Origin of the sequence: Mucilaginibacter psychrotolerans (assembly GCF_004519315.1) — a bacterium.
Taxonomy (GTDB): Bacteria; Bacteroidota; Bacteroidia; order Sphingobacteriales; family Sphingobacteriaceae; genus Mucilaginibacter; species Mucilaginibacter psychrotolerans.
In genome coordinates this window covers 1-197,154 of record NZ_SOZE01000009.1, presented here as the reverse complement: position 1 = coordinate 197,154, position 197,154 = coordinate 1, and the positions used below count along the sequence as shown (strand labels likewise).

167 protein-coding genes and 1 pseudogene are annotated in these 197,154 nt (G+C 43.3%); 107 read left to right on the top strand and 61 right to left on the bottom strand.

Annotation, left to right across the window (positions count from 1 at the left end):
- Positions 1 to 339 precede the first annotated feature (339 nt).
- Together E2R66_RS11575 and E2R66_RS11570 are read right to left on the bottom strand one after the other, a co-directional pair.
- Positions 340 to 576 carry a hypothetical protein gene (locus E2R66_RS11575; protein ID WP_133230484.1) on the bottom strand — a complete coding sequence of 79 codons (237 nt, stop codon included), beginning with the start codon at positions 574 to 576 and terminating at the stop codon, positions 340 to 342.
- A 94-nt stretch (positions 577 to 670) separates the two neighbouring features.
- On the bottom strand, positions 671 to 1,831 hold the full coding sequence (locus tag E2R66_RS11570; protein ID WP_133230486.1) for a PAS domain-containing sensor histidine kinase: 1,161 nt from the start codon (positions 1,829 to 1,831) through the stop codon (positions 671 to 673).
- Positions 1,832 to 2,273: 442 nt separating this feature from the next.
- Between E2R66_RS11570 and E2R66_RS11565 the strand changes: the two genes are divergently transcribed.
- The 4 genes from E2R66_RS11565 (at position 2,274) to E2R66_RS11550 (ending at position 8,163) form a co-directional block, all read left to right on the top strand.
- Complete coding sequence (locus tag E2R66_RS11565) at positions 2,274 to 3,947, top strand: glycoside hydrolase family 43 protein (protein ID WP_133230488.1); 1,674 nt, start codon at positions 2,274 to 2,276, stop codon at positions 3,945 to 3,947.
- Between the two features lie 261 nt (positions 3,948 to 4,208).
- Positions 4,209 to 4,766, top strand: coding sequence for a sigma-70 family RNA polymerase sigma factor (locus tag E2R66_RS11560; RefSeq protein WP_240049295.1), 558 nt, complete (start codon positions 4,209 to 4,211; stop codon positions 4,764 to 4,766).
- Positions 4,767 to 4,935: 169 nt separating this feature from the next.
- Entirely contained in the window at positions 4,936 to 7,014 is a 2,079-nt protein-coding gene (locus E2R66_RS11555; protein WP_240049294.1) for an alpha-amylase family protein, read from the top strand.
- A 324-nt stretch (positions 7,015 to 7,338) separates the two neighbouring features.
- Complete coding sequence (locus E2R66_RS11550) at positions 7,339 to 8,163, top strand: helix-turn-helix domain-containing protein (protein WP_158288393.1); 825 nt, start codon at positions 7,339 to 7,341, stop codon at positions 8,161 to 8,163.
- 233 nt (positions 8,164 to 8,396) lie between these two features.
- On the opposite strand, the gene E2R66_RS11545 is transcribed toward E2R66_RS11550, so the two are convergent.
- The 6 genes from E2R66_RS11545 to E2R66_RS11520 all read right to left on the bottom strand — a co-directional run bounded on the left by E2R66_RS11545 (position 8,397) and on the right by E2R66_RS11520 (position 18,186).
- Positions 8,397 to 10,352, bottom strand: a complete 1,956-nt coding sequence (locus tag E2R66_RS11545; protein ID WP_133230496.1) for a sigma 54-interacting transcriptional regulator — start codon at positions 10,350 to 10,352, stop codon at positions 8,397 to 8,399.
- Positions 10,353 to 11,201 carry a sensor histidine kinase gene (locus E2R66_RS11540; protein ID WP_133230498.1) on the bottom strand — a complete coding sequence of 283 codons (849 nt, stop codon included), beginning with the start codon at positions 11,199 to 11,201 and terminating at the stop codon, positions 10,353 to 10,355.
- A 227-nt stretch (positions 11,202 to 11,428) separates the two neighbouring features.
- Positions 11,429 to 12,421, bottom strand: a complete 993-nt coding sequence (locus tag E2R66_RS11535) for an alpha/beta hydrolase (protein ID WP_133230500.1) — start codon at positions 12,419 to 12,421, stop codon at positions 11,429 to 11,431.
- Between the two features lie 35 nt (positions 12,422 to 12,456).
- Complete coding sequence (locus E2R66_RS29210) at positions 12,457 to 14,118, bottom strand: FAD-dependent oxidoreductase (RefSeq protein WP_133230502.1); 1,662 nt, start codon at positions 14,116 to 14,118, stop codon at positions 12,457 to 12,459.
- Positions 14,119 to 14,131: 13 nt separating this feature from the next.
- A complete protein-coding gene (locus tag E2R66_RS11525; RefSeq protein WP_133230504.1) occupies positions 14,132 to 15,535 on the bottom strand; it encodes an ATP-binding protein in 1,404 nt (467 codons plus the stop codon).
- 521 nt (positions 15,536 to 16,056) lie between these two features.
- Positions 16,057 to 18,186 (bottom strand): tetratricopeptide repeat-containing sensor histidine kinase, encoded by a 2,130-nt coding sequence (locus E2R66_RS11520; RefSeq protein WP_158288392.1) that lies wholly within the window; start codon positions 18,184 to 18,186, stop codon positions 16,057 to 16,059.
- Between the two features lie 710 nt (positions 18,187 to 18,896).
- Here E2R66_RS11520 and E2R66_RS11515 point away from each other — a divergent pair.
- Complete coding sequence (locus tag E2R66_RS11515; RefSeq protein WP_158288391.1) at positions 18,897 to 19,760, top strand: AraC family transcriptional regulator; 864 nt, start codon at positions 18,897 to 18,899, stop codon at positions 19,758 to 19,760.
- Between the two features lie 99 nt (positions 19,761 to 19,859).
- A complete protein-coding gene (locus tag E2R66_RS11510; protein WP_133230510.1) occupies positions 19,860 to 25,124 on the top strand; it encodes a sigma 54-interacting transcriptional regulator in 5,265 nt (1,754 codons plus the stop codon).
- Between the two features lie 40 nt (positions 25,125 to 25,164).
- Here the strand turns inward: E2R66_RS11510 and E2R66_RS11505 are convergent, their stop codons facing one another.
- Positions 25,165 to 27,132 (bottom strand): sigma-54 dependent transcriptional regulator, encoded by a 1,968-nt coding sequence (locus E2R66_RS11505; RefSeq protein WP_158288390.1) that lies wholly within the window; start codon positions 27,130 to 27,132, stop codon positions 25,165 to 25,167.
- A gap of 9 nt (positions 27,133 to 27,141) precedes the next feature.
- Entirely contained in the window at positions 27,142 to 28,041 is a 900-nt protein-coding gene (locus E2R66_RS11500) for a sensor histidine kinase (RefSeq protein WP_133230514.1), read from the bottom strand.
- A 320-nt stretch (positions 28,042 to 28,361) separates the two neighbouring features.
- Between E2R66_RS11500 and E2R66_RS11495 the strand changes: the two genes are divergently transcribed.
- From E2R66_RS11495 to E2R66_RS11475, 5 genes are all read left to right on the top strand, one after another.
- Positions 28,362 to 29,852 (top strand): catalase, encoded by a 1,491-nt coding sequence (locus E2R66_RS11495; RefSeq protein WP_133230516.1) that lies wholly within the window; start codon positions 28,362 to 28,364, stop codon positions 29,850 to 29,852.
- A 144-nt stretch (positions 29,853 to 29,996) separates the two neighbouring features.
- The gene (locus E2R66_RS11490) at positions 29,997 to 30,839 is read left to right on the top strand and encodes an oxidoreductase (RefSeq protein WP_133230518.1); all 843 of its coding nucleotides are present in this window, start codon (positions 29,997 to 29,999) and stop codon (positions 30,837 to 30,839) included.
- 122 nt (positions 30,840 to 30,961) lie between these two features.
- Positions 30,962 to 32,185, top strand: coding sequence for a condensation domain-containing protein (locus E2R66_RS11485; protein ID WP_133230520.1), 1,224 nt, complete (start codon positions 30,962 to 30,964; stop codon positions 32,183 to 32,185).
- Positions 32,186 to 32,236: 51 nt separating this feature from the next.
- The gene (locus E2R66_RS11480; protein ID WP_133230522.1) at positions 32,237 to 33,547 is read left to right on the top strand and encodes an alpha/beta hydrolase; all 1,311 of its coding nucleotides are present in this window, start codon (positions 32,237 to 32,239) and stop codon (positions 33,545 to 33,547) included.
- Positions 33,548 to 34,909: 1,362 nt separating this feature from the next.
- The gene (locus tag E2R66_RS11475) at positions 34,910 to 35,476 is read left to right on the top strand and encodes a hypothetical protein (RefSeq protein WP_133230524.1); all 567 of its coding nucleotides are present in this window, start codon (positions 34,910 to 34,912) and stop codon (positions 35,474 to 35,476) included.
- A 349-nt stretch (positions 35,477 to 35,825) separates the two neighbouring features.
- On the opposite strand, the gene E2R66_RS11470 is transcribed toward E2R66_RS11475, so the two are convergent.
- From E2R66_RS11470 to E2R66_RS11445, 6 genes are all read right to left on the bottom strand, one after another.
- Positions 35,826 to 38,366 carry a tetratricopeptide repeat-containing sensor histidine kinase gene (locus E2R66_RS11470; RefSeq protein ID WP_133230526.1) on the bottom strand — a complete coding sequence of 847 codons (2,541 nt, stop codon included), beginning with the start codon at positions 38,364 to 38,366 and terminating at the stop codon, positions 35,826 to 35,828.
- 245 nt (positions 38,367 to 38,611) lie between these two features.
- A complete protein-coding gene (locus E2R66_RS11465) occupies positions 38,612 to 40,966 on the bottom strand; it encodes a histidine kinase dimerization/phosphoacceptor domain -containing protein (RefSeq protein WP_133230528.1) in 2,355 nt (784 codons plus the stop codon).
- A gap of 110 nt (positions 40,967 to 41,076) precedes the next feature.
- Entirely contained in the window at positions 41,077 to 43,404 is a 2,328-nt protein-coding gene (locus E2R66_RS11460) for a tetratricopeptide repeat-containing sensor histidine kinase (RefSeq protein ID WP_158288389.1), read from the bottom strand.
- Positions 43,405 to 43,738: 334 nt separating this feature from the next.
- The gene (locus E2R66_RS11455) at positions 43,739 to 45,085 is read right to left on the bottom strand and encodes a porin (RefSeq protein ID WP_133230532.1); all 1,347 of its coding nucleotides are present in this window, start codon (positions 45,083 to 45,085) and stop codon (positions 43,739 to 43,741) included.
- Between the two features lie 125 nt (positions 45,086 to 45,210).
- Positions 45,211 to 46,464 (bottom strand): MFS transporter, encoded by a 1,254-nt coding sequence (locus E2R66_RS11450; RefSeq protein WP_133230534.1) that lies wholly within the window; start codon positions 46,462 to 46,464, stop codon positions 45,211 to 45,213.
- Positions 46,465 to 46,502: 38 nt separating this feature from the next.
- Positions 46,503 to 48,242: a thiamine pyrophosphate-dependent enzyme gene (locus E2R66_RS11445; RefSeq protein WP_133230536.1), complete on the bottom strand. Its 1,740-nt coding sequence runs from the start codon at positions 48,240 to 48,242 to the stop codon at positions 46,503 to 46,505.
- A 344-nt stretch (positions 48,243 to 48,586) separates the two neighbouring features.
- Here E2R66_RS11445 and E2R66_RS11440 point away from each other — a divergent pair, with 344 nt between their 5' ends.
- The 10 genes from E2R66_RS11440 to E2R66_RS11395 all read left to right on the top strand — a co-directional run bounded on the left by E2R66_RS11440 (position 48,587) and on the right by E2R66_RS11395 (position 61,212).
- Positions 48,587 to 49,543, top strand: a complete 957-nt coding sequence (locus tag E2R66_RS11440; RefSeq protein ID WP_133230538.1) for an MBL fold metallo-hydrolase — start codon at positions 48,587 to 48,589, stop codon at positions 49,541 to 49,543.
- Between the two features lie 270 nt (positions 49,544 to 49,813).
- Positions 49,814 to 50,647, top strand: coding sequence for an enoyl-CoA hydratase/isomerase family protein (locus E2R66_RS11435; protein WP_133230540.1), 834 nt, complete (start codon positions 49,814 to 49,816; stop codon positions 50,645 to 50,647).
- Positions 50,648 to 50,882: 235 nt separating this feature from the next.
- The gene (locus tag E2R66_RS11430) at positions 50,883 to 51,470 is read left to right on the top strand and encodes an RNA polymerase sigma factor (protein WP_133230542.1); all 588 of its coding nucleotides are present in this window, start codon (positions 50,883 to 50,885) and stop codon (positions 51,468 to 51,470) included.
- 72 nt (positions 51,471 to 51,542) lie between these two features.
- Positions 51,543 to 52,682, top strand: coding sequence for a FecR family protein (locus E2R66_RS11425; protein ID WP_158288388.1), 1,140 nt, complete (start codon positions 51,543 to 51,545; stop codon positions 52,680 to 52,682).
- Positions 52,683 to 52,925: 243 nt separating this feature from the next.
- Positions 52,926 to 56,414: a SusC/RagA family TonB-linked outer membrane protein gene (locus tag E2R66_RS11420; protein ID WP_158288387.1), complete on the top strand. Its 3,489-nt coding sequence runs from the start codon at positions 52,926 to 52,928 to the stop codon at positions 56,412 to 56,414.
- 10 nt (positions 56,415 to 56,424) lie between these two features.
- Positions 56,425 to 57,897 (top strand): RagB/SusD family nutrient uptake outer membrane protein, encoded by a 1,473-nt coding sequence (locus E2R66_RS11415; RefSeq protein ID WP_204985905.1) that lies wholly within the window; start codon positions 56,425 to 56,427, stop codon positions 57,895 to 57,897.
- 16 nt (positions 57,898 to 57,913) lie between these two features.
- Positions 57,914 to 59,101, top strand: coding sequence for a DUF4369 domain-containing protein (locus E2R66_RS11410; RefSeq protein WP_158288386.1), 1,188 nt, complete (start codon positions 57,914 to 57,916; stop codon positions 59,099 to 59,101).
- A gap of 9 nt (positions 59,102 to 59,110) precedes the next feature.
- Positions 59,111 to 59,674: a TlpA disulfide reductase family protein gene (locus E2R66_RS11405; protein ID WP_133230550.1), complete on the top strand. Its 564-nt coding sequence runs from the start codon at positions 59,111 to 59,113 to the stop codon at positions 59,672 to 59,674.
- Positions 59,675 to 59,863: 189 nt separating this feature from the next.
- Positions 59,864 to 60,313, top strand: a complete 450-nt coding sequence (locus E2R66_RS11400; RefSeq protein WP_133230552.1) for a protein-disulfide reductase DsbD domain-containing protein — start codon at positions 59,864 to 59,866, stop codon at positions 60,311 to 60,313.
- A gap of 566 nt (positions 60,314 to 60,879) precedes the next feature.
- The gene (locus tag E2R66_RS11395; protein WP_133230554.1) at positions 60,880 to 61,212 is read left to right on the top strand and encodes a hypothetical protein; all 333 of its coding nucleotides are present in this window, start codon (positions 60,880 to 60,882) and stop codon (positions 61,210 to 61,212) included.
- 507 nt (positions 61,213 to 61,719) lie between these two features.
- Here E2R66_RS11395 and E2R66_RS11390 read toward each other — a convergent pair.
- From E2R66_RS11390 to E2R66_RS11350, 9 genes are all read right to left on the bottom strand, one after another.
- Complete coding sequence (locus E2R66_RS11390) at positions 61,720 to 64,560, bottom strand: M16 family metallopeptidase (RefSeq protein ID WP_133230556.1); 2,841 nt, start codon at positions 64,558 to 64,560, stop codon at positions 61,720 to 61,722.
- 10 nt (positions 64,561 to 64,570) lie between these two features.
- Positions 64,571 to 65,926, bottom strand: a complete 1,356-nt coding sequence (locus E2R66_RS11385; RefSeq protein ID WP_133230558.1) for a MutS-related protein — start codon at positions 65,924 to 65,926, stop codon at positions 64,571 to 64,573.
- Positions 65,923 to 67,263: a MutS-related protein gene (locus E2R66_RS11380; RefSeq protein WP_133230560.1), complete on the bottom strand. Its 1,341-nt coding sequence runs from the start codon at positions 67,261 to 67,263 to the stop codon at positions 65,923 to 65,925. The genes E2R66_RS11385 and E2R66_RS11380 overlap by 4 nt, the downstream gene beginning before the upstream one ends.
- A 1-nt stretch (position 67,264) precedes the next feature.
- On the bottom strand, positions 67,265 to 69,565 hold the full coding sequence (locus E2R66_RS11375) for a Gldg family protein (protein ID WP_133230562.1): 2,301 nt from the start codon (positions 69,563 to 69,565) through the stop codon (positions 67,265 to 67,267).
- Positions 69,565 to 70,500, bottom strand: coding sequence for an ABC transporter ATP-binding protein (locus E2R66_RS11370; protein WP_133230564.1), 936 nt, complete (start codon positions 70,498 to 70,500; stop codon positions 69,565 to 69,567). The genes E2R66_RS11375 and E2R66_RS11370 overlap by 1 nt, the downstream gene beginning before the upstream one ends.
- Before the next feature lie 72 nt (positions 70,501 to 70,572).
- Entirely contained in the window at positions 70,573 to 71,964 is a 1,392-nt protein-coding gene (locus E2R66_RS11365) for a RagB/SusD family nutrient uptake outer membrane protein (RefSeq protein ID WP_133230566.1), read from the bottom strand.
- 5 nt (positions 71,965 to 71,969) lie between these two features.
- Entirely contained in the window at positions 71,970 to 75,326 is a 3,357-nt protein-coding gene (locus E2R66_RS11360; protein WP_133230568.1) for a SusC/RagA family TonB-linked outer membrane protein, read from the bottom strand.
- 198 nt (positions 75,327 to 75,524) lie between these two features.
- Positions 75,525 to 76,646 carry a FecR family protein gene (locus E2R66_RS11355; RefSeq protein WP_133230570.1) on the bottom strand — a complete coding sequence of 374 codons (1,122 nt, stop codon included), beginning with the start codon at positions 76,644 to 76,646 and terminating at the stop codon, positions 75,525 to 75,527.
- Between the two features lie 355 nt (positions 76,647 to 77,001).
- Positions 77,002 to 77,574 (bottom strand): RNA polymerase sigma factor, encoded by a 573-nt coding sequence (locus E2R66_RS11350; protein WP_133230572.1) that lies wholly within the window; start codon positions 77,572 to 77,574, stop codon positions 77,002 to 77,004.
- Positions 77,575 to 77,984: 410 nt separating this feature from the next.
- Between E2R66_RS11350 and E2R66_RS11345 the strand changes: the two genes are divergently transcribed.
- Positions 77,985 to 78,164 (top strand): histone H1, encoded by a 180-nt coding sequence (locus E2R66_RS11345; RefSeq protein WP_133230574.1) that lies wholly within the window; start codon positions 77,985 to 77,987, stop codon positions 78,162 to 78,164.
- Between the two features lie 11 nt (positions 78,165 to 78,175).
- Here E2R66_RS11345 and E2R66_RS11340 read toward each other — a convergent pair whose 3' ends face one another.
- Together E2R66_RS11340 and E2R66_RS11335 are read right to left on the bottom strand one after the other, a co-directional pair.
- Positions 78,176 to 78,370, bottom strand: a complete 195-nt coding sequence (locus E2R66_RS11340; protein WP_133230576.1) for a hypothetical protein — start codon at positions 78,368 to 78,370, stop codon at positions 78,176 to 78,178.
- Positions 78,345 to 79,949 carry a Na+/H+ antiporter gene (locus E2R66_RS11335; protein WP_133230578.1) on the bottom strand — a complete coding sequence of 535 codons (1,605 nt, stop codon included), beginning with the start codon at positions 79,947 to 79,949 and terminating at the stop codon, positions 78,345 to 78,347. The genes E2R66_RS11340 and E2R66_RS11335 overlap by 26 nt, the downstream gene beginning before the upstream one ends.
- 610 nt (positions 79,950 to 80,559) lie before the next feature.
- On the opposite strand from E2R66_RS11335, the pseudogene E2R66_RS28950 reads away from it, so the two are divergent.
- The 6 genes and pseudogenes from E2R66_RS28950 to E2R66_RS11310 all read left to right on the top strand — a co-directional run.
- Positions 80,560 to 80,905 (top strand): annotated as a pseudogene (locus E2R66_RS28950) (hypothetical protein); the annotation flags it as partial.
- Positions 80,906 to 81,735: 830 nt separating this feature from the next.
- The gene (locus E2R66_RS29115) at positions 81,736 to 81,867 is read left to right on the top strand and encodes a hypothetical protein (protein ID WP_262710298.1); all 132 of its coding nucleotides are present in this window, start codon (positions 81,736 to 81,738) and stop codon (positions 81,865 to 81,867) included.
- Positions 81,868 to 81,877: 10 nt separating this feature from the next.
- The gene (locus E2R66_RS11325) at positions 81,878 to 82,318 is read left to right on the top strand and encodes a cupredoxin domain-containing protein (RefSeq protein WP_133230580.1); all 441 of its coding nucleotides are present in this window, start codon (positions 81,878 to 81,880) and stop codon (positions 82,316 to 82,318) included.
- 10 nt (positions 82,319 to 82,328) lie between these two features.
- Positions 82,329 to 84,002: a cbb3-type cytochrome c oxidase subunit I gene (locus E2R66_RS11320; RefSeq protein ID WP_133230582.1), complete on the top strand. Its 1,674-nt coding sequence runs from the start codon at positions 82,329 to 82,331 to the stop codon at positions 84,000 to 84,002.
- Positions 84,003 to 84,074: 72 nt separating this feature from the next.
- Positions 84,075 to 84,674 carry an SCO family protein gene (locus tag E2R66_RS11315; RefSeq protein ID WP_158288385.1) on the top strand — a complete coding sequence of 200 codons (600 nt, stop codon included), beginning with the start codon at positions 84,075 to 84,077 and terminating at the stop codon, positions 84,672 to 84,674.
- A 48-nt stretch (positions 84,675 to 84,722) separates the two neighbouring features.
- Positions 84,723 to 85,331, top strand: coding sequence for a c-type cytochrome (locus E2R66_RS11310; protein ID WP_133230586.1), 609 nt, complete (start codon positions 84,723 to 84,725; stop codon positions 85,329 to 85,331).
- 114 nt (positions 85,332 to 85,445) lie between these two features.
- Here E2R66_RS11310 and E2R66_RS11305 read toward each other — a convergent pair whose 3' ends face one another.
- Both E2R66_RS11305 and E2R66_RS11300 read right to left on the bottom strand, forming a co-directional pair.
- The gene (locus E2R66_RS11305) at positions 85,446 to 85,643 is read right to left on the bottom strand and encodes a hypothetical protein (protein ID WP_133230588.1); all 198 of its coding nucleotides are present in this window, start codon (positions 85,641 to 85,643) and stop codon (positions 85,446 to 85,448) included.
- A gap of 32 nt (positions 85,644 to 85,675) precedes the next feature.
- Positions 85,676 to 85,858: a hypothetical protein gene (locus E2R66_RS11300; RefSeq protein ID WP_133230590.1), complete on the bottom strand. Its 183-nt coding sequence runs from the start codon at positions 85,856 to 85,858 to the stop codon at positions 85,676 to 85,678.
- A 378-nt stretch (positions 85,859 to 86,236) separates the two neighbouring features.
- Between E2R66_RS11300 and E2R66_RS11295 the strand changes: the two genes are divergently transcribed.
- From E2R66_RS11295 to E2R66_RS11290, 3 genes are all read left to right on the top strand, one after another.
- Complete coding sequence (locus tag E2R66_RS11295) at positions 86,237 to 86,941, top strand: hypothetical protein (RefSeq protein ID WP_133230592.1); 705 nt, start codon at positions 86,237 to 86,239, stop codon at positions 86,939 to 86,941.
- A gap of 85 nt (positions 86,942 to 87,026) precedes the next feature.
- Complete coding sequence (locus E2R66_RS28325) at positions 87,027 to 87,563, top strand: MBL fold metallo-hydrolase (RefSeq protein ID WP_158288384.1); 537 nt, start codon at positions 87,027 to 87,029, stop codon at positions 87,561 to 87,563.
- Positions 87,520 to 87,900 (top strand): sensor histidine kinase, encoded by a 381-nt coding sequence (locus tag E2R66_RS11290; protein WP_158288383.1) that lies wholly within the window; start codon positions 87,520 to 87,522, stop codon positions 87,898 to 87,900. Before E2R66_RS28325 ends, E2R66_RS11290 begins: the two co-directional genes overlap by 44 nt.
- Positions 87,901 to 87,932: 32 nt before the next feature.
- Here E2R66_RS11290 and E2R66_RS11285 read toward each other — a convergent pair whose 3' ends face one another.
- The 12 genes from E2R66_RS11285 to E2R66_RS11230 all read right to left on the bottom strand — a co-directional run bounded on the left by E2R66_RS11285 (position 87,933) and on the right by E2R66_RS11230 (position 96,125).
- Positions 87,933 to 88,685, bottom strand: coding sequence for a YoaK family protein (locus E2R66_RS11285; RefSeq protein WP_133230596.1), 753 nt, complete (start codon positions 88,683 to 88,685; stop codon positions 87,933 to 87,935).
- A gap of 318 nt (positions 88,686 to 89,003) precedes the next feature.
- Complete coding sequence (locus tag E2R66_RS11280; RefSeq protein ID WP_133230598.1) at positions 89,004 to 89,660, bottom strand: metallophosphoesterase family protein; 657 nt, start codon at positions 89,658 to 89,660, stop codon at positions 89,004 to 89,006.
- Position 89,661: 1 nt separating this feature from the next.
- A complete protein-coding gene (locus E2R66_RS11275) occupies positions 89,662 to 90,432 on the bottom strand; it encodes a metallophosphoesterase family protein (RefSeq protein ID WP_133230600.1) in 771 nt (256 codons plus the stop codon).
- Between the two features lie 11 nt (positions 90,433 to 90,443).
- Complete coding sequence (locus tag E2R66_RS11270) at positions 90,444 to 91,508, bottom strand: ArsO family NAD(P)H-dependent flavin-containing monooxygenase (protein ID WP_133230602.1); 1,065 nt, start codon at positions 91,506 to 91,508, stop codon at positions 90,444 to 90,446.
- The gene (arsB, locus tag E2R66_RS11265) at positions 91,505 to 92,587 is read right to left on the bottom strand and encodes an ACR3 family arsenite efflux transporter (RefSeq protein WP_133230604.1); all 1,083 of its coding nucleotides are present in this window, start codon (positions 92,585 to 92,587) and stop codon (positions 91,505 to 91,507) included. The genes E2R66_RS11270 and arsB overlap by 4 nt, the downstream gene beginning before the upstream one ends.
- A 43-nt stretch (positions 92,588 to 92,630) precedes the next feature.
- Positions 92,631 to 93,257: a hypothetical protein gene (locus E2R66_RS11260; protein ID WP_133230606.1), complete on the bottom strand. Its 627-nt coding sequence runs from the start codon at positions 93,255 to 93,257 to the stop codon at positions 92,631 to 92,633.
- Between the two features lie 24 nt (positions 93,258 to 93,281).
- Positions 93,282 to 93,614, bottom strand: coding sequence for a hypothetical protein (locus E2R66_RS11255; protein ID WP_133230608.1), 333 nt, complete (start codon positions 93,612 to 93,614; stop codon positions 93,282 to 93,284).
- A gap of 49 nt (positions 93,615 to 93,663) precedes the next feature.
- Positions 93,664 to 94,086: an arsenate reductase ArsC gene (locus tag E2R66_RS11250; RefSeq protein WP_133230610.1), complete on the bottom strand. Its 423-nt coding sequence runs from the start codon at positions 94,084 to 94,086 to the stop codon at positions 93,664 to 93,666.
- Complete coding sequence (gene arsN2 / locus E2R66_RS11245; RefSeq protein WP_133230612.1) at positions 94,083 to 94,508, bottom strand: arsenic resistance N-acetyltransferase ArsN2; 426 nt, start codon at positions 94,506 to 94,508, stop codon at positions 94,083 to 94,085. The genes E2R66_RS11250 and arsN2 overlap by 4 nt, the downstream gene beginning before the upstream one ends.
- A gap of 10 nt (positions 94,509 to 94,518) precedes the next feature.
- On the bottom strand, positions 94,519 to 95,091 hold the full coding sequence (locus E2R66_RS11240) for a DUF6428 family protein (protein WP_133230614.1): 573 nt from the start codon (positions 95,089 to 95,091) through the stop codon (positions 94,519 to 94,521).
- A 55-nt stretch (positions 95,092 to 95,146) separates the two neighbouring features.
- Positions 95,147 to 95,476 (bottom strand): ArsR/SmtB family transcription factor, encoded by a 330-nt coding sequence (locus E2R66_RS11235; protein WP_133230616.1) that lies wholly within the window; start codon positions 95,474 to 95,476, stop codon positions 95,147 to 95,149.
- 88 nt (positions 95,477 to 95,564) lie between these two features.
- A complete protein-coding gene (locus tag E2R66_RS11230; protein ID WP_133230618.1) occupies positions 95,565 to 96,125 on the bottom strand; it encodes a helix-turn-helix domain-containing protein in 561 nt (186 codons plus the stop codon).
- Positions 96,126 to 96,428: 303 nt separating this feature from the next.
- Between E2R66_RS11230 and E2R66_RS11225 the strand changes: the two genes are divergently transcribed.
- The 6 genes from E2R66_RS11225 to E2R66_RS28320 all read left to right on the top strand — a co-directional run bounded on the left by E2R66_RS11225 (position 96,429) and on the right by E2R66_RS28320 (position 100,804).
- Positions 96,429 to 96,797, top strand: a complete 369-nt coding sequence (locus E2R66_RS11225; protein ID WP_133230620.1) for a cupin domain-containing protein — start codon at positions 96,429 to 96,431, stop codon at positions 96,795 to 96,797.
- Between the two features lie 269 nt (positions 96,798 to 97,066).
- A complete protein-coding gene (locus tag E2R66_RS11220) occupies positions 97,067 to 98,518 on the top strand; it encodes an OmpA family protein (RefSeq protein WP_240049292.1) in 1,452 nt (483 codons plus the stop codon).
- A 24-nt stretch (positions 98,519 to 98,542) separates the two neighbouring features.
- On the top strand, positions 98,543 to 99,124 hold the full coding sequence (locus tag E2R66_RS11215) for a hypothetical protein (protein WP_133230622.1): 582 nt from the start codon (positions 98,543 to 98,545) through the stop codon (positions 99,122 to 99,124).
- A 509-nt stretch (positions 99,125 to 99,633) separates the two neighbouring features.
- Entirely contained in the window at positions 99,634 to 99,996 is a 363-nt protein-coding gene (locus E2R66_RS11210; RefSeq protein WP_133230624.1) for a response regulator, read from the top strand.
- 20 nt (positions 99,997 to 100,016) lie between these two features.
- Positions 100,017 to 100,544 (top strand): DUF892 family protein, encoded by a 528-nt coding sequence (locus E2R66_RS11205; RefSeq protein ID WP_133230626.1) that lies wholly within the window; start codon positions 100,017 to 100,019, stop codon positions 100,542 to 100,544.
- A gap of 116 nt (positions 100,545 to 100,660) precedes the next feature.
- Positions 100,661 to 100,804, top strand: a complete 144-nt coding sequence (locus tag E2R66_RS28320) for a hypothetical protein (protein ID WP_158288382.1) — start codon at positions 100,661 to 100,663, stop codon at positions 100,802 to 100,804.
- A 78-nt stretch (positions 100,805 to 100,882) separates the two neighbouring features.
- Here E2R66_RS28320 and E2R66_RS11200 read toward each other — a convergent pair whose 3' ends face one another.
- On the bottom strand, positions 100,883 to 103,408 hold the full coding sequence (locus tag E2R66_RS11200; RefSeq protein WP_133230628.1) for a KAP family P-loop NTPase fold protein: 2,526 nt from the start codon (positions 103,406 to 103,408) through the stop codon (positions 100,883 to 100,885).
- Between the two features lie 466 nt (positions 103,409 to 103,874).
- Between E2R66_RS11200 and E2R66_RS11195 the strand changes: the two genes are divergently transcribed.
- The 10 genes from E2R66_RS11195 to E2R66_RS11150 all read left to right on the top strand — a co-directional run bounded on the left by E2R66_RS11195 (position 103,875) and on the right by E2R66_RS11150 (position 110,457).
- Positions 103,875 to 104,267, top strand: a complete 393-nt coding sequence (locus E2R66_RS11195) for a single-stranded DNA-binding protein (RefSeq protein ID WP_133230630.1) — start codon at positions 103,875 to 103,877, stop codon at positions 104,265 to 104,267.
- 45 nt (positions 104,268 to 104,312) lie between these two features.
- The gene (locus E2R66_RS11190) at positions 104,313 to 105,383 is read left to right on the top strand and encodes a DUF932 domain-containing protein (protein ID WP_133230632.1); all 1,071 of its coding nucleotides are present in this window, start codon (positions 104,313 to 104,315) and stop codon (positions 105,381 to 105,383) included.
- Positions 105,384 to 105,426: 43 nt separating this feature from the next.
- Positions 105,427 to 106,017 (top strand): PRTRC system protein E, encoded by a 591-nt coding sequence (locus tag E2R66_RS11185; protein WP_133230634.1) that lies wholly within the window; start codon positions 105,427 to 105,429, stop codon positions 106,015 to 106,017.
- A gap of 11 nt (positions 106,018 to 106,028) precedes the next feature.
- Positions 106,029 to 106,247, top strand: a complete 219-nt coding sequence (locus E2R66_RS11180) for a PRTRC system protein C (RefSeq protein ID WP_133230636.1) — start codon at positions 106,029 to 106,031, stop codon at positions 106,245 to 106,247.
- Between the two features lie 2 nt (positions 106,248 to 106,249).
- Positions 106,250 to 107,395, top strand: coding sequence for a hypothetical protein (locus tag E2R66_RS11175; RefSeq protein WP_133230638.1), 1,146 nt, complete (start codon positions 106,250 to 106,252; stop codon positions 107,393 to 107,395).
- The gene (locus E2R66_RS11170) at positions 107,392 to 108,111 is read left to right on the top strand and encodes a PRTRC system protein B (protein WP_133230640.1); all 720 of its coding nucleotides are present in this window, start codon (positions 107,392 to 107,394) and stop codon (positions 108,109 to 108,111) included. Before E2R66_RS11175 ends, E2R66_RS11170 begins: the two co-directional genes overlap by 4 nt.
- Complete coding sequence (locus E2R66_RS11165; RefSeq protein WP_133230642.1) at positions 108,108 to 108,950, top strand: PRTRC system ThiF family protein; 843 nt, start codon at positions 108,108 to 108,110, stop codon at positions 108,948 to 108,950. Before E2R66_RS11170 ends, E2R66_RS11165 begins: the two co-directional genes overlap by 4 nt.
- Positions 108,951 to 108,972: 22 nt before the next feature.
- Entirely contained in the window at positions 108,973 to 109,152 is a 180-nt protein-coding gene (locus E2R66_RS11160; protein ID WP_133230644.1) for a hypothetical protein, read from the top strand.
- Positions 109,153 to 109,717: 565 nt separating this feature from the next.
- A complete protein-coding gene (locus E2R66_RS11155) occupies positions 109,718 to 110,158 on the top strand; it encodes a MauE/DoxX family redox-associated membrane protein (RefSeq protein WP_134737924.1) in 441 nt (146 codons plus the stop codon).
- 11 nt (positions 110,159 to 110,169) lie between these two features.
- On the top strand, positions 110,170 to 110,457 hold the full coding sequence (locus tag E2R66_RS11150) for a hypothetical protein (RefSeq protein WP_133230648.1): 288 nt from the start codon (positions 110,170 to 110,172) through the stop codon (positions 110,455 to 110,457).
- A gap of 49 nt (positions 110,458 to 110,506) precedes the next feature.
- Here the strand turns inward: E2R66_RS11150 and E2R66_RS11145 are convergent, their stop codons facing one another.
- From E2R66_RS11145 to E2R66_RS11130, 4 genes are all read right to left on the bottom strand, one after another.
- Positions 110,507 to 112,000: a TlpA family protein disulfide reductase gene (locus E2R66_RS11145; RefSeq protein WP_133230650.1), complete on the bottom strand. Its 1,494-nt coding sequence runs from the start codon at positions 111,998 to 112,000 to the stop codon at positions 110,507 to 110,509.
- A gap of 59 nt (positions 112,001 to 112,059) precedes the next feature.
- Positions 112,060 to 113,448 carry a RagB/SusD family nutrient uptake outer membrane protein gene (locus E2R66_RS11140; protein WP_158288381.1) on the bottom strand — a complete coding sequence of 463 codons (1,389 nt, stop codon included), beginning with the start codon at positions 113,446 to 113,448 and terminating at the stop codon, positions 112,060 to 112,062.
- Positions 113,449 to 113,458: 10 nt separating this feature from the next.
- Entirely contained in the window at positions 113,459 to 116,959 is a 3,501-nt protein-coding gene (locus E2R66_RS11135; RefSeq protein ID WP_133230654.1) for a SusC/RagA family TonB-linked outer membrane protein, read from the bottom strand.
- 176 nt (positions 116,960 to 117,135) lie between these two features.
- Positions 117,136 to 118,176 carry a FecR family protein gene (locus tag E2R66_RS11130; protein WP_133230656.1) on the bottom strand — a complete coding sequence of 347 codons (1,041 nt, stop codon included), beginning with the start codon at positions 118,174 to 118,176 and terminating at the stop codon, positions 117,136 to 117,138.
- Positions 118,177 to 118,524: 348 nt separating this feature from the next.
- Between E2R66_RS11130 and E2R66_RS11125 the strand changes: the two genes are divergently transcribed.
- The 4 genes from E2R66_RS11125 (at position 118,525) to E2R66_RS11115 (ending at position 122,558) form a co-directional block, all read left to right on the top strand.
- Positions 118,525 to 119,538 carry a hypothetical protein gene (locus tag E2R66_RS11125; RefSeq protein ID WP_133230658.1) on the top strand — a complete coding sequence of 338 codons (1,014 nt, stop codon included), beginning with the start codon at positions 118,525 to 118,527 and terminating at the stop codon, positions 119,536 to 119,538.
- A gap of 1 nt (position 119,539) precedes the next feature.
- Complete coding sequence (locus E2R66_RS28315) at positions 119,540 to 119,680, top strand: hypothetical protein (protein ID WP_158288380.1); 141 nt, start codon at positions 119,540 to 119,542, stop codon at positions 119,678 to 119,680.
- Between the two features lie 2 nt (positions 119,681 to 119,682).
- Positions 119,683 to 120,576, top strand: coding sequence for a DUF4238 domain-containing protein (locus E2R66_RS11120; RefSeq protein ID WP_133230660.1), 894 nt, complete (start codon positions 119,683 to 119,685; stop codon positions 120,574 to 120,576).
- Positions 120,577 to 120,641: 65 nt separating this feature from the next.
- A complete protein-coding gene (locus tag E2R66_RS11115) occupies positions 120,642 to 122,558 on the top strand; it encodes an SIR2 family NAD-dependent protein deacylase (RefSeq protein ID WP_133230662.1) in 1,917 nt (638 codons plus the stop codon).
- Between the two features lie 35 nt (positions 122,559 to 122,593).
- Here E2R66_RS11115 and E2R66_RS11110 read toward each other — a convergent pair whose 3' ends face one another.
- The gene (locus E2R66_RS11110; protein ID WP_133230664.1) at positions 122,594 to 124,183 is read right to left on the bottom strand and encodes a tetratricopeptide repeat protein; all 1,590 of its coding nucleotides are present in this window, start codon (positions 124,181 to 124,183) and stop codon (positions 122,594 to 122,596) included.
- Between the two features lie 104 nt (positions 124,184 to 124,287).
- Entirely contained in the window at positions 124,288 to 128,496 is a 4,209-nt protein-coding gene (locus tag E2R66_RS11105; RefSeq protein ID WP_133230666.1) for an NACHT domain-containing protein, read from the bottom strand.
- Between the two features lie 549 nt (positions 128,497 to 129,045).
- Here E2R66_RS11105 and E2R66_RS11100 point away from each other — a divergent pair.
- Entirely contained in the window at positions 129,046 to 129,510 is a 465-nt protein-coding gene (locus E2R66_RS11100; RefSeq protein WP_133230668.1) for a hypothetical protein, read from the top strand.
- 98 nt (positions 129,511 to 129,608) lie between these two features.
- Here E2R66_RS11100 and E2R66_RS11095 read toward each other — a convergent pair whose 3' ends face one another.
- On the bottom strand, positions 129,609 to 130,295 hold the full coding sequence (locus E2R66_RS11095; protein WP_133230670.1) for a hypothetical protein: 687 nt from the start codon (positions 130,293 to 130,295) through the stop codon (positions 129,609 to 129,611).
- A 62-nt stretch (positions 130,296 to 130,357) separates the two neighbouring features.
- Positions 130,358 to 130,873 carry a hypothetical protein gene (locus tag E2R66_RS11090; RefSeq protein ID WP_133230672.1) on the bottom strand — a complete coding sequence of 172 codons (516 nt, stop codon included), beginning with the start codon at positions 130,871 to 130,873 and terminating at the stop codon, positions 130,358 to 130,360.
- 129 nt (positions 130,874 to 131,002) lie between these two features.
- Between E2R66_RS11090 and E2R66_RS11085 the strand changes: the two genes are divergently transcribed.
- The 10 genes from E2R66_RS11085 to E2R66_RS11040 all read left to right on the top strand — a co-directional run bounded on the left by E2R66_RS11085 (position 131,003) and on the right by E2R66_RS11040 (position 144,949).
- Positions 131,003 to 131,515: a Pycsar system effector family protein gene (locus tag E2R66_RS11085; RefSeq protein ID WP_133230674.1), complete on the top strand. Its 513-nt coding sequence runs from the start codon at positions 131,003 to 131,005 to the stop codon at positions 131,513 to 131,515.
- A gap of 2 nt (positions 131,516 to 131,517) precedes the next feature.
- Complete coding sequence (locus E2R66_RS11080) at positions 131,518 to 132,291, top strand: adenylate/guanylate cyclase domain-containing protein (RefSeq protein ID WP_133230676.1); 774 nt, start codon at positions 131,518 to 131,520, stop codon at positions 132,289 to 132,291.
- Between the two features lie 2 nt (positions 132,292 to 132,293).
- The gene (locus tag E2R66_RS11075) at positions 132,294 to 133,304 is read left to right on the top strand and encodes an adenylate/guanylate cyclase domain-containing protein (protein WP_133230678.1); all 1,011 of its coding nucleotides are present in this window, start codon (positions 132,294 to 132,296) and stop codon (positions 133,302 to 133,304) included.
- Between the two features lie 231 nt (positions 133,305 to 133,535).
- A complete protein-coding gene (locus tag E2R66_RS11070; RefSeq protein WP_133230680.1) occupies positions 133,536 to 136,937 on the top strand; it encodes an NACHT domain-containing protein in 3,402 nt (1,133 codons plus the stop codon).
- 3 nt (positions 136,938 to 136,940) lie between these two features.
- Positions 136,941 to 139,913, top strand: coding sequence for a hypothetical protein (locus E2R66_RS11065; RefSeq protein WP_133230682.1), 2,973 nt, complete (start codon positions 136,941 to 136,943; stop codon positions 139,911 to 139,913).
- Positions 139,870 to 140,610, top strand: coding sequence for a hypothetical protein (locus E2R66_RS11060; protein WP_133230684.1), 741 nt, complete (start codon positions 139,870 to 139,872; stop codon positions 140,608 to 140,610). Before E2R66_RS11065 ends, E2R66_RS11060 begins: the two co-directional genes overlap by 44 nt.
- A 223-nt stretch (positions 140,611 to 140,833) precedes the next feature.
- The gene (locus tag E2R66_RS11055; RefSeq protein WP_133230686.1) at positions 140,834 to 141,214 is read left to right on the top strand and encodes a hypothetical protein; all 381 of its coding nucleotides are present in this window, start codon (positions 140,834 to 140,836) and stop codon (positions 141,212 to 141,214) included.
- Entirely contained in the window at positions 141,211 to 142,119 is a 909-nt protein-coding gene (locus E2R66_RS11050; RefSeq protein WP_133230688.1) for a hypothetical protein, read from the top strand. Before E2R66_RS11055 ends, E2R66_RS11050 begins: the two co-directional genes overlap by 4 nt.
- 78 nt (positions 142,120 to 142,197) lie before the next feature.
- Entirely contained in the window at positions 142,198 to 144,123 is a 1,926-nt protein-coding gene (locus E2R66_RS11045; RefSeq protein ID WP_133230690.1) for an AbiJ-related protein, read from the top strand.
- A complete protein-coding gene (locus E2R66_RS11040; RefSeq protein WP_133230692.1) occupies positions 144,110 to 144,949 on the top strand; it encodes a hypothetical protein in 840 nt (279 codons plus the stop codon). Before E2R66_RS11045 ends, E2R66_RS11040 begins: the two co-directional genes overlap by 14 nt.
- Positions 144,950 to 145,328: 379 nt before the next feature.
- Here the strand turns inward: E2R66_RS11040 and E2R66_RS11035 are convergent, their stop codons facing one another.
- Complete coding sequence (locus E2R66_RS11035; protein ID WP_133230694.1) at positions 145,329 to 145,943, bottom strand: RNA polymerase sigma factor; 615 nt, start codon at positions 145,941 to 145,943, stop codon at positions 145,329 to 145,331.
- A 458-nt stretch (positions 145,944 to 146,401) separates the two neighbouring features.
- Here E2R66_RS11035 and E2R66_RS11030 point away from each other — a divergent pair, with 458 nt between their 5' ends.
- The 4 genes from E2R66_RS11030 to E2R66_RS11015 all read left to right on the top strand — a co-directional run bounded on the left by E2R66_RS11030 (position 146,402) and on the right by E2R66_RS11015 (position 151,203).
- Complete coding sequence (locus E2R66_RS11030; protein ID WP_133230696.1) at positions 146,402 to 146,737, top strand: hypothetical protein; 336 nt, start codon at positions 146,402 to 146,404, stop codon at positions 146,735 to 146,737.
- Positions 146,738 to 146,850: 113 nt separating this feature from the next.
- Positions 146,851 to 147,381: a hypothetical protein gene (locus E2R66_RS11025; RefSeq protein ID WP_133230698.1), complete on the top strand. Its 531-nt coding sequence runs from the start codon at positions 146,851 to 146,853 to the stop codon at positions 147,379 to 147,381.
- An 11-nt stretch (positions 147,382 to 147,392) separates the two neighbouring features.
- Complete coding sequence (locus tag E2R66_RS11020) at positions 147,393 to 147,671, top strand: helix-turn-helix domain-containing protein (protein WP_133230700.1); 279 nt, start codon at positions 147,393 to 147,395, stop codon at positions 147,669 to 147,671.
- A 469-nt stretch (positions 147,672 to 148,140) separates the two neighbouring features.
- On the top strand, positions 148,141 to 151,203 hold the full coding sequence (locus E2R66_RS11015) for a lantibiotic dehydratase (RefSeq protein ID WP_158288379.1): 3,063 nt from the start codon (positions 148,141 to 148,143) through the stop codon (positions 151,201 to 151,203).
- On the opposite strand, the gene E2R66_RS11010 is transcribed toward E2R66_RS11015, so the two are convergent.
- Positions 151,186 to 151,917 (bottom strand): LytR/AlgR family response regulator transcription factor, encoded by a 732-nt coding sequence (locus E2R66_RS11010; protein ID WP_133230704.1) that lies wholly within the window; start codon positions 151,915 to 151,917, stop codon positions 151,186 to 151,188. The two genes, E2R66_RS11015 and E2R66_RS11010, sit on opposite strands and share 18 nt — an antisense overlap.
- Positions 151,914 to 153,005: a sensor histidine kinase gene (locus E2R66_RS11005; RefSeq protein ID WP_158288378.1), complete on the bottom strand. Its 1,092-nt coding sequence runs from the start codon at positions 153,003 to 153,005 to the stop codon at positions 151,914 to 151,916. Before E2R66_RS11005 ends, E2R66_RS11010 begins: the two co-directional genes overlap by 4 nt.
- 98 nt (positions 153,006 to 153,103) lie before the next feature.
- Here E2R66_RS11005 and E2R66_RS11000 point away from each other — a divergent pair, with 98 nt between their 5' ends.
- From E2R66_RS11000 to E2R66_RS10830, 34 genes are all read left to right on the top strand, one after another.
- A complete protein-coding gene (locus E2R66_RS11000; protein WP_133230708.1) occupies positions 153,104 to 153,295 on the top strand; it encodes a hypothetical protein in 192 nt (63 codons plus the stop codon).
- Positions 153,296 to 153,329: 34 nt separating this feature from the next.
- Positions 153,330 to 154,502, top strand: coding sequence for a hypothetical protein (locus E2R66_RS10995; RefSeq protein WP_133230710.1), 1,173 nt, complete (start codon positions 153,330 to 153,332; stop codon positions 154,500 to 154,502).
- Between the two features lie 273 nt (positions 154,503 to 154,775).
- Positions 154,776 to 155,456 carry a hypothetical protein gene (locus tag E2R66_RS10990; protein WP_133230712.1) on the top strand — a complete coding sequence of 227 codons (681 nt, stop codon included), beginning with the start codon at positions 154,776 to 154,778 and terminating at the stop codon, positions 155,454 to 155,456.
- Positions 155,457 to 155,906: 450 nt separating this feature from the next.
- On the top strand, positions 155,907 to 156,851 hold the full coding sequence (locus E2R66_RS10985) for a toprim domain-containing protein (RefSeq protein WP_158288377.1): 945 nt from the start codon (positions 155,907 to 155,909) through the stop codon (positions 156,849 to 156,851).
- Between the two features lie 140 nt (positions 156,852 to 156,991).
- Positions 156,992 to 157,492, top strand: a complete 501-nt coding sequence (locus E2R66_RS10980; protein WP_240049291.1) for a plasmid mobilization protein — start codon at positions 156,992 to 156,994, stop codon at positions 157,490 to 157,492.
- Positions 157,493 to 157,915: 423 nt separating this feature from the next.
- A complete protein-coding gene (locus E2R66_RS10975) occupies positions 157,916 to 158,914 on the top strand; it encodes a relaxase/mobilization nuclease domain-containing protein (protein ID WP_133230716.1) in 999 nt (332 codons plus the stop codon).
- Positions 158,915 to 158,934: 20 nt separating this feature from the next.
- Entirely contained in the window at positions 158,935 to 159,561 is a 627-nt protein-coding gene (locus E2R66_RS10970; RefSeq protein WP_133230718.1) for a ParA family protein, read from the top strand.
- Positions 159,549 to 159,908 (top strand): hypothetical protein, encoded by a 360-nt coding sequence (locus E2R66_RS10965; protein WP_133230720.1) that lies wholly within the window; start codon positions 159,549 to 159,551, stop codon positions 159,906 to 159,908. Before E2R66_RS10970 ends, E2R66_RS10965 begins: the two co-directional genes overlap by 13 nt.
- Positions 159,905 to 160,189, top strand: a complete 285-nt coding sequence (locus E2R66_RS10960) for a hypothetical protein (protein WP_133230722.1) — start codon at positions 159,905 to 159,907, stop codon at positions 160,187 to 160,189. Before E2R66_RS10965 ends, E2R66_RS10960 begins: the two co-directional genes overlap by 4 nt.
- 2 nt (positions 160,190 to 160,191) lie before the next feature.
- Complete coding sequence (locus tag E2R66_RS10955) at positions 160,192 to 160,482, top strand: DUF4134 family protein (RefSeq protein ID WP_133230724.1); 291 nt, start codon at positions 160,192 to 160,194, stop codon at positions 160,480 to 160,482.
- A gap of 212 nt (positions 160,483 to 160,694) precedes the next feature.
- A complete protein-coding gene (locus E2R66_RS10950) occupies positions 160,695 to 161,000 on the top strand; it encodes a DUF4134 domain-containing protein (protein ID WP_133230726.1) in 306 nt (101 codons plus the stop codon).
- A gap of 264 nt (positions 161,001 to 161,264) precedes the next feature.
- The gene (locus E2R66_RS10940; RefSeq protein ID WP_133230730.1) at positions 161,265 to 163,688 is read left to right on the top strand and encodes a TraG family conjugative transposon ATPase; all 2,424 of its coding nucleotides are present in this window, start codon (positions 161,265 to 161,267) and stop codon (positions 163,686 to 163,688) included.
- Positions 163,685 to 164,365: a hypothetical protein gene (locus tag E2R66_RS10935; protein ID WP_240049290.1), complete on the top strand. Its 681-nt coding sequence runs from the start codon at positions 163,685 to 163,687 to the stop codon at positions 164,363 to 164,365. The genes E2R66_RS10940 and E2R66_RS10935 overlap by 4 nt, the downstream gene beginning before the upstream one ends.
- Positions 164,362 to 165,027, top strand: a complete 666-nt coding sequence (locus E2R66_RS10930) for a hypothetical protein (RefSeq protein WP_133230732.1) — start codon at positions 164,362 to 164,364, stop codon at positions 165,025 to 165,027. The genes E2R66_RS10935 and E2R66_RS10930 overlap by 4 nt, the downstream gene beginning before the upstream one ends.
- Complete coding sequence (locus E2R66_RS10925; RefSeq protein WP_133230734.1) at positions 165,024 to 165,689, top strand: hypothetical protein; 666 nt, start codon at positions 165,024 to 165,026, stop codon at positions 165,687 to 165,689. Before E2R66_RS10930 ends, E2R66_RS10925 begins: the two co-directional genes overlap by 4 nt.
- The gene (locus E2R66_RS10920) at positions 165,686 to 166,465 is read left to right on the top strand and encodes a hypothetical protein (RefSeq protein WP_133230736.1); all 780 of its coding nucleotides are present in this window, start codon (positions 165,686 to 165,688) and stop codon (positions 166,463 to 166,465) included. The genes E2R66_RS10925 and E2R66_RS10920 overlap by 4 nt, the downstream gene beginning before the upstream one ends.
- Positions 166,462 to 167,619: a plasmid transfer protein gene (locus tag E2R66_RS10915; RefSeq protein ID WP_133230738.1), complete on the top strand. Its 1,158-nt coding sequence runs from the start codon at positions 166,462 to 166,464 to the stop codon at positions 167,617 to 167,619. Before E2R66_RS10920 ends, E2R66_RS10915 begins: the two co-directional genes overlap by 4 nt.
- A 73-nt stretch (positions 167,620 to 167,692) precedes the next feature.
- The gene (traK, locus tag E2R66_RS10910; protein ID WP_133230740.1) at positions 167,693 to 168,307 is read left to right on the top strand and encodes a conjugative transposon protein TraK; all 615 of its coding nucleotides are present in this window, start codon (positions 167,693 to 167,695) and stop codon (positions 168,305 to 168,307) included.
- Positions 168,285 to 168,698, top strand: coding sequence for a hypothetical protein (locus E2R66_RS10905; RefSeq protein WP_133230742.1), 414 nt, complete (start codon positions 168,285 to 168,287; stop codon positions 168,696 to 168,698). Before traK ends, E2R66_RS10905 begins: the two co-directional genes overlap by 23 nt.
- Before the next feature lie 6 nt (positions 168,699 to 168,704).
- A complete protein-coding gene (gene traM, locus E2R66_RS10900; protein ID WP_133230744.1) occupies positions 168,705 to 169,901 on the top strand; it encodes a conjugative transposon protein TraM in 1,197 nt (398 codons plus the stop codon).
- A 22-nt stretch (positions 169,902 to 169,923) separates the two neighbouring features.
- Positions 169,924 to 170,718 (top strand): DUF4138 domain-containing protein, encoded by a 795-nt coding sequence (locus tag E2R66_RS10895; RefSeq protein WP_240049289.1) that lies wholly within the window; start codon positions 169,924 to 169,926, stop codon positions 170,716 to 170,718.
- A gap of 16 nt (positions 170,719 to 170,734) precedes the next feature.
- Positions 170,735 to 170,950 (top strand): hypothetical protein, encoded by a 216-nt coding sequence (locus E2R66_RS10890; protein ID WP_133230748.1) that lies wholly within the window; start codon positions 170,735 to 170,737, stop codon positions 170,948 to 170,950.
- Between the two features lie 25 nt (positions 170,951 to 170,975).
- Complete coding sequence (locus E2R66_RS10885) at positions 170,976 to 176,402, top strand: helicase-related protein (RefSeq protein WP_240049288.1); 5,427 nt, start codon at positions 170,976 to 170,978, stop codon at positions 176,400 to 176,402.
- 78 nt (positions 176,403 to 176,480) lie between these two features.
- On the top strand, positions 176,481 to 178,487 hold the full coding sequence (locus E2R66_RS10880) for a type IV secretion system DNA-binding domain-containing protein (RefSeq protein ID WP_133230752.1): 2,007 nt from the start codon (positions 176,481 to 176,483) through the stop codon (positions 178,485 to 178,487).
- Complete coding sequence (locus E2R66_RS10875; RefSeq protein ID WP_133230754.1) at positions 178,468 to 178,887, top strand: hypothetical protein; 420 nt, start codon at positions 178,468 to 178,470, stop codon at positions 178,885 to 178,887. Before E2R66_RS10880 ends, E2R66_RS10875 begins: the two co-directional genes overlap by 20 nt.
- Positions 178,888 to 178,911: 24 nt before the next feature.
- Positions 178,912 to 179,316: a BAR domain-containing protein gene (locus tag E2R66_RS10870; protein ID WP_133230756.1), complete on the top strand. Its 405-nt coding sequence runs from the start codon at positions 178,912 to 178,914 to the stop codon at positions 179,314 to 179,316.
- A 19-nt stretch (positions 179,317 to 179,335) separates the two neighbouring features.
- Positions 179,336 to 179,743 carry a hypothetical protein gene (locus E2R66_RS10865; RefSeq protein WP_133230758.1) on the top strand — a complete coding sequence of 136 codons (408 nt, stop codon included), beginning with the start codon at positions 179,336 to 179,338 and terminating at the stop codon, positions 179,741 to 179,743.
- Positions 179,740 to 181,350: a zincin-like metallopeptidase domain-containing protein gene (locus tag E2R66_RS10860; protein WP_133230760.1), complete on the top strand. Its 1,611-nt coding sequence runs from the start codon at positions 179,740 to 179,742 to the stop codon at positions 181,348 to 181,350. The genes E2R66_RS10865 and E2R66_RS10860 overlap by 4 nt, the downstream gene beginning before the upstream one ends.
- A 1-nt stretch (position 181,351) precedes the next feature.
- On the top strand, positions 181,352 to 182,128 hold the full coding sequence (locus E2R66_RS10855; protein WP_133230762.1) for a DUF4099 domain-containing protein: 777 nt from the start codon (positions 181,352 to 181,354) through the stop codon (positions 182,126 to 182,128).
- Positions 182,128 to 182,724, top strand: a complete 597-nt coding sequence (locus tag E2R66_RS10850; protein WP_134737923.1) for a hypothetical protein — start codon at positions 182,128 to 182,130, stop codon at positions 182,722 to 182,724. Before E2R66_RS10855 ends, E2R66_RS10850 begins: the two co-directional genes overlap by 1 nt.
- Positions 182,725 to 182,774: 50 nt before the next feature.
- A complete protein-coding gene (locus E2R66_RS10845; protein ID WP_133230766.1) occupies positions 182,775 to 183,233 on the top strand; it encodes a PH domain-containing protein in 459 nt (152 codons plus the stop codon).
- A 56-nt stretch (positions 183,234 to 183,289) separates the two neighbouring features.
- The gene (locus tag E2R66_RS10840; RefSeq protein ID WP_133230769.1) at positions 183,290 to 183,592 is read left to right on the top strand and encodes a hypothetical protein; all 303 of its coding nucleotides are present in this window, start codon (positions 183,290 to 183,292) and stop codon (positions 183,590 to 183,592) included.
- A gap of 277 nt (positions 183,593 to 183,869) precedes the next feature.
- Positions 183,870 to 184,133, top strand: coding sequence for a helix-turn-helix domain-containing protein (locus tag E2R66_RS10835; RefSeq protein WP_133230771.1), 264 nt, complete (start codon positions 183,870 to 183,872; stop codon positions 184,131 to 184,133).
- Positions 184,134 to 184,135: 2 nt separating this feature from the next.
- Positions 184,136 to 184,423, top strand: a complete 288-nt coding sequence (locus E2R66_RS10830) for a hypothetical protein (protein WP_133230774.1) — start codon at positions 184,136 to 184,138, stop codon at positions 184,421 to 184,423.
- A 364-nt stretch (positions 184,424 to 184,787) separates the two neighbouring features.
- On the opposite strand, the gene E2R66_RS28945 is transcribed toward E2R66_RS10830, so the two are convergent.
- Complete coding sequence (locus tag E2R66_RS28945) at positions 184,788 to 184,982, bottom strand: tyrosine-type recombinase/integrase (RefSeq protein ID WP_240049287.1); 195 nt, start codon at positions 184,980 to 184,982, stop codon at positions 184,788 to 184,790.
- Positions 184,983 to 185,264: 282 nt separating this feature from the next.
- On the opposite strand from E2R66_RS28945, the gene E2R66_RS10820 reads away from it, so the two are divergent.
- A complete protein-coding gene (locus tag E2R66_RS10820) occupies positions 185,265 to 185,840 on the top strand; it encodes a hypothetical protein (protein WP_133230776.1) in 576 nt (191 codons plus the stop codon).
- A 2-nt stretch (positions 185,841 to 185,842) separates the two neighbouring features.
- On the top strand, positions 185,843 to 186,076 hold the full coding sequence (locus E2R66_RS10815) for a hypothetical protein (RefSeq protein ID WP_133230778.1): 234 nt from the start codon (positions 185,843 to 185,845) through the stop codon (positions 186,074 to 186,076).
- An 18-nt stretch (positions 186,077 to 186,094) separates the two neighbouring features.
- Here E2R66_RS10815 and E2R66_RS10810 read toward each other — a convergent pair whose 3' ends face one another.
- The 5 genes from E2R66_RS10810 to E2R66_RS10790 form a co-directional block, all read right to left on the bottom strand.
- The gene (locus E2R66_RS10810; protein WP_133230781.1) at positions 186,095 to 187,240 is read right to left on the bottom strand and encodes an IS481 family transposase; all 1,146 of its coding nucleotides are present in this window, start codon (positions 187,238 to 187,240) and stop codon (positions 186,095 to 186,097) included.
- Positions 187,241 to 187,407: 167 nt separating this feature from the next.
- Positions 187,408 to 187,866, bottom strand: a complete 459-nt coding sequence (locus E2R66_RS10805) for a MarR family winged helix-turn-helix transcriptional regulator (protein ID WP_133230783.1) — start codon at positions 187,864 to 187,866, stop codon at positions 187,408 to 187,410.
- On the bottom strand, positions 187,859 to 188,572 hold the full coding sequence (locus tag E2R66_RS10800; protein WP_133230786.1) for an SGNH/GDSL hydrolase family protein: 714 nt from the start codon (positions 188,570 to 188,572) through the stop codon (positions 187,859 to 187,861). Before E2R66_RS10800 ends, E2R66_RS10805 begins: the two co-directional genes overlap by 8 nt.
- Before the next feature lie 5 nt (positions 188,573 to 188,577).
- Positions 188,578 to 189,468 (bottom strand): SDR family oxidoreductase, encoded by an 891-nt coding sequence (locus tag E2R66_RS10795; RefSeq protein WP_133230789.1) that lies wholly within the window; start codon positions 189,466 to 189,468, stop codon positions 188,578 to 188,580.
- A gap of 24 nt (positions 189,469 to 189,492) precedes the next feature.
- Complete coding sequence (locus E2R66_RS10790; protein ID WP_133230791.1) at positions 189,493 to 189,852, bottom strand: VOC family protein; 360 nt, start codon at positions 189,850 to 189,852, stop codon at positions 189,493 to 189,495.
- A 1,039-nt stretch (positions 189,853 to 190,891) separates the two neighbouring features.
- Here E2R66_RS10790 and E2R66_RS10785 point away from each other — a divergent pair.
- The 5 genes from E2R66_RS10785 to E2R66_RS10765 all read left to right on the top strand — a co-directional run bounded on the left by E2R66_RS10785 (position 190,892) and on the right by E2R66_RS10765 (position 195,311).
- A complete protein-coding gene (locus tag E2R66_RS10785; RefSeq protein ID WP_133230794.1) occupies positions 190,892 to 191,626 on the top strand; it encodes a phage integrase SAM-like domain and Arm DNA-binding domain-containing protein in 735 nt (244 codons plus the stop codon).
- A 9-nt stretch (positions 191,627 to 191,635) separates the two neighbouring features.
- Positions 191,636 to 192,160: a site-specific integrase gene (locus E2R66_RS10780; RefSeq protein WP_133230797.1), complete on the top strand. Its 525-nt coding sequence runs from the start codon at positions 191,636 to 191,638 to the stop codon at positions 192,158 to 192,160.
- A gap of 119 nt (positions 192,161 to 192,279) precedes the next feature.
- Positions 192,280 to 192,543: a helix-turn-helix domain-containing protein gene (locus E2R66_RS10775; RefSeq protein ID WP_133230799.1), complete on the top strand. Its 264-nt coding sequence runs from the start codon at positions 192,280 to 192,282 to the stop codon at positions 192,541 to 192,543.
- Between the two features lie 815 nt (positions 192,544 to 193,358).
- Complete coding sequence (locus E2R66_RS10770) at positions 193,359 to 194,597, top strand: DUF262 domain-containing protein (RefSeq protein ID WP_240049286.1); 1,239 nt, start codon at positions 193,359 to 193,361, stop codon at positions 194,595 to 194,597.
- Entirely contained in the window at positions 194,598 to 195,311 is a 714-nt protein-coding gene (locus E2R66_RS10765) for a hypothetical protein (RefSeq protein WP_133230802.1), read from the top strand.
- Between the two features lie 191 nt (positions 195,312 to 195,502).
- Here the strand turns inward: E2R66_RS10765 and E2R66_RS10760 are convergent, their stop codons facing one another.
- Together E2R66_RS10760 and E2R66_RS29205 are read right to left on the bottom strand one after the other, a co-directional pair.
- Positions 195,503 to 196,825, bottom strand: coding sequence for a hypothetical protein (locus tag E2R66_RS10760; protein ID WP_133230804.1), 1,323 nt, complete (start codon positions 196,823 to 196,825; stop codon positions 195,503 to 195,505).
- Positions 196,826 to 196,891: 66 nt separating this feature from the next.
- On the bottom strand, positions 196,892 to 197,154 hold a 263-nt coding region (locus E2R66_RS29205), incomplete at its 5' end, for a transposase (RefSeq protein WP_317130768.1).

Here is a 197,154-nt window from a genome sequence, read left to right as displayed (position 1 = left end):
CTTTACAGAACTCATCAACAAGACAGAAAATATCGCTAATTTTATTGAAGTCAATCATGTGGAAATGTATTTAAATATTTGAATTTCAGACACTTAAATATACTTACATTTCCTTTGATTGACAAATCTATTCTCAATTATTAATCGAACTCAGGTTCATATGGTACATCCGGGTGCCCTGCTGTTAAAATTGCTTCAAAATACTGCTGGTACTCGTTGAACGTCATTGTGTTTATTTAATAGAATCGCCGGGCGATTGTGAGTGTTTTTTCTCCCTGCTACCCCTATACAGCCTGTTTTTTTACAATCTTACAAACTGCATGACGAAGTGAATCCGGATTATTTTTTTAAATTTTTCTTTTTGCTTTTTTGGATGCCTTCGGGCATGGATTGCGAGTAAAATCGTGTAATACAATAATCTGTTCCTGGTACTAAGTTCTCTTTCAGCCAGTGCTTGGCTTCACTTTTTAAGCCAAATGGCGGACCGAAGGGAATGATTCTGCCAAGAGGATATTCTCCTGTCTGGTGTTTCAAATCATCGGAATCAACTCGGAAAATTTTATAGTAGGTTTCCATATAAAGGTTAATTGTTTAAAATAAATTCGTCGTATGTCTGCTATGTGAAACATATGCTTTAGCAACTTCATAATCAAGCAAGGTTATGTCATTTTTACTGATGAACGATACTGTTTTTTGCGTTTATCACAGGTAGTGTAAACAGGAACTCAGATCCATAATTCGGGTTGCTTGTGACAGCAATTTGTCCATTGTGAGCGTTAATAATATTTCTGACCAGGTGTAGTCCTATTCCGTAACCGCTGATTCCACTGGTTGCCGGGCTTTTAACGCGATAAAAACGGTTAAATAAGTTTTTAAGGTCTTTTTTTTCTATTCCTATGCCCTGGTCTTTAACTATGATTAACGCAAAGTCCGATTGCGGGATACACTGTATAGTGATTTTACTGTTTGTTGAACTGTATTTGACCGCATTTTTGAGAAGATTAGCTATAGCCTGGCCTATTTTAACCCTGTCTGCCTGCAGTAGCAGTTCCGGCGGCATTTTAATGTCAAATTGATAGCCGGGGCTTTGAAACTGAATATCGGATGCGATTTCGGATATGAGACGGGTTATGTCAAAACGTGATATATTCAACTTGAAGCCGCCATTTTCAATTGCGGCCTGATCAAGGTACGTATCTGTCAGTTTATTCATGGATGTTACCTGATCATCGGCTTTTCTTAAAAAAGTAGCTATTACTTCCTGGCCATTTTCGCCGGCTAACAGCACGGACCGCTGTATGTAAAGCTTCAGCGTGGTAAGAGGAGATCTGATTTCGTGACTCAGATAGGATATCATGTTGTTTTTTACATTTTCTTTATTCCTGCTTTCGGTAATATCTTCCACTATACCTGCCATTTTTTTTGTGCTTCCGTCACCGTTGCAGAAAAGCTTACCTGTTATCTTTAACCAGATTTCTTTTTGTTTACCTATTGCAATTTCTGTATTCAGTATATTTCCTGCAGTTGTTTCTGCGATTGCCTGCCTGAATTCCGGGCGCTGTTCCCGCGGGATTTTTCTGAGAATTTGATTATAGTCTATGATTTGCAGATCGTGTAGCCCGAATATTTTTTTAAAAAGCGGGCACCCGCTGACGAGGCCGTTATCTATGTTGAATTCCCATGTGCCGAGTTTAGCCAGCTCAAGCATATCTGTCAGTAAAGAAGCGGTCTTTTTGAGACTAACACTATCTGTATACTGACCAGCATCCTGTTTTACAGGGATGTCAGAATGAGGCTCAGAGTCGCCGGAGTTGATATATGATAATCGCATAAACGTCAGATTAGTAAGATTTACGTAAACTATTAAGATTATATTTTAGTAAATATTGCGTTTAAAGCTGTTGCTCTTAATCGGCAATTTCAATAGTATTATTCGCCTGATACAAATTTATCGTCTGCGGTATGCCTCTCCAATGTATCAATGGAGTATTTTATAGTATGATTGGTTGTCGATGGAGGGCAAGACAGCAGCTGCCCGGCTATCTTAAGTTAATTTATAAGGTTAAAATTTCTGTTTTACAACTCCGGCGGCGGTACCGGCTGAAAGCATGAAATTTTCGCTATTGCGGCCGCATCCTAGTTCCGAATAAGAATTATTTTTTTTAGTTTCGACATTGCAATTAACTTAAAGCATCAGGTGTAAAACACTTTACACTTATTATATTTTATGTGTTACCAATTGCTGTAAACCCAAAGTTGATTATAAAATCCAAATGAATTTAACATTTAAGTCCGATACGAATTTACAAAAAACGTCAGGCGCAGGTCGTAAACTGAGCCAATTCCGAAGCAGCCCGCAGCGGCATATTTTACTCATTTGTTTTTTCATTTGCCTTTATCATTCCGGTTTTGGACAAGCGAGCGGACTGGTTAAAAATCGCTGGGGAGATCAGGGGGACCGAACGTATAAAAACCCGATTCTGAATGGGGACTATTCAGACCCGGACGTGATCAGAGTAGGAAATGCATATTATATGGTTTGTTCCGATTTTCATTTTATGGGAATGCCAATACTTAAATCCACCGACCTTGTCAACTGGAAAATAATTGCCCAGGTTTACAGCCGGCTGGATGCCAGTCCTAAATATAACAGCATGGAAAGGTATGGAGGCGGCAGCTGGGCACCCAGCATTCGCTACCATGACGGACGTTTTTACGTATATTTTTGCACACCAGATGAAGGGCTGTTCATGACATGGGCAAAAGACCCGGCAGGGCCATGGAGCCCCCTGATCACTGTGAAATCTGTCAGCGGCTGGGAAGATCCCTGTCCGTTTTGGGATGAAGATGGCAATGCATATTTAGGCCACAGCAGGTTAGGGGCCGGGCCTATCATTATCCACAGAATGAGCATTGATGGAAGAAACCTGCTGGATTCGGGGAAAATAGTTTATGAAGGCCCTGTCGCTGAGGGTACTAAAATTTACAAAAGGAAGGGAAAGTATTACATTATTATCCCGGAAGGCGGGGTCGCTACTGGCTATGAAACTGCGCTTAGGGCATCGAATATTTATGGCCCTTATGAAAGGAAAGTTGTATTAGAGCAGGGTAAAACGCATGTAAACGGACCACATCAGGGCGGATGGGTAGAAACACCAAAAGGAGAGTCCTGGTTTCTTCATTTCCAGGATGCCGGAGCTATAGGAAGGATTACCCATCTGGAACCGGTTAAGTGGGTAGATGACTGGCCGGTCATTGGCATCGATAATGATGGCAACGGAATCGGGGAGCCTGTCAGCGTATTTGAAAAGCCAAAAACGGGCGGGAAAAATTTCGCGGGACAGCCACAGAATTCCGACGAGTTCAATTCCTCAAAACTGGGGCTGCAGTGGCAATGGAATCACAATCCTGTTGATTCAAACTGGAGTCTTCAAGACGGAAATCTGGTATTGACTTCAATGAATGCCCGGGATAACAAAAATGCTAAAAATACATTAACGCAGAAGTTAATGGGGCAGCAGGGAGTTATTACTACTTTACTTCATACAGACAAGATGGAATCCGGGCAGAAGGCCGGGCTTTGCCTTCTTGGTAATTATATACACGAAATAGGTGTGGTAAAAACAGGTAATTCAATGCGTTTATATGCGGATAACAATGGGAAATCAGCCATAGGGCCCGAATTAAATCAGAACAGGATATGGTTGCGTATCCTCGTGGACCTGAGCACCAAAGTTACAGAATTACGATACAGTTTGAATGGATCGGATTTTACCGGAATCGGCGAAAACTGTGTGCTATCGGATTATAATTATTGGAAGGCTGTCAGACCAGGTTTGTTTAGTTACCATACGGATGGAAAATCCGGTAAAGCTAAATTTGATTGGTTCCATTATTCAAACGATGGACCAGAGAATATAAGATCGACCAATTACAGGAAGCAATAACTTTAGGATATTTTAAATATAATGCTGGAAATTAACGGTCCGGATTGAAAATTAAGTGTTTAGTTTTAACAAGTTAAAAACTAATTCGTATTCTTGCGTTAGAAAAGATTCATTTTTTTGCATCTTTTTAACCAGTTATTAACCTGATTAATTTTGTGTATCCAATCAGCGGTATCCTGTATCCGCTGGGTTACTCATAAAAACTAAATTTAATAAAGGCTGTCATAAATGACATGTTACGCTAATTGTTCAGATCTTGAGTTGACCGATTTGCTGAGTCAGTCAGATATTAACGCGTATAATGAAATTTACAGGCGATATTGGAAAAAGTTGTTATTGATAGCCTGGAACCATAGTCAGGACAATGGCATATCGAAAGATATTGTACAAGAAGTTTTTATTGCTCTGTGGGAGAGGAGGAAGGATATCCAAATTAACAATTTAGCTGCGTTTATGGTGACGAGTGTTAAATTTCAGGTATTTCGACATTACCAGAAGGAGCATAGACGCGTCAGGCTTGCACTGGAGAATTACGAGTATGATGAAGTGGTGCTGGACGAACAAAAGCTTGATGCCAGGTTCCTTCAGGATTTCATCAACGGCGTCGTGGAAGAAATGCCTGAAAAATGCAAGCTTATATTCCGTTACAGCCGGGGAGAAGGATTAAAAAATAACGAAATTGCCAATAAAATCAATATTTCTGAGAAGGGCGTTGAAAATACGCTTACGAGAGCACTGAAAATTCTGCGCGGTGAACTTAAGAATCACGGTATTTCCATCTTCTTTATTATCTGTGCTCTTCTGCGCAATTATAAATAAAACTTTTCTAGAGCCTGTCATGTGGGGATGATTTCCTCTCAGGGTACATATATATGAATTGATCTTTTGATTGATCAATAACGCCATGGCTTGCGGTCTGATTTAATCGATGGTCGTATTAAAGGCCGGAAGCCGGCGAATTATATAATGTCACCAATATTATAAATTTATGTTAAAACGTTTCCTTAGTATTTTAGCGGCAGCTCAGTTAATGACTGTCGCAGTAAACAGTACAGCATCAGCATTGCGTCCACCCGCAAAAATGGTGCGGGCGGTCAATAGCACCGTTCGAATAAATTATGGCGCTGATGGTCATATCATTTACGATACAGGTAAGGGTATATGCACTGTTTACCAGGGAAAGGAAACTGTTTTTACGGGTGTTTCTTCATCTGTAAAAATTAAAGGAAAGCTCATCTCATCTAAAGATTACAAGATCAGTGCGTACGCCAAAACCAGCGTTTCTAATGGCTTTGGCAAAGGTTTTAAACATACTTTTACCTTGTCGGGTAATGGTCTTCCCCAAATGCAGCAGGTTTTCTATACCTACCCGAAAAAATCGTATTTCTTTACTGAAACGATCATTTCCGGAACTGGCATCAGTACCAGCCATATTGTGCCGTTTGAAGGCGGTTTAAGAAATATCCCGGGTGAGAGCCGTACGCTGTTTATTCCGTTTGATAACGATACTTTTATCAGCTACGATGCGAAGCCATTTAAAGCGCCTGTGGCAAGCGTTAGTGCCGAGGCCGGTGTGGTTTATGATAATGATAGCCGCGGGGGCGTTATAGCCGGCTCATTGGAGCATATGAACTGGAAAACCGGCGTATTTACCAATGCCAGTGCTGATGGAAACACGATTAAAGTTCTGGCAGGCTACACTGAGGAGTCAGTTACCAGAGATAAGCTCCCTCATGGTGAGATTTCCGGAAAATCGGTAAAGTCACCTTTGATATTCATCGGCTATTTTTCCGACTGGCGCATAGGTATGGATGCTTATGCCAGGGATAACCGCATTGCTGAGCCGCCATTTGTCTTCAACTGGAAGAAATCAACTCCTGTAGGCTGGAACAGCTGGGGAGTGATACAGGACAAGCTTAACTATGAAAAAGCTGTTAAAGTAGCAGATTTTTTTGCCGACAGCTTGAAAGGTTTCCGCGCAGGTAATACTGCCTATGTCGACCTGGACTCTTACTGGGATAATATGATTAAGGGCGGACTTGAAGGTGATTTCAGCCAGTTGAAAGCCTTTGCCGATCATTGCAAAGCTAAGGGGCTTAAGCCCGGAGTTTACTGGGCGCCATTTACCGACTGGGGTTTTAAAGGGGGGGCTGACAGGAAAGTAGATGGCAGCGATTATAAGTTCGGCGAAATCTGGACGAAAATAGGCAACGAGTACCACGAACTGGATGGTGCCCGCGCGCTCGATCCAACACACCCCGGCACGCAGCAGCGAATCGCGTACGTTATTAAAAAACTAAAGGACTGCGGTTTTAAAATGATCAAAATAGACTTTTTGGGCCACGCGGCGGTAGAGTCGAATCACTTTTATGATAAAAAGATCACGACCGGCATGCAGGCTTATCGCCGGGGTATGGAATACCTGGTGAGTCAATTGGGGGATCAGATGCTCATTTATGCTGCTATATCGCCAAGTTTGGCAAGCGGCAGGTATGTGCATTCCCGAAGGGTAGCTTGCGACGCATTTAAATCGATAAAAGATACCCAGTACACTTTAAACAGTGTGAGCTATGGCTGGTGGCAAACCTACCTGTATAACTATATTGATGCAGACCACGTGGTTCTGGAGAACGAATCTGAAGGACAGAACAGGGCACGAATGCTCTCGGCCATAGTAACCGGTACATTTATCACCGGAGATGATTTCTCAAAAACAGGGCAATGGACTGCCCGCGCAAAAGAATGGTATCAGAATAAAGAATTACTTAAAGTAATATTCAATGGTAAAGCATTTGAGCCGGTTGACGGCAATACCGGTACCGGGGCATCTGCCATGTTTACCAAAAAAGCAGGGAACGATTTTTACCTTGCTGTTTTCAATTACAAAAGCGATACATCATCATTCACGATTGATGCAAACAGGATAGGACTTACAGCGGATAAAACTTATGTAATGTCAGAGTTGATTGAAGATAACCAGATAACCTTAACTGGCAAAACGACAATAGAATTGCCTTACGCCGATGCGAAGATCTATAAGATAAAGCTGGCTCCTGTTGGTCACTGATATTTCTCAGTGGCTACTTTCGACGGCGATCCTGTCCTCTGTAATGGCGTTAAACATAAAACTGATGACAACGAAAAGTTGCCCTCTTTGCAAAATACCTTTGATCATTTCATGATTGTATGAATCATACGGAAAATCATTTTGATCTTGTCATTTTGGATTCGGGAAATCGTGCTTTTTCTATATATCGAGAGTTGTTCTTTGATAAATTTAATTTAATTAGTTGATAATGAATTGATTGAAGTACTGGCATGTTGTTGGGGTGTTTTGTTCCATAATCCAGCATCTATGATAACCAGAACATCATCATTATCCAATCAAAAAATGAAAGGCGGAGGAGAAAGCAAGAAATCATATTTAAGTGTTTCGTGTGTCAATGACACCTGTTTTGAGCGGCGTCCCCAGCAAAATCATGACTGTTATACTGTTATATTCATCGAGAGAGGAATTTGCGAATGCCATGTATCGAATGAAGTGCTTTCACTCACTTCTTCTTCAATAGCTGTTATTAAACCCGGCCAGACTTTTAACGTAATGTTACAGAAAGGCAGCATCGGAAATATACTTTCATTTTCTTTTGAGTTCATGCAGACCGCACTCAATTCAGCGGGCATGGCTCAGGAGTTTCATTCTAATTGTCTTGCCGGCACAGTCTGTGTACCTGAAGCTGACCGAAGTTTTTTAACTGATATTATCAGCCGCCTGCGCCAGGAATTTCAAACAAATAACGGTTTAAGGGAGGAGATTTTACGCGGCTTATTCCAGATTTTTGCACTTTATCTTAATCGTATCAGTGCGCCTAAACTTCCAAATAATCAAAACCGCTGCCTATATCATGCAAACCGTTTTTTTGCTTTACTGGATGAACACTTTGCAACATTGAAAATGCCTGCAGATTATGCAAACCTGCTTGCGGTCAGCCCATCGTACCTTAATTTTATTATTAAGGAAAATTTTGGATTAAACACGGGGTATTTCATACAGCAGCGTGTGCTATCGGAAGCAAAAAAATTAATGACAGCGCAGGAAATGACAATGAAAGAAGTGGCTTATACACTTGGCTTTTTTGATGTGTCTCATTTCAGCAAGTTCTTTAAACGGAACACCGGAATACGTTTTACAGATTTTCGCCGGGCGAAGGTCGCCTGAGATTTCAGGTAAATTTGGATTTTCAGCCATTGATGTCACTTAGGGCGCCGGCTGCAGTTTATTATTTTTTGTTGCTGCCGGTCGCTAATCACATTACTGAATATAATTGGTATCTCATTTTTAAACTCAGTCATACCAGTCAAACGCCCGCCAGGGATGATATTTTTGAATCAAAGCGCGGCTTTGGATCTTAAGCCAGCATTATCTTCAACACGAAAAACAAGCGTTTGTGATTAATCAGCACTAAATTCTCTTTTGATACCTAGTTTTTTAATCCTTGAATGAAGGGTGCTTGGAGGCATGCCCAGGATTTCAGCGGCCCCTCCCGGTCCTCCTATCCGGCCCTGGCAATTCTTAAGAACATGAACAATATAATCTGCTTCCATTTCTTCCATTGTTTTCAGGGGTATGTTTCCTTCCTGACGATCGATCTGGTTATTTTTTTCAGTTTGATGCTGAGGCAGTGCGATGTTTTCAATCAAGCCCTCCGTTTTGATCAGTACCTGTCTTTCAATAAGATGTTCAAGTTCCCTGATATTTCCCGGCCAGTGATAGTTTTTCAGTTGTGTAAGCGCAGCCGCGCTGATTCCTGTTACAGGCCGACCGGTCTTAAGCGAAAATTTTTCTACAAAGTTTTTAGCAAGAATTCCAATATCCTCTTTTCTTTCACGAAGCGGGGGGATGAAAATTGGAAACACATTAAGACGATAATAAAGATCCAGGCGAAAACGCCCTTCGGAGACCTCTTTTTCAAGATTGCGGTTGGTCGCAGCAATAACGCGTACGTCTACTTTAATTGATTTGTTGCTGCCGACGCGTTCAAACTCCATTTCCTGCAGCACGCGTAGTAATTTCACCTGCGCATCAAGCGGAAGTTCACCAATTTCGTCCAGGAATATGGTTCCGCCGCTGGCTTGTTCAAACTTCCCTACACGGCGGTCGATCGCCCCGGTAAATGCTCCTTTTTCGTGCCCGAAAAGTTCAGACTCGATCAGGTTGGCAGGCAGGGCCGCACAGTTTACAATTACCAAAGGGCTTTTCCCGCGGGGTGACATTTTGTGAATACACTGGGCTACGCGTTCTTTCCCGGTTCCGCTTTCGCCTGTTATCAAAACAGAAGTGGGGGATGTCGCTACTAAGTTGATCTGATCAAGCACAGATAGCAGCGCGGTACTTTTCCCTATGATACCATCGAACTTTGGTATTTCCGCTGATACCTTAGCAGCCTGAGAGCGTCTTGCTGACTGATCCCGGGGTTCAGCGATAACCGGGTGCTGGTTATCAGTAAGGAGCTGCATCATGGATTCCAAAGAAGGCGATGATCGGCGCAGCAGATTCAAATGGTTTTCTGTGTACGAATCTTCGTTTTTGCTGTAAAAGACGAGAGCGAAGTGATCTCCATTCTTTAATCTCAAGTTCAAAGACATTCTCGAGACAAGCCGAAATTGTGTATTTAACCGCTTTTCACAGATATCATCCAGCAGGCATTTTCGGTATTCGATACCATTGCTGATAGTTCCGCCGTCCAGTTCAAGAAAGCTTATTTTGTTACTGGTCCAGTCGTTCCCCGATATGCCGCAGATCGCTGCCAATTCATTTTTTATGTAGGTCTGGTATTCTTCGTAGCCGGTTCTCGCAAATCCAAAGTGATCGTCGTCCCTTCTGGGGGGAAGAACAACCCTTAAAAGATCGAATGGAATAAAGCTTTGCACTATTGAGGGAAGCCGGCCGATTTTTTGATTTACCGGCCCGGTTAAATGCGCAAGTCCCTCTAATTGCATACGAAAGATTTGCTCACGCTGCTGCTGAATCTGGAGATTATACTGATGTTTTTGAAGCGCGATATCAAGCATGATCATCAGGTCTTTTTCACGGAAGGGCTTAACCAAAAAGCCGTAGGGCTGGGTTGCTTTGGCGGTTTCAAGTACAGACTGGTTCGTGTTAGCTGATATATATATAAAACCAATGTTTTTGGCGGCAAGCTGCGGAGCAAGATCCGTGCCTTTAGAGTCATTCAGCAAAAAAATATCAAGTAATACCCATGTAGGCTTATGCTTTTCGATAAGTTGCTCAGCTTCCTTTACAGAGGCTGCAATTCCGCAAACAGAATATCCGGCTTTGGTGAGTTTGATCTTAAGGTCATTTGCGACTATAAATTCATCTTCTACTATGAGTATATTCTCTTTCATTTAGGCTGTGTTCGCATTTTGGTTTTGGATAAAGGTTTGTCCGGGCTGCGCGATTTCCAGTGATACGGTTACACCTTTTGAATTCTCAATATTTACAATTCCCGATAACTGTCTTCCCAGACCTTTTATCAGGCTTAATCCGAACGACTGTTCCGGTGTATGTGCCGGACCTTTGAGCCCCACTCCATCGTCGCTTACCCTGAGCACTACGGCATTATTTTCAACCTTTAATGAGATCGAGATACAACCGCAATCTGAGCCAGGGAATGCAAACTTATAAGCGTTGCAAACTGCTTCATTTAAAATCAGCCCCAGCGGCACAGCTTCTGATATATTCATCAAGCAGGCATCGAAATCACTTCTAACCACGATCCCGTCCTTTTCACTAAATTCGTCCATCAGATACACGACTAATCTGCCCAGGTAATCCTTTAGATTTACCGTTGACAGCAGATCTTCTTCATACATAGAATGGAATGCCAGTGACATTACATAAAGCCTGTTGCAGCCATCATTAATAGCTTTGACAGCTTCCGGCTGAGCTACGTACGATGCCTGACCTTTCAACAGGCTTATCGCGATCTGCATATTATTTTTGACGCGGTGATTCAGCTCGTTAATCAGTGCTTCGTTGGCTAAATTTGCTTTCTCAAGCGATTTTTCGTTAACGAATAATAACTTCTTCCACTTCGATTTACGCCAGAATAAAAATAATATTATTCCTGTAATTCCAAAGATTAAACAAACGTTTCCGCCCGAACAATAAACTGTTTCATTTATTAATTCTTTAACAGGCCAATCAACGGCAGTTGTAACGCAAAACGTAGTCCACAGGTAATTGAATTCCATTTTGTTACATTATGTCAAACTCGATAAAGACGATGCAGTAACTAATTCAATTACATAAACATCCGAGACTTACGTGCAAGTCTGATGCCACTTAGGTAATCGTTTATTTTACAGGTGATTAAGCTGATTGTTTATGATTTCATGAGACGATATTTCGTTTTGATGCGATTATTAGCAGCGAAAAGAAGCCAAAGCTCCATTTCGCTTTATTTACGGGTCACTTGTGATCAGGAAAAGAGGTATTTTCGAAGTTCTGCAGCCGCGTGGATAAATAAGGACTTAACCTGGGGTAAATGAGCCAGCGGATTAAGAAGTCCGAAATCATGGATCATACCATTATATCGGATTGTCGTAACGGGGACACCCGCTTCGTCCAGTTTGCGGCCATAAGCTTCACCCTGGTCGCGGAGGATGTCTGCTTCTGCTACCTGAATAAGTGCCGGAGGCAAATCTTTTAATTGCTTAATAGTAGCGTTCAGCGGAGAAAGATAAATTTCTTTACGCCGTTCAGTGTCGGTAGTGTAATTGTCGAACATCCATTTCATTAGCGGTGTGGTGAGGAAACGGTCCTGGCCGTATTGCTTATAAGATTCCCATTCAAAGGTGGCATCTGTTACCGGCCACATTAGTATTTGAAGTTTTATTTCCGGTCCGCCGAGCTCTTTGGCCTTAATTGCGGTGACAGCGGACATATTTCCGCCTACGCTATTACCTACAATAGCCAGGCGTTTACCATCCACGCCAATGGTTGTGCCGTTTTCTGAGACCCATTTAACGGCCGCATAAATTTCGTTGACTGGCTGAGGATATTGTGCTTCGGGCGATGGTGTATAATTTACAAATACACCGGCGGTACCTGATAATAAAACAAGGTCTCTTACCATGCGCTTATGGGTGGGGTAATCACCAAGCACCCATCCACCTCCATGTATAAAAATGAATACCGGTAAAATTTCAGAAGTTCCCGAAGGTTTGACAATATTCAGTTTTAATGAATAATCACCTGTGTCAATAATAAGATCGGATTCGTCAATACCTGAGTAATCAATTTCGACTGATTTCTGTGCATCAACCAGCACCTGGCGCGCATCGTTGTATTTCAGCGTCTCCAGGCCAGGTCCGCCGGGTGAATTGAGGGCAGTTAAGAAGTTTTTTGTAAGAGCAGATAAGGCCGGGTCCCCGGCTACCGGGAATGGCTGATTATTACGTGTTGTTTCCATTTTCAAAATGTTTGAGAATATTAGTGTTTGGAGAATTATTGATCGGACAGGTATTTATGTATAAAGCTAATAGCCATGGAGCCTTCGCCGACGGCGGATGCAACGCGGGCCATAGCTCCGGCCCGCACGTCGCCGGCTGCAAAAATTCCGCTGCAGCTAGTCTCCAGCAGGTAGGGTTCTCTTGGAAGTTTCCAGATCTTAGCCATCTCACTGTTGCGTAATAATTCTTTGCTGGTGAGTATGTAGCCTTTTTCATTGCGGAGAACTTCAGGTTTGATCCAGTCAGTGTAAGGTTTGGCCCCGATGAAAATATATAAAGCGACAGCATCACTGGTCGTACGGTTGCCGTTTTTAGAATTTACAAAAGTCAGACTTTCGAGATGACCGCTGCCATAAACTGCTATAATTTCCGAATCTGTAATCAGATGGATATTTGTAATGGCGCTGATCTGATTTATCAGGTATGCGGACATTGTGTAGGACAAACTGTCCCTCCTGATCACTATATATACGTTCTTTGCGAAGTTTGAAAGATAGACGGCAGACTGACCGGCAGAATTACCTCCGCCCAGGATAAATATATCGCGTCCTCTGCAGGCACTGATCTCAGTGGTTGAAGCACCGTAATAAACGCCTGCACCTGTGAATCGTTCAATATCAGGGATATCAAGTCTCCTGTAATCTACACCGGTAGTTATAATAAGAGTCCGTGTTACTATTTCACGTCCGTCTTCAAGCAAGACAGTTTTATAGCCATCCTTTTGATGAATATTGATAACCGTGCAGGGTGAGAGGAATTCAGCGCCCAGGCGTTTGGCCTGGCTTATTGCCCGTCTTGTAAGATCTGCGCCACTGAGTCCAGCCGGAAAGCCGAGATAGTTTTCAATTCGGGAACTTGTTCCAGCCTGTCCGCCAGGTGCTTTGCGTTCAATTAAAAGCGTCTTAAGCCCCTCAGAAGCCCCGTAAACAGCAGCTGCCAGGCCTGCCGGTCCTGCACCGACAATTATCACGTCATATATCTGGTGAACCAGTTCCGGTTCACGCCCGATCCTGCCTGCGATAGATTTGATTGATGGTAATACCTCAAAAGAGCCATCCTCGTAAATGATTGCAGGAAGCTCGCTGTCTGCAATTCCATTAGCATTTAATATTGATCTGTTTCCTTCGCTTTCGTCAATTTCAAGCCATTGATAGGGAATAAGATTGCTGGCAAGAAAATCTTTGACCATATGAGTATGCGGCGAATATTGATAGCCGATTACTTTTATACCTTTGAAGCCGGGAATATAGTCGCGCTGCCAGTCTTCAAGAAGATCTTCTATTACAGGAAAAAGGCGTTCTTCAGGCGGATCCCAGGGTTTCAGCAGGTAATAATCAAGGCGAATATCATTTATAGCCTGGATGGCCGCCTCAGTATCCGAATACGCTGTTAAAAGGACTTTTCTGGCATCAGGAAATACCTTCATGGCCTTTCTCATGAAGCTGACCCCATTCATTTCGGGCATTCGCTGATCGCTCAGGAACATAGCTACCGGAATACCCGCGTTTTTAAAGTCAGGCAAGCTTTTCAAAACTTCTTCCGCTGAGACCGAACTGATTATACGGTAGGACTTACCGAACCTGCCTTTAAGGTCTCTGCCAATTGCCCGTGCTACCTGAGGGTCGTCGTCAATTGAAATTATAATTGGTTTTGCCATATTTAATTCTTTTTCAGTTGTAGATTGGGAAGCAAATAATAAAAGATGTCTCTCCAGGATGTGAGGTCATTTTAACGGTTCCTGAATGCTGTGCAATTATTGTTTTAACTACTTCCAGGCCGATTCCTGTTCCCTTTCCTATTTCCTTAGTTGTGAAAAAGGGATCAAAAATCAATGACTGGATTTCCTCAGGAATGCCCGGGCCATTGTCTTTTACGATTATTTTTATATATTTCTGATCTTTTACAGTGCGGATCGTAAGTGTTCCTGAACCGTTTTTCGCCATAGCATCTAATGCATTGTCAATTAAATTCGTCCACACCTGATTAAGTTCACCTACAAGTGCGTGGACCTCTGGCAGGGAAGTGTCATAGTCTTCTACCAGATTTATATTCAAATGTTTACGTTTATGTTCAAGCATGATCAATGCGTTTTTTATACCGGAATGGATATTGGTCAGCTGTTTTGCGGCGCCACGGTCCATGTGGGTGTAAGTTTTTACAGAATGGACCAGCTGCTCAATCCTTTTTGACGAGGAAAGTATATTCCTGGCGGTGCGCTGCGCCTGCAAATGTGCGGCAATCCATGTGAGGACAACGGCGAGGTCATTTTTTTGGTAAGCATCGGCGATTTCAATTAACGGCTCATGTGTCAGTCCCAGTTCAACATAGGATTCCGCTATTTCGTCACCATTTTCTATTCCGTTGCTGATGAGCCATTGGTTAAAATGCTCCTCGAGTGCTACTCGTTCCCGGAAGGATACGATGATATCTGCATCCGGTTCAGGCTGTACCGAACCTAAAATCTTATAGAATGCAGTTGATTGTTTAGTCCGGGCGCAGAAGGGCAGATTTTGAAATGAGGAGCTAAGGTTCTTAAGGTACCCGATTAAATTTGATGCATCGCTGATATTGGCCGATGCAGGATTATTAATCTCGTGCGTAATACCTGCAGATAACTTTCCCAGCGCCATCATTTTTTCATTCTGAAGCTGAACAGAGGTCATATAGCGGATGCGGTTACACATGACGTGAACAAGGGCCTGGGTAAGTTCATAATATTCACTTATCATCCCCTTTATTAATTGGATTGGAAGAGTCAGTACGGCAGTTGGTTCCATCGCACTGATATGGACAGAAGTTGTGTAACCTCTTGAAAAAGGAAGATAACCGGTAATTTCGCCGGACTTTAATGTACCCAACTCCCGTTCAGCGCCTTGCTGGAAATTGTAAACCTGGCAACTGCCTGTCATAATGAAGTGCGTCCCGGTCAGCGGACTTTCCGGAGAGGACAGTATTTCGCCGTGTTTCAGCTCCCGATGCAAGCTATTTGATACGAGCCATGAAAGCTGCTCATACGGTACACCTGAAAGGGCAGGAAATTCTGATAGTTCTCTGATATGCTGTGAATTGGTCATCACCTCGTTATACAATTTATTTTTTCCCCTATTTAAACCGCAATATGTGATTGACGGTGGCTTTTATTGCCATTCTTTAATTTTTACGGTCCGCCTGACAGGCTGACTTCGCAGTGAAAGTTCGGCCGTATAATCAGGAGCTTCCTGGAGACACGGTGACGGACAGTATGGATGCTTTCCGTAATCAGTTCAAAATGGTTCCCGCATTTCGGCCTGATGACAGGTAACGCATTTTTTGTAAATCTGCGCAGGCAGCGGAACTGCAGCTGCCACAGTGTTTGTTGACAAAACTCTTTTCCTGATCGACTATTTGCTTCATCCGTATCGCCGGAATACCTTGTGAGGCCTGTAACAAAAGTATCAGGTTAATAAATTCGAAAAAAGTAAGGAAAAGTGTTTTTGCTGTACGAATCAGCTATTTATTAACCATGTGCAGATCTGTCTGCAGCTGGCTTCTGCTAAACATCCGTACACTTCACCGGTCGCCTGGAGCTGAGCAGGGTTTAAGAGACGTATCGACCTTATATTTCGTAGCCCGGAGCAGGTTTACTGCCCAGCGTTCTCAGGCGTTCCACCTGTATGCATATGTGCATTCCATTTGCACTAAATACTGACAATTTACCCTGTATTTGTGCAGTGAGTCCTTTGATTAGATTCATTCCGAGACTGGAACAGCTGTCAATATCAAAATCAGGAGGGAGACCACAGCCATTGTCCGCAATCGAAATTTCTACAAAGTTGTCTGTGGTTGCCCTTACAGCAATCGAGATTACGCATTCTGATTGGTTTTGAAAGGCGTATTTGATCGAATTGGTAACAGCCTCATTCAGGATTAATCCAAGAGGTACCACCTGGGAAACATCAAATAGCAGAGGTTCAACATCAAGTTCAAAACGGATTTTTTTCTCTATACCGAAACTGTCTTTAAGAAAACCGATTAATTCTGATATGTAATCTTTGATATTTATACCGGTCAGGTTTTCGTCCTGATATAATTTTTGATGGACGAGAGAGATGCTATGCATTCTATGCCTGCTTTCACGCAAAACTACCAGTGCATTTTCATCCAGCAAATAAGATGATTGTGAATCAAGCAGGCTTATAATAATCTGTAAATTATTCTTTACCCGGTGATGCACTTCTTTGATGAGCCAGTCCCTTTCGTTCAGTAAATGTTTCAGCGACAGATTCTGTCCATTGATCGCATTTTGTTTAATCTGAAGTTCCCTGTTTGTTTTCTGTTTTAGCCGGTAGCGGCTGAACAGTAGAAGCGTAAGTATGAGAAAAAGGGCCATGCCGGCCATTGAAAAATTTCGCGCAGCCTTTTCGCTGATAAGTATTTTTTCTCTGAGCGATGCACGCTGTTTAAGCGAAGAAATATCCAGATCCTTTTTCTCGGATTCATATGCTATTTGAAGCTGATTGATTTCGCGGTCATGATTACGTGTATTTAAAGAATCGTTAAGATGCATAAACAGGTTAAGGTGTTTCAATGCCTCCCAAGGCCGGCTTCTGGCAGAGTCTAACTGGTATTGCAATTTCTCTGCTGCGGCCATATCCCGAATATTGCTGCTTCTGTTAGTTATCGTCTTTGTGGCATTAATTTGCGACTGGCAGTTTGTGAAGTCTCTTAATTTTAAATAAAGTTTTGCAGCAGCATGATGGTAGTTTATAAGTAAAAAATCATACAGGTAAAATTGCCTTATCATGTCCTTAATAGAAGCGTTGCATTTTGAAGCGTTAGCTAAGTCATGCCGCTGGATGTAAGCTTCCATCAGCGTTGTGTTTAGATTTATAATATGTGCGGTATCCTTCCGGTTTGCGCTTAAAAGGGCTTCTTTAATTACCCTTACAGCTTTTTCAGATTTATTCACGCGCAGATAACTCCAGCCCAAATTCGCACTCACCATCAGAACCGCGTCTTTATCGTGGTTTTTCCTTGCATAAATGATCGATTTTTCGAACGCTTTATTTGTCTGCTTATACTGATTAAGTGAATTGTAAATATTCCCCATCCGATTGTACATCGTAGTAACGGTGGAGCTGCTGTCCCGATACCTGACGGCGTCTTTTTCAGCCAGCTGTAAATACCTGAGGCCTTCTCTGGACGCGCCATTTCTATTTAGTACAGCTCCAAGCAGGCAATAAATATCTTGCAGTTTGTCATATTTCAGACTTTTGTAAATCTTGAGCGCCTTTTGAAGCGAAGAGATTGATTTTTCATTATCTTCTTTAACATTATAGAGGTCGCCGAGATATTTCAGCGCATCCGCCAGTTTCAGGGAATTTGGTAATTTAAGTGCAAGCAAATTTGCTGCCTGTTCATAAAGTCGTATTTTATTAGCCAGGTCGCCAGCCTCATTAATTCCATAATAATTGGCCAGTTCTATGTCAGCGTCGGCTTCAAATTCACGGAGGGACGAATCGGCTCTAAATACATTGATCGACTTCATCAGATAATCGCTGCCGCTGCGGATATCTTTGCGCGCTTTAGATATTTTAGAGAGCGTAAAAAAAGATTGCCCGATACCTTTTTGATAAGAAAGATTTGTACTTAAGGCTAAAGCGTGGCGTCCATACTTCTCAGCCAGATTAAAATTAGCTTTAATTTCGCCAGGCCGATCAATCAATAGCTGAGCTGATCCGAGCAATTCATAAATTTTAAGGCTGTCACTTTTTGATACTGTTGAATCCTGGGAAAATACTGCCGACGAGTTTATGCAAAGTGCCCAGATGAGGAATATACGGGAATATATTATTAGCCTAGTCCTCATCAATGGGGATATATGTTTAAGCATCTGAAGTTTGTTTTTAACCGGATCATAATGTGTTAGTGATTGTCGCGTCTGGTCAATTTTTATTGTTCATTTGCAAATATAAATCATAGTGTACCGTGGTTACGCATATGCATGAGGCGCAGCGGACCGCAAGGTAAATATCCCGGACGGAGACAGCAATGTACAGATGGTATATTTTGTGGTATAATTAAGAGCGAACCGGACGGGCCATTCCCATATTTAGCGATATATCACTAAATATATTATCCCCGGCGTTAACGGCGTTTTGATAGTCCGCTGTTGTCCCCGATGTTATCGGTCAAATTATTTCTTTTGTCCTGTTGCCGCGCATTATTGTGGAAGTCTTTAATAGCCTGATGGTATTAAAAAACGAAATACGGAGATTCCGCATAGTCTTGATATTTCAAAGTCTGAAAGTTGAATGAATTGATTTTAGCGATATATCGCAAAATCGCCAATGTGCTAAAATATATTTAAATTACTGGTAATCAAATAATTGAGTGGTTGGCATGGAATTGGTAAAATGCCTGGCAGAATTTATCTGCACCATTAACACAATTGTCATGACCAACTTAGTTTTTTCTCCCAGCATTGTAAATAGATCAGTCGTTTCGTGCGAACACCATTTTTTTAACATTCAGAGATTAGGTGATGAAGCCGCTTTTCAGAAAAATGCGCTAAGGACAGATGCACGTTACAGGATTTTATTCGTAAGCAGAGGGGAATTTGAATATATGGTTGACAAAAGAAAGATTGCTATCGATTCCTTAAAGGTTGGCGTTATAAAACCCAAGCACAGTTTCACTCTTCCTCAGCAAGATGTTACGAGTGGTTATGTTTTATCTTTTTCTCATGATTTTTTACAGTTGTCGACCGGTTCTTCTGCACTTCTTCAGTCCCTGTTCCTGAATCTGGGGGAGCAGGACCAGGTACAGGTACCCAAAGGTGAACATCGATTTTTGAAGGATCTTATGGATCGCCTGATTTTCGAATTTAACAGCGACAGTGGTATGAAGGAGGAAGTTGTCAGGGGGCTGTTTCAGGTATTTGCTTCATTTCTAAACCGTGCGACTTCTCAGATGAATCCCGTTAGTCAGGGAAAATGCCTTCGCCAGACAAAGCGTTTTTTCTCCTTGCTGGATCAGAATTTTGCTACTTTAAAAATGCCGGCTGATTACGCGAAGCTCATGGCTGTAACACCCGCTTATTTAAATAATATTGTTAAGGACACGCTTGGAAATACGACAAGCTATTTTATTCAGCAGCGTATTCTGGTCGAGGCTAAGCGACTGATGACCTATGACGAATTAAATATGAAAGAGGTTGCCTATAAACTTGGGTTTTTCGATGTGTCACATTTCAGCAAGTTTTTTAAACGCATTACAGGTGAGCGCTTTACTGACTTTAAACGGACAATTGCCGCATAATTTTAAGTTTTCGGGGCAGAACGGTCAAGCGTAAAGTATTGATAAAGTCTTGCATTTAAGTAATCAGCATTTATAAAGTTAAGTTTAAGCGCCTTTTATATGGCTATTCCAGTTCATCAGTCAAAACCTGAGCATTTAGCAACCGATGATTTTAAAATCAATGGAGAAAAATTGAATTCACCAGGCACTAAATTGAAAATTAGTGTTTTAGAAATAATTGAGCAAATCAGAGAAGACTCAGGAGCGGGGTATACCCAGATTATATACGATCCTGTCGGCGACTATAAATTCCGGAGTTCGTGTTTTTGCTGCAGCAAGAAAATTTTCGGTAATGCACTGCATTTATATCTGCAAAAATTTGCTGAGGAAGAAATAAAGGGGAACGCTTCTGCGGAATTTTCGACAGAGGGGCTGGAAAATCATTCCGGCAGTTTGCCTGCATTTGATGATTCCCTTACCCGCTTCCAATTTTTGCCGGTCTATTCAGCAACTAATCGTTATGGCGTACTGATTTTAGGATGTTACGAAAATCATGTAACAAGGCCCGTCCCAAAAATAACGATGACTAACCTTGTTGATTTACTCCGTTGTGAAAAGGAGCGACTTGTTGAAAGCAAAGAAAGGGTCTATAAACTAAATAAGGCTCTGATCAAGGTACAGGGACCTAAACTATTAGGAGATGTGCTGAAACATCAGATTAATCCGCTGTTTAACCTGAAGGATTCTGCCATAATCTATACAAGGGATGGCAAAGCTGCCAATGAGTATCATTTTTACTTTGCAAACGGCGGGCTCCTGAACGGAGACCAGACAGTAAAAACCGCTCACTCTCCAAATACCATTGGGGCTGACAGCTACAGGTATTTTTATGAAAAACTTCTGAGATCAAACGATTTAGAACCTTTTTTTAAATTAAACATTGACAGGTATGCTGATAAGGAAGACCTTCACCCATTTTTCAGCATTTTCCACAGGAACGGTTACCGGGAAGCGGTAATCGTAAATTTGCGGCGCGGCGCGGAAATGGTTGGTTTCTGGGTGATGATATTTAATAAAGGGCATAGTATAACCGATATGCCTGATGGGATACTGGATGCGGTTTCGATCCAGCTCGCTGCTACGGTTCACTGTGTAAATACATTTTTCCAGCTGGAAAGTACAAGGAGGGAAAATGAGGTGCTCCAGGCTCTTAACGTTGACCTTGCAGCCACCCGCGATAAAGGAAATTTACTTAATCTGATAAGGACCAGATTGCTAACGCTATTTCAATTTTCACATCATTTTATATGCAAAATCCATGATGATCAAATGACTGTAGGTCTGATGCTGTTGGATTCTCAGTCAAGATCCCAATATCATCCTTCTTATGAAACTGTTACACAAATGCATGTCAACATTGCAGACGGTGTGTTCAACAAGGCCCTGATGTCAAGTAAACCTGTAGTATTTGATCTTGAAAAATTAAACGAGCAGGGCCAGCTTCCGCTTTATCTGCAAATTAATTATGACTCGGGAATTAAGAAAATAGCGATGCTTGCATTACGGGTTGATTCCAGAATGATGGGCATATGGTGTGTCGCATTTACAGCAGAACAGCCTGTTCTGCCTCGCTTCCTGGAATTGCTCAGGACTGCCGGAGCTCCGATATCCATCGCCGTAGCCAATATCAGAATGAACGAATCACTCAAGCTCAGGGAAGCCGAGCGGGATAAACTGATGGATTTAAGTTCCGATCTGACAACGGTGAAAAGCAAGGAAGAATTCGTTGAAATTATTGAACCCTATCTCAGAAAGCTTTTTGCATTTAGTAACCTATCGATATTTGTTGACCAGGAGGACTATGAAAGCCGACCCTTTATCTATTTTTCTGACAGGCATACCGGCACGAATGTTAAAAATTTCAGTCTGGGGAACGATGTGCAGTTTAAGGGGGCACGGGTTTATTCCCAGCTTTTGGTGACAACAGATGTGCGGGTTATGGACATGGATAAATTTGCTGAAACAGCGGGTACATCAGCATTTTTCAGATCAGAATGTGAAGATGGAATCAGAACGGCCGTTTTAGTTGCATTGAGAAATGACAACAGGCAGATTGGAGTTCTCAGTTTATATCTTTCTGAAGGATGTGCTTTCAGCGAACCTCAGCTCCACTTGTTTAAAGAAGTGTCTTATCAAATTGCCAAGGCAGTTTCTAATATCCTTTACAATGAGGAAATAGCCCATCGAAAACGCGAAAATGAACTTTTACTTGCATTGAGCGAAGACATCGCTGCGGTCAGGGAAAAAGGCCAGCTTATTCAGGTAATCAATGAGCGGCTCAAGCCTATTCTTAAATTTACACATATTTCTTTAAGTATAAAGCGGTCAGATAATTGTGTCGTCCCGTTTCTAAACGATCCCGGATCAAAAGCCAGGGAGCACGTCGAGTACCAGCATTTGCAGCGTCAGGACATCAGTCAATGTCTTGATTTTATTAATTTTTTAGATGCCTCTCCTGTTCCTGTGATAATTTCCGAAAATCAAAACAATGATTTTGAAGTGATGCCCAAATTCGTTTCAGTTAACCTGGAAAGCGGGATCGAGGAAATACTTATTGCCAGGCTCTTCGACGGCGTCGCGGTTTTTGGATATTGCGTCCTGTTTTTCGATTCCGCCGGAACAGTTAAGTCGAATCAGTTTAGTTTTATCCAAGGGATTGCTAACCAGTTCTCAACGGCAATTTACAATATCAACGCCAATCTGGAAATTGCTGAAAAGCAAAAAGAAAATGAATTGCTTATTAGCCTGAGCAATGATTCATCCGGTTTAAGAAACTATTTTCAGCTGGTAAAGCTCGTATCCACCAAACTCAGAAGTGTTTTCAGGTTTAAATGCTGCTACATGGCCATGCTTGAGGAAGACGACAAATCCTACGAAGTGCTTTTACCCGAACATGATGTCGGAGAGCCATATTTCTGTTATGAACCTTTTCCCGAAGCGCTGCCGGGGACCATTAAGTACATACTGTCTGAAAACGATCAGCCGCAAATTATTGAGCGGACGGCGGCAAATGAAGTGTTTTGGAAAAGTGTTCTTCCTGAAAGTAACCTAAGAACGGCCGTAGTAACAAAGTTCATGCATGATAGTAAAATGCTTGCGATTTGGATTATGTTTTACCAGGAAGAAGCGGCAATAGATCCGGGGCCTTTGAAAATGCTCAAAGGTATAGGTGATCAGCTTTCGATCGCAATTGCTAACATCCGGATTAATGAAAGACTTGCAAATAATGAAAGGCAAAAAGGGTTATTGCTTTCATTGAGTACGAGGGTATCATCTGCGCGAAACCCCGTTGACCTGCTTAAAGTTTTAGCGCTTGAATTAAAAACAGTTTTGGGGTTTTCTCATGGCTCGATTGTTCTGTTTGATAACAAGGAAAAAACTTTTGCACTGCCCTGGGTATTGCCTTCTGAGTCCAAATCCAGCAATCATCCGAAATATAAAGATATAACGTCACTCACCCCTGTGTACGATGGTGTAGCAGATCTTGCGTTGAAATCTGATCAGCCGCTCATTATCGACATAGCCGCGTTTCCTGAACATGCGGATATGCCTTTATATATGCGTGTAAGTTTTGAATGCGGGATGACACATGTTGTATTCATTAAGCTTATCGTTAACGGCGAAATACTTGGATTTTGGGTTCTTTGGTATGACAGCAGGCCTGGCGGATCAGTTCGATATCTGGAATTGGTTGAACAGATAGCAAATGTGCTTGCAGTGCCAATCTCTAATATTTCTTTTAATGAACAAATTAATAAGCGGGAACAGGAGAAATCCAATCTGCTTGATTTTATAGGTGCCATAGCAGGTGTCAAGGAGAAGTTCGAACTGCGCAGAATATTTCATCACTACTTGAAAAATTTATGTTTTATAGAAGACATATGTCTGCATTGGTTTACTGATGATAAGAAGTATCAGTTTCGATATTTCTGGAATGAAGAATGCGGAAGCACCCCGGAAAGCGATCCGGAAAGCAGTATTCCGTTATTTTATCCCGTCGATGACATTATATACGGAAAGCTGAAAGCAAGCGGAACGGCGAAGCGATTTTCTATTGGCGAAATCCATGAATCTTGTGCTGCTCCGCCGTATTTATCTTTTTTTGAGGCTTGTTCCTTTACAGAATTTATCGGCGTGCCTTTGTTTAAAGGCAAAGAAATGGCGGGCATTTTATTTGTAAAGGAATATGACGCCAATATTGCCGATCAGCCACTGTTTAAAGGCCTTTGTGCTCAGCTTGCCATTGCCGTATCTGACCTGGTTACGACAGACAAGGTGGCGGAGCAGTTATCTGAAATCAATAGGTATAAAGAACGACTCGAAGAGGAAAAAATTTATCTCAAGCAGGAACTCGAAACATCTCATCACTACTCGGAAATCATTGGCGAAAGCCTTGAAATAAAGCAAGTATTTCAGAAAGTTTCCCAGGTGGCTTCTTCTGACAGTACTGTGCTGATTCTTGGGGAAACGGGTACTGGCAAAGAATTAATTGCGCGGGCTATTCACAATCATTCACTCCGCCAGAGTAAACTGATGGTTAAAGTAAACTGTGCCGCGCTTCCTGCGAATCTGATCGAGAGCGAGCTATTCGGCCATGAAAGGGGGAGTTTTACGGGCGCTACTGAAAAGAGAATCGGCAAGTTTGAACTTGCAAACGGCGGCTCACTTTTCCTTGACGAAGTTGGGGAACTTCCATTGGAATTACAGGTGAAATTTTTACGCGCGCTTCAGGAAAGGGAAATTGAGAGAATAGGGGGAAGAACCACGATTAAGGTTGATGTGAGGATTATAGCGGCGACTAATCGAAATCTGGAGAACGAAATCGCTGAAGGACGCTTCAGGAGTGACCTTTATTTCCGGCTGAGTACTTTTCCGATTACCCTGCCGCCTTTAAGGGACCGGAGAAATGATATTCCTGTGTTAGCAACGCATTTTGTTAATCGTTTTGGTAAAAAAACAGGGAAATCAATAGATACGATTAATCAGAGAGCCATGCAGGAACTGGTGGCATACAGCTGGCCTGGAAACGTTCGTGAACTTGAGCATCAGATAGAGAGGAGTGTATTGCTGGCAACAAGTAGTACGATCAAAACTGTCACACTTCCGGCGGGGAAAGCTGTAGCGCTTAATTCTGCTATATGCGAGGACTTTGAGACCACTCCAACTATAGACGAGCACGAACGTGCATTGATTTTAAGAACGTTAAAGCAATGCTTTGGAAAGATCAGCGGACCTAAAGGTGCTGCGGCTCTTCTTGGAGTGCCTTCCAGTACGCTTAATTCCAAAATGAAGAGACTCGGCATCAAAAAAAACTTTTTGCGTTAAGCGTGATGTAATTGAAGCTACTTGTTCGGCTTAACTTAACTTAATTATCCGTATCGAATTCTTTTTTAATCCCTAATTTTTTCATTCTGGAGTATAATGTCCCTGCAGGAAGACCAAGAATTTCAGCAGCACCGCCTGCTCCTGCGACTCTTCCCTGAACAGCCTTCAGAACATGAATGATGTGTTCCGCTTCGTTTTCGTCTAAAGTTTTAAGTTTACTGATTTTAAGAGCGGGCGGATCAATCGGTAATGAATTTAAACGGACTGCGGGCAGGCGGATAGACGTGATTTCTGTCCCGGAATTATCCAGAATACTTCTTTCGATTAAATGTTCCATTTCCCTTATATTTCCCGGCCAGTCATATGACTGCAGTGAATCCAGCGCATCTTTGCTTATATTGTGTTTCTGGCGACCCATTCTTTCAGTAAATTTCTGCATAAAGTATTCTGCAAGGAGAGGAATATCCTGCAATCGCTTTCTTAGCGGCGGAACCTCAATAGGGAAGACATTTAAGCGATAGTATAAATCTAAACGGAAACGACCTTCGGACACTTCTTTTTCCAGATTTCGGTTTGTTGCAGCCAATACTCTGACATTTATTTTAGTGGTCTTGCTGCTACCTACCCGTTCAAATTCCATTTCCTGGAGTACGCGCAGCAGTTTTACCTGTGCAGACAAAGGCAATTCTCCTATCTCATCCAGAAAAATCGTACTGCCATCTGCCTGTTCAAATTTGCCGATGCGTTTTTCAAATGCCCCTGTGAATGCTCCTTTTTCATGGCCGAAGAGCTCGCTTTCAACTAAGTCCAGTGGTAATGCAGCACAGTTTACAATAATCAATGGCTTGTTTTTTCTTGGGGAAAGTTTATGAATACATTGAGCTACGCGTTCTTTACCCGTTCCGCTCTCGCCAGTGATAAGCACTAAGGTACCTGAAGGCGCAACGATTTCTATTTTATCAAGAACTTCCAGCAGTGCGGGGCTTTTACCGATGATACCATCAAATTTTTTAATGCCCGTGTGACCTGACATAATCTGCCCCGAAACAATTCCGGCCGTTTGAGATTGTCTGACCGCCGGTACTACAGGCGGACTAATGAGTGTTTTTTCGAATAGTTGCGCAAAGGAGCTTTTTGTACGTTCCAAAAGCGATAACTGTGTTTTTGAATAACCGTCCGGTCTTTTGCTATAAAACGAAATTTCTACAGGTCCGGATTTTTCAATGGGGACATGGAAATTTAATTTTGAGTTTAAATTATAAGAAGAGCTTAGACGTTTCTCCCAGATATCATCCATCAGAGACCTTTTAAAATTGATCTCATTCAAATAAAAATTTGAATCATGCTGAGCGTCCCGAATTCTAATTCCGGATTCACTTGTGCTGAATGAAATCCGGCTATGGAGTTCCCTGTCGTCGAGAAGTTCATATTCATCAAAGCCGGTTCGAATGAAGTTATGGCTTTTTGATTTACTGTTTCCTTTAGCTCTGAAACATATACGCATAAAATCGAACGGAATAAATGACTGAAAGAATCCGGGCAGCTGAATAATTTTGTTATTTGCCTCAGTTTCCGATATGATTATCACTTCCAGCTGTTTTTTCCAAATCAGCTCACGCTGAGCGAAAAGGTCTAAGTTGCTCTGGTGTTTCTGACGGGCAATATCCAGCATGATTAGCAGATCCTTTTCTCTAAAAGGTTTTACAAGAAAGCCGTAGGGCTGTGTCGCTTTTGCCGATTCCAGAACACTTTGGTTAGTATTAGCAGATATGTAGATGAAACCGATATTTTTTTCTGTTAAGATGGGGGCCAGGTCTGTTCCCATTGAGCCGTCCTGTAAAAAGATGTCAAGCAATACCCACGTTGGAAGAGACTTCTCAATTATCTTCTTTGCTTCCTCAACCGAAGGGGCAATTCCGCAAATCTGATAACCGGCTTTTGCCAGCTTTAACCGCAGGTCATTTGCCACGATAAACTCGTCTTCTACAATGAGAATATTTTCTTTCATAGCTGTCATTTATTTCCCTTCATCAATATTAGCAAATTTTAAAGTCAGCGACAATCCGTTTTCGCCGATCAGCTGACATTCGCCTCCCAGCTGACGGCCAAGACCTATAATCAGATTCGTACCCAGGGTACTCGCCTCAGCCGGGTCAAAAGACTTCGGAAGACCTACCCCGTTGTCCGAAATAGCAAGAATAAATCTTTCGTCGTCCAGTTGCTTTACCGCTATTTTAATTTTACCTTTTCCTGAATGCGGGAATGCAAATTTAATAGCATTGCTCACTGCTTCATAAATGATCAGGCCGAGCGGAACAGTTGTTTCAATTCTGAGATATACTTCCTCTATACCGGCATCAAACTGAATATTTTCATTTAAATTATATTCATCCTTCAGATAGTCGAGGAGGCTTCCGACGTACTGCTGCAAGTTTACTTTGGAGAGAAGTTCTGACTGATACAGGCTATGATAAGCAAGTGATATCGTGTAAAGACGCCTTTCTGTGCTTTTGATCGTTTTTTGCACATTCTGGCCGCCCAGATAGGCAGATTGTGTGCTGAAAAGACTGCTGATAATCTGAAGATTATTTCTGACACGATGATTAATTTCGCCCATCAGCCATTCCTTTTCTGTATTGCGTTCTGCAAGCATATTCTCTTTCTTTTGAAGCTCTGACTGAAGACTGCTTATTAACAGTTCATTAAACCGAAATTTATGCCTGATATATATTCCGGTAATAATCAGTATCAACAGGAATAGAATTGCCGGGACAGCGGTGCTGACTGTCAGGACCGGATACTTTTTGTTAAGTATGATCGTGTTTGGAATGAATATCGAAAAGGTTTGTTGCAACGTCAATTCCGGATTAAAAAAATTAGTAAAATGCAATAGCGAATAAAAAATACCTTTTCTCATTTCTCTCTCTCTTTCCTGAATTCCTTAAAAAATTTTCTCGGGACAGCACCTGCACGACAAGGTGAGTGCCAGTTATTTAATATACTGATTTATAGCATTTTGCGTGTTTTTATTGGGTTTTGAGGAGACGATATTTCGCATTATCTCCATAGACGGAGTCGAATATGCTCCTAAATATTCCCCGATAATGTCTTTATTATTTAGAAAGGCAGCGGAAACGAAGCCGGTAAGGTTGTGAAACATACCATAAAATGCTTGAAACAGCCATTGAAGCAGTCTGCCGGTCACGTTACTTTTGGTAATAATCAAACGCAACAAAAATGAAAAATCTGACAACTGCCTCCGGCATACCATATTTGCATCATGAGGACACCCAGAGCGCCGGCCCGCGCGGTCCCTTATTACTCCAGGATTTTATACTTCATGAAAAGCTGGCTCATTTTAACAGAGAACGCATACCGGAACGCATAGTTCACGCCAAAGGTTCCGCAGCATACGGGACTTTCACGGTAACACAGGATATTACGGCTTATTCGAAAGCAAAGCTTTTCGGAGCGATTGGCAGGCAGACCAAGGTGCTTTTGCGCTTTTCAACGGTTGGCGGAGAAAAAGGCTCCGCGGATACGGAACGTGATCCGAGAGGTTTTGCCGTGAAGTTTTACACCGAAGACGGAAACTGGGACCTGGTAGGAAATAATACGCCTGTATTTTTCATAAAAGACCCTAAAAAGTTCCCGGATTTTATACACACCCAAAAACGTGACCCTTTTACAAATTGCAAAAGCGCGACAATGGTTTGGGATTTTTTCAGCCTGAATCCCGAATCATTGCATCAGGTGTTATTTTTGATGAGCGACAGGGGGACCCCGCATGGCTTTCGCCATATGCATGGTTTTGGCAGTCACACTTATACTTTGATCAATCATAAAGATGAAACCGTTTATGTAAAATTCCATTTTAAAAGCTGCCAAGGCATTAAGAATTTTACTTCTGCAGAAGCAAAGCTGATGAGAGGCGAAGATCCTGATTTTGCGCAGCGAGATCTTTTAAATGCAATCGAGGATGGAAATTTTCCGAAATGGGTACTTAAGATTCAGTTGATGACTGCTGAGCAGGCCGGTTCAAATGCTTTTAATCCATTCGACCTTACCAAGGTATGGAGTCAGAAAGAATACCCTTTGATAGAAGTTGGAGTTTTAGAGTTAAACCAGAATCCGGATAATTATTTCGCTGAGGTAGAGCAGGCTGCATTTTCTCCGTCAAGAATTGTTGATGGTATTGGTTATTCACCGGATAAAATGCTGCAGGGGCGTATACTGGCTTATCCTGATGCCCAGCGCTACCGTCTTGGAGTAAATTTCGAACAGTTGCCTGTCAATCGCTGCCCCTTCATCGTTAACAATTATCAGCGTGACGGGTCAATGAGGGTGGATGACAATGGTCGCCGGTCGCCGAATTACTTTCCGAACAGTTTTGATGACATCAGGCCCGACCCGGCTTACAGAAGACCTGCGGAACCAATTGTCCATCCTGTAGCAGACTGGTTTGACAGAAATGGCGAAGGTGAAAATGACCATTACAGCCAGCCCGGAATATTCTACCGGGATGTATTATCTCCGGAGGATAAGAAACATTTGATCGCAAATATTGCAGAATCTATGCGTCAGATAGAAGGACCCTTAAAGGATGAAATTACAAATCGCCAGTTCTGTCATCTTTTCCGTGCGGATTTCAATTTGGGAATGGGCGTCATGAATGAACTCGGCGTAAGCGCGGATAAAATGGCAGAGCATTTACAGCCAAAAGGCTGAATGAATTTTTAGTCTTTTGAAAGGCGATAAGAAGAGCTGCTGACGCAGAAAATGACATAACGCTGGTTCATGTGTTTGGAGCAGTTTGTCAGCGTTACCTCTTTTGAATATGTCGAATTAAATTTTGTGTTAAATACTTAAGAAATGAAAAAGGGAAAAGTGATAATGATTACCGGGGCCTCGAAGGGATTCGGTTTTGAAATGGTCCGTGCCGCTCTCGCTAATAACGACAGGGTGATAGCAACAGTAAGAAAGGAACCGGAAAAATTATATCAATCTTTCGATTATAATCCCGATTTATTCATAGTTACTATGGATGTGACCCGGGAGGACACTGTTAAAACGGCCGTTCAGAGTGCACTTGGCCGGTTTGGCACAATAGATACATTAATCAATAATGCGGGTTACGGTTTGATAGGCGCTGTGGAAGAAGCATCAGATGCCGAAGTCAGAAAACAATACGATACAAACGTTTTTGGATTAATAAACGTGATTCGTGCAGTGCTGCCGGTTATGCGTCAAAATAAATCTGGCCACATTATAAATATTTCATCATTATTCGGATATGATGCCGTGGCGGGGTGGACAATATATAGTTCAACCAAGTTTGCAGTTGAAGGAATTTCTACCGGACTGGCTAAGGAGTTATCACCATTAGGCATTCGTGTAACGGCACTGGCACCGGGTTTATTCAGCACAGATTTTCTGGGGAAAAGTTCGTTTTCTGAAAGTAAACGTATCATACCGGAGTATGCGGAAACTGTCGGACAGGTCAGACAAAGGATAAGCGGGCATCATGGAAACCAGCCGGGAGATCCCAGGAAACTGGCTGAACTTGCAATCTCCATTACGCATATCGATGAACCTCCGCTGCACTTATTAGCAGGGAAAGATGCTATAGATTGGGTTCAAAATGCCGCCGCGAAAACCGCCGATGAAATCGAAAAATGGCGGGACATATCAAGCAGCATGAACCATGATCTATAGAACATGGTCTATCTTGACATGCATAGTTTACGGTGCTGTATGCTGTTCACTTAAATAATCATGATTAGTCGTTCCTAAGGTCAATCTGAATATAACTAAATAACCTTTTTAATAGAATCAATATGCCGGATTTAAAGGGCAGGCCCTTTGGCGCAGTTGAAAAATTATACCTGGCACTGGATGAGATTGCCGTTAAAACGTTTGCGCTAGTTGCTGAACTTGATAATAGAATTCCTGATGAGGCTGTCGGCCCTGCATTTGAAGCGCTTGCAAGACAGCATGCCCAGCTCAACTACAGAATTGCGGAAGACAGTCATTTTCAATTTTGGTTTTTAAACTCGCATGACAGGTTAATTCCTTACAGGATCATCCCGGCTGGTGATGACCGGGCCTGGACAGCTGTGTTAGCTGAAGAACTGATTAAACCATTTGACCTGTCCAAAGCGCCACTCATCAGAATAATAATCCTGCAAAAGCAATATAAATCCATACTTATGATACTTTCCCATCATAGTTTGGGCGATGGGATATCAGCATATTTCCTAATGCAGGATTTTTTGAAAATCCTTTCGGGCCTCAAGCTTGATTGCCTTACGTTGCCAAAGTCTATGGATGGATTATTGGAGGAAGTAACAGAGCAGGAATCATATTTTATTCCTGCATCTTCGGGAACGCTGCGGGAAAGAAGTTACAATAATTCGGTTCGTATTTTCATAGATAAAGTACAATTATCTGAAGCGTTAACTGCGTCAATTCAGCAGCGCTCAAGAGCAGAAGGCACAACCGTTAATAGTGCTTTAAATGCGGCTGTAGCGATTGCTTTGAATAAGCTTAGCGAAGTGCCTTACGACAGACCGCTTGTTGCGCGCTTGCCGGTGTCGGCCCGGAACGTGCTGGGCTTACAGCGCGAGTTTGTGCTAAATGTTATTACGAAAAATGTCAGTATGCAACCTGTAAATGATGACAATTTTTGGGTGTTTGCACGATGGATTGGTTCAGAATTGAAAAGCGCGGCATCAATAGATGAGGTGAAAGCTTACGTCAGATATTTTAGAAACGCCCTTCTGCAGCCTGTAGCGTTTTCTCATATCGTGAAAGGTGTTGAAGAGAGGATCCAAACTGATTTCATGCTGAGCAATTTAGGCCGGGTTCAGGAGGATGCAAGTGGAATATATCAAATCAAAACTTTGTGGGGACCAATAGTTATTTCCGGAACCGGGGCAGAGCAAACAGTGGGAGCGGTAACGATCGGGGGAAGGCTGTCTATGACGAATACGAGTTTTTCGCATTTGCCCGGATTACTCAAAGAAACGGTTGATATATTGGCCGGAGCTGTAAAACAATAAGGCTATGGTCTGACTTCAGGCCGCTGCTTATTTACCATTAATACCATTAAGATGTTCGATCGTAAAGGAAAATCCAAAGTAAAAGCATTTCTGCTTTATTTAATTAAAATAATCGCAGCAGGATTATTTTGGCTTATAACTTATTTAATGCTGATAGTTATCAGTAATGGTGCCCAGCATGGCACTATCGCAGCATTAGGCGCGGGATTAACAGCAGGAGTTAACCTAGCGATATTTATCGAAAAGAAAATAATTCAGCGCGGGACGCAGCGATACATCATGATATTTTTATTCTCGATATTTATCATCTTTATCGTACATACGGCCATTCCGGTGGCTTCGGATGACAATCCGAAACGAGCGCCTGATTTTAAAGAAGTGCCGACGAGATACTGGCATTTAAAAACGGGAAGTGACATTGCATACTATAAAATAGCAGCAAAGAAAGGTTCATTAAAAAAATCGACGCCGATAATTTTTCTACACGGCGGCCCGGGAGCTTATGTAAGGAAACTGGACCTGGATTTTTTTAAATCATTTGCGAGTGATGGATATGATGTTTATTTATACGACCAGGCAGGTGCCGGAAGAAGCGGATTGCTGTCTAAGTCCGAGTATTCCCACAATCGGAATATGCGCGACTTTGCAGCGATTACTGATGTCATCCATGCCGATCAGTATATCGTTATAGGGCAGTCTTACGGAGGTTCGCTTTTGGCAGATCTGGCGTCAGACAAGAATACCTTTGGTCGCATATATAAAGCCATATATGTGGAGCCGGGAGTAACGGTTCCGTCCTCCAGTCCAATTGTTTTCGCGAAGTCTCCTAATGCACTTGCCGGAGATGTCAGTCTTCCGATCAGAATCATCATTGGTATGATGATTAACCCTAAAGGCGGGTTTACTTCTCAAAATGAGGTGATTAATTATCTTGCAGGCCATCCGGACCTCGTTCAAAAGCTTTTTCTCCAGTCTTTTCCAAGAAAGGACGCTGAGAGAGTCCCCAAAGTCGAACCCAATGTGATTAATTTTTCAGTGGTTGGAATCATACAGCCGCAAATCACACTACTTAACAAAGATCTCAAAACCCCGTTTGAGCGTTATCGGGTAAGATCGATGTTAATGCTTGGCGGAAGCTCTTATATAGAAAGAAATGCTCCGCTTGATCTTTTGCGCGTGAATCCGAATATAGAAAGAGTACAATATTTCAGGAATACCGGGCATATCTTATGGAACGGTCTGGATGATAATGACAAGCAGGTAAAAGCCTCCATTGATGCATTCCTGAATGACATGGCGCCTGCATTACCGGATTTTCCCAGGGTAAAGGATATACAAAAATTCATAAAGGAGGGCATGTAGGAGCTTCTACTGCAAAAAATCAACTGCTGAATTTGCTCATTTACATGCCGTGTCAAAGGTCTGGGGCAGACTGCGGCAAGGTTGAATGAAACCACAGCATTCACGATCAGCAATTTTTGAACTGCTCTGTAGTCGTCTTCGCAATCCTTTCATCATTATTATTTGAGGAATCGATTATTATTATTATTATTATTTGAAAGCTATCAGTTATCTTTTCATAAGTATTATTCCCACGGTTATTGATTCTTCGGCGTTAATAAGAATAATTTTAATTGTTTTTATAAAAATTATTCCGGAGCCGGAAGCATTTATACGATTTTATCGGAGTTCATCCTGGTCCTGAAGACAGGCATGCATGTCAATACCCAAATCGTCAAATCAGTTTAATGTTTACGTTGAATCAAGGCATGGAAAAACTCTTTGCTGTTTCTTCGATGGCCCACTGGCCTTTTATCATATATAAGACAATTATGTACTGAGTAAGCTCATCAAAATCTACAGATTGTTTTCATGTAACACACTTCTGCCTTCCAGCAATCCCAGATTATTAAATCGTCCTATTAGCGAAACTTCCGATATGGCGTATTGCTGAGGGCGCCGGATACTTTCTACAGGCCCGGCCGATTATGACACGCGGGTTATTTCAGGAACATTTATGATGTATAAATCAACAGGTATTATATTCAGAGCATTAGTTTGATGTTTCAGATTTACCGCTAAAATATATCCGTCTTAAATGAAATTCACCGTAGCTGCGACAGGGCCGGCTATAAAATCTACGCCGGTGAGACCTTTAAACTTCCGGCAGAAAAGGCTTAATTAAATTCCCAGGTTTTAGAACAGCATAAAAAGCATCTGCAGCTTTCTCTGCACCAGCGTCAAATAGATTGTGAAGTTAAGTTTTCGATTGGCGCGGGAAACGCTAAATACTTATATCTCGTTGAGTCTCTCGCCAAAATTCGATATTTCGCATTATAGCCACGTGCTTTTTTTCGCAAGTTCTTTATAATCAAGCTTTTAAAATATGGCATGTGCTATGTATCTGCTATTATACATTGGACATGTTTAATGATCCGGGCCGTAATTTCAGAGCGATGAGTACGATACAAGTATTAACCAGCATTAAGAGCAGACAGGAGCGAAAGGTTAAAGGAAAGTTCAAATCCGGTTTTTTTCGGATTGCTTTTTTTAATACTTCACCCGGGTGGAGAAAAAACGGATCCGGGCGGCAATTACGCGATTTTGTAAAAGGAAGGATGCTTGCCGTTTTTCTTTACGTCCAGGAAGTCTTTTTAATCATCTATAAATAATGGTCCTGCAATTCGTAATCAACAAATAATATATAACAATTAAACAACTACTATGAAAACTTCATTAAAAAGTTCAGTTCTTTTCGTGTCACTATTGGGTCTTGTCACTGCAGCAAAAGCCCAGGAAGAGCCTAAGTCCAAATTGAAAAACGGCATTATCTATAGTGCCGGGGTAGAATCGGGGTTAACTCTGGGAAACTTTAACGATAAGTATAAATGGAACCTGGGCGGCTCTTTGCAGGCAGACATCCCCGTCGCTGCAAACTGGTATATAACTGCGAACGCGGGATACAATAATTTTTTTGGAAAGGATAACAACACTGACCTTCACCTTATTCCGGTAAAGGCTGGTATCAAATATTTTCCTGTCGGCCTGTTTTATGTACAGGCGGAAGGTGGTGCCGCCTTTGCTGTAAATAAATCAGATGTTGAATATGAAAGGACGGCTGCATTTATCTATTCGCCACAAGCTGGCCTGAAGTTTCCTTTGGGCGGCAGTAACAGTTTCATAGATGCAGGGGTTCGTTATGAGGCGTCTACCAAGTTCGCAAAGAGCGTAAACAGCAGTAAAGTCAATTTTTTGGGCGTGCGTGTTGCTTATGCATTAGCCACTAAATAGGCAGCATTGATAAATTGAAAGCAGGGCTGAGGGCGGATAACACCGCTCTCAGTTACCGGCTTAATAGCAGGAAAAGAATAACTAAACCTTCATTAAAATGGAAAATTTCGTTTATTATATTACCCACGCCACCTTATTGATTTGCCTTTTTTTACTCATTTACGTGATTGCCTTTTCCGGTAAAGAAGTGAATGATCACTCTGAAATATGGTAACCATCGATATAAAAAGGGCAGCTTTTCCATAAGCTGGTTGCTGAACTATATCGTTTTGGTCAGGCGATTGCAATCACTGATGAGCAGACGGGAGCGAGGATAACTATGAAAAAGCTGCGTTTATAAGATATGCCTTTAAACAATGGTTAATTTGGGGAGCAATTGAAATTTTAAACGAATTGATGTGCCTGAACCATTGCTAACTTCGAGTGTGCCTTTCAGCTGGGCACTAAGACCGAGCATCATTTCCATTCCAAGCGAGTTCGCTGCGCGCACATCAAAATCCCGGGGCAGACCTTTACCGTTATCTGAGATACTTATCTCAACGTCATCCGATTTAATTCGCCTGAGTACAATAGCTATTTCGCCGCCAGTTTTATTAAAAGCATACTTTATCGCATTTGTAATGGCTTCGTTTAAGATAAGGCCTACCGGCACAGCCTGTGAAAGATCAATATTTATTTGTTCGATTCGCTGATTAAATGTAATCCGCCGGGTGCTGGTGTCAAAACTTTCTCCTAAATGTGTTACCAGATCATCAATGTAGGCAGGCATATGAATGCTGGCCAAGTTGTCACTGGCATAAAGTTTCTGATGAATCAGAGCAATCGACTGCACCCGGTTTTCGCTTTGGAGAATAGCCTCCCTTGCATGGTCGTTCTGCATATAAAAGGATTGTGTACTCAGCAGACTCATGACTATTTGCAGGTTGTTTTTTACCCGGTGGTGTACCTCTTTGAGAAGCCAGTCCTTTTCTTTTAGGAAAATCTCTTTTTCCGAAAGTAAGCTCTGCAGTTCCCTGTTTTGATGGTTAATCTCAAGCTGCTGCGCGTGAAGTTTCTGGTTACTTCGCTGTTTTATGCGGTAAGCAGCAAACGCCGTAACTGCCAGAAGCAAGAGCGTAGCCGCACCGCCCAGAATGACATTTCTTAATGTCGCTGCCCGCATTAGTTCGGCCTGCTGCGCCCTTTGTTTACTTTCCAGTAATTTAATATCTTTTTTATTTTGCTCAGTCTGGTAACGAATACTTAATTCGGCAATCTGATTGTTTCGTGTTATACTGTTGATCGAATCATACATTAATTTGTGACGTTCAAAATTCCGGATTGCAAGAAGGTAATTTTTCTGTGCTGAATCTGCTTTAAAGAGGAGTTTATAGGTATCCAGCTCTTGTTGTGCGTCAAAATATTGAGGATTGACAAGTGATTGCTTAAGGTACTTTTTTGCTTCCTTATATTGTCCACGTTCTGCATAAAATCGTCCCATTAAATATAAGGCGCCGCTTCCTGTAACATTTATTTCATGGCCGTGCAGGTATTTGCCATTTTCGATTTTAACAGCATTGTCAATTGCAAGCATCTTTTTGTAATATGCTTCGGCTTTATAGTAGTCGCCAATTAGCCTGTAAAGGTCACCGTAGGAGGAATAAAAAAGCTGCTTTTGGCTTAGATTTTGGGGCGGATGAAACCTGATGTACCGATTCAAGGATGACAGCGCCTCCCGGGGTTTTCCCCCTTCGCTTTCAATATGGGCCATTCGATAAGCTGATACATAAGCAATTCCGCTTTTTTGCGCCAGCTGAAAGTCCAGTAATATTTGATAATATTTCAAACCCTTCTGATAATCTCCAAGTGCAGCATAAGTTTCCCCGAGAGACCTGTAAACCATCATGCGCCTTTCATCATATGCTTCCGGAGTCTGCAGCGCTTTCAGAGCAAAACGGAGCGCCTGATGGTACTGGGCGGTGAATCTATAATATTCTGCAATTAAATAATAGGTCCTTCTGGAAATCTTTTCATGTATACTTTCGAAAACAGATAACATTTCCCGGAACTGTTTTCCTGCCAGCTCGGTTCGGTTATGATTGGCATTAACTACTGCAAGGTCTCTCAATCCATACCCGGCGCTTTTTTTATCTCCGGTCATAAAATAACGGTTTATTGCCATCTCGTGACAATGAATGATAAAGGGATAAGAGTCTTCATTTTCAGGAAACTGGTGTGCTATAAAAGACCAGTTTCGTGCTTCGGCCGCATAGTCTCTTTTCTTATGGAGTGCATTAATGTTATCGAGTAATATCTTTCGGGCCTGGCTAATTTCGCCTTTTGATAAGTAAAATCCGGACAGGAGCATCCGGCATTCGTTTAAACATCGGTCAGAACGTATCTTTGCACTTAGCGAGGTTGCCTCTGCTATCAATGGATATGCCTTTTCCAGTTCCTTAGGGTCAGAAGCCATTTCGGCGGTGTAGTGTTCAGCCATAACGAGAAGCAACCGGATTTTTTCTTCGCCGAATGTTCTGTTCAGGAACCCGCCGACCATTTCCGGTCTGTTACGTAACATATAAGTCTTGCACAACATAAATGCGGCCTCGTTAGTTCCGTTTACATATTTCAGAGAATAACTTAGCTCATACGCTTTTTTTGCCATAGTCATACATGTATCGAGGGCCGGACCTGATATTTTTTGCCGGTGCCAGTAAATGTGTGAGGTTTTAAGCAGCAGTTTGACCTGGTTAGTATCCGGAGACATGTTATTCAGTTTTCTGAGGAGGGGAGCCGGATTAGTTTCTTCCTCCTGTATTACTGTAAGCCGCGGTTCCGTGTTTTGCGCGTGGGACAGCATGCGGTTCATCAGTAAGATTAAAATTACTGTAAAGAAGTTTTTTGTAGTCATGTTCGGGCAGTAATCCGGTACGCTACTGTTTATCTCAGAGGCGGTTAAACGCCAAATGAAGCTTACACTTCAGTGCGATCAGCAGATTGTACCTGAGCCTGAAAATACGATGAGACTTCTGGAAAATAAATGTATGGATCAGGTATTTTGTGGTATATTTAGATGGATACTGGTAGAGCAGAAGTTATATACAAATTTGCAGGAGTTATTTAGTGCCATATTTGTTTGTATGCCCGGGGGCAGCTTTAGACACGTGACAGAAATTGTTTTTCCTTTACCGGAAATTTTACGGAAAGCTGGAGTCCGTTGTCGTTAATTACTTCGAAAGATCCGCCTATCTGCGTGCCAAGTCCTTTCATTATAACCATTCCAAGAGAATTTACTTTTTCAAAGTCAAAATCGTCTGGCAAACCTTTGCCATCGTCTGAAATAGTAAGAATATGATTTACATTATCTGATTTTACCATGGAAATAACAATTGTTCCGCCCATTTCAATGAATGCATATTTTATAGCATTTGTAATTGCCTCATTCAAAATCAATCCAACAGGAACAGCGAGATCTATATCCAGATCGATCTCATCAACAATCGTTTTGATAGAAATGTTGCGTTTAGAAACGTTGAAAATATTCTCAAGATCTGCAACCATATCAGTAATATAAGGGTGCATCTGAATACTCACTCCCCCTGTTTCATGATAAATTTTTTGATGAATGAGAGCAATCGCCTGTAGTCGCTGTTGACTGTCCTCCAAAGCTATAACGGCATCTTCACTTTCCAGATACTCCAGCTGCGTACTCAATAAACTCATGACGATCTGCAGATTGTTCTTAACGCGGTGGTGAACTTCCTTTAAGAGTGTATCTTTTTCAAAAAGTAATATCTCTTTTTCTTCGATCAATGTTTCTTTTTCCTTCAGTAAAACTTGAAGGTCTTCGTTTTGCTGATCGATCTTGTTCTTTTTATTCGTTAGTAAACGACTGGTTTTAATCTTATTTCTAACGCTGATAATTGTAATGCCGGAAATTATTAACAAAATAAGTATGCCGGATGCAATGATATTCCTCTGGAGATTAGCCCTTTGTTCTTGCGCCAAATTAAACCTGTTTCTTGCGGCCAGTAATTTGATCTTATTTTGTGTTTGTCTGTTTTCGAATGAGAGCTCCTGTTTACTTATCTGCTGGCTTTTTTTTACATTAAAAATCGAATCATTCAAGCGCTTATAGATTTGATAATACTGCAACGCAGCGAAATATCTGCCTGCTGCAGAATCAACCTTTGACTGTAAAATAGCTATTTTACTTCTTTGCAATGGTGATACATGCGGCGGTTTAGCTTTCAGATCATCTAAATATCGCTCAGCTTTTTTGAATTGCTTAATTGAAACAAAAAAGGCGCTTATACTTTGATAAGCGAAGTACCTGTATTCAGAATTCAGACGTTTCGGATCCATTCTTTCATAATGTTCAATGACAAGCCGATAATAAGCCTCAGCCCTTTTATAACTATGCATTGCAGCGTAAATTTTGCCGAACAACTGGTATACATCTATTTTCTGGACTGCGTCAGGAGGCGTTTTTTCAACTGTTTCTTTTAAAATTCTAAGTGCCTCAAATGGCTTGTCCTGCTTCAAAAGACTAGGCACAAGATTATCTAAACTATAAGTGTAATCTTTTTTTAGTTTTAGGGAAATTAACAGCTGTTTTCTTGCATAGAATTCACTTTTTGCAATATTTCCTACCTCGCGGTATAAACCTGACAGGCGAAAAAACAGAGCCTCTTGCCGGATGTCTGAAAAATTTTCAGGATGCTTTTGCAAAATCTCTAAATTCTCCAGTGCGTAATGAAGTTCTGCTTCAAAATCACTTCTCAATGAAGCGATAAGCGCAAGCCAGTCCAGGACTATCCCATCGTCGGCTCCGTAATACTTCAATTGTTTAAAACCATTGTGAATGGCTAAAAAACTTACCTCAGCCTCAAGGTACTTCCTCTCATTTACCAAAACTATTGCCTTGCCAATGTTGATCTCTATTATCTTAAATTGATTTCCTGTCTTTTTATAAAGATCCTTAGCCCTTTCATAATAAGCTAGTCCTTCTGACTGATACTTGTTTAATTTGTTATTAACCAGATATCCGCCAAGCAGTTCCCAGGAATTTGCCTCCATATTCTGCGCGCCAGTTCTCTGGTAGAACTTTATCGTTTCTTGCAAAATGCGCCGTCCCGCGTCTATATTTCCAGTCTCTAAATGGTATACGCCGATGCTAACTAGTATTTTATAATGCCATTCATCAGATCTTATTTTATCGCTTGCATTAATTGCTCGCTGAAAAAAAGTTATTGCACTGTCCAGATCACTTTTTTTTTCGCCCGGCAAATAAAGATAATGATTGCCTAATTCATAAAGTAACCTTACCCTGTTCGTATCAGACCCGGCGTCTTTTAATGCGGCAAGTAAAACAGCTTTTGAATCCCCCGGGGATTTTTGGCAAAAAGCAAAGGGCATAGCGCAAAACAACATAAAGGAGACGAATAAACTCCTTAAAAAAGCCACCTGTATTTTCCCGGAATTAGAAATAAATGCGTTGTCAAAAGCCATTTTTTATAGATGAACTAACTCTTTAATAAATGTAAGATATATCATTAGAGCCCTGGTAAACTACACCTAATTGCCGCCTTCCACAGGGGGGATGGTTGGCTACTTCTGTGCTAACCATAATTTAATATTATGTTTTGGTCTTCAGTTGTGATGTAAGAATTCGATTTTACAAAAGAGTGGTTTTGGGGGCCGACCGGAATTTTGAGCCAAATTGTTACCCCTTCATCATTTATAATTTTAAATTCAGCCCGTATTTGCCCGCTAAGCCCTTTCATCATAACAATTCCAAGTGAATTAACGCTGTCAAGATCAAAATCCTTTGGAAAGCCTTTTCCGTTGTCTGATATTTTAAGCAAAAACGACTGTTCATCGCCAGATTTTGTAAGCGATATGCGCACTTCCCCGCCTTTTTCGTCAAAAGCATACTTGATTGCATTTGTGATCGCTTCGTTGAGAATAAGGCCAACGGGCACAGCAAAGTCGACGTCCAAATTTATAATATCGATTTCAGTTTTAAATCTTATCCGTCGCGTAGCTGCACTGAAAATGTTCGTCAAATCCTCCACCATATCCATTATATAAGAATTCATGTCGATGCTCAGACCTCTTTTTTCCTTATAAAGTTTTGAATGAATCAGCGCAATCGCCTGAACGCGCTGCTGGCTTTCTTCAATGGCTTGTAACGCCTCTTTGTTCTCGAGGTATTCAAGCTGTGTACTTAATAAACTCATGACTATCTGAAGATTATTCTTAACTCTGTGATGAACTTCCCTTAATAATATGTCCTTATCAGCAAGTAACACTTCTTTCTCGCGAAGCAGTCCTTCTTTCTCCGAAACAATTAGCTGGAGATCGCTGTTTTGGCGGTCTATCTCATTATTTTTAGCAGTTAGTAACCGATTGCTTTTAATTTTATTTCTTATTGTGTTAAAAGTAATACCTGAAATAACAAGCATAACCAGTATACCCACAGCTGTAATATTGCGTGCCAAATCAGCTTTTTGTGCACGTGCCAGATTAGTTTTGTTCTGAGCGTCAAGAAGACGAATTTGATTTTGTTTCTGTTTTGTTTCGAAAGAAACTTCCAGGTGATTTAGCTGGCTAGCCTTTTCAATGTTAAAAAGTGTGTCTTTAAGATGAGAGTGGTATTGGAAATGCTTAAGAGCAGAAAAATAATTTCCTGAGGCTGAGTCCACTTTTGATTTATTCAGGGCCAAAGTACTTTTCTGCACTTTTGTAAAGTGTTTACTTATACTCTCAAGACCGGACAAGAACGGCGCTGCCTTATGGAACTGCCCGGTCGTTACGTAAAACTCTGCAATTGTCTCATATGTGGCTGTAAAATAATCTATGTTTTCATATTTTGGATCCATAGATCGATAACCTCTTACAGCACGCAGAAAATAACGCTCAGCTATATTTTTTTTTCGCATTGCAGCGTAAACTCTTCCAAAAAACTGATTTACATCTATGCTTTGCCTGGTGTCCGGCGGCATGGAAATAATAGTCCTTTTCAGTATCGTTAAAGCACCTGCTGTTTTTCCCTGATTAAGCAGGGCGTTAATTAAATTATCTAACGGGTATATGTAATCTCCTTTAGCTTGTATAGTAAGGGAAAGCTCCTTTTTTGCATAAATCTCGGCTTTGTCATACTCATCGAGCTGAAGGTAAAGATCCGTTATTCTGTTATAACATAATATTTCGCCATTTATGGTGTAATATTCTTTGTGCTTTTTTAAAGCATCAAGATTCTCAAACTGATAAAAAAGCTGCTGGTAAAAATCGCCCTTTGAAGCAGCTAAGGTTGTCAGGTTATCCAGCGCCCATCCATAAAGATCATTATAATATCCGTTTCTTTTACTCTCGTCCCGTATGTTCAAAAGACTTTTTTCCGCCTCGTCTGTTTTTCGTTCGTCAAGCAAGATATGCGTCCGGCGGGCCATTGCTTGAATGTATTTTTTCTTGTCCCCGGCCTCCTTGTAAAGGATTGCTGCCTTCTGATAGCAATCCTTTCGCTCTTGCTGATGGTCATTTTTCCCATTGTTCGCCAGCTGGTCTCCAAGAGCCAACCAGGTATGTGCTTGCTGGTAGCTGTTTCCCTGTTTCTTATAATAAGCGATAATTTGTTTAAAAAAAGTTTTCCCGGTTTCCAGTCTGCCTGCTTCGATATAGCATGTAGCCAACGAAATAAATACTTTGTTTTTCCATTCCGGCAGTTGTAACTGATCACTAAGTTTTACTGCCTGATTTAAGTATAAAAAAGCGCTGTCAATATCTTCTTTAGCGTTACCCGGAAGATATAAATAATGATCGCCTAAATGCCACAGAATATCTATCCGGCTGCTATCCGGTCTGCTCTGATCCAGCGAATTAACAAGCTGTTCAACACTGTTTTTTGGTGGTGTCTGAGTGTAACCGTTTGTTCCGGTTAAGAGCATTACACAGCTTATAAGGAATATCCTGAAAGTGGGCATGTGTTTTTTTCTATAAAAGTAAAAAATATTTTACAGTGTCAGTGCATGTCTTTAATGGCTGTAAGTGAGGCGTGTACAGTCAAAAACGAAATATTAAAAAATAGCTCATTTCCGAACGAATAACCGCCGGACGTGTGATCGGCAAGTTTTTAATTGACGGCATTAAGTGTAATATACCAGCAGACATTGTCTGCAGCAAAGGAATGAATTCCGGCAGGATTTAATAGTACAATTAACAGCTAATAATACAGCTTCGGCTTCATTATTCTTATATACAAGACTTTGCTTGTGCAAGCAATTACAGGTAGATTTGTGTAGCGATAATAAACGACCCTTTCGACGATTCCTGCCTGTCGGCAACAACAATTGGCCGGGTTTGATATTTTAATGATATCCGCGCATGGTGGCCATCAAGGTAGATATTTCCGCCTGCACTCCAATAAGTGAAGCTTGCGTTCCCAAAACGATCAAACTTTTGCCGGCTATATTCACCAAAGGTTTGAAACCTCGTTTTGCCATTTAAAATTGTTTTTGGCAACAGTAAGCCAATTTGCGTGAACCAGGATGTCCCGGTTCCAATGATGGGAGCAGCATTACCAAAACCGGCCTGGGAGGTGCTGCCATTATAATTCGGAGCCGCGCTGACATTTTCATTCATGATTGAACCGTAACGCAGGTAATTGGGGCCAAAGTCATAGTGATAGAAGACGCTGTATCCGGTAAAAGCCCAGTTTTCTTTTCCCCCAAATGGCAGGTCAGCGAAAGCATCTACAGACCATAAATTTATAGCATGACGGATGAGGGCGGAAGAGGCGCTGTTGGCAGCTTGCGTTACTGTTCCTTCAGCACTGCTGTAATATCCGGCACCGATATTAAAAACCTTTTTTGTTCCCACATAGGTTCCGGTGAAGTATGGTAACAGGTTGTTTTCCTTCTCAAAGAATTGCCAGGTAGCATATCCTGTAGTTGCTATTTTTCCGGTAGCGTTATTATCTACGGCGAAACTGCTATCCCGGCTTCCGTGCGGGAACGCTGCAGGCGAGGACAATACCGTGAACGGCTTGTTTACTGCCCAGCGGTAGCTGACCGGCCCGAGGTTACCTTTGAAGTATACACCGAGCTGCCTTGCAAACTGATCGGAAAGGTCTACCAGCGGCCAGTTGTAAAGCGGCACATCTACGGCCAGGTAGTTTGCAGAACCTGCTGAGGTCAGCCTGCTGATGCCGTTCCAGTAATGGAGACCTGTTCCGACGTATAAGGACGCTTTATTGTTTCTTCCGGTATTGGGGTCCTTATCCGGAATAATCGCGTATTCATTCCACAGGTCATGCAGATAAAGTTCCGGCTTTTTGCCGAGGGTACCGGCAAACGTCTGACCGCCATTTCCGGTATTGCCTCCGCCTGCTGCGCCGCCGGTGGAGAAAGCCTGATTGTCTATACCGATATCTGCCAGTATCAGGTAGCGGGGGGAAAGCTGGCTGTATGTCACAAACCGGAATTGCCTGAGGCTAAAATCCGACCAGCTTGCTTTAGGGACGCCATTGATCGCTGTTCCGGGATTGGCGGCTGTCTGTCTTGCCCAGAATGTTCCCCAGGTCATAAAGCGGATATATTTTTTTCCTGACGAATCAAGCTTGATTGTCATCCCGTCTTTGTAATCCGGCGAACCTCCCTGACCAAAGATCAGCTTGGTGCAGCAGCAGCAGCATAAGAGGCAAAAAAAAAATTTAAAAAGATTCATTTCAGGCATTTTAGGATTTATGGATCATATCAATTTGCTTTCTTTTGACGCGGGCCAGTTTCTTTAATAACCAGGCTGACGATTAATGCTGCTGCAGTAATCAGAAGGAGAAAGCCGCCGGCCTGTCTGAAATGCTGCGCATGGTCAGTGGCTGTCTGCAGGTTTTTGCCGTATCGCGATGCGAAAACCGGACCAAGCAGGGCTGTGATACTGAAAGTCAAAAAGTTTATTGCGCCTGTCGCGCTCCCCTTCACCTTATCCGGATTTGCTTCTTTGATGATGGTATATGGGATCATAGCTGCACCAGATGCAATTCCGAATAAAAACATGCTAATGAGAGGAGAGGCCAGCCCGGGCAGGAAAACCAGCTGTGCGAAACTTGCCAGCATGATAAAAATGCCGCCGGTAAGCACGGGTTTGCGCCTTCCGATACGGTCTGATATCCAGCCAAGCAACGGACAGCCGATCACCCATCCCAGGGGAACCATGGAACATGTAAGGACAGCATCCTCATAACTATTGCTGCGGTCACGCTGGAAGAAGGCAACACCCCAGGTCATTGCGAATATAGTCGTAGGGGCAAAAAGCAGTCCCGACAGAAGGCCGCTCAGGTAAGATTGCAGATTTCTGAATACAATTCTGTAAGGCTCGATGATATTCATGACCCCGGATTGCCTCTCGCTGCTTTTATCCTCGCCCGGCGTCGTAAAATATAGCAGCATAGCGATTATTCCGCAGGTTATACCTAAACCAATCCAAAAGCTGCTAACGGACAGACCTCTGTGGATGAATGGTCCGACAAGAAACTGGCCGGCTGATCCGCCCAGCATTCCTACACATTGCGTGATGCCGATCGCAGTGGCGATGTACTTCGCTGCAAAGCCGTGAGAGGCGAGGTACACGCAGCCTGTAAAGGCAAAGGCGGAACCGGCACCCTGGAGCAACCGGCCGGTATCACCTGCGATTACAACTGGCAAGGCGAACAGGATACAGCCCAGGGCTAAAATACTAGTTCCGATCGCTACAGGGGCTTTGGCGCCGTAGCGATCAAGCGCAATACCTGCAATCAGGCTTGTTGAGGAATATGTATAATAATAGGTACCAAGGATAGCACTTACCCCGAGCGGATTTACGCTGAAAGTTTTGCCGAGTTCCGCAATCATAACTGCAGGGGAAGATCTTATAACATATTCAAGAAAATAGAAAATCAAGCCGAAAAACCAAGCGATTATAAACTTCTTTTCCATGTTTTTTTTGAGGGCAGGTGATGATATAATGTTCATAAAGACATTTTTAGATGAGTGTTACTCAGGAAGAGAATTTAATCAGTTAATTCCGTTAAGTGTTTGTAATTAGATTTTACGGTATCCAGTACTTCAATAAACTTTCCTCCAAGCATAAGTTTGGTCATAGACAAAGCCATGCCCTCCACCATTTTTAGCTCTATCTTTGGTGGCATCGCCAGAGCGTTGGGGTCAGTGAAAATATTTACAAGCACGGGGCCCTGGACGCTAAATGCCTCCTCAAGGGCTGATGTCAGTTTTTCAGGGTCATGAATTGATATATTTTTAATTCCCATTGATTCTGCAACCATAGCGAAATCGGGATTCACCATATCCGTCTGGAAGTCCATCAGTCCCTGTACCTCCATTTCGAGTTTGACCATACCTAGTGAACGGTTGTTAAATACGATCATCTTTATGGGTAATTCGTATTGTTTGATTGTTGCCAGGTCACCTAAAAGCATAGAAATACCGCCGTCTCCGCACATGGCGATCACTTGACGATCGGGACACGCAAAAGCGGCACCAATAGCGTGGGGTATCGCACTGGCCATGGAACCATGGATAAATGATCCCAGCATGTGCCTTTGACCTGTCGACCTGATATATCTGGCTCCCCATACGCAGCACATACCGGTATCTACGGTAAAAATTGCATTGCTGGCAGCCAGTTTGTCAAGTTCCGCAGCGACTGCCTCCGGGTGGATTGCATCAAACTTTCCCTTGTCGCTGACATAAATTGCCAAATGCTCTCTGACCTTTTCATAAATATGAAGCTGTGCTTTCAAAAAGCTGGCATCAGTTTTTTCATTCAGCAAAGGGAGGAGAGCCTTTAGGGCGGATTTAATATCGCCGTGCAAACCCAATTTTAATTTTGCCCTTCTGCCCAGTTTTTCGGGATTGCTGTCTATTTGTACAATGATTTTATCATGGGGGATAAACGGAACGTATGGAAAGTCAGTTCCCAGCAGGATGACTAAATCGCTTTCATGCATGCTGTGATACGCGGATGGAAGTCCAAGGAGCCCGGTCATTCCAACTTCATATGGATTATTATGCTGGATTCCCATTTTACCCCTGAAAGAATACCCAACGGGAGCCTTGAGTTTCCCGGCGAGCTGAATAACTTCGTCATGTGCATCTGCGGCCCCTATTCCGCAAAAAATGCAAATCTTCGGGTATTTGTTGACCAGGGCAGCGAGGCTTTCCAATTCATCGATGGCAGGGATGATAGCTGACTTTGAGAAGTAATTCTCGTTTGACGAGATATTTTCCACTGCGTGCAAAGCCGCCACGTCGCCGGGTAATCCCAGGACGGCAACACCCTTGCGATGAACCGCGTGCTGAATAGCCGCCTGGGCCATCCTTGGCAGCTGGGCTGGAGTTGCTGCTATCTGATTATAGTGGCTGCAGTCGTCAAATAAACGTATGGTATTGGTCTCCTGAAAATAGCCAGTCCCGAATTCATGTGTTGCACAGGTCGACGCAATGGCGAGCACGGGTGATCCGGAACGGTGTGCGTCATAAAGGCCATTGATCAGGTGGACGTGACCGGGGCCGCTGCTTCCGGCACAGCACGCGATACCTTTGAGCTCCGCTTCGGCCGCAGCAGCAAAAGCGCCTGCTTCTTCATGACGTACATGAATCCATTGTATTGCAGGCTCTTTCCTTACAGCGTCGTTTAGTTCGTTAAGACTATCACCTGTAACGGCATAAATACGTTTTATACCAGCTTGTACCAGCATCTCTACTAATTGTTCCGCAACTTTTTTTGACATGATTCTCTGTTTTAAATGGTAGATTATTTTAATGAAAATTTGTTCGGGTGATTTTTAATTGCACCGATAATGCAAAGGTAGATTTGAGTGTATCTGTAAAAATGTACTGATAGGCGTTTTTGTGGTATGTTCAGCAGTGGCATCTCCATTCGGGTTTTTACCGAAGCAGGCAGCTATTGATTTATGGTGACGGGGCAGTCGAGAGTCCGGAACGGTCATGCCCTGCAGAAGCTGCCTGGCCAATTTGCATTCTTTGATATCCTTCAGGCATACCATAAAATGCTGGATACGTCCATTGAACAGAATCTCATGGCTTACTAATTTTGATTAAAAAATTAGCCAGAATGAAATCAACAGAAAATTACTTAACTCGCAGAAGTTTTATCTCTTCTGCCGGGCTTCTTTCGGGGATGTTATTGATATCGCCTAAGTCACTTTTTGCTCAGCAGGGCAGTCCGGTCACAATGATCATTGAGGAGGCCAGAAAGTCTCCTGTCATTACCACGAAACTTAGGGGGAATTTAACACTCATGGAAGGTTCAGGCGGCAACATCATACTGGTGAGCGGTAAAAAAGGAAATTTGATGGTGGATGCCGGCATCGATGTATCAAAGGAAAAGATAAAAGCAAAAATTGCGGAAATCAACGATATGCCGCTCCAGTATCTGATTAATACGCACTGGCATTTTGATCACGCCAGTGGTAATGAATGGATAAATCATGAAGGGGCTCAAATAATAGCCCATGAAAATACCAGGAAATGGTTATCTCAGACAACCCGGGTTGACGATTGGAATTATACTTTCCCGGCAGCGCCTGAAGGTGCTATTCCGACCACAGTTATCGGCAAGGCACATGAAATAAATTTTGAAGGCCAGCTTATAAAGTTAAAGCACTACGCCCCCGCGCACACCGACAGCGATCTTTCGGTTTACTTTCCGGATACCGATACGCTTCACGTAGCCGATACGTGGTGGAACGGGTATTATCCTTTCATTGATTATAATACTGGCGGAAGCATACATGGTATGATCACGGCAGCTGAAGAGAACGTAAAGGCCGTTACAGACCGTACGCTTGTTGTACCTGGACACGGTCCTATCGGTAAGAAGGCTGATTTATTGGAATATCGGGATATGCTGTTAAATATAGAAAAGTCGATAACGAAACTTAAAAAAAGCGGAATGTCGGTAAAAGAAGTAATTGCCTCAAAACCGACGAAAAATTACGACGAGAAGTGGGGTAAGTTTGTCATCGGTCCTGATTTTTTTACTGCGCTCGTTTACAAGGGTGTTGCTTAAATTGACAAGTAAGATGTTTTAATATGTATGGAATCGGCGTCGGCACATAAAGCCGATTAATCACGTCTGCTGCAAAAAATATTCTGAAACAGAGCCGGCGCCGAAACTTTTGCCAATCCATTTGAATAGCCGTACATATGCATTGGTTTTCCGGAAGCTATGGCATACCTTTATTACTTGCACATTGTAAGTAATAAAGGTGGGTCTTGTCAAAATACCCCCTTGCTTTCCCCCGTAGATATTAGTTTTTAGGCAATTTAAAATAATTACATGAACCCATATAAGCTGCTCCGGTCAGAGAGGATAAACGTACAGGTCGCAAAGGTGACATTTGCTAATCCCCCGGTTAATTTAATATCTCCGGAAACGGTTTCGGAGCTGTTCGATTTAATCACAGAATTGAGTAAAGATGAGCTGCTAAAAGCGGTCATTTTCGCAAGTCGGACGGAAGATTATTTTTATAATCATTTTGATCTTTCAAAATTTGGTGATTTTCCAAAACCTCAGAATGATGGGGATGTGCCCTTATGGACTGATATCATTTTTCGGTTGTCGCAAGCTCCATTTATCAGTATTGCATTAATCCGCGGACGCACCAGAGGAGGGGGTAACGAATTGGCTTTAGCTATGGATTTAAGATATGCGAGTAAAGAGAAAGCATTCTTTGGTCAGCCGGAAGTTGGCACTGGAATTCTGCCGGGTGGAGGAGGGTCCGAATGGCTTCCCCGTGTTATAGGACGCGACAGGGCACTGGAAGTTATTTTAACAGGTATGGATTATGATGCAGAGACCGCAGAAAAGTACGGGTGGATAACGAGGTCAGTTTCAGACGATGAGCTTGACAGTTTCGTCGACAATATCACAGAGCGTTTGGTGTCTTTTGATAAACAAGCGCTGATATCCGCCAAATCTCAGATTAACCGTGCGTCCCTGCCTCCCCGTGAGGATTTTCTTAATTCTTACAAGGAGTTTTCAGAATCGATGAAGTGGCCGTCATTGATAACTAATCTTCAAAATATGGCGGAACTTGCCAGTCATGTAGGTCCTGCGGAGTTAGAGAAAAATCTGGGCTATTATTTAGGGGTACGGAAGAAAGACGTATAGGTCAGGCTGATCAATATATATTAAACGATCCAAAGATTTATTCCCCTTATTAAGAGTTACCTTCGGCGGATGCGTTGAATTTACTGACGGGCCTTGGTTAGAAAAGAGAGAAGTGAGGCCGACGTTAATTGATACGCTGATGCGGCTTTGTTTGATGAATTGCACCGGATAGGCAGATGGTGTCCGTTTGATTAGGAATTATAAAAATGATATATTCGTCCAACAGTGTTATCGGATGTTGTACACCACTCTCACAGATACGGAGTTAGTTGAATTATTACGCCATCAGGATCGCCTGGCTTTTTCAGAGATTTTCAACCGCCATTGGGGGCACTTATATGTTCATGCCCTAAAAATGTTAAAAGACGAAGATGAGGCTAAGGATATCGTGCAGGATGTATTCACTTCGCTGTGGACAAAATCCGGGAGTTACCAAATACTATCCAGCCTTCAAGCCTACCTTTTTGGTTGCGTGCGCCACAGAGTCCTGAATTATTTAAGGGACAAAAATACGAGAAATACATATACCGATCTTTTTTCGATTTTTCTACAGCATCAGCATAACGCTGTCCTTGAAAAAATTGAAGAGAAAGAATTACTGGATGCCATTAACGCCGTGATTGAATCTTTGCCGGAGAAAATGAAGAGGGTGTTCGAACTTAGCAGAAAAGAGTTTTTAACGCACAAGGAAATCTCTGAAAAGTTAAATATTTCTGAAAAAACTGTTAAAAGGCAAATTTCTAATGCCTTATCGATACTGAAAACTCATATTAACAAGCCTGAGAACATGATATTGGTGCTTTTTTTGAGCAGTTTTAAATAATTATTAAAAAAAAGTTAAATTTCTCTGCATCCTGCGGGCTTGAGCGGTGTCTTATTAATGATTTACGTCATTATGGACAATATAAAACAAACCGAAGAGCTTATTAATAAATATCTGGCCGGGGAATGCACCGCGGAAGAGACCATATTGGTTGAAAGATTCTACTTAAGCCAGTTTATAAAAGAACCCTTTCCTGAAATAAGTGAGCGTGACATCAAGGCTGAATTGTCGGCAAGATTATTTAATGAAGTCATACCGGAGCCTGCCGTTTTACGAAAAAGGAATATTGCGTCATTGTGGCGTTATTCTGCCGCAGCCGCTATTCTGGTAGCGATATCTGTTTTTGGGATACATTTTTATAACAATCAAAAAAATAATCTGAAACCAAATAACACTTTGAGCGAGATTGTTCCGGGTGGCAACAGGGCAGTACTTACGTTGGGCAACGGGAATAAAATTTTCCTGAACAATCGCGGTAACGGGCAGCTGGCTATTCAGTCCGGCGTGGCTGTCAAAAAAGCTAATGATGGCACCATTCTGTACGAATCTGATAAAAATTCCAAAGGTGCTGATATTGCCACGCTTTATAATACAATAGAAACTCCTGCCGGAGGTCAATATAAAGTGATCTTACCTGATGGAACTAAGGTTTGGCTGAATGCTTTATCATCTCTGCGCTATCCGGTTGTGTTCGCAGGTGACACACGTCAGGTTGTGTTAACCGGGGAAGGATACTTTGAAGTTGCACATGACAAAGATCATCCGTTTTTTGTGCAATCGTCCGGACAGTCAATTCGTGTTCTGGGCACTCACTTTAATGTGAATTCTTACCAGGACGAGCCTGTAAACCGAACAACTTTACTGGAAGGCCGCATAAAAATATCAATTGGATCAAGTGACAAAATTCTAATACCCGGAGAGCAGGCTTCCGTTACAAATAAGCAAATACAAGTAACTAAAGCGGATCCGGAGGAATCGGTTGCCTGGAAAAACGGCGATTTTGTTTTTGAACAAGCTCCGTTAAGCATGATTATGCGGCAAATAAGCCGATGGTATGATGTTAAAGTGATATGCGGAGGCGATGTAGGGAACATTAAATTGAGCGGTTCGATTTCAAGATCAAAAAGTTTGAAGGAAGTGCTGACCGTTCTGGAAATAACAGAGGCTGTTCATTTTAAAATTAAAGAAAGGAGTGTACTGGTTATGCCATAGTATATTTCAAGTATGGAAGCCGAAAAAGCCGGAAACGTTGGCGCGTCTCCGGCATCAAAAGGGCTTATATATTTATTATTTCAATCCTAATAATTTAAACCCGAACAAATGTATAAATTTTACATTAAACACGGATGCAATAACCGTGCTTGTGCCAATTTATGGCTTATATCTTTTGTTTTTCGACTGGTCTTTTTATTCCGACGTCGAAATTTAATTGCATTCTTTTCCTTTTGTCTTTTAATGACAGCTGGACTTTTCTCAAAAGCTCAGAATGTCACACTCAAAAGGACCAATGCACCTATATCTGATTATTTTAAAGACATTAAGCGTCAAACCGGATACGACTTTGTCTATACATCAGAAATCTTGCATAACAGTAAATCACTCACGATCGATGTGAAGAAAATGCCGCTGGGGGAAGCGTTGAAGCTGCTGTTCAACAATCAGCCATTTTCTTATCAGATTAACAGCAAAACCATCATCGTAATTAAAAAAGCGGAGGTATCATCAGCATCAGACGATTCGCCTGATCAGGGGAATAGTTTGGTACATGGCAGGGTGTATAACGAGAAGAATGAGCCTTTATCCGGAGCGACGCTTCGCGTGCTCAACGGACGTCTCAGTGCTGTCACGGATGAATCGGGGAATTATGTGATTATAGGCCCGCCGGCTGATGAACGATTAGTGGTATCATATATTGGTTATAAAACTGATACAGTAGCCATCGGCGGTCGCAACGAGATCATATTTTACTTACAGCCGGATATTATGTCGATGAAAGAGGTTGTTGTTTCAACAGGTCTCCAGACATTGAGTAAAGAGCGCGCCACAGGTTCGTTTTCGAAGCCTGATATGGAAGTTTTTAACCTGAGAACCGGCACTAACGATATTTTACAAAGGCTTGACGGGCTGATACCCGGACTGACAGTACTAAGCGGTCCTACGAGTGATATTCCTAATAAGTCAGGTCAGTCAACGAAAAAGGTAATTGTGCGGGGCAATACAAGCATCAATTTGGATACTCAGCCTTTGTATGTTGTCAATGGCATCCAGGTAAATGATATTGGCACGATTAATCCTAATGATGTAAATGACATAACCGTTTTAAAAGATGCATCGGCGGCCGCGATCTGGGGAGCACGTGCAGCTAACGGTGTCATTGTTATAAATACTAAATCAGGGCGCAGAAATCAAAAGATAAAAGTAAACTATAATGCGTTTATTAACTTTCAGGGAAAGCCTGATTTAAATTATCAGCCAAGGCTGAACAGCGCACAGTTCGTCCAGCTTGGGAAAGAATTATTTAATCCGACGTTGTATCCTTATAATTCTCTAAGCACGTCTTTTATCGCGCCTCATGAACAGATTTTATATGATCAGAACAGAGGCTTGATTACTTCGGCTCAGGCGACTGCAGGGTTAGACAGCCTTTCCAGAATTAATAATCTCGATCAGATTAAAAAAATATGGTATAGAAATGCCTACACCACAAACCAAACGGTTTCAGCCTCAGGAGGCGGCGAGGCATACTCCTTTTACAGTTCTATTTCTTATATTGATAATCATACCAATGTTTTGGGGGCGAGCGACAAATCGTACAGGATTAATCTTAATCAGAGTTTTAACCCAACTCAAAGACTCAGGATATCGCTAAATGCTTTGCTGGCTAATACCGATCGTTACGATGCGAATTCCATTTCGGTGGGCAGCAATTTTTTGCCTTATCAGCTTTTCAAAGGTGCGGACGGCTCCAATCTTAATTTGAATTATCTTCAGGGGCTGACACCAGAAACCCGTGCCGATTACCAGGCCCGCAGCCGGGTAAATCTCGATTATAATCCTTTGAATGAACTTAATTCGGCATTCTCCAAATACAATGATCTGACGGCGAATGTAACAGCGGATGTGAATTTAAAACTGTGGAAAGGGTTCAGTTATCAAGGAACTTTTGGTTACCAAAAGAGTAAAATTAACAATACGCAATACAGTGATATTAGTTCATACAAAGTGCGCGAGCAGGTTGTTGCGTTTACGGTAGCGCCAAGCACCAGTTCAACTCCGGTTTACTATTTACCGAATGAAGGCGGAAAGTATGTGTCTATACCTACTGATCTGAAAAACTGGACGATTCGTAACCAGTTGATTTACAATACTAATTTGCGTAATGGAAAGGATCAGTTTAATTTTCAGATAGGACAGGAAGCCCAGGAACAGAAATTGGCCTCTACGGCGAGTAATGTTTTCGGCTACAATATGGACTTGCAGACTTATCCTCTGATTGATTATATCAAATTAAACAATGGTGTGTTTGGCACTGTTTCTTCCGGCAGAAGTGTTCTGGGACAGGTTCCTTTTACGAGTAATGAAACTCTGACACGCTTCAAATCCTATTTTGGATTGATGAATTATACTTTCGATAATAAATATAGCGTAGACGGAAGTATCAGAACAGATCGCAGCAATCTTTTTTCAGGAGCTCAATCGGGTCAGAAAAAGCCTGCTTACAGCATTGGGGGTAAATGGTATATCAGCCGGGAGGCTTTTATTAAAATGCCGGATTGGCTGAACGATGTCGCATTAAGAACAACCTATGGGATCTCCGGAAATTCACCTTATGTGGGCGCCGCCTATCTTCAGGACATTCTTATTGCTGAAAATAATTCCACAACAGGAAATGCATTAAATATAGATATCCCTGCTAATCAAAATTTAAGCTGGGAAACAACCCGCACAATCAATATTGGCCTTGATTTTTCGATCCTGCAGCAGCGTATAAGCGGTAGTATTGACTACTATCACAAACGAACTACGGATTTGCTGGGCGGTGTGCCTGTTAACATTCTGAATGGTACTTCCTCAATTACAGGAAACCTGGGCAATTTGCATAATCAAGGCGTCGAACTAAATATCAGATCTGTAAATGTAAAGGGAAACAACTTTACCTGGAGCACGAACCTGACTTTCGGTTATAATCAAAACAAATTTGATGAATCCGCGGGCTTACAGCCTTATATGCTGACAGACACTTATCGGTTGTCATCTGAGAATGTTGTTGGCTACAGTTCAACGCCGCTGTTTGCCTATCGATTTGCCGGACTGGATAACATGGGAGATCCTCAAATTAAGCTTGCTGACGGCACTATAACTAAAAGTTTTAATTCAGCAAAGGCAGAAGACCTGGTTTATATGGGTACCCGCACCCCCAAATACAATGGAGGATTGACTAACACATTTCTTTATAAAGGTCTGGCCCTTACCGCTAACATGATATACAATTTCGGCGCTGTCATGCGAAGGGATGTTAATCAGTTTTATTCTGGAAGACTTACAGGATCTGCGGGCGGATACTATGGCAATATAAACCCGGAATTTTTAGACAGGTGGCAAAAACCGGGAGATGAATTATTAACCAATATCCCCTCTTATGTAGCCGATCCGTCAGAGAATTTCAGGCGAAATACCCAATACTACACTTTGGCGGATATCAATGTTGTTAATGCGTCGTATATCAAATTAAGGGAAATTACCTTGTCTTATAATATCCCGGAAGCAACGCTTCGTTATCTGAAAATCAGTTCAGCGAGCCTATTTATCCAGACAGGGAATTATATGATCTGGAAAGCCAATAAGTTTGACATTGATCCTGAATTCCAGGATTTCAGGAATGGCGGGCGCGGCCTGCCAGCGTACAAACACAGTTTCAGCATAGGGGCTAATATTACATTTTAAGCATTTGAACATGAAAAGATATATACAATCAATGTCGTTCTGCTTGATCCTGATGTTATGGATGGCAGGATGCAAGAAGAATTTTCTTGATGTGATTCCCAAGGGCCGGCAGGTAGCAGTTACAACAAAGGACTATGACTTACTGCTGAACAGCAGTATGCAATATGTTTATCAGGGCGGGGGAGGCTGGCAGGCACTTGCATTAATGGGGGATGACGTTGCGGCAGAAGACTCCTATTTTTCGGCTGCTGTCCCGTCAGCTCAGAATGCTTTTCGCTGGGATAATGATTTATACGTACCCGGCGACTTTATAAGTGAAGTTACCTTGTCTTTGCAAAACCTGTACACGGTAAATAAGGTAATTCGGGAAGTCGCCGAATCTACAGGAGGCAGTGAACAGGAAAAGAGGGCTTTAATAGCTGAGGCCCGTGCTCAGAGAGCGTGGATGTACTTTACTTACGTCAATTATTACGGCAAACCGTATACAACTACCGCTGCTGAGGATCCGTCATTCCCTATCATTAAAACGGCGGACGTGAACGCAGGAAATTACACGCGAAACAGTGTAAAGGAAGTTTACGACTTTATGATTGAGGACCTTACAGCAGCGATAGGAGACCTTCCCCTGGAAAATATGATCGGTGCTACAAGATGGAACAGGGCAGGCGCAGAGGGGGTATTGGGGAAAATATATTTGTTTAGCGGAAGGAATAAGGAAGCGCTTGATATGTTTAATGCCGCTTTTAATGACCTTGCCCGCCAAAATACCCCCGCCAGGCTTTATAATTACAACGATGAGTTTGCCGCCGGCGGTAAGTTCGATCCTATCACCCCTGATGGCCCGACAAATTCTCCCGGTCTTAACTATAATGACAACACGGAATCATTGGTTGCGCGATCATTTTACAACGGCCCTAATAATGGCAATACCCTGGGAAATGACTTTATCATATTGTCTGAAAATGCGCGTGCTCTTTTTTTAGCATCTGATCTGAGGCTGAAATTTTATGCTGCGCAGTTCGCTTATCAAGTTCCAAATCCATCGGGCAGGCTTTCGAAATATAGTGAGCAATTTGTAAAATTCGGTATGCAGCTGCCAGAACTTTATTTACTCAGGGCTGAAGCCAATGCCCGCTTAAATAATCTGGCCGATGCCAGGACAGATATCGAAACCCTGCGTAATAACCGTATGCCTTCAACTGATGCGGCAGTTCCCGCTGCCGTATATGCTGATCGGAAGAAACTAATCCAATATATTTTTGACGAAAGGACGCGTGAATTTGCAGTAGAAGGATACCGGTGGCTGGATATGAGAAGATTATCTGTTGATTCGCTTTTCGGAACGACAAATTATAGTCATACGCTATACCTGGACGATACTTATACTAATATAAAAGTCTTCAGCCTGCGACCTGATCGTCTCACCTTAAGACTGCCTTATTCTATTATGAATGATAACCCTCAATTTAAAAACAATCCATAATCCAAATAAAACTGATATGAAATTTAATAAATTATTTTTTGCGGCACTATTGTTAATACCAGCCGTTTTAAGCACCAGTACTGCCAAAGCACAACAGTCATTTACAATTAATGGCCAGCTGAGTAAAAATCAGCAGGGAATGGTATTCATGATGTATGATAAAAACGGAAAGCGTATAACAGATTCTGCTGATGTTGTTAACGGTGCTTTTAAAATTACCGGAAGTATCACTGATCCCAGCTATGGCTTTATTGTCTTAAATCCCAAACGTGACCCGTCGAACCCGATGGCATTGCAAATAAATGATGCCAGAGACATTTTTGTCGAGCCCGGATCTTTTTCTTTGAAAGGAGATTCTGTTATAGCTAAAGCCACTATTGATGGCGGCGGACCGACACAGCAGGCGATGAACAATTACAAAAATGAATTAAAGCCGCTGCTGGATGCACATTATGCATCCAGCCAGAAAATTTTTGACTACAGGAATCAGAAAGAAAATCCTGAATATTTGAATGCGCTAAAGCAATCAAAGGATGTTAATGATAAAATCAAGGCCTATGACTCGGTTTACATAAATACTCATCCTGAAAATTATTTTGCTTTTTTTCTATGGAGCAAATATAACCGGGCGTCCTCAGTAACTTCAAAATCAGAGCCTGCGTTTAACCGCTTTTCAGACAGGGTTAAAAATTCTGCTGAAGGACGGATCATCGCTGGCAAAATAGATGCGGATAAGCGTCTAGCCCCCGGGAAATTAGCGCCCGACTTTACGCTTTCAGATTCTTCAGGAAAGAAAGTGAGTTTAAGCTCTTTTAGAGGCAAGAATGTCATGCTGCTCTTTTGGTTTCCGAACTTTATGGGATTCAGTGATTTTGATTTTAATATCGGAAGAATTTCCAGGCGTTTGCGCGACAAAAATTTCGTTTTGGTCAGCGTATTTTACAACGTTAGAGAGAATGATGATCTATATAAATGGAAAAGTGTTATCAGGTCGGGAGGATTCCAGAACTGCGTGAATTTACAAGATATCGGCGGGTTGCCGTCAGAGGGAAATTCTGGTGTAGTTGCCAAGTCATATGCTTTGACAGAATCAAGAATGTTGCCTGTGGCGATGCTTATCGGCCCTGATGGAAAGATCATCAGCAATAAACTGAAACTATTAGACACTGAATTAGCACTTGACATAGAGAAACAACTTAAATAGAGAACTAAAATGAAAAACTTAAAACTCATTATAACCTTTTGCCTTATTGTTTTTTCGGTGGTGGTTAAGGCACAGCAGGGACAGATTGAATACCTTGATTTGGGTACCAAAGTAACAGAATATCCGAAGGTGGAATGGCTTAAGGGAATTCCGCTTACAAAGTTTGATAAAGACAAAATCTATATCATTGATCTGTGGGCAACCTGGTGTGTTCCATGCATACAGGCAATGCCTCATTTAAATGCGCTAAGTCAGAAGTTCAGCAACAAGAATATAGTATTCATTGCTCAGGACGTTATGGAACACGATAAAGCCAAAGTGGAAAAGTTTATCAAGGGCAATGTTAATATGGAATACCTTAATATAGGTTACAGCGGGCCTGAAGGCAGTGATTTTGACCAAAAGTGGGTTAAGCCAGCCGGTGTTTCAGCAATTCCGCAAACATTTGTTATTCAAAACAATATAATACTCTGGCAAACACATCCGGCCCTGTTAAATGAGAGTGTAATTCAGTTACTACTGGATGGGAAATTTACGATAGAGGCAGCTAAAGCTTTAAGTAACGGCAAGTAGCCCCGGTAAAAGAAATAAATCGGGTGAGGCTTTGCTTTGGCAAGACTCCCCGATTTACTTATCAGCCATTTAATTTGATCATTATTGGCAAGTTTTATACAGTAACGAGCATTTAAAGCTAATGCCAGGCTTAGCAGCTGTGGTTAGAATTCCTTCAATTATACTAAGACCAATATCAGCATAGATAGAATGAAAACCTTTTTTATAACATTAAAGTTTATTTGCATGAGCTCTTTCCTTTTTGCGCAAGTATTAACGCCGGTCAAATGGTCGTATGCTGCTAAAAGGACCAGCAAAACAGAAGCCGTAATTCTGTTAAAGGCAACAATAGAAAATGGCTGGCATATCTACTCCCAGCATTTAGCAGAAGGCGGCCCTGTAAAGACGGTGTTCACATTTTCTGCGGGAAATAATTATGAATTATCCGGAAAGACAACAGAACCCACACCTGTAACCAAATATGAAAAAGCTTTCGGAATGGAGGTTAGTTATTTTGAAAATTCGGTCATATTCAAGCAGCGAATTAGGCTTAAAAGAACAGGCCCTCTTAAAATTAGCGGAGGAATTTCTTACATGACCTGTAATGCTGAAAAATGTCTTCCTCCTGATGATTTATCGTTTTCTGTATTAATTAAGTAGATCATTTTAGGGATGGACGCCGCTCGGCCGGCAATGCTATTTTAATTTCTTAATACAGGCAGTCGGCAAGTTTACAATCCAGGGAGTACCTCTCATACCAGATATGGTATTTGAGCGGCAATCGCATATCATTAATCTTCATTAGTTCTTAATAGTTTAGTTAATTAGTTAATAGTACCCGGGAAGCGGGTACTATTTTTTACTTAAGTAGTTCATAAGTTCGATCCTTTAAGCTGTGACGCTGATTTGTGTAATGAAAATATCGTTACCAAAGGCTGTTATCGCATACTTGAATTTTACCGTTAAAGGTCGCGCTGCCGCCATTATCTGTTTGCGGGAGACGGTAAACCCAATGTTTATAATAGAAGATCACATTTTTGCTTTAAGCAGGTTGATAAGCGTTCGCAACGAGCTGTAAAGGAGGTGATTAAGGTTGTTATATATCGCTTTCAGGATCATTAATCGGCGAAATGTCGTGAGCGTATTCTTGTCTATTCCGGCATTAACTTACTCACTGTCAATTTTTTATGAAATGGCATCCTTTTTAGAGATTATTAGAAAACTGTATGAGCCAATTTAACATTTATTCGCATCAAGAATGCCGGTCGGAGATTATCGATCAACTTCGGAAAAGTGGATATTCCAGAAATTATAAGCTGGGCACAAAGCGATTCTTACTTTGTTTGGAGGATAATAGTTGCATTAGTTACGACCTTGCCGTGATCAGTTTGGTTGATCATGTCTCAGGCGATCTAAGGGGGACGGATTATTTGCTTTTTATGGTTGAAACATCGACCGGAGATAAGGGCATAATGGCTCTTCCTCTGGGAGGCGGCAAAAATAAATATTCCGGCAGTTCCAGGGCGAAGTTAATGGAAGAGTTCTGGAAAGCTTTTTGATGAAAAACTATTATTGGCTTAATGGCCGTGAGTACTTGGCGTGGGTATTCCCGGATTCAGAGCAGAATGAAGGCATGGGCTCAACTATTTGTTACCTGGCATGAGGAGTCATGCTCTTTTTTGCTGACTTAGGGATAGGCTGAAGCTTTTACTACTCGCATGGGGGCTGGCAGATTGCCTATAGTGCAGTGTGATCACAACTCTTATTTGCGCCGGAATAGCTGGTGTAATGCTATACCTGCTGCCTGGTGTGCAAAAGAGAACGCAGTCTTTTGCAGGGATCTTTCTGCGCATCCCATGCTGCAGAATCGTTAAAGCTGAATATGTTTATGGTCGCTAAATGATTTTATTGACCGGCCCCCTGGATGTTCGGCTAAGATATTTTCATTACTACCGCGTTTTAAAATATCAATAAGCGCTTTCCCGGGCGCTTATTGATTAACTAAAAATGATCTTTTCTTCCGAAGAGATTATAAAGAACAGGGGAATAGGGTATCGTAAGAATAATTATGGGCGGCTTTTTTCAGGGAGCAGTATAAATTTGATGTAATTCTGTCCATTCAGATATTGACGAGCCGCATTTCGGATAATTTCCGGGTTAACAGACTCCAGTACCTGGTCGTACTTTAAATAATCCTGCAAAGGTTCCATATTTTGTAATTGGGTTTCCAAATACCCCAGCCAGAAGCCATTGGATTTTGCCAGTGTTTCCTGCTGACGTCTTTCTTCGGCAATAAACTTGTCGACGTTAAGCTGCGGTGGGCCGGAAGTCTTGAGCTTATTAATCTCATCTAACGTTGATGAGATCAATTTATCGACGTTTGCAGGTGAGCAGCCGAAAGATATATTGAATGTAAATCTGCCTTTAGGCAGTTTGAACGCAGACGCCTGTACCGATGGTGAATAAACGCCGCCTTCATCTTCCCGGAGCCTTTCAAGCAACCTGATCGCTAATGTTTCTTTTAAGGCATCCAGGTAAAAAGTATTAGATAATGTATAATCAAACTCTCCTGAAAACACCAGTCTGACAGTAGCTTTATCCTCGGATCCTTTGTATATAACCTTTTCAATTTTACCTGCAGGTATATTTATATTAAGATCCCTGGCCGGCCTGGTGGTATGGTCCGCAGGTAAGCTGCCTATGTATTTTTCTATTAAAGGCTTGAGAGTTACGGTATCTATTTTACCCACAAAAATAAAAGTGAATCCTGATGCATCTGCAAAACGCTCTTTGTAGATTTTATACGTGCGCTGCGGATCTATCTGGTCTAATTTAGCGACAGCCGGGCCTGTGCGTCTGATGTTGTAGTTCCCTAATACAGCACTTACCGAATCCTGAAAAACGCTGTTTGGATTACTACCTCTGTTCTTTAAAGTGGCTTTTCCACGGTCTATGAAACTTTTAAACAACCCGGTATCCAATCTCGGCTGAGTGAATTGAGCGTAAACAAGTTGCAATGCGGTTTCAAGATCTTTATCAACGGTTGCGCCTGCTATTCCCTGAGTGCGTTCTGTTATATATGGCTGTACCCGCACCTGCTTGCCTGACAAAAATTTGGTAAGCTCATTAACATTATAATTACCCGCACCGGCTGACGAAATGATCCCCGCCGAATACAATGCCGACTGGTAATCCCGATCTGCGTAAACTGAAGTGCCGCCGGGACCGAAGGCACTGAAAATTATTTCGTTATTCCTGAAATCAGTTGGTTTTAACAAGACTTTTACGCCATTGCTAAGCATATAGGTTATTGTCTTAGGCTCCGGATTTTCCATTTTACTGATGACCTTTCCCGCAGGGGGTATATTGCCAAGCAAAGGGATTTTACTGGTGGAATCCTGATAGGCATGTAAATCCTGATTTTCACTATCGCTGAGCCATTTGCTGAATATCTTTTCTGTTGGTAACCCGGTTTTTTCTGTTTCGGGAGCCAGAATCAGAATATCTCTGTTTACGGCAGTGATGTAAGTCTTGCTAATCAAATCTAAATCAGCGAGGGCAATCCCGGGCAGCAGCGATTTAACCATAGTAAATTCAACATTGATTCCCGGAGCTGCTGTTCGTTTTAAAAAATGCTGGAGGTATTCATTTACATAACTATCTGAACCGGTCTTGTCTTTTTCATTGAATGCTGATTCCATGTTGTTCAGATAATCCATTTTAGCCCGTTCGAGCTCTGAATGGCTGAATCCGTATCGATTAACTTTTTGAATTTCACCCCAGACAGCCTTAACGCCACATTCAAGTTCGCCGGGTTTCACCACTACAGTCGTGGTAAGGCTGCTCAAATCCCCGATAAACTCTCCAAGACTGGTATTTCCCTGAATAAATTTTGGCGTATTTTGACGGCTTAATTCTGCAAAACGCTGTGCCAGCATGTAATTGTATAGTTGCCTGATGATTCCGTTTCTGTAATCGCTTTCTGTAATCAGTTGCCTGTCCTTTTGTTTAATGATAATTTGGGCTACTGTTGAGGTCATCTCCGGATCGGTTACGGTAATGAACTGCTGTTTTCCCGTTAGCGGGATATGATAGACTGGCCTGGGTTTCGACGGGGAAGGGTTTTTAAGGGTAGAAAACAAGTCTATTATGCGTTTTTCCATTTTTTTCACGTCAATATCCCCGACAATAATCAGCGCCTGCATATCCGGCCGGTACCAATCTGCATAAAACCTTTTGATAGCCTCAGGCTTAAAGGTGTTGAGTACACGATCTGTGCCTATAGGTGACCGGAATGCATACCGGGATTTGTTTAGCAGCAACGGCCAGTAATGCTCCTGCATTCTTTCCTGGGCACCTTTTTTCAAGCGTTTTTCTTCTAAAATAACACCGCGCTCCTTATCAATTTCGATGGTTTCTAATGTTGCGCCGTTCGTCCAGTCGCGCATAATTTGTAAACCGTTTTCGACAATTTCAGGAACATCAGCAGGCAGGGGCAGCTGGTACACGGTTTCATCATAGCTGGTGTATGCGTTAATGTCTGCACCGAATCGCACACCTGCCTTTTGCAGGTAATTAATCAGCTCATTTTTAGGATAGTGCGCTGTTCCGTTGAAGCTCATGTGTTCCAAAAAGTGCGCAAGCCCCTGCTGATCATCTGATTCTAATATTGAGCCGGCTTTGCTGGCCAGATAGAGTGTAACCCGGTTTTTGGGCTCTTCATTGTGCCGGATATAGTAAGTAAAACCGTTCGGGAGTTTGCCAATGTGTACCTCCCGGTCTAACGGCAGGGGTGTCTCGCGTAAATGATGGCTTCTTTGTACGGTCTGGGCGAGACCACTTAAAGCTATAGTAAACAGGAAGCAAAATAGCAAAACAGGGAGATTGCAGAAGTATTTCTTTTTCATAAATCGTAGGTTAAAGTTTATAAGGCTGGTTTGGGCTGCTGTCTTCAAGCATTTGAAGGATACCCTCATTTTCAATAATCATCATTCCATGTCGGTCAGCGGATATGCCTTGTTGTAATTGGTAGGTATAACGCGGAGTTTTCCCATTGATAAGTGTTGGCAGATAAAGAAATTGGATGTTATTATCCTGTAGCTGCAGGGCTTCTCCAACTTCGATTATATGGGTTGATATAATAAATAAGCAGTTGGTGTAACGCACAAACTCTGTTGTAACTGCCAGGGTCGCATCGTAGGCGTCTTTTACATTAGTACCTTTAAATAGTTCATCAAATATCACAACCAGATCCCTGCCTGCTGCAACTTCACTGGCGACTGTTTTTACTCTGATTACTTCTGAGTAGAAATGGCTATAGCCTTTATTTAGGTTGTCAGATACGTTAATAGATGAATATATACCGCTTTTAACAGAAAAATTCATTTCTGCGGCTGCTACAGGAAATCCCATATGAGCCAGATATGTATTGATACCCAGTGCTTTCATAAATGTGGATTTTCCGGCCATGTTGGCCCCTGTGAGGAATATGAGGTTCTGATTCTGGCTGAGTGTCACCGGGTTGGAGACAGCTTTCTTTACATCAGGATGCCACAGCTGAACTGCATCGAGAACATTCTCAGCGTTTGGGCGAGCAAAAGGGAAATTAAAACTATTTGCTTTCGCTACCTGCGGAATTGCCATAAATACATCAAGCTCAAAGATTTCCGTGATTACCTGATTCATTTCTGACCGTAATAAATGCCTCAGCAAATAATCATACTTTGCGAACGTAAAAAGAGAAATAATTTCTGATTCAGCCTGATTCAAAAGGCTGACCAGGTCCGGGTTACATAAACGTGTTTTGAGCTTTTTGACCGGTCCCTGGGAGGCTTTCTGCAATTCGCTTTCATCATTAAAGGCTTTCAGGAATTCTCTGCATACATGCAATACCTTTATTGTAATCCGCAGTCCGGTTTCAATTTCTTTGTAGTGAGTGTCTTCAATGAGCGTGCTCAGTATTTTTTTACCGGTCAGATAAATGACAGAGAGGAGAATGCTTGATTTACCGCTGTCGCTCAGATAGCTTTGAGCGACGGCCAGTTCTTCCGAGCTGAAAGGAAAACTTAATTTATGCTGCTGAAAGTACCGGAAGGTAGAAACGCGGCTGTTTATTTCATCTGCGTTATCCAAAGGTTTCTCAAACATATGCTGAAGTAATTTTTCTCCGCCTGCCGTATGAACCTTATTAAATAAACTGAAAATTGAGTTTGGCTTATACTTACCTAAAATATTCAGGTCTTCAAGCGTTTGTTTATCTGCAAAAAAGCTCATGATATATTTTTTTTGTTTTGTCCGTTTTTAAGGATGTCCAGTATTCCTTCGTTTTCAATGATCAGCATACCGTGCCGGTCTGCTGAAATTCCATTTTCAAGGGTGTAGGAATAAACAGGCTTATCGGCATTCATCCGGGTAGGAAGGTATTTAAAACTTACAGAGGAATTTTGTTCTCTTAGAGTCTCGCCAGCCTCGGTTATGTGTGTAGATATCACGAACAGGCTATTATGTTTTTTTGCAAATGCCGATGTTACTGCAACAGTTGCTTCATATGCGTCTTTTACATTCGTGCCTCTGAACAGCTCGTCGAAAATTACCAGTATGTTTTTTCGGAGGCTGAGTTCCCTGGCGATTTTTTTTAAACGGAGTACTTCTGCATAAAAATGGCTGGCGCCAATTCCAAGGTTATCGGGTAAATTTATAGTAGTGAAAATGCCATCCATTACAGCAAACTCCATTTTTCCTGCCGGTACCGGGAAACCCATATGCCCCAGATACATGGCAATACCAATGGATTTCATAAAAGTAGATTTGCCGGCCATATTGGCTCCCGTCAAAAAACATATATTCTTATCAGATTCAAAAGTAAGGTCGTTGGGGACAGCATTCTTTAACAGGGGGTGATAAAAGCCGGTGATACCGGTGTTTCCCTGCTTTGTTAAACAAGCTTGCGGCAAAACAAACCCGTGTTCTTTTGCTACTCTTCCAACAGAAATTAAGACGTCTAAAACGTAAATATACTGTAGCAGTTCTCTTACGCTTCCCAGGTGCTGAAAGCGGAGAAGCGAATCGAATTCAATTAATTTGGTGCCGGTTATGTTTACATGTGCGGACTCTTTCAGCAAAGCAGCAAACGGCTCTGAAGACAACAGGGATAATATTGTATTGTCCCGGTAATAAGGGCCCGCTTCAGAGTCATCGCTTGCCAGCAGTGTTTTTAACTGATGGGTTATGTTCAGAATAGCGTTTATGCCATTGCTGATAATTTGGTAGCCGGCATCGCTGCTGATTAAATTATTCAGTCTTTTTTCGAAGGTTTGTTTCTCGTGCTTCAGGCGGGTTCTCTCATCGGTATCAGCCAGGTATTGCTCCGCCATGTCAAAGAGCTCAGTATTGAACGGAAATACTGTATTGTTTTCAGCGAAGTGTTTTATCCTGCTGCTGCGATTATTAATAGCCTCAGCATCTGACAAGGGATAACGAAACATTTCTTCCAGCATTTCGGCTCCTTTTGCCGTGCGGGTACGGTTGAAAAGGTTAAAAACAGAATCTGGCCCTGGCCCGGGAAAGATGTTCAGGTCCTCGAGTGTTTGTTGATCGGTATTGAATGCCATGTTATTTTCTTTTACGCCTGATTAAAAATATTGCAGCAAAGAGGAGCAGGGAGCCGGGCAGTAAACCCATCAGCACAAGCTTAAGTGCTGAAAATTGTTTATAGGTAAGATTTAATCTGTTATCTTTTGAATCGGGTCGTGATGTATCAATCGGGAACTGACCATTTGTAAACCAGCCGAATAGGGGAGCAGCAAAATCACGGTTAGCCATTCCCCAGCGTTTAAACTCAGCTCCGCTTAAAAAGTCAGCATCTCCCGTGATTATGATCCGTTGTTGTTTATTGTTTATTTCCCGGCTGAGCGCCAGCGCTGTTGCGAAAGGCTTTTTTTCATCCCCGGTCTCAGGAGAGAAAGAAATGTCGGCAGAATCCAAGACCACCTTGCCTTTTTTACTCCAGGTAGTTTTAACATTGGTCACTAATAAGGGCTCTATTTTGAATGAACCGTTTTGCTGATAGGACAGAGCTGCTGCGCCGGACATCGCAATACCTGTACTGTCTTTAAAAGCCCGGTATAACTGTTTTGATAATTTTGCTGCGGCTTTCGTCAGCAGCGGCACAGCCAGATAAGCCGGGTTGTTCTTGCTTTTTTCTATAAGCATTCCGTCCGTCATCTGAACACCAAGCGGTTCAATAACGGGATTAATAATTTCACGCTTACCGGGTTCCCCTGTTATCAGCAGGTTCCCGCCGGCATTGATGAAATTCCGGATTTTTTTCAGGGCTACGTCCGAGAATGCTGTTCTGGGATCAGCTATTACCAGAGCGGCAGCATCTGCCGGAATATCGTTTGTTTTCAAAGATACGGTATCAGTGTCGAAGCCCTGGTTTATCAGCGCATTTCTGTAAGTTCTCAGATTAACAACAACCCCGTAATCTTTATCACCTAATTTGTCCTTACTTCGTTCGAATTCACCCTGCACAAAAACGATTTTTGGTAATTTTACCATCAGCCGTTTCATTGCGGCTCCCACTTCTGTTTCTGAAGGGAAAACTTCAGTATCATCAAACAGCCTTAAAAAAGTAGTTCTGCCTTTATATTTTAATTGCATAACATACCTGTTGTTTTCTTGCGAGAGATCTATAATTTTTCTGATTTCGGAAGGGGTTTTGAAATTTTCGATATTCGTCTTATAAGAATAAGCCTGCTGTTCGGCTATCTGTTTCAGACTTTTACCCGGATACTGTTTGAAGAGCTCCTGCTCCGCGCTCGGTTCATCATAATAGTAAACATATTTAAGCTTAATATTAGGCTTAAAACGCATGTATTGCTGCCATCGATCCAGATCTTTGTTCCTTTCTTCCGGCTGTCCGGACCGGTATAGATAGTCAACGAGGTTGATATAAGAAGTGACCTCTAAAGGTTCTTCGCCCAGTTCTTTAATGATCTTTTGAGTCGCTGGTGTCAGTGTTTGCGTATTACCTCTTGTAGCATCGTAATAGGCAATAAATCCGGGCAATGATGTAATGTAGCCTATAGCCAGCGCTATGGCCAGGACTGTAAAATACCTGGCGGTGATCTGTAAGGCGGATTTTGATTCCCTGCCGGACTGCAGTTTTATTATACTGAAGCTAATAAACATCAGCACAATAATTACGAAGTAAATTATCTGGTTAGTGCTGATCAAGCCATAAATCATTCGTTCAGCACGACCTGATATAGACAGAAAATAAGTCAGGTCTCTCACAAAATCGATTTCCTGCCAAACGGTACCTATATAGGCGAGTATTGCGAAGATAACCAGCGTGCTTATAGCTGCGACAACCTGATAGGAAGTAAGGCATGACATGAACAAGCCAATGGCTGCATACGCGCAAAGCACTAGAAAAATAGCGAACAATCCAGGCAGAACGAAGCCCAGATCAACAGCCTCGATATTAAAAAGCCCGGCTATGACAAATATGCCAAGAATAGCTATCAATACCAGGTTGTAAGCTGCCATAGCCAGAAATTTACCCCAGATAATCTGACTTATTTTAACAGGTGATGAATAGAGCAGTTTAATGGTGCCGTTATTCACCTCACGGCTGATAAGTCCCATGGTCAGGAGGGGGAGGTATAAGTAAATTTTACGTAAAACATCACCTAAGAGACCGCGCTGTAATCCGAATACGGAAATGGTTGCATTTTCTACCCACTGCAAATGAATACCGCCCAGTTCCTGATTAGTAAGAAGCTCCTGTAGCGTTGACGTGTAAGACAATGCGCATTGAAAAAGAAAAACTATCGACAGGAACCATGCAATGGGTGAGTAAAACAGGGTATTAAGCTCTAATTTTGCTATTCTGAATATGATTCTCATTATTTTTTTATGAAAGGTTTATTGGATAATTGCGCAAATATTTCATCGATTGAACTCCTGTCCATAGTGATTTCCCGCAGTTGCCAGCCCCCTGATACACTGGCTTCTATTAGTCTCTCCGTTATCTCCTGATCCCCGTTAAAGTAAACCCTGACCTGTCTTTCCGTTAAGAAATTAACCTTGGTAACCCCGGGCAGTGCAGAGATTTCGTCAGCAGCAGGAGGATTATGCAGGTTTAATAATACACTATGTGGCTCAACGTAATTATTGAAGGCATCCATGGTATCCGCGAAAACTATATTTCCGCCTTCAATCATGGTAATGCTGCTGCAGAGCACCTGAACCTCAGAAAGAACGTGGGAGGAGAAAATAACGGCACGTTCTCGAGCGATTTCCCTGATCAGCGACCTTACCTCTACAATCTGGTTTGGATCCAGTCCATTAGTAGGCTCATCCAGGACGACCAGTTTTGGGCGGTGTATGATAGCCTGCGCTATACCAACCCGCTGCCGGTAGCCGCCCGACAGGTTTTTTATCAAACGGTTGCTGAAATGAGTTATACCGCAGCGGTCTTTGGCATCAGCAAGAGCTGCTTTTATCTTATCCTTTTCAACCAGACGTAACCACGCACAATGTGTCAAAAATTCATCCACAGTCAGGTCTAGGTAAAGGGGGGGAGTTTGTGGCAAAAAGCCAATCAATTTTTTTGCTGCCTCAGGCTGCTTACGCAGATCAATCCCATCTATAAACACATTTCCTTCAGTTTGATTAAGCACGCCGCACATAATATTCATTGTAGTAGATTTGCCGGCGCCGTTAGAGCCCAGTAAACCAACTATGCCGGTTTGATTGATTTGCAGATTAATGTCCCTGATAGCCCAGGCCGTACTGTAACGATGGGAGAGGTGTTCGATCTTTAAAATTAGATTTTCCATATGTGAAATTTGGGCAATAGGTTATAAGCCGGCAACGTAACCGTTGCCGCCACAACTTCAAAAATTGCTTAATTAATAACCAGCGTTTTGAATGAGATTTTTGTTAAGCGTAATTTCCGACTGGGGAATTGGGAATAGGACACCTGCAGGTGTGAATGACGTTTTGTTAGCCGAAAGCACATTTGCAGCTTGCCCGGTGCGTTTGAGATCCAGCCAGCGGTGCCCCCATTCGGCAAAAAACTCGTGCCTGTTTTCTTTGGCAATGGCATTTAGCAGATCAGCTTTGTTTAATGAAGGTATCACGTCTTCTACTGACCCTAGCCCCGCCCTGGCGCGTATCGTATTTACATCTGAAACCGCAGCAGGCAATTTGCCGAGCTGGGCTCTTGATTCCGCGCGTATCATATACTGTTCGGATAATCGAAACATAATGTAATATTCCGTTGGCGGTACGGAGTAGGTTCCGTGGTCTTTGTATTTATACGGGTATTGGTATGTGGTACCATCCACTACTGTCGATGCTATCCAGGCTGATTTACGCATATCACCGGTCTCAAAGCTATCGGACAGCGATTCGGTAATGGCAAAGTTTGGCGGGGATCCGTAAGCGATTACGTCTCCAATAAAGTTATATCCTTCCTGTGTTGCAAGCACGATAAAATCGCTGGGCATAAGCTGCCAGATCGCTTCCTGGCTATCCTTTAAAAAAATGCTGCCGACTTCAGGAAGAGGTCCGTATATACCGGCATCTATGATCTTTGAAGCTTCTGTCTCGGCATTTGCATAATCTTTCCGGTACAAGTAAGTCCGGGCCAGCAGGGCGGTAGCAGTCCACTTATTTGGTCTCACTTTTCCTGAAGTAGGATATTCAGGCAGTAAGAGCGCCTGGGCATCTTTAAGATCCCTGTAAATTTGATCGTACACAACGCCTTCATCACTTTGGGCAATTACTGCATTCAGTTTGTAGTCGGAACTGGTCACTAATGGCACTCTCCCCCAAAGGTTAACAAGGTAAAAATTGTAAAATGCCCGGTCAAACTTACATTCACCAAGCAGTTGCTGTTTAACAGACTGGGGAAGTGTATTACTTTTTTCGATACCCTCGATGCATGTATTGATCAGCATCAGATTCTTATAGGTGTTCGACCACATTGATTGAATAAAGGTGTTTACCGGTAGTATTTTATTTTGCAGGAACTGGGTTTGTTCCGGATTATTAGTCAGGTCACGCAATTCATCAGCCGATAGACCAGAGTAAATGGTTATGCCGCTATTGATGAAGTCAAAGTCGCTGAGCATATTTATATATATACCCAGCACTGCGGATGTGGCTGTTCCTGAGTCTTTAAATGCCTCTGATACAATAATCTCTGTTTTTGGAGGGGCAACTTCCACAAATTTTTTGCAACCCGTGCTTACCGTTAACAGAGCAATTAAAAGAGTTGCTATATATATCTTATTCATAATTATTAAAATGTTAATTGAATACCTGCTGTTATAATTTTACGGGGCGGAAGAGCAAACGATCCGGGTGACGCCGGGTCAGTTCCTTTGTAATCCGTGATGGTCAGTAAATTTTGCCCCTGGAGGTAAATTCGAAAACTGTCGAACCCTGCCTTTTTAACAATTTTTTCAGGCAGATTGTAAGCGACGGATACATTCTGCAGGCGGATATAAGAGGCGTCAACCCACACCGCATCTGAATCGTAATAATCATTCAGGTCGATACGAAAAGATGACGTTGTTAAATTTTCAAGAGGCGGTTTACCTGATAGTTGTTCTGAGATGACCAGCTGATTACCCAGCCCGCCGCTTAAAGCTCCCGGGAACTGATTGTTCAGGCGAAGCACACCCTTTTGTTTAGTAAAGGAAAACAGAAAGCTAAGCTGGACACCTTTATATGTTAGGTTGTTGCCTAAACCACCAAAGTAAGACGGGGTATTGTTTTTATAAATAAAGTCGCTGTTCCCGAACATGTCAACAGTACCATCCCCGTTGACGTCCGCGAATGTATAAAAGCCTGTTGCCGGGTCTACACCGGTGTATTGTCTCATGCCTATGCTGTTGATCGACCTGCCGACAGCAAACACATTTTTATAAGTCGAGTTTTCCAGATCGGGAAAGCTAAGCAGCTTGTTATCATTTCTTGAGATATTGAAGGTCGTACGCCAGTCAAAATCTTTGGAACGAATATTTTGCGTTTGTAAAGTGAATTCCAAACCCTTATTTTCCACCAAAGCTGGTAAATTGGTAATGATCGAACTTACCCCCGCAGTCGACGGCAGCGGGTAGCTTACCAGCTGGTTGCCTGAACGATTTCGGTACCAGGAAAGTTCAGTATTAATTCTTCCCTCCAAAAAACCAAGTGAAATCGCAGCTTCTAACTTTTTATTGGTTGTCCAGCTGAATGTATGATCGGCTAAGCGGTCAAGTAATAGTGCAGGAGTGTTTTGATACGGATTATTGTTCGATTTAAAGCTGGATAAATATTGGTAATCCCCCAGGCCGTCACCGCCCACCAAACCGTAAGACGCTCTGATTTTACCTAAGGAAAGGAATGGAAGGGCTTTTTCTATGAAACTTTCTCTGCTGAATATCCACGCAGCGCCTAAAGAACCGAAATTACCAAACTGGCGGTTGCTTGCGAAACGGGAAGAGCCGTCTCGTCTGCCGTTAAGATTAATAACATATTTTTCGTCGTAGTTGTAAGTAACCCTGGCGTATACTGACTGAAACCGGGTATTCAGATAGTTTGCCGAAGTCTGAAAGTCGGTTGCAGCGCCAATATTTTCTAAAAATGAATCTGAAGTAAATCCTTTGGCGGTGATGGCCGAACCTTCGATAACAATATCCTGAAAAGTAGTTCCGAGGAGCGTTTGGATAGCATGTTTATTAATTGTTTTGGTCCAGGTCAAACTCGGTTCGATGATCCAGGTCCGGCTATTGTTAGTGCCGTAGTCAGCCTGACGGTTTGTTCCGTAAGCAGGATTGAAAGAACCGGAGGGGGATAAGGTTGACTGGTTCTGCCTCGTTAGGTTGTAACCAAGGGAGGTGTTAAAATCGAGTCCCGTCAATATGTTGTAACGGATATTTAAATTACTGACAAGGTTAATGGTATTAGCATGATATGGTCTTTTCAGTGCTGCAGCAGCGTAAGGGTAGTTGCTGTTATTATCATATTCCCAGCCAGCAAAATTCAGCTGGCCGTCAGGTGTAAACAGGTCAGGAGCGTTAGGCGCAAGAAATATAAGCGATGTCAGGTCAATACCGGGAAGGTTGCTGGTGGTTGATGAGAAATTCGCTGTTGCCGTTGTTTGTAGTTTGTTATTAAAGGAGCTGTTTGTTAAACTGAGTAAAGCGGAAGCGCGCTGCTCATGGTAATTGCCCTTAAAAGGGGGAGACTGGGTATTATATCCGCCGCTTAGCCGAAAAGTATTGTTTTTATCTCCTCCCGACATACTTAGCTGAGCATCAGTTGTATGAGCTGTTTGTAAAAACTCTTTCTGCCAGTCAGTATATTTATTCTGATCCCAGGACAGCAGGTCGTAACCATTATAAGACTGTGGTTCCTCCTGGTCATTTGCAAAAGCCCTTTTACGCATTTCCAGGTATTGGGCGGTATTCATCAAATTGAGTTTTTTCGTTTGAAGACTGACACCGCTGTAAACTCCTGCAGAGACAACTGTTTTACCAGGTTTTCCTTTTTTCGTCGTTATCAATATGACACCATTAGCACCGCGTGCGCCGTAAATTGCTGTTGCATCGGCATCCTTCAGTATTGAAATACTTTCCACATCGGCGGGGTTGAGACCAAACAGCGGGCTTTGCCCCCCTGCCGGGCTGTCAAAGCCGTTTTGTATGATTCCCCTGTTTTGGTTATTGACAGCACCGGAAATAATCGGTACGCCATCGATAATGTATAGCGGTTCGCTTATAGAATTCACTCCCTGATTCCCCAGTTTAGGTAAATCATTCTGACCTCTTATTTTGATCGAAAAGGGGGTGCTTGAAAACCCGTTTTCCTGCCTTACTTCCATTCCGGGTACCAGGCCTTGTAAAGCCTGCAAAACATTAGTAACAGGTTGTTTACTGATGTCAGCTGCTGTAACAACCGACACGTTACCTGTATTCAGTACTTTCGTAGTTGTACCATAACCAATAATGATTTTAACTTCCTTCAGGGAGTCGATTTTTTGCTTTAAAACGATATCACCAAGAGCTCCGGTTCTTATTTTGAGGCGATAGGTTTCATATCCGATATAACTAATGGCTAACGTACTGCCTTTATAAGCAGAAAATTTGAAACTGCCATCTGCGCCGGTAGTCAGTACAGCTGAGGACAGGCGTGTCACAACATTTACTGATGCTCCTGCTAAAGGATTTCCTCCTTCGGCAATTACGCGTCCGGTAACTGTGAAAGCTGAGTCAGGGGCCAGTACATCTTTGATCTTTTCAAAAAGTGTCTTTTCTCTATCCCTGATCACAATCATTTTGTCTTCAATGGTATAGTCCAGTTCCTGGTTCTTAAAAACTGTTTCCAATACTTTATCGAGCGCAGTATTCTGAAAATTTACGCTGATAACCTGATCAGTTCTTGCGTGTGCGCCAGATACCAGTATACTATACCCGGTTTGCTTATTTATTGCAGTAAAAAGCTGTTTTAGAGTGGCATCTTTTTTTACAAAAGTGATATTCTGAGCAAGTCCGGCAGCACTAACTTGTAAGAATGCAGCTATCAATAAAACAGTCGTGAGTTTCATAATCAGCAGGAATTTATGGACATAGGCCGGAGAAATACAAAAAAAACGGGTGATTTTTTTATACATTTGATTGTCTGTTTGTATACATGAATATTGTTAGAAGCGGTATTTCGCCCGGATCATTCATCCGGGCAGGCATTCAGGCGAAAATCTGAGCGGGGGCGCGGCAAACGCCTTCGCTCTCTTTTGCATGTTACCTTTCAGAGGTTTGTCTTTATTTCTTCATATTGTTTTTTTAGAGGTTTAATAATAGTTTATCAGTAATTACGGTTTCGTTACAATTATTTTATCGCCAGTTATTTTAAACTTTACCTTTTTTGTTAATTCCAGCATACGAAGTACTTTTGAGACGTTATCAAAGTGAGTTATGATGCCGGTATAAACCGTTCCGCGCACTTCGTCGTTTTCATAGTAAACATTTACATTGTACCAGCGTGATATTTTGCGCATAATGCTTTCCAGACTTTCTTCGTTAAATCTGAACATGCCATTTTTCCAGGCGATAGCGTCATCTATATCGGCTTGATTAACAATAAGTTTGTCATCAGCGTATACTGCCTGCTGACCCGGCTTAATAGTTATGCTTTTTAAACCGGCTTCAATTCTTACGCGTCCTTCCAGCAGGGTGGTTCTTGTTGCAGGTTCATCAGCGTAGGTATTTACGTCAAAATGTGTACCGAGGACAGTGACAAGCTGGCCGCGGCTCCTAACCTTAAACGGCTTTTCGGCATTATGTGCCACCTCGAAATATGCTTCGCCCGTAACGTCTACTGTTCTGTCTGCTTCTTCAAATGTTGTAGGGTATTTGATAGAGGAAGCTGAATTTAGCCAGACCTGCGTACCGTCCGATAATATAACATGATACTGCCCCCCGCGCGGTGTAATTAATGTGTTTAGCCCGGGAATAGTATTAGCCGTTTTCGCAGCATTGTAAGCAAGCAGTCCGTCGGAATCTTTACTTACACTGGCTGCACCCTGTGTTGCTAGCCGGCCATTAGGCGCGTTGTTAAGCTGGATCTGCTGCCCGTTGTCAAGTATCAGTACTGCCTTGTTACCGCCAGGCCTGAAATCGGTTACGACTGCCCCGGTGATTTGTGATGATAAAGGCTTCCTGATCATAAAATACGCGCCCGAAGTGATCATTAATAAAATCGATGCGGCCGCAGCAATGCGCGGCCATAATCTTCTTACCGGCGGGTTTTGAATATTGTTTTGAATGTTGTTCCAGACGAGATTTACATCATGAACACTTTCACTCTCATTAAAATAGAATTTTTCATCGGCATCCCGGATTACATACCAGCTCTCCAGCAATGCAATGTCTTCCTCGCTGGCATTGCCAGAGCGGCAGCGGTCAAATAATTCTTTTATTTCTTTATCAGTCATATGTACATAAGGTTAAGTTAACCTTAATAAATAGTAAGGCAGGTTAGATTGCTGCAACAGGTAGAAGAAAATTGAAAAAAGATAAATTAATTTTTAAGTTGTCATTACTCCTGTGATATCATAGTAATTATTCACCGCTCATCATGCGCCGTAATTCGATAAAATTAAACTTTGATGTAAAGTAACATGTGTCCATATGTCTTGCGAACTCTCGTTGCTTAGTCCCGGGTATTGGGTCGTTTCAGAAAATGAACATTGGAATTCCCGTCGGATACTGTGCGGGGGGGCGGGCTCCGAGCGCGGGAGTGAACTTTTTATTAAAAGCTGATAAAACCTGCTGTTAAGTTTCGAGCCGTCATATCATGAACAGCATAACGTTAAATAGCGGGCCTAATTTCACTTTTAATATTTTTAAGGCATTGCTGATCTGTTTGCTCACGGTCTGCTCTGATAGTTCGAGTTTATCAGCGATTTCTTTATGTGTCAGATGTTGTTTTCTGCTCAGCTCAAATACTTCACGCATTTTTTGAGGCAGCTGAGCAATTTCATCTTCAATGAACTGTATAAGCTGTTTTTCACGGATGCGGTGATCCGTTTCGACCTTAAAATTATCCTTGCAGGCCTTTATTGAATCAATGTATTTATTTTTGACCCCGATGTGAGCAATCCTGTTTATTACGGCGTTACGAACAGCCGTGTAGAGGTAGCCTGCAAGCTGTCCTTTAAATTCTATCGCCTCCCGTTTGTCCCACAAGTAAATAAATACCTCCTGAATAATATCATTTGCCTCAGTGCGGTCTCTTAGCTTGTTTAATGCGTGTGCGTGCAAGATAAATTTGTAACGCTCATAAATTGCAGCAAAAGCCAAATGATCCCCTTTCCTTAAAAGGAGAGTTAAATCACTATCATTTAAGCTTGTATGATTCAATTTTGCGGTTTTTATGACGAATTTAGCAAAAAACTATCATTTTGGGAAAGAATAATGCTCAATTTACTTGTCAGGGGCTGATATGGAAATCAAGATGCAGCAACCGGGCTCCTGATTCCATGACGTGTTATACTTAAATTAATTGTTTAATTCTCTTTTTGGCAGATAACCGAACTGCATTTGAAATAAGAATGGTTTAGTATCAAATTGGATTGATAGCAGCTGAATTTTCGACACGATATATTATAAGGTGTGCGGCATGACTTATAAAGTTGTTGGGATTAAAGATAGGGCTGCGATTTTCTATAATAAACCTGGGATTTTGAGTGCTGTGAAAATCGTTTCCGAATAGCGTATTTAGAATTCATTATCTTTGAACCCTAATTACTTATGCTAACAATAAATTATATATGGAAAAACTACAGCAATTAAGAACGCTGCTGGAAACAGCGGAGAAGGAAGGCCAGGCCTTTTATGAGAAAAACAACAATGCAGCAGGTACACGTTTGCGTAATGCTCTTCAGCAGATGAAGGCACTGGCTACAGATCTGCGCAAAGAAGTGACAGAAAAAAAGAATACCGTTAAATAGCAATAATTAATTCACAATAACTGTTTTGGGAAAGCCATGCCGTAAACAGGTGTGGCTTTATTTGTTTTATCAGCAAAAACATCCGGCAACAGTTTCCAGCCGATTCTTTCAAAAAAAACATAGTTCAACAAAAGACGCTTCGAAGCAGGAGAGAAATCCGCCGGAACGGTAAAATTAACTCTACCAGACCAAAATCTTCGTTTCATTAAGATCGACCTGTTTTTCTTCCTTCCGGATCATGGAGTCACTAAATGTCTTTTCTTTTCTTAAATGGTATAGTGTTTTGCGCTGTTGCTCGTATATGTCTTTTAACACCTTGTTATACTGATCAATTTCTTTTTTTCCGGACGCTCCGCAGCTTATGCATCTCAAAGTTTCGGAGGCGTGAGCTATCATATGTTCTAATTCACTTTTGTAACCCCTTATCAATTCATTTGATTCGCATTCTTCCGGGTACTTTTCATGAAGCCAGTCAAGTGACACTTTTGCCAGTCTTATCTGTATACCTGCAAGCTGCTGATCGTCAGGTGTTACTGGATCAATCTCTGTTATTTTAAGACTTTTTATTATAAATGGAAGTGTGAGGCCCTGGAATACAAGGGTTACGAGAATTACTATAAAAGTTATAAAGATGATCAGCTCCCGATGGGGAAATGGTTTCCCTCCGCTGGAGAACATTGGAAGTGAAAGAGCTGCTGCAAGTGATACAACCCCCCGCATGCCGGCCCAGCCTACGATAAAGGATCCTTTCCATCCGGGAGCGGGTTCAGACTTTCGGATGTTTTTAAACAGCCAGCGCGGAATGAAAGTCGCGGGGTAGATCCACATCATCCGTATGGCCATTATTACCAAACTGACAGCTAAGCTGTATTTGATTGCCTGCGGCAATGAATAGCCGCTCATTCCGTTCATGATTTCAGGGAGCTCAAGGCCAATGAGAATAAAAACAAGGCCATTCAATATAATTATTAAGGTAGACCATACGCTAATCACCTGCAGTCTGCTCTGGCCGTTTGTGAAGATTTCGTGTGATCGGTAGGATAGAAAGAGTCCGCCGCTTACAACAGCCATTACGCCGGAAAAATGGAACTGTTCTGCGGCCAAATACATGAAGTAAGGTGATATAAGCGTAAATACAGAATCGATACTGGCTGTTGTAGGCAAATATCGGTGAATGGCATACATGATATTCGCCACAGCAAGTCCCACAAAAATACCCATAAATGTGACAACAATGAAGGTACCCACCGCCTCATGGAATGAGAATTGCCCGGTAAGGACAGCTGCCAGGGCAAAGCGAAGCACGATTAAACTTGAAGCGTCATTTACAAGGCTTTCTCCTTCCAGTATTGTCGTTATTCTAATGGGGATTTTTACATTTTTGAGTACGGATGTTGCGGCGATAGCATCAGGCGGGGATATAATGCCGCCGAGCAGGAAGCCCATCGGAAGTGTAAACCCCGGAATCATTGCCGTTGCGAGAACGGCCACAATTGTTGACGTAAAGATCACGAGTCCGAAGGAAAGCAGACTTATTGGTCGCCGCCATTTCCAGAAGTCATTCCAGGACGTATACCAGGCCGCCTCGAAAAGCAGCGGGGGAAGAAAAATGAGGAAAATCAATTCAGGATTGATTGAGATTGCGGGTATATGCGGAATGCAGCTGATTAAAAGACCGGCAATCACCAGGAATAGGGGATAGGCGATTTTTAACTTTTGTGCAAGCATAATCAGCATAACTACGGCAGTGAGCAGCAGGAGAAACTGGAATAAGGTGTAGTGCATAGTTTAATTTAATACAATTATATTCAATGTTGCCATCTCCTGCTATATCAGCCTGTATTTTTTGAATTTTCTGATCGTTATTTAAAATCTTTAGTTGGCTGGGGATGCAATTCTCGTATCTGAAATCGCATCAAAATGAATAAAGCTCAGGAGAAGAATTCCTCGTTCCCCGCTGTCGGACTCTACAATATGAAGGTACCTGTATTGATTGAAAAGGCTATCGTAAATCTGGTCGATTAATTTAATCGAGGTAGATTCTTTGATAAACATGTGATTGTTTTGCACGCAAAACAATTGATGAGTAGCTGTAAGGCTAAAATCGCGGTCATAGCCCTTGCTATGAAGTTCCGTAACCCTCCGGGTAAGATCCCGATTCATTTTGACTGATTTAGATACATGGCCCATAACATTTCGTGTTGTTTATTCAATATATTATAAAAACGATGCCTAATTATAATTGCATGATAATCAATATTTTATAGATTTGTTAGCTTTTTGTATATGCGATATATCGCAAAAATCAAATTTGGTTATTAAATATCGCATTCATTTTCAATGCATTGCCGCATCAACGGTGTCAAACAAAACAAAGCCTCGTATCTGATCGCATGAATCTGGCGGATGGCTTAATAGCGTAACGGTGACGTTGGACTTTTTTAGAATTGGCGCTGGCATCAAAGTTCTTATCTAATGTAGAACTGGCTTATCACTGGCAATGGTTTGACAGAGAAATTTTCCTGGTATTGTGGATAGTCATATTCGGGGTGATAGATTTTTTCTGCTTGGTAAATTAACTTTTAATCATGATTCACCAGTACCTTTATATCGGTGCCAAGGTTATTTATTGCCATAATTGTATTGTCGTTTAGAGTTTACATGATTCCGGAATTTTGGGGCTCATCTTTAAATCTATCAGCGCATTTCTGCTGCCAATGCCTACTCAGTATTTTGATATCTGTGTCTGCCCGGTCTTTCTCTTTTCTTACAGCGTCGTTAGTTCGTTAAGACTATCACCTGTAACGGCATAAATACGTTTTATACCAGCTTGTACCAGCATCTCTACTTATTGTTCCGCAACTTTTTTTGACATTATTCTCTGTTTTTAATGGCAGATTATTTTAATGAAAATTTGTTCAGGGGTTTTTATTGCACCGATAATGCAAAAGTAGATTGAGTGTATCTGTAAAAATGTGTTGATAAGTGTTTTGTGGTATGTTCAGCAGTGGCACCTCCATTCGGGTTTTCGCCGAAGCAGGCAGCTATCGATTTATGGTGACGGGGCAGTCGGCGAGTCCGGAACGGTCATGCCCTGCAGAAGCTGCCTGACCAATTTGCATTCTTTGACATCCTTCAGGCATACCATAAAATGCTGGATACGTCCATTGAACGGAATTTCAGGGCTTACTAATTTTGATTAAAAAATCAGCCAAAATGAAATCAACAGAAAATTACTTAAACCGACGAAAAATTACGACGAGAAGTGGGGGATTTTATCATCGGTCCTGATTTTTTAACTACGCTGGTTTACAAGGGTGTTGCTTAAATTGACAAGTAAGATGTTTTAATATGCATGGAATCGGCCTCGGCATATAAAGCCGAATAATCATGTCTGCTGTAAAAAGTTATTTCGAGATACAGCCAATGCCGAAACCTTTGCAGGGCGTAAAGCCCACGTGATAAGGCGCTGTTAAATTAATGTTGCCACAATCCTGATTTTTTTACGCATCAACATAAACTAAAACAGGTGCTCCAAAAATGACTTAAGGAATACCAAATCACTAATGATATGAACAAAAACACAGATTTTGATAAAGATTTCAAACCATTCGGCACCATTGCGTTCGTCGTCATCTTATTGGCACTAACGGCATTAGCCTGGTTTAGCATTTATTTCCTGCAATTAGACAGACACGCTTAACATATCCACTATGAATAAATATGAGATCAGAATAATCGCACTCACGGGCGCAGTTCTTACTATATTTTTATCTGCATTACTTTTCAGCAGTTTTAGCCGGAATATAGACGTACCTGCCTGTATCCCGTATAGCAAGGGCTTCACCAAGCCACATTTCAGGAAACTGGACGACCACAATTATGAAGTCTACGCAGTAGCACATATGTGGACGTTTGATCCCGATGGAATTAGTATTCCGAAAGGCAGTACTGTCGATCTGTACCTGACGTCGGTCGATGTTGTACACGGTTTCAATATCATGAAAAAGGGCGTTAACCTAATGGCTGTACCCGGAGGGGTAAGCAAAACGACAATCGTTTTTTCAGAACCAGGCATTTACAGCGTTGTCTGCCATGAGTATTGCGGAGCTGGTCATCAATATATGATGGGTAAAATCAATGTAACCGATTAAAAATAAACAAATGAATATCAGTAAACCCTACCGCACAGTTATTATTACGGGGCTTTTGATGCCCATGACCCTTTTTATCCTGGGTGCTTATAACGGGGTAATGCAAACTATTTACCGGGCCGGTGTAATTCACAAACCGGCTGTGGCCGGCATCAGCTATTACCAGGGGCTCACGATGCACGGCGTAATCAATGCCATTGTACTTACTACTTTTTTCGCTGTTGTTTTCGGGCACTTTACAACGTCACACTACTTAAAACGAGAACCGCCTAAGTGGTCTTATCAAATTTCGATGATACTGATGGTTGTGGGCACCCTGATGGACCTGGCAAGCATGTTGGCGGGTAAAGCGCAGGCCCTTTACACTTTTTATGCGCCCCTTCAGGCATCAGCGGCATTTTATATTGGCACCGCATTGCTTATTGTCGGCAGTTGGTTCGCATTTGGGGGCTGGATCATCATTTGGTTTGAATGGAAGAAGCAAAATCCAGGCAAAAAAATGCCTATCGCCATTTTGGGCACGTTCGTGAATTTTTCAATGTGGTTTATTTCCACATTGCCGGTTGCCTATGAAACGCTTGTAATCCTTACGCCGTGGTCTTTAGGATGGACCAGCAGCGTCAACGTTCCGCTTACCCGTATGCTGTTTTGGATGTTCGGCCATCCGTTGGTCTATTTTTGGTTACTACCGGCCTACATAGCCTACTATACCGTTCTTCCTAAAGTGGCAGGTGGAAAACTTTATTCGGGGAATGCCGCCAGACTGGCATTTTTACTTTTCCTGATCTTATCTATCCCCATAGGTGTCCATCATCAGTTCAGCGAGCCTGTTTTTACACCAGGCACAAAGATATGGGTCAGTATTCTAACCTACGCAGTAGCATTGCCCAGCTTCATGACAGCCTTTACTGTTGGTGCATCCCTGGAGTACGCGGGTAAAAAACGGGGGGCAAAAGGCCTGTTAGGCTGGATGAGAAGGCTCCCGTATTTTGAACAGGATAATTTCTTATTCGGCTATTTTATCTGTGGTTTGTTTCTGTTTATTTTCGGAGGTATTTCGGGTATTATTAACGCCTCGTATACCTTAAACCAGATGGTGCATAACACAAGCTGGGTGCCGGGACATTTCCATATGACTGTTGCCGGACCCACAATATTGGTTATCCTCGGTATGAGCTTATACATGTATTCTTATGTTTCCGGTAAAGAAATAAAATTTAAAACCTTCGCCGTGATTATTCCCTATGTCTGGATGGTCGGCGTAGCACTTTTATCTCATGGCCTGATGGCCGGTGGGTTGATGGGTGAACCTCGAAGGACCAATATGGGCTTATCTTACACTAACCCCGATAGCCCCCAGTTTAACAAGCACTGGGTTCCAACGACCACCCTCACGCTTGTCGGCGGAATGATCATGGGGTCGGCGGCAATCATCTACTTTGTGGTGTTTTTTGCCACTGCCGCAGGAAAACGGGTAAACGAGCCGCAAATTTCATTGCCGGAATCGGAGGAACTTTATGAAGAAAAGGATGTGCCATTACTATTAAATATGCAGCCATGGCTGGTAATCAGTATTATCCTAATTATGTTCACCTACGTTCCCGCATTGTTGAGTGTGTTTAAGTACGGTTCGCCGGTCAAAAACAAATTTCAAACAGAGAACCCTCAGAATTTAGTAAAGTAGTTTTTGAATATCAAATTTCGAGTCATGGGGAATGTAAGAAATAAAAGGAATGTATCGTTTTTCATCATTGTAATGGCAATACCCATATTATCCTTTACCGCATTTAAGTGGTATGAGCAGCACGTGCAACCTTTGCCTTATTTTGATAAAGGGTTATCGATAGAACAGCAGGGTAAGCCATTGGCATTATCAGGATTTAAGTTTATTAACCAGGATAATGCCCCCCTTGATTCTGGATTTGTTACCGCAAAGGTTTGGGTGATCAATACCTTCTTTACCTCATGCCCGACTATCTGTCCCAAAATAATGGCTAATATGTTGCTCATTCGGCAGGCTTACCGTCAGGATAATGGCGTCAAACTCCTATCCCTGTCAATTGATCCGGCCCATGATACGCCTGCCAGGCTAAAACAGTACGCCGCATTGAAGGGCATCAAAATGGCGCAGTGGCAACTGCTTACAGGGAATAAAAAGGATGTGTATCATTTTGTAAGGAATACCATTTACAGCACTGCTGTGGCCGGCGATGGAGGTGAGGGGGATTTTATTCACAGCGATAAAATTGTGCTGATAGATGGCCGCAAACATATCAGGGGCTATTATGATGGTACGGAAGCGGGTGAAGTGCAACAATTGATAAATGACATTAAAAGACTTGAATCAGAGCACTAGCACCGGCTCCCAAAAAACAACAGATATCTAACAACGATAAAACTCACCATGAAAGAAAAATTGCTTTGTATAGCGTTAATGGTTTGCACAATAATGAAGGCGAATGCTGCAAACCCTGATACACTCGCAGGAAAAACGATATTCACCAGCCAGTGTACTTCCTGCCATGCCATTGGGAGAGTGGTTGTTGGTCCGGCCTTAAAAGATGTTGATAAAAGAAGAAGCGAACAATGGATCATGGCTTTTGTGCGTGGTTCGCAAAAGGTGATAAAAAACGGGGACACCACTGCCAAAAATCTGTTCGAAAAGTTTAACGAAACCGTGATGCCGGATCACCCTGGTTTGACTGATGACAACATCCGTGATGTCGTAGCTTACATTAAAGCGGAAAGTATTAAAACGGAAACACCTGTCGCCTTATCGGTAACGGGTCCAGATGAGAATATTAGTTATAAAAATTCCAGCCTGCTCCATCAGATCATCTTTATCGATGGCTCAGGACCTGGTTCAGATAAACCGATTTCATTTGCAGATTACACCACCTGGATCTTCATTTTCTGCGGTATCTTCTTCTTTATAGGGACGTTATGCCTCGTTGTAAGAGCTAAAAAACTAATTGCCGACCTGAATAAAAAATACGATCTTAAAGAGCAATAGTAATCAATTGCAGGCACCCCCGGATGCTGTATTTCAGCTAACAATGGGTTATATTTCAGGATATCAATTATTTATACAAATCCTGAACCGGGATTATGATTTTAACCCGCCTGTTTAAGCGTTCATTTGCGGCAGGGTTCTTCGATCAACATCTATAACGCTGCCGGTAAGATAGTTGGCGGCTTTTATCTTCAGTCGAACGATGTTTTTAATAAAATGGAAAGCAAGGACGACTTTGGGGGACGACTGTCGTTCGGTGTTGTTGTAAAGTATAGCTTCGACAGTATCGTCGACCGCTTCAGATAAAAACAAATAAAAAAGGCCCGGGAAACCGGGCCAAAACACTAAAAGTCTACCATGGCAACGTTGTTCCCCTGGTCATAAACCTTACAGACCCGCCGTGCGAAGCTTAGTCCGGTCCGGAGGTTAATCAGGTTAATCAGCATACCAACCTGAAAATTTTCAGTTAGGCGGCCATAAATAGCAGTAGCGTCAAAGGGGTTACCTTTAATAAAATAAGTTCTCATAATTTTTTACAGAGATTGTGTTAACCGATTTGGACGTCTTTTTGACCCGGAATCCTAAAATAAGATTTTTTTTTCGAATCTAAAAAATGATACCTGCAACGGGGGGGATTGCTTTTTTTACCTGTTCCGAATAATCAGGTGAGGGCCTTTTCAGTCTTTATACTGAAAAGCTGTATTTGGCGATATCAGCTTCATTGCATAAATCATCGCCAAAGAAAGCTTGCTGATAGATCAATGCAGTATGTAAATGTTCAGGTCGTTGACGAAAATTTAATGATGCGTAAAACACAGTTATCAACAGGCTGGAATTCTTTCAACAACGCTGGGTTGTCAGATAGCACCTGATTATCTTTATGACCATATCAATTTAAACTTTTGATGGCACAATATTATTCAGTAAGTGATTTTGTAACCCTTGTCAGTGGGCAAAAGGTTATGGCAAAGTCTACGCCTGAGCAACAGCGGAATATTTATCTCTGGCTTAAAAAACAGGGCTTTGGTCAGGCCCTGCTAAATAAAAGAAACATATTTTTTCAGATTAAAGATGGAGCGCTTTTACCCTCATCTGTTATTGCTATGCGTTATGCATTCCTGCAGTTTTTGGAATCGGAGGCATTTATCAACTGGCCGGAAGGAGTGAGCAGGCATGACCTTTTGGAATGGTTTTATAATACCAGTCCACCTAAACGAAATGAGGCTTTTAAGGCCAGTTTGTTTACCGAATTAACGGGTGAGCAAATCCATCAGTACAAAATGGCGGATGACGCCTGCTACCGCCACAGGTGGCATATAGACCAGCTGGTTAGTCAGCTGAACAAATGGGGTTTCAGAAAGAGGATCGACGAAAAAAGTACTTTTTCGAAAAATGCTGAGCTGTATTATAAGCAGATCGAGAAAGGGCAATATCTTATCTTCAATCACTTCAATAAAGAACTCGCGGGAAGTGCGGACGGTTTTGATTGTTGGTTAGTGCCGTTCCGAAGCGAATCTGAAATAGGGCGTGTGATGAAGCCCGAAGCCAAGGATATCCGTCTTTCTTTTCAGCTTGATCGTGATATCGAATTGGTTTCAAAATATTTCTGAAGGTTAAAGGTAAAATAATCCGATATCATGTGCTCGCAGGAAGGGCGTTGGTTAGAATTAAAAATACAATACAATTTTTTAAATAATGAGTGAGTTTCACCAACAATTTACCATACATCCGATTGGTCAGGGCCTTTTCTATTCGGGTTTCTTAAAATTGCGTGATAGTCGCTTTGATTTCGTTTTCGATTGCGGAAGCAAGAATCCATCAGATTTAAGCAGAGAGATTGCCCGTTATCGTTCGGAACGGCAAATCGACCAGCATGGCCTGGACTTATTGGTGATCTCTCATTTTGACAATGACCATGTGAGCGGAATTGATGAATTGCTGAAAGGAGTAAAAGTTCGTCGGCTGGTTTTACCATTTTTAAATTATCGTGAGCGATTATTTTTAGTGGCGCGAACGCTTTTAGCTGGTCGTGGGTACAAACCTGCCTTAGATTTTACTTTAAGGTTGACGATCGATCCGCTAAGCACCTTAGGCGATAACCTGGATGGGGATGCTCAGGTTTTCTTTGTCGGAGATGACCCCGAACCGATACTGGAGCCTGGAATCCAGGATCAAAAAAGCGGGCGCCGTGATCACCAAAAGTCTGGAGGTGAAACAGGTTCTGTTCTCTAAAAAAAACCTGCGAAGTATCCTTTATAACTTGATAGCCAATGGGATCAAATTTGCAAATGGAAGCACTCCGCTGATCCATATCGCGATCATCAGGAACAACGATAACATTGTTCTCTCCGTTACGGACAATGGTATTGGGATTGCCAAAAATCAGGTGGACATCATTTTTAGTATGTACGGAAGGCTGAATAAAGAATTGGAAGGACAAGGCATCGGGTTGTATCTGGCCAAGAAAATAATAGATGCGGCAAATGGAAGTATATCTGTTAAAAGTGAAATGGGCAAAGGCAGCACTTTTTATATCTGTTTACCAATACCGGTTATGACTGCGGATTAATCTTCTCTTCGCACAGCGATTAATCGAGGGTACTATTCCGTATGCCTGATCCTGCGCCTGACCGCATCAACGCCGGTACGGTAATATCTTTTGGCTTTAACCCTGAGCAGATCATATCCCAATGCGAACAACAATATCAGTATTGGCGCGTAAAACGACCTGAACCCAAAACCCTGGAACAGGAAAGCGCCTAATACCGCTCCGCTCATGAAAGAGAAGATGATAAACAGCCGAAGCCTGATCTTAGACCGAAGCTCCTGCCGCCCGGCCGTGTCGCCGTGTATGATATGCGCCAGGTCAATACCCAGGTCAGTAACTGTCCCCGTCAAATGTGTGGTCCTGACCACCGAACCTGATACCATAGAGACCAGGGCATTTTGCAGGCCCATCGCAAAAAGCAGGCTCCCGGCAAAGTAATGTCTCCCTGCCTGGGAACCATTGTATAGATGTCCATAAAGCGCCGATATCAGTAAGATGAGTATTTCGATGATCACCGGGATGAAATAGGAGAAACGCTGATTTTCTCCTGTGAAAGAAAGAATGATGCCGGTAAAGAAGGCCCCGGCCAAAAACAGGAACATCCAGAGCGCGATCACAGCCGCGGTTTTCCAGTCCAGGAAGGCGATCCGTTCCGCAAGTAGGGCGGCATGGCCGGTAACGTTGGTTGTCAAAACTGAAAATCCCAAAAATCCTTCCGCATTTACAAATCCTGCTGTTAGGCCCAACAGGGTTGCCAGCTTCAGATTATGTGTCGAGGTTCGTTTTGCGCCTAAGTGCCTTAACATCCTTTGTTTGTTTTTGGCGGGAAAACGCTTATTTCCGTCAGGTACAAGATCGGTACAAATATACCTGATATTCAGGATAAAGTTTTAAAGAGCCCCATTTAACTTTTAAAGCTAAAAGAGCGAATTATCATCACCCTTTTTTTCTCAATAGCGTTCTGCAGATTCTTTAAATCGTAAAAAGGCGGGATCATTTCCTGTGAGTAACCCCAATCAGTTGCTGAACTGGCTTGCAGGTGCATCCAAAGCCGGCGCCGTACTTTATTAAAATCAACAAGCAAACGCATAATAGTCAACATAGAGCAGCAGTTTAACTTGCTTTCAATAAGCTTTTCTAAGCCGACCAGCTAATTCATCCGGCAATGGACTCGTTTCGACTGCCTTGGCCGCTTTTTCCAAATCATAGGCGAACCGTACAAAGTCAACTTTAATATTTTCATCAATAGTTAACAACACATAACACCCATCGGGATTACCATCTTTGGGTTTACCAACAGAACCAATATTGATCAAATGCTTATTGCCGATCATCCGGTAATAGGGTAAATGGGAGTGACCAACGCAAAGCACATCCGCTTTGGTTTCGTTCATGATTTCCAGGACATAGGCTTCATCTGTATCTTCGAGTATATACTCGTTAATGCGGCGGGTGCTGCCATGCGCCAGTATGATGTTTAGATGAGTATTATTCAATTGGTATTCTAACTTGATGTGTGCCGGGAGCGTGTTTAAATAAGCCCGGTTATCGGCAGATAGCAATTCATAGGCGTAACCGCTGGTTTTCTGGTCATGATTACCTGCTAAGGTAGCGATACGCCGCCTACGTATTTCTGTAATGATTTCGTTAGGCCAGATGTTATAGCCGATCATATCGCCTAAACAATATACCGCATCCACTTTACGACTGTCCAGGTCGGTAAGGAATGCTTCGAAGGCCGGTAGATTGGCATGTATATCAGAAAAAAGTGCTATCCTCATCTTAGCCGTTCCTTAACATAGCTGCATATTCATTTGGCAGCGGGCTGTCTTCAACCGCTTTAGCCGCTTTTTCGATATCATAATCAAAGCGAATGAACTCAACTTGTACGCTATCTTTATCCTTGGTTGAACTGTTTTCATTGATATGGAGCATCACATAACCGCCGCGTGGATCTTTGTCCTTAGGCTTGCCTACCGAGCCGATATTGATGGCATGACGGTAACGGATATCAGCCGTTATTTCTGTTGACAAGATCCGGTGATAAGGCTGATGGGTATGTCCAAAGCAAAGGACATCCGCATCGGCCTGTTCTATGATCCGCAGCATGCTTTTTTCGTCCCGATCTTCAAACAGGTACTCGTTTACCTTTCGGGGACTGCCATGTACAAAAAGTACATTCATTTTGTCATTATTCAACTGAAATTCCAATCGGATATGTGCAGGGAGCGTGCGCAAGTAAGCCCGTTGTTCATCTTTTACCACTTCATTGGTATAAGCTATAGAGACTTTGCCCAGCGCTTTCTCTTCTTCTGTTTTATAAGCACAACCGCAATCATCGCTATAGCGGCCGATACCAAAGTCGTAGTTGCCCGTTATGCAGGGAATATTCCGTTTACGGATCTCATCAATAACTTCATTCGGCCAGATGTTATAACCGACTAAATCGCCCAGGCAATAAATGGCATCGGGCTTATGTATCTCTACATCAGCAAAGAAAGCCTCCAGCGCAGGCAGGTTGGCGTGAATATCTGAAAAGAGCGCTATTTTCATAGATTATCTATTTAAATCTGGTTATAATTGTTTAAAAAAGTTGTGATTTCGTTGACTGTATCCTTGGCTGACCGGCCTACGCCGATAAGGGTAGCTGATGCAAATCCAGTCCAGTTACCGTAGCCGACGAGCCAGAGCCCATTTATCTCGACCGCCTTAGTTCCTGTTGTCCGGACCTTCTGGTTATCAGCAACAATTCCCAGTTGTTTTAAAGGAAAGGTCGCTGGTTGAAAGCCTGTACACCATATCAGTATGTCAAAATATTCATGAATTCCGTCATCCCATATAACGCCGTTATTATCAATGGCCTTGACCGCCCCTTTACTTTGTAAGACCCCGCGCTCCCGCGCTGCTACAACAGACGGAACCATGACTATGTTCCCCAAGCTATAATCTGCCGCGTTATACGGTACCCCTTGTTGCTGTGCCTTGTATTTTGCAGTAGCCTGGTTAAACAAGACGCTTCCGTCCACGTCGTCAGGTAAATAGGCAGGTGGATTTTGAGTTGACCAGGCCGCATCGGTAACCGATGATAATTCGGCGAATAACTGTGCGCCGGAGTTTCCACCCCCAATAATCAACACCTTTTTTCCAAGAAATTGGTTTGAATTGCGATACTGGGCCGAGTGGATTTGAATCCCGGAAAAAGTGTCTCTTCCTGGAACATTGGGAATAAATGGAGATTGCCAGTTTCCGGTCGCGCCGATAACAGCTTTTGCCAGATACGTCGCTTTATTGCTGGTAATTTCAAATCCCGTAGTAGTTTTGTTGACCGCCACAACTTCGACAGGTCGCTCGACGGGGATATGATAATGTCGTTCGTAATCGCACAAGTAGGCTAACACTTCCTCCCTTGTCGGGAATTTACCCTGTGACGCAGGCATAGGCCTACCCGGCAAAGTGCTGTTTGTTGCCGGAGAAAAAAGCGTTAGCGAATCCCAACCGTGCAGCCAGGCTCCGCCGCAAGACTGCTGGTTGTCCAGTAACAGATAGTCATGCTTCTCCCTATTTAAAAAATACGCACATGCCAGGGCGCTTTGGCCACCCCCGATGACGATGATGTCGTGTTTGATCATACAGATTTTAGGGCTGGCTTATTGTAATATCTTTTACGAAAGTAGAACGCAAGGTTAACCAGTGCAATCAGGGCAGGTACTTCCACCAACGGGCCTATCACCCCGGCAAAAGCTTCGCCGGAGTTAATGCCGAACACACCAATTGCCACAGCAATCGCCAGTTCAAAGTTGTTGCCTGTTGCAGTAAAAGCAATAGATGTGCTGCGGGAATAGTCGGCTCCAAACGATTTGCCGATAAAAAAGCTCAGCACGAACATGATGGTAAAGTAGATCACCAATGGTAACGCGATACGCAAGACATCAAACGGTATCTGCACGATCAGGTTGCCTTTCAGGCTAAACATCACCACGATGGTAAACAATAAAGCGATCAGTGTTATCGGTGATATAAAAGGCACATATTTCGTTTTAAACCATTCTTCGCCTTTCAGTTTGATTAATGTATAGCGGCTGATCACACCGGCAGCAAATGGGATGCCCAGGTAGATACCCACACTTTTGGCGATCTCACCTATAGTGATATTAACAGCTAAACCTTTCAACCCAAACAGTGGCGGCAACACCGTTATAAATACATAGGCATAAACACTATACAGCAATACCTGGAAGATGCTATTTAAAGCGATCAGTCCTGCGGCATATTCCCGGTTACCCTCAGCCAGTTCGTTCCATACCACGACCATCGCAATACAACGGGCCAGCCCAATCAGAATCAACCCTACCATATAAGCCGGATGGTCGCGCAATAAAGTGATAGCCAGTACAAACATCAGTATCGGCCCGATGACCCAGTTAAGGATGAGCGAGGCGCTCAATACTTTGGTATCCCTGAATACCTCACCCATGTTTTCGTATTTTACTTTGGCCAAAGGAGGGTACATCATCAGGATCAAACCAATCGCCAAAGGGATATTGGTCGTTCCACTGGAAAACGAGTTGATAAAGCCAGATGATGACGGAATAAAGTAGCCTACGCCAACACCAATGGCCATAGCCAGGAATATCCAAAGCGTTAAATAACGATCAAGGAAACTGAGTTTTTTGCGTTCGGCCACCGGGGCACAGTTGTTTGCTGACATAATTTATTGCGTATATCGTGTTTTAATATGAATTGAGTGTAAACTACTTCCAGTTTTCTTTGAATTTAGAAGCGGCAAAAAACATTTCCGCTGTGATCATTTTGGCTTGCACCTCGTATTGCTCATCGGTCGCACCTGCTGAAATGGGCGAATATTTCAATTTAACGGCGAACTTATCCGGGCTGGCCAGCAGCGAAGCAGCGCTTTCCTGTGCCAATACATGAATGGCCTGCGGGTTTGAGGGCGAACTTTCTAAGGTAACCGAACCACCCTGATCGTTGTACTTGGCTTCGTCGCCGCTTACTTTAAAGCCGAGTTTCACCAGTGCCGGTGCAACTTTTGGAGACGCGGCTGTACCAACAACAAGAATCTTTACATCGTTGATACCGTAAGAAGCCAGCGCAGCTTTTAGCACGGCTTTGGCAATAGGTGCGCTAAAGCCATCATTACCCACAAACTCGACGATCACCGGCAATTTTTTGCCTTTGGTAACAATACCCAATTGCTGGATGCCACCGAGTTCATCCTGACGGTCATTTGTAATAGGATTACTCTTTTTAAGGATTTTAAACGTTTGGGCCAATTCGGGATAAACAGGTTCTGCCGATGGGGTGAAGGCGGAACTTACGATCAGTAATGCCGCTAAACATAAAAAGGATAAATGTTTCATGATCTTAGGATTTATCATTGGGGTTTATAGATTGGTGCTTGATTGACGTTCGGACATTTGATAGACGAGAGCTTTAAACTGTATGGATAGCCGTTCAAAATAGGCCAGGTTAAGCCGGTAGAAACTAATGCCGTCCTGGTTTACCGTGCTGACCACGTTTGTCGCTTCTAAACTTTTCAGGCATTCCTTGATCATTTTTGTTTCGAGTGGTATTTGCCCAAGCTGGCTTAGCCCTGTCCAGTCGTCCTGTGTGCGTAAATAGTTTAGGATAAGCACGCAATCGGGTGAAGCCATAATCTTATTAAAAGCCGCTAACGCCACATCATCCGGATCATATATGATTGTTGATTTTGCCATTTTTTATATTGCCTTATTGCTATTTAACGATAGATGAGATTAAAAAAGGTTAGCTTACATGCTCCCTTACAAAATCAGCTGCGTAGACCTTGATCATATCCCTTACCCGGCGAAACTCGTCCATCACTTCCTCCAGGGTACCGGTTGCCTTGGCGGGGTCGGGAAAGTTTTCGTGGAAACGTTCCACCTTGCCCGGAAAGAACGGACAAGCTTCATTGGCGTTATCACAAACGGTGATCACCTGATCAAACGGTATAGCCATATATTCATCCACATGATTAGAGGTGTGTTTCACGATATCGATATGGTCTTCCGCCATCACCTGTACGGCCTTTGGATTTACACCGTGGGTTTCAATACCCGCGCTGTAAATATTGGCTTTGTCGCCTGCAAAGTGGCGTAGGTAAGCTTCGGCTAACTGGCTGCGGCAGCTATTGCCGGTGCATAACACTAATATGTTTTTTTTTCTCATAATTCTTTTTTCATAACAATAGCCGATACCGGGCAAACATGACTGAACTCAGATGATCGCTGAACCTCAGCGGGCACTTCTACGCGTGTTATTCTGGTATAACTCTTTTGCTCAAAGTAGGTCGGTGCGGTTTCCGTTAGCAGGTATAATGCTAAAAGACCATTTTTCTTGCTCATGCTGTCAAGTTGTGCTAAAAGCTTGCCCGCTATACCGGCACCTCTGTGTTCAGGATGAACAGCTAAAGAGCGCAGTAATCCGTTATTTCCGTAAACTTCCACGCCGCCTACGCCAACCAGGCTACCATCCTGGATCGCAACAATAAAGTTATCCAGCGTTTCGGGTAGGTCGGCTACCGGCAGCTTTTCTGCCGCCAGCAACTCGACAATTTTGTCTCTGTATGTATGGGCTTGGTCGATGATCATTGTTCGATAATTAGCAGCAACCACCGCCCGGTGTGCAGCAAGCTTCCGCAGGTGCAGCCAGGTTCACTAATTGTACTTTTGGTTTTTCTGCCACCGCAGGCGCGCAGCATTCTTCACCTTTCTCGTTCGTGCCACAACTGCCGCCACGTCCTATTGCTTTGCATTGTACGGCATCAGGGCGCAGGTCTACGGTTAAAGCGTTACCGTCTACTATCATTTCATTCGGGAACATCTGGCGGGTATCAAATTCCGAATTACCAAACTCGATCTTTACCGTGCCATTCGGATTAAGCGGCAGCATTTTTTCTACTATATCTACAATGGATAAAGCTTTACGTACTTTCATGGAGCGTTCCTGCTGTTCCGCATTCTCCGGCACCCATAACTGCACGATGATCTCTGTCCAGGTATTCATTACCCCGCCGCAATCCACCGAAGTGATGGGTGCTTGTTTGATCTCGGTGATATGGTAAGCTGCATCCACCAGCTTGCCGTCCGCATATTGGAATTGCAGGTCAAGGTCGGGATGCTGTAATAAGACATCTTTAAAAGTTTTCCAGTTGATTGCTTCTACGTTATTCATAGCGTTATAAATTATTATTTCATTGCAATATTGCGATAGATTTAATCAAATTTTTTTAACAGCAGGTCACCTTCCGGTCGAAAGCCGCAAAGAAACCGCTCATCTGTTCACGCAATTCATTCCAAACCGGTGTATTGATGCAGTAACAAACGCTCACGCCGTCAATAGTGCCCTGTATCAACCCGGCATTCTTCAGTTCTTTCAGATGCTGTGAAATGGTCGGCTGTGCCAAACCCAGTTCATCTACCAGGTCGCCACAGATACAGGTATTTGATTTGATGATCTCCTGTAAAATAGCGATACGGGCAGGGTGCGCTATAGCTTTCAGCATCACAGCTAACCGGTTCTGTTCTTCAGTAAATATTTCTGTTTTTGTTAAGCCCATACTTTATATTGCAATATTGCGATTAATAATGTAAGATGCAAATTTATTTTTATAAAGCTTGGTAGATCAGGCTACAATACGTGATATTTTAAACACTGGTTAAAGCCGATCGTCGGTCAATCTTTAAATTCTTGAAATGGGAAGGCGTTAGCCCCGTGGTCTTTTTGAATTGGTTACATAAGTGGGCCACGCTGCTGTAGTGCATTTTGTAAGATATCTCCGTAAGGGAAAGCTCATCGTAAACCAACAGCTCTTTTACCCTTTCAATTTTATGGGAGATTAAATAATGTTCTAAGGTTATGCCCTCAACTTCCGAGAATAGGTTAGCCATATACGTATAATCGTAGTTTAATTTTTCAGTCAGGTGGTCAGAAAAATTAACTTTAACCGGTTCTTCAATATAATGAATTAATTCAACAACAACCTTTTTGATCCGTTCGATCAGGATGCTTTTTTTATTGTCCATTACTTCAAGGCCGAATTTTTTCAACCCGGCCGTTAGATCGGTTATTTGACTGTAAGAGACCTCGTCTATTAAATCTACCTCTCCCAGCGCCACAGCCGCATAACGTATTGATCGTTTTTTCAGTTCCTGCTTGACCACCATTTTACAGCGGATGCACACCATGTTTTTTATGTAAAGCTTCATGTTCATTCGCTTTTAAGTTTTATAAGAATGAAATAAGGCGGTCGACCAGCGAAAAAGTGCTTTAGCTGACTAACGTTAAAGGTAAGTCTATAGGGCTGCAAAAATCGTGACCAAAGTTGCTTTGATATATGATATAGAACATTAATTTAATTAATAATTAATAAGCTATCAAAACATCCTTCGTAAAGTATCAGGCAGATTCCCACTTAGCCATGTGTGAAAGATGTAGTAGATACACAGATTTGTGTAATGCCTCCAATCTGGATACCCCCACCTTTACAATGATTTAAATTAATAAAGAACATGGACAGCAACGATGAGCAATTGAAGTTTGAGAATTCTGAACTGGAAAAAGGGAAAGCACACATTATTGTCGAGATCATTGAATACGTTCCCAATGCAGTTGTTATCAAAACGATCATTAAAAAATCTACGGGAAACATCAGTATCATGTCCTTCGATAGCGGAGAGGGATTGACTGAAAAAACTTCACCGTTTGATATTTTTTCGCAGATCGTAGAGGGTAGGGCAGAAATCGTGATCGATAAAGTATCACATTTTCTCGAAGCCGGACAAGGTATCATTATCCCCGCACACTTGTCAAATTACATTAAACCCAACGGGCGTTTCAAAATGATTCAAACAATCATTAAAAGTGGCTACGAGGATTAAGCCAATCATTTATGCGGGTCTGATAAACCGGTTTGGTTATACTATCCGCACCGCAAAATATAAGTACTAAATGTTTGGGTGTTGCGATTCTGTCACCAGATCGTGATGCCCGCCCATGTGTGAATGATGTAATATATTACAAGAATTACGTAGTACACAACCAGGCAAATGGGGGCAATTTTGCAATGTTAAAACAGCATCTGTCAGATCAGCTGCATATCTAAAATAAAAGAATTAATCTATCAACGCTCTCTACTCTTAAAAAACAAATGAAAACTATTTACGATTCAATTTCAATGACTTCAGCGATAACTGACGATCATTCCAAATCTAAGCTGCCCGCAGCCCGTTATGTCAACAGGCATAGCGAAAAGAATAAATCTGCGAGAAGTGGATTTAAAACATGGGGGCTTGCCGTTTCACTACTGGCGATTTCCACAATTGCATCCGCGCAGGGCACCACTTCGGATAGCACTGCCAATTTTAGTAAAAGGAGTTTTCGGACCTGGTCTGTCGGACTAAACGGAGGTATGCTAACGCATTACACACCATTTAATGGCGAATCCAATGGTGATTTTAAAACACCGCAGGAAACCTGGGGTTACGGCGGGTATATCAAAAAGCAGATCTTGCCAGGCTTTGGTATTCAAGCGGACTTTTTAGCCGGTACAGTAAAGGGTTTCCGGGCCAATAGCCTTGCTTCTCCGTCTGTAGCACAGGATAATAGCAGCTTTAAATCGAGGATCGACTGGTCTGCGGCTGTTAGTGCCAACTTCACAGTAGCTAATTTAAGCTTGAATCAAAAAAGGAACTTTCTTTCACCATACCTGACTGCGGGTGCGGGGTATATGTCGTCAGGAGCCAACGTAACCGGCGTGCCAACGGGTGCAAGCACGAACTACCACAAAAACTGGTTCGTCCCGGTTGGTGCCGGCTTTAAACTGGGCTTATCCAGGGTGATCAATATCGATCTTGGATATACAGTTTCCTTTATGAAATCAAGGGATTTCGATGGGGTAATCGGTAGCATGAACGACCGGTTCTCTTATGCACATGCTGGTATTGAGATCGCATTAGGCAAAAAGAAAAGTTCACAACTCCAAAATTACAGCGCAATTGCTGCTATTCGCGAGGAAAGTGCCGCAGAGAGCATGGTACTCCGCAACCGTTTGGCAACAGCCGAGCAAAACAGGCTGCTTGATCAGCAAAAGTATGACCGCGATGCCAGACAACTTGCAGTGGACCTGGCTGATGATGACAGGGATGGCGTTGCCAATAAATTTGACAAATGCCCTGGTACGCCGCCAAATACGATAGTCGATGGCGCGGGTTGCCCTTTAAAAGTACCGGCACCCAAGGTGATCATAACAGAAGCTGACCGGAAGGTAGTAGGCGAAGCTATTCGTAACCTGGAATTTGACTTGGGTAAATCAACCATCAAAGAGCGTTCTTACGCGACATTGAATCGTGTTGCAGGCCTTTTGGTTGAGAAAAACTTCAGCTTGAAATTAGCGGGTCATACAGACAACACAGGATCTATGGCACTTAACCTGTCATTATCAAAAGACCGTGCGGAAGCGGTGAAAAGCTATCTGGTAGCACAGGGCGCGAACGCTTCAACTATTGAGGCAACAGGTTACGGCCCAAATCAGCCGATTGCTACCAACAAGACAGCCGCAGGCCGTCAACAGAACCGCAGGGTTGAATTCTCACTGTTTTAATAATACACTTTAAATAAATTTGAAATGAAAAAAATAATCGTAATAACAATTGCAGCTGTTCTAAGCACGGGATTTTTAGCCAGCGCACAAATACAAAAAGGGAACGTAATGGTGGGCGGGAATTTCGCCAACATCAATCTTGGATTGAATGACCCCAAAATATTTAGTGTGGACATCACCCCAAAAGCCGCCTGGTTCATTCAGGACAATGTTGCTTTGGGTGCGTATGTGAACTTAGGCATCCAAACCGCTAAGGGGTCTAATACGACCACCAGTTATGGCGTAGGCGCCCTTGGAAGATATTATACCGGCTCAGATGTAGCCGTGCTTAAACACGGGCGCATTTTTGCTGAAGTCACGGCAGGTATCGGCGGCGTGAATGTTAGCAACGGTGGTGGAAACACCAACGGACTTAATTTAAGTGTCGGTCCGGGCTTCGCCTATTTCATCACGCCAAATATAGGATTGGAAACGCTTTTAAAATATAATGGTCTGGCCGGTTTCGGCAGCCAATCATATCAAAGCAATCTGAACCTTTCGTTCGGCTTCCAGATCTATCTGCCTGGAAGATCAACGGCCAAAAAGGTCCAGGGGGATATGAATTAATATTAGTTGATAAGAGGCATTGCCTATGATAACGAATGAAAAACCGCTCACAGAGAGATGATAAATATCTTCTCGGTTTTGATTAAAGTTTGGTTCAGCTACATTCATTATTGCTTAGACAGCAGTATTGAATGTAGCTGTCCTGCTTTAAGCCCATTTTGCATGGAGCTATTAACCGCAAAGGAACTTGTACAATTGTTAAAATAAGGAAGAACTGTTATTTAGAGCCTTTAAGTACAGAATAGACCGGCAGCATTCCCCACTCTTTGGCGCTAATATGCAGGTGGGGGAATTGTACGGTTGCCAATTGTTCTGAATAGTGATGGGGGGGCAATCAATCAAGAAGAATATTCCGCTGATAACTACAAAGCGTATAGCATTCAGGTACCGAATCTTAAAAACAAAATATTGGCAATGTAGTTGTTTAACCCAAACGAATATTCCTTAATTTCGTTTGATTGAAAATTAACAGTTGGACTGCTATTTGTTACGACATTAGAAATACTGAAATGGCAAAAAGGATATTGGTAATTGACGATGACGAGGATATCCTGGAGATCTTAAATATTATCTTCCAGGAGAATGGGTATGAAACTGTTATATCAAATACCAGTGAGGCGGCTGAACATATCCGGGTAATCCAACCGGATATTGTGCTCCTTGATGTACGTATTGTGGGGTCCGCCAAAAATGGTCCCGAAATTTGCAAAGAAATCAAATCTCAGATAGAAACCAGGCATTTGCCGGTTATGTTAGTATCTGCCGAGACGGATCTGGCTATCATTGCCCAGGATTGTGGCGCTGATACTTATATTGCTAAACCCTTTGATATTTTTGGATTGCTTTCGCGGGTAAAAGAATTCTTATCTTAGCCGTGTAAAAGCATGAGCCAATGTCAGAACAGCCGGATAAATCTCCATCTCCAAAAAAAATAAAATTAGGCTCCGAAAAACTAAAAAAGTTTTTCATTACTCATCTAAACCGGATCTATTTTGCCAAAGCGCATTTGGTTACCTGGCTGCCGCAATTAAAGGACGAAGTTTATTTTGATGATTTGCAACTTGCCATCCGTGAAACTGTTGAGGATGTTGAAAAGCAAATGGCGAGAATGGAACTGATCTACGAACTGCTGGATGAGCCGATATCAAAAGGCAGTATAAATGGTTTGACAGGTTTGGTGGACGATGCCTTTGAGGCGATCCGTGAGCAAACCGGCGAAGCCGAATTACGCGATATGTCTATCATTTTTTACCTACAGAATATTGAAAGTGTGGAAATGGCTTCCTTTCAGGTAATGCAAATGGCTGCGGTTAAGCTAAAGAACAAACACATCAAACAATTACTTCAGGAAAATTATGACGAGGCTAAGGCAGATCGTACCTTACTATTGTTGATTGCAGCGAAGTATATTACAAAGTAGTTGAACATTGCCGAAGGTTAACATAATCCTTAAGTCGTTACCACAGAAATTTACCCCTATACCCTTGTCGCTTTCTTTAATTCTTTCCGATTGGCAATTCCTCTATTTAAGCCTAAATGGATTCAGAAAGGAGATCGTATGCCTATAGCTTTAAACGTCGTATCAAGCCTGTATGCCTTTTATACCGAAATTATGGCATCCCCTTCGGGCCGGGCTCATACGCTGTATCTGCTGCGCAGGATGCCGCTGCTATCCCGTGATGCGAAAAGCTAACTTTCGAAACACCTTCTAAAGCTTACAGACATCAACAATCCAATCTAATACGCTCCAGATTAAACTCAATCATCGTCATCATTCCGCTCAGGTTTTAAGGCCGTTTTAAATTCATAATCCGCCCAATTGTTGAATCCCTTTTCTTTACACGCCTCGAAAAATGCCAGGAAATCAGCTTTTATTGCTGGCTCAACCTTTGTGTTTGCGGTAATAATTTCCTTGTATTCATCTGGCGTAGTAAATATTGTCAGCAATTCCGGATGAATGGCGACTAATTCTTTTTCGCGCATATCGTATTTAATACCAAACTTTAGAAATTGGAATGGGTCCTGCTCCGCCAGGGCAGCTTTAACGACCGGAATAACCGGCGGCTCAAACTTGAAATGTTTCGTCACATATCCCGGCTTTCCCGGTGCGGGTTCCGTGTAATCATGCCGTATACCCCAAAACATCCATGTGCCATCCTTGCTTAAGCCCTTTTCAGCGATATGCGCTTTGAAGTAGTGGGTTTGAAAGTCTATCAGGGCCGTGGTCGGAACACCTATTTCTTTTTGATCATGTTTAATGTGGTAAATAACTTCGGCAGGAAATACATACGGACTTTCTGCGCCTGCAAATAAGCTTTCTACAAAAAGACGATAGGCGCTTTCATCTTTCTTATAATATTGTTTTTCAATCCGGTGATCATAATTATAAAGCAGATCGGTAAACGCTTCGTAGTCGAAGGAGCGACGCCCTTTTTCTCTCACGTACCTGGTTCCCAGGTAAAAAAGGGATGACACCTTCAGTTCAAAATCTATCCTTGTTTTCGGTTTTTCCTGAAAAATTCGCGTGGAAAGTTCATTTAGCAGCTTATCCTCCGCACATTGATCCACCAAATTTTTTACGCCCAAAATGCCGCGCTGCCATGCATTCTGGAATAGTTTTTCAGATATGTCCCGGTTACTTAATCTATAGCGGAAATAACGTTCAAAAAACATGGGGTAAATGATCGCATTTTTTGCCTTAGCTGAGCGGTTGAATTTGAAAAACAGGTTATTCAGAAGGCCGCAAATCAGGGTAATCTCGCTTTCTGTGTATTGTTGCTCTTCCCGCAGCGTACGGCCAATTATCGGCAGTTCCTCTTTTTCCACCAGGTAAGTCCTCAATTCATAATATTCTTCGTGCGACGATCTGGATGGCTTATCCCTGATAAAATCGTTTCGTCGTTCAAATAGTCTGTCATAAATTAATGGAAACCGGAATTTGAGCAGTTCTAATACAAAAAGGCTCTCAAACATGACCTCTTTCCCTAAAAACTGGTAGGCGATCTTAAAATTATTGATGAATTTAATGACATCTCTCGATTGGCGGAAAATCGTTTCAAACGCAAAATTAAATTGATTGCGAAATCCTGTTTCGAGGATATGGCTCCGGTACGCTTCCATATGATCGGAAGTGATAAAACTTTCCAGTAGTTTTTCAAGTACCCTAAGCAGGTCTTCATTTTCTCTTTTGGGTAAAGGTATCTCCAGCTGGATTATCTTGTCCAGGTAGCTGCTGGAGACATTAGCGTTCATAGATTTAATAGACTCCTGGATATAACTCCTTTCGTAGGCAACGAGATAAAAAATATTGGTAAAGTTCGCTGTGTTCCGAATCAATCGCATCACTTCCATGACTTCATCCTTGTAAAGCCTGTCAAGATCGTCTATCGTTACGATTATTTTTTTACCGGATTTTTCCAATAACTGATTAATTCGCTCATAGTCATCAGTATAATTCCCAATACTGAACAACCGGCCGGCAAAACCGATCTGACGAACGAGCTTCTCTGCTGAACTATCTACACGGCTAAGTTTCCGGGAATATTCAAGGACTAATCCAGCAACCTGTGGGTTAAGTGTATACAGCCTGCTGGCCAACAGATCAAAAAAGTCTTTTTGAATATTTGGCGTTCCTTCAGTGCTCCATGGATTGAAATCCACGATCTCCGATTTTTTTTGATCAATGTAACTCTTGATCAAATTGATAAAAGATGTTTTCCCACTGCCGTACTCTCCCAGAATGCCGATAGCAAATGATTTGCTATTGGCGGTCCTGCCAATTCTTTCTGCAATTTCCCGTGCAACTTCCTTTCTGTTAAAGCTATCCTCATCAGCAGAGACTATAGCCAAATCTTCAATAAAGCCGTTGTTGTTAACCCCGGCGATCTCAATCCTCCTTACTGGGATAAAAGTTAAGACTGCAGGAATGATTAATGCAGCAACAATAAGATCCCACTCACGCGTTCCCGGGATTAAGCGCATGTGTGCGAAGTTCCATAGTGGCTGATTTAGCTGCAATACATAAAAAAAAGCAGTGAAAATCGCTATCCGCCGCAGATATCCTTTGTCACCAAACAAGTATAGCCAGGCACCAGCCAACACCGCAAGCACCAACAAGACCAACTCATTCAGGATCGAATTAGTGAATGCTGAAATTAGAGGCTTGACTACCAGTTTATTTAGTAACTCGTTAATAGGGCCGATAAAAAAGAGTAAAAAACCAATACAACACGAAATCCAAAGTACAGCCGGGAGTCGCTTTTTGATGTCCGCTATGAAGCTCATTTAATATTTGTTTTAGGTCTGCATTCCGGGTGAACCGGATTATTAGCGAAGTAAAAATACAAAGGATGGGCACCATTGCCCTATAGTAATTACCAACATACTAAGTGTAGGCTGCTGCTAAAGCGCTATGGGCATGAGTGAAAGGAGAACCATTACACCGATTGGACAACTCATCGCCTGCGGCTCCAATGGCATTTTTTTATTTAATCCATTTTATTTTTAGGCGAAACGGGTAAAAAGCGCAGCTAATATCTTGCCGGATATAACGGTTGGTTTGACAAAAGACTACCGCATAAACGGCTGCCTCCCCAAAGGGTCCCCTCCAATTATTCAGTTTCCTTTTGCCTCGTTTACCGGCACTTCCTATTGCTTTCTTTTTTCCCTTTTTCTTTTAAAAATAATCAATCAGGGCATGGGGGCGAAAGAAGAACAATAAATAAAAATTTATTCATTAAAAAATCAAATTATGTTATTCACAGGAAGATTAACCGGAAACGCAGAAGTTAAATCGGTTGCCACAAACAAATCCCTTATCAATTTTACCGTAGCCATTAACCAAAAATGGAAAAACAAAGCAGGCGAAAAAAAGGAAAAAGCCGTATTCGTTGATTGCACCTACTGGCGCAATACAGGACTTGCTGAATACCTCAGCAAAGGCGCAGTAGTTGAAATTTTGGGATGGGTGGAAGCGCAAGCCTATCAAAGCCAAACCAAAGGGTTACAGTCGAGGCTGATTTGCACTTGCGACACCATTAAGCTATTCAGCCCGATGGCTAAAAGCGCAGACCCTGCCGAAGGCAAGGAGAAAAAGACGGTAACCGCAGGTGCAGGTCAAGACGACGACGACCTGCCATTTTAATCCCGTTCCCATTCATTTTTTATTTAAAAGCAAAATCTTAACATCATGGCACACAACTTGAATTTCAACGAAGCAACTCACTCATACAGCTTTTTCAGCGTAAAGGAAAGAGCATGGCACGGTTTAGGTAAAATCGTAGACCAATATCCCACAAGCGCACAGGCGATACAATTTGCAGGCTTAGACTACCATGTAGAAAAACGCCCCCTGTTTACCTATGATACCGAAAATCATACAGGCGACCCCGACACGGATATTTTGATCCCAGAAATCGAAGTACCCAATTACTTTGCAACCATCCGCACCGATACCGAACAGGTTTTAGGGGTAGTGGGCAAAGATTATGAAGTCGTACAGAATGTAAACGCATTCGAGTTTTTTGATGCTATTGTCGGCGGGGGAGAGGGCATACTTTACGAAACGGCAGGGGCGTTAGGCAAAGGCGAACGCATATTTATTACCGCCAAACTACCGGGCTACATCCGTGTTGGCAAGGACGATTTTATCGAAAAATATCTTTTTCTGACCACCTCCCACGATGGTTTTGGAAGCATTACCGCAGCCTTTACCCCCGTAAGAATTGTGTGTAACAACACGCTTAACGCTGCCATGCGTAACCATTCGGTCGGCATTAAAATCCGTCATACCGCATCTGCCAACGACCGATTGAAACAGGCGCATACGCTCATGGGTATCAGTAACAGAATGGCTGACGAAATGCAGGAAATCTTCAATCATTGGTCAACCGTCCGCATCACTGATAAGGAGGTGAAGAAACTAATACAAGTTGCTATGGTGCCAAATAAAGAGGTACTAAACAACCTGATGGCAGGTAAAACCGATGAACTGTCAACTACCTACACCAACATGGTAGACAAGGTTTACGAATATGCCATGAGCAGCCCGACACAGCAAATGGAAACGACTGCGGGGACTTTGTTCGGTGCTTATAATTCGGTGACTGGCTATTTTCAAAATGTACGAAACTACAGGGACGGTGAAGCCAAATTTAAATCCATCACCGAGGGAACAGCCAAACAAAGAGCGCAAACTGCCTTTGACCTGTGCCTCGATTTCTCCAAACACCTTAACGACAATTTCCTGCAATTCAATTAATCATCCAAAAGGGGAGCAATCCCCCTTTATTAAATCATTAATCATGACAACGAACTTTTTTCAAAATATAGCAAGCCTGAACCTGCAAGGGGTTTGGAAACTGGCCATCACCACAGATGATAAAGGCAATTTTATTGTATCTCAATTATTCAATACCACCTGCGGAGATAAGGCAGTGAACCTCATCGTACCGCTTACCCTTTCCGGCACAGCCGAGGATTTAGACGAGGGCTTTTTTGACAAGGTAACTGAACCGACCTTAAAAAGCGCAGGACTGCAAACCAATATGGAAGCCCATTTGAAAAGTGTAGAGATAGCTAAAGCCGCCTCCAAGCTGGAGCAGGATAAGAAGAACAAGGAAAAAGCGCAAACCACCGCAACAGCTACTAAGAAAACCGACGATGTGGAACTGCCTGAACCCAAAATCAGCAAAGAGGATAAGAAAAAAGCCTACGATGAAGCGATGGAGAAGGTAACTGAACTGATTAAAAAGTTCAAGTTTTCCGAAGCTTTAACCATCCTGCCAACCATCGAAGACCACCCCAATAAGGAGAACGAATTGAAAAAGAAACGCCAGTATCTGACCCAACAAGCCAACCTGTACGAGAAAGTATTAATTGATTATAACGCCTAATTCCCATAGCCATGATACAGACAAAATTATTACCACGGGTTTTTATTCATACAGAAAACGGTCAAAAAATACGGTTGACCGACCCTAATGAGGACTTTAGCCCCGAAGCGGTTTGCAACCATTTTGCTAACCTCTATGCCATCCTGACCACCGCCAAAATTGTCGGGCCTGAGTTCAAAGACGACTTTAGGGAATACGAATTTGTATCCACCATAGGCACGAAAGGTTAACGATGAAAACAGGAACAGCAGACAGATCAGTACAAAAACGAAACCCACAGCAATGGAAATTACATCAGCAGTTAGCACACTTCGCAAAAGACCTCGACAGGCTGCCCGATGCGCAGGAAGTAAGGCAAAACCCGCCACGCTCCGCACCACCTGTTACCGATGGTTTTTTAAGGCATAGCTTTACGCCCATGTACGCACCAGCGCAAGACCTGCCGGATCGTTCAGCCGCAGAACGGGATTTTTTTAAATCCCGTTCTTACCTCGAAAAACACTATGGTTTGGAACTGACTGATTATCGTTCCCTGCCATACCCGTACAATTTGTTAATGGCTGAAAAGGAATTGCACCTTAAACTCCGAGTGAAAGACAAATACCGACATCTAAAAATTATCGAGCAGGAGAATAAGCAGGTATGCCTGACCATAGAAGAAACGTTTGACGAAGAGTTTTGCCTGTACTATATCCCCGTTATGCCAATTTACCAGTTATGGCAGAATGAACTGCATATACCTTGTGCCGAACTGCTGACCGCCGTTTGCGCTTACCTCTATGCCGAGGCGGGTATTTCCTATTACCGGGATGAGGACACGTATATGTATTGCAATTACGAGGCCTTGGAAGAATGGATAAGCGATGATTGGGGAGACGGCGAGGAAGATGAATACGCACACGAAAAATCAGCCCTCGAAAATGCCAAAATACAGGGTGACTTTATACAGGCTAAAATGATGGAAACAGGTTTTCGCCAAAGTCTGGACAGCCTTATCGCCAATTTCAACGCCGTAAGTGAATTTGAAAAGGATTGCCTTGCAGTCGCTCAAACCTGCCTGAAATTAGGACAAGAATTCCCCAATGCAAACTTGTTTAGGCATGCCAGTTTACAGGATTACGAGGTCGAGGATTACGAAGATAATTACGTGGGGATGCACGAATATATTTCTTTTATCGGGAGCATTAATGATAATCTGAGCGAACGCTTGAAAAGCATGGTGAACGATGATTTTAACGAGCGCGCCCGATACCAGGAACCCGAAATAACCACCATTTTTAATGAAGCCCAACCCGCCTATACGAATGAATTAGCCTATGAGCAACGGGCATTCGGACTGATAGACGATTTATGTACCCTTTTATACCGCAAGCCATGAAAGAATTAACAGGCATGTTCGGAAATCTATACGAACCTATAAAAGCTTTAATTATCCTGCGCAAGACAGGCGAGCAGAACCAATCAGATTACTATATCGAAAGCTACGACATGGACGGGAAAGGTTGCCCGATTAACGGGCATCCCTTATCTGTCAAAGAATGCAATAGCTTGACTAAAGCCCTACAGGTGAACGAAAAGAAAGCGCAGGGATTCTTAACGCCTAAAGGCTTAATGCCACAAAATGTTTTGCACCTCAACAGCGGTGCTAACGGTTATGTGATTTGGCATACGCCACCGCAAGCCGTCAAACTATTGTTTACCGAAAATTTGGGCATCCCCTCGGCAGCGGCAAATATTCCGGCATTGGTGTGGAAAGCCGGAAAAGGCAGCTTGCAAATATTCGCAGTAGATGCCAAAGAATTTAAGGAAACGACACCGCTGTATTATGCTCCTTTTTTCAATCTCTACAATGATGGTAGGGTTTGTATGGGTAACGTGCGCATTCGCATCCCGAACGACTGCGGCTTGGAACAATTTATGGAACTATGGCAGGACTATTTTTTTAATAGCTATTTCAGCCACTTAATAGGAGGGCATGAACCCATCAAAGGCAATATCGTGCAGTTGTGGCAGCAACTGACCACCACCGCCGAACCGTTCCCGGCCAACGTGCTAAACGCTACCAAATACCAACTTAAAAACTTAATTCGATGAAAACTTTAACCACCGTTCATATTACCGATAATTATTTAGTCAACCCAACCAATCCGATTACTGTCAATCTAATAGGGGCGGGGGGAACGGGTAGCCAAATGCTGACTTGCCTTGCCCGTATGAACCAGGCCATGCTTGCCTTAGATTATCCCGGCCTTCTCGTTACTGTTTACGATGATGATACCGTAAGCCCTGCCAACCTCGGCAGGCAACTTTTTGCCGAAGCAGAAATGGGCCTGCACAAATGTGTTGCCCTTGTAAACCGTATCAACCGGTTTTTCGGTACAAACTGGAAAGCAGTTACCAAACGCTATGAATCGGAAACCCTGCGATACCTGCCCGACAACGGCAAAGCCAATCTCTATATTACCTGTGTGGATAATGCAGCCGCAAGGTTCGAGATAGCCGAAATATTGGGGGCATACAAAAACTATAAGAGTTATGAACGCAACAAGCCGCTATACTGGATGGATTTAGGCAATAGCAAGGATACAGGACAAGTATTATTGTCAACAATCGGGGAACTCAAACAACCGACCTCGGAGAAATTTGTGACCGTTGGTAACCTGCCATTTGTGACCGAGACTTTTAAAGGCTTATTGGAAGCCGCAGATGTAACCGATGATACGCCAAGCTGCTCTTTAGCCGAAGCCCTGACCAAACAGGATTTGTTTATCAATTCCACTTTAGCCAATATGGGGGCTTCGCTTTTATGGGCTTTATTTCGGGAAGGCATACTATTGAACCGTGGGTTTTTCATGAACCTCCACGACTTCAGGACACAGCCCCTGAAAGTGGTTGATGACAAACCTGAAATCGCAGAACAAGCCGCCGCTTAATGCGGCTTTTAAACCAACATTCATGGAAATTACAGATTTAAAAGGCAAAAACATCCAAGTTACAAACTTGGATTTAGCCATCTTACAGGCGGATGATTACCGCCATTACCGTCATGCCAACCCCGACTATGCCGCGCAGGACGAGGCTTTACAAGCTTATTGGCAGGATGTCTATGAAAAGTTAATCTCGTTGAAATCTTAAAAAAATCGCGCCGCCCTGCCACTTGCTGCTTTCATCCGCAACAGGCAGGACGGCGTGTCGGGTGGCCTGAATTTCAGCAAATCAAGCCGCCGTCCGCCCACCTCGCTTTGCTGAAAAACAGGCCTGTTTTAATTTTAAGATGATGGTGCAGCTACAAAAAGGTTTGCGCTGAACGCCCGTGAGAGGCGGTTATCCGGCTTAATTAATCGTAGGGGTGTCAGGGTAGTAAAGTAAAGTAGTTGTTTTTTTAAAATGATACGACGAAATAGGGGATTAATCTGCGGCTTGAACCGGGTTATGCAGAAAAAAGCAGAATTCTATTGCCATTTACCCTCATTAAGCACCACCATTTTACTACTGTTTTGGTGCTTTGGGTTGTAGTTACTTTGTGATAGATAATCACAAAGATCATTTAACCCCTTATCTCCCCAGGAGGTAATACAAAGAAAGGACGCGGTGACAAAGAGTAAACTCATCCATGCGGGTTACGTACCTGCTGCTGGCATCAGCCATCTTGTATTCCTAATGTCCATCATTATCCTCGTTTATGGAAAGTCGTATTATAATGAAGCGCAGGTTTGCCTTAACGGAATCAACTAAGGAATGGTTAATTACAGCCATTCGCCTGGTTTGCATGTTTCTATTCCTGTATACCGCCTATGCCAAATTGGTCGATCATGACCGGTTTCTTAAAGGCCTGTCCGGGGTACATCTGATCAGCGGCCTGGCTGTTTTTATTTCCTGGTTCGTTCCGCTGATCGAAATACTGACCTTTATTTTATTGCTGATCCCCTATACGGCAAAATCGGGATTATACCTCTTCCTGGCGATGATGGTCGTTTTCACCGGTTACATCTCCGGAGTGCTGCTCTGGGCAAAAACAATCCCTTGCCACTGTGGCGGTGTCATCGAAAACTTAAGCTGGACGCAGCATTTATGGTTTAACCTCGCCTTTATCGGGCTGGCCATCATCGCGCTCCGGCTACACAAATCAAATAATCAATAAAAATACACAACATGAAAAACTTCAAACAAATCGCTTTAGGCCTCGTAGTAGGCGCTATGGCCATCGGGTTCAGTTCTTTTACAACTGCTAAAAAGTTTGCTTCGGTAACTTATTACCAGTTGAGCCAGGATAATTATACCAAATTAACCAGCCCAAGCGGCAATTGTGATCCGCTCCAATCAAAACCTCACGCCTGCACCATAACCTATGCGACTGATCCGGGTGTGGCTTCGTTTACTTATTCCGCAAGGCCGTCCGGCGGGTCAGAATCTGCAACAAAAGAGATTTGGGAACAATAAAGATGCTTTAATCACATAGGAGCAATTAATTTGCTCCTATGTGATTTTTTTAAAGATGTGTTCGAATTAACTCGTCTAACGCTAAAAGGGATTTCTCATCTGTGATTCTAACCGGGCTTGAAGTAATGATACTACTATTCTTGTCTACCAATAATAGTTGCGGGAATGACTGGTAATTATAAAAATCAAGCATGGGATGACGGTAGCCCATACCGTTTGTATGTAAATTAAGTTCCTGAGGTGACGAATAAATACCCTTGTCCAAACCCATCTTCCAAAGCTTCCTGTTGTAATCTACGTTTACGCTAATGAACACAACGTTGGGATTGTTTTTGTATCGCTCCCTGATCGGTTGTAATTCTTTTTCTTCCATGGCACAACCACTGCATCCATAGAACCAGAACTTGCAAATCATGACCTTGCCCTTGAAATCATCTAAAGTATAATATCTTCCATCATAACTTTGCAGTTTAAATGGATAAGCCCTGTTCCCGGTCGTTTTTGAATGTAGTAAGCCTGTTAAAATGTTTTGATAAGGATATTCAGTTACCTCGCCAATAATAGATTGGAGATCCGCCTGCGCTGTGTAGGATTGATTAAAAAAGGCCATGAAAAATACGGTAAGGATCTTTTGTCTCAGCAGGCCGGAATAATTGCTGCTGATGGCTTTAAACGTTCGTTCGAACCGGTCTTGTTTGAAATTACTGGTATCACTGTGCAGCCCGTTCCATGCCCGCTCTAATTCGATAAGATAAGGTGCATATGAAATAGAATTGGTGATCAAGGCGGAATCTACCGGGGGCTTGTTTTTTTGATAGCGTTCATTGATGGCCGTCACTGCTAGGTTTTCTTCTGTTTGGCTATAGGTTTTATTCTGTACGATTACACTCAATGAAGTAATATAGCCGCGGTTCAGCTCGCTATAACTATTGATTTTAAGTATGGCTAACAGGTCTGGCGGTAATTGCTGTTGATATTTTAAAAGGATGCGGTCAAGATCCTTCAAAATCGAATCCCGTTTAAAAATCAAATAGTTAACAATGCCGGTATCGCTATTGTGAAATGGCTTGGTTCCGTTTACCGGAACATTTGCCTTTTTTAATTCAGCCTGACAGGTATACAAGGCTTCGTTGTTTGATTTAAAATGGAAATCATCTTTGCTTTTGATATCAAAGTAAAGGCTATCGCCGGGCCGGGCCAAGGTTAATCCAACCCAGCTATCCACCGGAAATCCTTTAAAGCCGAAATAGACAAAATCGGCTTTCGGCTTGATTTTTACCATAAAGGCGTTGGCTGATACCTTTACCTGATAGGTCTGGTTTACATTGGAGTCAATCCCGAGGATATTTCTATAAACTTCCAGGCTAAAATTATCAGGAAGCGCTTTTCTTATTTCAGGTGTCCACTTGCCGTAAATGACAATTTCCTTACGGGTCTGTCCAGAAACAGTCGACAGACTTGTAAATCCTGTAATAAGTATCAGGACATATTTTAACAGTTGAGGATAATAAAACCAGTAGGTCTTGTTTTTTGAAATGTTCATCTTGTTTTAATGTAGTTGTATATTATAATGATGTGCTCATTAATTAGGCACCCGTTAGGCTATCGGGGATTTTGCGATATGCCGCTGTAATTAATTTCGTCATCGGGTATCGGGAACAAATACCGTGGGTCATTCGGGGGCAGCGTATAGGTTTTCCCATTCAATATCCTTGTTATAGTGATGTTGGCCCCCTCTTTATTCAACCGCTTCAGGTCTGACCACCGCAGGCCCCGCCGGATCAGTTCTTTTTGGCGCTCTGTTAAGACCATTGCTAATGCTGTTGCTGGATCTGAAGCACTGCGTGGTGTAAAGGTGCCGCTGGTATACCTGGTAATTAATAAAGTATTTAAGCTACTTAGTGCGGTCTGGACAGCTGACCTTCTCGCAGCGCATTCCGCTTTGATCAGGTACAGCTCATCCGTTGCCAGCCCGGTATAAATCAGCGATCTTCCGCTGTACGTCCGCTTGCGTAGCGTGGTTCCATTGGCTGCTTTTCCGAAATAGATTGGCTTTCTCAGGTCGTTCGCATCATATAAGCTTAACAATTCCGGCGTTATAGCGTATCTTCCAAGTGAGGAGGAGATCACCTCGGTCAGATCAGTGGTTTGGACACTGTAGTAGTTACTTTCGTCGTTGGAAAAAGTAAAAGGCGTGCTTGCTGTTTTTGAAACGGTGTTATAGTCGATAAGTTTATTGTAAATCAATAAGCAGCTATCTGCATACGCCTCCGCTTTGGGGTACTCGCGCATACTTAAATAGATCCGGGCGAACAAGGCGTAAACCGCAGCTTTGGAGGGCTGGTTCCTAAAATCAACAGATAGATTATTAGGAAGCAATCTGCCTGCTTGTTGCAGGTCTGACAATAGCTGATCATAGGTCTGTTGCAAAGTGGCCCTGGGTAATAGCTCATCTATACCTGAAGTAAGCCGCAAGGGAACGCCGGGGGAGCTTCCCGCAGTTTTGCCATCGTAAGCCTCACAAAAGTTTTGGGCCAGGTCGTAAAAGGCGAACGCGCGGGCAAAATACGCCCATCCCTTGGCCTTGTTCCATTCACTGGTGCCTATCCCGTCACTGTTGGGCAAGCCATCCAGTACGCTATTGGCATAAAAAATAGCCGCGTAAGGAATATTCCAATCTTTTACATTTCCCTGCCCCCCATAAAGATCTTTTTCCCATGTATAGGCATTCCTGGTGGTCAATTGTACAAGTGATTGGTAGGTAGCATAATCGGGAATGATAAATTCGTCAGAGGAGGCAAGCGGGAGTGCGCCTGTCTGGTTGAATACTTCCGTGTTACTAAGTAACTGCTGGAAATCTGTAATGGTATGCGGTTGGACCAGGCTTGTACTCGGTTTTACGTTTAAGAAATCTTTTTTGCAGGAAGTGAGCACTGCCGCAGTAAGAAGCGCTAAACAGACACTGCCGATTTTGAAATTTTTTCTGTTCATGATAGTTAATTTAAAAAGTCGCATTTAACCCAAATGAGATGGTCCGTGTTGAAGGCAATAATTGTGTCCCTGCATCGGGGTCCAATCCATCCTTATTTGCACGCCAAAGAATTCCGACATTGTTGATATACGAATAGATCTGCAGGCTTCTAAAGGGTAGATACGGGTGACTCTTTTTATTCAGCTGGTAGCTTAACCGGATATCCTGTAGCCGGATATGATCGCCTTTATCGATCACGTCTTCAGAACCTAAGTAGAAAACATCTCTGTAGCTATCATTGGGATAAATGAGCGATGGTATGGTTGTATGAAGTTCATCTCCTGTTTTTTGCCACCTTTGGTCAAATTCTCCCTGATTGTAGCCATAATTACTGCCTGAGAAAACCCCGTTCTTCCTGAAATAATAACCCAGCTTATAAACGACATTGACTGAAAGATCCCACTGCCGGAACGAGATATTATTTCGTACGCTGCCAAATGACCGCGGAGTTGCCGGCCCCTTATAAACGAGTTCATCGGCGTTTTGGGAATTATAAATTCCCGCATAGTCAGTACTGATAGCTCCTGCCAGATAGCCCCTGGGATTACCGGTAGCATCAAGTCCGGCGGATTTAAAAGCAAATATGGCGTAGTAGGGGTAGCCTACCAGCGGGTTGGAATAGTTGCTGAATACAATATCGCCGTTAACGCCCTGCTGTGCGCTATAATTGGTTATCCGATCAAGGGCGTAGTTGTATAACAGGTTCAGTTTCCATTTAAAACCAGGCTTACTGAGGATGATTAAATTTGCGACGATATCAATTCCATTGGTTTTTGTATCCGCCGAATTACCTTTGAATGTCGTTACGCCGGTTTGCGGTGCGATAGGGCTGTTACCGATCAGGTCCATACCGCGTTTCCGGTAATATTCAAAACTCCCGGACAGCCAATTCCCTTTTGTCGAGAAATCGATCCCTAAATTGATGTTCTCGATTTTTTCCCAACCCAGGGAAGGGTTGGGAGGATTAATGATATTAGCGTAAAGCGTGTTCCAGATGTTATAGTAAAATGCATTAGCGGTAAGATAAGCCGAAGTTGTTTTATCCGCATTGCCATTATAACCATAGGTTGCCCTGATTTTCAAATAGGGTAGTGCATCTGAATGGTAAAAGCCCTCGTTGCTCAAATTCCAGGCTAAACCGGCAGACCACAGGGGGACACCTTTTTGGTTTGCCTTTACACCGAAAATATTGGTTTCATCTTTTCTGGCACTTGCCGTAAAGATATACCTGCTGTTATAAGTATAAGAAGCATTGGCATAATAAGACCTGTAACGGTCCGTGTTCCCTAACTGGCTCGGTGCGGTTGGGATCGTTTGGGCGCCATAGGGGTCGTAATAAATATTGTAGTAAGCTAACGGGTTAATGGAGCCGTTAGCATTGCTTGCAGTAGAAGGATCATAGCCGTAATAACGCTGACTGTTCAGATCATATTGATAATCCTTAACCTCAAAACCAGCTATCGCACTAACGGCGTGGATGTTTTTTATCGTCTTTTCATACGATAGCTGCACCCTGCCGTATTGCGTTGAAGCAGTTGCATCGTTTCTATCGGTAATGGCTCCCAGCGGGATGATCCGGCTTAAAGTACCTGTTGAGGGATCAATTGCAGAGAACCTGTTGATCAGGTCCCGTGCATAAAATGAATCCTGGTTATAAACACGGTTGTCATCATTCTGATCCTGCTGGTATTGGTAGTTAACCTGGATCTTAAGCTGATCGATCAATTTGTAGGTAATTCCAGCCAGAAACCTGTAATTCGTCAGGCCTGTATTTCTGTTGCCCTTGTTTTCATTCAAAGGGAAGTACCGCCAATCTAAAAGTTTTCCATTGCCGGCCGTATCAACATACGAGGCTCTCAGGGTTTGATTGATGTTATCAACGACAGGTAATGGATTACCATTTTTGTCTGCTAATTGGTCGTAAGCCGTATAAGCCCTGTATGTATTTGCATTGGAACCCGTATTACTCCTGGTAAACGAGATAGAAGTAAACAACTCCAATTTGTCGTTCAACAGGTTCAACGTGTTGTTGGCATTGATCGTATACCGTTTGTAACTGTCCGAAACAAGATTTCCCAGGTTCTTATCGAACCCCGCAGAAATAAAATATTTCTGATGTGCCGCACCGCCGCTGACACTGAGGCTATATTGCTGGTTCGCACTTTTTCTGTAGAAGTATTTACGCAGATCATTCCGTACATCACTTTGTTTTAAGGTATTGATTTGCCCATCATAATCAGTTTGGGAAATTTGACTGTTTCTTAGCTTATCCATCAAAGCGACCGCGGGCGATATGGCGCTGTAGCCATTGCTGATCGTATTATCGTAATAGCCCTGGTCGAATAAAAACTTTTCTACATAAATGTTATCTGCCGACGACATCTGGTAAGGATAATTCAGGTTCGGCTTTTCACCGATGGTCAGGTTGGCGTTTAAACTAATAACCGGATCACTTCCCTTTTTACCTTTCTTCGTGGTAATTACAATGACGCCATTGCCTGCCCGTACGCCCCAGATGCTGGCGGCCGATGCATCTTTTAAAATAGAGATGCTTGCTATATCATTTGGGTTGATACTATTTATGTCGCCATCATATGGGAAATTATCGACGACAATAAGTGGGTTGGGGTTAGCAAAAATGGTGCTGCGTCCCCGGATAGTGATCGTTGAGTTATTATTCCCGTCCAGGTTTCGTTGATTGAAAATCAGCCCGCTGGTAACGCCATCTAATCTTTCCAAGATGTTGCTGCCTACCCTGCGGTTCAATAAGGCGCTATCAATGAGGACAAAACTGCCGGTTGCCCGTTCTTTAGGTAGCGTCTGATAGCCGGTTGAAACAACCTTTACCTCATTTAATTTTGAATTATCCTGTTTTAAAACGACCGTCAAATAAGCGGTTGTATCGGCTAATAAAACCTCCTGTGTTATAAATCCAATAAATGAAACCTGTAATCTGGCGTTAAGCGGAACATTGGATAAGACAAACTCTCCGTTCTTGTCAGTAATGTAAACCTTGCTTTCACCGACTATTTTCAAGGTAGCACCGGGCAGCACCATGCCAATGCTGTCAGTTACCTTTCCTTTAATGATGACGGGCTGCTGTTCCGCAATTCTCTTTCTTTTTTGTGCGTCATGGCTGATGATGATTTTGTCATCTATAACCTTATAGGATAATGGAAAGGGTAGGAGTAAGTCATTTAACACCTCCTTTAATTGTTTATTGACCGCGTGGAGGCTAACCCGGCTATTGATTAACTCTTTGGAATTACTGTAGATGATGGAAACCTCCGCAGCTTTGGCAATTTTATCAATACCGCTTTTTAAACTTATTTCTTTAAAACTTACGGTGACTTTCTTTTCCAGGATCTGGTTGGCAGATTCCGCTACCGCCGGTAAAGACAAGCATCCGTTAACAAAAACGATGATAAGTAAAAGCCTGATTGATTTAAGGGAGGGTAAAATGGAAAACATAGTTTAATTATTTAATGGTTATAGCACATGTATATTCTTTGTGAATGGGCAATACCAGGCCCATAAAGCAATTTTTTAACTTTTTGCAGTTGGTGTATTCTAAGAAATGTAAAATTGTTCCGTGCGTTATTGCAGCGGTACCCTAATTTATGGGTGGGATAATTTTGCTATCTGTCTCATTCTTCACACCCTCCTTTTAATATATACTTATCCTTGTGGGTAATCACCTTAGCATTGATTGCTGCCGCTAATTGTTCTAAAACAATGGCTAATGGCCGGTTCGTATTGAATTCGCCATAACATAAACAGTTCTTTGATTTGCTTTCTATCAAAATCGGCACCCTGTAATACCGGGTAAGTTCTGCCACCACTTCCGGCACGCTGACTCCGTCATAATTTAAAATACCGTTCTTTCGGTTCAGCATCTGTTTAGCCTCTGGATAATTTAAACTGATCAATGTTCCGGTTTGAGGGTTAAACTCGCTCCGCTGGTCGGGTCTTAGCACAACGTTGGAGGGTTTTCCGTTTAAAGCACCTGGAGCAGACACATTGACAATACCGGTGACTACAGTTACCGTATATTTTGCCTGTATTTTGTAAGATTGAATGTTAAAGGAGGTGCCAACTACACGGGTATCCATTTGACCGCTGTGTATTACAAATGGATGTTTTTTGTCTTTGGCAACCTCAAAAAAAGCTTCGCCTTCCAGTTTGACCTCGCGCAAATTACCTGTTAACTGATCTGGATATTGTAGCGAACTGGAAGGGCTAAGCCATATCTTGGTGCCATCGGAAAGTGTTAAGATCTTACGTTCACCGGCTTTGGTGAGCAATGTATAAAGCTTGGGATCGCCGCTCGAATTATTCATGAAATAACCGCGATAGATGAGCGCGCCGGTACCAGCAAGGATCAACCAGAATGCCGCGATCTTCAGCCACCTGGGAAATTGGGTGCCGCTCGATTTGCTATCGGTGTTTTCTTTTATTTCATGGAGGATGTTTTTTCTGACCTGTTGGACGGCTCTTTCAGATGAAGCATTTGCTTCTGCTGAATCTTCGTAACCCAATTCCATTCGGATCAAGCTTCTCAACTGTCTTTCGTCCTGTTCGCTTTCAAAGTAGTTTAAAAGCTGCCTCGTTTCATCTATACTACACCTGCCGTCGAGGTATTTCTGAAAGAGTTCGGTTAAAGAAGTTTGATTGTTTGATCCGTTCATTAACCCTATTATGCAGTTAAACTAAATAAGGTCTATTTGGGAGGGTAAAATATTATGAATAAGTAGGAGCAAGCAACGAAACCGCTTATTTGATTAACTTAGAGTGTTAATTGATAATAAATAGTTATCCTTTATTGATTGTAGAAAAATCTTTCCCGGTCATCAATGCTTCCGACTCGAAAGATTTCGAGGTCATCGGCAATTTATATCCGCGACTCAAAAAGTAAGGCGCGAGCTAGGTGCTTTTTTTGGGGCACATTGGCAGATGTGCGCAACCGCAAGATTGTGGAAAACTAAGTTTATTAGCACGCGATCTTTATGACGACCTTTAGGTATAATTTTAAGGATATGGAAGATACGGTTGTTATGGATTTCCCGGCACTCGTCAACGGGCTGGCTGAGCTGCCCGAAAGTGCGGGAGCATTATCTTTTTTGAATAACCATCTGCCGATAATGGAAGCAAAGTTGTCGCTGGTCCAGGAATTATTGGTGCAAGAGGTGACGGATGAGCGCTTTAATGCGGCGATCAATGCGATCCATTTTATGATCGATAAGGTTCCGCTGTCCATGATACGTTTAGGTGCGGGGGCACCGATCTTTCGCGGACGCGCTAACGGTGAAAGATTGTTCGACCGCCAGGAGGATATTTCGTATAACAAAGCGGCTCCGGACCGCATCACTGCAGGTCGCTTCAACCGGCGTTTTGAGCCGCTGTTCTATGGTTCATTGCGCGTAGAAACCCCAAAGATCGACACCGTACTGCATTGTGCCCTCGAATGCTGTAAAGAATTGACTGATCATGATCCAGGTCCGGTGGTGCAAGACATCACTGTCGGCAAATGGGTCAACCGGGGGGCAATGCCCGTGGTAAACCTTTGCTTTGATGAGCGCCATCTCGCGGACAATCCTGATCTGAAATTCAGCACGGACCGGTTCCGCCGGGAACTGGCAGGATTTGTTTCACCGGAGGCTTGTAGTTTCGTGTTTCGTTTTATGCAGTTCTTTTCAGAACTGGCCTGGTCGGTCAACAAAAGCGAAAACAGTTATTATATCATGAATGCTTTCTTTTACGCGGTACGCTATTACTACGCGGAAACCCGGAACACGGCCATACCCGGTATTATTTATCCAAGTGCGATGACTGAAGGATCAGGATTGAATATCGTTTTGGTACCACAGGCGGTGGACACATTCCTGCGGCTGGATATGGTATACATGCAACGGTTTTTCAGGGCCAGGGGAAGTAAACAATATATCAGCGATCCCTGCAGTGAGCTGGTTCATGTTAAAGATGGCAGTTTCGAATTTCGTAAGGTACGGCCTTACTTAAAAAACGGACAGCTGTTTACTTATGGCTTATAATATGATAAGTAATCAACCACAAATACAGCATCCGGCAGACCGGGTCCTGCTGGTCACGGGTGATATCAATTTACAGAACAAGGCACAGTCAGCATTGTTAAGCTTTACGGATATTGATGACCTGGAAGACCCCAACGTTTGATCATGGGCAGATCGGTTGCGCATCATTATTTACCACAGTTCTATCTGAAAGGGTTTACGGACGTCGCCGGATTATTTCTGATCTATCAAATTCGCCGGGGCGCATTTAAAATGAACGGCAAACGGTTTTCCCCAGCCAGCCATTTCTTTGTGCCTAAAGACAACACTGTTATTTTTGGCGGTGTCGAAGACAATTTTATCGAAGAGTCCTATAGCCGGATGGAAAGCAAGACCGCTAAAGTGTTCGATAAGATCAGGGCCGTCAATGAGGGTTATGACCTGGCGGAAACCGATATCCCGATGCTGCAATATTTCGCGGCAGAACTGTTCTGGCGTCTGCCTGCCCAGCAGCCGGTGCTCGCAAAAATGGCTGAAACACCTTCCTTAAAACAGCTTGGGATCAGTTTAAAAAACAAGGATACTGGCGAAACAGTCGACCACCCCGAGATTGAGCAACGCATACTGCAACATCCAAATTATACCAAGCTATTGCGAACGATGATGCCCCTGATGACCTATCCCAGGTTATTTGACTGCAAGTCCCCGGTTACCATTTTTACTTTTCCGAAAGGCTTACCGGCTATTTGCAGTGATAACCCGCTGATCCTGCGCCACCCTGAAAAGCTCGACCTTTACCAGGATGATTTTATTCTTCCCCTGACCGAAAATAAAATACTGATCAGAATCAAAAAGCTGAAACCGCGGTTTTGGTCCACCGTGAAGATCGATATCGATATGTTGGTGCTCCTGCAGTCCAACGAATACGCCTGTTGCACCGATGAACGCTACCCGGCGATGCTGAAAGATCTCTTCCAAAAAAAATACCAGTCCACCGACCGGTTGCGGGCGGGCATATTTGAAAGCATCGATGATGAATTCTCCCTGGAGCAATCATAAGCTTATGCTGCATTTGCGGAACCAACGTTTACTGTTTACCTTTAAACTTATTCCCATAGATCAATTTGGACTTAGCTGAATTATACGACCTTATACGCAAAGAACCCGTCTGCCTTTTTATCGGTTCGGGTTTTTCCCTCTATACTGGCATGCCATCGGCTTACCGGCTGATTGGGTTGCTGCATGACTCACTCACGCCTGCCCAGCAAAAAAAGATCCGTAAGACCGAAGATCTGCGCAAATACGCCCAGGACTTTCAAACCTTGTTCGGCCGCCCTAAACTGGTCAGGGTCTTACAGGAGCACTTTGACATCAAGCCTGCCGATACGCATGTCCACGACATGCTGGGCAAAATCGCCTATTTCAAATCGATTATTACGACCAACTATGACCGCCTGATCGAAGATGGCTTTGGGCAACGGGCAACGGTCATCGTCAATAACCAGCAGGTATTCGGCACTAAAAGGGCCAAGACCCGAATCCTGAAGATCCACGGGGATATCCGGGACGGCAAAAGTATCGTCATCACGTCTGGAGACTATAGTGACCAGTACAACCGCATTTTTAAGGACCCCTTTTGGGCAACTGTAATAGCCGAGACTGCAGCCCAGCACATTATTTTCCTGGGATTCGGCTACGAGGATGAGAATGTCCAGGCCGACTTCGATTATATCGAGAAAAAACTCAAAAATAAACTCAAAAAAAGGGTGCTTATCAGCCCGGGCGTTGACCCGGTTAAGCTCAAACGATACCGTCAATTAGGGATGCAGCACATATCAGCTACCGGGGAGCAGTTTGTTAACGGCCTGGTTGAAACGCTCAAGGCTCACGTGAAAAACGATATGGAAGATGGCCTAGTCGACCAGCAAACGGCAATGGATTTTATCATGGCATTTGATCTGACCGTCAGCATCGAAGCCAGCCTCAACCATACACAACTCATCGATATTAAGCGCTCGGACGGGCCAACGCAACATAAGCTGCAGATCAGCACCGCCGACGAAGAATTAAAATCGGCCCTGCAAAAGTTCACTACGGGATACGAGGTCAGGCAGCTACAAATAGCACCGGAACAGCTTACCAGCTTTGATTTCCTCATTGAAGGGTTCAGGATGCTGGACAAGGATTCTTTGGGCACACTCAACGTCATCCACCATCCAAAATATGAGGGCTTTGTTAAGGTCAGGTTTCCTGGTAAATTATTTGCTCTGCATAAAGTATACTGTCGTTTGTTCAATAACATCCCGGGTAAAGTTCGCATAGAGATCGAAGTAACCGGCTTTGAGGCGGTGTTTAACCTGGAGTTCAAGGACAACCGGATCGAAATGACCTTTACCGCACGTGAACCTGAATTGCCTACGCCGGTCAATAAATCATATGAAGTTTTCCGGGCGTTTTACCTGCTATTTTCCGGTGAACTTATGGAGATCGTGGCCAAAGACGGTTCCATTTATAAACACAGGCTTACAGCTCAGGCACAAGCCGCCGAGTTCAATAAGCAAATGACCTTTTTCCATTCGCTGAAAAAGATCGAAAAAACATTTGACGTAAAATTCGACCCGGTGAAGATCGGCAATGTCACGGATGATGACCGTGAAAAAATAGCCAAACTGCAGGCGCTGATCGGTCACGGCTATTATGCCATTAAAGACCCGACTGGCATCACGATCGAACAAATGCCGGATTCCAGAGAACTATTTAACAGCCTGGGCGAGTTAATACCCGGCACCTACGTTAGCCTTGTGACCAAGAGCCACCGGGAAATGGACCTGTTCGGCAAAACGCTGCTCATGGGTAACGAGCAGGTGACGCTGCGGGACCCGGCTGTGCCTGTGCTTGATTTTCAGGCGCTCCGCATGCAGCTCATCCCCTCCGATCACATTGTGATCTACCATTATCAAAAATTTGGTTTACAGAAACTGGCTGGGGCACAAAGCATTTGGCCGGAAACTGGCGATGAGGGGGAGGAAGATCTGATCTGATGGTTACTGATTGTCCGTTAAGCCGGTCGGTCAGTTCAACCTTTTCCTTTGTTTTTTAGGTTTTCCAGCCACTTTAGCGCATTGATCGTATGGCCGTGGCCGGGGCCGAGCGTCCGCAGAAAGGTATTTACCGCCTTTTCCGCATAATCAAGGGCCTTTTGTTCGTCCTTTAAGTCGCCATAGATGGTAGATAGATCCTGGTAGCAGGAAGCAACTTTATCATGATTAGTTCCGAAGCAACCCAAGTAAATAGCCAATGCTTTACTGGTATAGGAAATAGCCGCCTCGTTGTTGTCCAGGCAAAATAAAACGAACCCGAACTGGTAATAGGCATTGGCACTTTCCGGATGTTCCTCCATTTGGAGTTCTTTATAGATCGAGATTGCCAAGGCTCCAAAATCATGCGCGAATCTCAGGTTGCGCAACTGCATGAATAGCGCCGTCAAATTACAGAAGGTATTGGCAAGCGCTTTCTTTTTTAACGTACTTTCATATTGCTTATAGATCTTGACCGATCGATAATAATAATGTAAGGCATCCTCATATCTGCCCAGATTCTTATACGCGAGCCCTATATTATTTAAGCAACCGGCGATCTCGTCCTGTAGATCTTCATTTAGCGTCTCAAAAATTTCAATAGCTTTCCTGAAATGCTCAATTGCTTCGTCATATTCGCCCAACCTGTCATAGGCCCAGCCTATATTCAAATAGGTTCTGCCTAACATCGCGGTATTTTCAGTGATATTGTTCGTCAGGATACCTAATAAAGTGTTGTAATGAAGGGTAGCCTGCTCATATTCGCTGACGACCACACTGGCATAGGCTAAAGCGTTTAAGTAATGAATATTGTACGGCTGAAGTTCAACAGCATGTTTGAAATTAGTAAATGCCTCCTGGTACTTCAGCTGCATTTCCTGGATCAGCGCCAGTTCGTATGACTTCTTGGCGATACTTTCATTGCGTTCTCTGGAAGGCGCCGCCGATTCGGCAAGTTCCGCTGTGAGTGTGGCTTCCGCTGTTTTCAGATCCCCTTTATCAACCAGATCCCTGATGTTGCGCTCTTCACCCGTCTCTTCGCCGACACTGGTATTAAGCTGGCGGTATTTTTCCTCCATCTCCCTGAAACGTGCCTCTTTTTCTGAAAGCAGGATCTCTCTATATTCGAGTTCCGTCAGCAATTGCTCGATCAGCGCTTGTGGAAGGCTGGAAGAGTTCCTGATGTCATGCTCAACCGCTTCGTCCAGTCCCAATTTCATAAAAGCACGTTCGATCAGGGCATCGTCCGGGTAAAATGGCGCGCGCTGATAAAACTGGTCATGAGCTGATTTCATATTGGTCAGGACCTGGACCGTAAATGACGGATTTGTATCGATTTTTTTATGATGGTTCGGGCACAACAGCAGCAGGTTTTCGAAACTTCTCCGAAAGCTATCCTTCGATGATTCATTGTACCTGGCCCAGCCTTTTTTTGCAGCTTCGATATGACAAATAGCACCAATGATATCATTATCTTGATCGACAATGAGCGCATCGCATTTTTCGCCCTTGTAGTTGAAAGCACAACGATTCCCCGACAAGGCAAAAAGCTTTTTTATAGTAGCTAATGTCGGCTTGGTTTGCGCCATAAAAAGGACCGGATAGTGTTGTTATTGAGTTTCGGCGGTTAAATTTAGAATATTATTTTGATAAAATCTGCGCTAGGCCGCCGGCCTTGTCAGCCATCCCAAACTTATTCGGAGAGTTGCGCTAATTCCTGTCTGATGATTGCAATCGTCGGTTCCGGGTGGCTGACCACATGGTAGGCCTGCGTGATCTCGTCGCGGTACCGCTTGAGCCAGTATAAGGCCTTGGCATCCTGCTCTGCGCCGATCAGTATATTCATTTCGGCGATTATACGTGGGTAAGTCGCCGGATAGGCTTTGACGATCATGAGCAGTAGATCGGCGATGAATTCGCTGATCAGTTCACGGCTCCGACGCCGCTCCAAGCGTGCTTCAGGGGCGACAAATGGCGCCATCGTCAGCAGCAGGATGTCAAGCACAGCGCCGGGATCCATTTCCAGGATATGCGGCACAATGGGATCGATGATGTTTTGGAAGGGCGAAGCCAATTGCTGAAGCGTTCGTTCTGACCAAAACCGCAGGCCTTCGATCCGCCCCATAGTGATCAGGTTATGCGCTGCGGTCATCTGATGGTAAAATGTGCGGCTCGTATCTGCCAGGACATCCAGCATCAGGCTGACTACCGCGTCAGGTTGCGTCTTCATAAATTTATCCAGCAAGAACCATTCCCAGGAAATGTCGTTGTCAGGTATCGTATAGGGCGGCGGAGCCAGCATATCTGCAAAATCATCGATATCTCCACCAAGTGCCAGGTATTGAGCCGTCAGGTTACAGCGGGCAGACCCGGTGAGGAACTGGTTCTCACGGATAAAATGGTACAGCATGGGCAAGCATTCGGTGTAATGCATTTGTTGGCAGATCCCGAAAAGTGTTTTCTGCACATAGGTGGCCAGGTTCATTTGCAGATATTCCATCACTGCATTCAGTAACCGGTCCGGATCGACCCTGGCCACAATTATGCTCGCGATGCTCGTTTGGGAATTATCCAGTCCGCCCCGGAAATCCGCCGGCAACATTTTTAATAGCTCGTCAGCCGTCATCTCCGGCTGCACCCGCAGGTACAAACGGCACACAAATTCCACATTACGGTTGAATCCTATTTGACCGCCGGGCCCATCAGTAACAGTATGGGTAAAGTCCAGTTCCGCCACTTTTTCATGCAGCCAATTTACCGCGAATGCCCGGAGTTCCGGATGGATATACCGCTCGACCAAGGGTGTTTTTTGATCGTAAAGCCGGTAGAAAGCATCAATTTTATATAAGGTCCATTCCTCCTCTGTGGCGATCAGGCCCGCAAAATAATGTTCGTCACGCGGCACGGCATCGGACTCACGGCGCAGGAGCTGCAAGACGATAGATTGCTGGAAGGCCCTTAGTTTATAATCACTGTAGTCATGGAGGTCGTGCTTCGTGATCATGGTTAAGCCCAGTGTCGTAAAAATAGCAGCGATCTCCTGTAGATAAAGGGCTTTATCCAGCAGCATGGCCTGGTTCTTTTGCGTATAGCTGTCCCAGTGCGCCTGGTAATTGAAATCCTTATCGGGGATATGGAATTCCTGTTGAAATTCGCCAAGCAAAGCCTGATAAAAATATTCAAATAAGGGCGGGTTAACGTGGCTCAAAACATTCCGGTAAATAACCATCTGCGCCTGGCTGATCCGCCGTTGTTTATACTCTGCAATCAGGAAATCACAGGTCGCTTCCTCCGCCAGGGGCATGACCTCGCGCTTTGCGGGATCTTCGCGGTAGGCACGGTAAAATTGCGTCGAAAGGCCGCCATTCTGCCGGAAAAATTCCAGTACCGGGCTCAGCCATTCGGCGTAAATAGTGATCGCGCGCGCACGGTCATAGAATTGGTAAACCAATTCGACGAGTTCCGCGTCATCCGGAAATGCTGCTGATGCCTTTTCCAAGAGTTCCTTAAACTCCGTGGCATCTATACGGACGTCGCTGCGGTCTTCCAGCGAAAGGGCGTCCGGATCGGTCAGGGCGTAGACCAGCAGCCGGCGAAGCGATGCCGGCCGCTTTACCTGCAGCAGCAGCACCTGTTTAAGGAATTGTGCGGAGCCCAGCAGGTTCATATGGTTTTCCTGGTGCTCGAAAAAAGCGAGCGTGCCGATCAGGAACTCCAGATAGTGTTCGAGGAAAGGCTTACCATTCAAGAGTTGGATCAGGGGTTGGCGGATATCCGGCAGGTCCAGGTTGAGCGGCAGGGCGAAGATGCGCTCAAAGAACAATTGGTCTGTTATCTCTAGCCTGCCAAGGGCATGAAGGGCATTGATTTTGACGTGGTCATCAAAATCTCCAACAAGAAGTTCATAAAACAGCGTTTTTAGCTGCCCGGCGTAGAGGTAAGGTTTTCCGCAGCATCCCAATACATCAGCGCCGTTATACGCATACCAGCCACCGGCATCTGTCAGCATCTCGCTTTGAAGGTAAGCGATCATGGCGCTATCCAATGATATGAAATCCATCAGCTCTTCCAGTGAAAAACTGGACGATGCGTGTAAGGCCTTATTTTGCTGCCGGTAACGGGCCAGGATCTTCTTGAACACTTCCAGCCGGGCAGCGGGTAAGATCCGGTCCTTTTCAAAGCGTACCAGCAACTCCTCCTGTTCGCTGGTTAACCATTGCAGCAGGCCCTGGAACAATGGCCCTTTTGTATCAGCGATCAGAAAGAGAAAAGACAGCATGTTGACGAACCGGGGCTGCACTTTCGTCCGGTCATACGGATAGGTGACCAGCTCGCGAAGGTCCGCCATAGGTAGCGACTCCAGTATTTTAGCGCAGAGGTATTCCTGCAGGTTCTTATGTTCAAATGACCAGGCGTCCTGTGCCGATGCATGCTTGTTCAGCAGAAAGAAATGCTGGATCAGTTTGAGTTGGGCAGGGTCATTGATCAGTTCGGACATCTCCACACCGCTCAGCGAAGACCTGCCGAGCCGCGTCATGGCATAGGCGATCTGCTGCGCCAGCTTAAAATAAACAGCGCGCCGGACACGGTCGCCTTTTTTACGATTATCGGCATCGAAACGCTCGAACAATATATGCTCGAACAGCTGCGCACGAGTCGCCGGAAAGTCCTCGGGACTGCCATGAAAGAACCGGACCAGCCGGGCGAGGTAATAAGGGCTTTCAACGAATTCCTGGAAGCGCGAGGCCTTGATCTTCGCCCGGAAGACATTAGCCTGCTGGGGGATGTTGCGTTTCAGATATTCATCAATATCGGCCTGGTTGAAAGGTTGCAGGATCAGGATCTCAAAACCGCGCAGCGGCTGCATGACCAGGTCATAGAAATTAAAGCGCGTTGAAACAACGATACTGGTCTTCGGGCGCGCCTGCGTGAACTGGTTCAAATGATTGATAAAGGTCTGCCAATGTTCCTCCCGGATCTCGTCCAGTCCATCCAGGATCAGCAGCAGCGCGTCGTCTTGGAGATCGCGCCAGTTGGGTTGGTGCAGGTTCAGCAATTCAGCGACCGGCTGGCCCTCATAATCGGAAAGGTAACTTTTGACCGGGAACAGGTACTGATTCCCCTGTGCGAACCAGGCCGCCGCATGTTCCAGTTCAATAGTTTTCCCATAACCGGCCGTACTCATGACCAGAAAATGCCTTTTGCCGGCGCGGCTGTTCCGGGCGATGAGCGTGGTCAATTCCAGGTGGCGCTTATTCAAAAACAGGTGCGCCGGGTGGTCGGCCGATTGCCGGTGATCCTGGTAGGTCACCAGTTTACGCGGGATATAATTGGGGTCGAGGGGGTAACCGGGTTTGTCGAGGCGCCGTACCGAGCGAAACCAGGCCTGGTATACCTCGCCGTAAAAAGCGGCCGCAATATCCAGCCCGAAATAACGGCTGACCAGGTGCGGCGCAGGATGGTTCCGCAATTCGGTTGATAAGCCCTTCTCGTCCCAAACGATAAAGGCCACGCCGATCTGCGCCAGCTTATCACGAATAGCCTGTAATTGTTGTTCATGATCGCGGTGCCTGCCGAGATCGAAATTAGTACAGAGAATGAACTCATGGCTTTTCCCGGCAAAATCACCTGCCATAAAAAGATCGACAAGGTCATCGAGATCCTTTGGGCTGAGATAGTTTTCCAGTTTGCACTGAGCGCTGATGAGGCGACCATCAGGCCCGCCCGTCGCGTAACAATCTATACCGTCCTGTAAACTCCCCTGGCCGAGGTAGTCACGCGCATCTGTAATACCGTACCGATTAAATAGAATATCCGTGCAGAAAGTTTGAAAGGACGTCCAGTCCAGCACCGCCTTAAAGGGAAGTATTGACAATAAAGGATCGATAACTATAGCTTTCATGGACATCTGCGAAAAGGCCTTTGGTCAAATGTAACTAACAAATACCGGCTTTCAAAAGTGGTAGCATGTCGCAAAGTAACCGGCTCATTTCTTTTAACTGCAATGAGGCATTGCCTGCGGCCCGCGCTGTCCGCTGTATCTTTTTTTCCTGAAAAAGGATGCCGCTGCCATCGAATCTAATGCGGCCCTGCCTGCCGGTCAGGTTAGCTGGTGCGCACCAAACCGCAGGCCACGCAGCAAAAGCCAGCCGCACGCTTTGCCGTCGCGCAACCCCGATCGGACGGTAGCGCTGCGCTATACCAGCCGATCTTACGCGCCCAGGTTCCGGCCTGGCCTTTGCCTTTACCCTTCAACGGTTAGTCCATGATTAGATTAAAACAGGCTTTCCAACCATTTCAGTTTTTTAACCGCAAAGGTAAAGCCCCCTGCGCCGCCGTCAAGGGTACATGAAACCCCGCGCCTGGGCCCTTGACAACGGCGCACCGCGCTTTTTAAACCCTTCCTCAATCAAAAAAACAAATCACCGTCTATATCGGGGATAATCACCTGATGGCCTATGAAAGCGGCATCTTTCGGGAAATGATCACTGCGGTCGAAGCAAAGGATCGACCTCAACTCGACTGGTTCCGCAGTTTTGGTGATACTTTCAGAACCATCACTATGAATGTGCATGCCTACCGCAAAGGGCTGGAATTCGGTTTCGCGGAGATCAGTTTTGACAAATATGGCTGGTTTAGCCGTCCCGCTTTTTTGGAAACAGAAGAGTTGTCATTTGGCGACAAAAGCCGTTATGGCAACCATAGCCTGATCTATCTCGGACGCGGTGCCAACCATACTTGGACCTACGGCATGAATTACAGTTTTGGTGTTGCCGGCGGCTGCTATGGCTTGTCTGTGTATGGCAAACAATTCAGCACACGTCAGGAGGCATTGACCGTTGCACTAAATGAGCTTAAAACCATTATGACCAAAAAATCGGCAGCACCGACACCACCAACGACAAACAACCGGTGATCCTAGCCACACTTCGGGATATTGAAAACACGCGGGTCGGAATGGTTCAATTAAGCTTGTTCTGATGAGCTTATTGATCACATTAGTTTGTGTTGATTTTAACCTTCTTTCTTCAGGTTATTCAGGTCCAATTTGTCTCCTTTCATGTTATGCACCGAGATTATATTCCTTCCTGAAAATTGTACGTTCACGTAATGTGCCTCCAGAAATTGCTGAAAAGCGGCACGGTCTTTCGGCCGGCTATCTGTTTGCCGCTGTTCTTCGGGGGACAGCTTAGTCTGACGAACGATAGCCGAATTGAAGAGTTCTGCTATATGATCGGCAAAACTGGCCACGGTATAAAAATTAATGAGGATATCGTTGATGAACCTGATATTGAATGTGTAATCTTTACCGCCCTGTCTGATCGCAAATTGTTCTTTTTTATATTTCAATTCCAGCCCGCGCGCTTCCAGGACTTTTCTAACGTATCCCACATCCAGAAAACCCAGGATTTGAATATCGCTTTCCTGAACCGGTATCCTCAATTCCAATGGTAAAGGAACATTCAGAAATGGACGGTGGAACGTGGTTTCGCGATCCTGCTCAACAAGCCGGCCTGTTCCGGCAAGTATCGGCATCTCAAAATTCAGCGGAACGATCTTTTCCTTTAACCAGTTTGGGAGGTCGTCATCGACGGCTTGTGCAATATAAAATAATCCGAGCTCCGCCAAACGGAACCCCGCACCGTTAGCAAGACAATCCCGGATCAGCGGTTCAAGAAGGTCATAGTGGTAGGCGGGCATTGCCGAGATCTCGATTGTTTTTGTTGGCCTGGTTCCCTGATAGAGCGTTTCAAAACCGGTGGCTAAGAATTTGGTGAGCCAAAAAGTTTAGAGAACTGCCGCCCATTCCTCCCGGATAACATTTGTTCGGCAGTTGGACGCTCCGGAATCGAGGTCTTGATCTCGATGATCCGGATCTCATCATCTCCAACCACTTCGATGATGTCTCCGATAGTAATGCAGCGGGTCAGGTCCGCAAATAAATAAATGCTTGTTTGTGCCCTTGAACGGTAGCGAGCCATCGTCTGGAGGTAATCACCCTCCTGTCCGATAAGGGAGGTCCTGACCGACTCATACCGCCCGAGCTGGCGAATGGTAAATTGAGACAACAAAGCCCAAACCATGGCATCACCAAGTGCATATAAGCGATCCAGATGATAACCCCAGGTGTCCTTATTCCCGCCCAAGCGAATCTGCAACTCGGCCTCGATGATACGCTTTGCCAGCCGCACCTGCAAATTAAACAAGTGGGGCGGTGATGCAACGTTATCAAAACGACGGTATAAGGTTATTCGCTTTCTTTTTAAAGCCTTTTCCATGAATCAATTTTTATAGAATGAAGTTTTATGATGTGTCTAAAGTATTGAAATCCAAATCTTCAGCCGGTTTGAAAGAAACGAATTTCAGGCGAATATTTCGTACCTTTCCTGCTTTCTAAAATCAAACAAATGTACGAACCTAAACATTCAGATCGCTATTGGCAGATACTCCAGCTTAACATTGAATGGCTGCGTTTTTCAGAAACTAAAGCTACGCTCGTGTTGACGGTCTACGGCGTTATTTTTACAATGGCCTACGCGAATGCCTCATCCGTATTCACTTCCTTATCGGGTTCCGGATGGTTATTGTTCCTTGTGTTCTTTTATGGTGCATTGAGCCTGACCTCTATCGTCTTCGCCTTTTTATGTGTGAATCCTGCGCTAAAAAACAAGAATTCAAAGTCCATTATTTACTTTGGGCATATCAAAAAGGATGTATCCGAAGCTACCTACAAAAGACGTGCGCACTCCGTCATTGATGATGAAGAAAAATTTACTGATGAGATCACGGAGCAAATTCATGTGATTTCCAAAATCGCCTGGAAAAAATACCGCAGTGTTGGCTGGGCACTAAGATTTTTTATAGGTAGTCTGATCATCCTGATCGTATCCGTATTTTTATACCTGCTGCACAACTTATAAGCATGGCTAATTTTGATCAAATCCGGAAATTCAATTTGAATTATGGCAAGGCTAGCGCCATCACAAGATCGGCTGATCTTGTTAACCTGAATGAAGCATTCGATCCGGCAACCATTGAAAAAGGTCTTGATAACGCCTTGGCCAACTTGGGACCTCATTTTTTAGGCTGCTTCGAATACGGCTTGCCGACGGACGTTGCCCTCATATTCGTTGATGTTTGCAGTTTCTCGACCAGGTTCGGAGACCTGTTAGGTGATGAGATCGGTGATTTTTTTGATGCTTACTATGATATCGTCGTCCCGATTATTTATAAGCATGGGGGCGAGGTTGAAAAAATAATCGGTGACGGCATCATCGCCGTGTTTGGCCGGCCTTTTTTGGATGCTGACATCCCGAAATGTATCAGGCAGGCGGCTAAATGCTCAAAAGAGATCATCCGTACTGCCGTCGATACGCAATACTCCAGCAAGATCGCGCTGCATTCCGGCCCGATCACTTATTATCAAAATAAGACCGGGCTATATAAGGAATTTACGATGATCGGTAGGCCCCTGACGGAATTGTTCCGGCTGGAAAGCATCTCCGAGGATGATTGCGTTAACTATTATGAAGGCACTCCCGTCAACGAATATTTTCAAGCCAGGACGCTACCATTAACGGCATCGGACAGTCAAAGGGCTCAAACGCCCTGGTGCCAGTATTCAAAACCTATCGCCGGCCTTAAAGGCGTAGCGTTCACAAATATGTCCTATATCCGCTATCGCCAAAACCTTTAATTATGTCAGCAAAATCGATCATCACAGAAATTGAAACGGATGTCTCCGATGTAATTAGTACCCAGTTTACCTATACGAATACTGCCGAAGTACCAAATGCGAACGATGCAGGCCTTAGCTATGAAAGATCGAAAGAAAAACGTGGTAAGAACTTAGAGACCTGTGTACTTTATGTCGATATCCGGGACTCGATCGCACTGACGGAAAAGCACAAGTCCATTACTATGGGTAAGATATATACCGCGTTTACCAAGGCCGTCATCAAAGCCGGCAGAGAACATGGCGGCCATACGCGTAATATCATCGGCGATCGCGTGATGATCGTATTTCCGAAGGCGAAATGTTTTACGAACGCTGTAGAATGTGCGGTGACCATCAATCACATTGCCAAATACGTACTCAATGCAAAGTTCAGTGGCGTGGATTTTAAATGCGGAATAGGTATTGATTACGGTGAATTAAAGATCATTAAGGTCGGCATCCAACGAAATGGAACCGAAGGGCCGGAAAATAAGGGACTGGTATGGGCAGGATATCCCGCCAATATTGCATCAAGATTGACGGACCTGGCCAATAAAACTGTAACAGAAACTTATTATACCGTCTTAAGAAATCCGATTAATCCAAGAGCTATTAAATCTACTTACACACCATTGTATAGCTTTCTCGGTCATCAAAAACCGGACACTTATGATCCAAAGGCGCCGCTCTATCTTACAACAACCGAAACAGTGGAAATGACAGAATCGGAGTTTGCTCAAAGTTTCGCCATGTACACGGACCCAAAAATGGGCCATTTTACAACTGGTGGCAAAATGATATCCTTCGAAAGAAAAGAACGAACGATTACTTATCCGCCTATCCTGATTACTGAAAAAGTCTATAAAGGTTTACTTACTGAAAACCCCGGAGCGTCTATAGGCAAAGCTCACTTTTGGACAGCGCAAAAACAAAAAATACGTAATGTCGACACTAAAGTTTACGGCTCCGGTATGATCTGGCAATTCTCCTGAGAATCCTGGGTAACCGGTGTATTTTACGTGTATACACAAGGCCACCATTCATTTCGTTACAGTAGTTTTTTTCTACGGAAAAGACCGGTCGTTAGAACTTTTTTTGAAGACTTTCATCACAATCCATTCAACGCAATTTTAATAGGCGCTACGCCCTATACCTTGTGCTGAGGTTCTTTAATTTCTCGTTAATTGGTGCTCACACTAATAATTGGTAACTTTCTTTTTTTTATGTCCTCTACACCGCAAACCAAACTCACCGATGCAGCAGAATCGAACGCAGGCGATAACTATCACTTGGTGTTTGCCGTACGTAAAGCTTTGGAGCTGCTGAACTTCTCGGCAGATGGTTTGAAGGCCTTAAGCCTGGAAGGCGTAAGCAAAGACGATGAGAAAACATTTGACCCGCAAAGCCTTTTAGGTGTTGACCTGACCGAATATTACGGCGGTCAGAACCTGGCGGCGGCAAAGACAGTTATCATCAGCCAGTTGAAATATAGTACCCGCCACGCGGACAGGGCCTGGACAGCAGCAGAGCTATGCAAGGGTAAAAAGCGTGGAACGGCAGCATCGGTGATGGATCGACTGGGTAAATTATTTTCCGAGCTCCTCAAAAATCATCCTGCCCAGGTCAAAAAGGTCCGCGTCAAACTGGTTAGCAACCGCCCGGTGTCCACCGATCTGGAACACCTGGTAAATACCCTCAAAGCCGGGAAACCGCCACGTTCCTTCGCTACCTATAAAAACAAACTGAGCATTCCCGATAAAAATATTGCAGATCGCATTCACAAAGCGTCAAAACTCCCAGCCGACCAGATCCTGGCCTTTTTGGCGGCACTGGATTTTTCGGACTGCGGCTCGGGATCATCGCTCTACCATACAGAACGCTCTTATGAAGCGATCGCCCAGTTGGGTGACCTTGACGGCGCGACCCAGTTCGCAAAATTGAAAGACATGGTCGGTGACCGGATGCTGCCCGCTAATAAAGGTAAGCATACCCTATATGTAACAGACGTCCTCTATAAATTCAATTTCAGCGAACTCAGCGACCTGTTGCCGGTCAGGAACAATATCGAGATCCCCGAAAAACTGGTCGAACGGGAACAGTTGAATGACCTGCAAAAATTGATCATTGCACCGGCAACAAAAGTGATGGGGCTTCACGGCCATGCGGGGATCGGCAAATCGACGATAATGCTATCCATCGATGCGCTGCTGCCGCCGGGTTCAAAAAGTATCTTGTTCGACTGTTACGGTGGTGGTGCCTATAATGACGCGGACGACCGTCGCCATACGCCGGAATATGCCATATTGCAACTTTGTAATGATCTTGGCTTGAAATGCGGAACCCCCTTTCTATTGGTGCGCAACACGAATACCGGGCATTTGCTGAAGGAATTGAAAAAGCGACTGACCGAGGCCGTAGCCTTATTGCAAGCCGTCAGCCCCGCTGCGCTTTTGGTACTCCTAATCGATGCAGCGGACAACAGCGTTTCCGCGGCTGCGCAATTCCATACGGAGTGTTTCGTCACCGAACTGGCACGAATGGGTTTACCCGACGGCTGCCGGGTGATCTTTTCTGCCCGCACCGAACGCCTGCCGACCCTTAATTTACCGGCATCGGCGCCTACCTTTCAGATCCGGCCGTTCACTATCCAGGAAACCATCGTCTTTCTGGCTAAACATTTCTCCGGTATACCACCGGAAACAGTGACAGACTTCCAGCAGCTCACTTATGGCACGCCGCGTGTGATGGCCTATGTTTTGGAAGGCGACGGTACCACCCTGCAGGAAAAGATCGAATTTCTGAAACCTAACGGGAAGACACTCGATCAGCTGTTCGGGCAGCGTATCCAGGAAGCCCAGCTGCGGGCCGGCGACGCCGACTCGATCGAACGGTTTCTTCGTGCGCTGGTCGCCCTGCCCAGCCCTGTTCCGGAGTCCTTCCTGCAAGCGGTGAGCGGTTTAAGCAACGACCTGATGACCGACCTGCGGGTAGATCTTTGGCGCGGATTGGTTTATGAAAACGGCGTTTTTCGTTTCCGCGATGAAGACTTTGAGACCTTCCTCCGGACCACCTACCCGGTTAGGGCAAGTGATTATAAGACCATTGCCGCGATCCTGATCAATGAAGCCGGCTCGAATGATTACGCCAGTATTCACTTGGGTAGTATGCTGGCGAACGCAGGTGCTAAAACGGAACTTGTCGATATGGTGATCAACAGGAAATACCTCGAACGGCCGGCGGACCCCATCAAAAACAAAGAAGTTTTTATCGAAAGGGTACGGCTGGCCATGAGGTTGACCGATCGGGCGGACCTTGACTTTTTTAAACTCCAGTTCATCGCCGCGGAAGCTGCTAAATCCAACGAACTGATCGAAAACATACTGATCGGGCATTCAGAACTGGCCGCTGCCTATGGTGACCTGCAAACCAATCAAAAGCTATATTTCCAGTCCGGTAATCCACGCTGGTACGGACCGGCGCATTTCCGTAATGCCGCAGTATTTTCCCGGGAAAAGAGCACCCATGACCTCGCCCGCCAGCATTTGGAAAGGGCCCGCGACTGGATGAATTACCGTTCCCGCCTGAAGGACGAGGAACAGGATGACTACGATTTTAGCGGCAAAGACATTGCTTACGCGGCCGAAGCGACCTTAAGAGTGAGCGGCATCGACCGCTGCGCGAAATTCATCGATAGCTGGACACCAAGGTCCTTTGGATCTGAGGTTTTCGAGGAGCTGCTTAAGCTGCTGATCGCTTCGGAAAGTAACCAACAACTGAATAACTGGCTGCGCAAATTTCCATTGCGGGCCGACCTGCGGATCGCTGCCGCATCATTGTTCTTTCGCTATGGCCTGAAAATTGGTTTCGAATGGCGCGACATTTTCAAAGCACCTGAGAAATTTACAAGGTTAAAGCAAAAACTACCCCTCGATTTCCAGTTTAAACTGGTGAGTTTCCTGGAATATGCTTTGAACAACGGCATAGCCTACGCGGACGCTCAGCCTTTCCTTTCGCTTATCCCGCTCGTTTATCCTGACCGTGTCCCCGGCTTCTTTCATGGCCATGACGATAAAGAGGTGGCTGAACTGGACCTGCTGTTCCGGGTAAAAGCCCTGCAAATGTACCTGGATAATGCATCGTTCTTATTGGCGGACCTGTACTCCGAACGCTTTAGAAAGGCATTAGCGGCGAAGGATCAAAAGCGGGAAAACGAAGAGCAAAAAAAAGAGATAGATCGGGTTTACCGGCATTTACTGCGCATCTATGATGTGCGTGCAAAATTCCTGTTGGGCAAAAGCAGTGAAAAGCTGCTTGCTGAGGAGGTAAAAGCGGTCGTTAAAGCGATCGGGGATGACTGGGAACTGCGTTATTATCATGAATACCGTTATCTGAGGGTTTATGACTTCATGCTGCAAAAGCTTTCTGATATCATCTTCTTTACCAAAACGGAAAAGGTTTTGCAAACGATCAGCGAGGGATTCGACCCGAAAAAAACAAATAACCTGGATGCGCGCCTTAAGCTGGCAGCCAGGTTGTCCCATCGCAGGAAATACGATGACTTTATCTTAAAATACCTCCAAAGCATTGAACAAACTTTACAAAGTGAGCTGTTACCCGGCAGCTAGGTAGTGGATTGCTACACCCGGGCAACCGTGATCGCCAGCCGGGTTTCGAAAAGCGACGGCAAATATTATTTCGATCAGCTGGTAAAAGCGTCCGGCGAAGTTGACGAAGAGGCTTACGACCAGATCAGGGCCATTGATGTCATCAGTCAGGGCTTCGATTTCCGCAAACCCCAACTCGCATTCGACTTCGCGCGCTATGTTGAATATTGCTCACTAAAGCTCGGTGACGGCGAAAACTTCCCTTGGGACGAGGCTGTGAGTGCCATCGGCGCTATCGACGCAACTTCGCTGTGGCCCATCCTTAGCAGGTGGGATCACCGGAATATCCGGAAGCAAAAAGAACACATCGCGATGGCCACTTTGATCAGCCTGGAGAAAAACATCATCAGCTATCAAACCGCGGCAGCGCTGATGCCGGTCAATCCTTATTTTGTCTATGGCGTCAAAAAGCTGGCGGGACCGGTTATTGAGAAGGCTAATGCAGAAGCTGATACCCCATTTAAGAATGTCTTTATCCGTGATCTGATAGCAGCTACGAAGATCCATAGTTCGCCGACGACCAGTTATGATTACGAAGAAAAGATTTTTGAATTGATTAAGGACGGCAGATTCCTCGACCGGAATATTATCGCGGAAGTTCGCGATCATATCGCCGCTCTCCAAAAGCTAAAAGCGACCACCAGGTCAAAGGAACCGCAATACCCGCGCATCAAAAGAGCACCGCTCAACGCGCTGTTCAGAAAACAGTTGAAAGCCGTGAAGATCAATGGCGATCTTGACCTGCAAGAAGTATTACGATCCCTCCGAGCGGCAGCCGAAAAGAAGAATGCCTACCTTAATCTTGACGACGTTTTCGCCGAACTGCGCAAACTTTCGCGGTCCGGCAACGAGCAGCATTTATTAAATGCGCTCGCGGTGATGACAGACGAACATATCAACTACTCGGAATTCGAAGATCTGGTCAAAACAACCATAGCCGAATGGGCGCACCTCCATGTTTTAAAAGAATGGAAAAGATCGGCCTTCGGCAACATCGTTGTAAATTGGTTCCCCGTTCTGGCGGCATACCGGTCCATTGAGCACAGCTCGCTGAGAAGTTTGCAAGAGATCTTCGGTGCCAGCGACGCGGAACTGGCAGCGGTCATCAACCGCCATTTCCCGGAGCACCTGGATACCCTGCCTGCAAACGTGTTATATAACCTGTTCCGGCTGACGCTGGTCAGCCTCGATGCGAACGGTAGAGATCTGTTGTTAACCTGGATCGTCACGCGTTGGAACGAGTCGGTGCCAGACGATATGGGCGACGGGATCTGGTCAGCCGAGTTTGCCCCGCCAAAAGAAGAAAAAATACTCATTACGAACTATCTCGAATACCTTTTGGGACATCCCGTCAGGAAGCTGCGCTGGCGCGCACAGCACGCGCTCCGCCGCGCTTTAAGCTATAAGCAAACGATGCTGATCGACGAGCTGATCACTAACTCGCGCAACCCGGCAGCAACTGCTTTTCATTATCGCCGGTACACCTTTTTTTCTTTATCAGCACGCTTGAATCTTTATATCGCGGTCGAACGAATGGTTAAGGAGCAGCCGGATCAAATGCAGCCGTTTTCAGCAGCACTTCTGTCAGAACTGACCAACAACGATATACCGCACGCACAGATCAAGTTTTTCCTGCGATCCGCCTGCCGGTTCCTGGACAAAAAGTTCCCGACGATCTATACCGCGGAGGAAAAAAGCGCGATCCAAAAAGAACTGGCCCCGCTGAAACGAACTGAAAGCAGCCGTATTCCGGGCTACTCGCGGCGCCGGCGTGACAATAAAGCGGACGGGATCCGCTTTGATTTTGATGATACGGATACCATCCCATATTGGTACGAATCGCTAAGCGATGCGCTGAATGTATCGATGCTGGACCTGCTGACCGTGATCGACTATTTTATCACGGCGCAATGGGGCTTCACGGGCGACCCGTACAAACTGGATCATGTCAAATCTGATTATGGTAATACGCAGAACGACCATGGGGCCGAACCCCGGGTGGAGAACCTGCGTAGGTATTATGAATATCATGGCATGTTCTGTGCCGCATATGAGCTGTTGAAAAAGCGAGGTGCCAGTAAAAATGCTTCGCGGGAATCCTGGGAAAGTTGGATAGCCGGCTGGGGCCTGGCCTGGCCGGATCAATGGCTTGCCGATTTGCGCGACCCTATTCCATTGGAGCCACGTTTCTGGACCGAAAAGCAACCCGGCAGCGAATGGGAGTTCAGCGTGCAACCTGAAGACTTTCATGAACGCGTGCGGATTAGCCCGAATGAGGTGTTCCTCACTTTAGAAGAGGATTCCCACGTCTATTTCGGCAAGGACAAAGAACATGTGCGGATCGAGTCTGGTCTTGTCCACCCTGAAACCGGGCCTGCACTGCTTGCCGCGCTGCAATCCGATCTTGGATTTGATAACTATTTGCCGCATAAAGGGATCTTCATGGACGAGATCGAGGATGAACTGAAAGACCTGCAAAAGAAATTTGTTTTGGAGCACCTTAACGTTCAGGTTAATAATGAAAACGAGGGTATCGACGATCGCGATGCCTTCTTTAGTGACTATGACAAGTTCCGCCAAATTCCATCGCCCATGGTCGTCAACGTTTTGGGCCTGACAATTAGTGACGATAAGCGTACTGCCTACCAATCAAAAGACCCGGCAGATCCGCTTACGCAATTTGAGGTCTGGAACAATACGACGAACGACCAGCACTATGATGATTTTAAGACTTCCGGTCGCCGCTTCGCTATGAAGAAAGCTGCATTACTCGAATTGCTCCAAAAAAGAAAACGCTGTCTGATCGTTCATTGCCAGATCAGCCGTGACCTTGACCGGAAACGGTCCGGTGAGTATATGCCGGATTATTGTTTACTTTATTTAATTTATCCCAATGGAATCGCCCATACCGTCACAGGAAGTCATCACATTAGGTAAAAAGATCGCTGCAGAACTTGCTAAGCACGACCGAACCTCGCCAACCATCAAATGGGTTAGCCAGTACTTGGCTGAGCTGATTCATCGCGCAGAAGGAACCAAAGACGAAGCAGAAAAAGCAAAAGCTGAGCAGGTCTGCGTCGATATTATCCTGAAACTTTGGCGGCAAAAATCGGTTCTTCCTCACGGCGCACAGCCGATGAGCGGGCTACGTGACGCACTTGACGTACTAAAGGCACTCAAAGAATATAAACCTACGACGCCCTATTGGCAATTGGGTCGTGATCTGGAAACCTACTCACCCTTTGGCAAATTTGTTGCAAAAATGCGTGAGGACCATGAACTGACCTTTAAGATCGTTGCACACCTTGTTCTCGCCGGGGATGCCCTCAAGCGGGAAAAGGAATGGGCCAAATTCCCCAACCTCCTGTCTGAAGAAGAAAAAACGTTGATCGACGAGCTTGATTGGTTAGTGTCCCAATACAGCGCACCTGCACTCAAAAGTATCGCTTTGGAAATCGGAGATTTTGACCAGCCGACTGCACCGGAAGACCGGATCAATTTGGCATTTGACAAGATGGCTAAATTATATAAGGAACAGCTAGCCACCTTGGAAAATTTAAGAGCTCACATGCTAAAAAAGCCATCAAAAAAATCGGCAAAAAGCCCGGCAAAAAAAACGAAGCCCGGGAAATGATTTGGTATACGAGCACTTGAATCTTGGAAACGGCGATAAATCCGTTCATCCCTCGGAATAACTGCCTGTTCCACTCCACTATTGTCGGGTGAAGTTAATCAATCAAATAATTGATCTGCAAGTGTCTAATTCCGGGCCCTTTAGCATTGACAGATAACCAACTAAGAAATTGCGTAAATTCGTGTTTTATCTGATCAAATTAAATAAGACTAACCTTACCATTATGGCAACACGCAGGAGTTCACCCACACAGCCAAACCCAGGTCATTACACCATTAAGCATGAATTATTCTGGACGGTGCTCCTGGGTTTAGCAATACCCTTGCTATCCGGTATCTTCTATGTCGGCGAGCGCATCGGCAACGCCAGGAACGATATGGGGACAAATGAGATCAGGGAAACAAATAAGCAACTGAAAGACTCGCTGGTCAGGAAGCAGGCGGTTATAGAACGCATGAAGCATGTCTCAGATTCGGCCTTGAATATCATTGGACATATGCCCTATGACCAATTAAAATTAGATACCGCGCAATTTCATAAAGTACAGTCCACAATTGAAGCAGCCGGAGCAGCCTTATATTTAAACATCAACTACAAAAAATGATAGACAGCGATTCGGAGTTTAAATCACTGATCGAAACCGTCAAAAAGATAGCGGAAGCAGATCATGCGCAGGATCTGCTCAGTTTGCTCGCCAGGTCAGAAATCACCATCCGCCAGACCGGCTACGACAACTGGAACGGAGGTATTTATTTTTATACCGTGTTTTTGGCGGTGGAGGTGTCCAAATTCATCGAGGTCCGTAACGATCTCGACCACTGGGAAAAGATATTGCTGGAACATTTTCAGTTACCGGTCCGCCATCTCGAGAGTGAAGAGATCAGCAGGGTAGCGCTGGTACCCAAATCCGCGATCGCGGTAACTCCAGAGGCTAATCCCGGCCGTCCCTTGTCGTCCGCCGAGACGAAAAGGAAAGAACTGTTGACGCATTATCTCGATAAAGTAAGTGAGGATGAATTGATAGAATTGATCCTGATGCCTTTATTTCGTCATTTGGGCTTTCAGCGTGTAACCGTAACCGGCCATAAAGACAAGCAGCTGGAATTTGGCAAGGACGTATGGATGAAGTTCGTACTGCCGACACAGCACCTACTGTACTTTGGTATACAGGTGAAAAAAGGGAAGATCGATTCCGCCGGAATTACTAAAACCGGAAACAATAGCGTTGCAGAAGTCTATAACCAATCGCTGATGTTGTTGGGCCTGGCCATTTTCGACCCTGATATCGGCAAAAACGTTTTGGTTGACCACGTGATTATCCTTGCCGGCGGCGAGATCACCAAAGCGGCCAGGCTCTGGCTCGGTTCACAGCTGGATGCCGTTCAGCGAAGGCAGATCATCTTCATGGACCGGGAAGATATCCTCAACCTGTATATAGTCAACAATATTCCGCTTCCGGCAGGTGCATTTCCGCCTGCCGAGCCTGAAGGCGACGACCTGCCGTTCTAGTATCGACTGGTCATCGTTTGAGGCGGTTACGTAAACTGCGAAAGGAAGCTTATCTTCGTCCATCCGACCTTGACATCAATGGAACAGCTTTCCGATCAAATCAAACTCAAAATATTACAGACGATTCTCGCCCAGCGTGATTTTCTCGGAGTTTACAGCAACAGGGATGAAGGTATTATTGATTTTCTTAACCTGATCTGGCCACTAAAGGAACTGCCTTCTGATGACTCGCGATACAATGACGCCGAGGGGGACGCCTATCAGCACCTGGTCAACAACAACGACTGGGAATACGATTACGTTTTTACTACGCGCTTCGACCTGCTTGGCCAAGATGAGCAAAAATTCATCAAATTCCTGGAGGCAGTGGTCAGCCCAGGGGTTCGCGGCGACCGCGGCCAGGTCGTACGGTATGTCTCGCTGATCAACCAGATGCTTTTGCAAACGCAGGTTATTTTGGTGCTGATGAGCTACAGCGACGGGCTGCCGGTATATGGTGTGCAAACGCGGCAGCAAGTCAGCGACCGGCCGCAGGACATTCCGCCTAACCAAATACCGTTCTTCCATTCGCAATCTACTGCTACCAAAACCTACCCGCATTTTTACCTGAGCCATGACAAGTGGGATGATTACCATCACCGTACGACGTTTGGACTCGTGTTCGTCGCAAGTAAGTTTAATACGACGAAAATCGGAGGTGTAAAGATCATGAAAAGGGATACCCTCATCACCGCCGAAGCGTTACCGGATACTTTCATTGCACTACCGGAGGATTTTTGCTCCCTTGGCCAGGAGGAAGAATACTATGCTAACATGGTCAGCAATTTTCGGGATATGTACCAGAGCATCTTACTGGCGCTTCGGGACGTGGCCTTATACCCAAAAATCCAGGAAGCCTTCGAATTGGACGATGTCTATAAGACTTCGTTGATCCGTTATAATGAAGCGGAACAGCTGGCGCGCACCATTCGGTTCCGCCTGGGCGGTTACGAGCCGGGCGATTGGTACAAGTTCACCTACCGCTATACGCTACCGTACGCGAAGGAACCCCTGGACATAACCTTTGATTTTGATACCGAAGATTTCGTCAAGCACCGGGTGTTCGCATTAATCGGTAAGAACGGCACAGGAAAGACCCAGGTGTTGAGCACACTGGCAAATGAGCTTTCCAAGACCAATCCCGATAATCTATACCCGCGCAAGCCATTATACAGCAAGGTATTTACCGTGTCATACAGCATATTTGATCATTTTCAGATCCCGGAGAGCGACGCGGCATTTAATTACGTCTATTGCGGCATCAAAAAGCCCGGCGGCGGTTTTCTGTCAGAAGAGGAAATTATGGAGCGCACCTTGAGCCAGGCGGAAAAGATCAGCTATAAAAGCGTGACGGTCGAATGGCGGTCGATCCTTGCCAACTTTGTTCCCGGGGACCTTTTGGCCGAGATATTCACGGGGAGCGCATCCCGCACCTTATTCCAGCCACAAAACTTTGCTGCTTTCTACCAAAAATTAAGTTCCGGTCAAAATATACTGGTATTGATCATTTCTGAAATTTTGGCGCAGATCCGGTATAATTCCATGATACTTTATGATGAGCCGGAAACCCATTTGCATCCGAATGCCATCACCCTATTAATGAATACGATCTTCGATCTGGTGGAGCAATTCGATTCCTATTGTATACTCGCCACTCACTCGCCGTTGGTAATACAAGAGATACTCGCTCGCAATGTAATTGTTCTCGAACGAGATCAGGACGTAGCTTACATCAGGCAGATGGAGCGCGAATCGTTTGGTGAGAATTTGACAGTGATTACCGAGGACGTATTTGGCAATCGTAATATTGATAAACATCACCTAAGCCTGATCCGCAGTCTGGTGAACGAAAACGGCAACTACGAAAGCATAGCGGAAATGCTGGCCAGCAAAAACCTACCGCTGAACCTGAACACCAGGCTTTACATCAAAGGACTAATCAAGGAGCGCGATGAAGAATCTTAAACCGTATTCCGGCGATGGCTATTTTTTCTATCAGCAGGCGCTGGAGGCAAAAAATTCGGACGATCTGCGTTCACGATTAGCAGCGGTAGCAACGGAGCTGGAATCTACTTATAAAAACTATGCTCAGCACTTTGACCTAAACCTCCTCGAGTCGTTGAACCCGGATACCGCGTTCTCAGTGCATAAGGCTGACTTGTTATCCCTGTACAGCTATCAATTCAAAATTGTTAGAGACCTACGTTTAGAAATCCAGCGACAACAGCCTCAAGTGGTCCGTTTCACCTGCCAGCACTGTACGCTGACCAGCAATGAATCCCTTGACCACTTCGTTCCCAAGGATGAATTTCCTGAATTTGCTATACATCCGCTGAATCTGTTACCCATATGCATGAAGTGCAATCAACACAAATCGCATGTCTGGCGAAAAGCCGGGGTAAGAAAAGCGCTGAATCTATATTTGGACCGCTTACCTGATGAACAATATCTTTTCGTAGATGTCAAGTTTGATAAGTACAGCGAGATCGATTTAGAGTTTTATCTTGAAAAACCAAAATTGGTATCCAAGGCAATGTTTGCGCTGATCGAATCACATTTCGAGAGCCTTAATTTATTTTCGCGTATGCGTGAAAAGGCCATACCGGTTATTTCGGAATTAATAAACACAGTAAGTTCGCGTTTGGGTAATCTTTCCTATCCCGAGATTGCTGCGGAAATTAAAGAAGCGGCAAACAGTAATAGGCGCGAATTCGGGGCAAATTATTGGAAAAGCGTGGTCGAAATCGAACTGCTAGACTCAACTCCATTTTTGAAACTATTAGACCTTTAAGCGGCCTTCACGAGATCCTCTCGTAACGCTCACGTCGGTTTGAGCTAAATAAGGGATGTGATGAACAATAATATTTAATCTGATCATCATATAAATTTATCCTCTATTGTATAATCAACAAAGGATAACTGAACATTATCACGAGGAAACGATGCCATGCATCGGCCTTTAACGTTATATGGCCATTTTGTGCCGGGGCCATTCAGTATAACTTACAGTTGCGTTAATCTTATATTTGACCGAAGTACCTTACAGAAGAGATTTTATATTATTTGCAGCCATTCTATGTTTTACGACCGTTATTTAATTATCTATAACGTTCAAAGTAATTTTAAATATGTTTAACTGCTTATGGCAAGCTGCGTTTCGGCAAACAGTGTCATAAATGGTTCAGGATCTGTATCGTAAAAATTAACATTGCTAAATCCTGTTTTGAAAAGTATAGCTTAACATCCTTATTAGCCTTCACAATTTGGTTACGTATAGTTGAAGTAGCTATACCTAATTCATGACTTACTTCTTCATAGCTTTTACCTTCTAATTTACACAAAGTGTAGATAAGTTTTCTTTGAGGAGCAAGGCTTTCTATAGCCAGTTGCAATAGCTCGTGATTTTCTTTATTAATTATGGTTTCTTCCGCAAAAGTGTCGAAGGCGGTTGATGATAGGACCAGGCGTTCGATTAATCGCTTATCCTTAGCCATTTTACGAAAATGCCCGTAAACCAAATTTTCAGCAATTTTATATAGATAAGATTTGAATGAGGTGTCCAGTTTAATATTGTGTCTGTTCTCCCAAATTTTAAGAAAAAGATCTTGTAATAACTCCTGTGCAATATCTTCCTCTTTTACCAGTCGCAATATATTTCTGTATAGTTGATGACTATAAAGATCGTAGATGCTGGTAAAAGCAAGCTCGCTTCCTTTTTGAAGCTGCTGAAGTAAAAGGTTTAAACTCTCTTTCTCCTTCTCATGTATGTTAACTTCATTGCTCATTGTCACTGGTTTTATAAAACCTCGACAAGTCGCACCCATTGTCCCCCCGAAAGGGGCCAGGCCACTCTTGATTAACACACGACAGACCGCGTAGGATCGGCAGAGTACAATTTTCTTAAGAATATTGTACAATTATTACCCGAAGGCAACACTGGGAAGCTAAATCGCAAGTAGGCCTGGTACCCCGTAATAAATTACAGGGAATATTACCAGGCGCTCACTTGTCCTCTATGCTTCCATTAGAATTCCTACGTTCGTGTGGTTAGCGAGGCTCTTTGTGAGCACCTCAATTACTCAGAATGGGTGCTGCAAAAATATCTATTTCATTTCTTTTTTATGATTATATCCTTTACAAGAGTAAATATAATAAAATTAACTTACACATGTGTAATTATATAATTACACATGTGTAAGTTATAAAAGACATGTTTATAGTTTCTTCCGATTTTGTTTAAATCATGGCAATTGGAGAAGATAAGAGTAATCTTAAAGCACATCAAAAAGACAAAGATTTAGCAATAATAAAAACTGCATTTGAGAACGGGAAAATTGAAAAGATGAGCGATTTGGAAAAACTTAGCTCAACGAAAATTGCGTTTTTAGCCGGAATTAACCAAGGGCGATATGCCTCGAAATTATTTCATCCCGAAAAATTTTCGATACCTGAAATTATAAGGATATCGATCGTCTTAGAATTAGATGAGAGTTTTATATTGAAAGTGATAAAAAAACAACTCTTAAAAATTGAAATGGAAACAGTTCTTAAGAATAAAACGAAATACTTAAACCGGTAAAACTAAATAGCTTTAAATCCTTTCGTTAAGATAACTCTATTGCTATTGCTAAGAAGATTGTGCTTTAGTAAATTATGCAATATCTTGTCTTGGATTTGTAAATTAACTTATAAGTGAATATCTTTACATTGGAAGTCTGGGACGACGAGGGAAGGAAATGTACGTTTTACACTGTACGTTGGGACGATGCCAGTGAAAATGAAACAGATAAGTTCTTTAATAAATACAATACTATTCCGGAGTTAAAAACAGCGACCCAGCAAATGTTGAGTTTTGTGCTTGATAGCTTGGGCGATGATCATGGTGCAATCGATGCTTTATTTAACCGCCCTGAAAATGAGGTTACCGGTTTGCCAAATACGGGAAAAGTAACCGTAAAACAAGTATTGTTTGCCTATCCCAATTTCCCGCTACGGTTGTATGCTTTGCGGGTTAATAACCGGAACGATCTGGTAATTTTGTTTAACGGGGGCATTAAATCCGCCCAGACAAACCAGGCAAGCAAAGATATACATCTTAAATGGGTAGAAGCCTGCCAGTTTGCAAAACGTATTGAGGATGCGTTAAGTGATGGCGAAATTGTAATTGACGAAAGCAACAGAAGAATCATCTCTGCTAAGGGAGATAAGGAAATTTATTTATAACGATTAAGCATATGAGAAGTAAGGTAGCACAGCAGATACAGGATGAAACCCCACAGGAGGTGCGCATTTTTGTACGGCAATATACCGATATTGTGGTTCGCATTAACGAGATTATGCAAGAGAAAGGCTACACTCAAAAGGATCTGGCAGTAAAAATGAACAAGAAGCCTTCCGAGATCAATAAGTGGCTGAAGGGTAATCATAACCTGACCCTTAAAACCTTGGCTAAACTGGAAGCAGAATTAGGTGAGCAGCTTATATACACGTCCCGAGAGCATGCGCATGCTTAACGTCTGTCGATCCGGAATAGGCGGTATTTAAAAATATTTGGAATCCCCGGTACTTAATATACTGGGGATTTTATTTTTATACGAAATAGATGATGCGGATTTCGCCTCATCTATAGCTAACCTTACCGATTTCTATGCCAAGATGAGAATGAATCAAATTGTCCGTTTACTCGATGAGTTACATATTCGTTTGGGGAGGACACGGGAATAAGATGCATCCGGACGTTAAGGGTGAAATTATAGCGGAAATTATATCTGATGAGAAGGTGTTGGGTAGGAAATATACCGACGAAGACATTGCGAAAAGTACCTTTAAAATACTTTCAAAATATAACCCAGTGGCTAATGATTAACTATTGAAAATTGCTTTTTACTGTTGGTCTGTGTCAATAGTGTCATAATATGCCATAAGCCGATAAATTAATGTCGCAAAACGTATAAAGGATATCTACCCTTAATACTTATGGACATGAGAAACTACCACTTTTTTGGTGACTTGATTGTTAGAACTCCGTTCTTTAGTTACCTCGATTACACCCAGGTTAAGCTCAAAAAAATCATTAATGACCCTTATTTTCAGGAGGCGTTGTTCTTGGGCAGCCCTGGATTTTACAATATTCTTGCGGAAAAACATTTTGACAGCACCCTGTTAACCGAACGGGAAAAGATGAGTGTACAAAGGTATTTTAACCGGATGTGTTTCCGGCCTACACCATTCGGTAGTTTTTCATCCTTTTCATTGACCTCGTGGGGAAAAGACGAAACGATCGTACTTGATAACAAGCATACAGAACTCCATTTAAACGTAGACCAGGAAATTGTTAACCGCCTTGTTCCATTGCTGGTAAATGAGGACCCCGAACAAAACCAGTTTATCTGTAACCCGGCGCTGTATCAGTGGGGTAGGGATTTCAGGTTTATCTCCACTACCTATACTAACGATAAACGTAAAGTTTATTTTGACCTGGAGTCTATTGAAAATGATGAACTGACCAGAGCACTGTTCTCGTTTTGCCGGACAGTCTTTAGAAGCGGTAAAGAGATTATTACGCATATGATGAAACTATCCGGATGTACAACGGAAATAGCGAGGGATTACCTTCGATTTTTAATAGGTGCAGGCATCCTGATGCCGGATACAATTACCAACATCATAGGTAAAGATTACCTGCAACGGATATTAGACCAGCCCAATAAGGTATCTAATTTGAATGCCGTTCTTAAAGACATTAATGGTAATATGAAATCTATTAGCTTTCCTGATGTCGGACAATTAAAGGAACACGCGGATACAATATATAAGTTACTGCCTGGGTCGGGGGATCAAGATCCAGGACAAATGTTTTATGCCGGCCTCGAACGCGGTATCACCACAGGCTCGCTTTCAGTCATGATTCAAGATCAGCTTGTAGATGGGTTAAAAGCACTATCTGCTTTGGTAGCACCTGCGCAACCGGATATGCTTATTCAATTTATTAAAGACTTCAAAGTAAGGTATGAGAAGCAGAAGATACCCTTACTTCAAGCTGTTGACCCGGATATCGGAATTGGATACGGGCCTGGTACTAACTCCAATATAGATTCTGATCTTTTACGTTTTGTCAAATTTGGTGGGCGGAAAATAGATCAACAGCCTTTGGACTGGTCAGCGGTGCATCGGCTGCTAATGAAAAAATGGAATGACAGGGCAGCAGATCGAAGCCCAATCCTTTTAGATGAACTTGATTTGCAATCCTTATCAACAGATAATACAATCCCGTCCCCGCCAAGTATAGCTGCACTTTTCAGAACCACAGGCGATGGGATTTATCTGGAATCATTAGGCGGCGTTACAGCAACGGCATTGATCGGGCGATTCACTGCCTGGAATAAAGACATACACCGTTTAAGTAAAGAAATCGCGGCTGTAGAGCAGTTTGCAAATCCAGAAGTAACTTTTGCAGATATCGGCCAACTTTCTGAACCCCATGCCGATAACATCAATAGGCGGGAGCATGTTTACGCTTATGAAATACCCATAAATGTTATTTCAACTTTAGACATGGATCATCAAATCCCACTATCGGACCTATTGATTTATGTAGTAGGCGATAAGCTTGTTTTAGAATCGCTGACGCAACAAAAAGTGGTCATTCCGCGCCTGACTTCCGCCTATAATTATAGCCGTAATAACCTGGCTATATTTCGATTGCTCTGTGATTTGCAGTATCAGGGAATCCAGGGAAGTTATGCCTTTTCATTAGCTAACTACTTTCCGGGGATGGCCTACTACCCAAGAGTAGTATATAAGCAGACTATTTTAAGTCCGGCTACCTGGTATCTTTCAACGCAGGATCTGAAAGAATTGCAGCACTTATCACGCGATGATTCAACTGCAAAATTCCGTAGTATTATTGAGCAACTTAAACTCCCTGATATTGTAGCGTTGAGCAAGTTTGATCAGCAACTTGTTTTCAATATTGGTAATGAAACGGAAATCATATTTTTAGTGGATTGCCTGAAGGGAGGCGAACAGGCGGTTCTACAGGAGTTTTTCCTGCCGAATGACCAAACTGTTCAAACCGAGCAAGGTAAACCTTTATGTAATCAATTCATTTCTTTTCTCTGCAAGCGTGAAGCGGTTTATTCGGGTTTGCCGAACAGAAAAGATATTTCTGGGCTCAAAAAGCAAAAGGAGTATATCGTCGGAAGCAAATGGCTTTATCTGAAATTATACTGCAATCCGGCTATAGCTAACGATGTGCTAACGAAGAAATTATTGCCTCTGTTGAAGAACCTGGATCAGTCTGAGCTACAATCGTGGTTCTTTATACGATACAGGGACCCGGGTTATCACATACGATTACGCCTGAAAATTAAGGAAACAGCAGCGGGTACTGTGTTGACTAAATTTAAAAGGCGGCTGTCAAAATCAGTTAGTTACCATTTGATCCGGGAATATCAGGCCGACACGTATCGAAGGGAGATGGAAAGGTATGGTGATGACATGATCGAATTGATTGAGTATTATTTTTACGGAAGCAGTGAACTGGTTGCTCAGTATATTAAATTGGTGAGAAAAAGGACATTTATCTATAGTTATCACAGTATAGCGTTCGTTTCCGTTTATGAATTATTGATCCGTTTTCTTCCGGACATAACCGAGCGAATATCATTTCTTGAAAAAATGGTAGAACTGTTTTACGCAGAGTTTGCTACTGATAAATCGCTAAAGATTGATCTGGATCAAAAATACAGGGAGCTGAAAACAGAAATCATATCATTGATCACGAATGAGACATATTATCATCAACTCCGTCTGTTACCCTATGCTGAGTTATTCAGTAATGGAATCCAAAACATTCTGAAACGCGTAATAGCATTCAGTTCCAAAAGGAAGCATCAATTACTGGCGGATATGGTTCATATGCACCTGAACCGGATCTTCGTCGATAAACAGCGTAATCAGGAATTGATTGTATATTATTGCCTTTTTAAATATCAGCTAGCTGTCAGGGCAATGACGAATAACAAGTCAAAACCTCCTGCGTGATTTAAGTAGCAGTTCATTCATTTTTTCAAGGAATGTGTCTTTATAAAACCTGCCCAGATTTAGACTTATATCGTCTTCCAATATAACCCTCGTTTGTTCAACCGTCTTGATCCGGTCTGTATTAATGATAAATGATTGGTGTACCCTGGTAAAATGGTCCATGGGCAGGTACTGTTCAATTTCATTTATCGTTAAATACGGCATGACATATCCTGATGTAAGGTGGATTTTGATATAGTTTTGGGCACCTTCTACATATAATATATCATTAATGGTGACCTTGACCATTTTTCCTTTAGTTTCCGTTTTAACGAAAAAGAAGTCTCTTTTTTTCTGTTGACTAGCTTCGGCCTTTTTTACATCTCGCTGGACACGTTGAACGCTCCTCCAGAAACGTGGATAACTGATCGGCTTTAACAAAAAGTCAAACGCTTCTTTTTCAAAAGCTTCTAAAGCAAACTCCTGAAAGGAAGTCGTAAAAATGATCTTCGTGTAAAGATTTGCCATTTCAGCAAATTCCATCCCGGAAAGTTCCGGCATTTCTACATCTAAAAATGTAATGTCCGGGGGATTAGTGCCGGTTACTTCATTCAGTGCGATTAGTGGGTTAGTTGAAAATCCTTGTAGTTCGAGACCGTCAGTTTGATCGATATAAGACAAAAGCATTTCAACCGAATGGTATTCGTCATCGATTACATAGCATTTTAAATTCATAGCTGCATCATTAGTTCAACGCCAAAACTGTCCTCCTCATCTCTAATATTAAGTTTATAATGGTGCTGGTAGCTATAGTCTAAACGCTTGATAACGTTTTTTATGCCTATAGATCGTAAACGTTTTTTCTCCGGCTGATGTTTTTTTAAATTCCAACTTGCAAATCTCAGTTCGTTTTGCGCGTTGATCGTAATGTGCAATTTTGCTTCACCTTCCTTCTTTTTCATGTATCCGTGCTTGAAAATATTTTCAGTCAGCGTCAACAGTATTAAAGGAATGATTTGCGCGCTTTCCATATCCCCGGCTACCTGAAAATCTATATACAGTTCATAATCAAACCGAAGCTGGTTGAGTTCGATAAAATTTTGTATCTGAGCGATTTCTTTTGCTAAATTGGTTTTCCCGCTGATACTAACTTCATCCAGCGAAAACCGCATAATATCAACGAGCAATAAAACACATTGAGAAGCCTCACGGGATTGCTTATAATAAGTGTTATGGATAAATGTCAGGGTATTGAACAATAAATGGGGACTGATCTGTTGCTGGAGATAGGCGTTCATTGCCTCCGCTAAGTTTCTCTCTAATTCCGCTTTTTCTTTAAGGGTTTTAAGCTGGATTGTTTCAGTATTATGCACACGGTTTCTAAACATTAGAACCCGTAGAATAGCCAAATAAAGTGAACTACAGCCCAAAAATGATATTCCGCGGTAAATATTGGGAAGCAATAATGTTTTAATATAGACAGTTTGACTTGGGATCTTATCTATCGAAAAGGCCAAAACAGTATCTATAGCATATTTAAGTACCAGGTAAATGAACAACTCCAGGATCATCATCACGGGAATCACAAAATAAGACCTGCCGGACTTAATCGCAAAAGGGAGGACAACATGGGCATTGAAATAAAACAATAACACATTTAATCCATAGTAACAGATATAGTTTTGCAAAGGTGCAAAAGCACCGATGCTAAACCTTGCAAAACTAACTTCATAAATGATAAAAATAACCCATCCGGCAAAATGCTTCAGGAGCAGTTTGTAATCCAATTTTTTGAATAAGCCTATTCTCAATTGTAATCCCATTGTCATTGCCGGTTATGTGTCTACTGCATCATGTCATGCGTGTAACAAAGTTGCTGTACCCTATTGATTACTCCTAATTTGAGTAAAAAGCAACTGATATGAAAAATATAATAGCAAAAAAAATCAATAAAAAGATCAATAAGTTACATCGCTTCAATGATCTGATAGATGGCAATTCCGCGGAAACGACTGTAGGTGACCCAACTAATACAACAATTACCGTATTAACTACCGTCAGCGGGCAAACACATTTCGGCAAGCCACAAAGGGAAGCGAACATAAGGTTCTAATAATTAGGTAATTCCAGAATTAAAATTTGATACTATGCTTAAGGACGAATTAAAAATGCTGGCCACCATGGCGGCTGGTTTTCCCGGCATGATAGACAAATCTGAAGTGTTGTCGACTGCCTATTTGACCGCGCAGGAAACCCATATAAAGGAGGAATGTCAGCGGATAAAGAAAGTCTGGACGGGGCTGCTATTCAGTCAGGTAAAGGATTATGTTCTTCGACGATATATAGCTTTTCAGCAACAGGTCATCCTGGAAAAGACAGATTTTATTCATAAGCTGATCGGATCTGCTAACGATAATGGCTTGACAGAAGATGATGCACTTTTGAGAATACCATTGCTATTACAGGTGTGCCTGCTGGATTTAAGAAATTTCCAGTTACAATATTTCCATTCTTATGTCGATCAGAACGGAAAAATACCGGATGCTATAACGCCATCCGTAAGGAAAAAAATGGCTGAGTTAGCGGAAGAGTTAAGCGCCGGCTTGGAAAATATCGAAATAGATCCAGGACTTAAGGTTTGTTTAATGGATTATCTGGGAGGTATCATTAACACAGATAGCAAAGCTTTGCTTAGTTATCGTGCAGCTGAATATTTGACGACTTTTACAGAGACGTTGCAGGGCACCGTTGCTTTCGTTGGTAGCGCAGATCTTACACACAGCATCATTGAGGCATTATTCTATATAAACTTTAATCACCTTGACTTTTGCCAGTGGTATCAGGACGATGTATTGAACAAAAAGTTCATGTTGCGTGCGGAAGACCAAGGGCCAATGTTGATGAAACAGCTACTCTTACTCAAAACTATGCCGGTAATGACGACTACCGCATTTGATCCAAATGTTGCTGCGGTTCATATTCAGCTGGACCTTTGGTTGAACGAGGTTATCCGTCAAGAACATTTTACGGCCAACGGCGATGAACGCGAAATTCCAGACAAGTTAGAATTAAAGCTTACTGTAGCTCAAATGGCATTGTTGGTCAGATTGTTATATGAGGAAGGAGTCTTTACGATGAAAAATATTACTGCCATATTGAAGTTTTTTTCTACTCACTTCATGAGTAAAAAACAGGAAAGTATATCTTATGGCAGTATGAATAAATTATACTATAGCGGCGATCAGTTTACAGGCTATGCGGTAAGGGAGCTACTATTGAAAATGGTGTCAAAAGTCAATAAAATGTTTTTTCCAAAATAAAAATAAGTTGATTAAAGATAAATCCGTCAGCAACTTTCCAAGAGGTCTATTTTATCACAAAAGTTGGACAATCGGACAAAGTATATCTATGAAAAGCGTACACAGCATATATTATCTTTGATTCTAAAGATCACTTCGCATGAGCAGCTGAGCTTACTTCGTTAGCGCATTAAATCCTTATGCAATCAGGGTATTTCCCCTTTGAAGCAGTTCAACCATGATGAATTTTTGCTGTAGTTTAAAGTTGCTATAGGGAAATTTGAGGAGGTGGTTATGTACAATAAAGGTAAGAAGCAAGGCTATCCTTATGCCTGGCTGGACGAAGTAATAGAGGTAACGCTAAACCCAAAAAAAGCAAATGTTTCTGAGCTGGGAATACAACAATTATTATCGATTGAAAGCAAATTCGATCAGGAATTGCAAAATGTTCTAAAGAATCTGAAATCGGTCACTTTTTACCTTTTTTCACCAAAGAAAATCAAAGCAATCGTAACCCATTTCTACGATTCGCTGCGCTTGCTGGAACAGCAGGCTATGGAAAATCTGGCAGGCTACGTTGATAACCAGCCATTAGCGGCAACAGGCGAAAACCTGGTACTTTCCCTCCAAAATACTGCTGCAGCTTTAAAAAAAAGATACGGCAAATATGTTATTGATAAGTTTACTGAAGACCTTGTTACTCCAAAGCAGCCAATAGTCATCTCCAAAATACTCTGTAAGCTGAGCGTCGACCAAATCGGGATTATCCTGAAAGCCGCAGACGATGCCAAGCTCATCATAGCCAGTTCCATCAGCGTTATTTTTCGATCTATCGTACCCTTTCTTTCCACGGAAAACATGAAAAATATATCTTGGAACAGTATGCGAAAAAGCACTTATCATATTGAGCAGATTGATAAAGAAGTCGCCATAGCAACGCTGGAAAAGCTGATCCTGATTATTAAGGATTACTGAATCATTTCTGCGATCTCTTTCAAAGCCGCCTCATAAGGGCGGTTTTTTTGTTTGTCGCCAAAAGAAAAGTTTTTTTATTGATGATAATCGCCTGTAAATCAATAGGGTGCAAGGGTGCAATTTGGGGTGCAATAAAAAGTTGAACTTTTTGGGCAACTCAAAACACGGTTGCTTTGCCACATGATCTCCGGTTAGCCGGATGGAATACGAAAGTTATTTGACATGTGGGGATGAAACATTATCCGGCGGGGAGCCGGAAATTTTGCGAAGGTAAGCGTAAAGCCGCAACCCGAGAGCGCAAAGGCAGGCGAGAGCCCGGATCGTAGGATCTGACGCGAGTAATCCCGAATATCTGCCGGCAGAAGTGAATTAATCGGGATCGTTACCCGCTGCCGGTACTATCGTCAATCGACGCTTTTCATGCATTTAACTTCTAAACAATTATATTTTATGGCTAATTTATTAACTGCAAAAGAGCTCAAAGAACAGGCATCTATTGTTGGCCTGCTGAGCCGCTTAGGTTATCAGCCAGTATTTAAACGGGGACGGGAAAGAATGTACATCAGTATGTTAAGGGACAATGACTCCCAACCCTCCCTAAGTGTCAACGATGACCTGGGTGTCTGGTTCGACCATGGTACTGGCAAAGGTGGCAACATTATTGATTTCGGGCTGGCCTACTGGAAAAATCTAAATTTTAACGAGGTCATCAAAAAAATTCAGGAGGCCTGTGCGATGGAAACAGGGGAGGCCAGGATAATCCGCCCGCGTAAAGCCACAAAATTACCGCACTACATTGTTCATCAGGTGAAACCGTTAGGTACGCACCCGGCAATAACCGAATACCTGAAAAACCGCGGCGTTTATGAAGCCGCCGAAAAATGCCTGAAAGAGGTATATTATTATGTGGAGGATGATAAAGGTGTTCGTAAACAATTCTTCGCTGCCGGCTGGCAAAATGAAAATTCCGGCTGGGAAGTTCGGAACAAATACTTTAAAGGCTGCATGGGGCATAAGGGAATCACCGTGTTGGAGGCTAATGCTAAAAAGGCGGCGGTATTTGAAGGTTATATCAATTACCTGAGTTGGCGGACGGATAATCCTTTAGCTGATCATAGCATCATTGTTTTAAACACGCTATCCCTTTTACAAGCGGGTATCAATAAAGCAAAGATGTATTCGAGCCTGGATGTTTATTTTGACCGCGATAAGCAAGGCTTTTTAGCTACAAAGGACTTTATCAAAGCGCTACCTTATGCAACAGACCGTTCATCGGTATACGATGGGTACAATGATTATAACGACAAAATAAAAGTGCTTCATCATGCGCTTTTGTCGGCGGAAAGAAAAACTGATACGTTCTTTTCTGGTGTCAGGGTTCCATTTTCCAGGTAGGTGATGGCAAACTAAGGTCCGTCGAAATCTGCAGATCGCCGGGCACAAATACCCGACGAGCCATTGTCTAACTATTTGTTCAATCCCTGACAATTAGCAAAATGGTGGTTCAACTGCCTTTTTGATAAGCCAAAAAGCCGTTGTTTTTACAACGGCAAGATGTCTTTTTGTTACACAAAAAGTCTCTTGCCCTCCCGGGGGGAGGTAAAAAACTCGCAACTCGTTTTTCTATGGGTGACCTTAAAAAGTTAAGTGGCAGGCCTAAAATGGCGGGGGGCAAAAAGACCAAATTTATTAATGTCAGATTTACTGATGACGAATATGAAGTGGTTGTGGCTTTAGAAAAGGAACTGGGTACGTCTAAAACTGACCTGATCAGGATGCGGGTTTTATCAGATGCCAAACAAGCGGTTATCAATTCAAAAGAACTAATTAAACATCTGGATAACATTGGTGCTGAGGTTGGCCGCGTTGGGAATAATATCAACCAATTAGCACGGCACGCCAATGTGCTGAAATTACAAGGTTCGTTGAATCCGATAGTCATCGATAGGTTTAACCGCCTGTTTGAAGAATATCTGCAAATACAACAAGCACTTGAAGCTGCTTTACGTAAAATACTTCGGGCCATGGCTAATTAAATTTGGAGGCCCATCCAGGGCCTTGTGATACATCGGTACGCTGATTGGAAGATCAAACGATGTAAAGAAGGAACGTTACCCAGATCAACGGTTAATAAGATCTACCGATAGTCAGATAGTGTGATTTCCTGATACGCAGTCACAAGGATAGGTCGATACCTTGATCATAAGGTATACCGATAGATCGAGGCCAAGATACAGTGATAGGTCGATCTTTAGATAAGCTGATCATAGGCTATTAGGTTCTCTTGATAGGTTGATATATGGATGAAGCGAGACTGTAATCTACTGTTCAACTGATTTGGTGATAGCCAGATCATATGATCCCTCGATAGACTGATTGTTTGATATATCGGTCTTATGATACACAGTTATCCGGATAGCCTAATATATGATGCCAACAAATACAGCTATTAGGTACCAATGATCGCACATATCCTTAAAAAACCATCGATAACTTTTGCAGGTGTTCAATACAATACTAATAAAGTTGACCGTAATACGGGGGAATTAATGCTGATCGCCAATTTCGGGCCTCTCCAGGCTTTAAATAACCCCAGGCCACAGGATCTGGTCAACTATCTACAGGTGCTTGCGGCACAACACAGAAACAAAGGCCTGAAGAACACGCAGTTTCATGCTGTAATTTCTGCAAATGGCCGAAATTACAATAAACACGAACTGACGAAAGCAGCGGTGATGTGGCTGAAAGAAATGAAGTACGGTGAGCAACCCTACCTCATAGTATTTCATAAAGACACGGAAAATCATCACTTACACGTAGTCTCTTCAAGGGTAGACCGGCAGGGTAAATTAATCGACCGGGACTATGAACATGTACGTTCGGTCCGCAGCCTGGATAAAGTATTAGGCTACACATTTGCTTTACAATACCAATTTAGCACCAAAGCGCAATTCTATTTAATTCTTGAAAACCAGGGTTACCTCGGCAGGGATTATCTCCATGAGAAAAAACTTGCCAGTAAAATAGCAGGTTATGTTCCGGATAAAACCCGCATGGCTGAGCTCAAGGAACTCTTTCTAAAGGAAAGGCACGACCCGGCTTTCATTCAGCGTATGCACGACCGATATCAGGTAGACATTATCCTGCATGGCGCTGATGGTAAAAAGCCCTATGGCTATACCGTAATTGATCATGCGACCAAACGGGTTTTAAAAGGAAGCGAGATCTTAAGCCTTAAATATTTGCTTGATGAGAACATCGAATATATTCCGCCGAAACAGCGTGATCTTATTACGCTTAGCGATTTGAACAAGGATGATTCCCTTACTTATTCTTACGAATATCAATCCGAACCGGTGCATATCCAGCCGGTAATGATTGCCGACGATATTGATGACCAGCAGGTGCTGGGTATGAAACGCAGGCGGCAGAAGAAAGCACGCACTAACACCCGATAAGGGAAAAACCATGAATAATTATGATATGTCTATTTGGAAACCAAAAAGGTGGCGTAGGAAAAAGTACGCTCACCGTCCTATCAGGGAATTACCTGAGCCTGGCTAAGGATTGGCCGGTAATCCTCATTGATATGGACTACCAGCAGTCCATATCTCAAAAATACGAAAAAGCCAAAGTGCTGGAAAATGAGGAACCTTACGAGGTATTACCCGCTAACCTGGACAGCTTTCCGGTACTTGGCCCGGTCCTGGCCAAAAACAAAAAAGATGCGGTGCTCATTGACCTACCCGGTAAGCTGGATGATGACGGGCTTATACCTGTTTTTAAGATCGCCGACCTGGTGATCTGCCCTTTTGCTTACGATGAGTTCACCTTCGAATCCACCGTGTTATTTACCGTGGTGCTCAAAAAAGTAAATCCTAAAGTGGACGTGATCTTCGTTCCTAACCGGATCAAAGCGAATGTAAAATTCGAGATCATGAGCGAAGTGAATGAGCAGCTTTCCCGTTTCGGCAAAATAACGCCGCCTATTCCTGACCGGATCGACTTTCAGCGCATCACCACTTTTCATACACCCCTTTCTTTATATCCGGTGATCACGCCGGTATTCGAAGAAATATTTGCCGACTACTTATGGAAAAAATAAAATCACTGGCTGATCAGCTCCGCGAAAAAATGGTCAGGCCCGGCGAAAAGCAGGCAAGTGAGCAACAGAACCCGCCTGATGATATCCAGGGGAAAGCAAAGAAAAAGGCCGATAAGATCATGGAATCGACCATACTCAAAGCCATGATTGCTTATGACAATAGTGACTGCAAAAGCATGGCGCATATCCGGCTGGATAAACAGACGCTCGATCTAATGAACAAGTTTAAGATGGCCACCAATGTGGACGTGACCAAATTTGTCGCCTTTGCCGTGAAACACTTCTTTGATTCCTACCCGGAGCTGAAAACCATTATTAAACAATTTATTCAAAACACAGACTTATGACCTGGATGAAATTTGCCGTCTGGCTATTTGGCTTCTACACTTTGTACTACGCCGCCATCATCTTTTGGGATCAATTGCGCAGTAAGCGCGCCCATACCCAACAAGATAAACATGAACTCACTTTTGTGGAGGACATTGAACCGATTAGATCACATATAGAGGAATCCGCTGCAAATGATACCGGGTCTTCCATCGCCTCTTCAGGCGGCGTAAGCCTCAAACAAATGTTTAACCTTGCCCGGGAAGAAGTGATCGAATACACCAGGGCAGTTAGTTTTTAGCCATGAAATGGTTCCTGACTGCGTGTTGCTGCCTCGGTTGGTTAGCAGCTATGGCACAACCCGGCATCGCCGAGATGCAGCAGGCCAAACAGGATCTGACAGCTTCTTTCTTCTCCGCTTTTGATTGTTCCCTCGTCATCGCCACTTTAGTGGGTTTGAATGGCGCATTGAAGATCTATCACAACGCGCAAATGGGGAAAGACCGCGTCGATTCAGATGTTGCTGCCTGGTTTTTTGCCGCCATTTTTATTACCCTCGCGGGTGCTTTCTTAAGGGCGTTGTTCGGAATCTGAACGCCTTTATTCTTCGCTTCTTCTCCGGAAGCTATAAAAGATTTCCGTCTCATAATTAATCACGTTGACCTAATGGACAAACGCTGATTAACTCCATCCCGTTCGGGTTAAAGAACTGGGGCATATGTCGTGATCTGAATGCCCTTTAATGATAACCAGCCGTCTCCCGGCAGGCTTTAAAAGATCTCCGCCTATATTTTTTCTCCTATTTAATGTTTTCAAAAACCAAAAAGTTTTGGGCTTCAGCCGTATTGCTGGCCCTGTCAATTCCCGTATTCGCCCAAAGCGGCGTTAATGGCCTGAACACGGCCACATCCACACTCAAAACCTACGTAGCACCGGTTACCAATATCACCCTCGTGATAGGTGGCATCGTTGGAATTGTTGGTGCCATTCGCGTCTACTCTAAGTGGAACAGCGGTGACCAGGATATCAACAAAGAGCTGATGGGATGGGGTGGCTCATGCGTTTTCCTGGTGGTATCCGCATTGGTGATCAAAGCTTTCTTCGGCTTATAATGGCCAGAAAGTATCCAGTATATAAGGGGCTTCAGCGGCCCCTTATATTCAAAGGGTTCAAAGGCAAATTCATTTACTGGGGGATTGCCTCCCTTTTAACCGGTCTCGTTTTTGGCGCGTTAACCATGTCACTGGTCAATATGTGGCTGGGTGCCGTTGTGCTTATCGGATCTATTGTCGGCGGATTACTATTCACAGCCGGTAAGCAAAAAGGCGGCCTTCATTCCAAGAGCCGCACTTCTAACATTTACATTTTAAATCATTATGGCCGTAAAAACCTTATTTAACATTCCCTATGCAGGGGTGGATAAGGATGGTGAATACGATCTGCTTATCGGGCTAAACGGTGAATGTTCGGTTGTCATTCAAATGGTCAACCCCGTCACCCGTTTTTCCGCTTATCCGGCCGGTTACGATGAGTTTCACCATTTACTCAACAACGTCGTCAAAATTCTGGGCGACGGCTATTTGCTCCAAAAACAGGATATCATTAGCCGTGCACCCTACAGGGCGGGCGCTGCTACAGAATATCTCCAGCAAAAATATAACGAACACTTTAACGGAAGGGAATGCCTGCAGGTAACTACTTACCTGACGATTACCCGGCAGGTTAAAAAAGGCGCGTTTTATGTGTACAACAGCCGGGTGCTGTCAGAATTCAGGCAAGCGGTTGGCAAAGTACTCGATATCATTCCATCGGCATCAGCGCTAAATGAAGCCAGGCTGAACCGGCTGGTGCTCCAAATGCTTAGTATGAATTTTGGCAAGCCCAATATTGTACTGAATAACCTGGCCCCGTCAGAAACGGAGATCCGGATTGGTGATAAGGTTGTCCGGAATATCAGTTTGGTGAACATCGACAGCATCGATCTTCCGCCGGATGTTGCAACCCATATCGAGCTGAACGAAAAGGAAAGCATGCGGGGATTTCCGGTGGACTTTCTTTCATTCCTGTTTAAAGTTCCCGGCGTGGATGTGATCGTATTTAATCAGGTCATTGAAATCCCCAATCAGGTCACCACCCTGAGAAAATTGGAACAAAAGAAAAAGCGCCATGCTGGTATACCTGATCCCGCCAACCTACTCTGTGTGGAGGATATTGACCAGTTGCTGGTGGATGTGGCCAGGGAAAACCAGCTATTAGTAAATTGCCACTTCAATATCGTGGTGACAGCTCCGGTTGCCGCCATCCAGAAAGCGGTTAATTTCATTGAAAGTTCGCTTTTTCAATTAGGGATCATCCCCAGTAGTAACGCTTATAACCAGCTCGAATTATTTAGAACTGCACTCCCGGGAAACGGCGTTGAATTGAAAGAGTACGATTGGTTCCTGACCACTTGTGATGCAGCTCTTTGTTTCTTCTTTAAAGAATCACTGCCACAGGACGAGCCATCTGATTTCCTCCTTCGTTTTACCGACCGTCAGGGAATCCCTGTTGGCATGGACCCGGCTGACCTGCCGATGCGGACGGGCCGGATCAATAACCGGAATAAGTTTGTTTTAGGGCCCAGCGGCTCGGGGAAGAGCTTTTTTATGAATGCGCTGATCGAACAGTACATGCTTTATAACATGGACATGGTGATCGTTGACACAGGGCATTCCTATTCCGGGCTTTGTTCTTATTACCAGGGCAAGTATATCACCTATACTGATAAAACACCGATCACAATGAACCCTTTCCGGATCACCGAGGAGGAGTATAATATCGAAAAGAAAGACTTTTTATGTACCCTGATCGGGGTGGCCTGGAAAGGCGCCGAAGGTGCCTTCAGCGCGGTTGAAAGAGATGTGGTGGCCAACGTGATCAGCGGTTATTACAGTCTGTCCTTTGCTGAAAGCACGGAGCTAAACTTTAATACTTTTTACGAATTCGCACTGGTTAAGATCCCGGAGATCAAGGCTGAAGAGAAGATCATTTTTGATTTTGATGAGTTCCGGTATGTGCTTAAAAAATTTTATAAAGGCGGTGAATTTGCACCTATTTTAAACAAGGAAGCAGATAAATCGCTGTTCACCGAACGCTTTATTGTGTTCGAAATCGATTCGATCAAGGAGCATAAGATTTTATTTCCAATCGTCACGCTCATCATCATGGATGTCTTCATTCAGAAGATGCGCTACCGATCCGACAAGCGTAAGGCCTTGGTTGTAGAAGAAGCCTGGAAAGCCATAGCCAGTCCTTTAATGGCTGGTTACCTGCTTTATCTGTATAAAACGGTCAGGAAATTTTGGGGCGAAGCTATTGTAGTAACCCAGGAACTGGGTGACATCATTGGAAATGCGGTGGTAAAGGATAGTATTATTAATAACTCCGACACCATTTGCCTGCTTGACCAAACCAAATTTAAAGACAATTACAACGATATCGCAGCCCTGCTGTCGATCAATGAAACCGAACGGCGTAAGATCTTTACCATAAACCAACTTGATAATACCGAAGGTCGCGGCAGGTTTAAAGAAGTTTACATCCGCCGGGGGGCCGTTGGTGAAGTTTACGGGGTTGAAGTATCCCTTCAGCAGTATCTGACCTATACGACCGAAAAACCCGAAAAATCTGCGGTGGAAAGCTACACCAATCGATTCGGTTCTTATCCGGAAGGCCTTGACACCTTTATCAGGGACTTTAAAGCCAGCGGAAAATCTTTGCCGGCTTTTATTACACAGGTTAATCAATATCAATCCCCATGAGCGTTAAAATTTTCATCGTTTCAATTTTAGGATTTGCCCTGAGATTGTTCACTACTACCGTTATAGCACAAACTCTCACCGTTGATCCTGCGGTTTCCGCTGCCATCGCGGTTAATTCAGGTATCATCAACGGCCAATTAAATACCACCAATAATAAGCTTGACCTGATACAGAAAGGCCAGTTGGCTGTAAGCGGCCAGCTGGTCATCGTTAATAATCTTCAAAACAGGATCTACCAGGGTTTAAGTCAGGTCGCTTCTGTCATCAACAACCTGGTCACCATTAAAGAGATCGCCCAGTGCGGTTCCGACATCATTACGGATGTGGAATCATCGGTTAAATTAGCAAAGTCAGATCCCGTGCTTTTACTGTTTGCTGAACAAGGCGCCCGTGATTTTCAAACCAGGGCGGTCACTCTTGCCGCCGACGTTAGTGCCTTTGTATTGAAAGGTGGAAACAATAACCTGATGGATTCGGGTGAAAGGGGAAAGCTCCTCAACCATATCGCTGATGAAATGCGCATTCTTCGGGGTATCGCCTATGGGATGAACAGGGCCATGTACTGGGCCAAGATAAACGGAATATTCCGGTCGCTTAATCCCTGGTCCGAATGGCAGAATCAGGACGTGAGGATCGCTAATGAAGTTTTAACCAATGCTAAATACCTGAAGCCATGAAGTTAAAAATTATGTTAATAGCCGTGGCTATGATAACTTCTTCAGGTTTGTTTGCGCAACAGAAAATTCTTGACATACCCGCCCTTCATCAATTAGTTGCCGAGTCCGAATCCGAAAATAAATTACAGGTCAAGGCCAAAAATCAGCAGGCGCTGGCTACCGCCAACGAACAGGCTAACCTTACCTTGCTGGATAAGATGAAAGCGACTTATCGGACACTACAGCAGCGTTACAATACGCTTGGAACGGCCATCAACCTTGCTGATATCGGCATTTATGCCACACCCATGGTTAGCCGGATCGTCAGTAACCAGGCACAGATCATCCAATTGGTTCAAAAGAACCCGGCACTGATCGCCATCGGTTACCAGTCGTCCCTGCAGTTTGCGGCCCAGGCAAAAAGCCTGGTAGCTTATGTTACCGGTTTAACGCTGTCTTTAGGGGATATTAATCAGCTCAAAGCAGCAGACCGCAAAATGCTGTTTGACTACGTGATTTCGGAACTAAGCAATATTCAGAATTTGTCCGGCAATATGTTGAGCATGATGCAATACTCCAGCATTGCCGCCCTATTAAGAGCTGCAAATCCGTTCCAAAATTTTATTGACGCCGATAAAGCGATTGCCGGAGAGATCATTCAAAACGCCAGATACCTCAAATGAAAATTTTACTTACCACCATAGTGCTGCTATGTGATTTATCCGCTCTTATGGCACAGCAATATGTTATCGATTACCAGCACCTCATCGCCGTTACGCAAAATGGCGTGGTGCGCAGCGGTGCTGAATCCACCCATGAGCAATACCTCAGTAAGATCAATAACAATATCACCGACCTGAATACCAACGTAGGTTCGGTCGTATTAGCGCAGACCATCATCTATGAAGGCCTGGCAAATGTAAATTCAGCATTAAAAGATGGCCTTGCCGTTAAAAACATGGCAGTTATCATCGCCGATATGACCAGCTATATTAATCAGGCACTGGCTTTGGCCAAAAGTGAACCGTACCTGCTTGTCGTCGCTAATGATCTGGCAGCGGAAATGCGAACCCGGTCGTTAGCCCTGGTCAGCGATGTTTCAGGGTATATCCTGAAAGATGGTGATAATGTCCTGGCGGATTATAATTCGCGGGACCAACTTCTACGTAAGGTCACCCAGCAACTACAGATCCTGGATGGCCTTGCTTATGGCGCATGGAAGTCCATGTACTGGGCAAAGCAACGCGGCCTTTTGGCCACCCTGACCCCGTTTCCCGATTATATCAACCGGGATAAAATCTTTGTCAGCCAGATCATCCAAAACGCAAAATATTTACGCCAATGAAAATCTTAATTCCGATCAGTTTAATGCTGTTCGCCCTGATCCACCGATCTTTCGCGCAAACCCTCGCCAGCGACCAGGCCGTCCGCTACCAGCAGGAGCGCATGGTTTACCTGCAATGGGACCAGAACAAATTCACACCCAAGGCGGGCTTTTTAAGTCTGAACCCTTATTACTGGTTAACATGGGGCCTCTTTCATCCGAACTATCACAAAAACGATCTGCGGCCGCTAAGCGCGACAGGGCCGCAAACGCAGCGCCTGGCTCTGGTCGGTGCCATGAACAGTACGGATAACAAATACAAACTCCAATCCGATACCGTACGGAACACCGCGCTTTCCGAGATCGCCAATCAATCCGGGCTAATTACCGATGCAGACCCGCTATGGCAACTCTATTACCGTAACGAATTGAAGCCTGATTTGGACAACTCTTATGCTTCCATTTTAAGCGGCCTATCTCCGCAGGTGAGTTCTAAACTTGTTTCCGAGGGTTTATATGCCTGGTATAAAAATGAGCTGGATATGCTCAAAGAAAGGGTTCAGGCAGCGCACTCCACAACCATGGACCGCGGCTCACGGATTGTCGCCTATCATCGTCTGCTTATGGAATACCGCACCCTTGCCGGTGTCTGGGCCATACGTACTTCTTCTGCCCAGGCCACGCTAAATATGACCGCGCAGCAGCAAAAATTAAAGACGGGACAAATAACCGTCAGCGAATGGACACCACAAACAGATATCCAGATCGCCCGGAAAGTTTTACAACACGTACAATGAAAAAAAAATTCACCTTACTGCTGCTGCTTACCTGTTGTATCACGGTAGCTTTTGCCCAGACCGGCAGCAGCCCTGATAATTCCAAAACCTTGCAATTCCTGCAGGGTGACGGTGTATATGAACAGGGTGTGATGGTCTTCTTGAAAGGGCTGAAAGAATCCGTCTGGTCTCATTTTGACCTTTTTATTACCGACGCCAAGGCTTTATCTGCCATATTTATGATCATTTTCTTTGCCATTAAATCCTATGAAATGATGGTTGGTGATAAACAGTTAGAGGTGATGCCCTTGCTTCGGCCTTTTGGCTTAGCGATGATCATCCTGTGGTGGGGACCATTTGTCAAAATGATCGCTTTTCCTACTGACCTGGTGACCAATCAGACGGAGCAAATGTTTAATAGCGAACAAACGATCGTAAACAATCTTCGCCTCAACCGCTCCAGTCTGATGTTGGCCGTAGCGAATTCTTTATATACTTACCAGGCGCAAACGGAAGTTGCCGAAAAGGAAAGTGATACCTGGTACGGGCAGGCCTGGGATTCTGTCACCAGCACGGTGAAACAGGGAATAAGCTCTGTGGTATCACCCTTACTGGAATTAAAGAACCGCCTGACCGTTGGCATGCAACTGCTGTTTACCCAGCTATTGGAATTATTAGGCATTTGGATCTTGCGTTTAGCGGTCTACATCATCTTTATGATCCAGATCATTTATTCAACGATCCTCATTATCCTTGGGCCGTTTGCCGTTGCGGTTAGTATCCTTCCCGCATTTCGGGACAGCTTCAGCACATGGGTGGCCCGCTTTATATCGGTGAACCTTTACAGCGGTATTGCATACCTCATTATGTACCTGACTGGCTTGATGCAGGAATACGCGCTAACTTCTGAGATCAGCAAATACAAAGAGCTTGTCGGTGAAAACGGGTTAAGCGCTAATTTGGAGAAAATGGCCTGGTTTGCGGGCAACGGCATTCTTTCTTTCGGAACTGTGATTATAGTTTTCATGATCGGTGCCATCTGTATGTTCACGGTACCCAGCATTTCCACATGGATCATTTCCACCTCGGGTATTAGTTCTGCTACCTCTACTTTCGGCCGGAGCGCCGGCACTGTCGCAAGCATGGCCAGGAAAGCCACCGGAAGCTTTTTCTGATTAATTTTCTTGCGCTCCTTTCTGAGGCTGGCCCGCTGCCATGGGTCAGCCTTTTTTATTTAAACCCATTTTTATGATCATTAAAAATATTGAAGCCAAAGTTAGGCTGGCGACGTTCATTGCCGCAGGAAGCCTGCTGACCTCGCTGGTCATCGTCGGCATGAACTGCCTCTATGCTTACAAGCTGGTTACTAATGCGCAGAAAAGCATTTACATCTTAGATAAGAACGTGCCCATACTGGCCCGTCAAACGGACATGCAAATGAATCGGCCGGCGGAATACCGTGCGCATGTGGACCTTTTTCATTCCCTGTTTTTTTCCCTGACACCGGATGATAACTATATGGAATACCAGATGAAGAAAGCCATGTACCTCGTGGACGAATCTGGCATGCAGCAGTATAATAACCTGAAGGAAAACGGATTTTTCAATTCGATCCTGTCATCCAGTTCGGTGCTTACCCTGCAAACTGATTCCATAACCGTGGATATGCCCAGGCATTATTTCCGCTTTTACGGAAAATTAAAGATCGACCGGCGAAGTTCTACGGTCGTGCGCTCACTTATCACGGAGGGCTACCTCAAGGATATCCCGCGAAGTGACAATAATCCCCATGGTGTACTGATCACCAACTGGAAAACGCTTGAAAATAAAGACTTGCAAGATGTGGAGAAAAATTCATTCTAACCGGGATCCAAGGGATACCCTTTATAGCGAGATCAGGAAGGAGTTCGGCGCTTACTTTCAGATCGCCGGCCATGCCGGGCTGAACTTGTTCAAATCCTATCCAAAATTTTTTTATGGCTGTATGATCGCGTTGATGGCCGTTTCGCTTGTGCTGTCATTCACCGTGTTCCGGCATCCGGAAAAGGTAGCAGCAGTACCTAAGCAGGACGTTAATCCGGTTGCAGACGGATTTAGCCAGATTATTAAGGCCACTGGAAATATCAGGGAAACCTTGCACTTGAAGCAATTAGTGGACAGTTTATCTGCAAAGCAGCAACTCACTGCCGCTGACAGCCTGCGTTTGGACAGCGCACTCGACCAGCTTTCAAAAATTCACCAAACACTTAAATAACCTATTATGAAGATTGATTTCAAGCAGCCCAAATATGTGCTGCCAATTATCCTTTTGCCCTTTTTTTGCCTGTTCTTTTATACCTGGCACAGCGGTTTTTCCAAACCGAAAGAAACTGCCAAGGAAAATATGGGGCTAAATGGTACAGTCGGCGATGTTTCGTCGGATGTCCGCAAAAAACAACTGGCAGATAAGCTGGACGCTTATCGGAATACCTATAAAGAAGCGGACGGCCTCACTGCAGTAAATGTCATCCCCAAAGAAAATTCCAGTAATCCGGCTTATGCTAATGATTATTCGGATGAGCAAAAGAGAAGGCTCGATTCCATTCAGCAGGCTATGAAGATGAAGTTTGCGAACGGTTCCGGAGGTCATAAACGGGCAGATGTCGGGCAGGACCGCCGCTTAACCGATGCGGTAAACGCTATGGGTTACCGTCAGGCCAGCCAGCACATTAATACCACGGCACCACCAAAGGAAAAAGATCCAATGGAAATTTTCAGGCTCCAGATGGCGGTCATGGATAGCATTAGCCGTTCCAACGATCCTGCTTATAAAGAAGAGCTAAAGAAAAAGCTTGCTGCGGAAAACGCAGCCAAACTCAAACAAAACCAGGTCAAGTTCACCGTTGAAAAGGCTGATGAGGTCTCCAAAGATTTTAATACGATCCTGCCAGAAAAAAAGGCGGCATTTATCAGCGCGGTCATTGATGAGAATGTTACCGGTTATGCCGGCTCACGTTTACGCTTAAAACTGCTGGAGGATATTAAAGCCGGAGGTACTCTGATCAGAAAAGGGACTTATCTCTATGCGCAAGTCAGCGGGTTTTCTGAACAACGCGTTACGCTGGCGATTACTTCCATATTATACGACGGTAAAATACTACCGGTCAAGCTGGATGTTTACGATCTCGACGGCATGCCTGGGTTATATGTACCCTCATCGGCCTTCCGGGATTTCACCAAAGATCTTGGCGGTAACTCGGTACAAGGCGTAACCATTGATGGAAGCTCGGGCAACAGCCAGTTTATCATGAGTTCCCTTGACAAGGTATTCCAATCTACATCTTCAGCTATTGCAGACCTGATCCGCAAGAACAAAGCCAAGCTCAAATACAACTCTTACCTTTTTTTAATTGACACAGATGTGCTGCAAAACGCACAAAAACGCGAAAGCTTCTCGAGTGCTGATGAAAAACAATAATAACACGAAAAAAAACACTAACATGAAAAAGATATTAGGCTATTTAATGGTGCTCATCGCACCAGCGCTTTACGCGCAGGATAAATTACCGGTAGTTTACCTACCTGAAAATTTAACCATCCATTTTGTTTCACCGGAACCCATCCAATACGTCGATATTTCCACCAAAGAGCTGGCAGGCGACCTGCCTATAAAAAACGTTTTGCGCCTAAAGCTGCGCGATTCACTAAAAACTTTTACAGGGTCGGTTCTTACAATCGCAGGAGAGAAATTTATTGCCCAGTACCGCTTGCTGCCCGGCTACCCCGGTGTTCCGACCGAACGGAATATTATACCCGAAGATATGCGCCCGCTGGATATATCCGGGATAGGCCTGTCTCAAAACCAATTGAAGAGTTTATCCCTTAACCTGATCACACAAAAGCCTGATAGGCGGGTGGAAAAAGTTAAAGCATTTGGAATTGACGGTCAGTTGAACCATGTTTATACGGTAGGCGATTATCTCTTTCTGGATATCTCTTATCGCAACAAGACCAATCTGAAATACGACATTGCTGACCTTCACTTCAAGGTCGATGATAAAAAAGTAACCAAAGCAGCCAATAACCAGTCAGTCGAAATAACTCCGGAATTTGTTCTCTTCAATCAACCTGCCTTTGCTAAAAGTTACCGGAACATCTTTGTCTTTAAAAAAATGTCCTTTCCCGGCAACAAAGTGTTACGCGCTGAACTAAGCGAAAAGCAGCTTTCAGGCCGCGTTGTCACCTTAAACATCTCATACCAGGATATCCTCGACGCGGACACCTTACCCAATTAACCGCTATACTTTTCTTATGACCGATACCATAGCCTACGATTATGTAAAGCTCGTGTTGGAAGAAGAATTTTTCGGGACTTATCTGCGCTTCTCCAACCATGGAATTTTACACTACGAGTTAACCAATATCCTCGAAATCTGTGCGCCTTTAGTAAAAGGATTGGACGAGGACGACCGCTTCCTGAAGTACGAAGTGATCGGCACCATAGCAGCTTATTTACAGGAGGTTTAACATGGCATACAATCCGGCAAGGAAGATGGCAGACAACCTGGCTGCCATCCGGATAGCGCTGGACTTCACCGGCCAGCAACTTACCCCAACTGAATTAGAATCACTTAAAAAATATGCCGGGTTCGGCGGCCTGAAAGCGATCTTATTTCCCCCTGGCGAAATTAGCGAATGGACCAACTTGGGTGCGTCTAAAGCTGACCTTAAATTATATCCGCAGGTGATGGAACTTCATGACCTGCTTAAACAAAAACTGAGCGATACAGCATATAAGGGGGCGATCGATGCGCTTAAAAGCAGTTCTCAAACTGCGTATTACACACCTGAATTCATCCCCCGCCTAATCTACGCCGTCCTTAAGGAAGTCGGTGTTAAGCCCAGGAGGCTTTATGAGCCGAGCGCCGGAGCCGGTATTTTTGTAGAAGAGGGCATTCGGGCGTTCCCTAATCTGGAACGAGTCACTGCCATTGAAAAAGACTGGATAACCGGCAAGATACTGACCGCGATAGCGTCAGGTTTTTCAGTACCCGTGGATGTCCAGATCAGGAAACTGGAAGAAACAGCCGCCAGCGAAAAGGCGCAATCTGATATTGTGATCAGCAATATTCCGTTTGGCAAAATTGCCGTTCATGACCCGGCTTATAATAAAAGTGGCATATCTGCCAAAGTACATACTTACTTTTTTGCTAAAGGTTTAGACAAGATCAGGGATGGCGGTATACTTGCTTACCTCGTTACAGATGCCTTTTTAAATAACCCTTCAAATATAACCGCACGTAAATATCTGTTTACATCGGCAGATCTGCTGACCGTAACTGTTCTTCCGGCTAATTTGATGAAGGAAAACGCAAATGTGGAAGTTGGTACCCACCTGATCCTGGTTCAGAAAAACGACACTAAAGAGTCGCTCAGCGAAGCGGAAAGCCAGCTCATTGAAACTGTAGAAAAAGAAAACGCCTTTGGCAAGTATCATTTGAACGCCTGGCTGGCGGATAAAAATGAGTTGATCTTTGCTGATGAGATCATCGAAGGCACTAACGCACGCGGTAAAGCTTCGCGGGTGGTTTGGCAAAACGGAAATTTACAAGACATTGAACCCTTATTAAAAGGACAGCTCATTGCGGGCTTTGCAAATTTTGACCATGCTAAGTGGGAAGGAATCTCCTTCGATCCGAAGGAAAGCAAGCTAAGGCAATTAACGTTTCTCCCTGTTCCTGTAGCCGAAAAAACGGTTGGTCGGAAAAATACCAGCCTTGGCCAGCTCGGTTTGTTTGACGCGCCCCCTGAAGCTGAAAATAAGGCGCTTGTTTACCTCGACGACCTTGACCGGGCTTTCATAGATACCGGAACCGTTAAGCTAATCAGCACGGTCCGTACGACAACAAAGCCGATGCATGATAGTGTTGTTTTGCTGACGGCAAAGGCTCTGTCCAATAACCGGTATGTTTATAAACTCTACAGCAATGTTGCTGAGATCGCCTTTCCTTCCAAATGGTTATCCGGGATTAATTTAGGGCAGGAACTGGATTTGCTTTCTGCTGAATTGAAACGGTTCGGGCACGACTACCGGTATGAAGGAGACACCACCTTAGCCCCGGCATTTAAACTGGTACATGACCGGCCAAAAGCTTTTACCGATCTCAAACCATTTTATGTAAAGGATACGCTGGCGATTTTTGAGGGGAAAGTAGGATTGATCGGCGAACCGCTGAATGGCGAAGCTCAGTTTACGCCATTTGAGGTACAGCCTGAACCCGCCATTTACCAGGATTATCTAACGCTCCGGGACATCTACCTGGAACTTTCGACTCTTGAAAATGAGCATCAGATCCAGTTCCCGGAGTTAAGGCAGTCCCTGAATAGTCGTTATGAGGCTTTTTTTCATAAGTATGGTGAACTTAATAAGGTTGTTAACCGGAACGCTATCATCAACGATGTCGCATTTGGGTTTAACATGCTGTCCTCACTGGAGATCAGGGAGCAGGAAAAATATATTCGTTCCGATATCTTTTATGGGCCGCTTTTCCAGCAGAAGGCAACGCTCAAAACCGATGATCCGCAAGAAGCACTTGCGCGCAGCCTGAATGATCTTGGCAGGGTTGACTTGCCTGTTATCGCGCAAATAACCGGATTAAGTAAGGAGGAGATTATCCTGAAACTCGATCAGCAGATTTTGTTAAATCCGCAAAGCGGCCAATGGGAAACGACAGACAGTTACCTGTCCGGCAATGTCGTTGAAAAAATGCAGGCTGCGGAAAAACAGGCTGAAGCAGAGCCGGATAACTTGCAGTTCGCCCGGAGCCTCGCCGCCATTAGGCGGGTGCAGCCCGAAAAGATTCCCTTCGAACTACTGGACTTTAATCTTGGTGAGCGATGGGTGCCGGTAGATTACTATCAGCGATTCGCAACCGACCTTTTTAAACTGGACACCACGGTTGACTTTTACGGTTCGGTTGATACTTACAAGGTGACTTATGCGAAAAAGGGGAACACGGTTACCAACGAGGAATTCTCTGTTACTCCTAAAGAAAGTAACAAGGTCACCGGCCGCACCCTGCTGGAATATGCCTTGCTCAATACCAATCCGCATTTTACCTATCCGGTTGAACAGTCTGGTAAAACGGTGCGTGTCCCTGATACCGAAGCCATACAAACCGCTCACCGGAAGATCGACAATATCCGGGCTCGCTACCTGCTCTGGTTATTGGAATTGCCCAACGAGGATAAGCAGTTTTTAGAAAAGCTTTATAACGATACGTACAATTGTTACACACTGCGCGAATACGATGGCAGCCATTTAACTTTTCCGGGGTTGGACTTCAAAGCGTTAAAGATTTCAGACCTGTACTCCTCGCAAAGGAATGCGGCCTGGCGGGTCATCCAAAATAACGGCGGGCTGATCGATCACGAGGTGGGCTTAGGCAAAACGCTCACCATGATCATTGCCGCTATGGAAATGAAGCGGCTGGGCATCGTACATAAGCCCATGATTTTGGCTTTAAAGGCTAATGTTCAGCAAATTACCGATACTTTTCGTTTAGCTTATCCAAAGGCGAAGATTCTTGCACCAGGACAAAATGATTTTGAGCCGGCAAAGCGCAAAAGGATTTTCCACGAGATAAAAAATAACAACTGGGACTGTATTATTTTAACGCATGACCAGTTTGGAAAGATCCCGCAATCACCGGAAATCCAAAGGCAGATCCTCGAAATAGAGTTGGATAACACCGAACTTGATCTGCTGGCCATTCAAAAGTCCGGTGATGAAATCACGCGTGAGATGCTTAAGGGTTTAGAGATCCGCAAGGAAAACCTGGAAGCCAAGTTAAAAGGCGTAATGGAGGCAATAGCCCAGCGCAAGGATACGGGCATCAATTTCGGTGAGCTTAATATTGACCATCTCTTTATTGATGAATCCCACAAGTTCAAAAACCTGACTTTCACCACCAGGCATACCAGGGTAGCCGGTTTAGGAAACATGCTCGGCAGTCAAAAAGCACTGAACATGCTGTTTGCCATACGCACCCTACAGGACAGGTATGACGCAGATCTGTGCGCTACCTTTTTAAGCGGAACGCCGATCTCCAATAGCCTGACGGAGATGTATTTGATCTTCAAATACCTTCGTCCACGGGAATTGGAAAGGCAGCGGATCTCAAATTTTGATGCCTGGGCGGCGGTTTATGCACGCAAGACGGTTGACTTTGAGTTTACGGTGACTAACGAGATCAGGGCTAAGGAACGTTTTCGGCATTTCATCAAAGTGCCTGAGCTGGCACTATTTTATAATCAGATCACCGATTATAAAACGGCCAAACACATCAACCTCGATAAACCCGAAATTGATGAAGTGCTGGTTAATATTAAGCCAACGCCTGACCAGCAGGACTTCATCAAGCGGTTAATGCAGTTCGCCAAAACGGGTGACGCCACTGTAATCGGAAGACGGCCACTTACTGCTGATGAAGATAAGGGCCGAATGCTGATTGCCACCAATTACGCCAAAAAAATGGCGGTGGATATGCGATTGGTTAACCCCGAAAAATATGGCGACAATCCGGGTAATAAGGTCAACATTTGCGCTAAAAACGTCGCTCAAATCTTTCATGAAAGCACGGCCTATAAAGGTACACAGATCATCTTTTCTGATATCGGTACGCCAAAGGTCGGGGAATTCAATGTTTACGATGCCTTGCGCGACAAACTCATAACTGATTTTGACGTCCCGGCGAACCAGATCACCTTTATTCATAACTGGACTACCGATAAGCAGCGCAAAGAACTGTTCATGAAAATGAATGCCGGCGAGATCCGCATCCTGATCGGCAGTACAGAAAAGGCAGGTACGGGCTTAAATGTTCAGCAAAGGGTTGTTGCCATGCACCACCTCGATATTCCCTGGAAGCCTTCTGAGCTCGAACAAAGGGACGGTAGGGGTGCAAGACAAGGCAACTTGCTGGCGAAAATGTATTACGGCAATAAGGTCCGGAACTTTATCTATGCCGTGGAACAGTCATTGGATAACTACAAATTCAATCTGCTAAAAAACAAACAGATCTTCATCAGCCAGATGAAAAATAACGAGCTGGCGGTTCGGACACTGGATGAAGGCGCGATTGATGAGCAAAGCGGGATGAATTTTTCGGAATATATCGCCATACTTTCCGGGGACACTTCATTGTTGGAAAAAACCAGGATCGAGAAAAAGGTCGCTGAACTGGAAGGGTACAAATCTGCGCACTTCAAAGAGGTAGCCAGGAGCCGTTATTTGCTGGAGGACCTGGAAAAGAAATGCAGGGACACGCAAACGACCCTGGATATGGTACATACTGATACGCAGGTATATAAAGGTCTGCTAAAATACGATGGCGATGGTACGAAGCTCAACCTGATAAAGTTGAAAGAGATGACCTCTGCTGACGCAGTTGCCATCGGGCAAAAGCTGATCGACCTTTATACCAACTGGTGTCCGCAAAACCCTAACCAACCGGAGTTGCATTTAGGCGAACTGTATGGCTTTGATCTTTATATCAGACGAAAGCTGCAGACCGTTGACGGGATGTTCAGCAGTAAGATCGAATTTGTAACCTCACTTTATGCCGAAAGCCGTGCAACAGGGATCAAGTATATGCAAAACGGTGGAGCGCCACATGTGGATAATCCGAAACTTGCCGCACGCTATTTTCTGAACTCCATCGACCGCGTTGTCGGTATGTCCGAGCGATATGAAAAAGATATAGCCGATCTGCAGAAGCAGATTCCCGAAGTTCGGGATTTAACGCAACGGACCTTTGACCAGGAATACGAGCTGGCGGCCCTGAAAAAGGATCTGGCTAAACTGGAACTGGAGATCAGCCAACAGATCTCAGAAAATGAAAAGCAATCCCAAAAAGAAGAGTTGTTTAAAGCTGACGAGGAAGAGGATATGGCCGTCCATATAGGTATTAGGCGATAAGCACGCCTTGTAGCCTTTGTTCATGGAGTCACCCGCTAAAGCCGGGGGCTTTTTTCATTACTAACCCAATTCATTTTTATGGAAGAAACACGGGAACAGCAAAAACTCCACGGGTTTTTGCAGTGCGCAATCTATTTATCCATTTTACTGGAAGCCTGCATATTCATTTACCACGATGCCCCTATATGGGGCATTTTTCAAACACCGCTCGACAAGATCAGCCACATTTTTATTTATGCTAAACTGATCTACAGTAAACTGGCGACATTTGGCCTGATATGCCTGGTCAGCATCGGTACGCTGGCAAAAAAGAAAACAGACCTCGACCCTAAAAAGCATATTGTTTACCCGCTTGCGCTCGGTCTGTTTTTATTTTTCGGCAGCATCGTTTATCAGGGACGTGCATCGACTCAGGTGTTTAAATATACCACCTGGTTCGACCTGCTGTACATGATCTGCTCCTTTATCGGGGCGCTCATGGTGAGCGTGGCGATGGATAACATTTCCAAGTTCATTAAATCCGGCTTAGGTAAGGATAAATGGAACACCGAGGCCGAAAGCTTTATGCAGCCTGTTAAGCGAATAGATACCGCATATTCGGTCAATATCCCCATGCTTTTTTATTATAAAGGCAAAGTGCGGAATGGCTGGATCAATATCTGCAACGTATTCCGCGGCACCATGGTCATCGGCACACCAGGTTCCGGTAAAAGTTTTTCTATCGTCAATCCCTTTATCCGGCAGCTGATCGCTAAAGAATTTGCGGTTTGCCTGTATGATTTTAAGTTTCCTGACCTTGGGCAGATCGCTTATTACCACTATCTGCTCGCCAAACAAAACGGCAAATTAAAAGGCTACGCTTTTCATGTTATCAATCTGAATGATATCGAAAAAAGCCGCCGTATCAATCCCTGGCGGGCTGATTATATCAAATCATTGGCCGATGCTGCAGAAACTGCCGAGGCGTTGGTGGAGGCCTTGAAAAAGGGAGACCGTTCAGGTGGTAGTGACCAATTCTTCACGCAGTCTGCCATCAATTTTCTTGCTTCGTGCGTGTACTTTATGAGCAAGTATAAAGGCGGCATCTATTCCAGTTTTCCCCATGTATTGGCTTTATTGAACCGTTCCTATGAGGAAATATTTAACGCTCTGACCTCTGAACCTGAACTTCGTTCGCTGCTATCACCATTCATGACAGCGTACAACGCCAAGGCCTTCGACCAATTGGAAGGGCAGATCGGTACGCTGAAGATCTTTATCAGCAGGCTGGCCACAAAGGAAACCTTTTGGGTTTTTTCGGGTAATGATTTTGACCTCAAAATTTCAGCTAAGGAGAATCCGGGCATGCTGGTACTCGCTAATGACCCCAATACGCAAAATATCAATTCGGCCTGTTATTCTATCATCATCAACCGGCTCACCAAGCTAATCAATACCAAAGGTAACCTGCCATCTGCCTTGATTGTGGATGAGGTGCCTACCTTATTCGTCCACCGGGTGGAAAATCTGATTGCAACAGCCAGATCGAATAAGGTTGCTGTACTGATGGGATTGCAGGAACTGCCGCAATTTAACCAGCAATACGGGAAAGATACCGCAACCACGATTACCGCCGTGGTCGGTACTGTACTCTCAGGTTCTGTGCGAAATAAAGATACCCTGGAGTGGCTGGAGCGCCTGTTCGGAAAATCCAAACAGATAGGTGAGGGCCTGTCAATAGACCGGAATAAAACATCCACATCCCTCAATGAGAAACTGGAGGTGCTGATTCCGGCAGGAAAAATAGCCTCTCTCAATTCGGGTGAAATGGTGGGAATGATCGCGGCCGATGCTCAGGAAAACTACACCGGGCAGTTCGAAACCTCCGCCGTGAACTGCCGCATTAATTTGGATATGAAGGAGATCGCCAGGGAAGAAAAAGCCTATAAGCCTTTGCCTGCCTTTTATGATTTCGGGGGAAAGATGGACGAGAAGCTCCGGAGCAATTTCAATCATATCAGTAATGAAATTCAGCAAATGGTAATTGCATTTAAACCACCACCACCCATTAAAGCTACCATGAAGAATGAACGAAGAATCGAATGAAAAACAGTTGCCCGAATTGTTGATGATACACCCTTACTTAAAGGATGATCCTGTAAATAAACAAGGAGAGATCGGCATCATTACAGCCGCCATCCTGAATACGGATGAGTTCTATGTAGGATTTGACGACTTCGAAGTTGGCTTATACAGTGCTGACGCCCTGCTCACTTTTAAGGATTCCGGTGCTATTTATGATTTTATGCATAAACATGCGCTGACACTTTCAGTAGACCATTTTAGAGACCTTAAAAATATTGCCTTACTGCTGGACTACGGAACGCTGCCACAACAGCGGACTGCCATGGAAATAGTTCAAAAAAATCCGGGTCTGATAGCAGCGGCATTGGTCACACTGGAAGAAAGTCTCGGCCTTGATCAAGCCTATAAAAGAGGCAGATAAACTCCAAAATATAAAAGAACAATCATGAATGAGCAAGATACTATTGACTTAATGGTCATGGTCAGCCCGGTCCTGTGGTTATCCGACTTCATGGGCAAGATCGGCATCATTGAACATTCGGACTTCAAGGAGGACGAAATTTGGGTAAGGTTTGAAGATGAAGACGTCGAGCCCTTTTGTTCACACACTTTATTCGTGCTGAGAACTCCCGATGAGTTAAACGAAACAGCGGAAAACAAACGGGCAGCACTGTGGCCGCCTGTACCTGAAAATCTTCGATACCTCGCCGGGTTGCAGGAATCCGGATCGGCCAAAGAGGTAAGACAAGCTTTCGAGCATTTAAACGACGACCCGGAACTTCATCGCTGGGCCACTATCCGGTTGAGCGAAGTCATCGACCATGCGGCAAGGCGCAAGATAGGCAGGTAAATTTTAAAACTTAAACATTATGGCTAATGCAAAATTAAACGGCACCCTCGTGTTGGTGCAGCCGGATCTCGAAAACGACACCGGCACTAAAAAGGGAGAGATCGGTATATTAACCTATGCCCGGTCTGAAAAAGAAAATTATGTAAGCTTTCCCGATGGAGGTGAAGCCTATTATCCTGCAGGCCAGTTAATGATGCTCAAGGATAAACAAGAGATTTTTAATGACCTGACCCAAAATGGCTCGTCCATGCCACTGGATGATTTTAAGGCCATGTATAAGATCATGCTGTTACAGGATAGGGAAACTTCTCAGGCACTATATTCCGCGCTGGCTATTGCCAACGATCATCCGGGTCTGCAGGAACGGGTATTAGAATCCATTAACCCTGCACAAAAACAAGAACTGGCCAAAACCTACAGCCGATGAAAGTACTTATCAGCTTTTGCCTGGTCTGCCTCCCCTTAAAACACCTGCGCATCAATTCCGATTTCGGCTACCGCATCCATCCCCTGACCGGGAGATACACAATGCATGAAGGAATTGACTTCAAGGCCCGCCACGATACGGTATACGCCATCCTATCAGGTAAAGTAAGATCCACCGGCTATGATGATGGTCTTGGCATCAATATCCGTCTGTCGCATGACGATATCGTATCGGTATACGGTCATCTCAGCCAGGTTTTTGTTGGAGCGCAGCAAACTATCGCAGCCGGTGAGGCCATCGGGATTACCGGCTCAACGGGGCGGGTGACCGGCGAGCACTTGCATTTCAGCATCCGCTACCAAAACAGATTTATCAATCCACTTAAATTTTTATATGAACTGCTAATCAAAAATGACATGAACGACAAAAATTTCAAACCGCTACCGGTACAGCTTTCCAACAAGCTGATCGCAGAAATTAAGGATGGCAATTCCTTATTTCAAAAACCCGTTAAGGAAAACGGGCTTCCGGCTTTTGTGAAGCCTATCAACCCCACTACGGGTAAAGGCTACAGTGCCATGAACGCTTTAATACTGGGTATGGAACGCCATGACGATCCAAGGTGGATGTCCGCCGATGCTGCCCGTTATGCTGGTACCTGGGTAAAAAAAGATGAAACAGGCACGCTGATCGAATTTCCTAAAACCAACGATATCCAGGCTATCCGGACTGCTGATGGGAAGCCCATTAAAAACGATCAGGGCGTTACGCAAACTAAAACCGTTGAATTCGATAAGCCCCAGCGCGGGCAGGCTTTCCTGTTCAACGGCAGCCAGCTTAAGGACCTGCAACCTTTGGCTGAGTTCCTGGAAAAACAAAACGAGGGACAAACCTTGTCTCCGGTGGAAAGGGCTGAAAAGCTGATCGCCGACAGTAAGGCGGTCATCATTCATGGCGGTCAGGAAGCTTATTACGATAAGCAACGGGATGCCATTTTTATGCCTGAAAAGGAACAATTTGAAAATGAAACCAAGTATTATCAGGCGGCCATCCATCAGCTTGCACACTGGACAGGGCATGAAAGCCGTGAAAAGCGCCCGATGGAAGGCAAGTTTGGCTCCCTGGAATATGCGCGTGAAGAATTGCGCGCGTCCATTACTGCTATCCTGATCGGTGGTGAGCTTAAGATTGGACATAATTTCGGTCACCAGGCTTCATACATGAGCAATTTCGTCAAGCTGTTTAAGGACGAGCCTTTTGAGATTGCCAAAGCGTCCAGGGATGCCCAAAAGGCGGCTAATTTGTTATTAGGCGTAAATCCTAAACGGGAACAGAAACAAGGGGCCGATACCGCGCAGGGATTTAAAAAGGGCGACGAGATCGCTTACATGGATACCACCTATAAGGTTTTGGAAACCTATAAAACCAAAAGCATCAAAGTGGAAGATGCAGCAGGCACCCGCAAGATCCTGAAACCCGAGTACGGCCTTTACAACTCCCTGTTGGAAGCTAAATACAACCCGAGAGAACCGGAAATGGCTGAAGAACAAGCACAGGAACAGGAGCAGGGTCAGGAACAAAGTAACACTTATAAAGTAGGCAGATAAAATGAACCTCCTGAATTTTAAAGAAGAAGACCTTCCGATCAAGGATCTGGAGACCATCGGGCTGGCCGCAGGCGGTCAGTTGTTATTGAACGTGGATGATCTGAAAGCGCTGCTTTCAGGTAGCCGCACAAGTTTGCTGGAATTGCACGACCTCGAAGCAGAGAACATCAAGATCAAATCCCTTAACGCCAAAATTTCGTTACAGCCGAATGAGGCCGGAAAGATCGACCTGATCATACATCCCATTTACCGCAGGGCGGTAACACCTGATTTTCTGGATGATAACGAAGCGCAACAATTGCAAAAGGGAGAAGTTGCCAGCTTATTGAAAACCACGCTCGATAACCATGGCAACAAAAAGGAGATGTTGATCGAATATGATCCGGAAACAAAGGAATACATCGTATCGGATACCGAGAAGATCCTGGCACCGGATATGGTTAACAACGAATTTTTGACCCAGGCACAAAAGGAAAACTACCGTAAAGGCAAGGAAGTACAGATAGCAGACGGTACGAAGTTCGCTTACTCCGGGGTCGACCATCACGGTATTCGCGCCAACAAACTGGCGCTGATCGCTTCCATTATGATCGATGGCGGATTAAGCTATATGGTGTATAAGGGGCTCAATGCATTGTTTAATCAAAAACGCGATCAAATAGCTGCTGAAAAATTAAGCCCAGGTTATCATAATGCCATGAAGGATGTCGAAAACCAGCGGCCATTTGTACCTAATCAGGCCACCCGTTCTTACACGAGGAGCGGTGGCACACGCTGATGCATGACTATTTAACGAGGCTTGGCGTTCCACCGGAACTCCAGGCCTTTTTTAACGCAGGCCATGATTTGTCTTTCGACTATGGCGACGAGCGTGAGCATTTCGACGAGGGTTTTCATATCATACCGACCACTCGTCATCTATGGGTGGCCGGTAATGATAGCGCTTTAGAGGTGATCGTTTCTTACTCAGTTATGGAGGCTATGGCGTTCCTGACCATAAATCGCGTCCGCTATCCCAAGCCCGAACAGCTATTATTTATTGCAATAGGTATCCGGTTGCATACCGAACAATCTGATTGGATCAGGCAACGCTTACGCAAGCGAAAGTTTACGCTGGTATTCGGCAGCGACCTCATTGGTCACATTACAGATATCAAATTCACAGCTGCGATAAAAAATCTACCAATTCGTATAGCACATGAGAACCATCAGGTGCTGATCTATTGCCAGGAACAATCACGGTCGTTTGAAGATGAGTATATCAGCTTGCACCAATTCAGGCTTGCCTATGGGATCCGTGCCAACATCCGTACGCGTAAACCAACGCAATCCTCATCATTTTTAGAACAATTAAAGCAGGATGCCCCCGATTAAGTAACCGGGTTAATCATGCTGGTCAATTTTTACTATTAAATTTAATCATTATGACGCAGAACGATGATATTCTTTTAAAACCTCAATTATTGTTTGCCTTTTTAAAAACCCTGCCGCTGATTTTGTTAGGGCTTACCTTTCTTTTACTGGCCTGGTACCTTTCGCCATACTTTATTTTATTCGGCATAGCCATTTGTGGTGCCGCGTGGTACCGGCTACTCTATATCCGTAGCTACAAGTATTTAATTACCGCTGAGTACATCCGTATTACCTACGGCATATTCATGAAGCGAACTGACCAGGTGGAGATGTACCGGGTAAAAGACTATACGATTAGCCAATCATTTATTTTGCAAGTTTTTAAGCTGATGCATCTGACTTTGATCACTACCGATATCAACAACCAGGCCGTTCAATTGGAGGGAATACCGGAGTCTGCAATTATTGATACGATCCGTGATAGGGTGCAACAGGCCCGCCATGATAACAATATTTATGAACTAAATTGAAAAAAACACTTGGAGTTTACTAACTAAATTAGTAATTTTAATTAATAATTTTTACCATGAAAGCGATCGTACGTAACGTTTTATTGGCCTGTTTGATCTCGACATTTGCGTTTTTTGGTGCAATAGGTAACAGGCATACAAAGCAAGCTGCTCTTACGGCAACAGTTGCCAAACAACCTGCGCCGTTTATTACTGAAGCTCAGAAGGAAACTTTTACCTGTTTAGGTGTTGCTTTTTTAGCGTGGGTGCTTTGTTTTTGGAGATGTGGTGTGATTAACCGCAGGCTTAATCAGGAGCGGGAATACATGCAACGTTTTACTGAACATTCACGCACATCTTCATTTCATCGACAATGCTGATTGGATGAATATTAATTATTAATTTGCAGGATCTAAAAGCAGGCGACCTGCCTGCATTTGTGATAAGGTTTAGGTTAAAATCCCCTGGCGGCGAGCGTTCAGGGGATTTTTGTTTTAACCCAGTCTATGCTCTCCCCCAATTTATACCCATACGAATTCTAATATAGGCTGGCTTGTCTTTAAGCCTGACCATGTTTTAGATCAGTTACGAAAGACTTATCATTTAAAAACCAACAACAATCTCTTGTTGGCAAATGCACTATCTAATTTATACTTCATGCCCTTGGAAATTATTACCAAAGATGATTTAGAAGCATTTCGACAATCATTACTGAATGACATTCGAGATCTGTTATCCAAAAATAAGCCAGAAAGTAAGGAATGGCTTAGATGTGCTGATGTACGGAGAATTCTCAAAGTATCCACAGGTACTGTCCAAAATCTAAGAATCAATGGAAAACTGAAATCGCAAAAAGTTGGCGGAATTCATTTTTACAAACTTACTGACATTGAAAATATGGTCAGTGGTAAACTACACTAACTATGAAATCAGAAACTTCAGAATTTTTATTACTTTACTCAAAAATAACCGATGATCCGCGGGTCAATGTTTGGCATATCAGCTTATATACCTATATATTATCGTTATGGCAAAAAAGCGGCTTTAAAAAACAATTAAAGGTTTCGCGAAAACAACTCATGAAAGGCGCACACTTTGGTAGTATAACTACCTATCATAAGTGTATCAGCAAACTTAAAGAACTTGAATATATAACTTATTTGCCAACTTATGATTCTTACCGGGGCACTGTTATTGAGTTGAACACGTAGGACACCAGATAACCTGTAGATATCCTAGTTTAATACCTGCTTTGCAGATATCTGTATTTTTATAAGGTACATTCTCTATTACAATAAACACAATTTACAGGCAGCATCCTTCTTTGCTTTACTGCCTGTAAATAGTGTTCCAACTCGTCAGCACTTTCTGCTAAACTCTATTTCCTTGCCGTTCCAGGCAAACCGTTCCCAGCCACTATTCTCCCATTATGTTTCCATGTCACGCTTTTTAAACAGTGAATTTATAGGCGAAGATGTGCCATAAACCAGTCTAATTATATACCTCTCCAAATCCTTTAATTATCCTTATAGTTTTTTCCCATCAAGCTGTCTTCCAGTAAAAGCGTGTCTTTACTTACCTTGTAATTTTGCATTTAGCATAATGTTGAGTTTGTCTAATGGAAGAGTCACCGAGCATTTTTGATACTGATTCCATCGGAACGCCATTATTGAGAGTAACTGTCGTCGCAAACGGATGACGTGCTATGTGAAAAGTCAGTTCCTCCTTTATTCCGCAGGTATCTGCTATTTCTTTTAAATAAGCATTCATTTTTTGATTCGTCAAAACAGGAAGCGCAGCATCAGTGTCGACGCATTTGCTATGATTACTGTATCGGCTAAAATTTTTCGTGCTTGAGCTAACAAGGGTAGGTGAGAGGCTGAGCTCGTTTTTTGGCGATTAATAAATATCCATTCTTTATCGCTTCCAGCAATCCCGCAGCGCATGGATTGTCAAAGACAGAGATAAGAGCCAAACCAACGCCTATATTGGTCATGTATTTGGCTTTTTATTTTCTGCGTAAATTGCACCGTAAACTTAACATATCACAAAATGAATTATCCTTTGATTGTGAGCGCTGTTAGTGCGGCTTTTGCAGGTAGCGCGTTCGTCATTTCTTGTTTAAATTACCGGGTGAGCCGGAGGCTGCCTAACGAGAACAAATTGTTTGAAGAAAAATTCAGGAGTTACCGGTCGGTGATAACGGCACTCAATACGGCCGGGGCGGTTTACATTGAATGTGCCAATGAGTTTCACGAGCTAAAATTATCAGAAAGGGAATTACGGAAAGCCAAGGATGAATTGAATGATGAATTAGCCAAGGCTTATTACCTAATGGAGGATACGGCGTATGAGCAAACGCTTGTCTTACCGGACGAGGTGCTGGAACCGATAGATGATTTTTTCGATCTGTTTAGCCAGGAGGACTTTTTAAATGATGTGGCAAAAGCCGGAAAGGTGGATGCGTTTGAGGAAAAACTAAACGACCTTTTCGATGCGGTGATTAACGCGATGCGGGAAGATTTAGCCTTTGATAAGCTAGACAAGGGGCTAAAGAGACGGATTGGCGGGAGTAGCCGGGTAATAAGGATAAAAACTGAGAATACGGACAATGTGACGGAGAACTAGACATGGACGAAAACGAAAAAGCCAAGCCCTATTTTGAGACGCAGCGGGAGCTGCTGCAAAAGATTCGTGATAACGAGGGTCATAACACTTACGGCACAGAGTGGGGATTTCTACAGCATTTGCTACGCGTTTTGGTGGGTCAGTTTGCCCCGAAATACCATGGTCAGTTTGCCCCGAAACAGTGGGTCAGCTTGCGCCGAAATGGTGTGGTCTCATTTGTAATAGCCACAACTTGATCTGACAGTTGTCTGTTTTTAAAGGTTGTCAGATGGAATTTGTGAATATAACCATTTCTCTTCTAAATGCATTGACTCAGATTCTTCTGAGCCCTTTTTGTGGGGGCTCTGAAGAATCTGGTCTTCGGCGAGCGTCTCCAATAATTTTTCTTGAGCCATCGGAATGCTGTCAATAAAAGTTTGCATCGGTGTTTTGCCGAAACAGTATTTTCCTGTATGCGTTCGTTCATTATTGTAATTGTACATCCATCTATCCAAATCGGCCTGCAATTCAGCGATGCTACGATAGATTTTTTTACGAAATGCAATGGCGTAAAACTCATCCTGAATGGTGCGGTGGAACCGTTCGCAGATGCCATTGGTCTGAGGGCTTTTAGCCTTGGTTTTAGTATGGTCAATATCTTCAATAGCCAGGTATAGCTGAAACTCGTGCTGGTCTCTCACTCCACAATATTCTGTTCCCCTGTCTGTAAGTATCCTGAGCAATCTAAGGTCGTGCTGTTCATAAAAAGGCACCACCTTATCATTCAGCATTTCCGCTGCCACCAAAGCATTTTTACGGTCATAAAGTTTGGTAAAGGCAACTTTTGCATAAGTATCAATATACGTCTGCTGATAAATATGGCCAACGCCTTTAATGTTCCCTACATAATAAGTGTCCTGTGATCCAAGATAGCCGGGGTGATGGGTCTCTATTTCGCCATGAGCCTTTTTCTCATCTTTGGCCTTTTCCAGTGCCACAACTTGCGCCTCGGTCAGTACCAGCCCTTCTTGTGCCGACTTTGCTTCCAGGGCTTTTAAACGCAGTTTAAAGGTATGCAGATCATGCCTTAACCAAATACTCCTTACGCCACCCGGCGAAACTGGAATTCCTTGCTTTTTGAGTTCGTTGGATACACGTAACTGGCCTAAAGCGGGTTGTTCAATCGCCATTTCAACAACAGCTTTTTCTACATGCTCTTCAACCCGGTTTTTTAACACTGGCTTCCTCCGGCTGATTTCCTGAAGAGCAAGTTCGCCCCCCTGATCGTAAAGTTCTTTGAATCGGTAAAAGCTATCACGCGAATAGCCCATTACTTTACAGGCTTGTGATACGTTACCTAAATGCTGGGCAAGTTCTAATATGCCCAACTTGTTTTTGATGATCTTTGCTTGTGTTGTCATTATTTTAATCTGTTTTTAAAGTTACTTTTTTTTCGTAACTGTCAGATTAAGTCTTGACTATTTCATCTCATTCATCATAATCTCCAAATCCGGGGCCTGTAACCGGTATAAAAAGCTATTTATAATTTGTCATGATATGAAAACTGGGTTGTTTGACGGTAATGATCTTACTGCATGTTGTTGTCAATAAGTTGCGTCATGTTTTTATTAAATAAGGATATTTCCGTGTCTAATGAAGCAAAAAAATCTAAATCAGCATTTTCTACTTCAATGAGTGCTTTTTGTAAAACAACTCCGCCATCAATTGTCAGTCGAATTGTTTTGGCTCTTGTATCGGTTTCGTGTTCCTGTCTTGTTATAAATGCTTTATCTTCTAACGTCCGTAATACTTTCGATACCATCATTCTGTCGGCATTGCTTTGGTTGGCAATATCAACTTGTGTAACAGCATTGTTTTTTTTTGAAAGCCAGCCTAACGCAGCCAACAATACAAATTGCGTTTGCGTTAAGTCCAAAGGGTCTAAAACTTTTTTTAGTTTGCGTTGCCAAAGCATTGTAACTTGTCCGAGCAAATAACCAGGACTGTCGTTTGGACTTTTAAAATGAAAATCAATTTCTTTAGGCATAGTTATGTTGAATCGTTTTTTTTACACTTAAAAGCCATTCCAGGATCAAATCAGCTAAAATATTTCCGGCTTTGTCGTTGAAATGAATCCCATCGGTTAAAATACTAAATCCGTTACTCGCTGAAATTGCATCCCAACTTTTTCTTAGGATATACTTTTTAAATGCAGATTTTATGAGTGCGGTTGCTAAATTTAATTTAAACTCAGATTTATCGAGTGTTTTTTTATCAATTAGAGCAGGTATAAGATTTTCAAAAAATGGTAAATACCCTAAATTGTGTTTAGCAGCAATCGCTTTTAAAACAGCGTTAAATTGTTCCACTGTTTTATTCTTGCTGCTGTGGGGGTTTTCACCCAACGGTGCTAAAGAAATTAAAGCAACCGGAGCATTTGTTTTATTTCTTATTTTTAAAATTATTGCCTCGATAGTATGACGATAACATTCAATTGCATGTTTTGGTTCAATATCCCGTCTTGCATCATTTGCGCCAATCAGAATGGTAATAAAGTTGGGATCGTGCGCTAAAACATCTTTATCAATTCTCTTTAAAAGACCTTCGGATGTATCGCCAACTTGTCCGGCATTGACAAATTCATAATGCTGCCCCTTTAATCTTTTTCGCAGAGTTGATAAATAATCACTACTAAAGGTGGCCTGTGTAATGCTATCACCAGCAGACACGACAACTTGATCGAATTTTGACATTTGTTTTAATTATAGGTTTCCTTCAGAAAATCTGTTAACGATGTTGTTTTTCGCCCTAAAACCGTTTCTAAATCAATTGACTTTTGGTCAAATTCTCCATCAGCAATGGCTAAACTGAATGTGCTTAGTATTTCGATAACGTGATTTGGTAATCTGTATTTATTCATGGTAGCTTCAAATTCAGTTACTTCCGGAGAAATATACTGAACAGGTTCATTCACAATTTCGGATATTTTTTCAGCGATTTCTGAAAATTTGATTTGTTCACTTCCATTAAATTCCAATATTTTGTTAGCAAAGGTGTAAGGATTCAAAAGAATATTTACTGCTGCTTCTGCTAAATCTTTTTTTGGTACAAAAGAGGTTAATCCATTTGCTGTGGGTAAATAAATGGTTTTGGTTTTTAATAGTTGACTTTTATCTCCGATCATCATTTCGATTACTTCGGCATATAAATTGTGTCTCAAAATAGTATAAGTAATACCTGATGCTTTGATACAATTTTCAGTTTGGATGTGAGAATCTACAAGGGTCGCTAATGGAGAAGCATCACTTTCGTCTTTCCAAACGGCGCTTGTATATATAATATGCTTAACACCCATTTCTTTTGCCGCATCAACTACGTTTTTATGAAGCTTTGAACGCTGGCTATCGTCTCCTCCCGAAACGAAGTACAGCACATCAATGCCTTTAAAAGCGTTCTTCAAGCTGTCAAAATCGGCATAATTACCAATTTTTACTTCAATGCCATCATTGGCATATTGCTTTGCCAATTCATTTTTTTCGTCTCTTACCAAAACAGCAAGATTTTCACTTTCGGTTTTCTCTTTTAGAAGGTTTATAACCTTACTTCCTAATCCACCTGTCGCCCCTGTGATTAATATTTTATTTTTCATGTGTTATTGGTAAGTAATTCACCTCTATTTTGCATTCAAAAACGTGAGTTTATAGCCGTCAAGGTCTTTTACGTGGAACGCCCGGCCAAAAGGTGTTTCTATAATTGGTCCTGCAGTAGTTATTCCATTCGCGATTAATTTTTCTTTCAGTTCATCTACATTTTCGTTAACTGCAAACCAAAGCGCCACACCAATTCCCAATTCTTTTCCTTCAAGTGGTTCAAGAGGTGTGCGAATAGCAAAACTTGCTTGTCCTTGATTATACTTGAAAATACAGGCTTGAGGGTTAGAGTTGTCAATTTCAAATTCTAATTTGTTCGTATAGAATGCTTTTGATGCTTCTAAATCTCTTACTTGAAGAGATGCAAATGTTAATTGTATCATTCTGATTTATTTAAATTGTTGTCGCAAATATAGTATATGCGACAACAATAAACAACTGCTTTTCTAATTTCTTTTAAAAAGATTAATATACACTATCGAAATTCTGATGGAATTCAAGTCAACGATGACAGCGTAGACAAACATCTTCTGTTTATAGTCAAGGACAGCTCCTTTTTAAGCAATTAGAAGGGTATTTAAACAAAAACGGCCTTCTTTTGAAGGCCATCTCTGAACATTATGGTACAAAACTCGAGCCATTTACTTGAAGATTTGAAACTAAGTGATCTAATAGCTGTTTTATCTTTACGTTATGAACATCTAACGAACACCTACTATGCTGAATGTGTTATCCCATAATTCATTGATAATGAACGAATAGATCATCGTATTTATGAAAAAAGGGATGATTTTTCAATCATCCCTTAGAGTGAACCTGTAGGGATTCGAACTTGAAACTTGTATTTACTAAGATTACTTGATATCTAAACGACTTTTTTTAGGATGGATACGGCAACGATTTTAATATTATTTAATTAATAATATTAAGAAGTTTTCAAACTCACATCATTACAAGGCTTGTAGTAGTCAATCTTCCTTTATGCTTTTTAATGAGAATCTTGGTTACTAGTTTTTTAAATTTTTGTTTAAATTCCTAAATAACGGTATCTTTAGGGAAGAAAAAATGCGTTTTATAGATAATTTGCGTCAATCGTGTAGTAACTGAAAATATCACCGCTAATAAACTGATAAAGAGACAATTGATTGTTGGGTTCATTTCCCTCCCTCACCGCCAGATTGATAATCAAAACACATCAAAAGCCTGTAATTCACTGAATTACAGGCTTTTTTCATTTCCGGGGCTACTCAAAATATGTCTCATTTCGCATAGTTTTAGTGTGACATTCAGTGTGACATTTTTTTGGTGGAAATGTCACACTGGAAACGTTGTAATTAATTGAATTACAACATGTTCTTCTACTAAACATCTTGACTTTTATAGGCTGCATTTCGATATTTATTAACTTTTAATTGTTTCGTTATGTTAGAGAAAAGCTTTGGAATGTTGTTTTACCTTAGGAAACAACGTCATGCCGACAAGGGTACCATGTACATTTACCTTAGAATTACAGTGGACGGCCTGTCAAGGGACGTGTCGGTCAAAAGAACCTGGAGTGCTGCCAGATGGAGTGCAGGCGCTAACAGGGCGTCCGGTAGTAAAGAGGACGCAAAAGAATTGAATCACTATCTGGATGTATTGCAAAGCAAAGCCTATGATGCCCGCAAGCAGCTGATTGAATCCGGGCGGGTTGTGACTGCAATTTCAATCATGGACATAATGAGTGGTGCGGAGCAGCGCAAGCGGGAATTGATGTCACTTTTCAAAAGCCATAATGATGATATGAAAGCAATGATCGGGAAAGGGGTGGCAAAAGGTACCTGGACAAATTTCAATACGACTTACCGCCACTTGTCCGTGTTCCTGTACTCGCAGTATAATGTCAGGGAAATCAACATCCTTGCTCTCGATCTGGAGTTTGTTAAAAAGCTTTATCACTGGTTCAGGACGGTCAAAAAATTGGGCCATAACAGTGCCCTTAAAAATATTGCCAACATGAAGAAAATAGTTATCGCCTGCGTCGATAACGGTTGGCTGAAAAATGACCCGTTCGCAAAATTTGATGAGACTAGAGAAGAAGTTCAGACAGTCTTCCTGGTAAAGGAGGAGATTCAGGCCATTGCTGACAAAGAGATAACAAACAACCGGCTTTGTTAGGTAAGGGATGTGTTCATTTTCTGCTGTTTTACAGGACTTGCATTTGCAGATGTAAAGCAATTGAAAAAGTCCGAAGTGGATATTGGTATCGATGGTGAATTAAGAATCTATAAAGGAAGGCAGAAAACAGGAACGCCATCAATAATTCCATTGCTGCCAATCACCAAACGAATATTAGCCAAATATGAATACAATGAGCAATGTATCATCAAAGATCAGTTATTGCCTGTATTGAGTAATCAAAAGTACAACGCTTACCTGAAAGAAATAGGGGATATGTGCGGTATCAATAAAGAGTTGAAAACGCATATGGCCAGGCACACATTTGGAACTACTGTAACACTAGCCAACCATGTACCACTGGAGTCCATCAAGGAAATGATGGGGCATAAGAGTTTACGTCAAACCATGCATTACGCGAAGGTTACCGGTATCAAGGTCAATGAGGACATGGCTAAACTTAAAAAGCGGCTGGCAAAAAATAATTTTATATCTGAACACCAGATTATTGGTGCTGATGAACCAAAACGCTAAATACATTGATATACCCGACTGGTTAAATGATTTGCCGGTCGGGTTTATTTTTCGGTAGTACCGAAATGCTCGTTAATTTCTTAAAGTAAGAACCAGCAGCTTTGCCTAAAATATATGAAATGGCAACTGAAATTATAACGAAGGAAGATTTACAGGTCTTTAAAGAAGAATTGTTAAGCGACATCAGAAAGATTATTGATAGGAAAGAACAGCCTGCCGGTGAATGGCTACGCAGCAGTCAAGTGAGGAGGATGCTGAACATATCGCCCAATACCTTACAAGCACTCCGTATCAGCGGCAAATTAAACTATAGCAAAGTTGGAAGTATCTTTTTTTACAAGCTTGAAGAAATTAGAAAGTTGGTAGAAGGGGATAAACTATGATTGAAAGAGAGAGTTTATCGCCCATAATTAAACGTACTCAGGAAGATGGCAGAATTACGCCAATTCATATGAGTTTCTTGCTTGCATTGTTCTGCTGCTGGGAAGATAACGGCTGGAAGGCTCCAATAAGGGCGTCGAGAAAAATGCTTATGAAGCTGGCCAAAATACATTCCTCATCGACTTATCACAAGTGCGTGCAGGAACTTAGTGCCTTTGGCTATATAGATTACAAACCATCATTTAATCCGAGAGGGAGTGATTTTAATTTCTCTAATTTAACAGGATGAAATCAATGTTATCTCTTTATCTGGAGAGTTAGGGAGTTCAATCGAACTTTTGATGCCTTTTCTGGTGTTTTTGGACGGTTGGAAAAAAAATGAATACCGTTCAATAATGATATTTTTGATTTCGTGGCTAATATGGTATACAACCGCACCTTTAGATTACAATTGTTCAATAATTTCTTCGAAGATTTAAATAATTTGGCCGATATCTGTGGTGAATATAAGCGGCACTTGCATGGCCTTGGCTGCCGAAGAGGAGTAAATTTGCCTCAGCTAAGGCTAAATGTGAACCATTGAAAACAAAAATGCCATTGAAAAGAAGAAGAAAGGAGGGGCTAAAAAGAGGGGTAAACAAAAGGTAACTGCACTCCCGGTTACCATTGCCAGGCGATGCACACGTAGGGCCTGGTTAACTTTTGTTTGAGGAAGGGCGGGGCATAAACCTTTGAAAGGAAAGAAAGTGAGGGTGGAAACTGAGAAGAATTGAGAAAAGAGCAAGTGAATATTATAAATATTTCCTAATATTGGAGCGTGTTACCTGCTATCATCAACAGCGATAACACCACCTTAAATCTTTCATCATTAATGGACAACCGCGTTTACTACGGCCAATATTCATTAAGTCATTGGCTTGATCTCATTCTCAAAAAAAACATCATTCTTCCGGACTATCAAAGGTATTTTGTTTGGAACCAGGATAAAGTAATTACCCTGATCGATACGTTTAAGAAGCAGGAGTTTGTGCCGCCAATCACCATTGGCGCTTTTAAAGATGGAGATCTTAACGTCAACCTGATCCTTGACGGCCAGCAAAGGCTAACGAGTATATTACTGGCCTACCTGAAATTATACCCTGATAAGAAGGAGTTCAAGAGTAAAATAGAAAGCCTAAGGCTCGCCAACGAAAATGATGACGATATGGACGATATTGAAGAGCAATTCGATGATATCTTAGCCTGGGATTTCAGCAATTTAACCGATAAAGGCAAAACCAGAGAAGAGATCCTTCAAAACCTCGTTCCTGGGAATTACAGAGCTTCCGACTTAAATGTCGATGATGAGTTTTTCAAAAAGACCTTTCTGGGATTTTCTTACCTGGTGCCACACGGCGGCGATCAGCTCGCTCAGCAAAGATTTTACTCATCCGTGTTTCGAAATATCAATATTCAGGGGGAGCGGCTGCTGCCCCAGGAAAGCAGGGCATCTTTATATTTCCTGAATAAAGATCTTGCCGCATTTTTTGAGCCCGATTTTATTACGAATTATAAGGTCAAAAACCAAAGTCTTGATACTTCCGCTGACTTTGTGCGTTTTCTTTCGCTGTTATCTCAATATGCTAAGGATACCGGCAGCGGGCGCGTGGCACGAGGTTATAAGCTCAAAATGGAGAAGTATTATGAGGATTTTGTTTATTCAATGGTTGGTGATACGGCCTCGCACTGGTTCAAGCCCTTCTCAGAGCTTTTTCCCGACCGGAATTATGCGCCACGGTTCGAGCAGTTAAAACGAAACATGGAAGCCTTAGAGATCCCGATGTCATTTGCTTCGATCATCGATATGGATGTGTATTTTTTCGGGCTGATCTATAAAGTTGTCTTTGGTGGACGGGATATCAACCCTGACCGGAAAGGCGAATTAAAAGCTGCACTTGACGATGCCGCAGCAGGATTCAGAAGCGATTACGGTCATCGAAAAGCGCCAGCGGCCCTAAAGTATTTAAGGGCACGTATGGATGCTTCAATTGGCATTTTCAATACATTCATGGTATAAATGGATAGGCATAGAGATTTTATTTTATCGCCTGTTACAGGCCTTTTGAAAGAGGTTGTCGCAGCAAACATAGGCATTGGTGATGGGATGGAAACTTACCCATTGAGCGAGTATATCTTCCAATCTGTATTTTTAAAAATGACTGGTTTCCAGGAGCAGAAGATGAAATGTATCGTCTGGGATTTGGCGACTGATGATTATGATTACCGATATAAGCGTTATTCGCAATCAACGCTGGGTGAATGTTCCTCCTATGAGGATAAGAAGAAGATATTTCTTGACCTCGTTGAGCTTATTACCAAATATGAGACTGGGTTCGATGTAAACACTGGCATTGATAAAGCAGCAATTCAAAATGAGACGATAACCGAGGTTAAGACGCTATTCTCAGGTAGTAATTTGGCAACTTGGGCGCAAAATAACTTTTTGGAGTTTATGGGGGACAACGCGATAATTCCCTTGAATCAATTCGCAACTACAGGGAAGCTGTTTGAGAACGTGCTTCAATCCAAATATAACCTCCTTTATTATCACCGGAATCGATGCGCACATAACACATTTTCCTACCAGGAGAACCTTCCGACACTCAATACCTTGCTGAAGTCCAACCCAAAGGATGATAACTACTTTGTTAGATTTACGTTATTGGTTTTACTCGATAAGATTTTCATCGCTTTATACACCAAGTATAAGCTGCTGTTCGAGGAAAATTAAGGAAAAAAAAACAGGGCGTTACACACTTTGCCATGAACCATCATCTGCATGAGGAATTGTTTAAAGTGATTAAAAGCAGAAAAGTAAAGCAGAGCCTACAAGTAATGCAGACGATCCTTAACAATAACTATTGATTAAAGGAGCTCGCTGAACTACTTGGGGCTTGCTAATTGTCCAAATTGGATTTCAAATTAGGATATATTAGCTTTAAACTGGACAACATTTGCTATGCTAATGTCAAGTGAAAATGCAAATAAAAATATGCCGATAAATTCGCTGGCATGACCAATGAAACTTGCCTCCAGTGATTTGAATGCACCCAAGCTGATTAATATTGCCAACACAAAGGTTTGAAGAAAATTGAACAAGTAGTAGTTTTTTCTCGAACGTGCGAGCTTCGCTTTCAGATTGGATTGGTCGAAGGATGCTACTTGAATGTTCAATGGATTTTCGGTGTCGGCAGCAACTGTTTTGGAAAACTCATTTTCCTCTGATGCTCCACCTGCCGCATCCAGTTCGGCGCCACGGGTTGCATTGTTCCATTGTTTAACAATGTCGTTAATTATATTAGGATTTGCCTTAAATGCTTCGCTGAGATATTTATCACAATCAGAAAGCATTTTTTTATTTTCTACGATATTGGATACCAACTCTTTCCATTTGTCGATTGCTTCGGTCAATTCAGTGTTGGGCTGAAATCGTTTCAACGAACTGAACTCCATGATGAGATTGTCTTTTATGTTGTCTGGAAGTTGCTCGAATTTTTTTTGGTTATCATTAATGGCCAGTATCGCATTTTGAGGTGCTGTTCTATCAAAGATAATTGCTTGTAGATCTGTAAAATAATCGGTAACCTTTTTAGTGGTCTTGTCTTTTGTAACTGGTGCAACATTAGGGTAATTCGAATCAGTTGTCAAGTAGTTTTTAACAGTTTGAAAATAGGACCGATATAAATTTATATCTGAATTCAAACCATCGTAAAAATCTTCTAATGTCAGGTTAGCATCATCTAAGTTATTGGCATCGATTAGATTTTTAATTATCTGGACCTGTTGTTTTGCGCGATTTAGGTATGTATCGATTACCTCCAATAGATTGGGGTTGTTTAGGATATTATACAGTTTTTTTAGCTGCTCTGCGATTTCAATTAAATCGTTTTTAAAGTCCATTTTTTCTTTATCGAACTCTTCCTGTTTTGCTTGGATATTGCTTAATGCTTGGGGGGCTTGGGGAACTAAAGCATTAAGATTTGAATTTAAGATTAATATCACTTCGCCGCTTAATTGTTTTAATCTGGCTTCAGTTTCAAAACTCTTTATAGTCTTCAAAAATTCCCCAATGTCGTCAATAAGTTGCAGCCCTGTTAGCCGAACTATTTCGTTATCTTTCTTTGTATTTAGTAATTGCCTTATTAGGAATCCAACTATCAACCCGGCAAACACCATAACAAAAATCCAACCTTTCCAGAGTTTGCGGACGAATATTAAGACTACAGGGACCGGTGCGGTTAGCATTTTCGAGGTAAAATAAATTTTTCCAGTACTGGTTCCCAAGTCGATCTTTTTTATAGAATAAGGCGTTTAAGCAACCCATGATTTTTGCAGAAATATTGGTCCGGCCGCAATCATCGTCTTGACAAGGTTATGAAACATATTGTCAGGATACTTAAGCCTGTTGAACCGGTAACAAAACTCATCAATATACCGCTGTAGGTGTGAGCAGTGATGATGGATTCCCCTAAGCCAGGCTTTGAACATCATGATTTGCCTGTGCATTAAGGGGTGCCGTTTGCCCTTGTCAGATTTTTCCTGCTCCAGGTTAGGGAAATTTGCTTTAGAAGGCG

What these genes read in the sequence shown, in the direction of transcription:
- E2R66_RS11255 (WP_133230608.1), bottom strand. Translation starts at nt 93,614, where the DNA reads ATGGCAAAATCAACAATCATATATGATCCGGATGATGTGGCGTTAGCG.
- E2R66_RS11130 (WP_133230656.1), bottom strand. Translation starts at nt 118,176, where the DNA reads ATGAACGGATCAAACAATCAAACTTCTTTAACCGAACTCTTTCAGAAA.
- E2R66_RS11570 (WP_133230486.1), bottom strand. Translation starts at nt 1,831, where the DNA reads ATGCGATTATCATATATCAACTCCGGCGACTCTGAGCCTCATTCTGAC.
- E2R66_RS10985 (WP_158288377.1), top strand. Translation starts at nt 155,907, where the DNA reads ATGGCTAATTTATTAACTGCAAAAGAGCTCAAAGAACAGGCATCTATT.
- E2R66_RS10895 (WP_240049289.1), top strand. Translation starts at nt 169,924, where the DNA reads ATGAAAAAGATATTAGGCTATTTAATGGTGCTCATCGCACCAGCGCTT.
- E2R66_RS11110 (WP_133230664.1), bottom strand. Translation starts at nt 124,183, where the DNA reads ATGGCGCAAACCAAGCCGACATTAGCTACTATAAAAAAGCTTTTTGCC.
- E2R66_RS11140 (WP_158288381.1), bottom strand. Translation starts at nt 113,448, where the DNA reads ATGAACAGAAAAAATTTCAAAATCGGCAGTGTCTGTTTAGCGCTTCTT.
- E2R66_RS11380 (WP_133230560.1), bottom strand. Translation starts at nt 67,263, where the DNA reads ATGGCATTCAATACCGATCAACAAACACTCGAGGACCTGAACATCTTT.
- E2R66_RS28945 (WP_240049287.1), bottom strand. Translation starts at nt 184,982, where the DNA reads ATGAATGCTTATTTAAAAGAAATAGCAGATACCTGCGGAATAAAGGAG.
- E2R66_RS11300 (WP_133230590.1), bottom strand. Translation starts at nt 85,858, where the DNA reads ATGAGAACTTATTTTATTAAAGGTAACCCCTTTGACGCTACTGCTATT.
- E2R66_RS10965 (WP_133230720.1), top strand. Translation starts at nt 159,549, where the DNA reads ATGGAAAAAATAAAATCACTGGCTGATCAGCTCCGCGAAAAAATGGTC.
- E2R66_RS10915 (WP_133230738.1), top strand. Translation starts at nt 166,462, where the DNA reads ATGAAAAAAAAATTCACCTTACTGCTGCTGCTTACCTGTTGTATCACG.
- E2R66_RS11195 (WP_133230630.1), top strand. Translation starts at nt 103,875, where the DNA reads ATGTTATTCACAGGAAGATTAACCGGAAACGCAGAAGTTAAATCGGTT.
- E2R66_RS10930 (WP_133230732.1), top strand. Translation starts at nt 164,362, where the DNA reads ATGAAGTTAAAAATTATGTTAATAGCCGTGGCTATGATAACTTCTTCA.
- E2R66_RS28325 (WP_158288384.1), top strand. Translation starts at nt 87,027, where the DNA reads ATGAGTGAGTTTCACCAACAATTTACCATACATCCGATTGGTCAGGGC.
- E2R66_RS11540 (WP_133230498.1), bottom strand. Translation starts at nt 11,201, where the DNA reads ATGGAATTCAATTACCTGTGGACTACGTTTTGCGTTACAACTGCCGTT.
- E2R66_RS11575 (WP_133230484.1), bottom strand. Translation starts at nt 576, where the DNA reads ATGGAAACCTACTATAAAATTTTCCGAGTTGATTCCGATGATTTGAAA.
- E2R66_RS11375 (WP_133230562.1), bottom strand. Translation starts at nt 69,565, where the DNA reads ATGAGAATCATATTCAGAATAGCAAAATTAGAGCTTAATACCCTGTTT.
- E2R66_RS11145 (WP_133230650.1), bottom strand. Translation starts at nt 112,000, where the DNA reads ATGAACATTTCAAAAAACAAGACCTACTGGTTTTATTATCCTCAACTG.
- E2R66_RS11105 (WP_133230666.1), bottom strand. Translation starts at nt 128,496, where the DNA reads ATGAAAGCTATAGTTATCGATCCTTTATTGTCAATACTTCCCTTTAAG.
- E2R66_RS11175 (WP_133230638.1), top strand. Translation starts at nt 106,250, where the DNA reads ATGAAAACAGGAACAGCAGACAGATCAGTACAAAAACGAAACCCACAG.
- E2R66_RS11320 (WP_133230582.1), top strand. Translation starts at nt 82,329, where the DNA reads ATGAATATCAGTAAACCCTACCGCACAGTTATTATTACGGGGCTTTTG.
- E2R66_RS11385 (WP_133230558.1), bottom strand. Translation starts at nt 65,926, where the DNA reads ATGAGCTTTTTTGCAGATAAACAAACGCTTGAAGACCTGAATATTTTA.
- E2R66_RS11485 (WP_133230520.1), top strand. Translation starts at nt 30,962, where the DNA reads ATGCCGGATTTAAAGGGCAGGCCCTTTGGCGCAGTTGAAAAATTATAC.
- E2R66_RS11480 (WP_133230522.1), top strand. Translation starts at nt 32,237, where the DNA reads ATGTTCGATCGTAAAGGAAAATCCAAAGTAAAAGCATTTCTGCTTTAT.
- E2R66_RS11285 (WP_133230596.1), bottom strand. Translation starts at nt 88,685, where the DNA reads ATGTTAAGGCACTTAGGCGCAAAACGAACCTCGACACATAATCTGAAG.
- E2R66_RS11355 (WP_133230570.1), bottom strand. Translation starts at nt 76,646, where the DNA reads ATGACTGATAAAGAAATAAAAGAATTATTTGACCGCTGCCGCTCTGGC.
- E2R66_RS11160 (WP_133230644.1), top strand. Translation starts at nt 108,973, where the DNA reads ATGGAAATTACAGATTTAAAAGGCAAAAACATCCAAGTTACAAACTTG.
- E2R66_RS11555 (WP_240049294.1), top strand. Translation starts at nt 4,936, where the DNA reads ATGTTAAAACGTTTCCTTAGTATTTTAGCGGCAGCTCAGTTAATGACT.
- E2R66_RS11565 (WP_133230488.1), top strand. Translation starts at nt 2,274, where the DNA reads ATGAATTTAACATTTAAGTCCGATACGAATTTACAAAAAACGTCAGGC.
- E2R66_RS10990 (WP_133230712.1), top strand. Translation starts at nt 154,776, where the DNA reads ATGTACAATAAAGGTAAGAAGCAAGGCTATCCTTATGCCTGGCTGGAC.
- E2R66_RS11280 (WP_133230598.1), bottom strand. Translation starts at nt 89,660, where the DNA reads ATGAGGATAGCACTTTTTTCTGATATACATGCCAATCTACCGGCCTTC.
- E2R66_RS11045 (WP_133230690.1), top strand. Translation starts at nt 142,198, where the DNA reads ATGGAACAGCTTTCCGATCAAATCAAACTCAAAATATTACAGACGATT.
- E2R66_RS11420 (WP_158288387.1), top strand. Translation starts at nt 52,926, where the DNA reads ATGACAGCTGGACTTTTCTCAAAAGCTCAGAATGTCACACTCAAAAGG.
- E2R66_RS11020 (WP_133230700.1), top strand. Translation starts at nt 147,393, where the DNA reads ATGAGAAGTAAGGTAGCACAGCAGATACAGGATGAAACCCCACAGGAG.
- E2R66_RS11405 (WP_133230550.1), top strand. Translation starts at nt 59,111, where the DNA reads ATGAAAAACTTAAAACTCATTATAACCTTTTGCCTTATTGTTTTTTCG.
- E2R66_RS11235 (WP_133230616.1), bottom strand. Translation starts at nt 95,476, where the DNA reads ATGGGCTTAACAAAAACAGAAATATTTACTGAAGAACAGAACCGGTTA.
- E2R66_RS11400 (WP_133230552.1), top strand. Translation starts at nt 59,864, where the DNA reads ATGAAAACCTTTTTTATAACATTAAAGTTTATTTGCATGAGCTCTTTC.
- E2R66_RS11220 (WP_240049292.1), top strand. Translation starts at nt 97,067, where the DNA reads ATGAAAACTATTTACGATTCAATTTCAATGACTTCAGCGATAACTGAC.
- E2R66_RS11275 (WP_133230600.1), bottom strand. Translation starts at nt 90,432, where the DNA reads ATGAAAATAGCGCTCTTTTCAGATATTCACGCCAACCTGCCTGCGCTG.
- E2R66_RS11365 (WP_133230566.1), bottom strand. Translation starts at nt 71,964, where the DNA reads ATGAATAAGATATATATAGCAACTCTTTTAATTGCTCTGTTAACGGTA.
- E2R66_RS11005 (WP_158288378.1), bottom strand. Translation starts at nt 153,005, where the DNA reads ATGGGATTACAATTGAGAATAGGCTTATTCAAAAAATTGGATTACAAA.
- E2R66_RS10960 (WP_133230722.1), top strand. Translation starts at nt 159,905, where the DNA reads ATGACCTGGATGAAATTTGCCGTCTGGCTATTTGGCTTCTACACTTTG.
- E2R66_RS11370 (WP_133230564.1), bottom strand. Translation starts at nt 70,500, where the DNA reads ATGGAAAATCTAATTTTAAAGATCGAACACCTCTCCCATCGTTACAGT.
- E2R66_RS10850 (WP_134737923.1), top strand. Translation starts at nt 182,128, where the DNA reads ATGCATGACTATTTAACGAGGCTTGGCGTTCCACCGGAACTCCAGGCC.
- E2R66_RS11200 (WP_133230628.1), bottom strand. Translation starts at nt 103,408, where the DNA reads ATGAGCTTCATAGCGGACATCAAAAAGCGACTCCCGGCTGTACTTTGG.
- E2R66_RS10920 (WP_133230736.1), top strand. Translation starts at nt 165,686, where the DNA reads ATGAAAATCTTAATTCCGATCAGTTTAATGCTGTTCGCCCTGATCCAC.
- E2R66_RS10890 (WP_133230748.1), top strand. Translation starts at nt 170,735, where the DNA reads ATGACCGATACCATAGCCTACGATTATGTAAAGCTCGTGTTGGAAGAA.
- E2R66_RS11165 (WP_133230642.1), top strand. Translation starts at nt 108,108, where the DNA reads ATGAAAACTTTAACCACCGTTCATATTACCGATAATTATTTAGTCAAC.
- E2R66_RS10845 (WP_133230766.1), top strand. Translation starts at nt 182,775, where the DNA reads ATGACGCAGAACGATGATATTCTTTTAAAACCTCAATTATTGTTTGCC.
- E2R66_RS11425 (WP_158288388.1), top strand. Translation starts at nt 51,543, where the DNA reads ATGGACAATATAAAACAAACCGAAGAGCTTATTAATAAATATCTGGCC.
- E2R66_RS11335 (WP_133230578.1), bottom strand. Translation starts at nt 79,949, where the DNA reads ATGCACTACACCTTATTCCAGTTTCTCCTGCTGCTCACTGCCGTAGTT.
- E2R66_RS11030 (WP_133230696.1), top strand. Translation starts at nt 146,402, where the DNA reads ATGGCAATTGGAGAAGATAAGAGTAATCTTAAAGCACATCAAAAAGAC.
- E2R66_RS11470 (WP_133230526.1), bottom strand. Translation starts at nt 38,366, where the DNA reads ATGACTACAAAAAACTTCTTTACAGTAATTTTAATCTTACTGATGAAC.
- E2R66_RS11550 (WP_158288393.1), top strand. Translation starts at nt 7,339, where the DNA reads ATGAAAGGCGGAGGAGAAAGCAAGAAATCATATTTAAGTGTTTCGTGT.
- E2R66_RS10970 (WP_133230718.1), top strand. Translation starts at nt 158,935, where the DNA reads ATGATATGTCTATTTGGAAACCAAAAAGGTGGCGTAGGAAAAAGTACG.
- E2R66_RS11180 (WP_133230636.1), top strand. Translation starts at nt 106,029, where the DNA reads ATGATACAGACAAAATTATTACCACGGGTTTTTATTCATACAGAAAAC.
- E2R66_RS10880 (WP_133230752.1), top strand. Translation starts at nt 176,481, where the DNA reads ATGGAAGAAACACGGGAACAGCAAAAACTCCACGGGTTTTTGCAGTGC.
- E2R66_RS11500 (WP_133230514.1), bottom strand. Translation starts at nt 28,041, where the DNA reads ATGAGAAAAGGTATTTTTTATTCGCTATTGCATTTTACTAATTTTTTT.
- traM (WP_133230744.1), top strand. Translation starts at nt 168,705, where the DNA reads ATGAAGATTGATTTCAAGCAGCCCAAATATGTGCTGCCAATTATCCTT.
- E2R66_RS11415 (WP_204985905.1), top strand. Translation starts at nt 56,425, where the DNA reads ATGAAAAGATATATACAATCAATGTCGTTCTGCTTGATCCTGATGTTA.
- E2R66_RS11490 (WP_133230518.1), top strand. Translation starts at nt 29,997, where the DNA reads ATGAAAAAGGGAAAAGTGATAATGATTACCGGGGCCTCGAAGGGATTC.
- E2R66_RS11240 (WP_133230614.1), bottom strand. Translation starts at nt 95,091, where the DNA reads ATGAATAACGTAGAAGCAATCAACTGGAAAACTTTTAAAGATGTCTTA.
- E2R66_RS10925 (WP_133230734.1), top strand. Translation starts at nt 165,024, where the DNA reads ATGAAAATTTTACTTACCACCATAGTGCTGCTATGTGATTTATCCGCT.
- E2R66_RS11210 (WP_133230624.1), top strand. Translation starts at nt 99,634, where the DNA reads ATGGCAAAAAGGATATTGGTAATTGACGATGACGAGGATATCCTGGAG.
- E2R66_RS11090 (WP_133230672.1), bottom strand. Translation starts at nt 130,873, where the DNA reads ATGGAAAAGGCTTTAAAAAGAAAGCGAATAACCTTATACCGTCGTTTT.
- E2R66_RS11310 (WP_133230586.1), top strand. Translation starts at nt 84,723, where the DNA reads ATGAAAGAAAAATTGCTTTGTATAGCGTTAATGGTTTGCACAATAATG.
- E2R66_RS10775 (WP_133230799.1), top strand. Translation starts at nt 192,280, where the DNA reads ATGGCAACTGAAATTATAACGAAGGAAGATTTACAGGTCTTTAAAGAA.
- E2R66_RS11035 (WP_133230694.1), bottom strand. Translation starts at nt 145,943, where the DNA reads ATGAGCAATGAAGTTAACATACATGAGAAGGAGAAAGAGAGTTTAAAC.
- E2R66_RS11075 (WP_133230678.1), top strand. Translation starts at nt 132,294, where the DNA reads ATGTCAGCAAAATCGATCATCACAGAAATTGAAACGGATGTCTCCGAT.
- E2R66_RS10765 (WP_133230802.1), top strand. Translation starts at nt 194,598, where the DNA reads ATGGATAGGCATAGAGATTTTATTTTATCGCCTGTTACAGGCCTTTTG.
- E2R66_RS11545 (WP_133230496.1), bottom strand. Translation starts at nt 10,352, where the DNA reads ATGAAAGAGAATATACTCATAGTAGAAGATGAATTTATAGTCGCAAAT.
- E2R66_RS11260 (WP_133230606.1), bottom strand. Translation starts at nt 93,257, where the DNA reads ATGAAACATTTATCCTTTTTATGTTTAGCGGCATTACTGATCGTAAGT.
- E2R66_RS11395 (WP_133230554.1), top strand. Translation starts at nt 60,880, where the DNA reads ATGAGCCAATTTAACATTTATTCGCATCAAGAATGCCGGTCGGAGATT.
- E2R66_RS11000 (WP_133230708.1), top strand. Translation starts at nt 153,104, where the DNA reads ATGAAAAATATAATAGCAAAAAAAATCAATAAAAAGATCAATAAGTTA.
- E2R66_RS11225 (WP_133230620.1), top strand. Translation starts at nt 96,429, where the DNA reads ATGGACAGCAACGATGAGCAATTGAAGTTTGAGAATTCTGAACTGGAA.
- E2R66_RS11505 (WP_158288390.1), bottom strand. Translation starts at nt 27,132, where the DNA reads ATGAAAGAAAATATTCTCATTGTAGAAGACGAGTTTATCGTGGCAAAT.
- E2R66_RS11510 (WP_133230510.1), top strand. Translation starts at nt 19,860, where the DNA reads ATGGCTATTCCAGTTCATCAGTCAAAACCTGAGCATTTAGCAACCGAT.
- E2R66_RS11360 (WP_133230568.1), bottom strand. Translation starts at nt 75,326, where the DNA reads ATGTATAAAAAAATCACCCGTTTTTTTTGTATTTCTCCGGCCTATGTC.
- E2R66_RS11055 (WP_133230686.1), top strand. Translation starts at nt 140,834, where the DNA reads ATGGCAACACGCAGGAGTTCACCCACACAGCCAAACCCAGGTCATTAC.
- E2R66_RS11135 (WP_133230654.1), bottom strand. Translation starts at nt 116,959, where the DNA reads ATGTTTTCCATTTTACCCTCCCTTAAATCAATCAGGCTTTTACTTATC.
- E2R66_RS11080 (WP_133230676.1), top strand. Translation starts at nt 131,518, where the DNA reads ATGGCTAATTTTGATCAAATCCGGAAATTCAATTTGAATTATGGCAAG.
- E2R66_RS10950 (WP_133230726.1), top strand. Translation starts at nt 160,695, where the DNA reads ATGTTTTCAAAAACCAAAAAGTTTTGGGCTTCAGCCGTATTGCTGGCC.
- E2R66_RS11230 (WP_133230618.1), bottom strand. Translation starts at nt 96,125, where the DNA reads ATGAAGCTTTACATAAAAAACATGGTGTGCATCCGCTGTAAAATGGTG.
- E2R66_RS11190 (WP_133230632.1), top strand. Translation starts at nt 104,313, where the DNA reads ATGGCACACAACTTGAATTTCAACGAAGCAACTCACTCATACAGCTTT.
- E2R66_RS11455 (WP_133230532.1), bottom strand. Translation starts at nt 45,085, where the DNA reads ATGACAATCAAGCTTGATTCGTCAGGAAAAAAATATATCCGCTTTATG.
- E2R66_RS11430 (WP_133230542.1), top strand. Translation starts at nt 50,883, where the DNA reads ATGTTGTACACCACTCTCACAGATACGGAGTTAGTTGAATTATTACGC.
- E2R66_RS10905 (WP_133230742.1), top strand. Translation starts at nt 168,285, where the DNA reads ATGTGGAGAAAAATTCATTCTAACCGGGATCCAAGGGATACCCTTTAT.
- E2R66_RS11015 (WP_158288379.1), top strand. Translation starts at nt 148,141, where the DNA reads ATGAGAAACTACCACTTTTTTGGTGACTTGATTGTTAGAACTCCGTTC.
- E2R66_RS11450 (WP_133230534.1), bottom strand. Translation starts at nt 46,464, where the DNA reads ATGAACATTATATCATCACCTGCCCTCAAAAAAAACATGGAAAAGAAG.
- E2R66_RS11150 (WP_133230648.1), top strand. Translation starts at nt 110,170, where the DNA reads ATGAAAAACTTCAAACAAATCGCTTTAGGCCTCGTAGTAGGCGCTATG.
- E2R66_RS10860 (WP_133230760.1), top strand. Translation starts at nt 179,740, where the DNA reads ATGAAAGTACTTATCAGCTTTTGCCTGGTCTGCCTCCCCTTAAAACAC.
- E2R66_RS11325 (WP_133230580.1), top strand. Translation starts at nt 81,878, where the DNA reads ATGAATAAATATGAGATCAGAATAATCGCACTCACGGGCGCAGTTCTT.
- E2R66_RS28320 (WP_158288382.1), top strand. Translation starts at nt 100,661, where the DNA reads ATGGATTCAGAAAGGAGATCGTATGCCTATAGCTTTAAACGTCGTATC.
- E2R66_RS10855 (WP_133230762.1), top strand. Translation starts at nt 181,352, where the DNA reads ATGAACCTCCTGAATTTTAAAGAAGAAGACCTTCCGATCAAGGATCTG.
- E2R66_RS11295 (WP_133230592.1), top strand. Translation starts at nt 86,237, where the DNA reads ATGGCACAATATTATTCAGTAAGTGATTTTGTAACCCTTGTCAGTGGG.
- E2R66_RS11100 (WP_133230668.1), top strand. Translation starts at nt 129,046, where the DNA reads ATGGCCTATGAAAGCGGCATCTTTCGGGAAATGATCACTGCGGTCGAA.
- E2R66_RS10995 (WP_133230710.1), top strand. Translation starts at nt 153,330, where the DNA reads ATGCTTAAGGACGAATTAAAAATGCTGGCCACCATGGCGGCTGGTTTT.
- arsB (WP_133230604.1), bottom strand. Translation starts at nt 92,587, where the DNA reads ATGTCAGCAAACAACTGTGCCCCGGTGGCCGAACGCAAAAAACTCAGT.
- E2R66_RS11070 (WP_133230680.1), top strand. Translation starts at nt 133,536, where the DNA reads ATGTCCTCTACACCGCAAACCAAACTCACCGATGCAGCAGAATCGAAC.
- E2R66_RS11040 (WP_133230692.1), top strand. Translation starts at nt 144,110, where the DNA reads ATGAAGAATCTTAAACCGTATTCCGGCGATGGCTATTTTTTCTATCAG.
- E2R66_RS11085 (WP_133230674.1), top strand. Translation starts at nt 131,003, where the DNA reads ATGTACGAACCTAAACATTCAGATCGCTATTGGCAGATACTCCAGCTT.
- E2R66_RS11535 (WP_133230500.1), bottom strand. Translation starts at nt 12,421, where the DNA reads ATGGAAACAACACGTAATAATCAGCCATTCCCGGTAGCCGGGGACCCG.
- E2R66_RS11340 (WP_133230576.1), bottom strand. Translation starts at nt 78,370, where the DNA reads ATGAAACGAAGATTTTGGTCTGGTAGAGTTAATTTTACCGTTCCGGCG.
- E2R66_RS11345 (WP_133230574.1), top strand. Translation starts at nt 77,985, where the DNA reads ATGGAAAAACTACAGCAATTAAGAACGCTGCTGGAAACAGCGGAGAAG.
- E2R66_RS10790 (WP_133230791.1), bottom strand. Translation starts at nt 189,852, where the DNA reads ATGATACAATTAACATTTGCATCTCTTCAAGTAAGAGATTTAGAAGCA.
- E2R66_RS11060 (WP_133230684.1), top strand. Translation starts at nt 139,870, where the DNA reads ATGGAATCGCCCATACCGTCACAGGAAGTCATCACATTAGGTAAAAAG.
- E2R66_RS11515 (WP_158288391.1), top strand. Translation starts at nt 18,897, where the DNA reads ATGACCAACTTAGTTTTTTCTCCCAGCATTGTAAATAGATCAGTCGTT.
- E2R66_RS10940 (WP_133230730.1), top strand. Translation starts at nt 161,265, where the DNA reads ATGGCCGTAAAAACCTTATTTAACATTCCCTATGCAGGGGTGGATAAG.
- E2R66_RS10875 (WP_133230754.1), top strand. Translation starts at nt 178,468, where the DNA reads ATGAACGAAGAATCGAATGAAAAACAGTTGCCCGAATTGTTGATGATA.
- E2R66_RS10800 (WP_133230786.1), bottom strand. Translation starts at nt 188,572, where the DNA reads ATGTCAAAATTCGATCAAGTTGTCGTGTCTGCTGGTGATAGCATTACA.
- E2R66_RS28315 (WP_158288380.1), top strand. Translation starts at nt 119,540, where the DNA reads ATGATAAGTAATCAACCACAAATACAGCATCCGGCAGACCGGGTCCTG.
- E2R66_RS10820 (WP_133230776.1), top strand. Translation starts at nt 185,265, where the DNA reads ATGAATTATCCTTTGATTGTGAGCGCTGTTAGTGCGGCTTTTGCAGGT.
- E2R66_RS10760 (WP_133230804.1), bottom strand. Translation starts at nt 196,825, where the DNA reads ATGCTAACCGCACCGGTCCCTGTAGTCTTAATATTCGTCCGCAAACTC.
- E2R66_RS11095 (WP_133230670.1), bottom strand. Translation starts at nt 130,295, where the DNA reads ATGCCCGCCTACCACTATGACCTTCTTGAACCGCTGATCCGGGATTGT.
- E2R66_RS11460 (WP_158288389.1), bottom strand. Translation starts at nt 43,404, where the DNA reads ATGCTCTTAACCGGAACAAACGGTTACACTCAGACACCACCAAAAAAC.
- E2R66_RS29115 (WP_262710298.1), top strand. Translation starts at nt 81,736, where the DNA reads ATGAACAAAAACACAGATTTTGATAAAGATTTCAAACCATTCGGCACC.
- E2R66_RS11390 (WP_133230556.1), bottom strand. Translation starts at nt 64,560, where the DNA reads ATGAAAAAGAAATACTTCTGCAATCTCCCTGTTTTGCTATTTTGCTTC.
- E2R66_RS11050 (WP_133230688.1), top strand. Translation starts at nt 141,211, where the DNA reads ATGATAGACAGCGATTCGGAGTTTAAATCACTGATCGAAACCGTCAAA.
- E2R66_RS10975 (WP_133230716.1), top strand. Translation starts at nt 157,916, where the DNA reads ATGATCGCACATATCCTTAAAAAACCATCGATAACTTTTGCAGGTGTT.
- E2R66_RS11465 (WP_133230528.1), bottom strand. Translation starts at nt 40,966, where the DNA reads ATGGCTTTTGACAACGCATTTATTTCTAATTCCGGGAAAATACAGGTG.
- E2R66_RS10785 (WP_133230794.1), top strand. Translation starts at nt 190,892, where the DNA reads ATGTTAGAGAAAAGCTTTGGAATGTTGTTTTACCTTAGGAAACAACGT.
- arsN2 (WP_133230612.1), bottom strand. Translation starts at nt 94,508, where the DNA reads ATGATCATCGACCAAGCCCATACATACAGAGACAAAATTGTCGAGTTG.
- E2R66_RS11270 (WP_133230602.1), bottom strand. Translation starts at nt 91,508, where the DNA reads ATGATCAAACACGACATCATCGTCATCGGGGGTGGCCAAAGCGCCCTG.
- E2R66_RS10815 (WP_133230778.1), top strand. Translation starts at nt 185,843, where the DNA reads ATGGACGAAAACGAAAAAGCCAAGCCCTATTTTGAGACGCAGCGGGAG.
- E2R66_RS10885 (WP_240049288.1), top strand. Translation starts at nt 170,976, where the DNA reads ATGGCAGACAACCTGGCTGCCATCCGGATAGCGCTGGACTTCACCGGC.
- E2R66_RS29210 (WP_133230502.1), bottom strand. Translation starts at nt 14,118, where the DNA reads ATGGCAAAACCAATTATAATTTCAATTGACGACGACCCTCAGGTAGCA.
- E2R66_RS11010 (WP_133230704.1), bottom strand. Translation starts at nt 151,917, where the DNA reads ATGAATTTAAAATGCTATGTAATCGATGACGAATACCATTCGGTTGAA.
- E2R66_RS11250 (WP_133230610.1), bottom strand. Translation starts at nt 94,086, where the DNA reads ATGAGAAAAAAAAACATATTAGTGTTATGCACCGGCAATAGCTGCCGC.
- E2R66_RS11475 (WP_133230524.1), top strand. Translation starts at nt 34,910, where the DNA reads ATGAAAACTTCATTAAAAAGTTCAGTTCTTTTCGTGTCACTATTGGGT.
- E2R66_RS10805 (WP_133230783.1), bottom strand. Translation starts at nt 187,866, where the DNA reads ATGCCTAAAGAAATTGATTTTCATTTTAAAAGTCCAAACGACAGTCCT.
- E2R66_RS11315 (WP_158288385.1), top strand. Translation starts at nt 84,075, where the DNA reads ATGGCAATACCCATATTATCCTTTACCGCATTTAAGTGGTATGAGCAG.
- E2R66_RS10835 (WP_133230771.1), top strand. Translation starts at nt 183,870, where the DNA reads ATGCCCTTGGAAATTATTACCAAAGATGATTTAGAAGCATTTCGACAA.
- E2R66_RS11185 (WP_133230634.1), top strand. Translation starts at nt 105,427, where the DNA reads ATGACAACGAACTTTTTTCAAAATATAGCAAGCCTGAACCTGCAAGGG.
- traK (WP_133230740.1), top strand. Translation starts at nt 167,693, where the DNA reads ATGATCATTAAAAATATTGAAGCCAAAGTTAGGCTGGCGACGTTCATT.
- E2R66_RS11120 (WP_133230660.1), top strand. Translation starts at nt 119,683, where the DNA reads ATGGGCAGATCGGTTGCGCATCATTATTTACCACAGTTCTATCTGAAA.
- E2R66_RS11215 (WP_133230622.1), top strand. Translation starts at nt 98,543, where the DNA reads ATGAAAAAAATAATCGTAATAACAATTGCAGCTGTTCTAAGCACGGGA.
- E2R66_RS11155 (WP_134737924.1), top strand. Translation starts at nt 109,718, where the DNA reads ATGAAGCGCAGGTTTGCCTTAACGGAATCAACTAAGGAATGGTTAATT.
- E2R66_RS11495 (WP_133230516.1), top strand. Translation starts at nt 28,362, where the DNA reads ATGAAAAATCTGACAACTGCCTCCGGCATACCATATTTGCATCATGAG.
- E2R66_RS11410 (WP_158288386.1), top strand. Translation starts at nt 57,914, where the DNA reads ATGAAATTTAATAAATTATTTTTTGCGGCACTATTGTTAATACCAGCC.
- E2R66_RS10955 (WP_133230724.1), top strand. Translation starts at nt 160,192, where the DNA reads ATGAAATGGTTCCTGACTGCGTGTTGCTGCCTCGGTTGGTTAGCAGCT.
- E2R66_RS11125 (WP_133230658.1), top strand. Translation starts at nt 118,525, where the DNA reads ATGGAAGATACGGTTGTTATGGATTTCCCGGCACTCGTCAACGGGCTG.
- E2R66_RS11525 (WP_133230504.1), bottom strand. Translation starts at nt 15,535, where the DNA reads ATGACCAATTCACAGCATATCAGAGAACTATCAGAATTTCCTGCCCTT.
- E2R66_RS11170 (WP_133230640.1), top strand. Translation starts at nt 107,392, where the DNA reads ATGAAAGAATTAACAGGCATGTTCGGAAATCTATACGAACCTATAAAA.
- E2R66_RS11445 (WP_133230536.1), bottom strand. Translation starts at nt 48,242, where the DNA reads ATGTCAAAAAAAGTTGCGGAACAATTAGTAGAGATGCTGGTACAAGCT.
- E2R66_RS10840 (WP_133230769.1), top strand. Translation starts at nt 183,290, where the DNA reads ATGAAAGCGATCGTACGTAACGTTTTATTGGCCTGTTTGATCTCGACA.
- E2R66_RS10810 (WP_133230781.1), bottom strand. Translation starts at nt 187,240, where the DNA reads ATGACAACACAAGCAAAGATCATCAAAAACAAGTTGGGCATATTAGAA.
- E2R66_RS11440 (WP_133230538.1), top strand. Translation starts at nt 48,587, where the DNA reads ATGAAATCAACAGAAAATTACTTAACTCGCAGAAGTTTTATCTCTTCT.
- E2R66_RS11435 (WP_133230540.1), top strand. Translation starts at nt 49,814, where the DNA reads ATGAACCCATATAAGCTGCTCCGGTCAGAGAGGATAAACGTACAGGTC.
- E2R66_RS11205 (WP_133230626.1), top strand. Translation starts at nt 100,017, where the DNA reads ATGTCAGAACAGCCGGATAAATCTCCATCTCCAAAAAAAATAAAATTA.
- E2R66_RS10830 (WP_133230774.1), top strand. Translation starts at nt 184,136, where the DNA reads ATGAAATCAGAAACTTCAGAATTTTTATTACTTTACTCAAAAATAACC.
- E2R66_RS10935 (WP_240049290.1), top strand. Translation starts at nt 163,685, where the DNA reads ATGAGCGTTAAAATTTTCATCGTTTCAATTTTAGGATTTGCCCTGAGA.
- E2R66_RS10795 (WP_133230789.1), bottom strand. Translation starts at nt 189,468, where the DNA reads ATGAAAAATAAAATATTAATCACAGGGGCGACAGGTGGATTAGGAAGT.
- E2R66_RS10870 (WP_133230756.1), top strand. Translation starts at nt 178,912, where the DNA reads ATGAATGAGCAAGATACTATTGACTTAATGGTCATGGTCAGCCCGGTC.
- E2R66_RS10865 (WP_133230758.1), top strand. Translation starts at nt 179,336, where the DNA reads ATGGCTAATGCAAAATTAAACGGCACCCTCGTGTTGGTGCAGCCGGAT.